The following is a 188,839-nucleotide window of genomic DNA, read 5'->3' on the forward strand; positions in this document are numbered from 1 at the left end:
AAAACGACCTTCTGACGCAGACTGGCCCAGCCACACCCATGGGCGACATGTTTCGCTGCTACTGGATACCGGCGCTGCTTGCGGAAGAACTGCCGGCCAATGATTGTCCGCCGGTTCGCATAAAACTGCTCAGCGAACGTTTGCTGGCGTTCCGGGATAGCGAAGGCCGCTATGGATTGATCGACGAGTTTTGTGCCCACCGGGGTGTTTCATTGTGGTTTGGCCGCAACGAGAAGGGCGGATTGCGCTGCCCCTATCACGGCTGGAAGTACGACCACACGGGTCAATGTATCGAGGTGCCGTCGGAACCCAAGGAAAGCGGCTTCTGCAACAAGATCAAGCTGAAGTCTTATCCACTCATCAAGATCGGCGATATTCTCTGGACCTATATGGGGCCAGCCGACAAAGAGCCGCCGCATCCGGAATGGGAATTTGCGCTTGTGCCGCCTGAGCAGACGTTCACATCGAAGCGCTGGCAGGAGTCGAACTGGTTGCAGGCCATGGAAGGCGGCATCGATTCGAGCCATGTTTCCTTCCTTCATAGCGGAAGTCTCAACAGCGACCCGCTGTTCAAGGGTGCCCGCGGCAACAAATACAATATGGCAGACTCCAAGCCATTTTTCGAAGTCACGGACAATGAAGGCGGACTATTCATCGGCGCCCGCAGGAATGCCGAGGAAGGCCACTATTACTGGCGTGTAACGCCGTGGGTCATGCCGTCGTTCACCATGGTGCCGCCGCGCGGCAACCATCCTGTCCATGGCCATTTCTGGATCCCGATCGACGACGAGAATTGCTGGGCGTGGAGCTTCGACTACCACCCAGTCCGGGCTCTGACGCCCGAAGAGCGCCAGGCAATGCTCGACGGCAAGGGCATTCATGTCACATACGTTCCTGGAACCTTCCGTCCCGCCGCCAACAAGGACAATGATTATCTCATGGATCGCGAGGCCCAGCGTCTTGGCGTAACCTATTCCGGCGTCGAAGGCATCGCCATGCAGGATGCCTCATTGCAGGAAAGCATGGGACCCATCGTCGACCGGACAAAGGAAAACCTGGTATCGACGGATAACGGGATCATCATGGCGCGTCACCGTTTGCTGAAGGCTGTCCGGGCATTCAAGGACAAAGGTATTACCCCTCCGGGTGTCGATCCTGCCCACCACCGCGTGCGGTCGGCGGCTGTCGTGTTGCCTGTCGATCAGTCTTACATCGATGCAGCCGCCGAAGCGTTGACAGTGATTGAGGGGAAAGCGCCGGCCTCTGTCTGAGCCACGGTGACGGTCCGTTCCAAAGGAGAACGATATGCAGCTTGGTCTCAGTGAAAGTGCGCGCGCTACCACGGCAGAGGAAGCCCGGTTCAGAATTGGTTACCCCAATTCCAGGCCGAGGAAGTCGCGCATCATTGCTCTCGATTCTGACAGCGTCGCGGCTCTGAAGTCGTTGGTGGATCAAGCTTCGGATGGTGCCCACTTTCTGCGATATATCGAACCAAAGGGCGCTACGAACTCGCTGAAAATGTTGTCGGTCGATGCAATACTCGAGGATATTGATGGAAAGCGGACCAATCTCGTCGACGAAATTGCCGACGCGGATGTTATCGTCATGGTCACATCCGCCGGAGCATCGGCTGAAGCCGCCGAGGTAATCGGCAACGCCTGTTTCGTGCGCAGCAAGATGACCACAGGTCTGGTCCTCAATTCGGCCAGCGTTCCTTCCGAACAGTTGAAGCGGACATTGACCACGATGCGTCCCTTCGCGGCAATGCTCGTTGTTTCGACGGGCGCTGAATATGTCAGCGAAATGCTGAGCGCGTTGCGAGTTTGAGATGCTGCTGCCAAGGGACGGAGATATTGGCACTAGCATGACCGGGGGTGGTGGGTTCCAAAGGAATTCTGGTCTCGGAATGGCTATCGAATGGGTGGTCTGGGAAATTGCGAGGGCTGTGTTATGAACGGCACTGTTGTCCACGCGATCAAACGGAATGCTGAACCCATGAACCCACCTTCCAAAGACACGTCCAGTTCAAAGAAAACGCCATCGTCCAAGCGCAATCGGCTGTCGTCCGTCACGACGGCAATACGGTTGCTGAAAGCCTTTTCAGAAGACGAGGTGGAGATCGGCGTCAGCGCATTGGCATTGAAGCTGAAGGTGGCAAAGAGCACCGTTCATCGCCTTGCCGTGACATTGGTTTCGGAAGGGCTGCTGGAGCAAAACCCGGAAACCGAGCGCTACAAACTCGGGGTCGGGTTATTCGGTCTTGGGACGCTTGTACGCCGGCGTATGAATGTTTCCAATGAAGCGCGCCCGTTTCTTTTCGACCTGCGCAAACACACCGGCGAAACCATCATCCTCGGCATCCCGACAGACATCGAAATCATGCATGTCTATGATCTGGAAAGCCCGCAGGCATTGTCGATAAAATCGGATCTCGGCGTCCGCCGCCCCGCACATTGCACGGCAGTCGGTCGCGCTATCTTTGCATTCGCCCCGGAAGAGACGATCGAACACGTTCTGGCAGGACCGCTCGCCCGCCGTACGCCGCGTACGCCGGTCGATCCCAAGCAGATACGGAAGATATTCGCCGAAGTCCGTGAGCGCGGTTATGCCATTGAAGACGAGGAAAGCGAACCGGGGATCCGGGTCATCGCTGCACCGGTCCGGGATTCAAATGGTGTGGTCGTCGCTGCTGTCGGGATTGGCGGACCCTTGCAGAGATTGTCGATCGAGGCGCTCGAAGGGTTTGCACCACCACTTTTGGAAACCGTTGCAGCGATATCGGCGCGTCTCGGATACTCCGCAAGGCATCGATAGGCAGAAATGGGAAGCCCACGCATGGCAGTCATCACGCTGAATGGAAGCGACCTCCGCTGGGAGTGCGACGAAGGCGACACGATCATGCGATCGGCACTACGGGCGGGACTGGGCTTTCCCTATGAGTGCAATGTCGGGTCATGCGGCAATTGCCGCTTCGATCTCGTTGAAGGTGAAATCGAAGAATTGCGTGCGGATCCGCCGGGCTTGAGTGAACGTGATCGTGCGCGCGGCCGCCGCTTGGGCTGCCAGGCCAGCCCCTTGTCCGATTGTGCCGTCAAGTTGCGGCTGATGCCGCAGTATGAGAGCCTGTTCAGGCCGCAACGCCAGGCTGCGACCTTGGTTGCAACGTCCGACATCACGCATGACATCCGGGAGTTTCGCTTCCGGTCAGAGGCAACGAGCCGGTTCCTTTCAGGTCAATATGCCTTGCTGCATCTGCCCGAGGTGCCAGGCGGTCGCGCCTATTCGATGGCGAATACCAGCAATGATGGCGGAGAATGGCACTTTCAGATACGCCGTGTGCCGGGCGGCGAGGCAACAGGATACTTGTTCTCGCAACTGCGCGTTGGGGATCGTATCGAGCTCGATGGCCCCTATGGCATGGCATATCTTCGCGAGAACTCGCCGAGGGATATCGTTTGTATTGCCGGCGGTTCGGGGCTTTCACCGATGGTGTCGATCACGCGCGCGGCGGCTGTTGCACCGAGCCTTGCCGGAAGACGCATAGACTTCGTCTTCGGCGGTCGCACGGCGCAGGATATTTGCGGCAAGGAAATGCTGCAAATGCTACCGGGATTTGGTACAAATATTCACTACCATCCGGTCGTTTCCGGCATGCCTGAAGCCGATGATGGCTGGGATGGTTACAGAGGCTATGTCCATGAAGTCGCTCATAGTCTTTTCGCCGCACGGCTTCCTTCGTGCGAGATCTATTTTGCAGGTCCCCCCGCAATGGGACAAGCAATACAGAAAATGCTGGTCGATCTTGGTGTCGACTCAACCCAAGTGCATTTTGACCAGTTCTATTGATCATTTGGCTGCAACCGACAGCCGCTGAAAGCCGCAATGAAACCTCGTCAGCTGATATACTTCATAAAGGTCGTTGACGTAGGCAACATTACGAAGGCGGCGGAACAGTTGAATCTGGCGCAGACCGCTCTCGGGATACAGATACGCAATCTCGAGGAATCGCTTCATGTTCAATTGCTCGACCGCCATTCGCGGGGTGTCAGCGCGACACCCGCGGGACTTTTGCTTTACGAACGCGCGCATGAAATTCTGCAGCGGATCGAGGACACGCGCCGCGACCTGATTTCACTGGCGGGCGAGCGTGCGCGCATCAGGCTTGGTGCTACGCCAAGCATCCTGAAGCTGATTGGAACCGAACTGGTGGTGGCCGCAAAACAGCAACTGCCCGGAATCGCGTTGCATGTGGTGGAGGAGTTGAGTTTTGTCCTGACCGACGCGCTGGAGCGCGGCGAACTCGACTACGTTCTCGCCTATGACATCGAGGAGAATCCCGGTCTCAGGCGTCTTGCCCTGATGAAGGAAGACTTGCTGCATATTGCGGTACCGGGAGGAGATCCCGCCGAGGGTGGAATATCGTTCAAGCAGGCGGTTGCAGGCGATCTGGCCCTTGTGTCCAGCCGGGATATTATCTGGCGCCGTATTCATAAGACGGCCTCCCGCTTGTCGCTGGATGTAAACGTGACCTATCAGGTCCAATCGATGGAAGCAATCAAGGCGCTGATCCTTCATGGTCTTGCAGAAAGCATCATGCCGTTCGGTATTGTGTCGGAAGAAATTCAATCGGGAGCATTGATTGCCCGGCGTATCGAACGGCCGTCGGTAAGGTTGACACTCTATCTGGCTCACGCGGCCCACAAGGGGTTGAGCGACGACACTGCATTCATCGCATTTGTTGATGGAATGATCGACAGGCTCGCCGCTACAATTGGGCCGTACGCGCACCCGATTGACCGCTCGCAACCGCCGCAAATAGAAGCAGACCATTGAAGGCGATCGCATAGGCAATCGCAGCCGTTCATCTGCTATGCAAAATCGATATACCAGCCTTGCCAAAGCGTTGTTTCCGGCGTCGTCCACCTGATTTATATTGCGGTGCACAATGCCAGGAAGGACGTGTCGTGACTATACTTACCGAAGACCGCAATGCTGGAACGAGTTGGTTCCGCACCGTTCTTTCAAGCATCGCCGAAATAGCGAATTGCCTCAGCGCCGCAAAAGAGTGTGCATTGGCCATTGAAAACAGGCGCACGCCGCCGGCCTTGGCACTGCGGACCTTGGGTATTGACCCGGCGTCGCTCAAGGATGTTTTCAAGCGTAGCTAGAAGCTGATTTAGTACCGGATTTTCGAGGCTTGACGGTCAAATCCCTTTACTCAGCCATTAAGTTTTTTTATTGTGGCTGAATGAAAAACGTCACCTTTCGAAAGCTCCAGTCGCTGCTGGCGATCGAGACTCATCGAAAGATTGTAGATGCGGCGAAGGCCCTGGGGCTGACTGCACCGGCTATCACACTACAACTGAAGCAGCTGGAAGAAGATGCGGGCGTGACGCTTTTCGAGCGCATGCCGCACGGCATGTTTCCGACGGAAGCCGGAAAGGTTTTTCTCGAAGCCGCGAGAGAGATCGATGAGCGTTTGCAGCGACTTGATGACGATATCAACGCCTTTCGCCGCGTGAAGCGCGGGCATATCACGGTTGGGGCTGTTTCCACGGTCAGGTATTTTGCGGCGCCATTGTTTGCGGCTTTCTCGAAAGAATATCCCGATGTACATCTTGAACTGATCATCGATCGCCGGGACGAGACGATTGCCCGGCTAAAGGATCGCGCCGTCGATATCGCTCTGCTGGGACGCCCGCCGCGGGATATTTCGGTTCGTGCCACCGTATTCGGCGAGCATTCCCTGGTCGTCGTCAGCGCGCCCGGTCACCCCTTGGCAGGCAGGCCGGATATCACCAAAGCAGAGATTGCCAATGAACATTTCCTGCACCGGGGCAAGGGTTCCGGCACCAGAACGTTTTTCGAGCGTTTCCTGAAGGATATCCCCGGCCGGCTTGATGGCCCGAGTACAGAGATGGAAACTGTCGAGGATATCAAGCAGGCCGTCATGGCCGATCTCGGCATTGCATTCCTGTCTATGCAGAGCGTTGCCGCCGAGGTCCAGGCGGGCCAGCTCGCCGTTCTCGATGTTGTGGGATTGCCGATTCGCCGCCAGTGGTTTGCCATCAGCCGCAGCGACCGCGCAGTCACGCCTGTCATGGCTGCGTTTCAGGCTTTCCTGGCCACGCGCGGTGAAACGTTCCTGCCGAGTTTCAGCGACCCGGCAAAGGTGCCCGCCTGAACGGCATCAATTTACTTGGGAATCGCCTGCAGAAAATCGAGCACCTTGGCATTGCAGTTTGCCGCACTCTGCTCAGGGACGGGCATATCCCAATAGTCTGATCCCGGGATGCATTCCTGCAGATACCGCGCAGCGGAAGTTGAATGCGACGCGTCGGCGCCGGGAATGATCAACGTCGGAATGTCGAGACACAGCAGGTCTTCAGGTTCGGCACCGGGGGACGTATCGCGATCGAGCAACGTTCGCACCATCCCGGCCACGATGGCCTTGTAGTGGTCGACGTTGAGCCGCGCATATTCGGCCGCAAAATCGGGAAAATTGCGGATGACCGATACCCAGGGACCGCCTCTCGGATCTGCACCAAAGGCCTTGTTGCTTTCCTTCGCCAGGCTGACGACAGCCGCAAGCCCGTTCTGGTTGACGAAAGCGAGGTGTTCGGCAAACCGCTGGTGGCCGGTCATGCGATATCTAGCCCCGCCAACCGGCCAGAACAGGATCATACTTAGCGTCTTTTCGGGGTAGGTCGCACCGAAGGCGGAAACTGCGCTGCAGCCCATGCACCCGCCCATCATATGGGCCTTGTCGATGCCGAGATGGTCGAGCAAGCCCTTGCCCTGTTCAACATAATGCGCCCAGGTAACCCGCTCGACGCGCCCGCCTGATTGGCCGGTTTCGCGCCTGTCGAAAACGATGCAGCTGTACTTCTTGGAAAGTTGGTCCAGAAATTTGATCTGCGCATAAATACCCTGGGTGGACCACTTCTCGATCGTCGCGTCGAAACCGCCCGGCGAATACATGAGCAAGGGCTCACCCGAGCCGACAACTTCATAGCGCGTCGATATTCCGTCGATCGTGGCCGTCGCCATTTTCAAACTCCTTCGCAACCGAGTCGCTTCAGGCTTTCGTCGACCCAAAGTTTGGGATCAAGCTTGCCCGCAAGCGTATTGGCAACCGTTTTTAGTTCCGCTTCGTGCTTGGCCTTGGCGAGCGGGTAGATTTCGCCCGTCAGTTCGTACGGAACACAGAGCAGTCCGTCATCATCGCCCATGATCAGATCGCCCGGATTGATGACCATGCCATCGAGCGAGATCGGCACGTTGATTTCGCCCGGACCGTCCTTGTAGGGACCGCGATGCGTGATGCCTGCTGCAAAAACCGGGAAGCTGTTGTTCTTGATCCAGCCATAGTCGCGAACGGCGCCATTTATCACAACGCCGGCAACGCCGATCTGTATGGCGTGCGAAAGCATCATCTCGCCGACAAGCGCATTTGACAACTCTCCACCGGCATCGACGACAATCACGTCGCCGGGCTTCGCCATCAACAGCGCCTTGTGAATCATCAGATTATCGCCGGGCCGGGTCTTTACCGTGAAAGCCGGTCCCGCCAAAGGCCCGCCTGCGTGCAACGGGCGGAGATTCGGTCCGCCCGCGGTCAGCCGCGACATGACATCGCTGACATTGGCCACCGGTAATTCGCGAAATTGCCTGACAGTCTGTTCGTCAACCCTGCGTGTTCGTTCGAGTATTCGGAATCCATGTGCCATGGCGGTGTTCCTTTCCAGATTCTTATGAGATATCGAGACTATTCCCAGGGTAGCAATGAGGCATGGATCACATCGGGCACGCCGTGTCCGCCGACGGACTGGATGGCAAGGGCCGCGTCCTTCAACCCGAAACGATGGGTCGTGATTTTTTCGAGATCGAAACGTTTGGAGGCGATCTGTTCGAGAGCAAGTTCACACGCCTGATAGCTGTGGCCTCGGGCACTCTTGAGCGTGATCGCCTTGACGGTCATCTTCTCGAGGGGGAAGTTCGGAAATTCCTTCATTTCGCCCTGAACGAGAATGGTGCCGGCTTTACGCACCAGAGCCTCCACGCCTAGCAGGATCGGAATCGTACCGGCACCCGCCGTACAATCGAGTGAGACATCAACACCTTTTCCGCCCGTAATCTCCATGATGCGGGCAAGCGGGTCTTCTTTGTGCACGTCAATGACGTAGTCGGCTCCAAGTGACTTTGCCACTTCGAGTCGCGCTGCGTCCTTGGTGGTTCCGGTGACGATGATGAGCGAAGCGCCCGCCTGCTTGCATATGACGGTCTGCGAAAGCCCTTGCTGACCAGGCCCCTGGATAAGTACCGTGGAATTATAGCCGACATTGGAATCGAAAAGCGACCACTCGACGCCGTTGGCCATGGGCGTTACCAGGCCTGCAAGTTCGGGTGTCACCCCGGCCGGAACGCGGTGCACCACGGCATTCCACGGCAGATAGACGTACTGCGCAAAGCCTCCCCAGAGGTGCGGAGCGCGTTCTGCACTGGTGTAGCCATAGCGGATCCCGTCCGGATTATTGCGCCAATCGGTATTTTCGCAATGCCGGTACTGACCCTGATGACACCATTTGCATTTGCCGCACATGACATAATGCTCGACGAACACCAGGTCGCCTTCCTTGAAGCCCTTGCGCCGGGTGAATTCACGGCCGGCCTTGGCGATATAGCCGATGTTTTCATGGCCCATTATGGTCGGGGCGTTTGAAGGCGGCGTTTTGAACAGCTTCACGTCGGTCCCGCAAATACCTGCCACTTCCATCTTCAGCAGCGCCGCGTCTTCAGGAATATCCGGCATCGGATATTCGCGAATCTCCATCTGGCTTGGCCCGGTGCGGACGGCCGCTAAGACTTGTTCTGTCATTTCAAACTCCCTGGAAGTTCTCGTCGCTGACTGGCGAACATGCAAGTTCTGTCAGCGCTGCGGTTCTGCGTTCAGTTTTGACAAATTCGCGTTTGTCATTCTATTTAGATGTCCGGTACCGGCAGCATTTGCGCCGGCCCTCAGGTTGAAACCATGCTCAAATCCGCTATTCCCGACCGCGAAAAACTTACCGCAATCAGGCGCGTAAAGACCTGGACGGCGGAACGTTTCAGTCTTTCGGACGACATGACGGTCTCGGTGATGGAGGTCGCTTGCGGGTTGCCCGGATGCCCGCCGCTCGAAACCATCGTGACATTCTGGACTACGAGCGATAGCCGGCACGCATTCAAGGTGTTCAAACCCATCCGCGAGGTTACGCCGGAAGACTTGCCGCCGTCGTGGATGAAGCAGGCCATCGTCTCGAATGACGATGACCTGTCCTGCTGCTGAGCGCGGTGGCCCCATCTTAGTTTACCGGCTTGGCGGGATACCCGCGTTTCGTCAGCTGCGCGTCAAGGCGCGGATAGACCCGCCGTGCATTGCCTTCAAAAATCTTGTAGCGGCTTAACTCGTCCAGTGTCGCAAGCTGGTCGATATAGCGCTTCGTGTCGTCATAGTAATGACCGGTTTCCGGATCGATGCCCTTAACCGCGCCCAGCATTTCCGAGGCGAATAATATGTTGTCGACCGGGATGACCTTGGCCATCAATTCGATCCCTGGATAGTGGTAGACACATGTGTCGAAGACGACATTCTTCAAAAGGTGGTCGGCCAGCAGCGGTTTCTTCATCTCCTGCGCAAGACCGCGATAACGGCCCCAATGGAAGGGTACTGCGCCGCCTCCATGGGGTATGACGAATTTCAGCGTCGGAAAGTCCTTGAAAAGATCGCCCTGTATGAGCTGCATGAAGGCTGTCGTATCGCCGTTGATGTAGTGCGCGCCCGTGTGATGGAAGTTTGGGTTACACGATGAAGTCACGTGGATCATCGCTGGCACGTCGAGTTCACACAGCTTTTCGTAAAGCGGATACCATTGAGGATCGGTCAGCGGCGGATCCGTCCAGTAGCCACCGGACGGGTCGGGATTAAGATTGATGCCGATGAATCCGAGCTCGTTAACGAGTCGCTCCAGCTCCGGAATGCAGTTCTTTGGGGGAGATCCGGGATGCTGCGGCAATTGACCGACGGCAGCAAAATTATCGGGGAGTAACTGGCAGATCCGGTGGATCAAGTCGTTGGAAAGCGTTGTCCACTGCATGCTGACAGCTTCGGTTCCCACATGGTGTGCCATGCCCGCGGCGCGCGGCGAAAAGATCGTCAGGTCGCTGCCGCGTTCCCGTTGCAGCTTGAGTTGCGGCTCGACGGACTGGCGTAGCATGTCATCGGTGATACCGAGATCCGTGCTCGTCGGGCGCCGCATCGGATCAGCGAGGCCGGCCAGCTGTTTGTCCCTGAACTGGTGCAGTGCCTGGGGTTCGGTGGTGTAGTGACCGTGAATGTCGATGATCATGAAAATTGCCCAAGAATGAAGTTGCGTTGGATTCAGATTTTCCAGAAGAGCTCATCGACGTCGTAGGGTCGTGAACTGAGCCTTTGGTCGAAGGCGTAGTCGAGCAGTGTCTGCATCGGCTTGCGCGTCGCTTCCAGTCCGTAGGGCAAAGCAGCAGTCCCCTTGGCACCGGATTTCTGCCGCGCCTCCTCAAAGAGCGCCATCAGTTCACCGCCAAGCCAGGGATGCTGTTCGAGAAGTTCCTTCCTGACAGAGACGATGTGGTTGACCGGGAAGATCCCCGTCTTCTCGGACCATTTCAGTGCTGCATCCTCTGCATTCCGTATGACAGGCCGCACATCGGCGGGATCGACATTGCGTTCACCCATGATTGCTGCAAGTTCGCCCGACAGCAGGAGTTCGCGCAGACCCTTGCCGCTGGTGTTGCGGACCGCATTTTCCGGATCCCTGTATTCGGCGACATGGGCATCCTCCATGGTTACCCATGTGATGCGATTGAAGTCCACGCCATATTCCGATTTGAGGATTCCGCGGATCCAGACACCCGTGGTCTGTGTATAGGCGCGCACGCCAACCTTCTTGTCCTGAAGTACGGCGGGATCGCCGAGGTCAGATCCTGCGGCACAAACCAGATTGTCATGGTGGAGGCGGCGCCAAAGCGGAATCGGAAGCGCTGTAATGGGTTTGCCCAGGTCGACGGCAACCAGATGCGTGGTCAGGGCCATTTCGCTCACGTCGAGATCCCCGCCGCGGACCATCGTCCGAAAAGCGTTCGGAAGCGGATCGAACTCCTCAAACTGCAGTTTGAGACGTGGCGATTTTACGCTGCCATCCTTGAGCGGCCGCACGTGATCGTGCTTGCCGAGGGCTATGCGTAATACCAGTGGTTCGACCATTTCTGCCTCCTCCCGCAGCTTCAAAAAAGATAGCATGTTCTTCTATAAGGAACTGCGTTCTATTTTACGCATAATACCGCGAATTGCACGCCGGTCAATTGCCGAGAAGGGCGTAACTAGATTTTGCCGGCGGCACTGAGGCAGAAATAGAGCGCTCCAACGGTGCCAAGCACCGGATAGGGACCAACTCTTGTCAGCGTGAGGAAGGCCGCCGCCGCCAGAGTTGTGGCGATTTCAAACAGGCTCAGCCCGGCCGACTGCGAAACCGCCAGCCCGCCTGCGACGATCAATCCAACTGCAATCGGTGTCAGCCCTCGTTCGACGGCGCGTCCCCAGGGGGAAAGGCGATGTTGCTGCCACCAGCTTCCAAAAATGCAGATCAATGCCGAGGACGGAATGAAGATCGCCAGCGTGGCGATGACTGCTCCCCAGAAACCGCTGATCCCCCAGCCGATCAACGCCACAATGAGCGTGCTCGGACCGGGCGAGGCGCGCGAGATGGCGTAGAGATCAGTGAACTGGCGACTTGTCAGAAGGTGCTGCACATCGACGGTCTGGTGCTGCAAGCTGGCAACGATCGTCTGGCCCCCGCCAAAGGAGACGAGGGAGAGCGGAACACACAAAAGGACGAGGCCGAGGAGCTTGTCGTCATCCATGCTTTTTGTCCCTGCTCAACAGGTAAGATATCAATACGCTGGGCGGAATGCTTGCGAAGACGACAGGAACGAGCGGCCAACGCAATACACCAACCATGATGAACACAGATAGTGCAATGAGAATGGGTAGCGTCTGCCCATGCAGGCGCCGCGCCGTCTTCATCCCCATCGTCAGCGTCGATGCGATGCCGACGCAGGCAAGTCCGCGCAGAACCGAATGCGTCTCGGGATAGGCACTCAATTGCCGGTAAACCGTGCTCAGCAGGATGATGACAGTGAATGCCGGTGCCACCATCGCGAATGTGGCGACGATGGCGCCTGGAAGGCCTCGCAACTTGAGGCCGATATAGACGGCGAGATTCACAGGGTTGGCGCCAGGCAATATCTGGGCGATGGTTTGGGTCTGCAGGAAATTCTCATCGGTCATCCAGCCGCGCCGTTCGACGATCTCCCGATACGTCCAGGCTGCCATTCCTCCGCCAAAGGACGAAGCACCGAGTTTGAGAAAGGACACGAGCAAGGATCCGAGCGATGCGTGCGGCTCCTCTGGCGGGTTGGATGCGTCAACGCGTTGTTCCAAGAAATCTTCTTCCCGCCGCAAGGCCAGCGGCAACACGGATTCATAAAAATCACATAAAAACTTTGCCTCTAATGCAGAGGAAGTCCACGCTATTTCGCCTTAACGGCAAACTAAGAAAAACTTAGTGCGTTGGGATTTCCCCTTATCTTCCGTGCGGCGGCGACAAACTCGTCAGCTAAGCCGCTGCGCCAGCCCACACAAAAACAACTGGACTGAGCGTAATATTTTGCTTTGGACAAAATGCATCGGATTGACCCTAATTGGAGAGCCGCTGCCGTTTTAGCCAGCGCAACAATTGTGCATGCGCCGTGCTCGTGGAGGAGCTTAGCAGCAATTGCATGACGGATCGCAATCCAGGTTGCCGTTCGTTGGATGGGAGGATTGATACTGTAATGATCGACACCATGTTTGCCGCGCTCTACGGCCTAGTGAGCTCGCCCCACATAATGGGTCTCATGCTGATAGCCGTCATTTTCGGATTGCTTGTCGGTGTCACGCCCGGTATCGGCGGGAAGCTTTCCATCGCGATGGCCATTCCATTCGTCTACGGCATGGACAAGGTTTCCGGAGCGGTGTTCCTGCTGACGATGCACGCCGTCAACGGCACCAGCGGCCAGATATCCAGCATCATGTTCGGCATACCCGGCGACGGTGACGACGCCGCGACGACTCTCGACGGATATCCGCTGGCCAAGCAGGGGCAGGCGGCGCGGGCACTCGGTGCCAGCATCACTGCATCCGGCGTCGGCGGCATCATCGGCGCGATCGTCTTCGCCATCATGATACCCATTCTCGAACCCGTCATCCTGATGTTCAGTCCGGCAGAGTTCTTCCTGATCGCGCTGCTTGGCATCAGCTTCATCGCGTTTCTTTCCAGCGGCAAGAAGATCGTCAAAGGTCTGATCGTCGGCTTTTACGGCTTGATGTTGTCTACGATTGGCATGGACCCGATCACGGGTACGCCGCGTTATGCCGGCGACATGCTGTTCCTGTGGGATGGTGTCAGTCTCGTCACCGCCGTACTCGCACTTTTTGCAGTGCCGGAGATGATTGCGCTCAGCACCAAGGGCGGAGCCATCTCGGCGGTGCCTATGGACAAGGGCTTCAACTATCAGCAATTGCTTTCGGGTGTCATGGAAGTGCCGCGCCATTGGTGGCTCGTCCTGCGGACTTCGGTGATCGGCGCTGTGATCGGCATGATACCGGGCCTTGGCGGTTCGACTGCTGCCTGGCTTTGCTATGGCCATGCGGTGCAAAGCTCGAAGACACCGGAGCGTTTCGGCAAAGGCGCTATCGAAGGTGTGATCGCGCCTGAGACCGCAAGTAACGGCAAGGAAGGCGGCTCGCTGCTGCCAACCCTCTTCTTCGGTATCCCCGGAAGTTCCGGAATGGCCGTGCTGCTTGGAGCGTTCCTCATTCTCGGCATTCAGCCGGGCGCGACGATGGTCACGCAACACCTCGACCTTGTCTGGACGTTGATATGGGCATTGGTCGTCGGCAATCTGATTGCGGTTGGCATCCTGCTCGTTGTTTGCCGCTGGGTCGCGGTGCTTACCTTCGTCAATGGCCGCTATCTGGTGCCGTTCATCCTGGTCTTCGTGTCGCTCGGCTGCTTCGTCAGCGATTATCAGTGGCAAAATCTCATCGTCCTCGTGCTGTTCAGCGCGATTGGTTACGGCTTCCTTCGGGCAGGGTGGCCACGCTCACCTTTCGTGATCGGTCTCGTTCTCGGAGGCAAAGCCGAAGCGTCACTCAATCAGGCGCTGCAGCTCTGGGGTTACAGCTTCTTCCTGCGTCCCATCTCGCTTGTCCTGATCGCCATGATCGTTGGACTGATGGTCTATGCGTTCTACCGCAATTTCAGGCCGCATCGTGCCAATTCGAGCGTTGGAGTGAACCTATGAAACAGCTCAGCTTCAGCACCTGGCTTACCTTCGTCATGCTCGCGATCTTCGGCACGATGGTGGCAATGGCCACTCAGTTCCCGCCGAACGCACGGTTCATGCCATTCGTAGTTGGCATACCGGGAATCGCGTTGTGCCTGCTGCAACTCGGCATGGATCTGTTACGCGCACCGGGCAACCAGCTGGCCGAAAGCTTCCAGTCGGCATCGAAGGCGGGCGTGCCGGCCAATCTTGTCCCCGAGGAAGAACCGGAATTCGGTCCGCACACGGTGTCGGGCGAACTGACGATGTGGGCCTACTTTATCGGTTTCATCGCGGCGGTTCTCGTCTTCGGCTTCTATATCAGCGTGCCGGTGATGTTGGTGTCGTTCCTCCGCCGGCAGGCGGAGGCGAGCTGGAAGTTCGCACTGTTCCTCGCGGTAGCGGCGACAGTGGTTCTCTATTCAATGTTCGGCGTGCTGCTACACGTGCAGCTGTTCCACGGCTTCCTGACGCCGATCGTTTTGCGAGCCTTGGGGTTCGAAGTGAGTTAACCGACTAATTATCTATCCAGAACAGCTAGCAGTCGCTGCCGCAACAAGGCAGTAAAAAGGGAGGGAATGGAATGATCAGACAATCAATTCGCACGGCAGCTTTTGGTGCCGCCATAGTCGCGGGGCTCGGGTCCGGGATAGCGCTGGCGGACGATGCTACCGACTTTTACAAGGGTAAAACCGTGACCTATATCGTCGCGACGGCCCCCGGCGGCGGTTACGATACGAACGGCCGTCTCATCACGCAGTTCATGCAGAAGCACTTGCCGGGATCAACGTTCGTCGTGCAGAACATGCCGGGAGCGGGCCACCTTATCGGCACGAACTATATCTATGCTTCCGACCCGGACGGCCTGACCTTCGGTACCTTCAACACCGGCCTTATCTACGGGCAGTTGACTGGCGACCCCGGCATCAAGTTCGATCTGACAAAAATGTCCTGGATCGGCAAGGTTTCCTCGGATCCGCGGGTCATCGTGGTTTCCAAGGACTCCGGTATCACGAGTTTCGATCAATTGAAAAACCTTAAGGAGCCGATCAAGTTTGCGGCGGCTGGTGTGGGCAGCGCATCGACGATCGAGACGACAATGCTGGTCAAGACGATCGGTCTGCCAATTCAGGTGATTACCGGCTACAACGGCAATGAAGATCAGCTGGCGATGCGCCGCGGTGAAGTGCAAGGCATTGTCGGCTCGCGCTCGACGTTCCAGCAATTTGTCGATGACGGGAACGGCAAGTTCATCGCGCAGATCGGTGGCTCTGAGACCGATGTTCCGCAGCTTGCCTCGATGGTTACGAACGAGGAAGGCAAGAAGGCTATTGAACTCGTAGCATCCCAGAGCAACATTTCGCGATTGACCGCCGGCCCTGCAGGCATTCCAGCCGATCGCCTGAAGGTGCTGCGTGATGCCTATGCCGCGGCAACGTCAGATCCCGAATTTATCGCCAAAGCCAAGACGCTCGGCCTACCGCTTGATCCGCTCATCGGCGATGCCGTGGGCGACTCCGTGAAAACGGCGATGGATCAGACACCGGAAATCGTGCAGTTCCTCAAGGACTCGCTGAAGCCGGAATAGCAGAACTTTCTGCCGACATGGGGCGACCGGACCACTCTGGTCGCCCTAAAATTTGATCAACGGGACAGGGATTGAAGATGGATAGCTCGGCGCCAACAGCATCAGTGACGCAGAATGACGGACTTGGGTGGCAATCCGATATTATCGCTGACCTGATCAAGCAATACGGGTTTCCCTTCATAACGCTCAATCCTGGCGCCAGTTATCGCGGGCTTCATGACTCGCTCGTCAACCACAATGGCGATGAGCCGCCAATGCTGCTCTGCCAGCACGAAAAGATCGCGGTGCAGATAGCGCATGGCTATGCCAAAGCATCCGGCCAGCCTTTGGCTGTCATAGTACACAATGTCGTTGGTCTCCTGCACGCCACCATGGGCATTTACTACGCTTATACGGATCGTGCCCCAGTCTTCGTTATCGGCGCCACCGGACCGATGGATGAGGGCAAGCGGCGGCCCCGGGTCGATTGGGCTCATACGGCGAACGTCCAGGGGACACAGATCCGTGACTATGTGAAATGGGATTATCAGCCGGGCGGCATGGGCGGTGTTGTGGACAGTTTTGCCCGCGCCTATTCGATCATGATGACCGAGCCGCAAGGCCCGATATATATGTGCTATGACGCCGCCTTGCAGGAGGGACCGCTTTCCGAGTCGATTGCGCTACCATCGCTGAAATCCACAAAAACACCGAGCCGGATCGCTCCCGATCCTGCCGCACTTGAAGAGGCTGCAGACCGCTTGATCGCAGCGGATTGGCCTGTGCTGGTGCCGCAATTCGTCGGTCGCGACAAGAACGGCTATTCGGACATGGTTGCCCTTGCGCAAACGCTAGGCGCCCCCGTCGCCGACACACAATGGCGGCTGAATTTTCCGACCGAGCATCCACTCGATATGCGGATGAACCGGGACGTATTCAAACAAGCCGACCTGATTACCCTGCTCGACTGCCGGGATTGGGAGCGGCCAACGCACGAAAACGATCGTATTAATCGTACGTTGAAGCCGCTTTTCCCCGAGCATTGCGAATGGCTGGATATCGGCTTTGCCGACATCGAGATTTCGAAATGGGCAACCGACTATCAGCGGTTTCCCGAATGTGCCCAGCGTATGCTCGCCGATACGGCGCTCGCCCTGCCTGCACTGACATCGATCATTGGCAAGCGTGCCAAGGATGATGCGAAACTTGCCCGGAAGATTACGGAACGCGGGCAGGCTGTTGCCGAAATGCATGACGCACAGCGTGCGAAATGGCGCGAACAGGCAAAGGTCGACTGGGATGCAAGCCCGATCACTTTGCCCCGGCTCGCCACCGAGGTGTGGGACAAGATCCAGCATGAGGATTGGGTTCTCACAACCAACGCATTCGAGGACTGGGCGTTGAAGCTCTGGGATTTCGACCGGCCCTACCGTTGGCCCGGCAAGGCGCTCGGAACAGGAACACAGATCGGCATGGCGACAGGCGTGGCGCTTGCGCATCGCGGCACCGGACGGCTCGTCGTCGATTGCCAGACCGATGGCGATCTATTGTTTGATGTCGGCGCTCTTTGGTTTGCGGCAAAACACAAAGTGCCGTTCCTTTGCGTCATGCACAATAACCGCGCCTATTACAACGATTGGGAGCACCAGATCACCGTGGCGCGCCAGCGCGGAACGCCCGTCGAACGCGCCTATATCGGCATGGACATCATGGATCCGGCCCCGGACTTTTCCACGATAGCCCGCGGATTTGGCTGGTACGCCGAAGGTCCGATCGAAGATGCCAAGGATATCGCCAGTGCGCTTGACAGGGCGATAGTGCAGGTCAAGAGCGGCGTTCCCGCGCTTATCGACATCATCACTCAACATGCCGGGTGAAGCGATGGAATATCGACTTATGTGGAGGCAGACATGAAGGTTGGAGTCGTGGGAGTTGGAGAGATGGGGCTGGCGATGGCCGGCCACATACTCGACCATGACATCGAAGTTGCTGTCTTCGACGTCAACCAGGAAAAGCTCGGAAAGGCTCGCGAGCGCGGCCTCGCAACGAAGCAAAGCCTCGCCCAACTGGCCGATGTGGCGGATGTGTTCATTCTTGTTGTGGCAACGGATCAACAGGTGGTCGACGTTTCGCAGGAGCTGGGCGAAAAAGCCGCCGACGGAGCTATCATCGTCGTTGCCGCCACCATAAGCCCCGAGACGATGCTCCAGCTCGGACCGCAGATAGAAGCCAGGGGCAAGCGGCTCGTTGACGCGCCTGTCGTCTACGGAGCTTCAGGCGCCCGCGAGGGTACCCTGCTTTCGCTGTGCGGTGGTTCTGAAGAAGATATCGAGCGCATCCGGCCAGTATTGATGAGCTACAGCCGCGACCTCATTCACGTTGGGCCACGCGGAGCCGGCCAGATTGCCAAATCCTGCAATAATCTTCTGCATTGGGTGCATTGTGTCGCCAACTTCGAGACGTTGCTGATCGCCAAGCGTTACGGGATCGATGCACAGCGAATGCGCGAAGTCCTCCTGCAATGCCCAGGAACCAACGGCACACTCAGCCGGTGGGACAGCACGCGCTTCACCTGGCAGGAAAAGGATATGGACGTGACGCTGGACCTTGCCCAGAAGGGCGGCCTGATGCTGCCGCTTTCCGGACAAGTCGATCAGATCATCAAGACGTTGCGCGCCGATGACGTCAAAGCTCTGCTGTATGGGCCGGAGGCAAGCTATCTCGGCAGGGTGGTTCGGCCGTTGTCCTCGTCTGAAGGCGGGGTTGGCTAACGAAAAGATGGTTTTTCCGAAATGGCGATACCCAGGGCCAGAAACGGATACTTCCCAATCAGGAATAGAAACGTAAATCGAGAGTGAGTTCTATGGCGACCAGTGCTGAAAAAGCGACGACCCTTGGCTCCGAACCCGTTGCGGTTCAGGATCCGAACAATTCGAAATTTCTCGTTGATCCTTACAAGGATTGGTCGACGGGTGAGGGAATCCCTATCCATTTTGATTTCGGCCATGATCTGCTCGAACTTGAGACAGGACCTTGGGATCGCTACGATGCACGCGGTTGTTTTGCGCACACTGTAGGTATGGGCGACTTCATGGCCAACCATGTCATCGAGGTTCTGCCCGGTCGCAAGACCAGTCCCGTCAAGCACCTCTATGAAGCATTCTTCTTCGTGCTTGCTGGATACGGTTCGACGACGGTCTGGCTGCCCAACGGCGAAGTCCGGACCTTCGAATGGGGACCAAAGGCGCTGTTTGCCATACCGCTGAACTGCACTTACCAGATACACAACGGATCGGGGCGCGAACCCGTACGGCTGTCCTGCACCAATGATGCTCCGCTGAGCATCAACCTTTATCACAATCTGGATTTCATCTTCAAAAACGACTTTGCCTTTCCCGAAAGAACCGGGCAATCGAAACACTTCGAAGGCGAGGGGGTGCTTTATTCCTACGGCACCGAGTCAGCCCGCAAGATCCAGAACGTCTGGGAAACCAACTTCGTCCACGACCTCACCAGCTTCAAGCTTTACGAGTTCGAAGGACGAGGCAAGGGATCGCTCAACGTCAACTTTGTGCTTGCCGATGGCACCATGCACGCGCACGTGTCGCAGATGCCCGTGGGCCGCTACAAGAAGGCGCACCGCCACGCGGCGGGTACGCATGTTCATGCGGTCGACGGCACGGGCTACTCGCTGCTCTGGTACGAGGGCGAGTCGGAGTTCAAGGAATTCCCGTGGAAGCACGGGTTCATGTATACGCCGCCGTTCTGGATGTATCATCAGCACTTCAACACGGGGCCTGAACCAGCGCGCTATGTCGCGTGCAGCTTGGGGAGCCGACGCTACCCCTTCATATCACTCCGGCGTAAAAGTGCGGAGGGCAAGGGCGCAACGTCTGTGAAGGACGGTGGCCGCCAGATCGAGTACGAGGATCAGGATCCGCGCGTACATCGCAAATTCCTGGAGGCGCTCAAGGAGACGGGCGTGCCTTCTGCCATGGGCGACACCTTCGACGAAGCCGCAGTATTGGCGCTGCCCAAGGAATCGCTGACAGGTGTCATCCAGACGCCCGTTCTGGCGGGACCGGCTATCTAGTTCTTCGTCGAGGAAGTCGCGCTGACCGGCGCGACTTCCATGGCAATTCGTATAGCAGGAGAAATGTGTGCACGATTTTGATCTGGACCATGAGCACGAGGATTTGTCGGAATCCGATCAGCTGGCGATTTCGCGGTCGATCTGGGAACAGGAAAACCTCGAGCTTCTCACTGTTGGTATCGATATCGGCAGCTCCACTTCGCACCTGCTGTTTGCCCGTATCGTTCTGCAGCGGGAGAAAGATGATCTGTCGAGCCGGTTTGTGGTTGTCGAACGCACTGTTCTGTGGCGCTCGCCCATTCTCCTCACGCCCTTCCTGCCGGACGGTACGATCGACGCCCATGAGCTTCGCCATTTCTTCCACCATTGCTATCACGATGCCGGCTACAAGCGGGCCGATGTCGATTCAGGCGCGGTCATTCTCACAGGCGAGGCCATAAAACGAACGAACGCCCGCGCGATCGACGAAATATTCGCGAATGAATCAGGCAAATTCGTTTGCGCAACCGCTGGCCACAAACTTGAATCCATCCTGGCTGCACACGGCTCCGGGGCGACAGCCCTTTCGAGAAAACGCGATGCTTGCGGGCTTCACGTTGATATCGGAGGCGGCACGACCAAACTTGCGCTTATCGACAAGGGGGAAATCCTCAGTGTTGCCGCTTTTGCGGTCGGCGGACGTTTGCTGGCGAGGGATCAGCATGGAAAATGGTCTCGCATCGACGAGTCGGCAAGGATCGTCGCGCAATCGCTCGGTATCGAAATTTCCGGTGACGAATTGCCCGACGAAGCGTCCCGCCAAGCCATCACAAAGCGGCTCGCTGCGCTCGCGGTCGATCAGATTTTGGGACGTCCGCTTGATGATCTCGGCGAGAAATTGCTGCTGACCGACGCCTTGGAGAGAGCTGTCGCGCCGACGTACATCACGTTCTCGGGCGGGGTTTCCGAATATATCTTTGGCTATGAAACCGAGGATCACGGAGACATCGCCCGAGCTCTGGCACAGGAGATCGTGGCGCAGCTAGGTCCGCGCATCGACGTACCGGTTATCGATGCAGGACAACGCATCAGGGCAACGGTCATTGGAGCATCGCAGTTTACCGTTCAGGTCAGCGGCAAGACGCTCTATATGAGCGGCATCAAGGCATTGCCTGCTCATAATATTCCCGTCGTTCACCTCGGGACCAGTTTGCCCGAAGTCATCGATGCCGATGAGATTGCACGGATTTTCAAGGCAAGTGCAGAACGTCAGGACCGGGATCTGTCACTACCGTTGGCTCTGGCATTCTCGTGGAGCGGATTGCCGGACTATCCGCGGCTTCTGGCAATGGCCACAGCCATCAAGTCGGTAGCGGCGCCGGCAGGACAGCGCCAGGAACTGCTGGTGCTGGTGATCGACGGCGATGTCGGGCAAACGATCGGCCGCATTCTCGAGAAAGAACTCGACCTTGGATCAAATCTGGTGTCCATCGACGGCGTGCAGCTCAAGGATCTGGATTTCGTTGATCTCGGCGAATTCATCGACCCGCCAGGTGTGATTCCGGTCGTCATCAAGTCGCTGCTCTTCTCATGACCTGCTGCGGTTGACAGGTAATGGCAAAAGCCCAGGAACCGAGCCAGTCTGCTGGTGCCGCCCGGTCAAGTTTCGATGGGCTGGACCTCAATGACATCGTTATATTCACACGTGTCGTCCAGTATGGCAGCTTTACCGAAGCGGCAAAGATCTTCACAAAGTCGCCGTCCTATATGAGCAAACATGTCACTCAGCTCGAAAACTCTCTGGCCCTGACATTGCTGCACCGCTCGACGCACAAGGTGTTTCTCACCGATGCCGGCAGTGTGCTGTTCGAACATTGCGTCCGGATACTCGCGGAACTCGATGCGGCCAAGGCGGATGCCAGCGGGCTCAGCAGTGAATTGATCGGAAATCTCAGGATACACACCACACCGGGGGTAGGGCAGGGGTTGGTCGTCCCGGCCATCATCGATTTCAATACGGAATACCCGGCCGTGAAAGTGGAACTTACCGTCAGCGTGAATTCGGTGAGCCTCATGGAGCGAGGGGTGGACGTCGTCGTCGGCAGTCGTCATTTTGAAGATGATGAGTCTTTTCACAGCGGCCTCTTCGAACGCAAACTCGGCCCGGCCCCCTATGCCATTTGTGCGGCGCCGGGTTATTTTGCTCGCCATGGAATGCCGAATCGCCCACACGACCTTCAAAACCACAATTGCCTTGTCCATATGACGCAGAAACGAGATCCCAAGATCTGGCAAATCAGATCCGATGGCGAGGATGTTGCCGTTCCCGTCGATGGAACGTTTCATTCCAACCTTGAGGGCGCGATATTGCTCTCAGCGGTTGAAGGGGCCGGCATCGTGCGCCTGCCGCTTTATAGCGTTGCTGCTGAAATCCAGACGGGGCAACTCGTTCCGATTTTTGACGGAGACGTCATTTCTGATCGTGTGATCAAGGCATTCTATCCGAAGAGCCGGTTCGTACCAAAGAAGGTGCGCGCATTTCTGGCCATCCTGGAAACCAGGTTGAAGACGCGTATGCAGGACTATGAGAAATCGAGCGTCGCGAGTTAGGCCTATATCAGGCGGGCAATTCCCCAGACTGTGATGCGTTTCACCCACAACTAAAGCGAGACTACTCAACGATGCCGTTCCATTTAGATCAAGCCACCATTACCGCTTATTTCGAAGTGATTATGATCAACGTGCTTCTGTCAGGAGACAATGTGATCGTCATCGCCATGGCGGCGGCAGGTCTCGCCAACGATCTGCGTGGCAAGGCCATTGCCGCTGGCATTGCGGCGGCTGCGGTCATCCGGATCGTTTTCGCGGTAACGGCGGTCAAGCTCCTTGCAATCACCGGCATCACGTTCGCCGGCGGCCTTTTGCTTCTGTGGATCTGCTGGACGATGTTGCAGGAGCTGCGCGCGTCCGGGGCGGACGATGAGGGTCACCTTGCAGCAACTGATGGCGGTGCGCTTGCCATCAAACCCAAGATGTTCCGCCAGGCCATCTTTCAGATCATTCTTGCCGATGTGTCCATGTCCCTCGACAATGTGCTGGCTGTCGCCGGGGCGGCCAAGGAAAATATGCACGCACTGATATTCGGGTTGATCCTGTCCGTTCTGCTGATGGGGCTGGCATCGTCGTTCGTTGCGAAGCTCCTCAACAGGTACAAGTGGATTGGCTGGATAGGCTTGGCGATCATCGTCTACGTCGCCCTCGACATGGTCTGGCAAGGTGGCAATGAGCTCGCGACACTCTACGGAATTCACATCGCCTGATCGAACCAATCGAAGCTTGCCAGCTAATTTCCATGGGGCAGATAGCTAAAATTTGTTCTTGTCACCGCTAGGTCTCGATGTGACGTTCCCGGCGGAGGACATGGAGGAGAGATTAATGAACAAGTTGCTCGCAGCACTCATCACCTGCGCTGGCATGGTGACTGCCCCTGTGGCGATGGCTGCGGATTTTCCGGCCAAGAACATCCAATTCGTCATACCCGTCAGCCCGGGCGGCGGCTTCGATACCTATGTGCGGGCGGTCGCACCAATCATTGAGCGTCACCTGCCGCAATCCGTCAATATCGTCCCGACAAACATTCCGGCCGCGGGCGGGGCGCGGGGCGCCGCGCAGGTCTATCGCGCAAAACCCGATGGCTACACGATCGGCATCTTCAACATACCGGGCATGCTGGTTCCACAGATCAGAGGCGACAGCGATCTCCAGTACGATCTGAAAAAGATGACTTGGCTCGGCAGTTTCGGACAGGATGGTTACGGCGTCGGCGTGCCTACAGCGTCGCCTTATAAAACGGTTGCGGATTTGAAGGCACTTGATCGTCCGGTCAAATTCACCGCGTCGGGACCCTCATCAACCGCCTATTCGGCGACGATGATCGCCACCGACATGCTTGGTATCAAGCGCGAAATCATCTCGGGCTACAAGGGCAGCAATGATTATGTGCTCGCGGTCATTCGCGGCGACGGAGACGCGGTGATCGGTCCTCTTCCGGTCATGGAGAAATTCGTCGAATCCGGAGAATTGCGGATCATCGGAACCTTCGAGGAAAAATCGTCTGTACCGGGCGCTCAAAACGCGGTCGAAATGGGCCAGCCCGATCTTTCCAAACTGTCGGTCGGGCGTCTTGTGGCCGGTCCTCCAGATCTTCCGCCAGAGGTGGCCAAGACCCTTTCCGAGAGTCTTATGGCGGCAATGCAGGACCCGGCTATGGCGACATGGTCGAAGGAGAGCGGCATTGCGGTCGAACCTGGCGATGCAGCATCCGCCAAGGGAATTCTCGAAGGCCAATTCAACTTCTACGAGCGCTACAGCAAGTATCTCGGCCCTGCAAACTAGGCTGTAATCTATTCGAGGAATATCCATGCTTGATGTCGCGCTAACCGCTGCTGGCAACGTATTTACATTACAGTCGCTGCTTTTCCTGACCATCGGAATGTTGATTGGGCTTGTCGTCGGTGTCGTTCCCGGTATGGGCGGCACCACTGCGCTTGCCGTATTCGGACCGATGACGGTCGGTCTTGATCCGTATTCAGCACTCTCGCTCGCCGGCGGGCTCATGGGCGCCGTATCCTTCGGTGGGTCGGTCACGTCGATCCTTATCAACCTGCCGGGTGGCGCTCCAAATGCAGCAACCTGTCTCGATGGCTATCCGCTCGCACAACAAGGCAAGGCAGGACTGGCGCTTGGTGCTTCCGCCAGCGCCTCGTCGGTGGGCGGGGTCATCGGCGTGTTCACGTTGTTGCTGGTTATTCCCATATCCAAGAAGATCGTGCTTGCCTTTGGTCCATCGGAATTCTTCCTGCTGGCAACCCTTGGCCTTGTGACGATCGCAGCCTGCGCACCAGGGCGCATGCTTCGCGCCATGATCGTCGGCGGCATCGGGCTGCTATTCGCGTTTATCGGCTTCGACAATGTCAATGGCGGGACGAGGTTCACATTTGGCATAGAGCATTTGTGGGAAGGCATCCCGCTCGCACCGGCGATGATCGGCCTGTTCGCTTTTCCGGAAATGATCGAGCTTTCTGCCAAGGGCGGCTCGATCGCCAAGGACAAGGGGCAGGTCGGCCTGACGGGAACACTCGATGGCGTCTGGGCTTCGTTCAAATATTGGAAGACCCTTCTGCGCGGTTCGCTGATCGGAACGCTGGTGGGGGCCATACCCGGCGTCGGCGGCACCGTTGCTGCGTTCCTCGCTTATTTCAGTACGGTTCAGGCATCCAAAAATCCGGAAAGCTTCGGCAAGGGCAACATCGAAGGCGTGATCGCACCGGAGGCCGCCAATAACGCCAAGGATGGCGGCAACCTCATCCCGACGCTCGCATTCGGCATTCCCGGTACAGCCGAAATGGCGGTGCTGCTCGGTGTTCTCGTGCTGCACGGGATGGAACCCGGACCAACGATGATCCTGCACCATGAGGCGGAGATCTACGGTCTTATTCTCACCCTTACGCTGTCGTCGATTCTCGCATCGGTGATCGGATTGATGATGGTCCGGCCTCTCGCGATGATTACGCGGCTCGATGCGCATATCCTGGTTCCGTCGGTCATTGCGATCTCGTTCGTCGGTGCCTACGCCAACAACTCGCTGCCCGGCGACATCGTGCTTGCCTTTGTCTTCGGCGTGATCGGTTATCTGCTGATCCGTTTCGATTATCCGCGGTTGCCGCTGGTCATCGCATTGGTGCTCGGCGAGCTTGCTGAACGCAGTTTCGCGCAGGCGATGATGATCTCGGGTGGTAGCTGGTCGATCTTCGTGACACGGCCGATTTCCGCGCTGCTGTTTGCCCTGATCGTCATGGCTTTGACCTATCCAATGATACGCACGCTCTTGCAGCGGCGCCATTCAGTCGAGGAAGTATCATGAGCGCTCCACGAAAGAGCTTTTCGGCGCTTGCCGAGAATTTTGGCCCGCCGCTGGTGTTTCTTGCGGTTACGCTGATATTCATTGTCGCGGCCTATGGCTATCCTCCGACTTCGCGTGAGGTCCCGCTTCTCATCGGTTATGTCCTGATCGTCTTGATTGCGCTGGATATACTTTCGCGGACCTCGACCTCGACCGGAGAATTGGTCCGGCGCTATCTCAACCCGGCAAGCGGGTTGCCGGGCGTTCCGAAGTCGGCAGGCGATGAAGGCGAAGAACATCCTTCAGGGCAAAAGGAACTATTGGCCGTCGGTTGGGTCGCCGCATTTACAGCCGCCGTCATGATAGTCGGCATTCTCCCTGCAGTGCCGGCCTATGTCGCATCCTACATGATCGTCGAGGGCCGCAAGAGCGTCAAGTTCAGTATCCTGATCGCAGCTTCGATCGCACTGTTTCTTTGGCTCAGCTTCGAGATGATCCTTTCCATCCCCCTCTACCGCGGCATGCTCTTCGAATGATGCGCATGAAATCTATGCTCAGGAGCTACAAATGACCATTAATCAGCCACCCCCGTCTGGAAGCGTTGAGCAGAAATTGCGCGAGGAGGTCGCCGCATGCACGCTTATCCTCAACAGTCTCGACATCCTAGGCTATAGTGGCCATGTCAGCGCCCGCATGCCGGATGGTAAGCATCTGTTGATCCAGTCGTTCGATCAAAGCCGTGCTTCGCTGCGGCCCGACGACCTATTGATCTGTGATCTCGATGGTGTCGTAGTGGCCGGTCCGGAAGGTATTCGCGCCCCGGCTGAAGTTTACCTCCACACTGAGATACTTCGCGCCCGGCCGGACGTTCAGGCCGTTGCGCATTTCCACGATGATCTCGCAACGATGTTCACGATTGTTAAGAACCGGCCGCTTTTGCCTGTCAAAAACCATGCAATCCGCTGGGCGAGCGGTGTTCCCGTTCACCCGGATCCAAGTCACGTGAGCGATGCCACTCTTGGCAGGGCGCTCGCGAAGACGCTGGGGCAAAAGCAGGCGCTGCAGATCAGGGCCCATGGTCAGGTGATTGTCGCCGAATCGGTCAAGCATCTCTTGATCGATTCGATCCACTTCGTTGAGAACGCCAAGGCATTGTACGACGCCCACATGCTGGGAGAGGTTGAGCCGCTTACGGCGGGCGAACTGGAAGACTTTGGACGTACGTTCAATCGCGACAGACATGTCCACAAGCTTTGGAAATATTACGCGGGAAGAGCGATCGATTCAGGTATTGTTCCCGCTGACTGGTCTTACGCAGCACCCTGATCGTAGTGATCAGTCCTAACTGACGATGTTGAAACCGTCAGCCGGCTGGTCGCCATCGACGGCTTCGCTGGTGACGCTCGAAACCGAAGCTGCTTGCGGTCCTTCTTTGAAGCGTTGCAGCATCGTGGATACAGCTTGTTCCGGCCCGGCGATGCGGGCGGTGACCGAGCCGTCACTGCCATTGCGCACCCAGCCGCTCAGGCCGAGCTTTTTTGCCTCCGACTGCGTCCAGTAGCGAAAACCTACGCCCTGCACCCTTCCGCGGATGTGAACCATCAATGCTTTGGGTTCGGTCGTCATCGCCGCCTCCATCAACTGCCCGCGCTATTGTCTTTAACGCATCATGGTCAGAGCGGTTGCAAAGAAGTCCTTGCCTCCAAAGTTTCCCGATTTGAGAGCCATGAGCATATCTCCCTGCGCACTCCCCACTGTGCGCAGGACTGGCACGCCCGGTGCAATTTCGGGCCCGATCAGGAATGCCGGAATGGCAAGCCGATCCACCACTGCGCCTGAGGTTTCGCCGCCTGCGACCACCAGACGCCGTACGCCCCTTGCCACGAGTTCGGCTGCGATAGTCGACGTTGCGGTCTCGATCGCATGGCCCGATGCCTCACGTCCGTATCGCGACTGGAGCCAGGAAACCCTTTCGGGTGACGCACTTGCCGCGATAGCGACGGGACCAGCTGAAATGCGCTCGCCAGCCCAGCTAAGAGCCGCGGCTATTTCGTCTGAACCTGCAATCAGCTTTTCGCTGTCGAGCTTCAGAACGGGCATGGACCGCTCGGCAACTTCCAGCTGCTCGAGCGTCGCCCGGGAGCAGCTGCCGGCAACAATGGCGGCCAGTCCACCGACGGGACGCATGGCACCATCTGTCGTTCCCGTCTGCAATGGCACCTGACCGGATTTTACAAGAGCGCGGGCAAGTCCAAGCCCCAGACCGGATGCTCCGGTTGAGATCCCCATTTCGACCGCGACATCACCGAGTGTTTCGAGATCGCGTTCAACGATTGCGTCGGCGATTGCTGTGGTGAAGCCCTGCATGCGTAAGCTGTCGAGACGCGCCTTCACAGCCGCCGGCCCGCCTGCGACCGTCGTCAGATCGACGAGGCCCACGGTCCCCTGCGACTGCCTTGCCATGACGCGTACCAGATTGGCATCGTGCATCGGATTGAGAGGATGGTCTTTCAGGGGGCTTTCGTTCAGCGGTTGTCCGTTAACGAAGAGATGGCCGAAATAGACCGTGCGCCCCGTCTCCGGAAAGGCCGACGTTACAAGAACTATGCCCTCTCCTGCAGTATCGCTAAGTGCTTCAGTGACCGGACCGATATTGCCGGCATCGGTGGAGTCGAATGTCGAGCAGATCTTGTAAAGGACGTGCTTTGCGCCTCTCCTTTGCAGCCATTGATAGGCCGCTGATGCAGATGACACGGCGTCCGCAGCGGCCACCGAGCGGATCTTCAGCGCGACCACGACTGCATCGACGTCGGGCAGGTCCAACGCGGCGGCCGGTATGCCCACGGTCTGGATCGTACGCAGGCCATTTTTCGTAAGCGTATTGGCGAGATCGGACGCCCCTGTGTAATCATCGGCTATTGATCCAAGCAAGATGGCCATCGTCTACCTCCGTCTAAAGGCTTCGAACCAGTTCAAGCCATCCAGGGTTTTGGCTCTCGGGATGTATTCGCACCCGATGAACCCGCTATAGCCAAGCCGGTCGATCTCACCGAACAGATAGGGATAGTTCAGCTCTTCACCATCTGGCTCGTGGCGCGAGGGGACGCTGGCAATCTGGATATGTCCGACGATCGGCATGAGGCGGCGCAAGGCCATGGTCACATCGCCGTGCATGATCTGACGATGATAGATATCGAACTGCAGTTTCAGGTTCGGCAGGCCGAGTTCTGTAATGAGCTCTTCGGCTGTGCTGAAATCATTGAGGTAATATCCTGGCATGTTTCGCCCGTTGATCGGCTCGAGCAACAGGTCGATGCCAGCTTCGGCAAACCGGCCGGCTGTGTAGGTGACCGAGCTCCGGTAACAGGATGCAGCCGTCTCGTCACGGGAATCCGCAATGCCGGCCATCAGGTGCAGCCGCTTTACGCCGGTCGCCGATGCGTATTCGAGCGCCCGTTTCACATCCGACTTCAAGGCATCGAACCGTCCGGGCAGCGCGGCTATCCCGCGCTCACCCGCGGCCCAGTCACCCGGAGGGAGGTTGAACAGTGCTTGCTGAAGATTGTTGCGGACGAGCCTCTCGGAGATCGCTTCTGGCGGAAACTCATAGGGAAAGAGATATTCGACTGCGGTAAAACCGGCATCGGCAGCAGCGGCGAAGCGATCGAGGAACGGCCACTCGTTAAACATCATCGACAGGTTGGCGGCAAATACCGGCATCAACGCTTTCCTTCTCAACCCTTGGGTTTCGCATCCGGCAGCCTTGCACCGGACAGGCTGGCATATATCCGTGCAAGAGACGCGTCATCATCGTGACCCATGCCGGCACCGGAGGCAGCCAGATACATCTGCAAAGCCGCAGCTACGAGCGGCACCGGATAACGCTCTGCCCGTGCCATATCCTGGACGATGCCAAGATCCTTGACGAAAATCTCGACCGTGCTGAGGGGTGTATAGTCTCCCGCCAGCACGTGCGGTACCCGGTTTTCGAACATCCAGGAGTTGCCGGCGGAAGCGGTAATTACCTCATATACCTTGTCGAGATCGAGCCCCTGTTTGGCAGCGAAGGTTATTGCCTCGCAGGCGGCGGCGATGTGGACGCCGGCTAGCAGCTGGTTGACCATCTTGAAGGCCGCACCGGCTCCGGCTGCATCGCCGAGTTCGTAGACCTTGCCTGCCATGGCATCAAGAGCCGTACGGGCAAGCTCGAAGGCCTGTCTGGAGCCTGACGCCATGATCGTCAGTTCGCCGCTCGCCGCCTTTGCCGCGCCTCCGGATATCGGGGCGTCCAGATAATGAAGGCCGAGAGCCTCGACTCGTTGCGCAAGATCCCGTGCGACAGCAGGATCCATCGTTGCGGACGAGATGAACACAGCGCCGGGTTTCATTGTAGCGGCGATGCCGTCTGGCCCGAACAGTATGGCCTCGGTTTGCGCACCGTTTACGACCACGGACACAACGATATCGGCACCTGTGGCGGCGCCGGCGGCTGTGGTCGCGCCACGCCCGCCATCCGCTATGAACCGATCGACGGCCGCGGGTGCAATGTCACAGCCGATCACGTGAATACCGGCACGGTGCATGGATTTGGCCATCCCCATCCCCATTGAACCAAGTCCGATTACCGCCGCCACAACGGCATTTTGGCGGACCGCATTGGGCTCTGACATAAACATATCCTCCGGTCTGGGGTTATCCGAGTGGCGCACCACGGGATCCAACGAACGCTCCTGAAGTGATAAACCACGGATGGCAGCGCTGCCAACCATAAAATGGTAGCGCTGCCAAAAAAACTTTACTAGGGAAGTAGTTGAGGCAAATGCTGTCTGTCGACCGCGCGTTGGAAAGAATAGAAGAGGGATGGGTACCTCCAGAAATCAGACGGCAGTAACGCTTGCGCAGGTCGCGGAGGCGGCCGGCGTTGGAGAAAGCACGGTTTCGCGCGTCTTAAGAAACCATGGCTCTTATTCCGGCAAGACAAGGGATCGTGTCATGACAGCCGTTGAGCGGCTCGGTTATGTGCCGAACCGCATCGCCGGTACGCTGGCCTCGACCGGGTCTCGCCTCGTCGCCTTTGTCATACCGTCACTGTCCAATATCGTTTTTGCCGATGTTTTGAGAGGCGCGGGCGCAACGCTTGAGGAACATCAATTTCAGGCGGTTTTTGCTGTCACTGATTATGATCCCGCAAGGGAGGAGGCGCTGGTTGCTTCTATGCTCGCCTGGCGGCCTGCGGCCGTGATGCTGGCAGGCTACGAACATACCGAGCGCACGTTCAAAATGCTGCGCGCCGCCAATTGCCGGGTGGTGGAAATGCTCGATGTGGATGGCACCGCGCTGGATCTTGCCGTTGGCTTCTCGAACCGCGCCGCCGGCCGTGCGAGCGCCGAGTTCCTGTTGAAGCGCGGTTATCGCCGGATAGGCTATGTCGGCCATGATCTCGACCGCGATACCCGTGCCGGCAAACGCTATTCGAGCTTCTGCGAGACATTGAGTGCGAATGGCGTGCCGCTTGCAGATCGGGAAATTTATCGGGAGGCTTCGTCAGTCGAAAGAGGGCGTTTGGGTCTCGATCTTCTGCTGGCCAGAACCCCTGACCTCGACGCCGTCTACTTTTCCAATGATGATATGGCGCTCGGTGGCTATTTCCACTGTTTGGCGCTAGGAATTGTGATCCCGTCCCAACTGGCGATTTTTGGCTATAATGGCCTTGATCTCGGCCAGGTTATGCCGCAAGCCCTGTCGACGATACGCACGCCGCGCGTCGCCACCGGGCAGTTGGCGGCAAAGCTCATCGCGGACAACGCACCATCACAGGTTATCGATCTCGGTTTTGAGTTGATCGAAGGTGCAACTGCCTGACACCGGAGGATTCGAATGTCTGATGCACGCCTGCGTGAGGAAATCTGCCGATACGGGCGTTCGCTGTTCGAGCGGGGGCTGACACCCGGTTCGTCGGGCAATATATCGTTGCGGCTTGATGATGGCGGCTGGCTGGTGACACCGACGAATGCCTCGCTCGGCTTTCTGGACCCGGCCCGGCTTTCTCGTCTCGATGCTGCAGGAGCCTTGGTTTCAGGCGATAAGCCGACCAAGGAAATTCCGCTGCACAGCGCCCTTTACGAGACTCGCGGAAGTGCGCGCGCGGTCGTCCATCTTCACTCGACGCACGCCGTTGCCCTGACAATGCTGCCGGAGATCGATCCACGCGCCGCACTGCCGCCAATGACACCCTATTATCTCATGCGCGCCGGCCAGACCGCCCTCGTGCCCTATTACCGGCCCGGCGATCCTGCAGTTGCCGACGCGATCCGTGGGCTTGCGGGCAAATTTTCCTCCGTGCTTCTGGCCAATCATGGCCCCGTTGTGGCTGGCGACAGTCTGGAAGCCGCCGTTTTTGCCACCGAAGAGCTGGAAGAGACAGCGAAGCTTTATCTCCTCCTGCGCAACCTCAATCCACGTTACCTCAGTCCTGCCCAGGTCGCCGATCTGGTCACGACTTTCGGCCTTGATCTCCCCGTTCATGACGAGCACGATCACAAGTGAGTGCGACATCCGGCTGGAACTTCGGGTAAGCCGCCGCGTTCCTGTCACGATCATCGTAGAAATTTGTGCAAGGGGCAGGCATGACGAAACACCAGGACAACTTGAAACAGGATAATCCTGTGCCAGTTGCGCACGGCGCCCCTTCATTGCCGTCGGTAACGGTCGACGGCTACAATTTGAAGCTGCGCGACAAGGACGGTTTCATTGGCGACAAGGCCAGTAAATCGGCATTCCAGCAGAAACTAGACGATTGGCGCAAACGTATCCGAAACGGCGGCGATGATCCGCTTGGGAATACGCCGACAAAGGATCTGTCGAAGAAGCAGATCGATGCGTTGGTGCAGGGTAAGGACAAGGAAGCGGCCGCCCTCATTCTCGGCGCTGTCGACGATTTCGCCGGTGAGCTCGCCCAGGTGCTTGCCCGTTTCCTCAAGGAAAAGAGCTGGAAGGGCACTGAACGCGTCGTCGTCGGCGGGGGCATGAGAGAAAGCGCTTTCGGGGAACTGGCCATTGCCCGGGCGATGGTGCTCTTGAAATCAGATGGCTTGAAAATCGAGCTTTTGCCGATCGCGCATCATCCGGATGAAGCCGGACTTATCGGTGCAGTACAACTCATGCCCGCCTGGATGCTTGAGGGTCACGATTCGCTGATCGCCGTTGACATCGGCGGCACTAACATTCGCGCTGGTGTTGTCGAAACACGCCGCAAGGACAAAGCCGATCTATCGAAAGCCAGAGTTTGGAAATCGGAACTTTGGCGCCACGCCGATGATGAGCCCAACCGCACCACAACCGTAGAGCACATCGTAAGCGTGCTGGAACGCCTCGTCGCCAAAGCGCAAAAGGCGGGTCTTATGCCGGCGCCGGTCATTGGAATTGCTTGTCCAGGTACGATCCTGCCGGACGGTTCCATCGCGAATGGCGGGCAAAATCTTCCCGGCGGGAATTGGGAGAGCAAGAATTTCAATCTTCCGGCGGCTCTCGTTGAAGCCATTCCGAAAATCGGCGACCATCCCACCTTTGTCATCATGCACAATGATGCGGTGGTGCAGGGGCTCTCACAGGTTCCGTTCATGCGAGACGTTGAGCGTTGGGGCGTCGTGACCATAGGCACAGGCCTCGGAAATGCCCGTTTTACCAACAAGGAGTGACCAGATGAGCACAGTGGGATGCGAATTGTGGAACAGCAAATCCGACCAGCACAATGCCTTCAAAATGTCCCAATGGCGCTGAACTGTGCGGGCTGTCTGCTACTGCGCCCTCACACATCCATTGACCTATACAGCTTGCTGAATTTGTCGGCTGAACGACCGATTGCGGTGCACCGGTCATACTAAAAAGGAGAAAATCATGAAAAAGACTCTTGCGATGGCACTTACGGCAGCGTCGCTGACTCTTGCCGGCACGATGGCTGCCAATGCGGCAGACACCATCCGGACCTATCAGGAACCGGATCTGCACAGTGGTGTGAAGATCGGGTACCTCGATTGCACTATTGGCGGCGGCATTGGTTATGTGCTTGGCTCGGCCAAGGAGATTGAGTGCGATTTCCGCTCGAGCCTCAGCGGCGAACGTTCGGACCACTACAGCGGCGCAATCAAGAAGCTCGGCGTTGACGTTGGCTTCACCACACGCAGCCGGCTTATCTGGGCCGTGTTCGCACCGACAGCCGGCTACCATCATGGCTCGCTCGGCGGCATCTATCGCGGCGCTACGGCGGAAGCGACAGTTGGCGCTGGTATCGGCACCAATGTGCTGTTTGGCGGCACGGCAGGCTCGATCCATCTTCAGGCCATCAGTGTGACGGGTCAGATCGGTCTTAATCTTGCTGCCACCGGCACGTCGATGACACTCGCCTCGGCGAACTGACGGCATTGTTTTTATAGCTCCCTTTCGCCCCGGCGGAAGGGAGCAAGTCTCTAGGCGCGCGGAACGCCGATAGGTGAAGGCGTCATGTTCACGATTTTGATAATCCGGGGGGATTCTGGTGAAAACAGTCGTCCAACTTTCGTTGCTGGCTGCCTGTTGCGCCTTGTTACCCGAAATTGCACATGCCGAGTGGCAAGCAGTCGAAAAAGTAGAGAGCTACGCGGTTTCAGGAAAATCCGGCGCTGAGCTTTACGCATCGATCGGGGAGAGGGGGCCAAGAGCCGGTGACAACGGGAGCGCCATCGCGCATACGAATTTCCGCCTGACATGGTCGAGGAAATACGAGAACCAGGGCAATGCCTGCACGCTCGTCTCCGCAAAGCCCAAACTTGTAATCACCTACACTATACCGAAGCCGGCGGGAAAGCTGCCGGACGCTGTCGCCAGCAACTGGGAGACCTTTATCGCCGGGATCCGCCGTCATGAAGCCGTGCACGGCGATATGATCCGCGACATGGTAAAATCAATCGAGACTGCAACGGTCGGCTTGTCCGTGCCCGATGATCCCAAATGTACCAAGATCAGAGCGGAGATGACGAAGCGCCTTTCCGAACTGTCTCAAACCCAGCGGCAGCGCAGCCGTGATTTTGATCGAACTGAACTCAGGGAAGGCGGAAATATCCACCAGCTCATCCTCGCATTGGTGAACGGGACGTAGACAGATGCTTGTGTACCGTCACGCGGCACCGGACGTGTATTTTTTGAAGGATGAAAGCTGATGAACCTGAAACTTCTGGCTCCGATCATTGCGACTGCATTCGTTTCTATCACAGCAGCAAGCTCTGTTGGCGCAGCGGAGAATCAACGGGATGACGTCGAAGTCTGGGTAAATGACGCCGTGCAGCCGGTCATGAGCCAGTACGCTATTCCAGGCATGGCTGTCGGGGTCGTTCTTGATGAGAAATCTTATATTTTCAACTATGGGAGAATGGCGAAGGAAGGCAGCAAGCCGATAACGGACAAAACGCTGTTCGAGGTCGGTTCAATCAGCAAGACGTTCACCGCCACGCTGGCTACCTACGCACAAGCCAACGGAGATCTCGCCTTGACCGAGCCGGCAGGCAAGTACGTTCCAGCCCTGCAAGGCAGCCCCTTTGGCGATGTGGAAATTCTGCATCTGGCGACGCACACGCCGGGAGGCTTTCCGCTGCAAGTACCGGACAACGTCACGAACGAACGGCGGATGCTGAAATATTTCAAGGAATGGCAGCCGGCTTACCTGCCCGGCACCCACCGGACCTATGCCAATCCCAGTATTGGCATGCTCGGCTACATAACGGCGCACAGCATGAAGGGGGATTTCCCTACACTGGTCGAACAGAAGCTGTTTCGACCGATGGGCATGGCCAACAGCTATATCAACGTCCCGAGCGACAGGATGGCGGACTATGCGCAAGGGTACACGAAAGCGGGCAAGCCCGTGCGCATGAGCAATGCAGTCCTGTCATCGGAGGCTTACGGTGTGCGAACGACGGCCGCTGATCTGGTTCAGTTCCTCAAGGCAAATATGAACCTCGTGTCTCTGGATGAGAAGCTGGCGCGCGCAGTAAGGGATACGCATGCCGGTTATTTCAGGGTCGGCGAGATGACCCAGGACCTCGTATGGGAACAATATAGCTATCCGGCCGCGCTTCCCGCATTGCTCGAAGGCAATTCCCAGAGAACGTCAAGGCCGGCGCTTCCCGTTGAGCGGATAAATCCTCCGATGTCACCGCGTCAGGACGTCCTCATCAACAAGACAGGATCGACGAACGGATTCGGCGCCTATGTCGCTTTCGTACCGGAGAAGCGGATGGGCCTCGTGATCCTGGCCAACAGGTTCTACCCCAACGAAGACCGGGTGAAGATCGTTCACCAGCTTTTCGCCCGCTTCGACAGTGACGGTGCGGGTCATGAGCCAGCTCCCGTCGAATAAGACGTCCTCTCTGCGCATCATTTTGGGGCGGCTAATGCGGTCCACAGCGGTGCAATCGAACCAAACAGCAACGCCCCAGGGCCGTTCCCGGAGGCGTTGTCCAGATGGGGAGGAAGCCGGTGTATCTAGTTTAGATGGTCCCACCGATAATACGGTTCGCCGAATAACTGACCATTCACCTTCTCGATTTTCCCCATCAATGGCCGATACTCTCCCATCGGGATCACACCATCCCTGTTGACGGCGATTGCGTCTTTACGGATCGAAGACAGTTCGGCCTTGAGACCATGGGCCTCGGCGGGTGTCATCAACCTTTGGCTGCGTTCTTGAGAAATCCGCGTGTCCGCATTGTTAACGTCGGTAAGAATGGAATTGAGCTGGCCACTTGGTATATACCGGGTAGGGCCGGGCGCCGCGAAGGCCATTGTAAGGGGAGCGGAGGTGAGAAGTGCGGCAAGAGCCGCTTTCAGAATAGTTGAGCGCATTTTGCGTCTCCGGTTTTCATGGAGCGACAGGTCGCTCCATCGTCAGCCGCCCGTCTCGATCCGTCGGGTCGCGATGTGATCATCGCCGGCGGTTCCCGGGTAGCTGGCCAAGGGTAGATCTTGCAGGGGCCGGAAAAAACTAGCCATAGGTATTGACGGAGGCAAACTTGAGTATGACAGCGTTGCATAGCCGATACTATCCGTCTTGGTAGAGTTGTATGCCTGCTGCATTTTCGGCATAGGAATGCTTTGATACATGCGAATCTCACCCTGCCGATTCTCACACAAGAAATCCCGAATCCGGGATGAAAATATCAACCCCAAGAGGAAATTTAGTTGCGCAAGGTTGATATTCTACTCCATCAGTGTGGCCTAATGTAGCATTGCACAATATTCGTGCATGCGCAAAAATAAGGCATGAATGCAGCCCTGTCGATCATGATTTTCGACGAGAACCGTATCCGCGCCGCTATTATCGAAGAGGGCTTGCGGGAGGCGGGGCATACGCACGTGGTGGTGCTGCACGATATTGTCGGACTGGCGCGGCAGATAGAAATTATCGGTCCGGATGTCATTGTTATCGATATCGAAACGCCCAACCGCGATATGCTTGAGCATTTGTTTCAGCTAACGCGCTCTGTACGCAAACCTATTGCGATGTTTGTGGATCGCTCGGATAGTTTATCTATTGAAGCGGCTGTTGAAGCTGGTGTTTCGGCCTATGTGGTCGATGGTTTGAGGAAAGAACGTGTGAAGCCCATCCTTGATATGGCCGTCAGCCGTTTCAAGGCGTTCAGCCGGTTGCAGCAGGAACTGGCCGACGCCAAGAGTGCCCTTGAGGAGCGCAAGATCATCGACCGGGCCAAAGGAATCCTGATGAAATCGCGCAAATTATCCGAAGATGAGGCCTATGCGCTTTTGCGTCAGACAGCCATGAACGAAAAGAAGAAACTTGCCGATATTGCCCAAAGCGTCGTCATGGCGGCGGCAATTCTGGGAAGTTAGGAAGAACTAGAATGAGTTTCATCCCGACCGGAATTGATCAGCACAAGAGCGGGCTAACAGCTCCTGCCACGATCCGCACGGAAAGTGCCAAGCTGGTTCGCGCCGGGTTCATCCCGCTCGTCGATGCCGCTGTTCTCATTGCCGCTTCGGAATTCGGATTTGCCGCTCGCGAAGGTATCCAGATAGATCTGGTCAAGGACGTTTCATGGGCCAATATCCGCGACCGGCTGGCGTTCCGCCAGTTCGACATCGCGCATATGCTAGCTCCGATGCCGGTCGCCGCGGCGCTAGGCCTCGGGTCCAATCCTTCTCCGGCAATTGCTCCTTTCATGCTCGGGCGTGGCGGTAACGCCATCACGCTTTCCGTAGAGCTCTATCGTCGTATGCAGGAAAAGGCAGGTCTTGCTGGACATGAAGATGCCCTGACCAATGCCAAAGCGCTCAAACTGGTAATCGAGGAAATGCGGGCAAAGGGCGAGGCTTTGCCGGTCTTGGGGATGACCTATCCCTTCTCCTCACATAATTATGAATTGCGCTATTGGCTGTCAGCTGGCGGTCTTCATCCGGAAGAGGATGTAAAACTGGTCGTGGTGCCACCACCGATGACATCCGACGCCCTATCCGCGGGAGCGATCGACGGGTTCTGCGTAGGGGCACCGTGGAATATGGTAGCTGTGTCGCGCGAAGTTGGGCGCATCGTTGCGGTCAAGGAAGATATCTGGCCTTCCAGTCCGGAAAAGGTCATCGGCGCCAGACCGGAATGGGCAGAGCAGAATCCCGAAACACTCTCACGGTTGATTGTGGCACTCGATCGCGCGGCAGCATGGTGCGATGTTTCGGACAACCGGCGTGAACTGGCGCAGATCTTGGCGGAACCCCGTTATCTCGACGTGCCATTCGACATTCTCCACCGGGTGCTCGTGGGACAATTCACTACTGATCCGAATGGGACCGAGCGGACTGTTCCAGAATATTTTACCTTCCATCGCCAGGGGGCAAATTTCCCGTGGATCAGTCAGGCCCAATGGATATTCAGCCAGATGGTGCGATGGGGGCAGGTCGCCTATTCGCTGGAAGCCCATCGGCAGGTTGCTTCAGCCTTCCGGCCGGATCTCTATCGCAACGCGCTTGGAAGCCGCGCCGATATCCCCGTGACGGATGTGCGCATAGAGGGAAACGCTGAGGATGACGTGTTCATCGATGGCGCCACGTTCGATCCAGAAGATATTCGTGGCTATGTTGCAAGTTTCCCAATTCGGAATACCGGCTCCGGAACCACGAACCAGAGTGACGTTTAGGACCGCACATGTTTTGTGCTGTGCACAATAAATTCGCACTCGACTGACGTTATCTGCACAAATCTGTTGCTTTGATTATTCGTAGGCCCCTCGCTTCTTGCAAGGCTAAACTAAAAAATATGTAATTTTTTCAGCTAGTTGCTGTTTTTATTAAGAGTTGGCACGCCGTTTGCATTGATAATTTTGTTCCGTCAATGACGACAGGAACCGCAGGCACCGGCATCGGGTGCTTTCAAAGACACAGACGTCGCTCGGCGAGTTCATTCTGCAGGTATGCCTGGAATGCACTCCATCCAGCGGCGTTTTTTTATGGCTCAACCGGCTGCAAAGGCCGACGCATTTCAGGGGAAATACTATGAAAGACATTCTGTCGACTGGCATGCATAGACGAAAGCTTCTGAAAGCGGGCGGAGCGCTGGCACTGTTTGCTGCCGCCAAATCTGCTTTTCCTGGTGGCGCTTTTGCGGCAGCTGCCGGTCCCGAGACCACAAAGGCAACGCTTGGCTTCATTGCGCTCACCGACTCCGCACCATTGATCGTCGCCAAGGAAAAAGGTCTGTTCGCAAAATATGGCATGCCGGATGTCGAGGTAGTCAAGCAGGCCTCCTGGGGCACAACACGCGACAATCTCGTATTGGGTTCGGCCGGTAACGGTATCGACGGCGCACATATCCTCACTCCGATGCCGTACCTTATCAGTACCGGCAAGGTGACCCAGAACAATCAGCCTCTACCGATGGTCATTCTCGCGCGGCTCAATCTCGACGCGCAGGGGATCTCCGTTGGTGCCGCCTATGCGGATATCAAAGTCGGCGCGGATTCTGGTTTGCTGAAAGAGGCTTTTGCCAAGAAGAAGGCAGAGGGCAGCCCAGCCAAGGCCGCAATGACATTCCCGGGCGGTACACATGATCTCTGGATTCGTTACTGGCTCGCAGCCGGTGGAATCGACCCCGACAAGGATGTCGAAACCATCGTGGTTCCGCCGCCGCAGATGGTTGCCAACATGAAAGTCGGCACGATGGACTGTTTCTGTGTGGGTGAGCCGTGGAATGCGCAGCTTGTCAACCAGGGCATCGGTTACACAGCAATCAACACGGCGGAAATCTGGGCCAAGCATCCGGAAAAATCTTTTGCCATGCGCGCCGATTGGGTCGAGAAAAATCCCATTGCGACCAAGGCACTGCTAATGGCCGTCCTCGAAGCCCAGCAATGGGCTGACGACATGGCGAACAAGGACGAACTGGCTGCAATCGTCGGCAAGCGTGCTTGGTTCAATGTACCCGCTACCGATATCGCCGGACGGTTGAAGGGCGATTATGACTATGGCTCCGGGCGTATCGAGCCGGCCAGTCCGCATTTGATGAAATTCTGGCGCGATCACGCATCTTATCCGTTTCAGAGCCATGAAAAATGGTTCCTGACCGAGAATATCCGATGGGGCAAATTTGCGCCGGATACGGACATCAACGCATTGGTTGGCAAGGTCAATCGGGAGGATCTCTGGCGCGAGGCGGCATCGGCCCTTGGCGTTGCCGCAACGGATGTCCCCGCTTCGACATCGCGAGGTGCCGAGACCTTTTTCGATGGCAAAGTCTTCGACCCGGACAACCCGCAGACCTATCTCGCCAGCCTCGACATCAAACGTTTTGCGTGAAGGAACCGGTATGATTGCCAGCCCCGTACGGATGAATCCACAAAAACAGCCACACACCCAAGCAAAGGTCGTGACTTTGAGCACTCCGAGATCATCTGTTGCTCGGCGGCCCTTCCCGCAGTGGCTCTCCGCCCTTGCAGGACATATACTGCCGCCGCTGGTAACGCTGGCGTTTCTGCTGGTTCTTTGGGAAGTCATTTGCTCCTCGCCAACGGCGAGTGTTCCCTCTCCGTCACGCGTTGTATCCGAAACCTGGGAATTGATTGTCCATCCATTCTATGTCGGACAAGGCGTCGACCAAGGTTTGTTCTGGCACATCCTCGCCAGTCTCAAGCGTGTAGCCCTCGGCTATTGCCTTGCAGCAATCGCAGGGATCGCTCTCGGTGCGCTGGTAGGTCAGAGCGACTGGGCGATGCGCGGTCTTGATCCGATCTTTCAGGTCTTGCGCACCGTTCCACCGCTGGCCTGGCTGCCGCTGTCATTGGCAGCTTTCAAGGACGGCAACCCCTCGGCAATCTTCGTGATCTTCATTACGGCCATCTGGCCGATCATCATCAATACGGCGGTTGGTATCCGCAATATTCCGCAGGATTACCGGAATGTTGCAAGGGTGCTGCGTCTCAATCAGTTCGAGTATTTCACCAAGATCATGATCCCGGCCGCCGCACCGTACATCTTCACGGGTTTGCGCATCGGCATCGGTCTGTCCTGGCTCGCCATTGTTGCTGCTGAAATGCTCATTGGTGGTGTCGGCATAGGCTTTTTCATCTGGGACGCATGGAACTCCTCGCGCATGAGCGACATCATTCTCGCGCTCATCTATGTCGGCATGGTTGGCTATCTCCTCGATCGTGCCATTGCGTCCATTGCCAAAGTCGTCACCCGCAACACGCTCAGCGCCTGAAGGAAATAATCATGTCAAAACCCTATCTCTCGCTCGAACAGATCGACATGGTGTTCAGTCGCGGTGGCGCGAGCACACAAGTTTTGAACCAGGTCTCCCTCGACGTCGACAAAGGTGAGTTCATATCGATTATCGGCCATTCCGGCTGCGGGAAATCGACGCTGCTCAACATTGTCGCCGGCCTGACAGAGGCAACGCGCGGCGTGGTGCTTCTTGAGGGCGTTGTCGTCGATGCACCGGGACCAGACCGGGCGGTGGTGTTTCAGAACCATTCTCTGCTTCCGTGGCTGACAGTTTATGAGAACGTCAAACTGGCCGTGGACAAGGTTTTCTCGGGCACGAAAAGCCGGGTCGAGCGGCATGAGTGGACCATGCGCAACCTCGAACTGGTTCAGATGGTTCATGCCAAGGACAAGCGCCCGTCGGAAGTATCGGGCGGCATGAAGCAGCGTGTCGGCATTGCTCGGGCATTGGCGATGGAGCCAAAAGTCCTGCTTCTCGACGAACCGTTTGGGGCTCTTGACGCACTGACGCGTGCACACCTCCAGGATCAGGTGATGCAGATTCATGCCGAACTTGCCAATACAGTACTGATGATCACTCACGACGTGGATGAAGCGGTGCTTCTTTCTGATCGCATTGTCATGATGACAAACGGACCATCGGCCAAGATCGGAGAAGTCCTGGACGTACCGCTTGTTCGTCCGCGCCGCCGCATCGAACTCGCGTCGGATGCTACCTATATTCGCTGCCGCTCGGCAGTGCTGAAGTTCCTCTACGAACGTCATCGGCTTGTGGAGGCTGCGTGAGATGGAAGCACCTGAGAAAATGCAGAAGCTGGTTATCATTGGCAACGGCATGGCACCGGGCCGCGCGCTGGAACATTTGTTCGAACTGGCGCCAGACGCTTATGACGTGACGATTTTCAATGCCGAACCGCGTGTCAATTATGATCGGATCATGTTGTCGCCGGTGCTTTCCGGCGAAAAGGAATTCGAGGAAATCATTATCCATGGCGATGGCTGGTACATCAAGCATGGGATCATGCTGTATAAGGGCCACAAGGTGGTCAATATCGACCGCGTTGCCAAAACGGTTACATCCGATGCGGGAACGACCGAACCCTACGACAAGCTTCTGATCGCCACCGGGTCTTTACCTTTTATCCTGCCGGTGCCTGGCAATAACCTTCCAGGTGTTTTGACCTATCGCGACCTCGATGACGTCAGGGCAATGCTGCTGGCGGCGCAATCGCGGGCAAAGGCCATTGTCATCGGCGGCGGATTGCTGGGTCTCGAAGCGGCAGCTGGTCTCAAATCCCGCGATATGGACGTGACCGTCCTGCACGTCATGCCGACATTGATGGAGCGGCAGCTCGATCCTGCAGCGGGCTATCTCCTCGAGAAGGCGGTTGAAGCACGCGGCATCAAGGTCCTCACCAAAGCCAGCACCAAGGAGATTATCGGGGAAAAGAAAGTCGAGGGTGTCCTGCTTGCCGACGGGACGGTGCTCCCCGCCGATCTTGTGGTGATGGCTGTGGGCATCCGGCCAAGTGGTTCGCTCGCCAAGGAGGCGGGGCTTGAATGCAATCGCGGCATTGTCACGGATGCCGGAATGCGTACATCCGATCCGGACATTTTTGCCATTGGCGAATGCGCGGAAGTCGGCGGCCAGTGCTACGGACTTGTCGCACCGCTCTACGAGATGGCGCGGGTGGTTGCGGCCCAGCTTGCAGGCAATAGCGAGGCAGCCTTTGTCCATAGCGAAACGCCGACCAAGCTGAAGGTCACCGGTATTAACTTGTTTTCGGTCGGCGATCTGGGAGAGGGGGACGACCGGCAGGAAATCGTGTTGCGCGATGCCTCTGCGGGCGTTTACAAGCGCCTCGTTCTCAAGGATGACCGCATCATCGGGACCGTTCTATATGGCGAAACCTCCGATGGTGCCTGGTTCCACGATCTCACCAAAAAGCGCACCGACATTTCGGAGATGCGCGAGACCCTGATTTTCGGCCAGTCCTATCAGGGAGGGTCCCCGCTGGACCCTATGGCGGCCGTTGCAGCCTTGCCAGATGATGCGGAAATCTGCGGTTGCAACGGCATTTGTAAGGGAAAGATCACCGGCGCCATTACGGGCAAAGGACTGACATCGCTTGACGATGTGCGTGCACATACCAAGGCTTCCGCCTCCTGCGGAAGCTGCACCGGACTTGTCGAGCAGCTTTTGTCGCTGACATTGGGAGATAGCTATAACCCTTCCGCAGTCACGCCCATGTGCAGCTGTACCGATCTCGGCCATGACGATGTGCGCCGCCTGATCAAGGCAAAGAGTCTGAAATCCATTCCTGCTGTGATGCAGGAGCTTGAGTGGAAGACCTCCTGCGGCTGCGCCAAATGCCGCCCGGCGTTGAACTATTATCTCGTCTCGGATTGGCCGGATGAATATGCCGACGATTACCAGTCACGTTTCATCAATGAGCGCGTCCACGCCAATATCCAGAAAGACGGGACCTATTCGGTCGTTCCGCGCATGTGGGGTGGCATGACCAGCTCGAAGGAACTGCGTGCCATCGCCGATGTCGTCGATAAGTTCGAGATACCGGCGGTGAAGGTCACCGGTGGTCAGCGCATCGACATGCTCGGCATCAAGAAAGAAGATTTGCCCGCTGTCTGGGCCGATCTTGGCAAGGCTGGCTTCGTCTCAGGCCAGGCCTATGCCAAGGGTCTGCGCACCGTGAAGACCTGCGTCGGGACGGACTGGTGCCGGTTCGGTACGCAGGATTCCACTGGACTGGGCATCCGCATCGAGAAGTTCATGTGGGGATCGTGGACGCCAGCCAAACTGAAAATGGCGGTATCCGGCTGCCCACGCAATTGCGCCGAGGCGACCTGCAAGGACATCGGAATTATCTGCGTCGATTCAGGCTTCGAGATTCATTTTGCCGGTGCAGCCGGGCTCGATATCAAAGGAACGGAAGTCCTTGGCCTGGTCCATACTGAGGATGAGGCGCTGGAGCACGTGGTGGCACTGGCTCAGATGTACCGCGAGCAGGGCCGGTATCTGGAGCGCATCTATAAATGGGCCAAGCGTGTCGGCCTCGATGAAATCCGCCGGCAGATCATGGGCGATGCGGATAAGCGCAAGGGGTATTTCGACCGCTTCGTCTTCAGCCAGAAATTTGCGCAGGTCGATCCCTGGTCCGAGCGAGTGTCCGGCGTGGACAAGCACGAGTTCCAGCCCATGGCGACCATAGCTTACCAGCAAGCAGCGGAGTGAGGGCATGAACGACTGGATTGAAATCGGTGCGCTCAACGATATTCCTCGGCGTGGCGCGCGCTGTGTGATGACACCGCAAGGCAAGATCGCCGTATTCCGCACGATGGAGGATCAGGTCTTCGCCATTGACGATCATTGTCCGCACAAAGGCGGGCCGTTGAGCCAAGGGATTGTCCATGGTGCTTCGGTGACTTGCCCGCTGCACAATTGGGTGATTTCGTTCGAAACCGGCAAGGCGCTTGGAGCCGATGAGGGCAGCGTCAAAACCATTGCGATAAAGCGCGATGGCGAGCGGATATTTGCCCTGCTTGAGCGCACTGCCGTGGCGGCGGAATAGAATGCTTGAATTCCCCACTACCGTTCGCACCACCTGCGCTTATTGCGGAGTGGGCTGCGGCGTTCTCGCCACAAGGGAGGAGAGCGGAGCGGTTCGCATCAAGGGTGATCCCCTGCACCCTGCCAATTTCGGGCGTCTTTGCTCGAAAGGCTCCGCTCTTGGCGAGACGCTCGATCTGGAGGGGCGGCTGCTCGAACCGCAGATAGGGGGCCAGCCCGCAAGCTGGGATACAGCGCTCGATCTCGTGGCAAGCCGCTTTACTGAAACCATAAGCGAACATGGCCCTGACAGCGTAGCCTTCTATGTCTCCGGCCAATTGCTGACCGAAGATTATTATGTCGCCAACAAGCTGATGAAGGGCTTTATCGGTTCGGCCAATATCGACACCAATTCGCGGCTGTGCATGTCGTCTTCGGTGGCGGGACACAGGCGCGCTTTCGGGTCGGATACGGTTCCCGGAACCTATGAGGATCTGGATCTCGCCGATCTCATCGTCCTGACGGGCTCCAATCTTGCCTGGTGCCATCCTGTGCTCTATCAGCGCATCGCCGCTGCAAAGGTCAGGCGTCCGGAGATGCGCGTCGTGCTTATCGATCCGCGCCGCACCGTGACCGCCGATATTGCCGACATGCATCTCAAAATAAAACCGGATGGCGATACGGCATTGTTCGTCGGTCTGCTCGGGTTTCTCGCAGCGCAGGGCGCGGTCGAGCGGCATTATGTCGAGCGATACACGTCGGGGTTCGAGGCGGCATTGGCTATCGCCAACAGTCACGATCTGCGCAGCATTGCCGCACGGACCGGGATCTCTCCCGAAGAACTTCGTGCGTTTTTTGAACTGTTCACGCGAACCGAGCGAAGCGTGACGGTTTACAGCCAGGGTGTGAACCAATCGGCCAGCGGCACCAACAAGGTCAATGCCATTATCAACTGCCATCTGGCAACGGGTCGCATCGGTCGTCCGGGTATGGGGCCGTTTTCGATCACCGGTCAGCCCAATGCCATGGGCGGCCGCGAGGTTGGCGGATTGGCGAACATGCTGGCGGGCCATATGCATCTGGAAAATGCCGGGCACCGCCAGCTCGTGCAGGCGTTCTGGGACGCTCCGACCATTGCGTCGAAGCCGGGACTGAAGGCTGTCGATCTTTTTGATGCGGCGCGGGCAGGGAAGATCAAGGCGCTATGGATCATGGCGACCAATCCGGTGGATTCTATGCCGGAGGCGGATCTTGTCATCGAAGCCTTGAAAACCTGTCCTTTCGTCGTTGTTTCCGACATCAATGCGATGACAGATACGACATGCTATGCCGATGTGCTTTTGCCGGCGGCCGGTTGGGGCGAGAAAGATGGCACCGTCACAAACTCCGAGCGGTGCATTAGCCGGCAGCGTGCGTTCCTGCCGCTGCCGGGCGAGGCGAAGCCGGACTGGTGGATTGTTACACAGGTGGCCCGGCGCATGGGATTTGCCCCTGGTTTTCCATATGAAAGCGCAGCGCAGATTTTTGCCGAACATGCGGCGCTTTCGGGCCACGGAAATCACGGCACACGCGACTTCGACATCAGCGCGCACTCCGCCATAGTAGACACGGACTACGATGCACTTTCGCCATTTCAATGGCCCCAGGGCAGGGATGAGCCCGCGACCGAAAAGCGCTTCTTCGGGCAAGGCGAGTTCTATACCGACGACCGCCGCGCCCGCTTCGTGGCGGTGCGACCGGCGAATGAGGAAGCAATCGATCCGCGCTTCGCCTTCACGCTGAATACCGGCCGTGTCCGCGATCATTGGCATACCATGACCCGCACAGGAAAAAGCGCGCGTCTTTCCGCCCACTTTGCCGAACCCTTTGCCGAGATCAATCCGCTCGATGCCGCAGAGCAGGGCATTGCCGACGCCAGTCTGGTCAAACTCGGTAACGATCATGGTAAGATCGTCGTCCGGGCATTGCTGACGGACCGGCAGGAGAGGGGCAATATCTTCGTGCCCATGCACTGGAACGGGCAATTTGCCGGCAATGCGCGGGTGGACAGGCTGGTTACCGCCAATGTCGATCCGGTTTCCGGGCAACCCGCTTTGAAGATGGCACGCGTCGCGGTCAAACCGTTCGCTGCCCGCTGGTATGGCTTTGCCGTATTGCATCATAAGCCTCTGCCCGATGCGGAATATTGGGCCTTGGCCAGGACGGACGGAGGCTACCGGCTCGAACTTGCCGGTCATAGCGTGCCTGGGGACTGGAGCGCCTTCGCGCGGAACCTATTTCAGGCAGAGAGGGATATCGAATTGCTTGCCTATCACGATGCACACCAGGATCAGCATCGTATCGCGGCATTCGATGATGAGAGGCTGCTCGGCGCACTTTACGTGGCGCGCGAACCGGTGACTGTTTCGCGCAGCTGGGCCAGCGAACAACTGACACGGCAATTCACAGATGCGCGACAACGCTTCCAGCTTCTGGCGGGGCGACCGGGCAAGGATGTGCCGGACAAGGGTGCAATTGTCTGCGCCTGTTTCTCGGTCGGCTGTAACGAGATTGCCTCTGCCGCCCATGAGGGTTGCACGACTGTGGAAGCAATCGGCGAACGCCTGAAGGCCGGAACCAATTGCGGCTCCTGCCGCGCCGAAATCCGCGGAGTTATCGACGCATGCAAAATCGTTGCGGCGGAATGACGTCTGCCAACGGGTGTCCTGGCTGTTCGCGGCAACACTCTGCCGTTATCCGCAAGCAAAGAAAGTCGAATAAGCTCCGTACACAGAAACTCCGGCGTATCGCATGTTGGGCCGAAGCATGTTCGTGTTGTGACCTGCGGAATTCCTCCATCCAGAAAAAAGAGCCTGTGCACTTCTATATCTAACACCGACGTTTTCCGTACACACTCCACTCAGTCCGGCTGCTTTTGCTTGGGCTGATCTCTGGCGGAAGCCATCATGGCCGATAGTTCCCCGGGCCGCTTGCTCCCGGCTATGTTGCCGTGCCAGGGCTTTCAGCGTGCCATTGGCGGCCAGCGGCGATAGGCCATGGCTCGTCCTGTAGGAATTGATAAGCGTTAGCGTCTGGGGGCCAAAATCGCCCGCCATTGCGATGGGCTGTGTCGTACCTGCACATCCAGAAACCAGAACCGCAACTGCCATCGTGTGTAAGATTTTCATTCTCGGATTTCCCCCTGTGTCGTTTACTACGGCTTGAGACACTGTTGCGGCAGGGCCGCAATCAAACTTGAACCCACCCTTTTACATGTGTCTGAGGCATAAGAATGGTTATGGAACTACGGTTCTCGCTAGAAGCATAGACCGGCAATCCCAGCGAGCTCCCGAAAGAAGACGGCATTTGAAGCCCTGTAGTCATCGATAAGATATCCAAGCATGGTTGATTGTCACACAAAAGGATGGATAGTCACCAGGATGGAGAGCCGAAAATGAAGCCCAACGATGACGACGAACACCTGATAGAAACGCTTTTCCGCAATGGCACGATTACCGTCGTGGGTGTGGTGCTTTCATTTTCCCTGGGCTTTCTTACGCAGTGGGCCAGCAATCCAATACCGTGGAGACTTACCGACCTGCCGACGCTGGTGGTCATAGCTATAGGTATCGTCTTTCAACTGCGTTCCCTCGCTTTACTTTTGCAAACGTCGTCACTGAAAAAAGTCGTCTACGACAAGGCAAGTCGGCTGTTTCTGAATGGCGTGATCATCACCGGGGCCGGCGTTTTTCTGGCGATCCTCATCGACACGTTCCGGTTGCTGATGGAGCGTTAACCGACACTTGCGATTGAGCGGTTCCGCCTCTTGATTTGCAACCAGCTGCCTGTTGTGTTGCCGGTCACTAAGGAGACCCTTCAATGCGATTAGAGACTGACTTTCCCGATCACCGCAACGGCCGATTTTCACGCGAACCTGTGCCATCCCATTGGCCCCGGAACGTAAGGCAACTATCGCTGAAAGGCAGTGCTTTGTTCGGCATCAATGAAGAGACCGGCAATCTCTATTGGGATGGCAAGTTGATCCAGACCTCCAATCGGCTCGGCAATTTTGAGCGGGGCCTCGGTATTGTCCTGACCACAGCGATTGTTGTGATGGCCATACTTGATGCTGCAGGGTTCTTTTTCGGCCATTAGTTGCCTTCGGACAAGGACGGGACCCCGTTTTCATTCTTTGTTTCGAATAGAACGGTCACTCTCGGTGTTATTGGCACACACCCCTCGTGAAGTGTTGTTAGCGGAGGATAGTATGGAAGGTTTTCAGGCCCCCGTCGCGCTACTGGCCAGGCTGTTTCTTGCTTATATCTTTGTCATGGAAGGCTGGGGCAAGATTGCCGACTATGCCGGTACTGCCGCGTATATGGAGACCAACGGTGTTTCAGCCAAGCTGTTGCCGCTCGTCATCCTAACCGAACTCGGTGGTGGGGTTCTCGTCGCTGCCGGTTTCATGACCCGCTATGCTGCTGTCGCGCTTGCCGGGTTCTGTCTGTTAACGGCTCTTTTGTTTCACACAGACTTTGGAAATCTCGAACAATTGATCAATTTTAACAAGAACATCGCCATTGCTGGCGGGTTTTTAGCTTTGTTGGCTTTTGGTCCGGGTGCGTGGTCAGTCGATGCATGGCGGAAACGAGGCTAACGCTCCCCGAAACTCGATGTTTTGAGAAATTCGGAAAGCCGTTCGCTCTTCGGCTTGTGAAACATTTCGCGCGGGTTCCCCTCTTCACCGATCCGCCCCTGGTTCATGAAGATGACGCGGTTGGAGACCTCGTAAGCAAACCGCATCTCGTGGGTGACGAGCAGCATGCTCATGCCGTCCTGAGCCAGCGACTTGATGACCTGCAAGACCTCGTTCACAAGCTCGGGATCGAGCGCTGATGTCACTTCGTCGAAGAGCATCAATCTGGGGTTCATGGCGATGGCACGCGCGATCGCCACGCGCTGCTGCTGGCCGCCAGAAAGCTGGCCGGGGAAATGATCTGCGCGGGCCAGGAGACCGACACGATCGAGCCATTTCTCGGCAATAGATCGTGCTTCGTCTTTGCTCAACTTCTTTACCTTCATCAGCCCGAGCATAACGTTGCGGGCAGCGCTCATATGCGGGAAAAGGTTGAATTGCTGAAAGGCCATACCGGTCAATGCCCGCTGGCGCGCGATCTCCTTTTCCTTCTTACGGCGGCGCTGTCCACCTAGCGTCTCATAGCCGATCTCCTCGCCGTCGATGCTGATTGTGCCGCCCTGGAATTCCTCCAGCATGTTGATACACCGCAGCATGGTCGTCTTGCCGGAGCCACTCGATCCGATGATGCTGATGACGTCGCCTTGCGCCATGGTGCAATCAACGCCTTTTAGTACTTCGACATCGCCGTAGCTTTTGTGCAGGTCGCGGATTTCCAGAAGATGGTTTGGCATCGTTATCGCCTCAGGACGGAATAGCGGTCTTGCGTTCGACATACCGGCCGAAACGCTCGATGGCATAATTGATGATGAAATAGAGAAAGCCGGCGAAGAAATAGAACTCGAGGCTGAGAAACGATCGCGAGATAATTTCTTGCGTACGCAGAAGCAACTCGGCAACGCCGATGATGGAGAGCAATGTCGATGCCTTGACCATTTCTGCGGCCGTATTCACCCAGGCAGGCAGAACCTGGCGCAGCGCTTGCGGCCCGAGCACATAGGCAAAGGTTTGCGGGAACGTCAGGCCGATCGCCTTGGCGGCTTCCGTCTGGCCCTTTGGGATGGCTTGCAGCGCTCCTCGGACTATCTCTCCGACATGGGAACTGCAGAACACAGCGAGAGCCAATACGCCGGCCTGAAACGGGCTGAGATCAAGGCCAATGGTACTGAGCACATAGTAACTTGCCAGCACGAGAACCAGAACCGGCGTACCGCGAATGAAATCCGTATAGCCGCGCACGATCCAGCGCAGCGGCCGAACGCCATAGGTCAGAGCAAGACCGACAAATATTCCAAGCAACGTGCCGAAGCAAATTGCCAACAGGGAAATCGAAATGGTGAAACCGAGACCCTTGAGGATCGGTATGCGGGCCAGCCAGAGAATATCGAGGAAATGAGCAATGTCCATCATCTCACCTCGGCACTGACAGGCGACGCTCGAGAGCACGCATCAACGCGGCGAGGATCGAACAGGTTATAACGTACAGGCAGCTGGCGACGATCCAGGTCTCAATGACACGGAAGGTCTCGACATTGATCTTGCGTGCCTCGAAAGTCAGCTCCGGAACGGCGATCGCCGCCGCGAGTGACGTATCCTTGAACAGCGAGATGATTGTACTGCTCAGCGACGGCAAGACATTGCGGAACATCAGCGGCGCGATGATCGAGGTCTGAATCTGGATTTCCGTAAGGCCGATGGCGAGCCCCGCTTCTCGCAGCCCAACAGGAATTGACAACAGACCTGCGCGGAAAACCTCTGCAAGATACGCGCCGGAATAAAGTGCGAGCGTGAAAACGAAACTCTCGATCTTGCCTAGCCGGAAGCCCAGCTGTGGCAGCGCGAAATAGGTGAAGAGAACAAGCACGAGGATCGGCGTGTTGCGGATGATCGTCACGTAAATTCCGGCTGGACGCCGCGCAAAGCCGTTCTTCGATATCAGACAGAATGCCGTGAACAGGCCAATCGCTGCACCAATCAGGATTGCACCAAAGGCCAGGGCGAGGCTGAGCGCCAGCCCTTCGAGCAGAAGATCGAAGCTTCGCCACACTGCAGCAAAATTCAGCGTATAACCCATGATGTTCCTGTTATCCGGAACGAGAAGGAAACGGCTCCGGAAATTTCCGAAGCCGCAGCGTGATCGCGTTACTTGTATTCGACCGGGAAGCCGATTTGCGGGGGCGTCAGATCCTTGCCGAACCAGGTTTTGAACGATTTCGCATAGAAGTCGAACTCAACACCGGTCATTGCTTCGTGTAGCGCAGTGTTGACGAAGTTCAGCCAATCCTGATCGCCACGCTTGACGCCGCAGGCATAGGTCTGCGGATTCCAGCCATAGCCGGCATCCTTGTAGCGGCCCTGGTTCTGGGTCATGTACCACGCAAGCGACGACTGATCTGTCGCCGCCGCGTCTGCCCGACCGGACTCAAGAGCCTGATAGATAAGGTCGACGGATTCGTATTGGTCGACCTTGGCTTCCGGCAGAGCTGCATGAACCATGCTTTCAGCATAGACATTCTGTAGAACGGAGATCGTGACCGCCGAGCCGGCAGCTTTCAGCGCGGCATAATCGGCATATTTGCTGTCGGCCTTGAGCATGAGACCAACACCTTCCCGGTAGTAAGGAATGGTGAAAGCGATCTGCTGTGCCCGTTCGCCTGTCACCGTCATGAACTGGCAGGTGATGTCGACTTTGTCCGTTGTGATATTCGGAATGCGCGCGTCGGAAGATTGATTGACGAATTCGATCTTCTCCGGGTCATTAAACAGAGCTTTGGCGATGATATGACCCATGTCGACGTCAAAACCCTGAAGCTTGTCGTCTACGCTCTTGAAATGCCATGGCGCATTGGTGCTGCCGGTGCCGAGGACCAGATGACCCCGGGCCAGAACCTCATCCAGTTTGCTTTTGGTTTCCTGTGCGAACGCCGTAAGTGAAGGCAGCATCGCGAATGCGGCTACAGCGGCCGCTACACGCAGTCGGTTGGTCATCTTCGTTCCCCTATTCGTCTAGCGAATGTTTTCATTATGATCCATTATTATGGAATATAGTACCTAATAATGGATCGCCAATAGAATGACAGCGGCTTCGACTTGTCAAGGGTCCTTGAACGATGATGAACTCGACTGTTTTATTTACATGCTGTGGGCGATAAAACAGAAAGCCCGCATCAGCGGCTGATGCGGGCTTTTGCAGAATGGCACTAAATCAGGCCGCTGCGGCGTTGACCCGGCTTTCAGCCATAGCTGTCAATGCCTTGTCCGTATTCATTTCTTCCTGGAGATTCTGCTGGAGCAGCGCCGCACAGTCGTTACGCCCGAGCTGTTTTGCCCAAGCGACAAGGGTACCATAGCGCGTGATCTCGTAATGTTCGACCGCCTGCCCGGCGGCGATGAGCGCAGCATCCAGAACCTGATCGTCATCGACCTCGCCCGAGACATCATCGGCTTCCTCGAGAATGCCATCGATCGCTGGGCAATTGACGCCAGCAATGTCTACTCCATGTAATTTGAACACTTGTTCCAGACGATCGATCTGCATCTCGGTCTCCTGAAGGTGTTTCTCGAAACCGTTCTTCAACTCCTGATCGGAAGCCTTGTCGATCATTTCGGGCAGAGCCTTCACGATCTGGTTTTCCGCATAGTAGATGTCACGCAGCGTATGGACGAAGAGATCGTCCATCGTCTTGATATCTTTGGAAAAAAATCCCATGTCGTCCTCCTGGTTGGCCACAGCTACCCCTTCGACAGCTTTGCAGCTTCCGCAAAAAGTAGCTCGCTCACTTGGTTTACAGGGAAGTAACGATGGGTCGGACGAATGGTTCCTTGCCCGATAAACTACAGTCGCACGGGCGGATCGAACCGGCCTTTGCCGGCAACTTCCACCAGATACGTCTTTCCCGCATCGGGATCGCTCTGGTGCATGGCGTCACTCATTTCGTGGTAAGCCGTTGTCACAATGAGGTTGGCACTGTCTTCACTGATAAATGCCGGGCAGGATGGCTGGCAGACCGGTATTTCGATCGAACGGAGCCGCTTTCCCGCCGGCGAAAAGACATTAATGCAGGAGCCTCCCCAGCAAGCATTCCACAAACTTCCTTCGGCATCGACCACGGACCCATCGACGCCGCCCTTCTCCTTATGCTGGTAGAACAACACGGGTTCACCGATAGGAAGGCCTGTCTTCGGATCGGTGTCGACGCGCCAAATGATGTTCTTGCCGGTGTCAGCAAAATAGGAAATACGGCCATCCGGCGAAAAACAGATCGAGTTGGGAATCGATATATCGCTGAATAATTTGCGCAATTTGCCTTGGCGATACCAATAGATCGAGCCGGCTCCCTTCTGTGTCTTTCCCATTGTGCTGACCCAAAACGCTCCAGCGGGATGAACGCGCGCGTCGTTGGACCGGGTGGCAGGATTGTCAGCCTCGATCGGCTGATGCATCGTTGTATGCCCGGTCTGTCGGTCGCGGATGAAGAGCCCGGTTTCGGTAGCAATCAGTTGCCGCTTCTCATCGATGACAGCAAGGGCGCTCGCCATTTGCCCAAGAGCATGAACTTTGGCCGTACCGCCAGCCAAAGGCTTCTCGAACAGACGGCCGGTGACAATATCGAACCACCACGCGGTCTTCGTCAGCGGATCATAGCCGGGCCCTTCGCCGAGCTGGACGGGCTCATCGTGGAACAGACTGATCTTCGGTTGCTGCACAATCACCACCCGGCAAAGAGGCGATCATAGGCCTCGACCGTCGCCTTCGCGCGTTCTCGGACGAACGACGAAGTGGCACCGACCTTGTAAAGGCTCGAGCCCAAACCAAACGTGCGAACACCGACCTTTTTATAGGCAGCAAACGTTGTCTCATCGACACCGCCGACGGCGCCGATCACCGTCCCCTTCGGCAAAATGGCGCTGATCGCCTTGATCCCGTCAGGTCCGAGTGCGCTCGCAGGGAAGAACTTGAGACCGGATGCGCCGGCCTTCAATGCAGCCAAAGCTTCAGTTGGCGTGAAGACGCCGGGCATCGTCACCATGCCCGCTTTGGCTGCAGCCGCCAGTACTTCGGCATCGACATTCGGACTGATCATCAGCCGCCCGCCAGCCGCATCGAGCCGCGCGATATCGGCAGGATCAAGCACGGTACCGGCTCCGATCAACACATGCGCGGGCATGTTTTTCGCAAGCAATTCAATGGATTGAAACGGCTCCGGTGAGTTCAGCGGTACTTCGATAACATCGATGCCGGCTTCGACCAGTTCCTCGCCAATGGCCAGAACCTCGTCCGGTTTGACGCCGCGCAGGATGGCGATGAGATCGCGCTTGAGCTTCGGCCACGGAGCGGAGACTTGAGACATAGAAACTATCCTTTGGCTGGCCAAATGCTGAAAGCGGCTACGAAAAGGCCTTTGCGCACGGCTTCGTCGGCGTCGACAAGGTCGAAATCGAGACCGGCGATATGAAGTGCCTTGCCGTAAAGGGCCGCCATCGCACCGGAAGCCACGAGTGTTACCCTGCTTTCAGATTTTGCTTTTGCGCCGGCAATTTCCGCGCCGATGAGCAGACCCGACAGACGCGATGCCGCGCCCTCCGGGGATAAATTATCGAGGAGCATGGCGGCGCGAATCCCGAAGAGTTCGCCAAGCATACGCTCCCCGGACAGCATGAGTTCGACGGCAGCCTTGAATTGTGGATGGTCCGGCGAAGCGTGTGTCGCGGCATCGCCAATGGAATGGCGCAAGATCGATTGCGAGGCGAGCAGCGCGTAAAGTTCGCCCGTAAGGTAGGTGGAAAAGCTCCTCGCCTTCCCCTCTTCCAATGCGACCCACTTGGAGTGCGTCCCCGGCATCGCAATGATTCCATTGGATAAATCACGATCGAGGATCGCGCCGAGCAGTTGCGTTTCCTCACCGCGCATGACATTCGGAGAACTCCCGGATTGCGACAGTCCGGGAATGATGCGCACATCGCGAGTGATGCCTTCGATCTTCACTGCACCGGAAAGGATGGCCTTAAGATCGGCCGGGACCGGGACGTAATTGGCTTCGACCCAACCCTGGCGCGATCCGGCCATTCCGCAGATGATAACCGGAAGATCGGCTGGCGCACCAAGCGCTGACAAATGGCCTTCCAGCGTCTCCGTAAAACCACGAGCACGGGATGTATCGAGGCCGTCGTCGGAGCGTTTCTCAGCTAGAACATGCCCGTTTCCGTCGACAAGCCAAAGGCGAAAACGGCTTGTTCCCCAATCGCTTAGCGCATAACAGGCCGCGTTGCTCACAGGTAACCGCCGTCGACAATCAACGTCTGGGCGCTGAGCATGCGGGCAGCGTCGGAGGCAAGGAAAAGGCACGGTCCAACCATGTCGCCAGGCAGGATTTCCTCGCGCAGAACCTGCTTGTTGAGATGGACCCGGAGGCCTTCCTCCGTGACCCAGTGAGAGCGCTGGCGATCAGTCATCACCCAGCCCGGTGCGATGGCATTGACGCGAATTTTTTCCGGTCCAAGCCGCCCCGCCAATCCCTTGGTAAGACCGATGATTCCGGCCTTTGCCGCCGTGTAGGCGGGCAGATTGCCCTGGTTGATCATGAAGGAGGTCGAGGTAAAATTGATGATCGAACCGCCACCCGATTGACGCATGCCGGGCACGACAGCCTGCGCCGCAAAAAACTGCGGACGCAGATTAATCGACTGGTTCTTGTCCCAATATTCGACGGTCACATCGTCGATATCGTGCCGGTCATCCCAAGCCGCGTTATTGACGAGAACTGTAATTGGTCCATTGTTATCAATGGCTTGCGCAATCGCGTTCCGCAGGGCTTCGATGTTGGAAAGGTCCGCTTTGAGGTAAAGGGGCCGGTTGCCGTACTGCTCGTCCAGGGAGTCTACGAGGGCCTGTGAGGCCGCCTCGGCGATGTCGATAAAGGCAACACGCGAACCTTGGGCGACAAAGCCTTCGGTGAGCGCGGCACCGATGCCCGACCCTCCCCCGGTAATGAGTACGGAACGATCTTTCAGATCCGGAAATATGGCAGAGGGCATCATAGCAGGAAACTCACACGGAAAGTTCCACTATTGGAACGGTATTGGCGGAGCAGGATTGTCATCTTGCAAGGGTGAAAGTCAAGGGAGTGAAAATGCCACCAGGCGCAACCAAATTTCCCGTATTGATTGAAAATTCTGCACCAGAATCGCACATTCTTGCACCAGTTTCGGGACTTCTTGTACAGGAATCGTCGAAGTTCGTGCGCAAAAATGTTTTGGTTTTCGCGCTCTATCCTAAAAATCAGTTTTTGACGGTATAATCCGCCGCTCTCGACTCCTCCAACACCAGTTCGGCATTGGGCATATCGTTGGAGAGGGCGCGCGCCTGAGCCGAGCCGACATTATGGCCGTGGGAGAGCCAGCGCTGCACCAGCCGGTTTTCGAGTTCGAGCCGGTCGACGTCGAGGAAGATCGTCACGTCGAAGAGTGGCGCCAGCCGATTCCATGGCGGCTGATCGAGCAACAGGTAGTTGCCTTCGACAAGAAGGATGCGCTGATCCGCCTTGACGATGCTGGCCCCTGCCCTCGCCAGATCGAGCTTGCGATCGAACAGCGGTATGACGACATCCTCGCGTGTCTCGCGCAGCCGCCGCAACAGCTCCTCGAAACCGGCAACGTCGAAGGTCGGCGGTGAGCCTTTGCGCTTGCGCAGGTCCAACGCGTCGAGAATGGCATTGTCGAGATGAAACCCGTCCATCGGCACGACAATCGCCGCGTCTGCTTCCTGCAGGTTGATGGCCGCACAAAGCGAGGCGGACGCGGTGGATTTGCCGGATCCGGGAGGACCGGCAATCGCCACGATCAAGCGAGGAGTACCTGCCGCCTTGGCAAGTATCTCCGGAACCAGATCTTCGAGGGTAGTCAGCATGGTTGTGTGCTCATTGGAAGGTATGCCGGTTATCTCTCCCCTTGTGGGAGAGAAAGTGATTTCAGCATCTTAGCGTAAGCTAAGTGCCAGAAATCACAAGAGAGGGGATTTCGTAAGGTACGTTCCAAAATCCCCCCTCTTGGGTTTTCCAAGGATTTAGCGAAGAGGCTAAATCCAGGAAAACCCATTCTCCCCCACAAGGGGGAGTAAGGTCAGGGCTCACGCCAGCCATTTGTCGTAGTCTGAAACCAGCAAATGCAGCGGTGCCTCATCCTCGTCGATAGAGGAAAAACGGCCGATCGGTTCGCGGAAGATATTGTCGGTGAGATCGTCATTGACGGTGGAGACTTCGCCGATAAGCACGTCGCCACCCTCGCCCCAGAATGCATGCCAGTTGCCCGGCAGAAGCGTGACGCTCTCGCCCGGCTGCAGCTTGAGCAGCCCACCCGCCTTCTGGCGCACGATGCGCCCGTCGGTGGCCACTTCCACGTCGGCCTTCTCATCGACGCTGCCGTCGGGATCGGAGTTGAAGAGTTCGAGCACAAGTGTGCCGCCGCCGCGGTTGATGATGTCTTCCGCCTTGACGATGTGGCGGTGCATCGGCGACAGCTGCTTCTCGCGGCTGATCATGATTTTTTCGGCGTAGAGCATGCCCCCGCCCTTTTTCAGGTCTTCCTGATTGCCATTGCGGGTGGTGAAGAGGAAGAGCCCAAGCTCATCAAATTTTCCCTGGCCGTAATCGGTGATATCCCAGCCAAGACGCGCCTGCAGGATGGCCTTCGAATCGGTCGCGGTACGGGTCTTCAGCTCTTCCGGCGACCAATAGGCGAAGGGCGGCATGACATAGCCGAACGAACGGATGAACTTGTCGCTTTCGCGGATGATCTCATTGACTTCAGAACGCTTCATTTCTCAAAAAAATCCTTTAACTGTAGTCGCTTGAGTGGCGCCGGACTATCTCTCCCACAAGGGAGAGATAACCAGCGCCATCGTTTCCATCCAAATTCGTCTCGTTCTAGCTGGGCGGCGGTGCCTTGGCGCCCGTCATGAAGGCGACGGCATCCGACATCGTATAATCCGTCGGGTTGATGACGGTAAGACGCTTGCCGAGACGATGGATGTGGATGCGGTCGGCCACTTCGAAAACGTGTGGCATATTGTGCGAGATGAGCACAATCGGCAATCCGCGTTTTTTGACGTCCTGGATGAGTTCGAGGACCCGGCGGGATTCCTTGACGCCGAGCGCCGCCGTCGGCTCGTCCATGATGACGACCTTGGAGCCGAAGGCGGCGGCGCGCGCCACTGCCACACCCTGCCGCTGACCGCCGGAGAGTGTCTCGACGGCCTGGCTGATGTTCTGGATGGTCATCAGGCCCAGCTCGGTAAGCTTGTCCCGCGCCTTCTTTTCCATCGCCTTGCGGTCGAGCATGCGGAACCAGCTGCCCATGACACCCGGCTTGCGGATTTCGCGGCCAAGAAACATGTTGTCGGCAATCGACAGTGCCGGCGAGAGTGCCAGGTTCTGATAGACGGTTTCGATCCCGGCATCGCGTGCTTCCATGGGCGAGCGAAAATGGATCGTCTTGCCTTCCAGCGTCATCTCGCCCTCATCCGGACGTACTGCGCCGGAAATCGCCTTGATCAGTGATGATTTTCCGGCGCCGTTATCGCCGATCACGGCCAGCACTTCGCCCGGGTAGAGGTCGAAATCCGCGTGATCGAGTGCTGTGACGCGGCCGTAGCGCTTGACCAGTCCGCGTGCTGTAAGAATGGGTTCTCTTGACATCAGCCTGCTACCTTTCTGATCCACTGGTCGATAGCCACAGCCAGGATAATCAATACACCGATGATGAGGTACGTCCATTGAACGTCGGTACCGTACATGCGCATCCCGAATGAGAAGACGCCGACGATCAACGCGCCGAAGAGCATGCCCATGATGGAGCCGCGGCCGCCGAAGAGCGACATGCCGCCGATCACCACAGCGGTGATGGATTCGATATTGGCGAACTGGCCGATCTGCGGGGAAACCGAGCCGTTGCGTCCGATCGAAACCCAGCCTGCCAGCGCACAGATGAGACCGGCGAGCACGTAGACAGCAATGAGCACGCGCTTGGTGCTGACGCCGGAGAGCTTTGCCGCCTCGGGATCATCGCCGATGGCATAGACATGGCGACCCCAGGCGGTGTGGTTGAGCACGTACCAGAGTACGGCAATCAGCAGGATCATGATGAAGACGCCATAGGTAAAGGTTGCGCCGCCTATGGGTACCTTCTCGCCAAAGAACTGCAGGAGCTTGGCGTTCGCCTCGATATCCTGGGCGCGGATCGTCTCGTTCGCTGAATAGATGTAGGTCGTGGCCAGGTAGATCTGCCAGGTACCGAGCGTGACGATGAAGGGTGGCAGCTTGAGGTAGGCGATGAGGACGCCATTGATGAAGCCGCACAGGGCACCCAGCGCGATCCCGCACAGGATGGCCAGCTCGACCGGCATGCCATAGCGGAAGGTGAACTGGCCCATGATGACCGACGTCAGCACCATGATGGCGCCGACTGAAAGGTCGATACCTGCGGTCAGCACAACGAGGGTTTGCGCAGCGCCGACAATGCCGACGATCGCCACCTGCTGCAGGATAAGCGACAGCGCAAAGGGGGTGAAAAAGCGCGAGCCGACAATGACCGCAAAGATCACCAGCGACAGCACCAGAACGATGAGGGGAACGGAAGCCGGGCTGGAATGAAGGAAATGCCGGATCCTTTCGAGAAGACTTTTCTCATGGGTGTCGAAGCTGGCAACAGCGGTTTCCCGTGCCACCGCGCTTTCGAATTCTTGAGGCGTTCGAGGCGTTTGCGGTGTGTCTGTCATAATGTGACCTCCTGTCAATATTCATAGCAGTCCGACAAGGACATTTATACGGTGGAGTTCTTATGCGCGAGGATGCCGACTATCTCCCCCCTCGCGGGAGAGAAAGCGATTTCAACATCTTGGCCTTGGCTAAGTGCCGGAAATCGCAAGCGAGGGGATAGTGCTGGTGTACTGCAAATTCCCTCGCCTGGATTTTCTTGGAATTTGGCAAAGAGGCTAAATTCAAGAAAATCCCTTCTCTCCCACAAGGGGAGAAACAAGGCGCTAAATCAGCCCCAGCACTTGCTGGTGCCAGTCTTGACGTCGATGGATTCGAGACCCTGAACAGGCTTGTCGGTGACAAGGGAAACGCCTGTGTCGAAGAAGTTCTTGCCTTCGGTCGGCTTCGGCTTTTCGCCGCTGTCGGCAAACTTCTTGATCGCTTCAATGCCGAGCGATGCCATCAGCAGCGGATACTGCTGCGATGTTGCGCCGATCACACCGGCCTCGACGTTCTTCACGCCTGGGCAGCCGCCATCGACGGAAACGATGAGGACGTCTTTTTCCTTGCCGAAGGCCTTCAGCGCTTCGTAGGCGCCGGCGGCTGCAGGCTCGTTGATCGTATGGACGACATTGATGCCCGGATCCTTCTGCAGAAGGTTTTCCATGGCCTTGCGGCCACCTTCCTCATTGCCGTTGGTCACGTCATGGCCGACGATGCGCGGATCTTTTTCATCACCGATCTTGTTGATATCGACGACATCGATGCCGAAGCCCTTCATGAAGCCCTGGTCACGCAGAACGTCGACGGTCGGCTGCGACGGGGTCAGGTCAAGAAAGGCGATCTTGGCGTCCTTGGCCTTGTCGCCGAGGGTTCCAGCAGCCCATTTGCCGATCAGCTCGCCGGCGAGGAGATTGTCTGTGGCGAAGGTGGCATCGGCTGCATCGGCCGGATCAAGCGGCGTATCGAGGGCGATGACGAGGAGGCCCGCATCGCGTGCCTGCTTGACCGAGGAAACGATACCGGCCGTATCGGATGCTGTGATCAGGATACCCTTGGCGCCATCGGCGATGCAGGTTTCGATGGCGGCTACCTGGCTTTCGCTGTCGCCGTCGATCTTGCCGGCATAGGTCTTCAGATCAACACCGAGTTCCTTCGACTTGGCGAGCGCGCCCTCTTTCATCTTGACGAAGAACGGGTTGGTATCGGTCTTGGTGATGAGGCATGCGCCCACACCGGCGGCTTGGGCCGGAGCGGCAAAGGCAGCAATGGCCACAGCGGCGGCGCTAAAGATTGTCGATTTCAGATAAATGCTTCTACGCATGTCACTTCCTCCCAAAAATCGCGCGGCAGCGCGACGGGCCGACACTAGTCGCGCCCTGTTCCTCGAAAACACTTCAGACAGTCCTCCGGCCAAGTGTTGACGCGTAGCAAATACCACTCATCGCGACGTGTCAACATTAATAAATCACTCTGATTTAATATTGACAGCATTGCCCAATATCTCCATTGTCCGCCATATTCATGGGAGGATCAGGTCCTTGAGTATTCGAGTATCGGAGCGTTCCGGCACGGGAGGATCCAGGCTGACGCTTCATCACGGTACCAATCAAAGCGGCATGCGCGATCACAATGAGCGTGTGGTGCTTTCGCTTCTGCGCCAGCATGGCAGCCTGGCAAAGACGGCTATCGCCCGGATGACCGGACTTTCGGCGCAGACGAGCTCGATCATCATGCGCATGCTTGAAGCCGACGAGCTCCTGTCGCGAGAGGAGCCCCTGCGCGGACGCATCGGCCAACCATTGATCCCGATGTCGCTCAACCCGGAAGGCGCATTTTTCTTCGGACTGAAGATCGGACGCCGCAGTGCCGACCTGGTGCTGATCGATTTTATCGGCCGCATTCGTTCCATGCTGCATATGCCTTACGATTATCCAACGCCGGAACCGATCTTCAGCTTCGCGGCCACGGGCATGACGCAGATGATGGAGGCGCTGACGCCAAAGCAGCGCGAACGGGTCGCGGGAATTGGCATCGCCGCGCCATTCGAACTGTGGAAATGGGCCGATACGGTGGGCGCACCGCAGGCGGTCATGGACGAATGGCGTGACTGCGATATTCGCGCAAAGGTTGCGGCGCTTTGTTCCTTCCCCGTTTATCTGCAGAACGACATGACCGCTGCCTGCGGGGCTGAACTTGTGTTCGGTCAGACCAAGGACATCAATGATTTCGTCTATTTCTACATCGGCTCCTTTATCGGTGGCGGCATCGTTATCAACGGCGGCCTTTATGCGGGCCGCAGTGGCAATGCCGGTGCGCTGGGCTCGATGCCGGTGCCGGGACCGGACGGTACTGCGCGGCAGCTGATCGACATCGCGTCGATCACTGCGCTGGAACGCGATGTTACCGAGCTTGGCCGGGATCCCTCGCCGCTCTGGGCTTCTCCTGAAGACTGGGGCGAGATGGGCGTAGAGCTTGACGCATGGATCGAGCGCGCCGGCAAAGCGATCGCGCAGGCGGTTATCGCGTCGTCCTCGGTGGTGGACTTCGAGGCGGCCATCATCGATGGCTGGATGCCGTCAAGCGTACGGGCGCGGATTGTCGACGCGGTGCGCAGACATGTTGAGACATTCGATCTGGAAGGCATTCAATTGCCGGCGATCTTCGAGGGAACGGTCGGCATTCACGCGAGAGCACTTGGCGCCGCCAGCCTGCCGCTGTCGGATCGGTATCTTCTGGGACAGAAGCTTTTCAGGAAGGGTAGTTAAGTGCTGATCGGCATTCCGCCCATGCTAGGCCCTGAGCTTCTGGCGACACTGCGGGCCATGGGTCACGGCGACGAGGTCGCGCTTGTCGACGGCAATTATCCGGCACTTGAGCATGCGCGGCGGCTGATCCGCGCCGATGGCCTGCCGCTGATCCCGTTGCTCGATGCCATATTGCAGGTGCTGCCGGTTGACGACTTCGTGCCGCAAGCGCTGTTTCGTGCCTCGGTGAAGGGCACTGCTCCGCTGGCCGATCCAGTCCACGATGAAATGGAAGCGGTGTGCGCCCGGCGTGTACCGGGCTTTGCGCTGGTTGCGCTCGATGGTGATACGTTTTATGCGCGTGTGAAAAACGCCCACACCATCATTGCGACGGGCGAGCCTCGGCTTTATGCCAATATCATCATCCGCAAGGGTGTCATTTATCCAGGAAAAGAGATTTAGACATGATTTTGTGTTGCGGAGAAGCGCTGATCGACATGCTGCAGCGGAAGAGCGATGCCGGAGAACCCGCCTTTGCACCCTATGTCGGCGGCGCCGTGTTCAATACGGCAATCGCGCTGGGGCGGCTTGGGGTGCCGACCGAATTCTTCTCGGGAATTTCCTCGGACTTCTTTGGCCAGATGCTGCTGGACAGCCTGACCGCCAATCATGTCGGTACACATTATGCGCATATCTCGCAGCAGCCCACCACGCTTGCCTTCGTGCGCCTGACCGATGGCCAGGCGAGCTATATGTTCTATGACGAGAACAGTGCGGGGCGCTCGCTCGCGATCGAACATCTGCCAGCGCTCGACGACAATGTGACTGCCCTGCAGTTCGGCGCAATCAGCCTGATCCCGGAGCCGAGCGGCTCGACCTATGAGGCGCTGATGGCGCGCGAGCATGAAAAGCGCGTGATCATTCTCGATCCGAACATTCGTCCGGGGTTCATTCCCGACAAGGAGAAGCACCTCGCCCGCATGCGCCGCATGATTGCCATGACCGACATCGTCAAGATTTCAGATGAAGACATGCGCTGGTTCGGCGAGAGCGGTACGATGGACGAGATTGCCCGGCGCTGGATCGTCCCGGCAGATCAGCAGGGACCGAAACTCATCCTCGTCACCCATGGGGCGGACGGCGTGACCGGCTATACCGCCGATCTCACGGTGCACGTCGCGGCGCAGCGCGTACCGGTCGTCGATACGGTTGGCGCCGGGGATACATTTACCGCGGGCGTTTTGACCTCGCTGCAAGAGGCCGGAGTGCTGGTGAAATCCGCCCTGACTACCCTGACCGAAGCCCAGATCCGCGATGCATTGACCTTGGGTGTCAAGGCGGCGGCAGTGACGGTTTCGCGCGCCGGTGCCAATCCACCATGGCGCAACGAGCTCGGATAGATCAGGCGATCTCTATGTCGGTGTAGGGAAAATCGTTGCCTTTGCACAATAGCCGCAGGTCATGCGCCTTGGCACAGGCATAGGCGAAGCAATCGCCCATGTTGAGAGCGGCCTTGTGCCGCCCGCGTCCAAAGGTGTTGAACGCCTGGACAGCATTCCCGCCGATCTCGGCGGTGATATCGAGGGTTTGAGCGTCGGTCTGATCGATGAAGATATCGATTGCTCGTTCAGCGACCTCGATCGTACAAGCCCTTTTGCGCGCAAGACCGGTTATGGATTCGTAAACGACCATGGGTGAGATATAGACAGACGAATCGTCCGCCAGGCGGGCAGCAAGCGAAACCGCGTCGTCTTCGCCATCGACGATGGCGATCAGGGCCGATGCATCAACAAAGATCATTCATTACCCGAAAGGTCGTCAAAGAAAGCCTTATCCGCTTCGAGGCCGGTCTTTGGGTACTTCCGATACTCTTCAAAAATCTTCGACAGCTTTTCTTGCAGCGGAGTTTCTTTCTTGGCACGATCATACTCGTGCACGACGGCTTCGCGGATGGCCTCCGTCAGGCTGGTATTCTTCAGTTTTGCCAAGCGCCTGACGGCTTCGTCCGTCGCCTTGTCTTTTATGGAAAACGCCATTCTATATCTCCGCGTCTATACGTATAGACGAAACTGTCTATAAAATGGGCGTTTCCCCTGTCAAATGCAAGACCCCATCACTCGAGATCGAATGCTGCCGCCAAAAGGGTTTTGGTGTAGGTGTGATGCGGCGTATCGAAGATATCCTCCGTTTCGCCTTCCTCGACGATCTTGCCGTTCTTCATCACGATCACATAATCCGACATCGCCTTGATCACAGCCAGATCGTGGCTGATGAAGATGTAGGAAAGGCCATGCTTCTCCTGCAGGTCGCGCAAGAGCTCGATCACCTGCCCTTGCACCGATCTGTCCAATGCTGAAGTTGGCTCGTCGAGAATGACCACCTTTGGCTTCAAAATCATGGCGCGGGCGATGGCGATGCGCTGGCGCTGGCCACCGGAAAACTCATGCGGATAGCGGTTGCGCGCTGCCGGATCGAGCCCGACCTCCTTCAGCGCCGCGATGGCGCGCTTGTCCCGCTCGGCTCGTGACAGTTGAGACTCGTGGATAAGCAGGCCTTCGGTGATGATCTCGCCGACAGTCTGTCGCGGCGACAAGGATCCATAGGGGTCCTGGAACACCAGTTGCAATTCCTTGCGCAGCGGCCGCATGGCCGAGCGGTCGAAATTCGAGATGTTCTTGTCGCCGAAATGATAGTGGCCGCTGCTCGGCAGAAGTCTGAGAAGTGCCCGCCCGAGTGTCGACTTTCCGGAACCGGATTCGCCGACGATGCCGATGGTCTGTCCGCGTTTCAGCCGGACTGTAACGCCATCGACGGCCCGGAAAAGCTTGGTCGCCCTGGTGAAGAACCCGCCTCCGATGGCGAAATCCACCGCCACATTGCGGCCCTCGAGGATGATCGGTGCGCTGTCCTCCGGCGGCTCTTTGGCACCGCTCGGCACGGCATCGATCAGCATCCTGGTATAGTCCTCCTTTGGATGCTCGAATATTTGCTCGATATCGCCGCGCTCCACGACTTCGCCGCGCCGCATGACGACGACGCGATCGGCGAAATGTTTCACAATGCCGAGGTCATGGGTGATGAGCACGATCGCCATGCCAAAACGCTTCTGCAGTTCGCGCAGCAGATCGAGGATCTGCGCCTGGATGGTCACATCGAGAGCCGTGGTGGGCTCATCGGCGATGAGGAGATCCGGCTCGTTGGCGAGCGCCATGGCGATCATGACGCGCTGGCGCTGGCCGCCGGACATTTCATGCGGATAGGAATTGATACGCCGCTCGGGATCGGGAATGCCGACAAGCTTGAGCAATTCAAGCACACGCACCTTCGCCTGTTTGAAGCTCACCCCCCTGTGATGGACGATGGGCTCGGCGATCTGCCGCCCGATCGTATAGAGCGGATCGAGCGAGGTCATCGGCTCCTGAAAGATCATCGTGATCTTGGCGCCGCGCACCTCATTGAGGCTCTTGAGCGGCAGACCGATCAGCTCCTGGCCGCGATATTTGGCCGAGCCGGTAACGCGGCCATTGTTGGCCAAGAGGCCCATGATACCCATCATGGTCTGGCTCTTGCCGGAACCGGATTCGCCCACAACAGCGAGCGTCTCACCCGGCTTTACATCGAGATCGATACCTTTGACGGCCTTGACGTCGCCGTCCGGCGTGGTGAAGTCGACCTTGAGGCCGCGCACGGACAATACATTGGCTTGCATATCCATCTCAGCGGTCCTTCGGGTCGAGTGCATCGCGCAAGCCGTCGCCGATGAAGTTCAGCGAGAACAGCGTGACGACGAAGAAGATGGCGGGGAAAATCAGATACCACGGCGAAGACTGCATCTTGTCGGCACCCGCCGAGATCAGCGCACCCCAACTGGTAAGCGGCTCCTGGACGCCGAGCCCGAGGAAGGAGAGGAAGCTTTCGAGCAGGATCACTTTCGGTACCACTACCGTGACGAAGATAACGACCGGTCCAATCGTATTCGGGATTATGTGGCGGCGGATGATCTGCCAGTCCGTCAAGCCGAGGGCCTGCGCCGCGCCGATAAATTCACGTCGCTTCAAGGCAAGTGTCTGGCCCCGGACGATGCGGGCCATGTCCAGCCATTCGACGGCGCCGATCACCAGAAAGATCAGGATGAAACTCCGGCCGAAAAACACCACCAGAACGACAACGAGGAAAACGAATGGCAGCGAATAGAGGATTTCTATGAGGCGCATCATAACGTTATCTACCCGGCCGCCCAGATAGCCGGATATGGCACCATAGATGACGCCAATGAACAGCGATACAAGACTGGCGAGACAGCCGATCGTTAGCGAGATTTGTCCACCGAGCATGACACGGGCCATCAGGTCACGGCCATTTTGATCGGTACCAAAAAGGAAATATTCGCGCTTGACGTCACCAGTCAGCTTAAGGGTCTTGCCGTCCTCTTCGGTGGCGGTGACCTGTGTATTGTCGAATTCGTTGGCGCGGTCGAAATAGCGCGTCGAGCGCGGATCGATGGCCTTGTCCGCGTGGATCGTCGCGGTAAACGTATTGCCGTCCACGGCAAACTCACGCAGCTCGACGCGGGCTCTATCCGCCACGCCCTTCATGACGTCGCCGAGAGTATCGGCCTTGGGCAAGGGTTCCAGGCTTGGCGGGACGTTGACGTAGGAAGGGAAAACCTCGTCATATTTATGACTGATGACGTAGGGTCCGAAGAACGAGAACAGGGTAATCAGCAACAGCACCACGCAGCCGGCCATCGCTGCATAATTGCGGCGGAAGCGGATAACCGCGAGCTGAAACAGACTTCGCCCTTTGGACTCTTCGGGCGGGATGATGGTGGTGGGGATACCGCTCAGATCAGTCATGGCGAACCCTCGGGTCAAGAAGGCCGTAGAGAATATCGACCAGAAGATTGAAGACGATGACGAAGATCGCGACGAGAACGACAGTTCCCATGACAAGCGTGTAATCGCGATTGATGGCGCCGAGGACGAAATATCGACCGACGCCGGGAATGGTGAAAATCGATTCAACGACGGCAGAACCCGTCAACAGCGCCGCTGCGCATGGGGCAAGATACGATACCACCGGAAGCAGCGCACCCCGCATGGCGTGGGTGATGACGACCACGCGTGGTGGTAGTCCATAGGCGCGTGCGGTGCGGATGTGATCCGTGTGCAGCCCCTCGATCATCGAGCCACGCGTCAGCCGTGCAAAGACGGCGAGCTGCGGCAGGGCCAGTGCAATCATCGGCAGGATGAGGAAGCGCCAGGAGCCGTCGCCCCAGCCGCCTGCGGGCAGCAGCGACAGCAGCACAGCGAAAACCAATGTCAGTACCGGACCGACAACGAAGTTCGGCACCGTAACGCCGACCGTTGCAATGGACATGATGAGGAAATCGAGAAAGCTGTTTTGCCGGAGGGCGGCAATCGTGCCGATAATCACGCCACCAAAAAGCGCCAGCAACAACGCATAGGAGCCGAGCGTGATCGAGTAGGGCAAACCCTTGCCGATCAGTTCAGCGATCGTGTTGTCCTTGTAGATGTAGCTTGGACCGAAATCGCCGGTGACCGCATTCTTCAGATATTGCAAATACTGGTTCCACAGCGGCTGATCGAGATGGTAGGCCTTCATCAGGTTTTCCATCGTCGCCGGCGGCAGCGGTCGTTCCAGATTGAAGGGTCCTCCTGGCGCAAAACGCATGAGGAAGAAGGATAGTGTGACGACAATGAACAGTGTCGGCACTGCACTCGCCAAACGGCGGAGGACAAAATGGAACATCGAGTTTAACTCTTCCTGTTGACGTGCCCGTCAGGCACGCTCACACGATAATCCCCAGAGAACTGCGTTCCGTTGCAAAGTTCAAGAACTTCCATTCGCCCGTCTCATCACGAGAGGCGGCGGGAGCAAATTCCTGATCTGATTTGTCTGGCGGAACGCGAAAACATGGGGCCTGAGCATGCGAAATGCGCAACCCGGATAATCCGGATTGCGCATATTCAGTCTTATTCCTTGATGCTCAGGTACTTGCTCAGATGTTCATTGTTGCCGTTGTCGCCCCAGCCCTGAACTTTGTCAGCAACGAGCCAGAAATTGGCGTCGTTGACCAGCGGAGCAATCGGCTGGTCGCGCATGATCAAAGCTTCAGCTTCATGCAGGATCTTCGAGCGGGCCGCCGGATCGCGTTCCTCATAAGACTTCTTCATCAGCGCATCGAATTCCGGATTTTCATAATGTCCGTAATTGAAGGTCTTGTTGCTACTGACGTTGAGGTTGAGGAAGTTTTCGGCATCGGCATAGTCGGCAGTCCAGCCGGCACGCGCGACATTGAATTTTCCACCTTCCTGCAGGTAGGCATAGTGGGCGCTGATATCGAGATTCATCAACGTTACATTGGCACCGAAAGTCTTCTTCCACATGTCGGCAACGGCGGTCGCTGCCTTCTGGTGGTTCGGATTGGTGTTATAGCGGATCTCGATATTCAAAGGCTTGCCGCCTTCGCCATATCCGGCTTCCTTCATCAGCTCCACGGCTTTGTCTTCACGATCAAGCTGGGACATGCTGGCAAAATCGGCCTTCGAGGGTTCGCCATAGTTTTCGAGACCCGGAGGAACGAGCGAATAAATCGGCATTTTCGAGTCGTTGAAAATATCATGCGAGAGGAAATCACGATCGACCGACATGGAAAGTGCCTGACGAACCCGCACATCGTTGAACGGCTCGGTGCGTGTGTCGAAGGGGTAGTAGTATGTGGCGAAGGCAGGCGTCACGTGAACCTGCTTTGCATTTGCCTTGCGTAAGCGATCGATCTGATCGGTGGAGAAGTTATAGACGAGATCGAGTTCGCCGGCTTCATAGCGGCGGACGGCGGCGGCCTGATCTTCCTGCGGATAGAAGATGACCTTGTCGAGCTTGACGTTGGCGGCATCCCAGTAGTTTTCGTTCTTGACCACGGTCAGGTGATCGTTCGGCACATGTTCGGTGAGCTTGAATGCACCATTGCCGACAAGCTTGCCTGGCTTGACGAAGTCAGCGCCGTTCTTTTCGAAGCTTGCCTTGTTGATCGGGAGCGCTGTCTGGTGCGACAGGAGTTCGATGAAGAAGGGGGTCGGGCGCTCCAGGGTGATTTCGAGCGTCTTGTCGTTGATTGCCTTCATGCCAAGCTGATCGACGGGAACGGTCCCCTTGTTGATCGGTTCGGCATTTTTGATGGGATAGAGAATGTTCGCATAGCCAGCTGCGGTCTTCGGATCTTCGACGCGACGCATCGAGAAGATGAAGTCTTCGGCAACCACTGGCGATCCATCGGACCATTTGGCATTGTCGCGGATCTTGAACGTGTAGACCGTGCCATCATCCGAAACGGTCCAGCTCTCGGCCGCGCCCGGCACTATCTTGCCGTTCGCATCATAGACGGTCAGGCCCTCATAAAGGTCCTTGACGATGAAAGCTTCGATATCGATGGAAGTCTGCGACTGGTCGAGGGTCTGCGGCTCGCCGCTATTGCCACGATGGAGCACCATTTCGGCCAAGGCGGGGCTTGCGCCCAGCATCAGCGATCCGAGCAGCAATGCCGCACGGAGATTCAGTTTCATTAAGGTCATTTTTCTGTTCCTTCCCCTCTAAGAGAATTGCGAAGGCATGAACAAAGGCCAAAAAATGGCCAAACGCAAGCAGGGGCTAATGCTTTCGTAGTAATATTTTTTCAAGGAGGGGGTTACGGGAACGTCAACGAATTGTTGCACCATATGGACCAAGGCGCCTTTTTCCGGCGTTTTTCGAGGAAATGCGGCATAGCGTGGTGTGGACGGCAAATTCTCCGGATTATGTGGAAAACCGGGCTACCGGGTCTTTTCGAACGCCGCCAGGGCCTGCTTTCGGGCGCGCTGATGGTCGACAATGGGCTCTGGATAGGTTTTGCCGAGGTCGACCTTTGCCTTTTTAAGGGTGTCTTCGGGCGCAGTCCAAGGCTGGTGAAGGTACTTGTCCGGCAGTGCGGCGAGCTCCGGCACGAATTCGCGCACGTAGTCGCCCTTCGGGTCGAATTTTTCGCCCTGCACAACAGGATTGAAAATGCGGAAATAAGGTGCCGCGTCCGCGCCGGAACCAGCTACCCATTGCCAGCCCGCAGCGTTGTTCGCCGCGTCCGCATCGACGAGCGTATCCCAAAACCACCCTTCCCCGCTCCGCCAATCGATGAGCAGATGCTTGATCAGGAACGAGGCAACGATCATGCGCACGCGGTTATGCATCCAGCCGGTCTGCCACAGCTGCCGCATGCCGGCGTCGACAATCGGATAACCGGTCATGCCGCGTTTCCAGTCACTGAGATGGTCCGGCCTGTTTTCCCAGGGAAAAGCATCAAAAGCGGTGTTATAGTTTTCCGAGCCCAGTTTCGGTTTGTTACACAGGAGATGATAAGAAAACTCGCGCCAGCCAATTTCCTGACGGAACTTCTCGGCACCCGCGCGCGCTCCATCGTGCATCGGGATTTTCGTCGCATGCCAGATCTGGAACGGCGTAATTTCACCATGGGCAAGGTGCGGCGACAAGCGTGACGTCGCTTCTATATCCGGCCTGTCGCGATCCTCAGGATAGTCCCCGATCTTGTCATCGAGGAAAGTGTGAAGCCGATCGAGGGCGCCGTGCTCGCCAGGGGTCCAAACCTCGGCAAATCCCTTGCTCCAGTCCGGGTGCTTTGGCAGCAGGACCCAATCGTCCAGCTTGTCGGAAGGCGGCCCGTAGGGCCAACGCTTCAGCGCGCGCGGCGGCGGCAACGGGTCTCGCGGATCGGGCATGGAATTCAGCGCGCGCCAGAAGGGGGTGTAGACACGATACGGCCCGTCGGATTTTGTCTTGAATGCAAACGGTTCGTGCAGGATGTGGCCCTCGAAGCTCTTGGTTGCGATGGCTTGGTGTGAGAGTTGCGCCTGCAGCGCCTCATCAATTTTGGCGCCGGGCGGGTCGTAGCGGCGGTTCCATACAACCATATCCGCGCCCGTCTCCTTGATCAGCGTGCCGATGACCTCCTCGGTCCGGCCGCGTTTGAGCACGAGCGGAGCACCGAGCGCCTGCAGTGAAAAGTCCAGCGCGGTCAGCGAATGGTGCAGCCACCAGCGGCGGGCACCGCCGTTGGGACGGCTGTCGCCGCTAACCCTCTCGTCAAGCAAAAACACCGGAATGACCGGTTTTCCGCTCTGGGACGCAGCAGAAAGCGCACGATTGTCACCGAGCCGCATATCGTGACGGAACAGGACAATGACGGGCTTCTCGACGTCGGAACCGCTCATCTGACAGCTGCATACCCCTGCAGAATGACCATCACACCTCAACCCTTATCGCGTTCTCGGCATGTTGACCATCGGCAACGCGCGGGCACGGCGACATGTTCCACATGCGGATTTCAACCCATGGTTTCAGAATCACGCAGGAGGGCTTCAAGCGTTTCTAGCCGGTCGGCTTCGATGGGCGGCTTGTCCCAACGCAGACGCGAAATGCGTGGGAACCGCATCGCAACCCCGGATTTGTGGCGCTTTGAGCGATTGAGGCCTTCGAATGCCACCTCAAGTACAAGGCCATGTTCGGGTTCGGCCCGCACCGAGCGCACGGGGCCGAAACGCTCGGTGGTGTTGTTGCGCACGAAGGCGTCGAGCTGTTTCAGCTCTTCATCGGTAAATCCGAAATAGGCCTTGCCGACCGGCACCAGATGCGGCTCGCTTTCCGGTCCTGTCCAGACGGCAAAGGTATAATCCGAATAATAGCTCGAACGCTTGCCATGGCCGCGCTGCGCATAAACCAGCACGGCATCGATGATGAATGGATCGCGCTTCCATTTGAACCACGGCCCTTTTGGCCGGCCCGGCACATAGGCCGACGAGCGCTGCTTCAGCATGAGCCCTTCGATGATCGGATGCGGTGGTTCCTTGCGCAGTTCGATGAGGTCGTCGAAGCTCTCGAAAGGAACCAGTGGTGAAAGATCGAAGCGCGTTGGTTCCAGGTGTTTGACGAAGGCTTCGAGGCGGGTGCGCCGTTCCGCAAATGGAAATGCGCGGATGTCCTCCTTGCCGTCAAAAAGCAGATCGTAGAGCCGGACAAAGGCTGGATGGCTTTCAAGCTGCTTGGCCGAGACGATCTTGCGGTTAAGACGCTGCTGGAGGTCGCCGAAAGCGCCGATCTCGATAGCGGTATCGACGCTGCGCGCGACGAGCAATTCACCGTCGAGCGTGCCTTCGAAACTCATGAAATCGGCAATGTCGGGAAAGGCATGGGAGATGTCGTCGCCGGTGCGCGAATAGATACGCCGCGCTCCGCCTTCCGCCGTCAACTGCACGCGAATGCCGTCCCACTTCCATTCGGCGACGTAATCATCCGCATTGATTCTGGCATAGTCCGGCTCTTCGAGGGGCGTCGACAGCATGACCGGGCGGAACGGCGCAGCGGCAAGGCTTTCCGGCTTATCGGCAGTCTTCTCCAGCCAGGCGAACAGCGGTTGGTAGGGCGGCTTCAGCCCATGCCACAGTTCTTCGATCTCCGTGACATCGACTTCGCCGAATTGCGCCAGCGCCTGCTTGGCAAGCCTAGCCGAAACCCCGATGCGCATGCCGCCGGTGACAAGCTTCAGCAGCGCATAGCGGGCGGAGGCGTCGAGCTGATCCAGCCATTTCTCGACAAGCCTTAACGCGTCGCTGCGCGAGGCATGTTCCAGAGAAGTGACGACATCGCCGAGCGTCGGCACGGCATTGGCGCGGACGGGTTCGTCCGTTGACCAGACCAGCGAAATGGTTTCGGCGAGATCGCCGACGTAGTCATAGGAATAGGCAAAAAGCTGCTCGTCCATGCGCTCGGCAATCAAGGTGCGGATCATCGCAGGCTTGACATTGGCGATGTTGAGATCGCCGGTGATGGCGGCAAGCGCGAGGCCACGATCCGGATCAGGCGTATCGCGGAAATAGTCGACAAGCAGCGTCAGCTTGCCGTTGCGCGCGGGGGTGAGGACCAGCCGATCAAGGAGTTGGGCGAATTCCTCCATTCAATCGCCCTCGTCTTCGTAGCCAACGAGGTGCAAGGGCCGCGCGGCGAAATCGTTCAGCTCGCACCAGCGCACCAACGCTTCCTCGCGTCCGTGGGTGACCCAGACCTCGCGCGGTCCAAGCTCGGTGATCGTGCCGGTCAGCTCGTCCCAGTCGCAATGGTCGGAAAGAATGATCGGCAGTTCGACACCGCCCTGGCGCGCCCGCTGGCGAATTCGCATCCAGCCCGAGGCAAAGCACGAGACCGGATCGGGAAAACGCCGCGCCCAGCGATCGAGAAAGGCCGAGGGCGGCCCGATGACAATGGCGCCGGCGAAATCCTGCACGCTGCCCTTCTCGGTGGTCGCCGGTGCCAAAGGTCCAAGATCGATGCCCTGCGACTGGTAGTAGTCGCAGAGCTTCTCAAGGGCACCATGGATATAGATCGTTCGGTCATAACCTGCATCGCGCAGCATGCGGATGACCCGCTGCGCCTTGCCAAGCGCATAGGCGCCGACGAGATGGGAGCGCTCTGGGAACTGCTCGACGGATTTGAGCAGCTTGGAGATTTCGTCGCGGCTGTCGGGATGGCGGAAGACCGGCAGTGCGAAGGTCGCCTCTGTGATGAAGACATCGCAGGCGACGGGCTCGAAACCGAGGCAGGTCGGATCGGCACGGCGCTTGTAATCGCCGGAGGCGACGATGCGCATGCCATCTTTTTCGACGGCGATCTGCGCCGAACCGAGCACATGGCCGGCCGGGTGAAAACTCACGCTGACACCATTGACCTCGATGGATTTGCCAAGTTCTGCAGCCTGTGTTTCGCCGGCGAAATTTGCGCCGTAGCGCAAGCCCATGATGTCGAGCGTCTGCTGCGTTGCCATCACCTTGTGGTGGCCTGAGCGGGCGTGATCGGAATGGCCATGGGTGATCAATGCCCGCTCGACGGGACGAACCGGATCGATATGGAAATCACCGGCCGGGGAATAGAGGCCGGCAGGCGTCGAACACAGCAGAGCTTCGGGGCGTTTCAGCAAGACATTCCTCGGTTTTAACACCTAACGAACATAGGCCGCATTTGGCTCCGTGCAATCCTGACAAACAATGTCTTGGCGCTTTGAGGCCGCACAACTACATTCGCTCCAGTGAGCACCAGCAAATCACCCCTGGCCGATGTCGGCACCCCTCTTCTGCCACCGTCCTTCTTGAACTGGTTTCAGTCGAAGGGCTGGTCACCGCGCGCCCATCAACTTGCCTTGGTGCAGGAATCACAAGATGGGAATTCGACGCTCCTGATTGCACCGACAGGCGCGGGCAAGACGCTGGCCGGATTTCTGCCGGCGCTGGTCGACCTGGCGCAGCGCGGCAAGAGCAATGCGTCGAGCCGCGGCATCCATACGCTGTATATCTCGCCGCTGAAGGCGCTTGCTGTCGATATCCATCGCAACCTGGAAAAACCCATCTCGGAGATGGGCCTCGATATCTCGCTCGAGACGCGCACCGGCGATACGCCGGCCCACAAACGGCAGCGGCAGAAACTGGCGCCGCCGGACATATTGCTGACGACGCCCGAGCAGCTGGCACTTCTGATCGCGGCCAAGGATGCCGGGCGCTTCTTCGAGGATCTGCGCTATGTGATCTTCGATGAGTTGCATTCCCTCGTTACGTCCAAACGGGGCCACCTCTTGTCGCTCGGGCTGGCGCGGCTGCGGCGCTTGCAACCCGGCGTGCAAACGATAGGACTTTCCGCCACGGTCGCCGACCCGGATGGGTTGCGGCGCTGGCTTCTGCCGCAAACTGGCGGTGCACCAATGGCCAGTCTTGTCACCGTGGAGGGCGGCGCAAGACCGCACATCACCATTCTCGAATCGGACGATCATGTGCCATGGGCCGGGCATTCGGCGGTGTATGCGCTGCCGGGCATCTACGATGCGATCAAGCGGCATGGCACGACGCTGATCTTCGTCAACACCCGCAGCCAGGCAGAGCGTTTGTTCCATGATCTGTGGATGGCGAACGACGACAATATGCCGATTGCGCTGCATCACGGCTCGCTCGATGTTGGCAAGCGGCGCAAGGTGGAGCAGGCCATGGCAGCCAATGCCTTGCGGGCGGTGGTCGCGACATCGACGCTCGATCTCGGCATCGACTGGGGCGATGTCGATCTCGTCATTCATGTCGGGGCACCCAAGGGCGCAAGCCGCCTCGCGCAGCGCATCGGCCGTTCGAACCATCGCATGGACGAACCCTCGCGCGCGATCCTCGTTCCGGCCAATCGCTTCGAGGTGATGGAATGTCAGGCGGCGCTGGACGCCAATTATATCGGTGCGCAGGATACCCCACCGCTGGGTGACGGTTCGCTCGATGTACTGGCGCAGCACGTGCTCGGCATGGCCTGCGCCGAGCCGTTCCGGGCAGACGATCTCTACGCTGAAGTCACCACCGCCCTGCCCTACGCGGCGCTGCCTCGTGAAACCTTCGATCGCATCGTCGATTTCGTCGCGACTGGCGGGTATGCGCTGAAAAGCTATGAACGCTTCGCCAAGATCAAGCAGACCGCGGATGGCACGTGGCGTGTGACCCACCCGCGCTTTGCCCAGCAGTACAGGTTGAATGTCGGCACCATTATCGAGGCGCCAAGCCTCAACGTCCGGCTCACCCGCCAGCGGGGGAAAGGCGCAAACGTGAGAGGCGGACCAGTGCTCGGCAAGGTGGAGGAGCATTTTATCGAAGCACTGAGCCCGGGTGAGACATTCTTCTTTTCCGGACGCGTACTACGTTTCGAAGGCATTCGCGAGAATGAATGCATCGTCACCAATGCGGAAGGGTTCGATGCCAAAATACCATCCTATGCCGGCGGCAAGTTTCCTCTGACCACTTATCTCGCCGATCAGGTTCGCGGTATACTAGCAGACCCCAAACGCTGGGGCGCCCTGCCAGATCAGGTCAGCGACTGGCTGCGCATCCAGAAGGAAAAATCCGTGTTGCCCCAGCCGGGCAGTCTGCTTGTCGAAACCTTCCCGCGTGGCGAGCGGTCTTACATGGTGATATATCCGTTCGAGGGTAGGCTGGCACATCAGACGCTCGGCATGCTGCTCACCCGCCGGCTGGAACGCGCCAAGGCGCGGCCGCTCGGCTTTATCGCCACCGACTATGCGGTTTCGATCTGGGGTCTGCGCGACATGGGGCGGATGTTCAAAAATGGCGAACTGCCGCTATCGGAGCTCTTCGACGAGGACATGCTGGGGGACGATCTCGAAGCATGGCTGTCGGAGAGTTTCATGCTGAAGCGCACTTTTCGCAATTGCGCGCTTATCTCCGGCTTGGTTGAAAAACGTCATCCCGGACAGGAAAAATCCGGACGACAGGTGACCGTTTCCACCGACCTGATCTACGACGTGCTGCGTGAGCACGAGCCCGATCACATCCTGATCCAGGCGACGCGCGCCGATGCCGCAACAGGTCTTCTCGACATTCGGCGTCTGAGCGATATGCTAAGCCGAATCAAGGGTCATATCGTTCACAAGAACCTCGACCAGATCTCGCCTTTTGCCGTTCCCGTGATGATGGAGATAGGCAAGGAACGTGTCCCGGGTGAAGCGCATGAGACGCTTCTGGAAGAGATCGCCGACGAACTGACCCGGGAAATGATGGATCATAAATGACGCCGGTGTTTCAGACGATCAAGACAGCCTTGCATGGCGCAGCCGAAGTGACCCTTGCCGGGCACAGCGGTGTTTGCGATCCGTCGGGTGCTCTTTATCTCGAAAGTGACCGCATCCTCATTGTCTCCGACCTGCATTTCGAGAAGGGCTCGTCATTTGCCCGTCGCGGCATGATGCTGCCTCCATACGACACGGCAACAACGCTTGCCGCGCTTGCGAAGATCATCGCGCGCTACAACCCAACCTGCGTGATAAGCCTCGGCGACAGTTTTCACGATGGTCAAGCGGCAGCGCGTCTGCCCGCACTCTACGCGGCGGAACTTGCGGCGCTGATGGCAGGGCGCGAATGGATATGGATTACCGGCAATCATGATCCGGACCATCCGGCGGACTTGCCGGGCGAGACATTCACAGAGCTGGCCCTGGGTAATTTGGTCTTCCGTCACGAGCCGTCGAAAACCCCTTGCTCGGGTGAGATCGCAGGGCATTTGCACCCGGCCGCCAAGGTGGTTCGGCGCGGGCAAGCGGTGCAGCGACGCTGCTTCGTCAGCGACCGCTCGCGCATGATCATGCCGGCTTTCGGCGCTTATACCGGCGGGTTGAACATTCTCGGCCGTGCCTTTCATGGATTGTTCGACGCGCAAACAATTACCGCCTATATGCTCGGCCATGCCCGGGTCTATCCCATGGTGAGGAAGGCGCTGTATCTCTAACGCTTCCTTGCATTTTGTAAGGAAATTCCTTACATGCATTTCCATTAGGAGATGTGTCCATGATTACCAGCAAAATGACGAGCAAGGCGCAGACGACGATACCGCAAGCGGTACGCATGGCACTCAATCTGAGGCCCGGTGACGAAATCGCCTACCAGATCGAGGATGGCCGCGTCATTCTCATGCGCACAGAAACGGGTGCGCATGGCGATGACCCGTTTGCAACATTCTCGGAATGGGACAGCGAAGCGGACAAAAAAGCCTATGCCAACCTTTGAGGCTGGCGACGTTGTACGTGTTCCGTTTCCATACACGGATCGAAACACCCGCCAGCACCGGCCGGCCTTGGTTATTTCCGATGGCGGAATTGGCGACCATCATGAACTTCTCTGGGTTTTGATGATCACAAGCGCAGAAAACAGGCCTTGGGTGGGTGATGTTCCAATTCCGCGCCATCAGGATGCGGGGTTGCCCGCACCTTCGGTCGTTCGACCGGCCAAGGTCGCAACGATTGAAATTTCACATGCCGACAAACTTGGTAGTGTGACGCAAGCTACCCTGCAACAAGTCATGCGGGGCGTTAAAGCGATCCTGAAAGCATAGGTGCCTCAAATCGGCAAACGGCCATCCTCCTTCAGCGTATCGAGTACAATGGCGGTTTTGACATGCTGGACCGATTCATGCGGCAGCAGGACCTCATTGACGAATGTCGAAAGTCCGCGCAGGTCGGGTGTCACCACTTTGATGAAATAATCCATCTCGCCAGTCAGAGCATGGGCTTCCATGACCTGAGGCAGTTTCGAGATGAGTTCTGAAAAGCGTTGCGCGTTGTCCCGGTTGTGCGTCGCCAGTGTTACAGAGATGATGTTGACGATACCGAGGCCAAGCTTTTCCCGGTCGATCTCCGCCCGGTAGCCGCGAATATATCCTTCTTCTTCCAACCGCGATCGCCGGCGCGAACATTGCGATGGCGAGAGGTTGATGCGCTCGGACAGCTCATTGTTCGTCAGCCGCCCATCTTCCTGCAGGCAGATGAGAATTTTGCGGTCAGATGGATCAAGTTGCTGCATATATGCATACTCTACTATATTTTTGCACGAAACATGCGAAATATACGCTTATGGAGCGTGGAAATGCAAGCACATTGCAGGCGGTTTGAGCGATAATGGCGACTGCCGCATGGAGGATAATATGGGCCCGTTTCCGCACGACGCACCGAAAGCCACGATCAGCAAGGATAACCCCGCTGGAACAGACGGTTTCGAATTTGTTGAATTCTCTCATCCTGAGCCGGAGCAGCTGGAAGAGCTGTTTGCGCGCATGGGTTATATACCGGTGGCCCGGCACAAGACCAAGAAAATCACGGTCTGGCGCCAGGGCGACATCAATTACATTTTCAATGCCGAGCCGGGTTCGCATGCGACGAAGTTCGTCGACAAGCATGGCCCGTGCGCCCCTTCCATGGCCTGGCGGGTAGTCGATGCCGAGCACGCCTACAACCATGCGGTTGCCAAGGGCGCGACACCCTATCAGGGCGACGACAAGACACTCGATGTTCCGGCGATCGTCGGTATCGGCGGATCGATGCTGTATTTCATCGAAACCTACGGCGACAAGGGCTCGGTCTACGATGCGGAGTTCGAATGGCTTGGCGAGCGTGACCCGAAGCCGGAAGGTGTCGGTTTCTATTATCTCGATCACCTCACCCATAATGTCTATCGCGGCAATATGGACAAATGGTGGGCGTTCTATCGCGAACTCTTCGGCTTCAAACAGATCCATTTCTTTGACATTGCCGGAAAATTTACCGGTCTGGTTTCGCGCGCGATCACCTCGCCTTGCGGCAAGATCCGCATCCCGCTGAATGAATCGACCGACGACAAAAGTCAGATCGAGGAATATTTGCGCAAGTATAAGGGCGAAGGCATCCAGCACATCGCCGTCGGGACGGAGGCGATCTTTGACGCGACCGACAAACTCGCCGATAACGGGCTGAAGTTCATGCCCGGACCGCCAGAGACCTATTATGAGAAATCGCATGACCGCGTAAACGGCCATGATGAGCCGATCGAGCGGATGAAGAAGCACGGCATTCTCATCGACGGAGAAGGCGTTGTCGATGGCGGTATGACGAAGATCTTGCTGCAGATTTTCTCAAAGGCGGTAATCGGACCGATTTTCTTCGAGTTCATCCAGCGCAAGGGGGACGAAGGCTTTGGCGAAGGCAATTTCCGCGCTTTGTTCGAGTCGATCGAGGAGGATCAGATTCGCCGTGGCGTGATAAAAATCGCAGCAGCGGAGTAGGTCGTCGATATTCACGCCATGGCGACAGACCCAGTTCAACAGTTGCATTGCGCTCGATTATGACCTAAATTATGGTCATAAGGAGTTTTGCTGTGAACATCTCTATCGCTGAAGCCAAAGCGAAATTTTCGGAACTGATTACCCGCGCGCAGTCGGGCGAGGAGATCGTGCTCACACGACATGGCAAAGCTGTTGCCACGATTTCCCCCTTGTCTGATCCGCATAAAAAGCCTCGTAGTTTGATAGGCGCGATGAAGGGGCAAATAGAAATATCCGATGATTTCGATAAACTTGGTCCCGAGTGGGACGAGTATGTGAAGTGAGCCGTCCGCTCTATCTTATCGATACGCACGTATTGCTGTGGGCCGTCAGTGATGATCCCAGACTTTCCATACGGCAGAGGGAAATACTGCATCAAGGTGAAGACCTCATTGTGAGCGCTGTGTCTATATGGGAGATCGCCATCAAGCGAGCGTTGGGTAAGCTTTTCCTGAACGGCGATATCGTCGATGCTGTGAAATCGCGTAATATTCCATTTCTCGCGGTCAATGAAGACCATGCCGCGCGCACGGAGCATCTCGGCGATCACCATCGGGATCCATTCGACCGGCTCCTTATTGCTCAGGCGCAGGTGGAAAATCTCACCATCCTGACATCAGATGAGATATTCCGTCGCTATGATGTCATGGTGGCCTGAGCCCCGCGTCCAACAGCCATTGAAAGGCTCTACGTCTCCCGCTTCACCTTGTCCGGATGGGCCGCTGCGAAGGCGTCGATAGCCCTGCACCGTTTGACGATTGCGCTGATACGTTTGAAGCCGCTCGTTTTAACACCCCACCGCTTGGCATTGTAAACTTGAGGAACGAGACAGAAATCTGCCATGCCGGGCGCGTTGCCGTGACAGAATTTTCCCGTATCCGGATGGTTTAGCATCGCCTCGAATGCGAAAAGGCCCTCGGCAATGAATTTGCGCATCCAGGCGATGCGGACCTTGTCGCCACCTTCAGTCAAAAACAAGATGTGGGCCATCACACCCATGTTGCAAACCGGATGTGTGTCCATGGCTATGGCATATGAAAGTGCCCTCACCCGCTGCCGTCCTGCCGGTTCCTGCGGCAGGAAGCCTGCGTCCAGATAGATCTCATCGAGATATTCGATGATCGCCAATGACTGGGTCATCATCCGCCCGTCCATGGCGAGCGTTGGAACGAGACCTTGCGGGTTGCGGCTGAGATTGTCGGCACCCTTGTGTTCGTCCTTGAGGAGATTGACCGGCACAGTTTCATATTCGAGACGAAGACGATTGAGCGCTATACGCACACGATAACTGGCCGACGAGCGCCAGTAGTCGTAAAGGACGATGCCGTTCATGCTTCACGTCCGTAATTGATTACTTGCTGCTCGATGGCGCCGAAGATCGAATGACCATAGGGGTCCTTCATCTCGATCCGAACAAGATCACCGAAACGCAGGAACGGGGTCTGCGGAGCGCCTTCCCGGATGGTCTCGATCATGCGGATTTCTGCTATGCAGGAATAGCCTGCCCCGTCCTCTTCGACGGGCCGGCCCGGTCCGCCGTCGAGCTTGTTGGAGACAGTGCCGGAGCCGACGATTGTGCCCGCACCAAGCGGCCGCGTCCTGGCGGCATGGGCGATCAGCGTGGGGAAATCGAAGGTCATGTCGATACCGGCATTGGCGCGGCCGAATGGCCTGCCGTTGAGGTCGACACGCAATGGCAGGTGCACCTTGTTGCCGTCCCATGCATCGCCCAGTTCATCGGGCGTCACGGCAACGGGTGAAAACGCCGATGATGGTTTGGACTGGAAAAAGCCAAAACCCTTCGAGAGTTCCGCCGGGATGAGCCCGCGCAGGCTGACATCATTGACCAGCATGACAAGACGGATCGCATCACGTGCCTCGTCGACACTCGCACCCATTGGCACGTCATCGACAACAACGGCGACCTCCCCTTCCATGTCGATGCCATAAGCTTCGTCTGCCATGCGGATCGGTTCGCGGGGCCCGAGGAAACTGTCGGAACCGCCCTGGTAGATCAGCGGATCTGTCCAGAAGCTCTCCGGCATCTCGGCGCCGCGCGCCTTGCGCACCAGTTCGACGTGATTGAGATAGGCCGAACCATCCGCCCACTGATAGGCGCGTGGCAATGGCGCCATTGCCTCATGTTCGTGGAAGCGTCCGGACGGGACCGCGCCAAGCTCAAGACTTTTGCCAAGCGCTTCCAGATGCGGTGCTATACGCGCCCAATCGTCGAGCGCCGACTGCAGGGTTGGCGCCAAGAACGAGGCATCGGTAAAGCGGGTCAGGTCCTTGGAGACAAGAACGAACTTGCCGTCGCGGGTACCATTGTCCAGGGAGGCGAGCTTCATTTGGTAATGTTCTCCTCTGGCCAGTCGCCCTCGGGCGTTCCGTCGAACCGCTTCTTCAGATCTTTCCAGCAATCCGCGTAATTGTCCTGCAGCGATTCGAGTTCTGCGGCAAAGCGGGTCAGATGTTGCGGGAAACGTGTCTCAAACATGAACGCCAGAGTGTTCTCAAGGCGTTGCGGCTTGAGCTCCACCGTCGAAGCCTTGTTGAAACCCATCGCGTCGGGGCCATGTGCCAGCATCATATTGTGCAGGCTCATGCCGCCCGGCACGAACCCCTCCTCCTTGGCGTCGTACTGACCATATACCAGACCCATGAATTCCGACATGATATTGCGATGGTACCAGGGCGGGCGGAAACTGTGTTCTGCCACCAGCCAACGCGGCGGGAAAATTACGAAATCGACATTGGCCGTACCCTCTTCGCCGGAGGGTGCGGTGAGTACAGTGAAGATCGACGGGTCCGGATGATCGAACAGAATGGCGCCGACAGGTGAAAACGTGCGCAAATCATATTTGTACGGTGCATAATTGCCGTGCCATGCAACGACATCGAGCGGCGAATGGTCCAGCATGGTTTCATAGAACTTGCCGCACCATTTCACATGCAGCCGGCACGGCGTTTCCTTCTCCTCGAAGGCTGCAACAGGCGTCTTGAAATCGCGCGGATTGGCCAGGCAATTGGCGCCGATCGGGCCGCGATCCGGCAAGGCGAATTTCGCGCCGTAATTCTCGCAGATATAACCTCGCGCCTCGCCATCAAGGGCCGCAACCTTGAACATCATGCCGCGCGGGATGACGCAGATCTCCGAAGGTTCGATCTCGATAATGCCCATTTCGGTAAAGATACGGAGCCTTCCTTTTTCCGGCACCAGAAGCATTTCGCCATCGGCATCGAAGAAATAGTCGTCTTCCATGTCGCGGTTGAATGCATAGACATGCGCTGCCATCCCAGCCTGGCCATGGACATCGCCGGCCGTGGTTATGGTGCGGATGCCATCGATGAAACTCGTTGGCTGCCGCGGCATCGGCGTCGGATTCCAGCGCAACTGGCCAATTGGCAATTCATGATCATCGAGGTTGGGCGCGGTCTTCCAATGTTCGCGCTTCGATGATGTGAACCGGCCGCTGTGCTTGACCGAAGGCCTGATACGATAGAGCCAGGAACGTTCGTTGATGCCGCGCGGTGCGGTGAAGGGCGAGCCCGACAGTTGTTCGGCATAGAGCCCATAGGTGCAACGCTGGGGCGAGTTTTGCCCCTGCGGAAGAGCGCCAGGCAGAGACTCTGTTTCGAAATCATTACCGAAGCCAGGCATGTAATGAAGGGTCATGATCGTACCTCCCGATATTAGTTGCAAGTGTGACGATCTATTTTGTAACTATCAACTGCAAAGGGAGATTTCGCTGCAATGGATAGTGAGACGACGGAAACATTGCCGCTGGTCCTGGAGGACTTCATCCCCTACCGGCTGAACAAGGCGGCGGAGACCGTCAGCCAGCGCTTCGCCAGCATCTATCGTGATCGATACGGGTTGACGCGGCCCGAATGGCGCACGCTGGCGACGCTTGGCCAATTCGGTATTTTGACGGCCACTGCAATCGGCGCGCATTCGTCCATGCACAAGACGAAGGTCTCAAGGGCGGTGTTCACGCTGGAAAAGCGCCGGTGGCTAAGTCGCAAGCGTGATGACATGGACCGACGCATCGAGAATCTGGAACTCACGCCCGCAGGGCGCAAGGCCTATAATGAGCTTGCCAAGGTCGCGCATGCCTTCGAGGCGGAACTTCTGTCAAACCTCGGCTCAAAAGGCGAGAAGGAGCTCAAGGCCGGACTGGCTGCGTTGGAAGCCTATTTTGGATAGAGATATCCTTGATATTGTCTCAGGAACACTCCATATTGATGCGTGATGTTTGATGCGCGATGTTTGGAGATTGAAATGCGAACGACTTTAGCTATTGATGACGACGTGCTTGCGGCAGCCAAAGGCTTGGCCGAACATCAAAACAAGACAATCGGCGAGGTCATATCAATGCTTGCCCGGAAATCTCTACAGACGCCAGTTGCCAGCATAAGTGAGCGCAACGGCGTACCACTGCTTACTGTAAAGGATGGCACTCCGGTCACTATGGAATTCGTCAATCAGTTGCGCGATGAACTGCCCTGATGGCATTTTTGCTCGACGTCAATGTCCTGATCGCATTATTTGATCCAGTACATATTCATCACGTTTCCGCCCACAACTGGTTCGCAGAGATTGGTCAGTCCGCTTGGGCCACCTGCCCCCTTACGGAGAATGGCGTCATTCGCATTATCGGAGACCCGCGCTACCGGAATTCCCCCGGTTCTCCAGCCGCGATTGCGTCGTCGTTGGCAATTTTTACGTCCAGGCCCGGCCATGAGTTCTGGGCGGACAGTATCAGCCTTATGAGGTCAAAACTGATCGACCCGTCGAGGCTGCTAATTTCGAGTCAGATTACAGACACCTACCTTCTTGCACTTGCGAGATCCAATGAAGGCCAGTTGGCAACTTTTGACCGGCGCCTGGTGACTGACGCTGTGCCCGGTGGAAAAGATAACCTTCACCTGATCGAATTGTGACTCTGCACACTAACTCTTCAATCTATACCCCGTCGTGAAGATCCAGCGCAGGATCAGAATGCATGCGATGAGGAACAGCGCCGTCATGGCGAGGCTGGTGCCGATGTGCACGTCTGACAGGCCGAAGAAGCTCCAGCGGAAACCGCTGATCAGGTACACGACCGGGTTGAACAGCGTCACTTTTTGCCAGAAGGGCGGCAGCATTTCGATGGAATAGAAACTTCCCCCGAGGAAGGTCAGCGGTGTGATGATCATCAACGGGACGAGCTGCAGCTTTTCGAAGCCGTCGGCCCAGATGCCGATGATGAAGCCGAACATGCTGAATGTAACTGCAGTCAGCACCAGGAAGAGCAGCATGACGAAGGGATGCTCAATCCGCAGCGGAACGAACAAGGCAGCCGTGGCCAGAATGATGACGCCAAGAATGATGGATTTGGTCGCTGCGGCCCCGACATAGGCGACGACGATCTCCAGATAGGACACGGGTGCCGACAAAAGCTCGTAGATCGTGCCAACGAACTTCGGAAAATAAATGCCGAAGGAAGCGTTCGAGATGCTCTGCGTCAACAGCGAAAGCATGATCAGGCCCGGCACGATGAACGCGCCATAGCTGACCCCGCTGATTTCAGGAATGCGTCCGCCGATGGCCGAGCCGAAGACGACGAAATAGAGGCTCGTGGAAACGACCGGCGAAATGACGCTCTGCATGATCGTGCGCCATGTGCGGTGCATCTCGAACAGGTAGATCGCCTTGATGGCATAGAGGTTCATTTGCGTTCCCTCACGAGATTCACGAAGATTTCTTCCAACGAACTTTCTCGCGTCTGGATATCCTTGAAACGGACACCAGCCTTGTCGAGGTCTTTCAGCAAGGCTGTAATCCCGGTGCGTTCTTTCTGCGTGTCATAGTGGTAGATGAGCTCGCAGCCGTCGGACGAAAGCTCAAGCTCATATTGGGCTAACGCCTCCGGTACCTCGTCACGTTTTTCCTGTAGAAACAGCCGCAATTGCTTCCTGCCGAGCGAGCGCATCAGTTCAGCCTTCTCCTCGACCAGAATGATTTCGCCGTGGCTGATGACGCCGATGCGATCGGCCATCTGCTGGGCTTCCTCGATATAATGCGTGGTCAGGATGATGGTGACGCCGGATTCGCGCAGTGCCCGCACGACATTCCACATGTCGCGCCGGAGCTCGACATCGACGCCGGCCGTAGGCTCATCGAGAAACAGGATCTCCGGTTCGTGCGACAGAGCTTTTGCGATCATGACCCGGCGCTTCATGCCGCCGGAAAGTGTCATGAGCTTCGAATCCTTTTTGTCCCACAACGAGAGTTCTTTCAGGATCTTTTCGATATGCGCCGGCTTGGCTGGCTTGCCGAAGAGACCGCGACTGAAACTGACCGTATTCCAGACCGTCTCGAAGGCGTCGGTCGTCAGTTCCTGTGGCACGAGGCCGATCTTGCTGCGGGCGGCGCGATATTCCTTGATGATATCGTGGCCGTCGGCGAGGATTGTTCCCGACGTCGGATTGACGATGCCGCAAATTGTCGAGATCAACGTGGTCTTGCCGGCGCCGTTTGGACCGAGCAGCGCGAAGATCTCGCCATGGCGAATGTCGAGATTGATATTCTTCAGCGCTTCGAAACCGGTTGAATAGGTTTTGTAAAGGCTGGAGACAGAGATAGCTGAGGACATGAATTTACCTGGAAAGGAATTTCGGTCTGGACGTATCTGGCGAAACAATCTTGAAGCGCGGGCGCGCCGTTGAGAATGGTGTTCCTTATATGGGGTTAGATATCGTTTTTCAAACCGGCATTCCTGACAATGACGTCAGCAGCGTTGATAAAAGGGAACTAGCCAAAGAAAAACCCGGCAGCGAGACCGGGCTTTCGTAGTTCAGGCCGTTGCTGGCTCGCCTCGGACTTCCCGCATACTCGGCAGGAAGATCGTCAGCAATCCAAGGAATGGCAGGTAGGAACAGATCATATAGACATAATCGATGCCCTTGGCGTCCGCGACGAAGCCGAGCACCGCCGCGGCAATGCCGGCCATTCCGAAGGCAAAGCCAAAGAAGATGCCGGCGATCATGCCGACCCGGCCGGGTACCAGCTCCTGGGCAAAAACCACAATCGCGGGAAAGGCGGACGAGAGGATGAAGCCGATGAAAACCGTGAGCACACCCGTCCAGAGCAGATTGGCGTAGGGCATCATCAACGTGAATGGCAGGACGCCAAGAATAGAGAACCAGATGACGGCCTTGGTGCCGATCTTGTCGCCGATGGGGCCGCCAAGAATAGTCCCGACAGCAGCAGCACCGAGGAACAGGAACAGCATCATCTGCGATTGCTGCACCGAAATGCCGAATTTGTGGATGACGTAGAACGTGTAATAGCTGGAGATACTGGCAAGGTAGATGTTCTTGGTGAAGACCAGCAGCGTCAGGATCAGCAACGATGTAATGACCTTTTTGCGTGGCAGCTTCAGAACACGGCTGGCGGCCGGCTTGTTGGCGTTGGCGAGGCGATAGCGCTGGTACCAGTTGCCGACCTGATAAAGGATGATCATGCCGATCAGAGCGGCAGCGGAGAACCAGGCAATGCTTTGCTGGCCGCGCGGCAGAACGATGAAGGCCGCAAGCAAAGGCCCGAGCGCCGTGCCGAAATTGCCGCCGACCTGAAAGAACGACTGTGCCAGACCGTGGCGCCCGCCCGAGGCGAGACGGGCCACACGCGAGGATTCCGGGTGGAAGATCGACGAACCGATGCCGATGAAAGCAGCGCCGGCGAGCAACATGACATAATGCGTGGCGATGGAAAGCAAGCCGAGCCCGACCAGCGAAAAAGCCATGCCGACAGGCAGCGAATAGGGCATCGGTCGCTTGTCGGTATAGGTGCCGACGATCGGCTGCAGCAGCGAGGCAGTGACCTGGAATGTCAGCGTCAGAAAACCGATCTGCTTGAAGTTGAGGCCATAATTCTGTTTGAGCATCGGATAGATAGCTGCAAGCAGCGATTGCATCATGTCATTGAGAAAATGGCAGAAGCTGACGGCGAAAATGATGGCGAAGACAGTTGTTTCAGCGGAAGACCGCTGAGCAGGCAAGGCAGTATCGGTCATGGTGTGCGTCCATCGAAGAAAGAGGGCGCACCGCCCAAGCGGTCACCCTTCCTGCGCAACTGATATACCTGTTGCGCGCATCCTGCTTTCGTGGTTTGGTCCAGTTCTTTCGAGTGTGGGCCAAAACAATGCGCTATCAGACATTTGCTGCCCGGAACGCTGCCGGTCTGCGGCTTGAGGAGCTGCACAAGGTGCGGCTGGACTGGCTTGAGCAAGCCGAGGGCGACGTTTTTGCGTTGGCGACGGTTTATCCGTCGGGATTTCATATTCCCGACCATCATCACAGCCAATCGCAACTCCTGCATGCCATCAGCGGCGTTGCCATGGTGACGACCAAGTTTGGCCGCTGGATGGTGCCGCCACATCATGCATTGTGGCTGCCGGCAGGAACGGAGCATGCGGTGGACATGCTCGGCGATGTCTCGATGCATTCAATCTACGTGCGACCGGACGCCGTGGCGGGGTTGAAACGGCATTTGCACGTGGTTGGGCTGACGCCCTTGATGGACAACCTGATCCGTGAGGCAGTGGCGGCACCTGCCGACGTGCACGCCGATCCACGGACAACATTTGTCATGGGTTTGCTGCTGCATGAAATCCCCAACCTGCCGGAACGGCCACTCGGCCTGCCATTCCCGGAAGACCGGCGGCTGGCGGCACTGTGCCGCGGGTTCCTCGAAGACCCCTCGCCCCACACAAATATCGATAATTGGGCGGATCGGCTCGGAATGAGCCGGCGTACTTTCACGCGGACATTTCGGCGCGAAACCGGCCTCAGCCTCTCAACATGGCGCCAGCAGGCTTGTCTTTTGTCAGCGCTGCCCCGCCTGACAAAGGGTGAGCCAGTGACCAGCGTTGCACTCGACCTTGGCTATAACAGCGTGCCGGCGTTCACCACCATGTTCAAGCGCATGCTCGGCGCCCCGCCCCGGCATTACCTTCATTCGGCGGCCTGAACCCTTGGTGCAGGTACGTAGTTGAGGATCGGCCCGAGCCAGCGCTCGACCTGTTCGATCGGCATTTGCTTGCGTTCCGAATAATCTTCCACCTGATCGCGCTCGACTTTGGCGACGCCGAAATAATAGCTTTCCGGATGGGCGATGTAGATGCCCGAAACAGATGAGCCCGGCCACATGGCAAAGCTCTCGGTCAGGCGAACGTTGATCCTGGCTTCTGCGTCAAGAATGCGGAATAGCGTCTCTTTCTCGGTGTGGTCGGGCTGCGCAGGATAACCTGGCGCAGGGCGGATACCGCGATAAGGTTCACCGATGAGTTCCTCCGGCGCAAGATCTTCGCCGGGTGCATAACCCCAGAATTCCTTGCGCACGCGCTCATGCATCAATTCGGCAAAGGCTTCGGCAAAACGGTCCGCCAGTGCCTTGACGAGGATGGAGGAATAATCGTCGTTGGCACGTTCGAAGCGCTCGGCGATGGCGATTTCCTCGATACCAGCGGTGACAACGAAAGCGCCCATATAATCCTGAACGCCGCTGTCGATAGGCGCTACGAAATCGCCGAGTGCCACGTTCGGCCTCCCATCGCGTTTCGACAGTTGCTGGCGCAGGGTGTAGAAGGTCGCGAGCTCTTCCTTCCGCTCCTCATCGGCGAAGACGCGAATGTCGTCGCCCGTCGCTCCTGCTGGCCACAGGCCGATGACAGCTTTTGGATTGAACCACTTCTCCGCGATGATCTTCTTCAGCATCGCCTGGGCATCATCGAACAATTGCCGGGCAGCTTCGCCCTGCTTCTCGTCTTCGAGAATGGCAGGATAGCGGCCTTTCAGCTCCCAAGTCTGGAAGAATGGCGTCCAGTCGATATAGCGGGCGATCTCCGCGAGATCATAGTTCTCGAAGACGCGCGTCCCGATGAAACTCGGCTTGGTGGGTTCATACGAGGTCCAGTCGACCTTGTGCGCATTCGCACGGGCCCTGGCCAGTGGCAGGCGCTGCTTGTCGGCCTCGTTGCGCGCATGCGCATCCGCGACCTTGATATATTCGGCCTCGATCGCTTCGACGTAACCCGGCTTGGTTTCCTTCGACAGAAGATTGGACACAACACCCACCGCGCGGCTCGCATCGGTGACATAGATCGTCTGTCCCTTATTGTAGCGCGGGTTGATCTTGACAGCCGTATGCACACGGCTGGTCGTTGCACCGCCGATCAGCAGCGGAATGTCGAAACCCTCGCGCTCCATCTCCGAGGCCACATGGACCATCTCGTCGAGGGACGGCGTGATCAGGCCGGAGAGGCCGATAATATCGACATTCTGTTCGCGAGCCGTCTGCAGGATCTTGGTTGCAGGCACCATGACGCCGAGATCGATGATCTCGTAATTGTTGCAGGCCAGGACCACACCGACGATGTTCTTGCCGATATCGTGGACGTCACCCTTGACGGTTGCCATCAATACCTTGCCGGCGCTCTCACGCTCCCCTGTGCCGCCATTGGCAAGCTTTTCCGCCTCCATGTAGGGCAATAGCAGCGCCACGGCCTGTTTCATGACGCGCGCAGATTTCACCACCTGTGGCAGGAACATCTTGCCCGCGCCGAACAGATCGCCGACGACATTCATGCCGGCCATCAACGGCCCTTCGATCACGTGCAGCGGGCGCTCAGCCTCCTTGCGCGCCTCTTCGGTATCGACATCGATGAATTCGGTAATGCCGTTGACCAATGCATGCTCCATGCGTTTTGCGACGCTCCATTCGCGCCAGGCGAGATCGCGTTCGCGCGCTTCCTTGCCGGCAGAACCCTTGTAGCGCTCGGCGAGATCAAGCAGCCGCTCGGTAGCGTCATCGCGGCGATTGAGCACCACGTCTTCGCAGGCTTCACGCAGTTCCGGATCGATCGACTCATAGACCGCGAGCTGGCCCGCATTGACGATGCCCATGTCCATGCCGACCTGGATGGCATGGTAGAGAAACACCGCATGCATCGCCTCACGCACCGGTTCATTGCCGCGGAACGAGAAGGAGAGATTTGAAATGCCGCCGGAAATATGCACGTGCGGCAGGGTGTCGACGATCTGCTTCGTCGCTTCGATGAAGGCGACGCCATAGCCATTGTGCTCTTCGATACCGGTGGCAACAGCAAAGACATTCGGATCGAAGATGATGTCTTCCGGCGGGAAGCCTGCGTCCTTGGTCAGGAGTTCATAGGCGCGTGTACAGATCGCAACTTTCCGCTCCAGCGTATCGGCCTGTCCGTCCGTGTCGAAGGCCATGACGACGACGGCGGCACCATAGGCGCGCACTTTTTTGGCATGATCGAGGAAGGCCTGTTCACCTTCCTTCATCGAGATCGAGTTGACCAGCGGCTTGCCTTGCACGCACTTCAGGCCTGCTTCGATGACGTCCCACTTCGAACTGTCGATCATCACCGGAACGCGGGCGATATCGGGTTCTGCCGCGATGAGGTTCAAGAATTCGACCATGGCCTTTTCACTGTCGATCAGGCCTTCGTCCATGTTGATGTCGATGATCTGTGCGCCGTTCGCCACCTGATCGCGCGCGACATCCAACGCCGTGGCAAAATCGCCGGCAGTGATGAGCTTGCGGAACTTCGCCGAGCCGGTGATGTTGGTGCGCTCGCCAACATTGACGAAGGGAATATCCTTGGTCAGCGTGAAGGGTTCGAGGCCCGACAGGCGCATATGGGTTTCCGTCTCGGGGATCTCGCGTGGCTTGTATTTGCTGACTGCTTCGGCGATTGCCTTGATATGCTCCGGGGTCGAACCGCAGCAGCCGCCCACGATATTGAGGAGGCCTTCGCTGGCGAAACCCTCGAGCTGCGCTGCCATCGCTTCCGGGCTCTCGTCGTACTGGCCGAATTCGTTGGGCAGGCCCGCATTGGGATAGGCGCAGACGAACGTATCCGCGACGCTGGAAATCTCGGCGAGATGCGCGCGCATGGCATTGGCGCCGAGGGCACAATTCAAGCCGATGGTGAAGGGCTTGGCGTGACGGACCGAATGCCAGAAAGCGGTCGGCGTCTGGCCGGAAAGCGTGCGGCCGGAAAGGTCGGTAATGGTGCCGGAGATCATCACCGGAAGGGTGATCCCCTTTTCTTCAAACACTTCGTTCGTGGCGAAGATTGCTGCCTTGGCGTTGAGCGTATCGAAGATGGTCTCGATGAGGATAATGTCCGCGCCGCCATCGATGAGGCCGCGCACCTGGGTCCCATAGGCGGTGCGCAGGTCGTCGAATGTGACAGCGCGATAGCCGGGGTTGTTGACGTCAGGCGAAATCGATGCCGTACGGTTTGTCGGGCCGAGCGCTCCGGCGACAAACCTGCGGCGGCCATCCGTTTGCTCGGCTTTCAGGGCGGCACGGCGGGCAAGCCGCGCACCATCGCGGTTAAGTTCATACACGACCTCTTCCATGCTGTAGTCAGCCTGGGCGATCGTGGTGGAGGAAAATGTGTTCGTCTCAAGGATATCGGCGCCCGCCATGGCATAGGCGTAGTGAATATCTTCGATAGCTTGTGGCTGCGTCAGGATCAGCAGGTCGTTGTTGCCCTGCAGGTGGCAGGAACAATCCGCAAAGCGATCGCCACGAAAGTCATCTTCGTTGAGGCTAAGGCCTTGGATCTGCGTGCCCATGGCGCCGTCAAGAATCAGTATCCGTTCTTTCGCCGCCTTGGTCAAAGCTGCAAAAACTTCGGAGCCGTCCCGAGGAGAACCCATGGGACCGAATAGATTATCAACCGCAATATTCATAACTCGGTACGCCTCATGATCCATGATCCGGATGAGGGCTAAGGTCACATAAAGATATCTTTATGTCAACAAGTCAATTCTGTTGGCGGCATGATATGTCGCAGTTGTGGTGGCCGCGCGGACTTGCAAAACGGCAATATGCCGTCTACATTGAAGCAAGTTGCCGCAAGGAGCACGTAGATGTCAAAAGTCATTGTCGAGGAAGTTGCCCGAAAGCTCGGTGGGACGCTGGTGCTCGGGTCTGAAGTTCGTTCGCAGGCGGATCTCGCCATGGCTGTTCGCAATCGCCTGCCTTTGAGTGCTCTCAAAGGCTTGACCCTTGCTGGACTGACCAATCAGGAAATCGAACAATTCGTTATTCCTCAGCGAACGAGGCGGCACCGCGCCGACAAGAAGCAGCCGCTGACTGTTGACGAGTCCGACAGGACAGTCCGTTTGATGCGTATCCAGACACTGGCTGAAGAAACGTTTGGCGACAAGGAAAAGGCCAACCGCTGGTTGCGTCGAACGCTGGCTGAACTCGGCGGCGAAACGCCGCTTGTGATTGCGCAGACCGAAGCTGGCGCCCGCGTCATCGAAACCATTCTTGGCAAGATCGCCTGGGGTGCAGCCGCCTAGAGGTTCTAATGCGGCTTTGGCGATTATCCGGCAAACAGCATGCGGAGACTTTCGACGGCGGCTATGGACTGTTGTTCGATGGCCGCTGGAACAGCGTTGGCCATGCGGTGACCTATTGTGCGACGTCGCCCGCCCTTTGCGTCCTTGAAAAGCTGGTGCATGTCGAAGATCCGACACTTTTGCCGGAGCTCGCTATGGTGACCTATGAGGTGCCGGACAATATTCCTGTCGAGAACATCGCAGTCCAATCTTTGCCATCAGACTGGCGACGGCAGGAGGGCCTGACCCAAGGTATGGGCGATGATTGGCACAAGGCCAAGACATCACCGCTGCTGATGGTGCCGTCAGCGATTGTTCCTATCGCCGGTTCGCCCGATATCAACGTGCTGATCAATCATTCGCATCGATTGGCGGCGGAGATCAAAGTGCTCACATTGGAGCCGTTCACGTTCGACCCGCGACTTTTATAGACGGGCAGCTGGAGTTCACATCACTGCCGACTGCGGCAAGACAAAAGGCACATGTTTGTCGGGCAAGGCGCCAACTTTCAACGCACACTCATAGACACGCAGGATACGGTCGTCCGTAAGGACCTCCGCGGGCGTACCCACGCTATCGATACGGCCCCCGTGCATGACCACGACGCGGTCCGCATACATAGAGGTCAGGTTGAGATCGTGCAGGATCGCGATCACGCCACCGCCACGCGTGGCAAAGGCGTGGGCGATCTGCATGATGATGAGCTGATGCTTGATATCGAGACTGGAGACGGGCTCGTCAAGAAACAGAAAGCGCGGCTGCCCATCCAGAACCGGCTGCCAGACCTGGCACAGAACGCGTGCGAGTTGTACGCGCTGCTGTTCGCCGCCGGAAAGCTCCTGGTAGAAACGACCGCCAAAGCCAGCAAGATCGACGAGTGCCAGCGCTTCATCGGGGAGGTTTTCGGCAACATCATGCGTCGCACCGGAGCGGCCGCTGGTAAGACCGAGCCTGACGATTTCGCGTACGGTGAATGGAAAGGACAGCGAGGTCGATTGCGGCAGGATTGCCCGCATCGCGGCCATCTGCCACGGTTTCAGATGGCCGAGCGAGTGTCCGTTGATCGTTATGCGTCCGGTGAAAGGCAGATCGCCGGAAAGCGCTCGCATCAGCGTCGTCTTGCCTGAACCGTTCGGGCCGACGATGACAGTCAACGCCCCTGCCTGAGCATTGAAACTCGCCTCTTTGATAATGGCCTTGCGTCCAAGCACGACGCTGACGTCGGAAAGGCTGATCATGGTCAAAGATCCACAATGCCGCGGCGACGCAGCAGTATCCATAGGAAGAAAGGCGCACCGACGGCTGCCGTAACGATGCCAATAGGCAGTTCCGAAGGGGCGACGATGGTGCGGCTGACTGCGTCCGCCAGCAGCAACAGGCTCGCGCCCAGGAGTGCCGACGCCGGAAGCAGATAGCGATGGTCCGGTCCTATGACCAGACGGAGCAAATGTGGCACGACAACGCCGACGAAGCCGATGCCACCGCTGACGGCAACCGATGCGCCGGTTGCAGCAGCGACCACAATGATGGCCACGCGCTTGAAACGCTGGACCGGAATGCCAAGGTGGCTTGCGGAGGCTTCACCAAGTGCGAGGGCATTGAGGCCGCGCCCAAGAAAGGGAGAAACCAGCAGCGCCAACACGATGAAGGGACCAGCCGTAGCCATCTTGGCCCAATTGGAACCAGCGAGTGATCCCAGCGTCCAGAATGTCAGATCGCGGAGCTGCCTGTCATCGGCAAGAAATGTCAGGAGGCCTATATACGCCATGGCCATGGCGCCAAGTGCAATACCGGCCAGAAGCATTGTGGCGATGGAGGTTTGTCCGCGCCGCGTGGCAACGGCATAGAGAATGAGCGTGAAAACAAGCGCGCCGATAAAGGCAGCAACCGGCAGGGCGAATAAACTGAAGGTCGCAATGAAGGGTGCCAGCACCGTTCCACCAAGGACAATGACGCTGACGGCTCCCAGTCCCGCACCCGCAGACACGCCGACAATACCGGGATCCGCGAGCGGATTGCGAAACAAGCCCTGCATCACCGCACCGGAGACAGCAAGCGACGCTCCGATCATCGCGCCGAGGATAATGCGCGGCAACCTTATATCCCAGATAATGATGCTGTCGCGCAGGGAGAGGACATTATTGTCACTGCTTGCGCCTCGCACCAAAGCGCTGATAACCGAGATGACCGATGCGTCGGAAGCGCCGGCCGTAAGGCTGAACAGCATCGTGGCCAGCAGAGCCAAACCCAGCAAGACGATGACGCCCCTGGCCAGGAATGAACGGTCGCCTTCCGGACGGGTTTTGCCTTGCCCAGACCGAAGAACGGCAGGTCGCATCAAGACAGACTCGCTCATTGGCTTGCTTCAGATCCGTAGAATGCCTTGGCCAGATCGTGCACCGCTTCCGCCGTTCGCGGCCCGAAGCCGAGCAGATACTGCCCGCCCATGCGCACGATGTTCTTTGATTGGCCGGCAGGCGTCGCTGCAATTGCCTTGTTGGCCAGAAGGTCGGCATCAGCTATAGCGCGCGGACCGTGGACATCCATCACGAGAATCACATCCGGCTGTGCCGTGAGGATCGCTTCCTCTGTCATTGTTTTGTAGCCGGAATATCCAGTGACGACGTTGTCGCCGCCTGCAAGTTCGATAATGCCGTCAGCCGCCGTCTTGGTGCCTGCTGCCATGATCTTGCCGCCTGTGGCACTAAGGACGAAGAGCACACGTTTGCGGGTCTTGATATTTTTGGTTTCGGCTTCTGCTGCCGCCAATTCCTTCTCGACTTTGGCAGATAGCTTCTCGGCCTTGTCTTCAACGCCAAGTGCCTTGCCGACAATCCGGATTTTTTCCGACACACTTTCGGCGGTGTAGTTTTCGGGAACGAACACGAAAGGTACGCTGGCTTTTTTCAATACGTCGATAGCTTCACGCGGGCCCGAACCTTCGACGGCAATGATCGCAGTCGGGTTAATCGACAAAACGCCTTCCGGCGACAACGCACGCATGTATCCGACGTCAGGTATCTTGTGCACAGCTTCGGGGAAAACGCTGGTCGTATCGCGACCGACCAACCGTCCCTCTTCACCCAGATCATAGATGATCTCGGTGATCGACCCGCCGATGGAGACTACACGACTTGCATCGGGAATGGGGCCGGAGATTTCTTCGGCAACTGCATTCGCCGGCAGCGCCAGAATGCCGAGCGCTGCTACCATGAGGGGAAATCTGTTCATTGTCATTTCCTATGCCGCGGTGCGCATGAGGCGTGGCAGAGCTTCGACAAGCTGACGCCAATCGCCACGTTCGCCGGAGCCCTCATGGCGCTTGCCGAAGAACTGGACGATCATGTCGCCCTCGACGCCATAGGCTTCGAGCGAGGTAACATGCCCGTCCTTGGTAGGCTTGCGCACTGCCCAAAGCTCGGCAATGTGATCGGTACGCAGATGCATATGAAAGGTTTCGTCGAGGATGTTGATCCACGGACCCATCGGCTTCACGTTGTGAATTGGTCCCGAATGAATCTGGATGCAGCCGCGATTACCGACAAAGCACATGATCGGCAGTTGCTCCTGCGCTGCATCGTGCATCATTGCGGTCAATGCGGCCGTATCGAGTTGCCACGCGTAGTCTTGTCCGATCACCTGTACCGCCTGATGACGGGTCATATTCAGCGAACGCAGGATGCCGAAAAATTCGTGTACATCCTTCATCTGGGTCCAGCGGTCGCGCAAGCCGGTCGCGTCCAACTCTTCAAGCTCTGCGGTTTTTTCCTCCGGCTTCGGCAGGGCTGTCAGTTGCACGGACTGTGACTGATCATCGAGACGAAGTTTGGCTACGAGAGTTTGGTAGGCTTCGAGATTGGAGGCCGGCCGAAGGTGGATCTTGTGGATCGCCTCGCCGGCTGCGTCAAAGAATTGCAGGCTACGCCGAATGTCGTCGCCATCCTGCTTTTCGACGGCAAAACCGTGTGCCCAGGCATTGGGAAAAAGTCGCATGTCGATCTGCTCGCCGAGCAGCATCGAGGCGTGCTTGCCGACGATGGGCTTGTCATAGACGCCGATCTTCTCATGCACCGCACTCTCGTTGCGGGTGAGCGCCATCACTTCGCCAAGCGATTCGATTTCAGTCAGAAATGTTTCGATGTGCGGGTTGATGCGAACGACATTGATCCCGCAATAGGCAGCCACCAGATCGGCTTCCGAGATCTGCAGCTGCTGCGCAAGATCGCGCTCGCGCATTTTCGGGTTGTCCGTCCGCGCCTGCCGAATTGCCTCGGGTGTTGGTTTTACTGCGTCAGTCATGTTTCAAGCCTGTTGATGGGAATTATTTATTCAGGATCAATTTGCCCTGCCGGGTGATTTTGAGTCGGTAGAGAGAGCCAGCGTGTTCAATGCCAACTTCGTTGGTACCGTCGAAAAGGATGTCGCTACCGTAGACGCGGATGTCCTTTTGTATCGGCTCGGAAAAATTGGCGCGAACCGGCGCAGTGTTGGGGAGACGCACCTGCATATCGATGATTTGACGTGGGGACATGGCAGTGAGCCTTTTCTGTTCCTTTTTGTCCGGGACAACGCTGCCCGCATCATCCCGCTTATTTAAACTTGACTATGTTATTCATCTTTATGACTCAACCTAAACGAGAGTCAATAACTCAAGTTAAAAAGACCTGCCAATTTGCAGCAAGCATTGGCCATAGCATGACCGCTGTTACAGCCATATTCCTGCTTGCCGCAACAGGGTGGCGTCGGGGTTAGAGTCCCCCCGGCGCCAACCCTGACCAAACAAAAAGGGCCCTTGCGGGCCCTTTCTTTTTCAATGGGATATGCGTCTCAGATCAGAAGGGCGAATCCGGGAAGTAGAACTCCTTGGCGTTATCCTTGGTGACCAGTGTGGCATCGAGGATGTATTTGCCGCGCACGGGAACTTGATCGTAGAAGTTTGCGACCGTGAGTTCCATTGCCGTCGCAATCATTGAAGGCGGATAGAGCACGTTGATCGGTGTCATTGCATCGCCATCGGCAACGCGCTTGATCATGTCCTTCATGCCGGCACCGCCGATGACCATCTTGATGTCAGTGCGCTTTGCCTGGCTGATGGCCTCGAGTACGCCGACAGCCATATCGTCATCCTGGCACCACACGGCGTCGATCTTCGGAAACTTGGTCAGGTAGTCCTGCATGATCTTGAAGGCATCATCGCGTGACCAGTTACCGAATTGCTTGTCGAGAACCTTGATACCGCTGCCAGCGATCGCATCGTCAAAGCCCTTCTGGCGCTCTTCGTCGATGACGATCGGCAGACCGCGGATAACAGCGACATCGCCGGTCTTCAGCGTGTCCTTGAGGTACTCGCCAGCGACGCGGCCGAGCTCCGGGTTGTTACCGGCAACGTAGAGATCCTGAATCGTCGGATCGGACAGAGCGCGGTCAACCACGGTGACGAACACGCCCTTTTCCTTGACCTGACGCAGCGGATCGGTCAGCTCGTCGGAATTGTGCGGCAGGGTAACAAGTGCGTCGATGCCCTGCGTCGTCAGATCTTCGAGTGCATTCGCCTGCGATGCACCATCCGGTGAAGTCTTGATGGTGATCTTGAGGCCCGGATGAGCAGCTTCAAGCAGCTTGGCAGCCCGTTCGGCGTGGTAGACAACGCCGCCTGTCCAGCCATGATCTGCCGCCGGAATGGAGACGGCGATGTTGACCTCTTTTTTGTCCTGAGCGTAGGCGAAGGTCATGGTCGAAGCGAGTGCCGCCCCGGCAAGACCGATCAAAAGTTTACGCATTTGGTTTCTCCCAATTTAGCTCGGGCCTTGATTGCGGCTCGGTGGGTGGCCCTTTTCCCCCCGTTCCCTTAGAAGGAGCAGCCTCCCGCCCCCTTATGCGTATAGTCTGCCGACTATTTTTTCTTTTGCAGCGTTCGTTGAACCAGCATGGCGATAATGATGATCGTGCCTTGTACCGCGCCGATCAGATATTCACTGACGATGTTCGAAAGCACCATGATGTTGCCGACGATCTCCAGCATGAAGGCACCGCAGATCGTACCCCAAATACGGCCGACACCCCCACGCAGTGCAGTGCCGCCGATGACCACTGCGGTGATCGCCTGGAGTTCCCATAGCATGCCTGTTGTCGTGGTCGCGGCGCCTAGCCGCGGAACGTAAACGACGACGGCGATGGCGACGCAGATGCCTTGAATGATATAGGTCATGGCGCGGACGCGATTGACGTGGATCCCAGAATATTTAGCCACATCCTCGTTCGAACCGACGGCGATCACGTGCCGTCCGAACGATGTCTTGTAGAGTATGAACGCGCCGAGCAGGCCGGCTGCAATGATGACCCAGACCGGTATCGGCAGGCCGAGAAACACGCCGGTATAGACCGGGCGGAACATATTGCGCATCGCAATGGATTTCATTGCGATCGAGCCGCCATCCGCCAGCCAGACCGTGACCGACCGGAAGATTGCCATGGTGCCGAGCGTGACGATGAAAGGTTCGATCTTGCCGATGGTAATGACCGCGCCGTTGAGCAGTCCTGCAAGAGCGCCGACACCGATCGCAACGACGATGCCCGTGGCCAGCATGGCCATGTCGCCATCGATTGCTCCCGAATTCAGGAACAGGATCATGATGCCGGCGACAAGCGCCGCCATGGAACCAACCGACAGGTCGAGACCGCCGGCAGAGATGACGAATGTCGCCCCAATCGCAATGATGGCAATGAAGGATGACCGGGTCAGAACGTTGAGCAGGTTGTCGATCGACAGGAAATTTGGATTGACCAAAGCGCCGAGAACGAACAACGCGGCAAGCGCCAGGAATGGCGCAACGGCCGTCTTGTCGAGATCCGCCAGCTTGCGGCCAAAACCGCGTGTGTCGGTGATTGTTTTCGTGTCGGTCATGCGTTCCCCGCCGAGTAAAGCTCTGCTTCGTTGATTTTGACGCCCGTGGCGTAGACGACGATTTCGTCTTCGGTCATTGCCTCGCCCGTAACCTCGCCGACAATGCGTGACGAACGCATGACGAGTATGCGGTGACATATGCCGATGAGTTCCTGCATTTCCGAGGAAATCACGATGACCGATTTGCCCGCCTTGGCGAGATCGGCAATGAATTTATAGATCTGTTCCTTGGTGCCGATGTCGATGCCGCGCGTCGGCTCGTCTATGATGACGATGCTGGGTTCAAGCAGCATCATCTTGGCAAGCAGCAGCTTTTGCTGGTTGCCGCCGGAGAGCTGTCCGGCGAGAAGGTCGCGGCGGCGTGCACGTATATCGAAATCGGTAATCGCCTTGTCGAGGCTGTTATCTTCACGCTTGCGCTCGATAAGCGGGCCCCTGGTGAACTTCTCCAGCGTTGCCAGCGTGAGGTTCGTACGCAGATCCTGCGCAAGGAGCAGCCCTTTGCCCTTGCGATCTTCGCTCAGGTACACGATGCCCGCAGCCATACTGTCGCGCACCGTTTTGAACTTGACCGGATTGCCGTTGAGCTTGACTTCGCCATGGCCGGTGCGCAACCCGACGATGCCTTCGAGAAGCTCGGTCCGGCCAGCGCCGATCAGCCCGGCAAAGCCCAAAATCTCGCCTTTGCGCAACGTGAACGACGCATCGCGTGCATATCCAGGAACATCGAAGTTCTGGACCTCGAGCACGTTCTGATGGCTCGCCGTATCTTCGCGCTCCGGATAGAGCTTCGACATATCACGCCCGACCATCAGCCGCGCCATATCCACCGGCTGCAATTCCGAGGCTTCGCGTGTGGCGATAAGCTTGCCGTCGCGCAGCACCGTGATGCGGTCGGCGATGGCGCCTACCTCCGGCAGGCGATGCGAGATGTAAAGGATGGCCACGCCCCTGTCCCGAAGATCGCGGATGACCTTCAGCAGCGCTTCCGTTTCGAACGGTGTCAGCGACGCGGTAGGCTCATCGAAGATCACGACGCGATGCGGCACCTGAAGTGCGCGAGCGATCTGGACCAGTTGGCGCCGGGCGATGGAAAGCCGCGAAATCTGCGTCGTCGGATCGATATCAGCTCCAAGACTTTGCACAGCCTCGGCTGACTGACGGTTCATCTCGCGGTCATTGACCATGAGCCCGCGTTTCAACTCGCGTCCCATGAAGATGTTTTGCGCTACGGTCAGGTCGGGCGCCAGCAATATCTCCTGGTGCACCAGGACCAGACCACGATGTTCCGCGTCGACGGGTCCGGCGAAACTTACCGGTTCCCCGTCCATCGCGACGGTACCCCGCGTCGGCTGGAGGTGTCCGCTCAGGAGTTTCATCAGCGTCGACTTGCCGGCACCGTTTTCGCCGATGATGGCATGCACCTCGCCGGGCATGACGCGCAGGCTGATGTCCGTCAATACCTCGACCGGACCGAACGCCTTGGCTATACCGCGTGCTTCAAGCACTGGCACTGCCGCAGCCTTGGTTGGGTTGTCGCTCATCACACCTTCGTCCAAACGCCGCCCGCCTTGGACGACTTCACTGCAGCCTCGATGAATTCCATCCCCGCAAGCCCATCGTCCACAGTCGGAAAAATCACATCCTTAGGCTGCTTTTTTCCACTTCGTGCAGCGATGATCGCCTGCGCGGCCTCTGAATAGATATTCGCGAAGCCTTCGAGATAACCTTCCGGATGGCCGGACGGCACGCGGGTCAAACGCGCTGCCTCCGGCGATGCGCCAGCACCTCCGCGCGTGAGCAATTGCTTCGGCTTGCCGAAAGGCGTGTACCAGAGATAGTTCGGGTCGGCCTGCGTCCATTCCAGCCCGCCCTTGGTGCCGTAGATGCGCAGCTTGAGGCCATTCTCATTGCCTGGCGCCACCTGGCTCGCCCAGATCATGCCCTTGGCACCGCCGTCGAAGCGCATGAGGATCTGCACATCGTCATCGAGCACCCTACCCTCGCCAAAACTGGTGAGCTCAGCGCAGAGCTGCTTGAGCTTGAGGCCTGAAACGAAGCAGGCAAGATTGTAGGCGTGCGTGCCGATATCACCGATGGCACCGCCTGCACCCGAGCGCTTCGGATCGATGCGCCATTCGGCCTGCTTGTTGCCTGTGGCTTCGGTTTTCTCCGTCATCCAGTCCTGCGGATATTCCGCCTGCACAACCCGGATATCGCCGAGCATTCCCTTTGCCACCATGGCGCGCGCCTGCCGCATCATTGGATAGCCGGTGTAATTATGCGTGACGATGAAAAGCTTGCCGGTCTTGTTGACCAGCGACACGAGTTCCTTTGCCTCCTTGACCGTGGTGGTCAGCGGCTTGTCGCAGATGACGTGGATACCCGCTTTCAGGAATGCCTTTGCCGCCGGGGCGTGCATGTGGTTCGGCGTGACGATGGAAACCGCTTCGATGCCGTCAGGACGCTTGGCCTCGGCCTTGGCCATCTCCTCGAACGAAGTGTAGGCGCGGTCTTCGGCGATCCCGATTTCCTTCGCGGAAGCTTTGGCGCGCGCCGGATCGGATGAGAGCGCGCCTGCAACGAGCTCATACTGATCGTCCATGCGCAGCGCAATACGGTGGACTGCGCCGATAAACGCGCCCTGCCCGCCACCAACCATACCGATACGGATGCGGCGGCTTGCGGATTTCTCCCTGGATGCTCCAATAGCCATTATTCGATCCTCTATTTCAGGCCAAGAATACGGCGATTGGCCGCGTCATCGGTACCAGAACCGGCAAAATCATCGAAAGCGCGCTCGGTGACGCGGATCAGGTGCGCGTCGATGAACTGCGCACCTTCGCGCGCGCCGTCCTCCGGGTGCTTCAAGGCGCATTCCCATTCAAGCACTGCCCAGCCATCGAAATCATAGGCGGTCAGCTTGGAGAAGACCGCACCGAAATCAACCTGCCCGTCGCCGAGCGAGCGGAAACGGCCTGCACGATCGACCCACGACTGGTAGCCGCCATAAACGCCCTGGCGTCCAGTCGGATTGAACTCGGCATCCTTGACGTGGAAGGCTTTGATCTTCTCGTGGTAGATGTCGATATAGTCGAGGTAATCGAGCTGCTGCAGGACAAAGTGGGACGGATCATAGAGGAGATTGGCGCGGGAATGGTTTTTCACCCGCTCGAGGAACATCTCGTAGGTGATGCCGTCGTGCAGGTCTTCACCGGGATGGATCTCATAGGCTGCGTCGACACCCTGCTCGTCGAAATAATTCAGGATCGGTGTCCAGCGTTTCGCCAGCTCATCGAATGCCGCTTCAACAAGACCCGCTGGGCGCTGCGGAAACGGATAAAGGAATGGCCAAGCGAGTGCGCCGGAAAACGTCGGTATGGCCTTGAGACCGAGGTGTTTTGAAGCGCGCGCGGCACGCTTGAGCTGATCCACTGCCCACTCCTGCCGCGCCTTCGGATTGCCATGCACTTCCGGGGCGGCAAAGCCGTCCATCAACTCGTCATAGACCGGATGAACCGCAACGAGCTGGCCCTGAAGGTGGGTCGCGAGTTCGGTGATGGTCAGGCCATGCGAAGCGGCGACACCGGCGATCTCGTCGCAGTAGTCCTTCGAATCCGAAGCCTTCTTCAGATCGATAAGGCGCCCATCCCACGCCGGTATCTGGATCCCCTTGTAGCCCAGCCCTGCTGCCCACCCGCACATGGCATCAAGCGAATTGAACGGCGCTGCATCGCCCGCGAACTGCGCGAGGAAAATGGCCGGTCCCTTGATCGTCTTCATGTCAATCCTCCAATTCCAGATTTTGCCGTCAAGGCATGTTGTCCCTGAGAAATATGTCGATTCGAATATGTTCCTGACCCGGCACGATCGGACGTCCCTCGCGCAAGGCAGTCAGGATGCGGGCAGCGCTGCGCGCCATATGACCCGTATCCTGATTGATGAGCGCGTCGACTGTGCCGCGTACAAGATGGCGGCGCGTCGAGGGCGTCAGTTCGTGCGCGACGAAGATCACGTCGGAAACGTGGTTTGTCGCTTCGAGCGCAGCGATGACGCCTGCTTGCCCGCCGCCAGCATTGTAGATGGCGACAAGGTCCGGATGGTCCCGCAGCAACGATCGGGCAACGGCCTCAACGCGTGCGTTCTCGTCGCGCGCCTCGCGGACCGGGAGCACTTCGAGGTTTGGATATTCTCGGGAGAGGATCTGTTCGAAACCGAATTGGCGCTCGACGTGATCGCGCAATGCCAGCGACCCGGCGATCATGCCGACCTTGCCCTTGCGCGGCCCGACGAAGCGGCCGATCAGCGAGGCGGCTGTCCGTCCGGCGGCAAAGTTGTCGATGCCGACATAATGCGCCCGCCGTGAATTCGGTACGTCGGACACGAGGGTAAGCACGACCACACCGGCGTCTGCCAGCGCGTTGATCGCCTCGGTGACAGCGGGATGATCGAGCGCAACGACAGCCACGCCATCGATCCCGGACGGGAGCCTTTCAAGGGCTGCCGCGAGTGCCTCGCCGTCGAACGTATCGACGTGCTGGATCGACAGGCGGACACGCTCTTGCAATTGCCGCTCGCGCGTGGCGCGGAACTCGGCGCCAAGGGCCATCATGAATTCATTTTCGCCGGTGGGCAGGATGATGCGGAAATCATAGTCGCGTCCGCGAGCGAGCCGGGACGCATGTGGATCGGGTAGAAAGCCCAGCTGTTTGATTGCCGCATTGACGCGTTCGATGGTGCGCGCGTGCACACCGATCCTTCCGTTTACGACACGATCGACCGTTGCTAAACTGACACCGGCTTCTCGGGCGACGTCTTCGAGCGTCATCTTCCCCACGAGAATTCTCCTCCGCCTAAAGTCTTAGATCAGCGAAATGAGGTGTGCAACTCTTTTTGAGTGGTTTTGATGGGAAAAATTGGCGGTCCGACTAAAAGCCAAGAAACGCCGCTGTATCGGGATCGAGCGGTATGCCGTCTCGCAGGCGCTGCTCTTCCACGGCCCATTCGCGATCGCCCGGCGCCATGACCTTCCCGCCATCAACGGCGGGAACTGCCCGAAGCTGATCGAGATAGGCACGTATGCCTGCGGCGAAGATGTTCGCCCCTGCGAAGCGTGCAGGATCGATAGCCAGAACGAAATGTCCCATATTGCGCGGCGTCGAGATGTCGTCGCTGTCGACCATCGGGATAAAATCAGGGTCGAGTGTCGTACCTGTCAGTACGGCGGAAAGTAGTGTCGCGACACCGGCAAGTCCGGCACCCTTGAAACCGAAATCCGCGCCGCCAAGTGGCAATAACATCTGCGCGACATTCGGATCGCGGGTCGGGGCGCCGGCCGCGTCCGCTGCAACGCCCTCAGGCAACTCCTTATCCAAGGAACGGTAAAGCAGGACGCGGTTGAGCGGGATGGACGAAGTTGCCATGTCGAGCAGCCATGGTTTTTCGCCCTTAACCGGCGCGGCAAAGGCAAGCGGGTTGGTTCCGTGAAATGGCTCGGCACCATCGAAAAGTCCCACGATCGAGTCGGTATTGGTGGTGGCAAAGCCGACCATGCCCGCTTCCGCAATGGCGAGCGCATAAGCGCCTGCAGCCCCGAGATGTGAGGAACGGGTCGCGCCAACGGCACCTATGCCGCTTTCCCGGGCGAGCTCGATGGCGACAGCCACAGCGCGATATGCGGTTAGGTGGCCAAGCCCATTGTCGCCGTCGACCATGGCCGTGGCAGGACCCGTGCGGTGGCAGGAAACAGCAGCTCGCGGATTGACGCGCCCACCGCGCAGGACCTTGCAATAATGGGTGATCAATCGGGCGCCATGACTGTCCACGCCGAGGAGAGATGCGTGCATCAGGGCTTTTGTCGTAGCGGCTGCTCCCTCATCAGGGACGCCTTCGGCCACAAGCGCGGCCAGCAGGCGTTTCGCAAGCTCATCAGCCTTAACGAGAATTTCCGCCATCTGCTCACCATCCCTACAAGTATCTAGGTGTCTATACGGCTAATATATGATATCTCAGATATAAGTACGACAGGAGATGTCTTTGTGACCCTGACGCTTGCAAGAGGTCCTTCACTGACGGAACAGGCGGCCGCGCATATTCGCAGCCGCATTGTACACGGAACGCTGCAGTGTGGCGAACCCTTGTCGGAACTCGCGCTGGCTCAGGAACTGGGCGTCAGCAAGACTCCGGTACGCGAGGCGCTTCTGGAACTGAAGCGTCAGGGCCTTGTCGAGATCCACCCCCAGCGTGGTACCTTCGTCTTCGAAATGAGTTCGGTCCAGGTTGTGCAACTTGCCGAGATGCGTTCCATACTCGAACTCGCCGCCCTTCGTTTGGTCATGGACCGCAATCGGGATGCCCTGCGCCGCCGTTGGGCGGAGCTTGTCGCCGACATGGACGTGGCGATGGCAAATGGAAACACGCAGGATTACCGCGTTCTTGACGGGATGTTCCATCAAGCAATGTTCGATCTCTCAGAAAATCAGTTTCTGTCCGAGACGTTCACCGTTATCGCGTTCCGCATCCAGGCATTGCGCAACCGGCTGTCACTCAATCCTGCACTCAATGAAAAGTCGCATGGAGAGCACAAGCGCCTGCTTGAGCTGGTTACGAGGGGCGACAATGAGAAGGTTGTGGAATTGCTGGCCTGGCATATGGAATGGACACGTTCTTCTTACATTGAATTGCTGGAGATGCCTGCAGCCGATAACAGACCAACACGTGAGCGGCGGCTGAAGACCGGGAAACGATAGCAGCCGTATAGGCTGCGTGAAAGCATGACAAATCGGCATGGGAGAGCCAAATCATGGGAACGGGAGAGGACTTTCTTTCATCGGACGATGAACAGTTCGCGTCTTTTTTTCCGGATGGCGCCAGGCTGGAGCAGATCGCGACCGGCTTCATCTGGGCCGAAGGGCCGGTCTGGATCAACGAAACGCAAGAACTGCGCTTTTCTGACATTCCCAATAACCGGATGATGTCCTGGTCACAGGATAAAGGCTTGCAGGTGTTCCGGCAGCCGTCACAACGAACCAATGGCAGTACGCTGGACCGGACCGGTGCTATGATTTCCTGCGAACATGGCGGACGCTGTGTCAGCCGCACCGGCAAGGATGGCAGCTACGAGGTTCTCGCCACGCACTGGAAGGGCAAACGCCTGAATTCTCCCAATGATGTGGTGGTCAAATCCGATGGTTCCATCTGGTTTACCGATCCGCCCTACGGCATCATTTCCGATCATGAAGGCATTCGTGCGCCAAGTGAGATCGGCAGCAATCAGGTTTACCGGCTCGATCCCGACACACATCTTGTAGAAGTCGTTGCAGATGATTTCGACAGGCCGAACGGTCTCGCCTTCTCCCCCAACGAAACTGTGCTCTACATCGCCGATTCCGGCCGTGCACGCGGTCACGGCTTCGGTTTCGACAATTCGCGTCCGCATAACGTGCGCGCTCTCGAGGTGATCGACGGAAGAAAACTTGGGAACAGCCGCGTGGTTGCGGAGATCGACATGGTGCCGGACGGACTGCGCGTCGACACCGAGGGGCTATTGTGGATATCCGCCGAGGACGGCGTTCACTGTTACACGCCTGATGGAAAAAGGCTTGGCCGGATTCTCGTGCCCGAGGTCGTCGCCAATCTCACCTTTGGCGGCCCGGAAAAGTCGCGGCTGTTCATTGCGGCTACGAGTTCGATCTATGCACTGGAGACGACACGGCGGGGTGTGCAAACCCCGTAATTGGCAAGCAAGACGATAATTAACAAGGAGGAGGAACCGAAATGAAAACGACACTTAAATATCTGTTGGCCGCTACAGCTGCCACTCTAGTGATGACGGTATCTGCCAATGCGGCGGGGCCCGAAATCGTCAAAGGTCCGAGCAAGGATGCGGAATGCTTCAAGCCGCTGACGGCGGAAACGAAGTTTTTCCAATGGCCCAAGAAGGCAGGCCCGTATCGCATAGCGCTTGCGAACGGTTTCATCGGCAACACCTGGCGTATCCAGATGATTCAGACCGCCAAGGCCTATGCTGCCTTGCCGGAGGTGAAGGCCAAGCTCAAGGAATTCAAGGTGGTCTCGACTGGCGACGATGTTGCTGCGCAGATCGCGGCAGTCGATAATTTCATCAATTCCGGCTATGACGCCATCGTCGTCAACGCGCAGAACCCGACGGCATTCAAGCCCGTCATCAAGCGTGCCAATGCCGCCGGCGTTATCCTCGTTGCTTTCGACAACACACTCGATACCGATGAGGCCGTCAATGTGAATGTCGATCAGAAGGGCCTTGGCGAATTGTGGGGCAACTGGCTTGTCAAGAATGTGCCTGGCAACAAAGGCAAGCTGCTTGAAGTTCGCGGCGTTACCGGCACGTCCGTAGATCGTGATCGTCACGAAGGCATTCAGGAAGTCCTGAAAAAATCTGGCGGAAAGTGGGAATCCGTAGAAGTTGTCGGCCGCTGGGATGACGGCACTGCGCAGAAGGTCGTGGCTGACGCCATTGCCGTGCACAAGCATTTCGATGGGGTTTCCGTTCAGGGGGGCTCGACCGGAACGGTGCGTGCCATGATCGACGCGAAACATCCTTTCGTTCCGGTGGGCGGTGAAACGGAGAATGGTTTCCGCAAGCTCTGCGCCGAATACTCCAAGGATGGATTGAAATGCACCTCCGCAGGTACTGGCCCTGCACAGGTTGCCGTTGCCATCAAGACTGCGATTGCGGCACTTGAAGGAGAGGTCGTCCCGCAATCGATTTCGCTGCCGCTGTCCATCGTTGAAGATCCGAATTTCAAGGACGGCGACAGTTTCTATTCTAAAGAAACGGACAACTTCTTCGTTGGCAATTCCTTCCCGACCTGCGGCATCAATTTCAGTGCACAGGAAATCATGGGTCAGACCAAAGCCGATCAGTAAATCTGCAATACCGGGGCGCAGAATGTGCGCCCCGGTTCTCTTTCTGAGGAGGTTTCGTGTCGGACGCTGCACCAATTCTGGAAATGAAACATGTCTCGAAGCGCTATGGCGGTATCGCTGCGCTGAACGAGGTGGATTTCGTCGCCTACCCAGGCGAGATTCACGCGGTTCTTGGCGAGAACGGCGCCGGCAAATCAACGCTGATCAAGATTGCCGCCGGTGTGACCGATCCGAGCGACGGCGAGGTCTTCGTCGACGGCCGGCGCGTCAATTTTCGCAATCCAACGGAGGCGATGGCCGCAGGCGTGGTCTGCGTGTTCCAAGAGCTCTCGTTACTGCCTGACCTGACGGTTGCGGATAATCTCTCGATCGTCTCCCCTCCCCTTCGCGGAGGATTGATCGATAGTGCTGGACAGCGTCAACGTGCGCGGGAACTCCTTGCGTCGATCGGCTGTGAGGATGTGCATCCGCTCGAACTCGTGCGCGACCTGCCGCTGTCACGGCGTCAGATGGTGGAAATCGCCAAGGCGCTCGGCAAAAAGCCGAAGCTGCTCATTTTGGACGAGGCGACGTCAGCGTTGACGGCCGCTGATGTCGAACGTGTCTACGCGATCATTCGCAAGCTTCGATCTGAAGGCGTGGGTATTCTCTACGTTTCGCACCGGATGCATGAGATCGAGGCTCTTGCCGATGTTGCAACCGTTTTCCGCAATGGAAGGAGGATCGAAACGTTCCGGAAGGGTGAGCGCTCGGTCAGCGCTATCGTCCAGATGATGATTGGGCGCGAACTGACACATCACTATCCTGACAAGCCAGCGCCGAAGCCGGCAGAACCGGTAGCATTGTCGGCCAAAAACCTTTCATGGGGTGCCCAGTTGCGCGACATCTCACTTGATATTCGCAAGGGCGAAATCGTCGGACTGGGAGGATTGGACGGTCAGGGACAGCGTTCCCTGCTGTTGGCGCTTTTCGGTGTGCTCAAGGGTGTTTCCGGCACGGTCGAAATAGTGGGCAAACCGCACCGTCTCTCGGGGCCGCGTTCGGCAATGCGGGCTTCCCTGCCATTGGCGCTTATTCCTGAAGACCGCAAGACCGAAGGTTTGATGCTGCCGATGAATATTCGCGACAATATCAGTCTGGCTTCGTTGTCCCGGTTCCAGAAGGGATTGAGACTGGATGGCGGTAAAGAACATTCCGCTGTCGAAAGAATAATCGACAGCCTGAAGATCAAGATTTCCGATCTTGCCGCCGCAGTCTCCACTCTGTCGGGTGGCAACCAGCAAAAGGTCGTGCTGGCGAAATGGTTGATGACCGATCCCGGCATCATCCTTCTCAACGACCCAACGCGCGGTATCGATGTAGGCACCAAACAGGAAGTGTATCAGCTGCTTCGGGACCTTGCGGACAAAGGAGTGGCGGTACTCTTCTATTCCACAGACTATGCAGAGCTGATCGGCTGCTGTGACCGCGTTCTTGTCATGTATAACGGCAGCATCGCGCGGGAACTGGAAGGCCAGCACCTTAACGAGCGCACGATCATCGAGACGGCACTCAATGTCGACGACAAGGAACAGGCGGCATGAACGATCTTCGCCATCGCATCCATCACAATGGCGGATTGCTCGCAGCTATCGGTCTCTTCATCGTGATGTTCATTATCTATGTCAGCAATCATCCGGTCGGGCTGACGGCGGCGGTGGCGACCACGGCCTCCAACAAGGCGGTTCTGCTCGCGCTGGTCGCTATGGCGCAGACCTTGCCGGTGTTGACACGCGGTCTCGATCTTTCGGTGGGAATGGTCTTCATCCTCGCCAATTGTCTGGCGTCGGTCCTTGTGGTCGGCACGATCGGCGAAGGTTTTCTCGGCATCGCCATTGTGCTTGGCGCGGGTGCGCTGGCCGGATTCATCAACGGGGCCATCATTGTCTGGGGCCGGCTGCAGCCGATCATCACGACACTTGCGACTGGTGCCGTATATTACGGCATCGCGCTCTATGTGCGTCCGGGACCGGGAGGTGACGTGCAGTCGGATATCGCCGACTTTGCGACCGGCCAGCTCTTCGGCGTCATACCGACAGCGCTCGTTGTACTCCTCGCGATCGTGCTGATCGTCTGGCTACCCTACCGGAACTCGGTGCTTGGCCGTGCCGCCTATGCCGTGGGCTCGAACGAGCAGGCCGCCTATATGTCCGGCGTTCCGGTGCAGCGGGCGAAGCTATTGGCCTATACGCTTGCAGGTTTCCTTGCCGCCATCGGTGGACTGATGCTCACCTTCAACACCTATTCTGGCGAGGCCTCGGCTCCGATCGCCGGAACCTATACGCTGAATTCCATCGCGGCGGTGGTGATCGGTGGAACGTCGCTGTTCGGGGGTTGGGGCTCGGCGATCGGATCCATCTTCGGTGCGTTCGTGCTTCGCACCATCGAGGATCTGCTTTTCGTGTTTGATCTCGATCCGTTGTGGCAGCCGCTGTTTCAAGGGGTCGTCCTGCTTGCGGCGGTAAGTCTCGGCGCATTGCGCGTCCTGCGTATCCGCAACCGCCTGGAGCTTTTCGCATGAGCGAGTCGAAACTTCCGGTCGCCACCATTCCTGCCCTGCGGTTTGCGTTCGACCGTTCGCTTGTCATCGCGTTCTCCTGCATCATCCTCATGCTGCTTGGCGGAGCACTCTATTCCCGCGAATTCCTCTCACCTGAATATCTGCTGCAGCAACTGCAAATCAGCGCCTTTCTCGGTATCATCGCCTCGGGCGCAATGATGGTCATTCTGATCGGTCACATCGACCTTTCGATCCCGTGGACGGTGACGCTCGGCGCGATGATGGCGACGGCTGTTGCTGGCTGGTTCGGCGAGACCGGCAATCTTCTCGCCATCCCGGTCGGGGTGTTTTGCGGTGCAATGGTTGGATTGCTGAATGGCCTCGGGGTGGCCTATTTGCGGCTGCCATCGATGATTTTTACACTTGGCATGAACGCTGTGGTGCAAGGGCTGATGGTGTTGCATACGGGCGGTTTTGCGCCGCAGGACCATGCCACCGATGCGATGCATTTCCTGGCAGTCGGCCGGCCGGTCTTCGGTATCCCCAATGCCCTGCTGATATGGGTCGTCGTTGGCGCGCTCACCATCTTCCTTTTGACCCGCACGGCATTCGGCCGCCGCGTCTATGCGGTGGGCAATCGCGAGGCCGCAGCTTACCTCTCCGGTGTCAACACCAATGCGGTGATCATCTGGTGTTTTGTTCTGTCGGGAGCGGCTGCGGCGTTCGCCGGCGTGCTGCTTGCGGGTTATTCAACCAAGGCGTATCAGGCCATGGGTGATCCGTATTTATTGCCGGCCATTGCGGCCGTCGTCCTTGGCGGGACCAATATTCTCGGCGGCCGCGGCAATTACCTCGGTACGATTGCTGGCGTTATCCTGATCACCCTGCTGCAATCGATCCTCGCGGTTATGCAGATGCCGGAAGCCGGCCGGCAGATCATCTATGGCGTGGTTATTCTTGCTATGCTGCTCGCCTATGGGCGCGGCGACATCGATCGAAAATAGCGGCAGGCGCTGGACAAGTATTCCCTGAAAGCCGATGCTAAGGGGTGAATCGGAAAGGCCATGCGCAAAGCAGACGTCTCAACAGCACCCGTCGTAGTCTATCGGAACTATACGCTGGCCGAGTTGCGGGCCGATGGCGCTGTGCATGTCATCGGCGTTATTCTGGCGCTGGGAGGATCGGTCGCGCTGCTGTTGTTCATGTTTGATCGGACGGCGCTAGGTCCTTATGTGGCAACGACCGTCTACCTTGTTACTCTGGTTTTGTCGATGTCGCTGTCGGCCGCGTACAATATCTGGCCGACCTCGCCGATTAAGCGGTTTCTGCGGCGTTTCGACCATTCTGCGATCTATCTCCTGATTGCCGGAACCTATACGCCCTTCATGGCCAAGAGTGGAACGTGGTGGCTGCTGGCAGGCGTATGGGCCATTACGATTGTTGGCGTACTTTTAAAATTCCTCAAGCCAGACCGCTTCGACAGGCTGTCGATCGCACTGTATCTTGGACTTGGCTGGAGCGGCGCCGCGGCCTATCAGGAATTTTCCGGCGCGCTCTCCGCCACGATCGTTTGGCTCATTCTCGCCGGTGGCGTGGTTTATTCGCTCGGCGTTATTTTCCATATTTTGGAGAGGTTGCCCTTTCACAACGCGATATGGCACGGATTTGTACTGGTCGCTGCCAGTATTCACTTTGCAGCGGTGTGTTCGGCCGTCGCCTGATTATTCAGCCGGCGCCGGCGCGTGCGTGCCGCGCAGACGACGTCCGATCCTGCTCAAGGAGCGGGACAAATCCTCCATGTAGAGGAAAATAACCGGTGTGATGAATAGCGTCAGGATCTGGGAAACCACGAGACCACCGACGACCGCCACACCAAGCGGCTGACGAAGCTCCGAGCTTGCTCCTGCTCCAATGGCGATGGGGATCGTACCCATGAGGGCAGCGAGGGTCGTCATCATGATAGGCCGGAAACGCACGAGACAGGCTTCGCGAATGGCATCGAACGATGTTTCACCCGCTCGCTGTCGAACAAGCGCAAAGTCGACCATCATGATTGCGTTCTTCTTGACGATGCCGATCAGCATCAGGATGCCGATAATCGCAATGACGCTGAGATCGTAACCGAACAACTCCAGCGTCGCGAGTGCGCCTGCCGCGGCCGCCGGCAGTCCGGTCAGGATGGTAAGCGGATGGACAAAGCTTTCGTAGAGGATGCCGAGCACGATATAGATCGTCAGGATCGCCGCGCCGACCAGCAAACCCTGATTGGCAAGGGATTGCTGGAACACCTGAGCGGTACCGGTAAAGCTTGATGTGATTGTCTCAGGAACACCCATCTGCGTTTTAAGGGCATCGAGTTCCTGTACCGCCTGACCGAGTGAGACACCCTGTGGCAGATTGAAGGAGATCGTGACCGCAGGCAACTGTCCGAGCTGGCTGACTGCCAGTAGCCCGGTCTTGCGCTCAACATGGGCGAAGGCTGAAAGCGGTATCAGCTTGCCGGTCGTTGGAGAGCGGATCTGCATCTGGTCAAGCTTGTCGGTTGTCCAGGGAATGTCCGGATCGAGCTCAAGAATGACTTCATAGCTGTCGGCGGTCGAGAATATGGTCGACGCCTGATTGGTACCGAAGGCGTAATAGAACGTGTTGCGGAGCTGATCGGCATTGATGCCGAGCATTTGCGCCTTGTCCTGATCAATCACCAAATTCGCCTGAAGCGCATTGTTCTGCAGATTGCTCGATACATCGACAAAGGTCTGGCGTTCCTGCTGCATGGCCAGCAGGATTTTCTGCGACCATGGATAAAGGTCCGTCGAAGTGACACTTTGAAGGTTGTATTGGTACTGCGCATTGGAGGAGACGCCGCCGATGCGCAGATTCTGCACGGCGACAGGGTAGCTGGTAATCCCGGGAATCTTAGACAAGGTTTGGCGCAGGTCACGCAGAAGTGGTTCAAGCGCCAGTCGTTCCGATTTTGGTTTCAGCTCAACGAACATTCGCCCTTGATTGAGACTTGCGGAGTTGAAGCCACCACCAACGGTGGATACGACATGCGCAACATATGGCTTGCTCGAAATCGCATCCGCCACCTTTTTCTGCAGCACCACCATGGCATCGAACGAGATGTCCTGCCGGGCCTCGGTTGAGATCGACAATTGCCCGATATCCTCGGTCGGCAGGAAGCCCTTGTTAATCGTCGTGAAGAGATAGCCGGTCGCGACGACAGTCAACAGGAACACGCCGAGGATGACGGGGCGTGCGCGCAGGCAAAGATCAAGGACACGGCCGTAACCCGACTGCACCGCGTCGAAAATACGCTCGGTGAGCGGCTTCTTCTTTTCGCCATCGGTATGTTTTTCGGGTGGCAAATGGCTGCAGAGCATCGGCGTCAGCGTGAGAGATATCAGCGCCGAGGCAACGATAGCCACTGTCACAACGACGGCGAATTCGTTGAAGATACGCCCGACGACGCCGCCCATCAGCAGGATCGGGATGAACACCGCAACAAGCGACGTGGTAATCGAGATGATGGTAAAGCCGATCTCCTCGCTACCTTTGAGTGCCGCCTCGAGCGGAGCCATGCCATCTTCTATATGACGCGCTATGTTTTCCAGCATGACGATTGCATCATCGACGACCAGTCCGACAGACAAGGTCAAGCCGAGCAGAGAGATGTTGTCGATCGAAAACCCGAGCACATACATCGCGCCAAGTGTGGCGATCAACGAAAGCGGGACAGCCACGATCGGGATCATCGTTGCGCTCACACGGCGCAGGAAGATGAAGATCACCAGGATGACCAGTCCGATCGTCAAGAGCAGTGTAAATTGCACGTCTGATACCGCTTGCCGGATGGAGGCCGAGCGGTCATTCAAGATGTGGATGGTCGCCGAAGGCCCAAGATCCTGCTGGAACTGCGGGAGGATCGCCTTGACGCGATCCACGACGTCGACGGTGTTGGCGCCCGGTTGGCGAAAAACGCCCAGAACCAGGGACGGCTTACCGTCATACCTGCTTTCGGTCTGCGTCGTTGCCACGGAATCGATAACACGAGCCACGTCGCCCAGGCGAACCAGCTTGCCGTTTGCTGATTTGACGATGATCTGGCGGAACGTATCCGCATTTTGCGCCTGCGTATCGGCTTCAATCGCCATCTGCTGCGTGGGACTGGAGATCGTTCCAACGGGGGCGATCGAATTCTTGCTGGCGACAGCAGATGTCAGTTCATCAAGGCCTATACCGCGTGCGGTCACCGCCTCCGGATCGACCTCGACGCGCACCGCATATTGTTTGGTGCCGAAGACCTGGACTTCTCCAACACCATTGATCGTCGAAAATGCGGGAGACATCACGTTTTCGGCGTAGTCGTCGAGCTTCGACAATTGCATCGTGTCGCTTTGCAGAGCCACGAGAACGACCGGTGCATCGGCAGGATTGCTTTTCCTGTAACTGGGCGGGTCGGTCATATTGGCCGGCAGACGGCGCAGCGTGCTGGCGATTGCGGCCTGAACGTCGGCGGCGGCCTGATCGATATCACGGTTCAAATCGAATTCGAGCGTAATATGCGTTGCACCCTCGGTACTCGTCGAACTGATCGTCGAGATGGCCTGAATTGTTGAGAACTGTTTGATCAACGGTGTCGCAACGGCACTCGCCATCGTATCCGGAGCTGCGCCGGGAAGCTGGGCGGAAACCGTTATGATCGGAAAATCGACTTCGGGCAGCGCGGCGACTGGAATGAATCTGTAGGCGAAGAGGCCAGATGCGGCGAGCGCAATGGAAAGCAGAATGGTTGCAATTGGCCGGCGGATGAAGACCGATGAAATGTTCATTTAACGGCCTCTAAGGCTCCGGCATCCGGACTGTCAATCGACGATGCTATATCCGCCGCCTGCGTGCTTGTCTGGACAGGTGACCCGTCCTGCAAGTGAAGCTGGCCATCGACCACCACCTGATCACCAGGCGCTACGCCGGAAGCGACAACCGCCGTGTCACCCACCGTGTCGGTGAGGGTGATGTTCTGCTTTGCAACGGTTTTGTTGGAATGGACAAGGAAGACGAATGAACCGTCGTTTCCTTGCTGGATGGCAACGAGCGGTACGGTCGTGGCATTCTTGTGAACGGTGAGTTCCACTACAGCCGTAACATATTGTCCGGGCCAAAGCGCACCGTCCGTATTGGCGATATCTGCTTTCAGAACCACCGTGCCGGAAGACGTATCGACACTCGAATCGATGAAGTTCAAAGTGCCTGTCGCGACCGTAACGTTACTATTTGGAAGTTTGACCTGGACGGGCGTCGGATGATCGGCCACCGCTGCTCTCAGGGCAGGCAGATCACGTTCGGAAATGATGAAGGCAACGCGCAGCGGCGCCATTTTGGTGATAGTGAGAAGGGCGTTCGTATCGTTGTTGCGCACAAAGTTGCCGACGGATGTGTTGACGACGCCCACGCGCCCGTCCATAGGCGCCGTGATCGTCATATAAGACAGTTGCACCTGATCAGCAGCAATCTGTGCCTTGTCCATATTGATCGTTGCTTCCAGCACCTTAACGGCGGCTTCGAACTGATAGACCTGCTGATTCGTATCAACGTTGCGTTTTTGCAAATCTTGAGCACTCGATAGATCAAGGTTTGCAGCAACCAGACTGGCCTGATCCTTGGCAAGCAATGCCTGATCCTTGTCGATCATGGCGCGGATTGCACGATCATCAAGCTGGAAAAGCACGTCTCCAGTCTTGACCATTTGACCGTCGGTGACTTCGGTTGCGACGACAACGCCGTTGATCTGTGGCTTGACGGCGACCGTATCGATCGGCTCCATTGTTGCAACGACTGTTTTTGTGACGGGCACATCTTCCGATTTGGCAGATGCAACCACGACAGAGGCCGTTCCTCCCCCTTTACGAGTCTTGCCGCCGCTAGACGATGTATCGACTGATGATGTGCTCTGTGCTGGTGCAGATGCGCGCGGGTATAATTCGGGATAGACGACAAAATAGCCAATACCGGCAATGAGTGCTGTGGCGATCAGAAGGCCGATTCGCTTCATGACAAATTATCTCTTTCGTGGCGGTACGCCGTGGGAGCCCGCCTTCCCCTAATGCGCAAGCACTAACGACTCCGAAGGCCATTTCAAATTATAGTTTCGTAATGATTTGAACCTTCGTGGCAGTGCTTCCGGCGCTAATCACAGGCGCTATCTGGGTTTTTTGTAAGGCGCACGTCCGACATCAACTGCTCGTCACACAAATGTTACGCAAACGCAGCATAGCCGGTGTCAAATTGGAGAAAGAATTGTAAAACCTGCGCATGACCGAAATCCGCATCCAGAACCTGACAAAACGCTTTGGCGACGTCACCGCGCTCAACGATATCTCGATCGATTTTCCAGCCGGGTCGTTCACCTCATTGCTTGGCCCATCCGGTTGCGGCAAGACCACCTTGCTGCGCCAGATCGCCGGATTCGAAGCACCGGATGGCGGGCAGCTGTCGTTTGGTGACGAGTTGATCGCCGATGCGAAGAGCCAGAAGAAGCCGGAAGAACGCGGTGTCGGTGTTGTCTTCCAGTCCTATGCTCTTTGGCCGCACATGGATGTGGCTGCAAATGTCGCCTATCCCTTAAAGACGCGAAAGGTGGGCAAGGGCGAGATTGCGAGCCGCGTCGCTGCCGTCCTCGATAGTGTGGGCCTCGATGGTTACGCCAAGCGTGGGATCGAGGAACTTTCCGGTGGTCAGCGGCAGCGGGTTGCTCTCGCCCGCTGCCTTGTCGCCGATGCGAAGATTATTCTCTTCGATGAGCCGCTCGCCAATCTCGACATGCATTTGCGGGCTTCGATGGTCGAAGCATTTCGCGATATACACCGGCGCACGCGCGCAACGATTGTCTACGTGACGCATGATCAATCGGAAGCACTCGCGCTATCCGACCGTGTCGCGGTCATGAGTTCGGGAAATATTTTGCAGGTCGCCTCCCCTTCGCAAGTCTATCATTCGCCATCTGACCGCAAGGTGGCAGGGTTTATCGGTCGCGGGACGGTTGTCTCCGGCACGGTCGTGCGCAGGAACGGCCAATCAACCATCGTCGATATCGGCGGCACACAGGTCACTGCGCGTGGGCAGGCCAACGGTACGGATAGTGTGCAGGTCCTGCTTCGTCCTGAGGCCGTCACCCTTTCCGATCGAGGTCTCGCGGCAGTCGTTCAGCAAAGCACCTATCGTGGACCGGTGCACGAAACGTGGCTTGAACTTGCCAATGGTGAGTGGCTAACACTCGATAGCCCACATCCCCTCGCCCTTGAAAGCAAGGTGCATCTCGGCATTAGCGACGCCTGGATCATTCCCTAGAGCAACTCCGTTTTTCTTTGAATCACGGAGTTGCTCTAACTCTTTTTTACGCAATTCCGGACGGAAAACCGGTTCCCACTTTTCCTGGGATTGCTCTGGTCAACGCCAAGGCAGGACACCCGCCGGCAGCCTCCTGCCGAGCCGGTCCAGGACAAGAAGCAATACCACGACGACGACAATGGTCGTGACTGCGATTGCCGCAGCTTGCGTGCCGAGCCCCGCTTCCTCCAGGCTGAACAACACGACGCCCAGGGTTTCGTTACCGCTTGACCACAACAATGCGGAGACAGTCAGCTCGTTGAAAGCGCTCATGAAAACCAGGAGTGCGCCAGCGACGGCGGCTGGCGCGGCCAGCGGCGCGATAATCGTCATCATCCGGCGCAAGGGGTAAGCACCAGAAACCGCCGCGGCCTCGTCCAGATCTCGCGACATCTGGCCAACGGCCGCGGTGACCGGCTTCATCGCGAGTGCGAAGAAGCGCATGAGATAAGCGGCGAGGATGATCCATGGCGTTGCATAGAGGCTACCGATGAATGGCAGCGGTCGTAGAAATAGAAGAATGCAGGCAATGGCGAGGACGATGCCCGGTAGCGCATAGGGCAGTTCGATCATCCCGTGCAGTATTCGTTGCGACAGGCGCGAAAAGCGTTCAAGACCGATCGCCAACGGAACGGCGCCGAAGGCGAGGAGCAATGCCGTGCCGCCAGCCAGCATTGTGGAATTGCGGAAGGCACGATTGGTCGAAGCCTGACGAAACAACACTTCCTCAAAGTTGGAGAAGGTCAAAGTAGCCCAGTTGAGCGGAACACCGAATGACGGAATAAGTGCAGTCGTTACCAAGGCGAGAACAGGAAGGATGAGCATGAATAATATGGCGACCCAGCCCAGCAGCGCGAGCGGCAACCGCCAACCTCCCAGGGTGAAACGCGCAGGTGTCCCAACTGTGAAACGATGACCAGCGCGGCGCATGGCCAGCGCTTGCAACGTGACGCCGAGAAGCGCCAGGATGGCAATCAGCACGGAGAGCGCCGCAACTTGCGGCAATACACTTGGGCCGAAGCTGGAAATTCGCTGATAGATCAGCGTTGTCAGCGTCAGATAGTTGACCGGCATGCCGAGCAGCGCAGGAATGCCGAAATTGCCGACGCCAGAGACGAAGGCAAGCGCCGTTGCGGCGACGATATAGGGCCGGACCATCGGCAGGATAATGGTGAGAAGGACACGGAGCGGTGAAGACCCCGATGAGCGCGCCGCTTCAACCAGATCCCGCGGAACACGCATAAGCCCTGCTCGCAACGTGATAAAGATGATCGGTGCGTGTTGAATGGCATAAAGCAGGATAATGCCATTGCGGCCGAGCAGAGGATTCGCTGTGCCCGGGAGAGGCGAGAGATTGAAGGCTCCAAGCAAGGTGCTCGATGGACCGAACAAGTGCAGCCAGGACAGCGCCATGACCTGCGGCGCGATCATCAACGGCAGCAGCAGGAGGAAACCCAGCGTCCGGCGCCCTGGCAAGTCGGTCATGGATAGGGCAACGGCAAAGGGCGCACCGATCACAAGGGCCAGCAACGCGCCGAAGAAGGACGTGTCAAGGGTATTGAACGTTGCACGGATGACCGCCGGGCTCGCAAGGCGGCTTGCGAAAGCGGTCAGATCAACTTCGCCGCCGGGAGCAATGGCCGTCGACATGAGGCGCAGCACGGGGACCAGGCTCAGCAGAAAAATGACTACCAGAACGGCCAGTTTCGAAAGCCGGGTATCGTAGCGAAGCTTTCGCCACAGGATTGGGAGAAAACCCGCGTCGCGCGACGCGGGTTGTTCGCCCGGGCGGATAGATTGGGAAACAGCCAAAGAGCTTTACTGCCCCATAACGTCGCTGAATTTTTCCTTGTTCGCTGTGTCGTTTGTCAACGCGCCGGCTGCGTCGAACGCCAGGACCTTGATGGTGGAACGATCCGGATAACCTGCCGGAAGACCGGCATCGGGACGCGCAGGGATATAGCCCATGCCGACCGCAAGCTTCTGGCCTTCTTCAGACAAAAGGAAATTGACAAAGGCCTTTGCGGCCTCAGGGTTCTTCGCCGTGGAGAGAATGGCGACCGGTTCGGTTACGGCCGAGACGCCTTCCTTCGGGAACACGAATTCAACTGGCGCGCCCTTGGCCTTTTCGCGAATGGGCATGTAGTCGACGATCATGCCGAAAAGCTTGTCGCCGCCGCTCACAGCTTTGAGGACATCGCCATTGCCGCCTGCGGCCTGTGCACCATTCTTGGCGAGCTCGGCATAGAAGTCCCAGCCCTGCGGCAGGTTTTCCGTCAACGTCACCGTATGGATCATTGCGGCACCCGATGTCAGCGGGCTCGGCATGCTGACCAGATTCTTGGCCTCAGGCTTGGTGAGGTCGCTCCAGCTCGCGGGAACGAAAGGTGCCTTGGTGTTGTAGACGATGCCTGTAGTGATAAGTTTGGTGGAGAAATACGTTCCGTCCTTGTCCATCAGCGCCGGGTCGATGCCATTGGTATCGGCATCCTTGAACGTGAGAAGGCGACCCTCTTTCTTCAGCCCTTCCATTGTCACAACATCGGAAAGCAAAAGAACATCGGGTTGAGGATTGCCCGCTTCGATTTCGGCGCGCAGCTTGGCCATGATCTTCGGCGTCCCGTCACGAACCCATTCGACCTTGATGCCGGGGTTCTTTGCCATAAACGCGTCTGTCGTTTGTTGTGCGTCGGTGTTGGGCTGACTTGTATAGAGAACGAGTTTACCATCAACGGCGAAGGCTGGATGCAGCCCGGCGGCCAATAAAATTGCAGCGGCGAGAAGTTGACGCACGATGATTCCCTTTTATCAAACGAGACAAGCCCGCTTCTCTTTTATGCGGGCACAAACGGATTGGCCACCCTTATACAAGCCGGATAACGGTTCTATGACATATATACGAAAGTCGCACTTTCCCTGTCGGGTGTCATCAGGCCGGCGCAATTGTGCATTTGCAGCTTCAATATTTTTCGCTTGTCACGTGGCTGTTATGAACAGACAGTACAAGGAAAAATTGCACAGCTGCGCAATAGGGTGGAACTGAAGTATGCGGCCATTTCTCTCGGTCGAGAAGATGAGTGTTGGCTATGGCACAACGACCATTCTCGATAAGCTTGACCTCGGTATCCGCAAGGGCGAATTCGTTGCTCTGCTGGGCTCGTCCGGCTGTGGCAAGACAACGCTATTGCGCACGATCGCAGGATTTACCAAGCCATTTTTCGGTTCCATCCGGGTGGCGGATCGCGACGTTACGCAAATGCCGCCGGACAAACGCGGCATGGCGCTTGTTTTCCAGTCCTATGCGCTGTGGCCGCACATGACTGTTGCCCAGAACATCGGCTACGGGTTGAAGTTGCAAAGGCAGTCGCGAGAAAACATCGACGCGCGGGTCAACGAGATGCAGAATCTGCTCGGCCTTGCGGGTCTTGGCGATCGGAAGCCTGGACAGCTTTCGGGCGGACAGCGGCAGCGCGTTGCGCTCGGTCGGGCCTTGGCAATCGATCCGGAAATCCTGCTCCTGGATGAGCCACTTTCCAATCTCGATGCGCGCATTCGCCTGACGGTGCGCCACGAAATTCGTTCTCTGCAGAAGCGGCTCGGCATAACGGCTATCCATGTCACCCATGATCGCGAGGAAGCGATGGTGATGGCAGACCGCATCATCATCATGAATACGGGTCGTATTGAACAGGAGGGGTCGCCGGAAGACGTTTATAACAAACCCGCCTCCCCTTTCGTGGCAGCATTCATGGGGGCTGAGAATCTTCTGTCGATGCAGGCGCGTGTCCAAGGCGAGCAGGTCGAACTCATGGAAGGTTCGTTCAACCCTTCGATCGTCACAGCACTTGCCGGACGGACATTGGCAACCGGCCCGATTGAACTGCGTTTCCGTGCCGAGGCGGCACGTCTTGCCCGTTCTGAGGATAAGACGGTTCTGCAACCTGGCACGCTGGAGTTACGTGGCCAGGTTACAAGCGTCAGCTATCCGGGTGGCCATTGGCGTCACGCAATCAGGCTGGGTGAGAACGAGATCCTTGTCGATGCTGATACGCCCTTCAATCAGGGCGAGGCAGTACGGGTATGCATTCCGGCCAAGTCGCTTTTTATCTTCAACGTTGTCGAAGGCCTGGCTGAGGCACGCGCGCTTTAAACAAATTGGATGCCGGAAACCTGGCCGCCAAAACAACACTGCACCGTTCACTTTTCTCAAGGGAGATAACAAATGAAGACACTTCTGCAGGCCTCTCTCATCCTCGGACTGGCGGCTACCCCCGCTGCGGCTGGCGATCTTACGGTTTTGACAGCTGGCGACCAAAACATGGTCGACTACATCAACGACTATCTCGGCCCTCTGTTCGAGAAGGAAAATCCGGGGACGACGGTTCGCGTCGTTGGCACAGGCCCAGGGGACGCCGGATCGCAGAAGATCGTCGAGCGGTTCGATGCACAGGCAAAGGCCAATGTCGACAAATGGGACGCTGACGTCGCCGTTGTGCATGAGAAATTCGCCGGGCCGTTGGTTAAGGACGGTTATCTCGAATCGTATCGCTCGAAGATACCTTCCGGCGAGATGGTCACCAGCGAAAAGGCAAAGATGGCGCTAGGCGCAAATGTCGATGGTTATGTCATGCCGATGTTTTCAAGCCAGACGGCGATCGCCTACAACCCGGCGCTCATACCCAACCCGCCAAAGAGCTACGAGGAGCTTGTTGCCTGGGCCAAGCAGAATCCGAAGCAGTTCGGCTATAACGGTATCAAAGGCGGCGCTTCCGGTGTGAGCTTCGTCATGGGCTGGATCTATGCGTTTGGCGACGGCGACGCCAACAAGCTGATGAATGGTCCGTTCGAGGAAGCCGAGACCAAAAAGTGGGACAAGGCCTTCGCCAGTCTGAAGGACTTCACGACGAACGCCACCCTTACCCCGGGCAATGCTGGCACATTGGATATGCTCAGCCGCGGCGAAATCGCCATGGGGCCGGTCTGGGTCGACATGTTCTATTCGTGGCAGGCAGATGGCAAATTGCCACCGGAGATGAAGTTGTTCCTGCCTGCGCCGGGTATGCCCGGCCAACCGATGCACTATGTGATTCCGTCCAAGAGCCCGAACACCGAACTGGCAGAGAAGTTCGTTGCGCTCGCCACGAGCCCGAAAGTTCAGGCCGATGGTATCGTCAAGCGATTCAACTGGTACCCCGGTATTGATGCGAAGTTCGTGCAGCCCGAACTGGACAAGGCCAGCTGGGACAAGCTCTTCGTTGATATTTCCCCTGCTGATCTCGCAACCAAAGCCAAGCCTTTTCCGATCGCCCCTTACAACTCGGCGATCCTCGAGGCTTATGAAAAAAATGTAGCCAACTAATATGTTCTGTTTCATGGGCCATTGACATTTGTCGGTGGCCCCTCCCCTCCCCCGGAACATTTTGATGCAGACGCGCTTCCTCGCCCTTCTCCTTGTTCTTCCGGCACTGATCATGATCGTGCTGTTTTTCATCGTGCCGCTGTTTGCGTCTATCCTCGGAGCATTTGAGGTCGGCGACAGTTTCGGCCTTGGCAATTTCAGCAAATCGTTCGACCTCTATTCCAAGGACATGATATTCACAGTCGTCATCGTCTCCATTTCGACCGTGCTCATCGGACTTTTGTCTATCGCGATTGGCGGATATCTTACCCTCGGTGAAAATCCGCGTTCCGTGGCTATCCTGCGCTGGCTTTATCGCTGGCCCATGTTCATTCCCTTTATTGTCGTCGGCCAGGTCTTGCGCACCTTTCTTGCCAAGAACGGGCTGATGAACAATATCCTTGTGAGTCTCGGAATATTGACGCCGTTGCAGACGACCGGATTTCTCGACTGGCGCGGTATTGTGATTGCTTTTGTCTGGAAACAGACGCCGTTCGTAACGCTGCTTGTTGCCGGGGCCATGGCATCCCTCGATCGCAGCACCATTGAAGCCGCACGCAATCTTGGCGCTTCGCGCCTGCGTATTCTCATTGAGATTGTCGTGCCGCAGATCTCCGGCACGTTGCTCGTGGGTCTGATTCTTTCCTTCGTCACCATGATGTCTGTGCTGTCCGTCCCGCTGATGATCAATGCTCAGTCGCCAACAATGCTGACCGCCGATATCGCTTTTCGGATCAATGCCCATGGTGACTATGGCGTCGCCAATGCGCTCGGCGTGATTTCTTTGCTTTTGACAGCTGGTGTGGCACTGATATATCTGCGTCAGACAATGAAGGACCGCTTATGACGGCTCATATCGATCTCTGGTGGCTGCCGCGAGCCTTCATTCTTGGGCTCCTCGCATTCATTATTTTTGGGCCACTGACCAATCTGCTTTTGTGGACGGTGGCGGAAAAATGGTATTTCCCGCATATGCTGCCGTTGGAATACGGGTTCACTTTCTGGCAGAGGGTATTCTCGCCGCGCGGTAATGCGATGGCATCGTTGATGACCAGTATCGTCGTCGCGACGCTCACCGTCATCGCGTCGCTGGTTTTGGCCATTCCTGCAGGCTACGCTCTATCGCGGCTCAAACTGCCGTTTCGCGGTTTGATCCTTCTCGCATTTCTTATCCCTCAGGCTTTCCCTAACCTTCCGGTCTACGTAAACATTGCCCGGTTTTTTTACGAGATTGGCCTTAACGGAACCATTGCCGGCGTCGTCATGGTGCACGTTACGCATGGCCTGGTGTATGCGGTATGGATTGCTACGGCGGCATTTTCGGCAGTGGATATCGATCTCGAAGAAGCGGCGCGTTCAATTGGTGCCGGGCCGCTTCGCGCGTTTCGCGATGTCACGCTTCCTCTTGCCGCTCCCGGTCTCATGGCCAGCGCCATCTTCGTTTTTCTCGAATCGCTCGACGAATTTACCGGCAGCTATTTCGTCGGCGCGCCCGTCGTGAATACCCTGCCGCTATTGCTATACACTGCGGGTTCAGGTGGAAATTATCAGATTGCGTCGATCACCGCTCTGCTGTTACTCGTACCCTCGATTGGCTTCATGCTGGTGGTGGAGCGATTCTTGCGGGCAGATGTGCTTTCCAAGGTCGGACATTGAAAATATGAAATCTAAAAACAAGCGCGCTTCCAATGACGACAAGCAGTACGTCAGTGCGCTGCAGGTTGCGAAACACGCGGGTGTATCCCGCTCTGCGGTGTCGAGAGCTTTTACACCAGGTGCAAGTGTATCGGCCAAAAAGCGCGAGAAGATCATGGAGGCCGCGGAAGCGCTTGGCTATCAGGTCAACGATCTAGCGCGTGGTCTTCTGGCTCGAAAGAGCCGGCTCGTGGGGTTGGTCGTTACGAATCCCGAACTCGGCTATCGCTCACATCTTGTTGCGGCGCTGACCAAGGCGCTCATTCACCGGGGCAGTGTTCCCATAGTGATCAATACTGGCCGCACCGAAGAAGAACTGGTTGCGGCACAAAAGATGCTTTTTGGTTATCGCGCGGAAGCGACGATTATCCTCTCTGGTTCGCCGCCCTCGTCGTTCGTCGATCTTGCCCGCCGCAATGGCCAGCCATTGATCGTTCTCGGACGCTCGGAAACAGGAGCAGATGACGTTAATATCGACAATGAAGGCGCCGGCCGTGAGGCTGCGCGTTTTTTCCTCGCCGATGGTATAACGAAGTTGGGCTTTGCCGGGGCTTTGCCAGCCACTCCCACGACGATCGAACGGGAATACGGTTTCCGGCGGGAAGCCGAACTGCATGATGCCACTGTTCTGACCGGAAACGGCAAGAATTCGGATTATGCGGGTGGACAGGAAGCCGCTCAGCAGCTCTTCGCCGTTGAGAGCGACCGCCCGGATGCCGTGTTCTGTGTGAATGATTTAATGGCATTCGGCTTGATTGATTATGTGCGGAAACACACGACACTTTCGATTCCAGAAGATCTGTCCATTGTAGGATTCGACGATATTCCGGAAGCGTCATGGGATGCCTACAATCTTACGACGTTTCGGCAGGATGCGAACACTATGGCTGCGCATGCGGTGGCACTTCTCGATCGCCGCGAGGCTGAACCTGACCGCCCGCCCGCTCATGAACGTTTGAATACACGTCTTATCCTGCGCGGTAGTGCGCGTATTCCTGGGTCGTATAGATCCTAGAGAACCCTTGGAACTTCTTGCATGAAAATCATCCAAGTGACTGATCTGCATCTGGTGAAGCCGGGTGCAACCCTATGTGGTCTTGACCCCTTGGCGCGCCTGGAGGCTTGCATCACCGACATCAACCAGAATCACGGCGATGCCGAATTAGTGATCTTTACCGGCGATCTGAGTGACACAGGGGAAGAGATTACATATCGGGTTCTGGCGGAGGAACTCACAAAACTGCTCCCACCCTTCCGTCTGATGCTCGGCAACCATGACGAGCGCAATGCTTTTCTGAACGTGTTTGATACTGTCCGTGCGGAGGACGGCTTTGTCCAGAGTGTGGAAGACACTCGCGAAGGCAGGCTGATCATGCTCGATACGCTGGTTCCCGGCCGCCCCGAGGGTCGTTTGGATGGGGTGCGGTTGCGCTGGCTGCAAAAGCGCCTGCTGGAGGCCAGGGACCAACCGGTATTTCTGTTCTCACATCACCCGCCTTTTCCTATTCACATGCCGCTTCTGGACCGGATGGGCATCATCGAAGCGGATACGCTCTACGCGCTGCTGAAGGAACATGGCAATGTCCGCCATATTTTTGCCGGCCATGCACACCGGCCGATCGCCGGGAGTTGGCGGGGTATTCCTGTCAGCGTCCTGCGCGGCACCAACCATCAGTCGGCACTGGATTTTTCATCGGAGAGAATTGCGGTTACGCACGAGCCGCCCGCCTACGCTGTGATCTTCATCGATCGGGACAGCGTCATTGCGCACTTCCATGACTTTCTGGATCGAACGGCAGCTTATCGCTGATACGCTCGACCTACGCTGGTCAATCGCGCGGATTCGCCCTGCCTTGCTGGGCGCGGATTTGTTCAGATGGAACGACCGAATACGTTTTGCGATAAAGCTTGGAAAACCTGCCCGGATTTGAGAAGTGTAGCTTGGCCGCGAGCTCCCTCACGGATGTTGCTTTCCCGCTGCAAATGATTTCATGGGCTGCAGCAATGCGGCCATTCAGCAAAACCTGGATTGGCGTGGCTCCGCGGTATTTGCGAAACAGGCGCTGCAGGGCGCGGATGTTGATGCCGGCGGCGTTGGCGATGTCTGAAATGCTGACAGGATTGCAAATATTATTTTGGATAAACTCTTCCGCCAGAACCAACTGCCGCTGGGTGTAGCGTGAAGAGCCTGTCCTATTCTTGAGCGTATGTTGCACAGGATTTGTGGGCGCGCTCGATTCTTCGATGCTGAGAACTCTCTGCCTGAAACTGTAAGCCGTATCATCTGCCATTGTGAAATACCTGATCGAGCGTGAAGGAGATCCAAACCGGGGTAGGGTACAATCTGGCGTAGAAGAATTGTAGACGTAAAACGCAGGATTGCATCACTAAATACTTCTGAGTCGGGGATTTGAAAATTCGACAAGCTGCGTTGACAGCTGTCAACTAAGCGGGTGGGCTTGCTGCGAGGGACGCCCTGCTAAAGAGAGTTGTCAGCTGTCAACTCCATCTTTGAGGATGGTTAAGACGCTCTTCTTCGATTCATCGTTTGTAAACCACATTTCCATACAGTTTAAACGATTGCCAATATTTGTAAGCGAGTGCGAAATTGTCCCAGCGTAAACAGGCATCCACGACCACACAGCCGATCCCCGCTATTTCCCGCCGTCATCTTTTGGCGGGTGCAGGGTCTATGGCCGTGCTTGGAATGACCGGCTGCACACAAACGACCCTCGAACTGCCGTCCATGGATATAGACGCGATGCCGACCAGTGGCATACGGCCACAAATCAGCATTGATAAATCGGTAACTGTTCCGGAGGTTATGTACGCCGCTGTGCAGGAGGGTCCGTACTCGCTCCCAGCGGTTCCGTATCAAAAAGTTCCAGTCCAGTTCCGGCGGCAGATAGTTGTCGATCCCACAGGCGAGCAGCCGGGTACGATTGTCGTCCGCCTGCAGGAACGCTTTCTCTATCTGGTCCAACCCGGCGGCGATGCCATTCGCTACGGCGTCGGTATCGGCAAAGACGGCTTTCTTTGGAGTGGGCGCGCCAATATCCAGTACAAGAAGGAATGGCCCCGTTGGACACCGCCACGCGAAATGATTCAGCGCAAGCCGGAATTGGCCAAATACCAGAATGGCATGGAACCTGGACCGCAAAATCCGCTGGGAGCCAGGGCTCTCTACATTTTCAAGGACGGCGTCGATACCGGCTATCGGATTCACGGATCGCCAGAATGGTGGTCGATCGGGCAGTCGATGTCATCTGGCTGCGTGCGTCTGATTAATCAGGACATCATCGATCTTTACAGTCGCGTCTCTGGAAAAGCGACGGTCGTGGTTGGCTAGAGGCGCCAAACACGCTAATAATGCGAATCAGCCCTCCCACACGATTCATCCTGTTTATCCGGCGGTACCTGCACTTCGCCCAACGGAAGCGAAATTCATTATAGCATCCGTTTAAGCAATTGTTTACCATAGTTTCAATGGTTTATGATTCTGGTGAGTTACCTCTCAAAGATCTGCTTCAACCCGTCATTGCTGCTGAAGACGCGTTGGCGCGGCTTGACGACAGGGTCGGTCGCAAGAATGATCTCGGCGACACGAACGGACGCCGGACGCGCGACGGACTTTTGCGCGAAAATGAGGGCTGGATAGAACGCTCGCATTTCATGGAGGCGTGTAATGCTCTCTGGCTGGCGGGGGAGCTTGTTCATGTCGAAGATTTGGTTCTCCATGATGCACGCATGGACATCCGCACTCCGACGCATGAGCTGACAAGGGCTCATGCCATTTTGCGTACGCGACGCCAGATCGCTGCTAGCCCGCCGGCTTGGTCGTTCAGTTCGAAAGGTCTCGCTAATCTGCGCGGGCGGGCAACCAGCGAGTTTGCCGTGCCATCTGCTGAAACCATGCCAGCGGTTGAACCCGTTACGGACGATGAGACCGAGGTCAAATCTGATGCCGAAAACGCCTTCGAAGACGAATTGGCGAAATTGGATGCGTTGCTGGACCGTTCGTCGCGGCTGCTTGCGCAACCAGCGGAGGTTGGCGGGGGGAGGGGAGGGAGCAGGCCTCCACCGGCCGAGGTCACACTGGATGGTGACCCGCTGGTATACGACCCGGATTGGGATGAGGATGCGCGGATCGAGCGATGGCTGGCGGTTCATGACCGGAGCCGTGATTTGCCACCACTACTTGCGGCTGCAGTAGTCTGGGACGCATGGGAGGATATCGAACCATTGCAACACCAGCACTGGCTAGGTCCAATGCTCGTGTCCGCCATGCTCAGAGAACGGGGCAAGACCAGATCGCATCTCACAGCCTTCAACGCGGGATTGCGTTCCATTCCGCGCGAGCGCCGCCGTGCCCGCGATCATACGACACGGCTCATTGCTTTTCTGGAAGCGGTTCAGATATCGAGCTTGTCAAATCTGAAGGAAGTCGAGCGGCTGAGTCTTGCTCGGATGCAAATGGAGCGAAAATTGAAGGATCGACGCTCCACATCAAGCCTTCCCGGCATGATCGATCTCATTTTGTCACGACCCATGGTATCAACAGCTCTGATTGCCAAGGAATTGAAGGTTTCCCAACGCGGGGCGCTAAATCTCATCGGTGAACTTGGCGTGCGTGAAATGACGGGCAGGGGACGTTACCGCGCTTGGGGTGTCGTCTGAAACACCCGGATAGCCGATGAGAAGTGGGATCGGGTTTTGTTTCCGGAACTCTAGGCAGAAAAGCTCGCTAGTACACTACCGAAAGTTACCAGAAAACGGTCGTTTGAAAATGCCGATAATGGGTGAAACGGCTGCTCTGTAGTCGATGAAATTGCCTGAAATACAAGGAAAACGGGCGTTTGGACCACCAGAGATGCGTACGACAGGTTGATTGCTGTTCGGACGGCAATACTTTACGCGCGCGCGCCGGACTTCTTGATTTCATAGTCCGATAAGCAGAAGCTAACTCGTGGATAACTGCTGTGTGATGAAAATGATTAACGTAAACAGGGCGTTAAGGTTATCAAAGTTCGCGTCGGCGTAATGTCAAATCGGGTACGTGGGGCAAATTTGGGGGCGATGGCGTTAAAGCGGCGTTGGTGCGCGGATATGAATTCGAACGCATTTCGATCTTTGATGTAGTCGGTTATGCCTGCCTGACTTGACGCCGGACAGACTCCGGGCGTCCACACGCCAGCATGCGGTTGAGAACGATGCAGCTAATGGCAACCTCGGTCTGCTGAGCCGGAAAAAAGCGTGCTCGCAGTCGCCTTCCGATCAGCCCCTTGTATCGTCCGATGGCTGTTTCGATCAGGGCCCGCTTGCCATAGCCAGCAACAGCCTGCCATCTCAGCCGACCGTCGCGTGCTATTGCTGCAATGTGCTTGTTCCTTTGATCAGGCGGTCCGGTATCACCGCTTTCCACCGCCGTGACACGCGGTGGAATGACGATCTTCGCGGTGCTGCTATGCTGCAGAATCGTCTGATAGGTTGGCTGGCCGTCATAGGCCCTGTCGGCTGTGAACTGGTCGATCTCGCCGTCGATCTGATCGAGCAACGGCGACACCTGGGAAGGATCATCCGTGTTCTGGTCTGTCAGCCTATGGGCGATGATTTCGCCACTGTCGGCATCCACTGCCAGATGGAGCTTGCGCCAGTTGCGACGGGATCTGCCGCTATGCTTCTCCTCCAGCCATTGCCCAGCGCCGTAGACTTTCAATCCGGTGCTATCGACAAGCACATGCAGCGGGCCGTCCGGCAGCGGCCGGTTTCGTCGGGCTGATGGCTCCCAGTTCTGCGCCCGACGGCTCAGCGTCGTATGATCCGGAACAGGGACTGCCAGCCCCATGAGATCCAGCAGCGAGTGTAGCAATCCCTCGGTCTGGCGCAGCCGCATCCCGAAAACGCAACCCAGCGTCAGGGCCGTTTCGATGGCGAGATCGGAATACCGGGCTTGGCCGCCTCGGGTCTTGCGTCTGGGAGCGCGCCACCCGACCAGTGCCTCCGGCGTTACCCATAATGTCAGGCTACCACGTCGGCGCAGACCTGCCTCATAATCCGCCCAGTTCGTCACCTTGAACTTCATCTTCTCAATGTGATGACGCTGGGCAGCATTGTATTTGTAGGGCATGGCACGGATCAAGCTGATTGCGATCCCGGCTGCCTAGCGCCAAACCGTTGACAAAGTATCCACGCACCAACGCTCACCCGCACGCCAATTATGACCGCCTATCGGCAGCAGGCGCTTGCCTGTGCGGCAACGCTGACGGCAGGACCGCTGCGCGTGCGTGATGTTAGAACCAACGTACCGGACGCGGGCAAGATATTGCTTTCGAATGTTTATGGCTGGTTTGAGCGCCTCGATAGGGGCGTCTATGCGTTGACAGAAGCTGGCTGCATCGCGCTGCAGCGATGGCCGCAGCCGGATGATGTGCAGGGAGCCAGTAGCCACGGCACTTGAGTGTTGGTTATTCATTCCGAATGTGCGTTGGAGAAGATCGCGCCGCGCCCTATGCATCGTCTGTGGCGGGTCTGCCGCCGTTCCGTGCTTCGAAAATCGCATAACGTCTCAAGTGGAACCGCGCCCCTATCAGGTATTCTACGGTTCGTTTCCTTTCAAGGCGGTCAAGTTTCGGCATGGCAGCGTCCCCGGCTATGTCTTCGCGAGCAACAGCGCTGCTTGCACGCCCCCTTCCAAAATTTGCGCTGCCACAATCTCGTCAGAAACCGCTCGTGCAATTTGCAGGGTACCTACCATCAGACCGAAAATTGCCATGGCGCGTTCACGCGATAACGATGATGACGAAGGTGGAAGATAAGAAGCGAGTGTCTCGACGTAATTGCTCAGTCCAACCTCATATGCGTTACGGGTCGAATCCGGTTGCCGTCCGATTTCAGGTAAAAGGGCCGCTGAAGGACACCCATCCTCGGTTCCATGCAAGTGAGCGACGTTCAGGTAATCGCGAACAACGTCTTCAATCCCCAACTCCGCCGCACCGGCTCGCTCCAGACTTGCACGCTGATCCGTCAGTGCACTTACAATCGCCTCCCTTACGAGCGCTTCCTTCGATTCAAAGTGAGGATAGAAGGCCCCGTTTGTTAACCCGGCCTCGGACATGATCCCCGCCAGGCCCGAGGCTGCCGCACCCTCTTTCCGAAAGCGCTTGGAAGCGACGTCGATTATTCGACGCCGCGTGTTCTCCTTGTGACCCTTTTCAAAACGCATCTATGTCTTCCGTAAGTGTTCAGCTTCTGCATCAGATCGTTGCTGCGATTAGCATATGGGCTCGCGACAGCCTACGCGGCTGCCGATTCAAGCACGGCTTGCAGATCGTTATCAAGCTTTCGCGCAACTTCGTTGACTTCCTGGTCAGCGAACTGGCCAAAGGTCGAGATCGGACGATCGTACTCGAATGCGACGCCGTCATTGTCCTCGCGTAGCAGCACCCGAACTGGTGCGTAAAGGCCGGCAGACATGCGATGTCGGGTCATCTTGGATGCCGTCAGCGGATTGCCGATGTCGTACTGTATCGACTGACGCTGAAGTCCGGCCACCTGAAGAAGCGCGCCGTGATCTCTCGATCCGAAAATTGAAAGCGCCGGTAAAGCCTCCAATTCGCGAAGCGCGCGGGTCGTTTCCCGATAACGGAGGAGCGTGAAGATGCCGTCATCAATACGTGGGACTAGGCTTTCCAGCATTGACTTGACGACGCCAAAGTCCTTGCCGGAGTGGATCGTAACATGTTCAACGTCAATTTTTTGGATGTTGATCGTATTTGCCATTTTAGAGGCCCTTTTTAATTTGAGTTGGATAAGACGAGCGGTCTTGTCCTGTTTGTTTTTCAAAGAGACGAGATACCCAGCGCTTCCACCCGACGGGCGATTTCCAACAGCCTGCGATCACCACCGAAGGGAGCATCGATCTCAAGGCCGATGGGAAGATGGTTGCTCGCGTTGCCCATGGGGAGGCTGATCCCTGGAAGGCCCGCACCACTTGCTGGAACAGTGTTCTTCGCCAAAGCAGCGTAGGTAACTTCCTGCCCTGCGATTGAAAACCGGTTCTCTTTGCCGATCTCCGGTGCCGTGCAGGGGGTCGTCGGGAAAAGAAGCGCCTCAGCCCCACTTGTCGCGAAGGCGTCTTTGAATCGCCGCTGGATTTCGGGCCGATCATTTGCCAATGCCGCGTTGTAGCCATCCTGAGAAAGCCATTTGGATCCACTCGGCAGCACATGATGCTGCCACGCCTCTTTCAGACCCGGCTTAAGGTCTCGGTAAATCTCCTCGAATGACGTGGGAATATCATTATCTTCAAGGAAATCGGTAATCGCATTCATCGTATCATGGAAGAAGATGTTCCATGTTGTTGTGTCGGCAAGCGCTGAAAAGCCATCTCCCAAGTCGACCTCGACGATTTCGGCTCCGGCGTCGCGCAGCCTGCGTATAATATCTCTGAAACGCCCTTCAACTTCGGCGTCGACCAGATCCAGATATTGCTTCGGTGCGTATGCGAACCTGACACCCTTGAGGTCACCTGGTTTGGATGTCATCGATGCAGCAGGAGCCTTAGTGACAACTTGATCGATGAGGTCGCAGTCTTCGACGGTGCGGGCGAAGACGCCTGTCGTGTCGAGAACGTGGGAGATCGGCGCGACACCGTTGCGCGGCCAGCGCCCCGTCGTTGGCTTGAAACCAACCACTCCACACAACGATGCTGGTACTCGGATCGACCCGACGGTGTCTCCTCCGAATGCTGCCGGCACGATCCCGGCAGCGACGGCCGCGGCAGACCCACTTGACGATCCGCCACTGACCCGATCATGAGCGCGAGGGTTTTTCACCTGGCCATACGGATTGTTGTCGCCAGTCAACCCGTAGGACATCTCAACGAGGTTGTTCTTTCCCAATACAATTGCCCCAGCTTCCTTGATTGCACTGACGACCTCGGCGTCTTGCGCGGGTACAAAATCTTTCAGATTGCTGACGCCGAGAGTCGTACGCAGGCCGCTTGTCAAATAGCTATCCTTGACCCCCAGAGGAACGCCAAGCAAGGGACCGGACGCGCCAACGGATCGGGCTTTGTCGACCTTGCGCGCCGCGGCAATAACAGCCTCTTCGTCAATCGTGATGAAAGCCTTGATATCCGACTGTTCCCGGGCACGCTGTAGAAGTGCTTCAGCGTATGACTCTGCTGAGAAATCTCCGCTGTTAATGGCGCGAGCAGCTTGTGCAACACCAATCGCCTCGAAACCAGCGGCATTGCCGGTCTGATCTGACTGTACTTCCTTTTGCATCGGAATCCTCACTTTCATTTGCGTGTTGATGGAGCGCCGCGTGGAACACCGGCTATGGAGTTCGACTATTGGCTTACGGACATAATATGAAATTATGACCATAATGCAATAGGTTTTTCAGAAATATGTTTCGGTGGCGTTTCACTACGGTAGAGGACGCGAGAGAACCGCGATGAAGTCGCCTGTGGATGGATGGACCCAGCGGTGGCAGAGGGCGACGAGACAATCCGCAGCCAGCCTGGCCGCATAGGCGTAGAGTACAACTCGCGAGATGGCGCCAGCTTAGAGGTGTCCTTGGAATTTGCGAAAAGTTCGCCCACGACCCGAGGACAGACTCATTCCGCCGACGAGCCGGAACTTGGCATCTCGCGTGGTATAAGCTGCGGAACGAGGCATAAAATGCGCAGTGGTGATCTCCTCAACGATAATATGTCTTGGAGGTAAGAGTGGCTACGGCCGTCAAAGAGAGCAGGGCAACTGCGCATTGCTTGCTCACTGCTTTTGATTCACTTTCGGCTGGTCGAGCCCTCGACGTATTTTCGCTTTGTTCTCGAATCTCGAAGCAAATGTCTCGTGCCAACTGGGCGACTGCCATTGAGCAACGTGGCTCGTCAGCATTGCTACGTAAGCAGGACACTGAAAACTATCGACTTGAATTCGAGTAGAGGTTCATCGCTCCTATCGGCCCGCATGCGCAACAATGCACCCTCCCAGCTGTTCAGTACGAAGCGAGCTAGCAATCCTGCCGGCATACGACTACTGATCGCGCCGTCGTCCTGCGCTTGGGCGATACAGTTTGCGAAGTATCCGCTCCACGCTGCGAAATGTTTCACGAGACGCTCACGCATGAGGGCGCTGTGATCAGCGACCTCCGCACTGATGTTTCCGAGCAGGCAACCTCTCACAAAGCCGGCCGCCCTGAACGCTTCGATCCGCTCATCAAAATAAGCTTCCAGGCGGGCAAGCGGTGCAATTTCGGCATCGCAAAGCATGCTGCGAAGCTTGTCCTCATTTCGGTTGAAGTAAGCATCAAGGACGCTAGCACCGAAAACTTCCTTGCTTGCAAAATGATTATAGAAGGACCCCTTGGGAACTCCGACCCTCTCAGCGATGCCCTGAACGCCCGTCGCGGCATATCCCTCGGCATGAAACATCTGCAACCCCGCCTTGACGAGATTGTCGCGAGTGCCGGGTTTTGGTTTCGGGCCCCGTCGGGCAGCAGGAGAAGATTTCACGTAATGCGTCCTTGACCAATTAATTCCGACCGGTCACTTTATAATTATCGCTTCTGCACGAGCGGTGTCGACAACGGTATCTGCGGCAGGGAAAAAAGCTGTGGTTTCAAGGCTAAACATAGAAATTCTCGCCGATGGCGGAGTTGAGGTGGCTGCTTGGTTGTATCTGACCGAGGTGTCGGACCCGCGTCCTGTGGCGCATGGGCTGTGCCGGACCGGAGAAAACGGCCTCGAGCGTCTTTCCAAAGCATTCGCAGCCTATCCCGCTGGACCATTGGCATAATGAGGTACGCTTCGCTCGACAGCAGCCGCCCGGATGTACCAGCCCTGCAACCGGATTTTGCGCGTCTCGGCGACACTGCTTCTTGTGGTAACGCGCGAAGACAAGATTACCGCACCGACGTTGCACTTGCAGCTTACGAAAGCGCGCTTGAAGCCAGGCGGCATGCTTTGATCCCGGGCGGCCATTTGCCCCTATCTCGATTAATTTCCAATGGCGGAGGCTGTCGCCACGACAGGTCCGCCTGAATCTCGCAGCGCCTGATGCTTAACTGTTCCACCACGCTCCTCTCTGCCCGAACCGACAATCCACCTTTTCCCAAGTCACAGAGACAATCATGAGCGCAAACACAGCCTTAAATAGCGGACTTGGCTGGAGCACACTCAATATCAAGCGTCCGGGGCTCAGTCGCGATGTACCACCCGGCCACGAGGAGCTGATGTGGGTGGCGAATTCGTCAACGCTGATCTACGGCGAGCGCGACGCGGTCCTGGTCGACACCTTCCTCACCATCGAACAAACACAGGTTTTGTCGGACTGGGTTGCCGCCAGCCGCAGATGAACTCGGGAAAGATGAAGCAGCGGCTCGCAATCGAATTCTTGATGGCGAAAAACTACAATCGATTTGGCCCGCATGATATTCTTGGCGCAGGTAAAAGGGTACGCCGCGGGCGTGCCCTCCTATTTAGAGCTGTAACGAATTGGTCGGCTAAAGCGTCTGTCATATTACACCGCATAAACCGCTCGGTAAAAGCATTGGGCCACCCGATAGTTTCCACCGGGGGTCTGAATGCGATACCTCCCCAAATACGCGAGTCAGAAAACGCAATCATTCCCAGCGACTTACCAAGAGGCTAGAACTTTTGAGCAATATTGGGTTGACCCCCAGACCAACCCATGCTGCATTGCAACATTATTTCACTCAACTGAAATGCTGGTGAATCAGTGCGGCCTCTGCCCCCCAACGATAATCATCTTCCTTATCTGGACGCAGTCCGCGGACTAGCAGCATTTTGGGTTCTTGTCTCTCATGCGGCAATTTTGAATGCGGTCTATTGGCCAATAGTGTCTGAGGGTGGTCTTGCAGTTGACCTTTTTATGATGATGTCGGGTTTCCTGATGACCCACCACTATATTCAAAGATCCAGTGCCGAGCCTTGGGATAAATCCAGCACGTGGCAGTCCTTCTGGCTCAGGCGCTTTTTCAGAATCGCTCCTTTGTTCTATGTACTCCTGATCATTTCGTTCCTTGCAGGCAATGAAATCGGTGCCTGGCGCGAGCAGATCGCCGCAGTCTGGCCGTCGACTGAAACGACTATGCTGAGGTACACCGATCAGTCGCCGTTGAATGCCATCATTCACGGCACTTTCTTGTTCGGCCTCTTGCCGGACTACAGTTTTCGCACGCCTTTGCCCGACTGGAGCATAGGGCTGGAGATGCAGTTCTATGCTGTCTTTCCGATCGTCATGCTGCTGTCGCTAAGGTTAGGCGTATCTGCCGCAGCATTTTTGATGCTGGCGACAGCTTTCATTCTCCAGGCGGTGGCACCCGCTTACTTCCATGATTATCCAATGCCGGCAAACCTCGCCTTGAAGATAGATGTCTTCCTCACCGGCATGCTCTTTGCGGTAGCGGCGCACCGTGCTGATGGTCGGTCGGCTTTCTTTGGTCTGCTTGCTTTGCTCGTTCTCGTACCGGGCGTGGTATTTGGAACAAAATCCGTGTCGTATGTTGTTACACAGGGGGTGATTGCGCTGGGATTTGGCGCATTGGTGCTTCATAAAATTATGGCGGCCTATGTCGGTCAACGATGGATCGAAAACATTGTCTCTATGCTCGACAGGCGATCATTCCGTTTCCTTGGCGATACATCCTATGGCGTCTATCTGGTGCATCTCCTTTTGATGATCCCGATCATCGGAGTTTTGTCTTTGTACCCGGCCTATGTAGCGATGGGGGAAGAGTATCGCGTTCTGATAGCCGTCATCGTGACCGCACCACCTGTATATCTCATCAGCTGGGGGCTTCACCGCACGATTGAGAAATATGGTATCAGGCTGGGAAAAAACGTCCTTAAACTGCTCAGGCCATCGCTGAAGTCCAGTCATCGCACTGCCTAGCACGATCAGAACCGCCGGCGTAAGGACAGCAGAATCCCGCAGAGGAAATATAAGCGAGTCCTCCAGCATGCGATTAAACAGTTCGAACATCGTCACGATATTACCGATGTTCCGGTGTGCGTATTGTTACTTGCAGCCCTTGCGATTGCTCGCTCGCAGATTCATTGGCATCAGTCACGGCAATGGGACAAATACAACATCAAGCCTATTCGCAAGCTACGGCGGCTAAAGACAGTTTTCGAGCCAGGTCATCATGCGGCTGTCTGAAGCTCAACGTTTCCCATACCTGACTTCGCCGCTCATTCGCTTAGCATACGAGTATTGACGGGCTTCCGAAGCGTCCCGACTTGCATTCCTTTGCGTGCGAGAGGAGATTGCGACTAGCGTTTAGATTTCAGCTGGTAGCTTTATATCCTTTTAAGAGCCGGGCCCCGAAGCCCTGTTGGAGACCTTGTGGGAGGGCAACCCCATAAGATGGCTGACATCAGGAAAATGTCCGATGAGATGACGCCACAAAATAAATAGTTGGAGGGGACGTATACAGATAGGGGATGGCTCTAAACACAATTGCGTATTGCGAAGTGTAAGCATATTTGGGATCGTTAGTGACAATAGAGGGGGAGTATAAGAAGAAGAAGACGGCGGGAGGAGAAAAAAGGAAGGAAACATAGTTCAAGGATCTCTTTAACGGAGTGAAAAACTATGGTTTCACGGCCCAACAACCCCGCAAACGGAAGACCAGCTTCTGTAAAAATAGCTTCTTATGGCGTTCTCGGTGTACTCGCTACAGTATTCACGTCATCGGTCTTGCCGCCCGTATTCACTTCCACGTCTGTAAGAGCAGTCGTTAATGCTCCGGTGTCGTCTTTGACCTCCCCGATCAACGGGACGGTGACGAATATCACTGGCAAGAAAGACGATGCCTACGAAGGGCCCATCGCGACGGTCCAGAACGAACGTGTGGACCGATCCACTTTGATCGGGCTTCAGGTAGAGTCGAGTTCGCTTCAGAATGAACTTATGCTCAAACAATCGAACCTGGACGTTCATCTTAGCAGGATAAAAGACCTGGAAGCTGAACTGGCCGTACAGCAGCAGGCGTTAATAGACCGCTCCGACAATGTGCTACGCGATGCTCAGGTTCGCTTGAATCTTGCCACCATTTCCGCAGAAAATGCCAAGGCATCTGCTGCTCGTAAATTGGGCTTGGTTTCCAAAGGATTTTCACCCGGTACAAAGGATGAGCTTCTGAACAGAAACAGGCTGGAAGATGCCAAGGTCGAAGCGGCGAGACTTAAGGTTGATATGTCAAACGACGATTTGGGGTTTGCCCGGCGCGGTATCTTTGTGGGCGACAACAATCAATATTTGCAGAATTTACAGAATGAAATCCGCGCGCGCCGAGCGGATGTCTCGCAGATCAGTATGCAAAATGCGTCTATAAAGATGCGCCTAGAGGAGTTGCAAAGCCTCACGCAAGCCGAGAACCACCGCATCGAATTGATGGCGAAAGCGGATGTTTCGGTCATGAAATCCGAAAAGATATATAAAACAGTAGCGCAAGTTGGGAAACAGGTGAATGCGGGTGATACTCTCGCTCAAGCTGTTGATTGCAGGGAAGCGTTTGTCGTTGCGATCTTCTCCGAGCGTCAGGCGCAGGCGTTGGGAGTCGGGGCAAAAGTCGTGGTCGAATCGGACGCATGGTCTTCGCCGGTCTCGGGTCTGGTAAGCCGGCTCCTTCCTCGCACCACGGATCGTGTTGATCTCGACTTTGCGGTTCCGTTTCCGCCAACGGAACGCCGTGAGCTCTATGCCTTCATAACTCCGGAGAAATCGACACAGGAAGGGGCTGCCGATTTGTGCTCGGTCGGGACATGGGTCACAGTAACGCGGCAAAGCGATTGGGCCGGAAAAACAAGCGCCTACGTCAATGGAGCGACTGCAGCGCTTGCGAACCAGGTAGAAAAGCTGGAATTGGCCTTCCTGCGGGAGGGATCAAAGCTCGTTGATGTCAGCATGTATATCTCGGGCAAGGCAAATGCCGCGGAGCCACGCCTTCATACAGAAACTGTTTTGATAGCGGACGAAAAACATGATTCCGTTCAAGTACTGAAGAAAACGGCATGCCTGTTAAGCAAATGCCAAGCCACGGATTATCTGTTCGACCATGGGGTAGGGCTGGATCCGACACCATTCCTTCACGAGCGAATTATTGCCGATAGCGGAACGCAAGCCGTCTTTGATACGAGATGGAACTAGCCGGTGTTAGACATATGCCGCTCGGCTTTCTGCGTTGCGACGGTCTGTGTGTTAGCCGTTACGGCCAGTCATGCCGCCGATCGTGCCGCCGGATCGACTTTGTGTACGGCTTTAGCTCGTTTGCAAACAGAAGGAGCGGGTGGCACCGTGCTGACGATGTTTCTGCCGAGCTACCTGTCTTCGATTGGAGGTCCGCCCTTGCCAGAAGCCCTCCAAAACACAGCGTTTGTCTATGACAATTCGCTGGCGGCAATGGCTTTCCTAGCGTGTGGGGAGATTGAACGCGCCAGATCAATCGGCGATGCGTTGATTGTTGCCGGTGGGAAAGACCGATTCTACACGGATGGGCGACTTCGCAACGCGTATCGAGCCGGGCCAATAACGGAGACTCCCGTGCTGCCGGGCTGGTGGGATGATCGCTCCAAAGTTTGGGCTGAAGACGAGTATCAGGTCAGCACTGCCTCCGGTAACGTCGCGTGGGCTGCATTGGCGCTTCTTCAGCTTCACGAAAAGACTAGGGAAGCGAAATATCTCGAGGCAGCGGAACGCCTAGCCATTTGGCTCGATCAGTTGCGGGGCGACGACCTTAGCCCCGGAGTGGCGGGGGGATATTACGGTTTCGAGCCCAAGGCCGTCCGTATTGCGTGGAAATCCACCGAGCACAACATTGACATCCTGGCCGTAGCCCGATGGCTCAGCATGATCAGCGAAAATCCCCGGTGGGAAAGGCTGGCCGAAAATACGCTGCAGTTCGTGACTAGCATGCGGGACGACAAGAGCGGCTTTCTCATCGGTACAGATTTGACCGGAAATGCAGTCCACAGCACCGACTTGTGGCTGGATGTGCAGATATGGCCCTTTTTGGTCGTCCCCAAATCGCGGCGACCCGCTAAATGGGCCGATACTATTGGCCTGATGGACGCAAAGTTGGCTGTGCCAGGCGGTTATGATTTCAACGGGGATCGGGATGGACTGTGGATCGAGGGAACGGCGCAGGCAGCGTTGCTCTTCCAACAGGAAGGTGAACAAAAGCGCGCATCGGAGTTGATCGCCAGCATCCTTGAAAACGTCGATCCGCAATCCGGGTTGCTGTACGCGACCTCCGGCCCGCCGCTTTCAACTGGGTTGACAGTCGGAGCGATGGGGCAGGGCGGTGCGTTCATGTATCAGCACTGGCCGCATCTGGGTGCGACCGCATGGGCCGTGATGGCAGCAATGGATTTTAACCCCTTCCGGCCCAACTGAGGTATGCATGTTTTTCAACGTCAACGACGATGTTTCGAGTGTGCTGCTTTTCGATCTGGGGATTGGACTCCTGTTCATCGTGTTCTCCAGGTTGGCGCATCGGGACAGGTTGATTGACAGAGTGCTGTTCGGAAGCGCTACCATCCTGTCGCTCGTGCTTTACATTTCCTGGCGATGGCTCGACACATTGCCTGACCTTGAGGTGACCGGGGCCAGCATCTGGGCCTACTTCTACTTTACGTTTGAAGCTATTTCAGTTGTCTATGCGCTTGGTTCAGTTCTTATCCTGTTCAGATCGACTGACTGGTCGCTCGAGGCTGACGACGCTCAGAAACAACTCGCAGCTACGGAACAGTATCCTTCCGTCGACGTATTTATCTGCACTTATAATGAGCCGATCAATATCTTGGAGAAGTCCGTCATCAGTGCCGGATCGATGAATTATCCCGGCTTCAAAGTGTATGTCTGCGACGATACCCGCCGTCCTGAAATCAAAGATTATTGCGATCAAATTGGTGTGGGCTATATCACGCGTCCCGACAACCGCCACGCCAAGGCGGGCAACCTCAATAACGCTCTAACGCTTACGAATGCCACCAGGCATCCGTGCGATTTGATCATGGTGCTTGATGCGGATTTTGCCCCGCAAGAAAATTTCCTGCTACGCACAGTTGGGCTGTTCAGGAACGAAGAGGTAGGTGTTGTCCAGACACCGCAGTTCTATTTCAACTCTGATCCGATACAACATAATCTTGGCATAAGGTCATCGTTTGTCGATGATCAGCGCGTCTTCTTCGACACTTTTCAGCCAGCGAAGGACGCGGTGGGATGTGCTTTCTGCGTCGGCACCAGTTTTGTCGTGAGGCGCTCAGCTTTGAACGAAATGGGCGGATTCCCGCATGAAGCCCTGTCCGAAGACATGTTGCTGACCTATCGCCTGATGGAACGGGGTTATGTAACGCGTTGGCTGAACGAGAAGCTCAGTGTCGGTCTGTCGGCTGAAGGAATTCCGGAATATATAACGCAGCGCACGCGCTGGTGTCTTGGAACAATCCAGATCGGACTTCTAAAAGACGGCCCATTGTGGCGCGGCCGTTTTACCCTGACCCAGCGTCTCCACTACATCCATGGCCTTCTCAGCTGGCTGTCGAAACCGTTTATCCTTTGCATGCTGTTTGCACCATCGATTTATTGGCTGTTCGACATCTCGGCTATTCAGGCAGATGAGCTGGTATTCATGAAATACGGGATATCCGCCCTCCTTGTATTCTGGAGTTATTCATCTTGGATTTCGGACCGGCGGACTTTACCGTTTTTCACTGAAGTGACGCACGCCATTACCGCTCTTCCAATCACGGTCGCGCTTTTGCAGGCCATTCGCAAACCATTCGGGCGGCCGTTTAAGGTTACGGAAAAGGGTGGCGACAGATCCAAAATCCGCATTCACGCGCCAACGGCAGCGTTCTTCGGAGTTGTCACTCTACTTTCTGCGTTCTCGATCGTTTCGACGGTGTTTGTGTGGAGTTCACCCATCGAGTTCTCCGAACGCGATTGCCTGAACCTTGTGTGGTCGGCATTCGCCATGCTGATCGGATTTGTCAGTCTTCTTGTCTGCATCGAACTTCCGAGATTTGGACAGGAGGAGCTCATCAAGATCCAGATGCAGTCATCGTTGCGTGCTGGAGGCATTGTACGTGACATCCAGATCGAAGCACTGTCAACGCAGAATGTCTTGATCACGGACTTGGAATTGTCTGGCGCAGAAGACGAGGCAGTGTTCATCCACGGGATCGGATGGGTACAAGTCGAGTTTGACTTATCGTTGCCCCCGAACTGTTTCAGGATACTTCCAAGTTTCCAACAGAAGACCGATATACTTCGGGCGCTGTTCCGCAAAGCACCAGACAATGTGGCGAGCGTGGGAAGGTTAGGAAAATCAATGATCAGGTTGTGCAAGCGAGCGCTATCCTGACCACGCTGATTATCCCGGGCGGCGTGGTGTCAAGCTCATCAATCGGCGCGCTCGAGCTTGGGGATGGTCAGCAATCGGCGCAGCAACCGAGCCCACGCGAGGAGGCCTATGCGGAAAATTCGACAACCGGAAAAATTCGTTTGGAGCGTGATAGTACTCATCCGATGTGGCTTCTGACTAAACATTTCAATTTGAAGCGGTATCTTTGGCAGCAATTGTCGTCTTTCAGGCATCAATGAAAATCGGGCAAAAGACTGACATTATCGGCATTTTCAAAGGAACATTTATTCATAACATTTCGACATTGTACGGATAGAATATTCCAAGAGAAAGAACAACGCTTTCTGGTCCGATGCTGCAACGTGATTTGACACCTCACGATGAGGCGACCATGCTTATATTATCCGTGTGCGTGCGTGTTCAGCTCAATCGGTATACTCATACAGAAAGCTCAATATGACTGAACCTGAGCAGCATTCTTCATCACCAAGTCTTCCGCCTCACGTTCAACTTATTCAGATGGGTACTGCCTACTGGGCATCCAGAGTTGTCTACGCTGCGGCCAAATTGGGTCTCGCAGATCAGCTTAAGTCAGGAACTAAGAGTGCAGACGAGCTGGCGGGCGCTATCGGCGCGCATGCCCCTACTCTGCACAGGTTGATGCGCACGCTCGCAAGTTTGGGCATCCTCACCGAGCGGACCGAGCGACGGTTCGCGCTGACTGACTTGGGTCAGGCGCTGACGACCGGCGCTCCCGGCTCGGCGAGGGCAACCCTGCTTACCGTTGGGAGCTATTGGTTTGACGGCTCCTTCGATCACATTGTCCATTCCGTTCAGACGGGTGAAACCGGCTTTGAAAAAGTTCAGGGGATGCCGGTCTTCGAGTACCTCGCGCAGCATCCTGATGACGCCTCCCTGTTCAGCGAGACGATGGTCGGCATTCATGGCGAAGAGCCTCCGGCAGTTGCGGCGGCCTACGATTTTTCCACGTTCGAGACCGTTGTCGATGTCGGCGGCGCGACTGGGAACATGCTGGCAGCCATCCTCACCCGCCATGCCGGGCCACGCGGGATCCTGTTCGACAGGTCGCACGTGGTGGGGGACGCGCCCGCGTTGCTCCAATCAAAAGGCGTGATCGACCGTGTAACGATAGAAGCCGGTGATTTCTTCGACACCGTGCCTGCCGGGGGCAATGCCTATCTTCTGTCGCACATCCTCCATGACTGGGGTGAAGATCAGTGCCTCAAGATCCTGGGCCACGTCCGCAAAGCCATGAAGCCGGGCGGCCATCTGCTTATTGTGGAGATGGTGTTGCCGGCCGGCGACGCGCCGCATCCAGGTAAGATGCTTGATATGGTGATGCTCGTACTCCCTGGAGGCCAGGAGCGGACTGAGGCCGAATACCGCTCCCTTCTTAGTAAGGCTGACTTCCGTCTCACGCGTGTCGTGCCGACGGATTCCGCGGTTAGCGTGATAGAAGGGGTTCAGATTTAGAAGGATCTATCGCAAACTGCCTTTAGATTTTGTGCCCAATCAAAAACCACTCTAATCGGCCTATCCAAACGCGTATGCCCCATTGGTCTCGCCAATTGAGGCTAGATGGCCCGTATGTGCTCCTAAAGTTGCATAATGTCTCATGGGGAACCGCGCTTCAGAAAACTGCGTTGAGTGGGGCTGCGGTTCGATTCCGCTCAAGGCGAGCATTTCCTATGGGCCATAGATATGCATCATCTACCCCAGCTTAGAGGTCAGAAAGAACGGAACGGGCAGTCCCTATGATGCCCAGGCGGAGGACACGCGGTGGGAGGCGTTTGGAAATTCTGTTGCCCTCGCGGGTCTGCGTGAGCAGGGCAGACTTCGTCCACACGGTCATTCGCCCGTTTAATGCATGCATCTCGGATCGGCTTGTTCCCACCATCCGCAATATTTACGCTGATAGTGACACGGTCATCATATTCTTCGACATCGAGGGCAGGGCCCGCGATGGCAAGCGCTAAGGCAACACTTCTACGTGGTATCTGCAATTGCAGGAGAACAGATCGTGAAGCCTCTGCCTTCTTCGACAGCCTCGCCTTCTATGACCTCCTTGGTGCATCTCTCACTTGCCTAAACCGGGGTAGTCTAGGGAGCCACAACCGAGGCGGGTCCCACATTTCGCACCAAAAAAGAATGGATCTGCGCGATGACCGCCGCGCCCTCACCGACGGCGGCCGCGACTCGCTTAGTGGAGCCGGCGCGTGCGTCTCCAATGGCAAAGATCCCAGGACAACTCGTTTCGAGCGGCAGTCGCTCGCCTTGGCCGTTACCGTCTCCCGTGAGAACGAAGCCCTTCCCGTCGATCGCCACACAGCCGTCAAGCCAGCTGGTATTAGGATCGGCGCCAATGAACAGGAAGAGATGGCGCGAGGCACACTCCTCGGTCTCGCCGGTTCGGACGTCACGGAAGGTAGCGCCGGTCAAACCTGTCTCTCGGTCGCCATGCAAGCCCACAATCTCGCTGCCCACATGGAGTTCGACATTGGCCAATACCGCGAGCCGGTCGATCAGATACTGGGACATAGTCTGCTCGAGTGGTCGCCGGACCACGAGATGCAGGTGCCTGACCTGTGGTGCGAGGTAGGCAACGGCCTGGCCGGCTGAGTTTCCGCCGCCGACGAGAGTGACTTCCTCTCCGGCGCAGAGGCGGGCCTCGATCGGCGATGCCCAGTAGGAAACGCCAGCCCCCTCCAGCTCTTCGATATTGGTGATATCAGGCCGTCGGTAGCGCGCTCCTGACGCGATCACGATGGAACGCGCCCGTGTGGTACACCCATTGCTGAGCTCCAGAGAGAAAGGAGCTTCCGACTCATGTCCATGACAGCACAGCTTTCCGACGGTCAGTGGGATCGCAAGCTCGGCACCGAACTTCGTCGCCTGATTGAAGGCACGCCCTGCAAGAGCCTGTCCTGAGATACCAGTTGGGAAACCGAGATAATTTTCGATCCGGGCGGATGCGCCTGCCTGGCCCCCGAAAGCCCGCGAATCGAGAACCAAAACAGACAGTCCCTCAGATGCCCCATAGACAGCGGTGGCCAGCCCAGCCGGTCCCGCTCCGACGACTGCCACGTCATAGACATTCTTCGGATCGAGATCCGGCACGACGCCCAGACAGGACGCCGCATCCGTGTCGCTCGGATTTCTGAGCAATGTGCCGTTTGGGCAGATCATCAATGGCAGATCTTCAGGTGCGATGCCGAGCCGTTCGACCAGCTCGCGCCCCTCGGCCTCGCATGCAGCGACGAGGGAGTGGGGATAGCCGTTGCGGGTGAGAAATCCAGACAACCTCACGATGTCGGGAGCATCCCGGCGTCCAACCAGAATCGACCCTGCACCGCCGACCCGCCCTTCTTCGATCAGCGAGACGCGACGGAGGATATAGGCGCGCATGATCGCTTCACCAACATCCGCCGACCCGATGACAAGCGCGCGAAGATGTGGGGCATCAAAGGGTATTGCAGTTACGCCCTTCTCGCCCGCGACCACCGATGCCAGGGTTGCATGACCAGACAACTGATTGGTCTCGCCGGTGAACTGGCCGGCACCGTAGGTGGCGATCACGGACGACCTGCCTGCCCCACCGCGCTGAATTGCATCGGCGGAGCCCTCTAGAATAAGCCAGGCAGGCACGTTGCGGGTTCCGATCTCATAGAGGATGTCGCCTGGGCCGAAGCGCCTCGACTCGCCGCTCGCGAAGCGTCGAGCCATCCCGATTTGGAAAGTCGAAAGTGTTGGATATGCTTGCTCCCGCCGAGCATCGGTGATCGCCATTGTGTGAACTCCATATCGACATATCGGCCTATGCTCGTGCCCGTGAGCGACGGTATCCCGATCAGTTTGTCAGTCTATCCTGCGCATCACCAAAACCTAAGGCTTGCCGCTTTCTGCCGCGGACATTTCCATGCAACCCATGGCGGGTCAAGCAGGCGCCGGCTGAGGTGCCTTCGGCAAGGTGAGCGCAAAGACGAGAAGACCCAGAAGGGTCAGTCCAAAGCCCGCCCATACGGCGGAGAGTAGGCCATATCCGGCTGCGATGGTCAGGCTGCCTGCCCAGGCGCCGATCGCGTTGGCGATATTGAGCGCTGCAAGGTTCAGGGCGCCCATCAACGTAGGGGCCTCCGGAGCAACGCGCGTCAGGCGCACCTGGATCGTGGGGATGGCGACCATCATGGTGACGCCGACGCCGAACAGCGCTGGCATCAGTATCCACACGTTTCTGCCACCGGCCGCCAGCACCGAAAGCACGATCAGGGCGCTGCCATAGCCCACAACCAATCCTCGCGCGGGATATGAATCCGCCAGCCGTCCGCCTATCAAATTACCCACGGTCATGCCGAGGCCGAATAGTGCCAGCGCTACCGGAATCCACGTTTGATCGAGCGTTGCAAGATCGGTAACGAAGGGACCGATAAAGGTATAGACAGCGAAGATGCTGGCCACGCCGAGTGCCGCGACAAGCATCATGGCCCAGACTGCCGGCCGACGCAGAGAGGCCAGTTCCTGCGTCACGGGTCCGCCCTGAAGCGCTTGGGTTCGAGGCACCCAGGTCCACAATGCAATGAAGGCCAGACCGGCTACCGCGGCGACGCTGAAATAGGTGTTTCGCCAGCCAAGACTCTGGCCTAGGAAGGTCGCCAGCGGCGAGCCAATGATCGTCGCGATGGTCAGACCGGACATGACCAGTGCAAAGGCCTTGCCGGCGTGACCGGGGCCAACGATGTACGACGCAACCACGGCGCCGGCACCGAAATAGGCTGCTTGCGGCATGCCGCTGATGAAGCGGGCGAAGGCGAACGTGCGGAGATCGGTGGCGACCGCCGACAGGACGTTGCCCAGGATGAACAGGCCCATTAGGCAAAGGAGAAGGGTTCTCCGGTTAAGCCGAGCCGCCGCCAGTGTCACGAGAGGAGCTCCGATCACCACACCGAAGGCGTAGGCAGCGATCGCATTCGTTGCCGTGGGGATGTCGATTCCAAGGCTGGCGGAGAACAGCTGGAGAATCCCCATGCTCGCAAACTCAGACGTCCCGATGCAGAAGCTTCCGAGTGCCAGGGCGAACAACGTGAGGCCCCGCTTTCGCCGCTCCGCCTCGTTCGTGCAATGCACCTTCACGGCAGCGCATTGACCACGATAGGCTTTTTCCAGCATCCCTGCCTCCTTTCATGACGGACCGGGAGGATCGTGCCGACCGGCACGAAGTGACCCGCCCAAATGTCCAGTTGTCCGCCAAGGGCGCTATTTTATCCGGGCGGAAAGTTAAGTCCGCGACAAGTCCACGAAGTCCAGGCGTGGGCCAACCACGAGCGTTCATCCAGGCTTGTCTCTAATTGCGGCACATCGAGCGGAATGGCCCAGGCGAGCAGTGCTTGGGGAACATCTCCAGCAAAGTGCCTTACGCCATCATTATTATCCAGGCTGCCGATCGAGACGACGACCATGTCCAAATAGCTTTCCGCGTTGCTGGTGAACAATCGTGTGCCGCAAGCGGGACAGAAATTCCGGTCCAGCCCCTTTCCTGACGAAGCAGTGTAGTGGAAAGCCTTGGGTTGCCCGCTTAGGGGCGCGAACTCATCTTCAGATACGCCGAGAAGTGTCATCGCCTCGCCGCCCGATGCCCTCTTGCAGTCGCGGCAATGACAGACTGCGACAAAGTCAGGATCGATGTCGAACCCGAATCTCACCGCGCCGCATGCGCATCGGCCAGTATGTTTCTTGATCATAGCTGCGTACTTCGATGGTGAGATGACGACCGCAATGGGGTTGCGAGGAGGCGGCGCGCCATCGCAAAACGACCCGTGTACGGTCTGCTCGTCGGACACCCCGGGAAACATCGCAGCTTCGACGAGGCGTCCGACAAACCTAGCATCAGTATATCACCCGCTGAATGACCAACCCACACCACAGTCTGCCTCCTTAGTCCGGACAGGGCTGCCCGGCGGCTCCCCAAAGAGCCATGTCTTTGACGTGATCCTCGAAGGTTCCCGGCGGGGTCGTGCGGCCAGTGCCAGGCGCCCACGCTCTCGGAATAAATCCGCTAAGCGATGCGTCGTGCCTCAAATGCTCAATGAGACCGGCAGCGTCGCGGCCGCCATTGCGTTTGGGATCCTTCAGTTGGGCACAGATCTCGGCCCCGCTCTTGCCAAACCAGATGAATTCCACCGGCGCAAGCTGCCAGTCGATACCAGCATGCAAGGGCGCCGGTGCCGGATCGTTCGGTGTGGTGGAAGTGATGTGACACGTCGAACATGGGATTGTCTCTGCCCCGATGCGGCTTTCTCCGCCATGTATATTCATGCCGTGCACTCGGGGCTTGCTTTCGCCAGCCGGTGTCCAGATCGGAATAGCCATCTTATCGACGTGACAATTGGCACAACGTGGGTGCGTCACCACCGCTTCAATTCTCTTCCAGGCCTGCAGTCCCTCGGCGCTGCTGACGCTCCCAGACGGCAGCGCATCGTTCGCCCCGTCCTTAGCCAAAACCATTCCTATCAGAGCGAAGATTGAGGAACTGGCAAAAGTGAGCGCGATCAAAGTAATTCTCATGGCTCGCCCTCACACGAAATCGATGAACTTGTTGAACGGCATCTCGCGGATACGCCTGCCGGTCGCAGCAAATATGGCGTTAGCGAGTGCTGGAGCAGCGGGCGGTACAGGCGGCTCACCAATACCCCTAACCGTATAATCGTTTTCCAGCCCGCGCACCTCGATTACCGGACATTGGTACATCCGCATAGCCTCATGGTGGTTGTAGTTGGTCTGTTGGACCGCTCCCTTGGCATAGGTGAGTTCGCAGTTCATGGCATGGCCAAGGCCCCAGATGACACCGCCCTGGACGAGATTCTCGAAGTTGACAGGATCAATAACCTTGCCGACGTCAGCGGCCACCCAGACCTTGTCGATTTTGATGCCGGCGTCGATCATCGTCACTTCGACGATTTCAGCCACCGCCGTGCCAAACGACTCGACAAACGCCACACCGCGGCCTTTTCCGCTTCCGAGGGGACCCTTCCAGTCCGCCATCTCACCAACGGTTTCCAAAAGCTTCCGGTAGATCGGAACCTTGCACATCTCGATGCGCGCCATGAGCGGATCGAGCCCCGCGGCGTGGATCAACTCGTCGATGAAACTTTCGGTGAAGAATCCGTTAGCGGAGGCCCCAACGGAGCGCCAAGTCGTGGACGGTGACAGTCCTTGTACTTCGAAGCTTGTCGCCCGGTAATTGGGAATGTTGTAGTACACGTTCCAGATGCCAACCGCCAGTTGGCCATCGGGGTCCTTCGTGGGCGCGCCCATCCTCGCCAGGAGCTCTTTGAATGGCGCTGTTGCGGCCACCTGCAAATCGGCCGCGACTATCTTTCCATCCTTGACACTTCCCCTACACCTGCCCATTGCAATCTGCCGGGGAATGTCCTGCAGGAAGTCCTCCTTCCGCGAGAAGATGAGCTTCACTGGTATCCCGCGCATCTGGTTCGCGATCTCGGCAAGTACTCTGATATTCTCGAATTCGAGGCGATGCCCGAAGCTCCCACCCATCCACTCGTTATGAAAGGTCACTTGTTCTGGCTTCATGCCGATCGCTGTGGCAGCAATGTGCTGCACGGATTGTGGCGTTTGATGGCCGACCCAGATTTCCATTCCCTTGTCGGTAACGATGCCTATGCCGTTGAGCGGCTCTAATGGTTGATGCCCCACATAGGGTGCGCGATATTCCGCCTCGACCAGCGTCCCTTCTTTCAATCCAGCGTCGATCTTGCCGTCGTTGCGCCACTCCTTACCGAGGAATTGTGGAGCAAAGGAAGAGGCCACGATGTTCCAGTGGTCAGCCTGCTCGGCCGGATATTTGCTTGGCTCCCATACACAGTCGACCACCTCGGCCGCTTGCATCGCGTACCAGCTGTTCGTTGCAATCACGGCGATACCATTCGATATTTTGAGGATGGTCTGGACGCCCGGCATCGACTGAGCTTTGCTGGCGTCGTAGGACTTGATGGGCTGCCCTTTGTTGGGGTTCAGCTTGACGGCGGCGTAAACCATGCCGTCCATCGTCCTGTCGATACCGAACTTCATTTCGCCGGTGACTTTTGATCGGATATCGAGTCGCTCCATCGGCTTGCCGATAAATCGCCATTGTGATGGTTCGCGGAGCTTGGCGACCGCAACCGGCGTAATCTTCGCTGCTTCGGCCGAAAGCGCGACATACGGAATTTTCGTCCCGTCGGGCAGGATCACGCTTCCGGCCTCTGTACGTAAGTCGGCGGCCGCGACTCCGCTGCGCTTGGCTGCAGCCGCCTTGAGCGTTTCCCGCGCGATCGCACCGGCCATGCGCAGCTTTTCGAAGGTATCGGGAATGGCACTGGAGCCTCCGGTCATCTGTAGGCCGGCCTTCCTGAGCCATTCCAGCGCTGCCGCGCGAGCCTTTTCGGCTTCGGGGCTTTGGTCTGCCGCCATGAATGGCGCAAGTTCGTGGGCAAAGCCGGTATTGAAATAGACGGGACTGGGTCCGGCGAAGCGAATTTCAAATTGGCCCGGCTCGAGGTCCAACTCCTCGGCGATCATGAGAGTCTGGATAGAACCGACGCCCTGGCCCTTGTCGGCATGCTGGGCAATCAGGGTGATTTTTTCCGGACTGATTTCGACCCAAGGATTGAATGTAACCGAATTCGGACCGAGGTCCGCCGTCAACGGATTCGTCGCGACAGCGGAAGAAAGTGCCGGTTGCGCCTGACCATACTGCCCGAACGCCATACCTCCGGCGATCGCGACGGAGCCGAAAACGAAGGTACGACGCGAGAGACCCGGTATCTCGCTCATCTCAATTCCCTCCAATCTTCTTAGCGGCTGTGTGGATCGCGACACGAATACGTTCATACGTTCCACATCGGCAGAGATTTCCCGACATGACCTCGTTGATGTCCTCATCAGTAGGTTTGGGATTCGATTTCAGCAGCGAGATCGCCTGCATAATTTGGCCGGTCTGACAGTAGCCGCACTGCGGTACCTGATGTTCGATCCAGGCCTCCTGCACGGGGTGCAGCTTGCCATTGCCCACGGCTTCAATTGTGGTTATCGCCTTGCCCGCAATATCAGCCATACGTGCCTGACAAGAGCGCACGGCTGCTCCATCGACTTGCACCGTGCAAGCGCCGCATTGTGCTATTCCGCAACCATACTTAGGACTTGTTATGCCGAGCTCATCGCGCAAAACCCAGAGCAAAGGCATCTCGGGAACCACGTCTACTCGATGCCTAACGCCATTTACAGTAATATCAAACATCGCAAGCCTTCCCCAATTCACCAGGACTTAGCTGTTGCGCGTAACCGTACTCGAGGCTTCCGAAGCTGCAAGGACAATTGGCCAGAATTTACCTCTTTTAACCGGTGGTTGGACATCGACAACGGCCAACGTGGGGCCCGATTCTTCGTTTAGATCTTGGCCGGCGAGGTGTTCTGCGAACGCCATGATGAGCAGGAAAGGCTGCGCTTGGTAAAATTTCCAGTACGGGTTTATGACCTTCAAGGCTGCTGTTCGTAACGAACGCTGTTGCAGTCGAGGCAATGACGGGCGATAGAGTCGGGCTTGGTGTTGCGCTAGAAACCTAAACGCACGGCATGAGCAGTGTGCCGAACGCCTCTTGACGATGGCTATCTAACGCGACAGCGATGCGCGCCGCTTTCGTCCCCGACGTCTCGTTCAGGCGCTGCCTGAATTGAGGGCCGCGATTGCCGCCTCAGCGACCGAAATATCTTGTTCGACCGTTCCGGCGCTCGCGCCCACCGCACCAATGATTTCACCGTCGATGCTTACTGGGACTCCGCCGCCGAAGACGATGACCCGCCCGCCATTGCTTTGAGCGATGCCAACGAGCGGCGCACCGGGCTGCGCCAGTTCGCTGAGATACGCGGTGGTCTTATCGAATAAACGGGCCGTCACTGCCTTGCCGATGGCAAGATCGATGCTTCCGATGAGGGCACCGTCCTGACGCGCAAACGCCACGAGCGCTCCACCGTCATCGACGACGGCAATGTTGTACGCAACGCCGAAGCTTGCTGCTCTGGCTTCACCCGCCTCCAGCATCCGCTTCGCATCAGAGAGGGTGAGGGTGGTGCGAGAACAAGGCATCGTTTTTCCTCAGCTTAGGCTACCGTTTCGGCGACTCAATCGGGTTCTTGCGGCTTGCTCATTGCAAGCCTCTCAAGTTATTATCGTCCAGGCAACCACGGTTCGAGTAGCCGCCGAGCTGCCATCGCTTGGTCATCGCGATTGTCTCGTATGCAAAGCAGCGGTGCGCGCGAAGCACATTACAACCGAACGAGCCAAATTGGGGGTAAAAAAAGGTAATTCTGGTAGGGCAGGTTTGCAAACTGGGCTTTCTCTGGGTAGTCGTAACAGCAGGGAGAACCAGCGCTCCGGTCGCGGCGAATAAAACCAGATGGGTACGCGAGATGAAAAGCCAAGTTGCTGCTTCACTACGACGGCTTCGATTTGGTATCAGCTCCCGCGCGGGGCCCCTCCTGCATGCCTCTGCTTCAGAGGCCGTGGGCATCTCGTTCAGCAAAAACGAACTCATCCGCGTCGCCCGGCCGAATACATTCGTCCGCGACACCAATCCCAAGGCCAATATCACCGCGTCCGAACGGTCCTATACGCGAGCGGATAAAGAGGTTAAATTGGCGGGCACGCTAAAGCTCACAAAGCTGAACCTGGGATACAGACGCAGGAAGCGCAACTCGGGAACGGCGCGTTCATCACGGAGTCATTCGGGGGTGCATGGAACGATCCGGCAAACTAGACGGTAAGACATATTGTTTCGGTGACTATCGGTTCATTCCAAACCGGCAACTGTTGATGCTTGGCGACAACCCGCTGCGGGTGGGAGCCCGTGCTCTCGATCTGCTCCACCTGCTCCTCATCCACGCGGGGGAAGTCGTCGGCAAGGATCAGCTGATGAGCTTCGTCTGGCCGGACACCTTCGTGCATGAAAGCAATCTGAAGGTCAACATCGCCGCCTTGCGCCGTGCTCTTCGGCTACGGTCCTCAGGACTATCGTGCATCGCCACTGTAAGCGGCCGCGGCTATCGCTTTGTCGCGCCGCTGCGTGTCTATGGAGGAGATCACTCGCCGTCTGCTTTCGATTCTGGCAAGGCGGTAGCGAGAGAACTGCCGAACATCGCGCCGATCATTGGTCGCGATCAAGTAATCGCCGCGCTCGAAGCCAAGCTTGCGACGGAAAAATTAGTGACTGTTGTCGGCCCGGCCGGAGTCGGCAAAACGACCGTCGCATTGGCCACAGCGAGCCACCTTCTGAAACGCTATGACGATGGTGTTTGCTTCGTAGATCTCGCCACCATCGGTGACCCACAGCTTGTAGCCGCGACGATTGCGGCTTCGCTGGGCGTTAGCGGCAAATGGACCAATGTGCTTGCCGGCATCGTCGAAACATTGCGGGATTGCGAAATGCTGCTTGTGCTCGACAATTGCGAGCATGTTCTGAGCACGACCTCCGCCATCGCGGAGCATCTGAGGCTGGCGATTCCCAGCATCCACATCATTGCGACGAGCCGGGAACCGCTCCGCTCGCGGTCCGAGAATGTCTATCGTTTGTCTCCGCTCCCATATCCAGACGAGAACGGTGGCACCAACCGAAAGGATGCCCTGGCTTTTGCTGCCGTCGAGCTCTTTGTCAGGACGGCACATGAGGCGTGTGGCTACGTGTTAGATGACATGGATGCCCCTAAGGTGGCGACCATTTGCCGACGTCTCGACGGCATCGCGCTTGCGATCGAACTCGCCGCGTCGAGGCTGGCGACTATGGATCTGGCAACCTTGCTCGGTCTTCTCGAACGCAGCTTTGAGCCGCTCAACGCGGTATCTCGCGAAACTCTACCGCGCCACCAGACCCTTCTTGCGACCATGGATTGGAGCTACCAACTCCTGTCCCGGGATGAGGCTCGGCTCCTGCGGTTGCTTTCGGTTTTTTCGGCAAGCTTCTTTCTATCCGATGTGATCGGCGTCGCCGGCCGCATGGGCGGAAGCATCGAGGAGATAGCAGCGTGTACTGAAAGCCTCGCCGCGAAATCGCTCCTGTCGGTCGCGTACGATGCCGGCGCGCCACGCTATCGCCTGCTCGACAGTACTCGCAGCTTTGCGGCCGAGCGGCTAAACAGGAGTGGAGAAGCCGTCGACGCTCAATCCAATCTTGCGCGCCATCTTCTACGACTGTTCGAGCAAGCCGAGATGGAGTGGCAATGGCAGCCGAGGAACCAATGGACCGCCACTTACGAACCGCGAGTTAACGACTTGCTCAACGCGATCGATTGGACTTTGGGCGATGGCGCCGATCCCGAGGTCGGCGTGCGTCTTACCAGCGCTGCCATTCCGCTTTGGGACGAGTTGTCGACCGTCGCTGAAAGTCGCCGGCGCGTAGAACGGGCACTGCAATCAGTCGAAGCCCTGTCGCGATGCGAACCCGCTGTCAAAATGAAACTGATTGCGTCCTACGCCTCGGGCCTAAATTTCTCCGACCATTTCGGTCCCGAAGCCGACGCGGCGTGGATAGAGGCCAACCAATTGGCGCGCGAGATCCGCAACGTCGATTACCAGCTACGTACCTTGTGGGGACTTGGCATACTGCAAAGCTTCACCGGACGGCACAGGCAGGCAATTACGACGCTCAGGCAGTTCGCTCAGCTCGCCGATCAGGAAAATGAACGGGCGGTCATAGCGGAGGGAGAGCGGGTGAGGCTGATGGCCGCCTTTTACTGCGGCGATGTCCGGTTTGCCTACGCTGACCTCAAGAGGCTCGTGCGCGAGCATGCGATCACCGCGAAGCAATCGGGCGTCGCCCGATTCCAGATGGACCGGTTCGTGTCGATCCGGGTGGCTTTGGCGGTGGCGGCCTGGGTGTCCGGCGATCGAAGCGAGGCGACGACGGCGCTCCAGGATGCGCTCGACCACAGCCTTGCGCTCGATCACTTGGTTTCGCATTCCAACGCCCTTGCACAGGCGGCCCTGCCTATAGCAGTGTGGTCCGGAGGGACCGAAACTGCGCGCCGATATGTTGCGATGCTATCGCGTAATCTTACCTTGCGCGATATCGCCATCTGGCGACCCGTCTGTCATTTCTACGAGGGCGCCGTGAGGAGCATGGACGGCGAAGGCGAGGGTGTTGACACGATGCAACTGGCGATCGGGCAACTCGTTGCCAACAATTTCCTCGTTCGAGTGCCTGCCTACCTCGCCATGCTCGCAGAAGCCGCATTGCGTCATAAACGTATCGCACTCGCGCGTGACAGCCTGAGCGCTGCCTTCGACCGTGCCCAACGCCAAGGCGAATACTGGTCCCAGCCGGAACTGCATCGAGTGCACGGACTGCTGCAGTGGCGGGATGGCGACTTGTCGGGCGCGTCGGAAACGCTGCTGATGGCCGCGGAGACTGCAAGAGAAAGCGGAGCGCTTTTCTTCCGGCTGCGGGCCTCGACGGCTCTGGCGGAACTGTGGGCGAAAACCGACCGGCGGGTGGCAGCAGCCGATCTGCTGTCGCCCATCTGCGCCGAATTCGATAACGTACCGCCCTGTGCGAACGTAGCGAAGGCGCGTCACCTGCTCGAGACCCTCAGGCGATAGTACACAGCCCGGACCAATGGTGCTTCTTACACCACTTCATCCATTCTTGTTCGCGACCAACGCGGGCTCGAGGACAAAGGCGTTGCGGTCGGCCAGATCGTGGATTTTCGACAGATACTCCTTGAAATGCGGCGTCTCGCGGTGGACCGCCACCGCTGCATTGTCGACATAGAGCTCGTCCAGCGCATAACGGTCGGCTTTCGTCTGGTCCCGCCAGATGTCCCATCGCAGATTTCCCGGCTCGGCCCGACAGTGGGGCGCCATGCTGAAGAGCAATGCCTCAAGCTCTTCCGCCTTGCCCGGCTTTGCCAACAAAGTCGCCATAATTTTGATGTGAGCCATGATCCGGATCTCTCGGTCTGCTATTTCGCGCTGCCCGCAGTTTCTATGAAGGCTGCGACCTCCTGCGGATGGGAGAGCATCACGGCATGGCTGCTGTTGATCTCCACGGTTGTGGCGCTGGCCCGCTTCGCGAACGCCCGCTGGAAGGTCGGCGGGATCATCAGGTCTTTGGTGGTAACCATGAAATGCGATGGCTTGGCCTTCCACGCGACCTTGGTGATTTTTGTCTCCACCGCTTCCAGCCCCCACGGTACCTGGGCGAAGGCCATGAAACGTGTAATCGAAGTATCGACATCAGCGGCGAAAGCACCCGGGAATTTTGAAGGATCCACGAGCAGGTAGCCCCCGTGGGGCGGCAGCAGCGGCGCGCCCGACTCTCCCGGCGGTACCGGCTCTTCGGCAAGCGACGCTACAGACTCTCCGGCGTCGGGCGCAAAAGCTGCGATATAGACCAGACTTTGTACTTTCGGATTGTCACCCGCTTCCGTGATGACCATTCCGCCATAGGAGTGGCCGACCAGGATCACCGGGTGTCTTGCCGCGGCAATTACCTGCTGCGTGGCGGCCACGTCGCCATTGAGGCTGATTGTCGGGTTCTGGACGACGAGCACCTCGTATCCTTCATCAGTGAGTATGTCGAACACCGCCTTCCAGCCGGAGCCGTCGACGAAGGCGCCATGCACAAGAACAATCGACACAGGCTTTTCGTTCGATTGAGCCAGCGCGGCTGCAGGAGCGATCAAAGACAAGAGGAGGGCCAAAGCAATGCGCATCTTAAAATTAGCTCCATTTGATTGAAGGTGTACACGGCGAGGCATTACGCCTCGTATGCTTCACAGCGCTGGACTGACGCGATCGAGTGCTTCGATGAGCTTTGCCGCTATCGGATGGTCAGAGCGAGGATTTTGGCCTGTGATGAGTTCCCGATCGACAACCACATGGGGCTCGAAGTCTGGACCAACTGTCGTCTTCGCGCCAGCCAAGTCCAAGGTTTCGGGCATATTGAAATAAAGCTTGCCGTGCAGGATGTTCTCCTCGATGGGTTTTTCCTCGCTTGCCGAATAGACCGTCATCCTGTAGCCGGCATATTGCCACCCCTTTGCAAGTTCTGCCGCCTTGACCCGGTCACTTAAAATCAGCGCCGCGCGAAATTCGCTCGCCCGAGGCATTGCGGAAATCGAGACGATCGGGCCGTGGCAGAGCAGGGCGGTGGGCTTTCCCGCCGCGTGGAAATGGCGAAGGATCTCTCCCGCGTCGGGATCCTGCATCAGATCGACGACGGGCCCTTGACCTCCTGGCGCGAATACGCCGGCATATTTATCCAGCCCCTCCTCGATCACAGATCGCAAGGTGCGGCCCGTGTTCGTGGAGGGATCGTTGGCGAAGAAATCTTTGCCGCGCTGATACGCCGCCTCATCGCCGCCGAAATGCTGGACTGCGTCCGATGCCGGGTCAATGTAAGGCTTGGCGCCCGAAGGAGTGGCAAGCAGTACTTCATAGCCTGCCCCGACAAGCGCCAGCATAGGCACCACTGTTTCATTAAGATACTGTCCCGTCGGCCCGGTGCCGCCTCCCTGAATTTCGATACGTGTGGCGTTCGAGCCCATGACCAGCACTTTTCCCTTGCTCATAAAGCCGCCTCCTGATGTTTCACGGCGGATGGCGGACCGAAGCCGGCCATCCGGAACCGCGGACATGATATCGCGGCGCCTCCCTGATGGCTGGTTAAAAGAGGTTAAAACCCGCATAGGTCCTGACGGCCAGGATCAGTCCGGCGACGTTAGGCGAATGCCTGGGTCTTTCGGGTCGGATAAGGCCCCAGGAGAAGAATCGTTGCCGCGCCAGCCGCGAGCAGCAGCGCACAGGCTTCGAGTATTCCCGAATAGCTGCCTGTGGTGTCGAACGCGTAACCGAACAGGCTGGGTCCCACGAAAGCACCGACTACGAAGATGCCGTATAGCGTGGCGTAGGTCGTGGCATAGCTGCGCATCCCGAGATAGCGGGCGACCAGATAGGCCATCAGGTCGAATTCCACTCCAGAAGTGAGGCCAAGCAACAAGATAGCAATGCAGGCCATGGGAAAGCTCACATGGCCCAGCGAAAGGATGAGGCAGGAGACCGCGCCCAACGTCAATATGACCGTACCGACTGCAGGCGCCCAGAAGCGATCGACCAGAATGCCGCCAAGCAGTCGGCCGGCCACGGCCGCTATTCCAACGAGCGAGGCGAGTTGAACGACTTCGCTGGGGGACAGGCTCAGCGAGCGAAGTATGTTCTCGATGTTGGGCAGTGGCGCGGCGATGGCGAGCGACATCGGCACGAAGACGATGGCCAAGAGCCAAAAATAGCGGGAGTGGAAAGCCTCACGAGCAGTCATGCCATCCGACGCCTTGCTCATCGCCGGTTCCGTGGTAGCGTTCCTGATTGGCAACCTGGCAAAGCCCCAGAGAACCATGGGGCACGCGATCAATATGGGCATTGCCCCAACCACCAAGATCGCGACACGCCATCCACCGGTTTCGATCAACAGTTGAGCCAGCGGTTTCACCACGAAGGCGAACAGTCCCGCGCCAGATAGCACGATGCCAAGGGCAAGACCTCGACGTTCTTCGAACGCATTGTTGATCACCCGCGTGAAGACGACGGGGGTCGCTCCCAACCCGAAGATCGCGATAGCCAGCCACGACAGATAGTATTGTTCGACAGAGCCGTTCGATGCCGCGAGCGTCATGTAGCTCAGTCCCAGGCACGGCAACGAGATCGACGCCACCAGGCGCGCACCAAACCTGTCGATCAACGTCGCGAAAAATGGACCGACGATCAGAATTGCACCGGCCAACAGCGACAGACCGCCAAAAATGATCGCGAAGGACCAGCCGAATTCTTCCACGAAGATCGGCGCAAAGACGCCGATCGTGTAGAACGGAATGGCGGGCATGCCCAAAGCCGTTCCGAGCAAGCCGGCCAACACAAGCCGCCATCCGTTCCTGAACTCGTTGAAGTCTACACCTTTCAACGGCCACTTCCTGTTTTTCGAAAGTTCGGCAATCGCATCGTTGGGCAAGACATTATGCGCAATGTATCCCTGTCTGCAACCCATGCGAGGTTTGCGAAAATCACGGAAACGGCGAATATTGTCGGATGAACGCGGTCAACCGTGAATGTGCTGTCTTTTGCATGTCCGCTTTCAGGATGCGGCCGCTACCGGGTTAAACGACCTGAAGGCGGGCGCAAAGCAGCCATCGCATCAGCACGCGTGCTTAGATTCTTGAACCTTCAATATGCTTGGGCAGTTTGTACAAAAATGCTGAGATACCGCGCGAGTTGCGTCAGAGGGGATAATCATTTCAATACAAAGGTTTAGTGGAGATTGTAGATATTCGCGCTACAATCGAAATCGATGAAAATTGTCCTATTATCGGCATTTTCAAACGAACGGTTTTCTCGACCGATTAAGTTTGTACAGGATGTCAGAAACTCGTCTTGCTCTGCATGGCAGGGCCGAACGTGCAGTAGCCGTACGTCGTGCGAAATGCGCGATGGTCCACTTGATGCCCCGTACTTTCCCCGTATAGATACTCCGGGGAATTTGCTTGCGGGGATAACATGGGAACGGTGAAAATAGCTTTGGGCGTGAGTTACAGGCCGGTGAGACACATGTCCTTCAGATACATATTACTTCTGATTGCGTCAGCCATTTCATTATTACTCGCATCGGGTCGCTCCGGCGAAGCTCAGCAACAGGGAGCGAGTGATTCTGCTGGCAATGCACCGTGCCAAATATCGTGTATCTGGGCTTCAGGTGTGGGTGCCGTCGAAGACTGTATTCCCTGCTCCACGGCCGGTTTTGGACTGCCAAGCGCGCAGGAAATACAGACCGATCCATCCTATGAGGAACCGTTGGACCAGCCCATGCAATTTGCGACCGTACGCAATGTTGCGTCGGCTTGTGAACCGATATGCGCCGAGTGGATATCTGCTTCAGGGCGCATCACCTCAGACACGCCTGAGCAACTGCGCAAGATCCTCAAACGCCTGGAAAAGCGGCGTTTGCCGATCGTTATTCAGTCAATTGGCGGTAATCTTGATGCCGCCCTTTCAATGGGGAAGACAATTCGGGCCAATAAACTTGATGTCATTGTGGGTGCAACGATTTATGAGGGATGCAATCCTGATCAAAAGGGCTGCAAACCGAGCTTCGCCGATGGTTCTTATGCGGGGGCATCAGATTTCCGCGGTGTCCAATGTTTTTCCGCATGCACATACGTCCTCGCAGCTGGAAAGAACCGCGTCGCAAACATTTTGTCCTGGATCGGTGTTCATCAGATAACGACTACTACTACTGTCGACACCGTCGTCTATGAAACGCAATATCGAACCGTGAATGGCAAGAAGAAAGCGGTTGGCCGGCGAGTCGTGAGCAGGACGCCAAACGGGACCGTTGTCACAACCAAAATAAGCAAAACCCTAAGGAAAGAGCTGGTCGCATATTTCAACGACATGGGGGTTGATCCCGCAATTTTGGACAAAATGCTCGCTGTTCCCGCGAAGGACATGGCAGTTCTGACCAATAAGGAACTGGTTCAGTTTAAGCTCATCACTGATATGGCTGATAAGGGCACTCTTACGGACGGTGACGTTTGTAATCGCGATCCGAGACCCGATAACTGCCTGGAGTTAAGAACGAATGCGAAGATTTGAATAGGAGCTGTCGCTTTGCCCTTAAAGGCGAATGAGCAACTCAACAAAATCAATGGCGATGCTTTGCCATTAAACATGCAGGCGGCAGGACCATTAGCCGAGGTCGATCGTTATATCGGTTATTGGAAACCTTACGCAACGAGCCACGAGGAACTCGACCGCGATAGCCAGGCGCGAGATCGACGACTGGTACCCCGCCAGACGTGGTAGCCCACCCGATTAGCGACAGAAATCTGCCCGCGCCGTGGGACAGCGAGGTCTTGCGGGCATATTATCAGCCCAAGATTATCCTAGACCGCGCGGCGACTGCCACCTGTCGGTAACACGGCAAACGAATACGAGACCGTCGACTATGACGCGTTGTGAAAGCTCTCTTAGGCGGAGTATTGGCCGTTATCGTTGGCAACCCGCAACTGCCCACATGCCATTACACCTCTACAGGCTTCGGCAGCGGCCGTTGCGTGGTCTTACCTTCTCAACGATTTCTGTTTCCGCTGCCTGACCGCAAGTCTGATCAATTCAAGGCACGTTATTGCTTCACAGCTTGCGATTGTTGTGGCAGGAACCAAAATGTGCTGCGATCTATTGTCAGCGCATTTGTTGTGATAGTCACCAGCCGATCACGAGATTATATCTTCAAGGCTTGGAAAAGAGCTTCTACCATCTGATGAGAGTCCCTTCAAATCCTCTTGTGTTGATCGGGCCCACCATCCTTCTAATCTTTGCTTTGTCATTTCTGCTAGCTTGGTGGAGAGAGCGAAAGCAACGATATCCGCTGTTTTTTGCAGTCTCTTGTTTATTGTTCTGTTTGGGAACGTCATCCCAGCTTTTTGCGGTTCCGCCGGGCTATGGCCCCAACGCCGTTGTATCAGCTTTTCTTTATACATTGAGTGTATTAGTGCTCAGTGATGGTCTGCTCAGGCGCTCGGGAAAGCAGCTTCCTTTACTCGGGTATCTTGCCGGACTTGTGTGCGTCGTTGTCAGCATCGCCTACTTTTATTACATCGACCGCCAGCTTTTGGTACGCATTTACATTCTGAATTTTGGACTGGGTCTGGTCCTCACAGGTATCGCATGGAAGTTGCGTCACCTTCGGTTAGGAAGAGCGTCGGAACGTTTTCTCTTCTGGATACTGCTGGCGTTTGCAGTCCATTTCTTCCCCCGAACGATCCTCACCGTTGGTTCGAACGCCCCCGCCGCTCAAGGTTTCGGTTTCAGCCCCTTCTGGTTGACCCTGCAATTCTCTTTGGCAATATTGGGAGTTGCACTGGCGTTGGCCCTGCTTGCCGTGACTATTGGTGACACCATTGAGGTTCTACGCTGGGAAAGGGCAACGGATCCTCTTACTGGTTTGTTGAATCGTCGCGGCTTTGACGAGCGCGTCATTTCGCATCTTCAAACGCCCGATATGGGGCCGGTCAGCCTAGTCGTTGCCGACATCGATCACTTCAAGAACATTAATGATGCCTTCGGTCATCAGGTAGGTGACAACGTGCTGTCAGGGTTCGGCCGCCTGCTCCTTGAGACGCTCGGCCAAGCTGGAGTTTGTGGTCGTCTGGGCGGTGAGGAATTTGTCGTTTTGATGCCCAATTGCGGTGGTTCGGTAGCCTACGCTTTTGCTGAGCGGCTCCGGCACGAAATGCGTGACAATTCGTTCGATGGGCTACCTGCGGCACAGAGGGTAACGGTAAGCCTCGGCGTGGCCGAGGCTCGCTCGCGCGAAAGCGTCGCTGAGTTGATCGCACGAGCAGATGCAGCCCTCTATGCTGCTAAACGTGCGGGGAGGGACTGCGTTAAGTATAGTAATTGAGCAATGGTCCTGCGCATGGCGTGAAGAGGTCGCTTCAGTCTCCGATGACTTTTCGGTCGCGCCGGTCGAGAAGCAACAATTTGCATAAAATTCTCAGGATAGTTCGACCGGAAGCTTAAATCCTGTTCGCTAAAACGCTCTCCAGAACAACAGTATTGGAGGCTACTACATGACGTTTTCTATCGCGTATAGGACCAGTCTAAAATGGATGGCGGCAGCGGCAATCGGACTGGCGGTTGCCACGGTTCTTGGCGCAAGCGCTCAAGCTGCAGAAAGCCGCAAGCCAAAACAAGAGATGCGATCCGTCTACCTCGTCAAATATCGGATCAATAACGAAGTTCGTTATGGCAAATCTGCCGGCAAGATCGTCAAGGTGTCCGCCTCGCAATATATGAACAGCAATCCTTATGTCTGCACGCCAAGCGGCTTTGGGCAAAAAGCGCGTTGCTATACACCAGGCATCTTCAAACGGCCCAACGTTTAAAGAGAGATTCGTAATAAAGGAGCTGTCGCGCCTGGTCCGCCCGGCAGCTCCTCACCAAATTATCGACGAACGTCCTTGAGACGAGACACTTCCTTGCTCACCCGATCGCCTTTGACCAGCTTGAGCGCTTCATCATCCTTCTGGGCGGGATTATGCCGGAACACGTACCAGCTGCCGCCCAAGCTAGGCTTTTGATAAATGACGCCGTCCTTTTCGCGATGCAGGAAACAAGTGACCGCACCGCTTCCTCCCATCCTGTTGGACCACAGTGCCTGCAGGCAGAGCTTCCCGCCATTGGTCGCATACCAGCGCCCCTCGCCGTAGGACCAAGCCGCCCCTTCGCGCGACACCGCGGCAAACTGGTTCCGGTCAGCCGAAAAAAATCCGCCACCGGTTTTCCATTTCCATGTACGGCCGGCATAGAGCTTTTCCAGTGCCATGGCCGTCATCGGCGACGCGGCGGCGGCAAGCTTTGCCGTTCCGTCGTCCGTTTGTGGCCTGGATGCGGCGCTGGCATGGCCTGCCAGCAAGAGTACGGAGAGCGTCGTACTCACGATAGTTGAACGGATCGAATACATTTTTTACTTCCTGACTAACAAAGCAGTTCCAGCGAGAATGGTAAGCTCCTAGGTTTGGAATTGCATGGAAACACGGGATGGAGCGGTTCGGCAACAACGTGATGAACAGTCGAACCGCCCGGTGAAAAGCCGAAGATCAGTCCAGCGGATGGTTGGCAACGCGCCAATCAGGCCTGCCGACATTCCTCGGCCACTCATAGACTTCACGATCATTGAAGTAGACAACCGCAGTCATGGCAGGGAACTCGGTATGTGGCTTGTTTGCTTCTGCAGCCCAGCCGCGCACATAATCGTCGTCGCCTTCATAGCCAAGCTCCGCAATAGCGATTGGTTTGCCAAAGCGTGCCACACGATCGTATCCGGGTTTCGTCCGCTCAACAAACGTCGTGTCGTGACCGACCTCCAATTTGTCATAGGGTTGATAGCCAAAGACGGACAGACCGATGATGTCGACATATTCATCCCCCGGATAGTAGGCTTCCAGGCCTTCTTCTCCTTTCGGCGACCACATATATTTGGCCGTGGGAAATTGCTTGCGGCATACATCGTTGACATGTCGATAGGCCTTCACATAGCCCTCTGGCTTCCAGAAAGCCCAGGTGAATTGCCCGTCATTATCTTCCATTTCCTGCGCCCAACGGATGGTGACAGGGCTTTTCAGCTGTGCCGCCGCAGAGCAGACCGCCGACATGTTGGAATCGTACCGTCCTGCCAGAATCCCGCTGAGCAGATCATCGGGGCTGACACGCCAGTCACGCGCCCATGACCACGGTTCGATGGTGATCAAGAGGGACCGCCCGCGCGCCTGCGCATATGCATCCGCGGCACCGAGGGTTGTCAGATCTACGTCCTCCCAAGGCAAAAACAGGTGTTCGATCTTGGAATTGGAATCGTTGGTAAAGTCCCCGTGCGGATCGTAGGCACCGGGCGTTATTGATTCAGCCGTGATGATGGGCCGTTTGTCGTGAAACGGGTTGCGGCTGTCAACGCTCGCTCCTGACACACCGCTGGCAGCATATACACCACCGGAAACGAATGCGCCGCAAAGCAAAGCTGCGGTTAGTCTAAAGAGACGTTTCATCGCCCCCTCCTTTTCTTATTGTTGAGGCAACTGGGCCGCGCCAAGCGCGGTTTTGATGCTGTCGCGTTGTTGGGAAACCAGATCGGTGGAAACCAGTTTGCGGGCTTCGTCGCTGTCGCGGGCTTCAGCGTGGCGGAACACATACCACTTACCATCGGGCTCACGCCTTTGATAAATCGTTCCGTTGCCGACACGATGCGAGAAACAGGTCTTGGCCGGAAATGCACCCTGTTGCGAATGCCATGTCGCATTGAGACACAACAGACCTTTTTCGGCGATGACCCAGCGCCCTTCCGCCCAGGATTTGCCCTTCTCGCCATCGACCCAGGCACTGAATTGCCGTCCTGCATCTACATCTGTCATCTGCCCGGCTCCGTTGTCCCACTGCCAGCTCTTGTTATTATAGAGTCTGTAGACTTCGAAGGCCGTCATGGGGCGAGTTCCCGCCGGCTGTTCAGGAGCTTGCGACGACGCCGCAATCGCCGGTGCGGCAATGCAGGCTACAGCCCAGGCGACGGTCGTCATCATCCGCAAGCCCGGCAGGAAACGAACCTTTTCCGATTTAGAGATTGCCATTGGAACCTCCCGCCATCTCGAAATGAGCGTCCTGCGGCTTTCGTCCTTGATGGACTTGTTCGGCCGTATGAGGCAACGCGGCGAAGGTACTCGTATCATATCGAGCCGTCGTTGATCGGCCGATAGCCGATACACGAAACCCGATTTCTTCCGCAACACCCTGTTCAAAGGCATTTCTCAGATCGATCAATATCGCCTGGCGCATAGTCTTTTTCAGGCGCGCAAGGTCGAGTTTGCGAATGCTGTCCCATTCCGTGATGACGACAACGGCATCGGCGTTGCGCGCGCATTCATAGGCATCGTCAAAAAACTCGACATCCGAGAGGATGCGGCTGGCATTGTCCATACCCACGGGGTCATGGGCGCGGATAGTGGCGCCGAAACGCTGCAGGGTTTCGATGAGGGGAACGGAGGGCGCGTCACGCATGTCGTCCGTATCGGGTTTGAAAGTGAGACCCAGAACGGCGATCGTCCGGCCTTCCACATCACCGTCCAGAGCGTCCACGACTTTCAAAGCCATGCGGCGCTTGCGCGCTTCATTGGCAGTCACGGTTTCTTCGACAATGCGCACCGCCACACCGTAGTCCTGAGCTGTGCGCAAAAGCGCCATCGTGTCTTTCGGGAAGCACGAGCCGCCGTAACCGGGACCGGCATTGAGGAAACTTGTTCCGATACGTTTGTCGAGACCCATTCCCAGTGCCAGTTCACTGACATTGCTGCCAACCTGCTCGCAAAGATCAGCCAGTTCATTGATGAAGGTGATCTTTGTCGCCAGAAACGCGTTGGCGGCATATTTGATCAATTCCGAGGTCCGGCGCTGGGTGACCACGATGGGTGTCATGCGCGCTTCGAGAGGCGCACCATAGAGTTCCATGAGAACCTTGCGCCCGCGCTCATCCTCGACACCGATCACGACGCGATCGGGTTCCAGAAAATCGCTGATAGCGACGCCCTCTCGCAAGAATTCAGGGTTGGACGCAACCGAGAAAGTTCCGGTTTGGCGTACCGATCCAATGATCTTCTGCACGACATCGCCTGTGCCCACCGGAACGGTGGATTTCACGACCACAACGGCACCGTCGTCGATCAGCGGCGCCAGTTCCCGCGCGGCCATATAGACGAACGACAGATCAGCATCCCCGTGACCGGCGCGCGGCGGGGTGCCGACCGCGATGAACACGACTGATGCTCCCGCCAGCGCTTCGGCCAAATTGCACGTAAAGCTTAGACGGCCTGCCGCAGAATTGCGCTCCACCAATTCATCCAGACCAGGCTCGTAAATCGGCACGATGCCGCGTTCGAGGCCGTCAATTTTCTGGGCGTTCTTGTCGACGCATACAACCTCATGGCCCCAGGCGGCGAAACAAGTCCCACTGACCAACCCAACGTAGCCGGTTCCTATGACTGCGATCTTCATTTTTTTGATTGCCTTTTATTGCTGGTTTGAATGGTTGGGAACGTTGGTGCGCCAACGCGGATTGAAGATGGTTTTGTGGACATCGCGGCCGCCGACGCCTGCGCCGGCAACTGCAAAGCGGTCATCGAACAGGGAAAAACTCTGAGTTCCCCATGCAAGCGCCTCGATACCGTCGCGTCCCCTTTCGGCGGTTGCAAAGCTCGGCAGAGCCACCAGAGCAAGCAGGCTGGCGGCAAGCGCCGGGCGATAAAACCACGCGCGGTAGCGAACCGTATTCTCGCGTGCATGTTGCAGAACGATAACGAACAGGAGCAGCGCATAGATCACGGCGTTGACGATGGCGAAGACATAAAAGCCACGGCTGTTTTCACTGGCGTCCGGGATAAGTAGCACCGGCAGGATCGAGAGAACCGCCAGGAAACCGTAGGGTGCGAGTACGCGGAACGGCAGAGGATCCACTTCGGACGCCCCCTTCGGTGTGACGCGGAAATCAACGAATGAACCCGTTGACCAATCGCGCAACGCAGCCAGCGTTCCAGCCAGCGCCCAAGGCCAGCGCGCGAACAAAAACAGGGTCATTTCGACACTGAGTATCTTCGCATCATGCGAGCGGAATGTGCCGGAAGCGCGCCAGCGATAGGCCAGCACGATCAACATGATCGCCTGGGGCAGAAAATGGTTCAGGAAAGCGGGATAGGTAACGGCAACGAAGCTATCCCCGATCACCAGCGCAATGATCGGCAAGACGAACATCAGCGCCATGAAAAGAGAAAACAGGGGATACCAGAATTGTGAGAACAGAAACTGGAATTTCAGTCGCGGCGGCAAATTACCAACAAGCCTTGGCGAATACTGCAGCAGGATCATCATCAGACTGCGCGACCATTGAAACTCCTGCGTGATGAGATCGGCAAAGGTGCGGGGTCCGTCGCCATGGGCGATGGCGTCGAGTGCATGCACGCCGCGCCAGCCATGGGCATTCATCATCAAAGTGGTGGAATGATCTTCCGCCAATTCCGGTCCAAGACCGCCAATTTCCTTCAATGCTGTCGTGCGAACCGCATAGTGCGACCCGATACAAAGGGGAGCCAGACCGTTGTTGTAACCGGCCTGCAGCGATCCATGCATACTGGCTTCTGCATAAAGCCGTCCGCGCGCGGACCAGCTTTCATGGGCATTGCGATCGCAGATGCTGGGCGCGGAGACATAACCGACAGCAGGATCGGCGAAGGGACGCAGCATCTGAAACAGATAGTCCGAATCCGGCACATGATCGGCATCGAGCTGCACCACAAAATCATAAACGCCATAACCGTAATGGTCGTAGAAGAAGGCAAGATTGCCTTCCTTGCAGCGCGTGCGGCGCGGCCACGTCTTGCGGTGATAGTCCGCGCGTCCCTTGCGCGTGGAGACGAAGACACCATGCTTCTCACACCAGGCGAGAGTTGCCGGAGAAGGGTCTTCATCGGCAAGCCATGTGTGATGCGGTATATCCTGGGACAGCATGGCGCGCAACGTCTCGGCCACCACCTCGAAAGGTTCCGAGGGCGCCTTTGTTACCACCATGGCGATGCGGCTTCCTGCCGGAAGTTTCAACGGGCCACTCGGACGGCGCGCGCGGAAAAACAGGACGATGAAATATGCTGGCAGCAAAGTCACCCAGGCCAGGATGGCCGTTACCAGAATGGAGCCCGCAAGGTTCACATGGTTGGCAGGTTCAAGCCACCAGCGCCAAAAGTAGACAAGCGCCGCGGCCCACAACGCTGCACCGAGCAGATATTCTGCGCGCCGCCAGCCGGTAAAAACCGCAACCATCAAAGGTTCGCCTAGCGCCGCTTCCCTTATTGCCCGGGGTGTCGTCATGTCCGCACCTCCAGCCCAAAGAAGGGAGCAGCCGTGCGAATGATGGTATCGAGATCGGAATAAAGCGCCTGAAAGCCAAGTTTTTCTGCTGCAAGCGCCGGATCGGCATAAAGTACCGGGGGATCGCCGGCACGGCGAGCGCGCATTTCGACTGGCACGTTACGGCCTGTCAGGCGCCTGATCGCATCGAGAATCTCCTTGATAGACGTGCCGTGTCCCGGGCCCAGATTGACGGCCAGATCGTTGCCGCCATTGACGAGATGTTCGACTGCCAGCACATGCGCGCGTGCCAGATCAGCGACATGGATGTAATCACGGATGCAGGTGCCGTCCGGCGTGTTATAATCGTTGCCAAAGATTTCCAGAAAGTCGATGGTGCCTGCGGCAGCCATCATAGCCCGCGGAATGAGATGCGTTTCGGGATCGTGGGCTTCGCCGATTTCTCCGTCGATATCCGCTCCGGATGCATTGAAATAACGCAGCGCTACATAGCGCAGATCATAAGCAGCCGCGTAATCGGCAAGCATCTGCTCCGCGATCAGCTTGGTGCGACCGTATGGGTTTATGGGGCGCTGCGTCTCGCCTTCGCGGATCGGCAGGTGATCCGGAACGCCATAGGTTGCGCAGCTTGATGAAAAGATGACATTGCGCGCGCCGGCGAGACGGCAAGCTTCGAGCAGCGACTGCGTCCCGCTAACATTGTTGCGGTAATACTTCGCCGGGTGCTCGACTGATTCACCGACATAGGCCGAGGCGGCGAAATGGATCACCGCGATCGGATTATGATCCTGGATGACCTCAATGAGCCGCTGCGTGTCGAGAATGTCGCCTTCGACGAAAGTTCCCCAACGCACGGATGCGAGATGCCCGGTCGACAGATTGTCATAGACGACAGGCTTGTAACCCTGCCTGGACAGGAGCTTGGCGGTATGACTCCCAATAAAGCCTGCGCCGCCAACAACGAGTACGTTCTGCCCACTCATCATGCCACCTCTGCGAGTTCCCCATTGGGCCTCACCAGCTGGCGTTCGAAATAGGCTATCGTCGACTTCAGGCCATCCGTCAGCGCAATGCTTGGCGCCCAACCGAGCTCCCGTTCTGCGAGTGTAATATCGGGCCGGCGTTGGCGCGGATCGTCTGTCGGCAGAGGGTGATAGACGATTTTGGAGGACGAACCCGTCAAGGCGACAATTTGCTCGGCCAGTTCACGCACGGTGAATTCACCGGGATTGCCGATGTTGACCGGCGTGTGAATGGCCCGAGGGCTGTACATGAGCCGGTGAAAGCCTTCGATCAGGTCATCCACATAGCAAAAGGAGCGGGTCTGCGATCCGTCGCCATAAACGGTGATATCTTCGCCCTTGAGCGCCTGCACGATGAAGTTGGATACCACCCGGCCGTCGTCTGGACGCATGCGCGGTCCATACGTATTGAAAATGCGCACGATACGAATGTCGACGCCATGCTGCTTATGGAAGTCATAGAAAAGCGTCTCGGCGGAACGCTTGCCTTCGTCATAGCAGGAGCGCGGACCGAAAGAATTGACGTTGCCCCAATAGTTCTCGGGCTGAGGATGAACGTGGGGATCGCCGTAGACCTCCGATGTGGAAGCCTGGAAAATGCGCGCCTGATAATGCGCGGCCAGCTCGAGAAGATTGAGTGAACCGATCACGTTGGTTTTCATCGTATGGATCGGGTCGGCCTGATAGTGCGGCGGCGACGCCGGGCAGGCGAGATTATAGATCTCGTCTACCGGCAGATCGATCGGATCAACGATGTCGTGTCGTACATAGCTGAACGTGTCAAAGCGCAAGAGATGGCGCAAATTTTCCATTCGTCCCGTGGAAAAATTGTCCACACAGACGACGGTCCGACCTTCACGCAAAAGAAGTTCACAAAGATGAGATCCCAGAAACCCCGCGCCGCCTGCAACAAGAACCCGCCGCTTGGAGGCGTGATCAGAGCGAAAGTTTGACGAATTGAAGACAATGCCCACAGAACTCTCCCAACAACAGGAATAATAGTTGCGCCAATGCTTCATGAGAAAGAAGAAATGTAAAATCTACTGAAACTGACAGCGCTTTACCGGTTTTCTTACTGAAGCGAATTTGATGGCTTTTGATATCGTTCGGGTTGCAGCATTGCGATATCGAGGAATCCGAAAACTATTCAATACGTTCATTTTTGCAGGTATCGACAGGCGCTCGTCGTGGATCGGGTGGCTATAGTTTGCGTACCGACGCGTTGGAAAAGAAGTTTGCTTCCACTTGAATTACTAGACCATGTTCAGATTCACTGAACGGCACTTGTCGTCCGCATCATCACCGTCCCGATGAACAGACGGTCGCAGGCCTGCGGGCGGAGATCGAGATTGCGGTTCGCCGTCAAATTAAACCGTTCACACACCGATGGCCTTGTAAAAAGCAGTCAGATGCCCAAGCCAAGAACCAATGCAACCACAGTCATTGGCGTATGGCTGAATGGTAATTGAACTGGCATGTCCGTTCATGGTGGTTCAGGATCGAGGGGGAACGGCAGAGCACGGAGTTGATTCGGGGTGACACAATGCACCGTTCTACTCTGGCGAAAACCTTCGGTGCCAGCCTTCGACTCGGCGCCTTAAAATAAAGAGCAATGCAAAAGTAAAGAGCGGTTGAACATGCTACAACTGGATTTCCTGACTCTGTGCATCGTAATTTTTTTGAATTTGTTGACCGTGAGCGTGGTGCGCGCGGTGGGGTTGTTCTGTCGGAGTTCCATTCCTCGCAGATTTGGTGGAGGGCTTTGGGATGCTGACATCCTGGCCATAGCGCGCAAGGTTTCGGCATTTCACGTCTTGGCTGGGGGCAATGATGTCCGATAATGATGATGACTTCCATTCACAGCCCGTTTCCCAAGAACGTCGTCGCTGGCCACGCGTGTCGCAAGATCCCCTTGGTGAGGAAGAGGCCAAGAAGACAGCCTTGATTCCGTTGCTTTTTGAGACGAAGTCCCTTGCGCCTTGCAAGCAGTTTCGCGCCTGGCACGAGCACATGGCGGTGTTGTCGGATACGCGCCTGCCGGACAATGTTGATCCCGAGGATGGATTTGTCGCCCGGCAAGCTGTGTGGGATTTGGGCGGTATGCTGTTCCTGCAACAAACCGTTCCGGCTTTCAGTTTTGAACGCTCGCCAAACATGGTGCGGTTCAGTCCGATTGACCATTGGCAGATTACTTTTCTCCGTGCCGGGCGTACCTGGACCGGCATGAATGGACGCGTTGCGCAAAATGAGCCAGGCATGATTGAAATTCGCTCGCTCGGTCATCCGTTTAGCGGGCGAGCGTTAGCAACCGATTCCGTCAGTTTGATCGTTCCGCTCGACGTGTTTACTGATCGAGGTGGTTTGACGACGGCAAGCAACAACGTCGTTTTGGGTGGACACAGAGCGAATTTGCTGATCGATCATCTGTCGAGCGTTGAAGCCAATCTCGATCGCTTCACGCATGACGATCTTCTGGGTGTCAAGGACCGCTTGCGGGAGATGGTTTTCGACACGATCACACCTTTGGTGGACCGTGGTGGCGGCAACGATCAGATTTCGCAGATAGGATTGATGGCGCGGGCGCGACGGTTCATCCTGGCCAATCTTGCCTCGCCCAACCTGACACCCGATGCTCTCGGCCGGGAACTGGCAATCTCGAGGACACGGCTCTATGAACTTTTCGAAATGTCGGGTGGTGTTGCGAACTATATTCGCCGCCGGCGCCTGTCCGCAGCTCATGCAATGTTGGCGGATCCTTCAGACACCCGAAAGATCGCCGAAGTTGGTATAGCAATCGGGTTCGATTCAGCAGCAAACTTTAGTCGCGCTTTCACACAGCAGTTCGGCTATAGCCCGAGCAACATACATAAGCGAGCATCCGCAGATCATTCGCGCCACGATTATCAAACGGAGAAGAAGCAAATGATCACATTCGACAGCCTGCTGCGAACGCTTGGGCTCTCTTGAGCTGCGTTGGAAAGCCGAACGCCCTAATCGCCGCACCGCTTATTCATGCAGATGATTTCGTATCGGAGCCGGTCAGTTTCTTCGCTTGAGCGTCAGCCCTGAGCTATTCCCTCGATACAATTTTGTGAACATACCGCGCTCGATGGCCGGAGACATAACTGCACCCGTTCCGCCAAGCTCAAACATTGCTCAAATCATCTTGCCAAATGGGCGTCATCCAGACATGACAGGCCTCAGGCTCGTTCCGATCTGGTCTGCCGCAACCGTCAGCGCTTTGATCTGCCAACGGCTTTACGGCACCGGTCTTCGACAAAACCATCGTTCGCCATACTGGGCAATATCTTGGTGCTCGAATAAACTTCCGGCGGTACAAGTAGATGGGCTCACCAGTTGGCAATGAGAGCGCAGTTAAGAATTGCTCGCAGAACACCATAAAAAAGAGAATGTTCGGTATTAAAATGCTAAAGAACGCATGTATCTTTGGTGTATCGATTGCTGTTGCGTCTGGTTGCACGGCGGTTTCTTACAAAACAGTCACGACGGCATCGTTTTCGACCCAGTATCCCAATGTGGCTCACGGCCAAAGGAACACGCTGGGGATTAAGAAAACCGAGAAGTTCTCGACAACCAGATTGCAAGTAGTGGTTACCGTGGCGCGGCGGGTTACATCCGTAGTCCGAGCGGTGTCGGAAGGACTTGGGGCTGCTTTCTCAAGTGGGGGCATTCTCAAATCAGGGCCAGATATGTTCGATGATGCGCACGAGCGTTGTTGTTTTATTGCTCGCGTGTTGGCTGGGGCCGCCGGCAGAGTTCGCAATGGGATATGAATCTCATATTCGCGCGACGGGAAAACCGTCGATCGCACCGAAACTTCCTTTCGTCAAGGCGTCGGCGGGTTACAAGCCTCTGGAGTTCGGAGTCTATGACCCGCACGACCGGTATCAGCATTCCAAGGGCCCTCGTATCGAGCACGTATTCGTCTATTGGCAGGCCATCGACAGGCTGATGCTTGCAGCAAAGATGCGACTTGCGGTGAGGCGGAAACGAACGTTGATGGTTACGGTTGAGCCGTATACGAAGGCGGCGAATTGGCTGGATGGTGGCGATCGCTTGTTTGCCGACATAACCCGTGGGAAATTCGATGGTGAGATAGCGGCAGTATGTTGTGCGATATCCAGTTTCCCAGGAAATTATTGGATCCGCTGGGGTCACGAAATGGAAGAGCCGACGGGACGCTACCCGTGGGCCCGCCGTGATGCATCGGGCTATATCAAAGCCTATCGGTACTTCATCGATGCGTGCAGAAAAATTGCCCCTCGGGCTCACTTTGTGTGGTCTCCGAAGGGAGAAGCGGCGCTCCACGACTATTATCCGGGAAATGCCTATGTCGACATGGTCGGCGTGGCGGTCTGGGGACTTGAGAAATGGGACCGCGATCGGTATGCAACGACACGCGACTTCGCCGAGACTTTCATGGAAAAATACCGTCGAATCGAGCGGTTCGGGAAACCGGTCATTGTCGCCGAACTGGGGGTTGCCGGTCATGCCAACTACCGGCAGCAATGGATGTCTCAGATCTCCGAGTTCTCTACTGGTAGAAATCCATTCCCGCTTCTTACCGGCATCATCTATTTCAACGACAAAGAGCCGCATCACTGGCCGGACGGCTACGGATCACCGGACTGGAGCCGGACGATCCTGGAATTCGGAAGAAAAGAGGACGTGGAATAGATAACCTCACAATAGATCAGTCCCGGCTGAACTTTCTTGCACAATTCTACGATACCCTATTGCGCAGTTGACGTGCTCGCCGCGCACCCGCGCATCGATCCGTCGCGCATCGCCGTTTGGCTGCTCCTGCGGAGGGACTACAGCATGATGGCGATTTTGTGCGCTCGGTGATCGAAGTTGAAGCGGCGGCCAAGCTTGTACCCTATGATGCCTTCGCCGGCGCTGACTTGGCCTACTATTTGGTCAACGCCGGAAACGTCGACAGCGCAATTGAATGGCTGGAAGAATCGATCCGGCGCGATCCCACCCCCATGGATTGGTATTTTGGATATTTAGCCATGGTCTATTATTTCGCTGTCCGGCCAGCGGAGTCCGTGGTCATGATGCAGAAGATTAAAGAACCGTGGGAAGTCAATCTTGCAGCAGCCTACGCGCGATTGGGAAAAATGGACGAGGCACATGCCAGCGTTGCCCGCTTGCTCGGCGGGTTTTTCTCGCTTCCTCGGTGCAGCACAGGGGGGAAAAGGTGCTGATGGACAAGCTCGAAAGGTGTAGGCCCCGCCACGAGGGCACGCATTAAGAAGCTCTTGGCGACGGCTTTGTCATAGCAGTTGCCAACGTCGGCTCACCATAGCCTCCTGTCCTCAAAATTGGTTCGAAGGCGTCCAGACCTCTAGGGGCCGCCAGCTTCACAACAGACGACGAAGCGGCTATGATTTCAGTATATCGGATCGTCAAAGAGACAAGCTAAGGTCATTCCTGCCTTAGCATTGCACCCGAGCTAGAAAGGCGAACTGTTATGGACTTCATCTCCCTCCTCATTTTCGCTGGCGCGCTTCTGGTCGCGGCTGGGTCGCCGGGCCCCTCGATCGCCGCACTTGTCGCGCGCGTGATCACGAAGGGGTTCCGCGACGTGTTTCCGTTCCTGCTCGCCATGTGGATCGGCGAAGGCGTTTGGCTGTCGCTTGCCGTGTTCGGTCTAGCGATGGTCGGGCAGACCTTTCACCTCGCTTTCGTCGTCGTGAAGTGGCTAGGCGTTGCCTATCTGCTCTTCCTTGCCTGGAAGATGTGGTTCGCGCCGGTAAAGCTGCGCGACGGCGGGCTGCCGCGTGAGGATTCGCCGATAAGGCTTTTCATGGCCGGCATGGCCGTCACGCTCGGCAATCCGAAGATCGTGATGTTCTACATGGCGCTGTTACCGACGATCGTTGACCTCGCTGCGGTAACTGTTGCTGGCTGGCTGAAACTGACGCTCACAATGGCGCTAGTGCTCATCGCGATCGATCTCGCTTGGGTGTTTGCCGCCGCGCAGGCACGCAGATTCCTGAAGAGCGAACGGGCGATACGTGCCGCAAACCGCGTCAGCGCCGGCATGATGGGCGGCGCAGCGGGCGCGATCGCCGCGCGGAGTTGAGCTGGTTCAGGTTCCCGGCGCCAATATGCTTTATTCGACCTCCGGCCGCATATGCGAGAACCGTGCCAGCTTACGCAGCTTGGCACGCCGGTCACGCGCCATGTCGTTGGCCGTCACACAATAATAGCCATTGAGTTCCGGCATTTGCGAATCTGTGAAAGCATTGCGTCGCAGCTCGCGGAAAATCGTCGAGCGATGACGACCGAGCTTCTCGGCAATGACATCAACACTGATACCAGCCGTTCGCCACCGCGCGATCTTGCGGCATTCATCCATATCAATCTGGGAGTAGGTGCGTTCCATGGGCAAGTCCTTGCATGTGATAAGCCATTGTTATCTATTGCAAGTCGCACTTCATCCTTGAACCCACCATTTCAACTTTGCGAATCGCATAATGTCTCGTTGGGAACCGCGCTTCAGAAAACTGCATTGAGTGGTCTGCGGTTCGGTTCCTCTCAAGGCGAGGGTAGTCAGCTTTCTCATGAGCCGCCATCCATTGATCCGAGCTTGATCTCTGGCACTGTTAGTTAAGTCAGGTTCGCATTATGCACCTCCCAGTATTGCGGCCCAGGGCAATCACCGAGCTAGTGCCCTTGTATGACTGAGATGGGGCCGACTTCAGACCGTCTGGTTCTGGATAGCGACGCAGGGAAAGCGGACATGCTTAACGCGTCTCGACCTATCACGTGCGGTTCGAATCTGGTCCGGTGCGCCAATCTCCACTAGTCCAGAACAAGACTGGGAACCGGGGCACTGCGATGGACATCTCCGGATGGTCCCAATAATATATGTGCGAGTGAATTTTCTGAGGCACCTACCTCAATGGTCGAAGAACGCGTCCAGCGCCGTCTTGCCGCCATTCTGGCCGCGGACGTGGTCGGCTACAGCCGTCTCATGGAAGCGGACGAGCAAGGAACCCTGAAGGTCCTGAAGGCCCGACGGCGCGATATTCTGGCTCCACTGATCACGCGATATCGAGGTCGCTTGGTCAAGGTCATGGGTGACGGCGTTTTAGTCGAGTTCGCCAGTGCGGTCGATGCCGTCCAGTGCGCAGTCGATCTCCAGTATGGCACGGCCGAGGCCAACGATAGCTTGCCGGACTCGCGGCGGGTAATCCTGCGCATCGGCATCAATCTCGGTGATATCATCGTAGATGGTAGCGATCTCTATGGCGACGGCGTCAACGTTGCCGCTCGGCTGGAGGCATTGGGCGAACCTGGAGACATCTGCATATCGGGCAGCGTTTACGATCAGGTCAAGCGGAAGGTGGAGACCGATTTTGACGATCTAGGCCAGAAGTCGTTGAAGAACATAGCTGAGCCAGTGCGCGTCTACCGGGTGCGGCATTCGGCAATTGGAGACCGGAAAGGCGAACCCGAGCCGCTGGCTCTGCCGTCAGAACCATCGATCGCCGTACTGCCTTTCACCAACATGGGCGGCGATGCCGAACAGGATGTGTTCACAGACGGGTTGACTGAAGATCTCATCACCGATCTTTCGCGGAACGCCAGCCTGTTCGTGATCGCCCGCCATTCGACCTTCGCCTACAAGGGAAAGTCGATCGATATCCGGCTGATCGCCCGTGATCTCGGCGTCCGCTATTTGCTGGAAGGCAGCGCCCGCCGCGCTGCCGGTCGTGTGCGCATCAACGTTCAGTTGATCGATGCCATCAGCGGAAATCATCTTTGGGCGGACCGCTTTGACCGCGATCTTGAAGATATTTTCGCTGTGCAGGACGAGGTGACGGCCAGAATCGTCGAGGCTCTGATCGGCCGCCTGGCGACACAGCCGCCCCGTAGCCGGCCAAACAGCATGGAAGCCTATGATCTTTGCGTGCGCGGACGTGGGCTGATCGGGATTTCGCCGGCGGCGGCGCGCGAATCGCGTGTTCTGCTGCAGCGGGCGATCACTCTCGACCCGGATTATGCGGAGGCGCATCGGCTCCTGGCATTTCATCTCTGGCAGGCTTGGGCGCAGTGGGGCGAGCCAGAATTACCCAGCCGGCTTGTGGCCGTTGCCATGGCTGAAAAGGCCGTGAAGCTCGACCCCAACGATGCCGGCTGCCGCTTCGTCCTTGGCCACTTGCTGGCATATGAACGGCGCTGGCCCGAGTCGGATGCCGAGTTCGCGACCGCGCTCGAGATTGACCCGAATTACGCCGACGCCTGGGCAGACATGTCGGACTTTTCGGTGTTGAGCGGTAAGCCGGCCACTGCGGTTGAACAGGTCCAAAAGGCGCTCCGCCTGAACCCACATCCCCCCAAATGGTACTATTGGGATCTGGGGTTCGCGCAGTACGCCGCTTGCCAGTATAAGGCGGCAGTCGTCACGCTACGCAATGAGGCTACCTACCAAACAATTTCGCGGCGCGTGCTTGCAGCGAGCCTTGCACAACTGGGACGAACGGACGAGGCCCATCAGGAAGGCGAGCTGTTCATGGCGAGCAATCCACATTTCACAATCAGCCATTGGGTCGCTTCGCAGCCTTTTCGAGATCAGGCCACGTGTGACCATTTCGTCGACGGATATCGCAAAGCAGGCCTGCCAGATTGAACGAGAGGTGAGCTCACTGCTTCGCCCCCCAAAACGGCCACTTCTCCAGGCAAAGCCCTTTGTTCCGCTTTTGGGCGCAGTGGTGCCACGTGGCCCAGTTGTAAGGTGTCCGTTTTCGGGCGGCCGCCATGATTAGTTCAACGGCTGAAATGCGGGCGCAAAGTGGTCAGTCGCGCCACGATCGCCAAACCGCAGCTTCGGGCCACTTGCGGACATTCTAGTCGAAGTGATTGGCCGGATTGTTGGCTTTGATTGAGCTGTTCGGGCGTATGAAGGTTCGCGGAAGTTTCCTCGAACCGGGTGAAAAACTCGCGCAAGTCCAAAAAGTAGGGAAATAATCCAGCAGAAAAGAAAATAGTCCTTTGTGCAGTGTTGCATATCAGTATATACGCGCAACAGGTGATTTGCGGCTGACTGGCGGACCTTTGAACAGGGAATACTCGCCGAGCGCATAGGAAGAGCTTCACGGCTTCCCGCGAGCGGGTATGCGTTGGACCAAAGGCGAGCCTGAAACGGCAATTACCGAAGCCATCAGTGCTGATCCGCAATCTGTTCACGTGCCAAATGCCAAGGGCGCGGCAGATACTTCGAAGCTGGTTTGCGAAGAGCCAGCACACCTGCGCGGCGATTGAGATTGATCCTCAGGTTTTATCTCTGTTAGCCCGCTCGAAGCCTTCGTTCCATTGTTTCCAGTGACGTGACTTTTCGCGGTACGGATTGTCCAGCTTGACGCCAGTTTCTCTTGAGCGGCGAGCGTCTCTCAGCCCATTGTTGTAAGGGACACCCTGCCTCCGGTCGATTTCGGTTTTTCGTTCGATCGCTCCGAGTTTGAACGAAGCTTTGACTACCGCCATGAATGCGTCGAAGTGCTGTTTGAGGTCCATCTTTTCAGAGTACTTATCTTTAACAATTGAACAATAGGTAGCTTGATATCAAACAATCCAAAACTAACGCCTCGGGAGATCGCAAACCTGTTGGAAATTTCTCCATTTCACCCACCAGAAGGCCTGCGCTGGTCGGCAAGTGCGGTAACGAGATTATTGACCGATACGGGAATGCGCTAGATCCGCTCAAACCCAATACCATTCTCAGACTAAAAGCAGGCGGCTCGTTTCTAGGCATCGAGGCGACCAGCGCCAGGACGAGAATTGGGAGTGTGACCCAAAGAAGATCGTAAGCCGCGACTGTCACAGGGACTTTCCCTTCATCAATGACGATAGGGAACCCTTCGGCGCAGGAGATGTTCCTTGGTCAAAGGAGATCACCATGACTGAACGTAAAAAGTCACCGGAAAGCGATGCCAAAGGCCAATTTGCAAAGACGCAGCATGGGGGCGACAATGATGGGGTTTCCAGCGCAAATCCGCGTGTCCTATCTGGCAAGAAGGACGGCGATGCAACATTCAAGTCGGATGCGAAAGAGAATGAAAAGGACCGCCGAGCTCCTGGCAAGTCCAAGCGTTAGGGACAAACTGGCTGCCTGACCGTTGGGGTATTTAATTCAGGCAGCGGTGCAGTTTCACCCGCGTGCCGCGAGGGGTCAATCACACTTCCCCTAGCACCCAGCTATAGAATTTGCTCGTCGTCGGAAACAGGTCTTTCGGCAACCGTTATCCACCAGTAGTGATACTCATTCTGTGTCTTGTCGTTCCAGGCGCACCACCGGTCGCTTTCCAGTTCCTGTTCGTGATGATCGAAATCTGCAATGAAACGATCAATAGCCGCTATGCATTCTTCGCGGGTTTCGTAGATCGGTTGAAGCGGTTCATCCCACAGGATGTCGCCGAACGTTGTCTGAACTCCGTGCTTGATCCTTAGCATCGTTGCATTTCCGGTTAACCGATATCTTGGAAGTTCCCGACCTGCCGAATACACAATACTAAAAGCAGGTCGAGTTGCTGATGGAAATGGGGACCATCAGCTGCTTCAGCCTGCGCCTGTATGATTAACAAAAAGTGAGGCCCGATATCGTGGTAACCGTCCGACACCGAGCCTCTTGCTGAAGAGTGCCAAGCCCCCTCAACTTAGCTAACAACACCACGACGAGCGGGAATGTTCCTCAGAAAATAAAAGCGTCAATTCCCAGCCTTCAATTCCTCTAGGTCGAAAACCTCAGCACGCGCTCTATGGCGAGATGTCAGCCTAGCAACTTGCTTCAAGGTGAAGTTCTGAGGCCGCCAGAGCGCATTTTCTCAGTCGGCGTTCCAGTACAGCCCGCTATGTTTCCAGACATGTTTCATTTTCAACATTATCTGTTCCGAGCTTCGATGTGGGAATTCTCGGGCGAGCGCAGGAACGAGCTTTAACACGTCGGTCCTTTTCGGCAGCGCATCGCTCGCAAATTTGGCCTGCGCATTGATTTCCAGATTCAGCCTGTCGTCATCGGTCATGGATGGGTTTGAGGCTTTACACCAAGAGGCGCAATCGCCCGGTCTAGTCCTAAACTTGCCGGCGCTTCCGGTCTCTCGGACTCGATCAATGCCACCCGCAACTGTTCTTGGCCACCGCTCGCCAACTCATGAGCGTGAACTGCATCTTGGTCGATCCGGACAAACTGGCCCTTGTCGAGCCGGAACGCGCCATTCATTCCGCCTTGCTTGAAGAAGTCGGCTTCCAACTCTCCCCAATATCCAAGGTACTCGCCGCAGCTAGTACAGTTAATGGGTGTGTGGCCCGATACATCCTTGGGAATTCTAAGGTAGATGGTCTTGCAGTTCGGGCAGTCCAGCTTGTGGTCCAGTTCCTGAGACATCTTCGTGATCCCATGAAAGAGGCACTGACCTGCATACGAATATTATAAAAATTACAGTTTGCAAGTATGTGTCTGCCAGCAGACGAAACCCAACCTCAGGTCACTCGGAAGTCAGGCACGCTGTCTTGGCTTGGTCTTATGCCACCGCAAGGATTTGCCCGAGGGAGGTCCGCGTACCGGCTCATCCACATAGTTGCCAGCTTCTTTGGCAGCCTGGATAAAAGCGACTCTTGCAGATCCCGGCGAAAGATTTCCTTCAAGGCAGGATAGCAGAGCGTATTTCGCAGCAGACAGGACTTCGCCGTCATCAATCGGCCAATCCGCCAAGATTTGTTCTGCGGCCTGAAGAGCCGACGTGATGACGCGCATCCTGCCGGGGTGGCTGGTCATAACGCGGACTTCCTTGAAGTGCCTTTCGTCCATCAGCGCCAAATGTGTCCTTGGGGATTCAGTTCCTCGTGGAGAGTTAGCCAATTCTTATTACGCCTTGCGGAGTATCTGACCATCCTTCAATTCGAAGACACCGTCCTGGCCGCCCTGTCCGTCGAAATCGCGATTGAGCTCGCCCCAATAACCAATGAACTGACCGCATGAACTGCAATGGATCGGCGTCACATTGCGCACGTCGTCGGGAATATCCAGATAGCTAGTCCCACAGGCTTTGCAGTCCAGCTTGTGATCCAGGCGCTCCATGTGACGCCCCCGTCAGAACCCACCGTAGTCTAATTATGCATGCATTATTGCGCTGTCCAGAGGGGTACGATGGAACGTTCTTCACACCCTAGTGTTGCTGCCGAGCAGTCGCAGGCCCGCAGCCCTTCACAACCGGGTTAGAATGCTCGCTATGATCAGCGCGATGGCCACACACCGATGAAGATGCAGACCTTAAACCACCATGGTGTTTTGTATTTGCGCCGTTCGAGTTTGTCATTCATCGCGAGCGGCCTCCGATTGGCTACACAGTCTCATACATCTCTGATAAATGGTAGGCCGTTACCGCCCTGGGCGGCGCCAAGTCATCACTATGCACTGCGTGTTTTTTTAATGGTCGTAAGAAAGTAACCCTCTTAGCCTCCATACATTGTTGATTTTCTGATGAATTTCCTCAATTTTTCGATGAGGAAAATCCGTACCGAGTGCTTTGGCAAGCGCCATAGCATTCGTTCTCTTCGGACGGGACTGATAAGCGATATCGGCCTGTGCGGAAATCTCCGTCATGAGCCGTCTGTCATCTTCAGTCATTGGCACGCTCCAGATTTCCTCATGGTGGCACGCGGCGTCATCGCATCCGGTGTCGCGCTATAAAAAATAGCCAAATCGCTACGATGACGGCGATTATCCCCAAAGCGTACAAGTTCCAATTGATGGAAAGCATATCGGCTGAAATAGTCGTCATAACATTTGCAATCTAATAGAGTGTAATTATTAGGAGAAACTGTTTAGACCATAGCAGCTAAAAGTATTCCATAAAACTTTAATGGTCTGGTAAAAGCCTTTTTGTTTGTTTTATTTTCGAGGGATACTCCCACCCGTCGTGCGTCTACGGGCGGACAAAGTTGGAACGATCCCTTCGCCGATGTGTTTGTGGGATAAGAGCCACGTTTCAGGCGGGTTGGGATGACCAAAAAGGGACAGATCCGAGCACCCGCCGAGGTGTTCAAGCGTGGTAGCCGCCGCAAGGACTTTGCGGAGCATATGCAAACCGGCCATAGTGTGCCCGAGAATGACGATAGATTTCACGAGCTTTTAGACCGGCTTGATGAAGCCGAGAAAGAGCAAAAGACATAGTTTTACTACCTATCACAGTCCGGCCCTGCTGATCCCGGCGGGGGTGGGACCAAGCCGCGAGTCAGTGGAAGTACTTGGGACGGCTTGCTACTATCATGGACATGTCGCGGACGTTGCTTCCCATAGTCTCTGTCTCGAACTCAAACAAATTGATCTCCCGTTTTGCGGTCATACTAGCCAGTCTCCCGTAGTCTCTTTCGCCTCGCGCAAAAAACATGATCACCGTACGTGCCACCTGTTCTGCGAGAGGATGGTATTTCGGATCACGGCCAAGAATCAGGCAGGCTCGTTGATGGGCCTTTTCCAGGATGTGCCAGTCATTTTCCGAGGAAATATGATCGATGCTTGAATACAGCATGGAAGCCCCTCCATACGTTTAGGCGGGAGCTCGTTCCATCTCTCAAACGCCAGTGGCCGTTACATGCCTGGCGACTTTGATAATGTCCGCCAGAAGACGGAGCAAGTCAATGCAACGCGATTTCATGAACCCGATGGTTGCAGTTTCGGCACTGGAACCAACGCGCCACACAACGGTTGAGAGATCAAGGGACAATGAATTTGAGTGACGAAGAAAAGCCCAAAGGTGCGCGAATTATTGACTGGCAACTAAAGCGGCCGGAGTACGGTGAAGCATTGCGGTCGTATCACAAGCCTTTAGCCGAAGATGAGAGATTCAGAGAATTTCTGCGACGCCTTGAAGAGGCTGAGCGCGATCAAACAAAATGACATCACCGCAAAGCCCAACCCTCCGGAAAGCCTTTTACGAAAAGAAGTGTTCTTAAGGCCAAAACCGATGTGGGGGCTACCGGCGGCCCCAAAATGCTCCCGATTTGGCCAGTTCCGTATGGACCAAAGACCTATCCGTCTCCTGGTGAACAATACCGAAGCTCGAAAGCACGGACCAATGCGTTTTCCGTTCATTCCCCGTTAAGACGTAAAGGCGCACCTGTCGCATCTAGTTTAACAGGAGATACTATGAAAAATATTGTTTCGCTATTAACTGCAGGATTTTTGGCCATCTTCATGGGCCTAACATCACTTGCTACAGCCTCGGCAGCTCCGGTCGCAGTGCAGGTCGTTCCTGCCGCCTCCAATATCGTGCGGGTGCAGTACAAAGACTATCGTCGATATGAACAGCAGAATGATAGAAAGAAGCGCTGGGAGCGCCATGATCGCCGCAATGATCGCTTCGAGAACCGTCGTGATCGTCGCGGCTACTGGAATGGCCACCGTGGCTATCGCGAACAACGCCGCGGATATCGTCGTCAAAATGACGGATACTGGTATCCACTGGCGATATTCCGTCTCTAAACTCAACTTTTTCGTTAGGACATTTGAAGGCGGCGCTTGCGTGTCGCCTTTACATGCTCTGGTTGCGGATCAAAGCGGCTCGGGCTCAGCGCGGCACTCTATTGAGACGCCCATGCCAGGCGTGGAACGATTTCCGCTTCAATATTGTTAGCGGTGTAGTTTGCAAATGGAGGTAAACGCAAATGGTCGACAACAAACAGAAAATGGACAATCGCGACCGGTCGAAAGTCTCGGCAAGCGAGGATTATGAAGTCCAATATCTGATGACGAAGTTTGATCTTAGCAAAAATCGCGCTCTTGAACTGATTGCAAAGCACGGCGGTAGCCGGAAAAAGATCGAGTCTGAACTCACGGGTTCTGTGTGACAAATGGCCATACCGTCACCGGTACTACCCTCCGTCGACCCTAATCGCTGGCTTGAGTGCGAGCGGGCCTTGCAAGAGCGCTTCACAATGATTGTCGAAGGTGATGAACGATCGAGCGCCGCGCTTAAAGGGTTAATCGTAGAGGCTATCAAAGCCGGTTGGACCGAGGGGGAGGTAAGGCGTGCTCTTTCCGACATGATACGAGCAAATGGGATTACTGGTGAAGAGGGCGACCCATGGCTGCACGTATAGCGGGGCCAAAACTACGGTCTGGAGATCCCAATCGATGGGACGAATGTGAAAAGGCCATCGAGCCGCGGTTCAACATGATCAATTGGGTGGATATGCGAGACGATAAAACTATTCAATTGCTGAACGACGCCATGGCGGCCGGCTGGACCGAGAGAGAGGTGATACGTGCAATTTGGGCTCTAAGAATGTTAAGGGATACGGCATCTGTGACCAGAAACTAGCCCGATCCGTCAGCGCTTAAATTGCAAACTTAACCGATTGTCTGGGGGAAATTCATTGCTCGAAACGTTTCACTACCTCAATT

General features: G+C 56.9%; 186 protein-coding genes and 4 pseudogenes (1 of these 190 only partly in view). 97 read left to right on the plus strand and 93 right to left on the minus strand.

Going from position 1 to position 188,839, the window contains the following annotated elements; translation table 11 throughout:
- The 7 genes from LB462_RS06410 to LB462_RS06440 form a co-directional block, all read left to right on the plus strand.
- On the plus strand, positions 1 to 1,271 hold the 3' portion of the coding sequence (locus tag LB462_RS06410; RefSeq protein ID WP_112531446.1) for an aromatic ring-hydroxylating dioxygenase subunit alpha. The gene continues 16 nt to the left of window position 1, outside the view; only the last 1,271 of its 1,287 coding nucleotides appear in the window; its start codon lies off the left edge, out of view; it ends in the stop codon at positions 1,269 to 1,271.
- Positions 1,272 to 1,305: 34 nt separating this feature from the next.
- Complete coding sequence (locus tag LB462_RS06415; RefSeq protein ID WP_183663074.1) at positions 1,306 to 1,827, plus strand: 3-methyl-2-oxobutanoate hydroxymethyltransferase; 522 nt, start codon at positions 1,306 to 1,308, stop codon at positions 1,825 to 1,827.
- A 168-nt stretch (positions 1,828 to 1,995) separates the two neighbouring features.
- Positions 1,996 to 2,814, plus strand: a complete 819-nt coding sequence (locus LB462_RS06420) for an IclR family transcriptional regulator (protein ID WP_224506490.1) — start codon at positions 1,996 to 1,998, stop codon at positions 2,812 to 2,814.
- 21 nt (positions 2,815 to 2,835) lie between these two features.
- Positions 2,836 to 3,846 (plus strand): 2Fe-2S iron-sulfur cluster-binding protein, encoded by a 1,011-nt coding sequence (locus LB462_RS06425; RefSeq protein WP_224506491.1) that lies wholly within the window; start codon positions 2,836 to 2,838, stop codon positions 3,844 to 3,846.
- Positions 3,847 to 3,882: 36 nt separating this feature from the next.
- Complete coding sequence (locus tag LB462_RS06430) at positions 3,883 to 4,833, plus strand: LysR family transcriptional regulator (RefSeq protein WP_183663068.1); 951 nt, start codon at positions 3,883 to 3,885, stop codon at positions 4,831 to 4,833.
- 131 nt (positions 4,834 to 4,964) lie between these two features.
- Positions 4,965 to 5,168 (plus strand): hypothetical protein, encoded by a 204-nt coding sequence (locus LB462_RS06435; RefSeq protein WP_224506492.1) that lies wholly within the window; start codon positions 4,965 to 4,967, stop codon positions 5,166 to 5,168.
- A gap of 80 nt (positions 5,169 to 5,248) precedes the next feature.
- Positions 5,249 to 6,184, plus strand: a complete 936-nt coding sequence (locus LB462_RS06440) for a LysR family transcriptional regulator (protein ID WP_224506493.1) — start codon at positions 5,249 to 5,251, stop codon at positions 6,182 to 6,184.
- A gap of 11 nt (positions 6,185 to 6,195) precedes the next feature.
- Here the strand turns inward: LB462_RS06440 and LB462_RS06445 are convergent, their stop codons facing one another.
- Genes LB462_RS06445 through LB462_RS06455 form a run of 3 tightly spaced genes read right to left on the minus strand, consistent with a single transcriptional unit; the run spans position 6,196 to position 8,878 of the window.
- Positions 6,196 to 7,050, minus strand: a complete 855-nt coding sequence (locus tag LB462_RS06445) for an alpha/beta fold hydrolase (protein WP_224506494.1) — start codon at positions 7,048 to 7,050, stop codon at positions 6,196 to 6,198.
- A 2-nt stretch (positions 7,051 to 7,052) separates the two neighbouring features.
- A complete protein-coding gene (locus tag LB462_RS06450; RefSeq protein ID WP_224506495.1) occupies positions 7,053 to 7,730 on the minus strand; it encodes an RraA family protein in 678 nt (225 codons plus the stop codon).
- A gap of 38 nt (positions 7,731 to 7,768) precedes the next feature.
- Entirely contained in the window at positions 7,769 to 8,878 is a 1,110-nt protein-coding gene (locus tag LB462_RS06455) for a zinc-dependent alcohol dehydrogenase (protein WP_224506496.1), read from the minus strand.
- 153 nt (positions 8,879 to 9,031) lie between these two features.
- On the opposite strand from LB462_RS06455, the gene LB462_RS06460 reads away from it, so the two are divergent.
- Complete coding sequence (locus tag LB462_RS06460; protein WP_224506497.1) at positions 9,032 to 9,328, plus strand: hypothetical protein; 297 nt, start codon at positions 9,032 to 9,034, stop codon at positions 9,326 to 9,328.
- A 16-nt stretch (positions 9,329 to 9,344) separates the two neighbouring features.
- Here the strand turns inward: LB462_RS06460 and LB462_RS06465 are convergent, their stop codons facing one another.
- From LB462_RS06465 to LB462_RS06480, 4 genes are all read right to left on the minus strand, one after another.
- The gene (locus LB462_RS06465; RefSeq protein WP_224506498.1) at positions 9,345 to 10,388 is read right to left on the minus strand and encodes an amidohydrolase family protein; all 1,044 of its coding nucleotides are present in this window, start codon (positions 10,386 to 10,388) and stop codon (positions 9,345 to 9,347) included.
- A gap of 32 nt (positions 10,389 to 10,420) precedes the next feature.
- On the minus strand, positions 10,421 to 11,284 hold the full coding sequence (locus LB462_RS06470; RefSeq protein ID WP_224506499.1) for a substrate-binding domain-containing protein: 864 nt from the start codon (positions 11,282 to 11,284) through the stop codon (positions 10,421 to 10,423).
- A gap of 116 nt (positions 11,285 to 11,400) precedes the next feature.
- Positions 11,401 to 11,940 (minus strand): chromate transporter, encoded by a 540-nt coding sequence (locus tag LB462_RS06475; RefSeq protein WP_183663047.1) that lies wholly within the window; start codon positions 11,938 to 11,940, stop codon positions 11,401 to 11,403.
- Complete coding sequence (locus tag LB462_RS06480) at positions 11,933 to 12,520, minus strand: chromate transporter (protein WP_224506500.1); 588 nt, start codon at positions 12,518 to 12,520, stop codon at positions 11,933 to 11,935. The genes LB462_RS06475 and LB462_RS06480 overlap by 8 nt, the downstream gene beginning before the upstream one ends.
- Positions 12,521 to 12,912: 392 nt before the next feature.
- Between LB462_RS06480 and LB462_RS06485 the strand changes: the two genes are divergently transcribed.
- The 13 genes from LB462_RS06485 to LB462_RS06545 all read left to right on the plus strand — a co-directional run bounded on the left by LB462_RS06485 (position 12,913) and on the right by LB462_RS06545 (position 27,312).
- A complete protein-coding gene (locus tag LB462_RS06485; protein ID WP_224506501.1) occupies positions 12,913 to 14,424 on the plus strand; it encodes a tripartite tricarboxylate transporter permease in 1,512 nt (503 codons plus the stop codon).
- Positions 14,421 to 14,957: a tripartite tricarboxylate transporter TctB family protein gene (locus LB462_RS06490; protein ID WP_224506502.1), complete on the plus strand. Its 537-nt coding sequence runs from the start codon at positions 14,421 to 14,423 to the stop codon at positions 14,955 to 14,957. The genes LB462_RS06485 and LB462_RS06490 overlap by 4 nt, the downstream gene beginning before the upstream one ends.
- A 71-nt stretch (positions 14,958 to 15,028) precedes the next feature.
- The gene (locus tag LB462_RS06495; RefSeq protein WP_224506503.1) at positions 15,029 to 16,033 is read left to right on the plus strand and encodes a Bug family tripartite tricarboxylate transporter substrate binding protein; all 1,005 of its coding nucleotides are present in this window, start codon (positions 15,029 to 15,031) and stop codon (positions 16,031 to 16,033) included.
- 77 nt (positions 16,034 to 16,110) lie between these two features.
- Entirely contained in the window at positions 16,111 to 17,889 is a 1,779-nt protein-coding gene (locus LB462_RS06500; RefSeq protein ID WP_224506504.1) for a thiamine pyrophosphate-binding protein, read from the plus strand.
- Between the two features lie 33 nt (positions 17,890 to 17,922).
- Positions 17,923 to 18,783 (plus strand): NAD(P)-dependent oxidoreductase, encoded by an 861-nt coding sequence (locus LB462_RS06505; RefSeq protein ID WP_224506505.1) that lies wholly within the window; start codon positions 17,923 to 17,925, stop codon positions 18,781 to 18,783.
- Positions 18,784 to 18,875: 92 nt separating this feature from the next.
- Positions 18,876 to 20,105, plus strand: a complete 1,230-nt coding sequence (locus tag LB462_RS06510) for a cupin domain-containing protein (RefSeq protein ID WP_224506506.1) — start codon at positions 18,876 to 18,878, stop codon at positions 20,103 to 20,105.
- A 67-nt stretch (positions 20,106 to 20,172) separates the two neighbouring features.
- Positions 20,173 to 21,678, plus strand: a complete 1,506-nt coding sequence (locus tag LB462_RS06515) for an ethanolamine ammonia-lyase reactivating factor EutA (protein WP_224506507.1) — start codon at positions 20,173 to 20,175, stop codon at positions 21,676 to 21,678.
- 20 nt (positions 21,679 to 21,698) lie between these two features.
- The gene (locus tag LB462_RS06520) at positions 21,699 to 22,694 is read left to right on the plus strand and encodes a LysR family transcriptional regulator (protein WP_224506508.1); all 996 of its coding nucleotides are present in this window, start codon (positions 21,699 to 21,701) and stop codon (positions 22,692 to 22,694) included.
- Between the two features lie 71 nt (positions 22,695 to 22,765).
- The gene (locus LB462_RS06525) at positions 22,766 to 23,404 is read left to right on the plus strand and encodes a YjbE family putative metal transport protein (RefSeq protein WP_224506509.1); all 639 of its coding nucleotides are present in this window, start codon (positions 22,766 to 22,768) and stop codon (positions 23,402 to 23,404) included.
- 115 nt (positions 23,405 to 23,519) lie between these two features.
- On the plus strand, positions 23,520 to 24,479 hold the full coding sequence (locus LB462_RS06530) for a Bug family tripartite tricarboxylate transporter substrate binding protein (protein WP_224506510.1): 960 nt from the start codon (positions 23,520 to 23,522) through the stop codon (positions 24,477 to 24,479).
- Between the two features lie 25 nt (positions 24,480 to 24,504).
- Positions 24,505 to 26,007, plus strand: coding sequence for a tripartite tricarboxylate transporter permease (locus tag LB462_RS06535; RefSeq protein WP_224506511.1), 1,503 nt, complete (start codon positions 24,505 to 24,507; stop codon positions 26,005 to 26,007).
- On the plus strand, positions 26,004 to 26,522 hold the full coding sequence (locus LB462_RS06540; protein WP_224506512.1) for a tripartite tricarboxylate transporter TctB family protein: 519 nt from the start codon (positions 26,004 to 26,006) through the stop codon (positions 26,520 to 26,522). Before LB462_RS06535 ends, LB462_RS06540 begins: the two co-directional genes overlap by 4 nt.
- Positions 26,523 to 26,553: 31 nt before the next feature.
- On the plus strand, positions 26,554 to 27,312 hold the full coding sequence (locus LB462_RS06545) for a class II aldolase/adducin family protein (protein ID WP_224506513.1): 759 nt from the start codon (positions 26,554 to 26,556) through the stop codon (positions 27,310 to 27,312).
- A 15-nt stretch (positions 27,313 to 27,327) separates the two neighbouring features.
- On the opposite strand, the gene LB462_RS06550 is transcribed toward LB462_RS06545, so the two are convergent.
- Genes LB462_RS06550 through ltnD form a run of 4 tightly spaced genes read right to left on the minus strand, consistent with a single transcriptional unit; the run spans position 27,328 to position 30,656 of the window.
- Positions 27,328 to 27,612, minus strand: a complete 285-nt coding sequence (locus LB462_RS06550) for an acylphosphatase (protein ID WP_112531470.1) — start codon at positions 27,610 to 27,612, stop codon at positions 27,328 to 27,330.
- 33 nt (positions 27,613 to 27,645) lie between these two features.
- Complete coding sequence (otnK, locus tag LB462_RS06555) at positions 27,646 to 28,926, minus strand: 3-oxo-tetronate kinase (protein WP_224506514.1); 1,281 nt, start codon at positions 28,924 to 28,926, stop codon at positions 27,646 to 27,648.
- A gap of 3 nt (positions 28,927 to 28,929) precedes the next feature.
- Positions 28,930 to 29,706, minus strand: a complete 777-nt coding sequence (gene otnI, locus LB462_RS06560) for a 2-oxo-tetronate isomerase (RefSeq protein ID WP_224506515.1) — start codon at positions 29,704 to 29,706, stop codon at positions 28,930 to 28,932.
- Between the two features lie 14 nt (positions 29,707 to 29,720).
- Positions 29,721 to 30,656, minus strand: a complete 936-nt coding sequence (gene ltnD, locus LB462_RS06565) for an L-threonate dehydrogenase (protein WP_224506516.1) — start codon at positions 30,654 to 30,656, stop codon at positions 29,721 to 29,723.
- A gap of 190 nt (positions 30,657 to 30,846) precedes the next feature.
- Between ltnD and LB462_RS06570 the strand changes: the two genes are divergently transcribed.
- The 6 genes from LB462_RS06570 (at position 30,847) to ampC (ending at position 36,376) form a co-directional block, all read left to right on the plus strand.
- Positions 30,847 to 31,848, plus strand: coding sequence for a LacI family DNA-binding transcriptional regulator (locus LB462_RS06570; protein ID WP_224506517.1), 1,002 nt, complete (start codon positions 30,847 to 30,849; stop codon positions 31,846 to 31,848).
- A 15-nt stretch (positions 31,849 to 31,863) separates the two neighbouring features.
- Entirely contained in the window at positions 31,864 to 32,532 is a 669-nt protein-coding gene (gene otnC, locus LB462_RS06575; RefSeq protein WP_224506518.1) for a 3-oxo-tetronate 4-phosphate decarboxylase, read from the plus strand.
- Positions 32,533 to 32,612: 80 nt separating this feature from the next.
- Entirely contained in the window at positions 32,613 to 33,683 is a 1,071-nt protein-coding gene (locus tag LB462_RS06580) for an ROK family protein (RefSeq protein WP_224506519.1), read from the plus strand.
- Between the two features lie 199 nt (positions 33,684 to 33,882).
- On the plus strand, positions 33,883 to 34,401 hold the full coding sequence (locus LB462_RS06585; protein WP_224506520.1) for a DUF992 domain-containing protein: 519 nt from the start codon (positions 33,883 to 33,885) through the stop codon (positions 34,399 to 34,401).
- A gap of 118 nt (positions 34,402 to 34,519) precedes the next feature.
- A complete protein-coding gene (locus LB462_RS06590) occupies positions 34,520 to 35,119 on the plus strand; it encodes a DUF922 domain-containing Zn-dependent protease (RefSeq protein ID WP_183663001.1) in 600 nt (199 codons plus the stop codon).
- A gap of 60 nt (positions 35,120 to 35,179) precedes the next feature.
- Positions 35,180 to 36,376, plus strand: a complete 1,197-nt coding sequence (ampC, locus tag LB462_RS06595) for a class C beta-lactamase (protein ID WP_224506521.1) — start codon at positions 35,180 to 35,182, stop codon at positions 36,374 to 36,376.
- Positions 36,377 to 36,501: 125 nt separating this feature from the next.
- Here ampC and LB462_RS06600 read toward each other — a convergent pair whose 3' ends face one another.
- Positions 36,502 to 36,861 (minus strand): hypothetical protein, encoded by a 360-nt coding sequence (locus LB462_RS06600; protein WP_224506522.1) that lies wholly within the window; start codon positions 36,859 to 36,861, stop codon positions 36,502 to 36,504.
- A gap of 417 nt (positions 36,862 to 37,278) precedes the next feature.
- Between LB462_RS06600 and LB462_RS06605 the strand changes: the two genes are divergently transcribed.
- The 8 genes from LB462_RS06605 to LB462_RS06640 all read left to right on the plus strand — a co-directional run bounded on the left by LB462_RS06605 (position 37,279) and on the right by LB462_RS06640 (position 48,000).
- Positions 37,279 to 37,866 carry an ANTAR domain-containing response regulator gene (locus tag LB462_RS06605; protein ID WP_112531481.1) on the plus strand — a complete coding sequence of 196 codons (588 nt, stop codon included), beginning with the start codon at positions 37,279 to 37,281 and terminating at the stop codon, positions 37,864 to 37,866.
- Positions 37,867 to 37,877: 11 nt separating this feature from the next.
- Positions 37,878 to 39,164, plus strand: a complete 1,287-nt coding sequence (locus LB462_RS06610; protein ID WP_224506523.1) for a CmpA/NrtA family ABC transporter substrate-binding protein — start codon at positions 37,878 to 37,880, stop codon at positions 39,162 to 39,164.
- A gap of 355 nt (positions 39,165 to 39,519) precedes the next feature.
- Positions 39,520 to 40,818, plus strand: coding sequence for a CmpA/NrtA family ABC transporter substrate-binding protein (locus LB462_RS06615; RefSeq protein ID WP_224506524.1), 1,299 nt, complete (start codon positions 39,520 to 39,522; stop codon positions 40,816 to 40,818).
- Between the two features lie 10 nt (positions 40,819 to 40,828).
- Positions 40,829 to 41,722: a nitrate ABC transporter permease gene (ntrB, locus tag LB462_RS06620; RefSeq protein WP_224506525.1), complete on the plus strand. Its 894-nt coding sequence runs from the start codon at positions 40,829 to 40,831 to the stop codon at positions 41,720 to 41,722.
- A gap of 11 nt (positions 41,723 to 41,733) precedes the next feature.
- The gene (locus LB462_RS06625) at positions 41,734 to 42,531 is read left to right on the plus strand and encodes an ABC transporter ATP-binding protein (RefSeq protein ID WP_112531485.1); all 798 of its coding nucleotides are present in this window, start codon (positions 41,734 to 41,736) and stop codon (positions 42,529 to 42,531) included.
- A 19-nt stretch (positions 42,532 to 42,550) separates the two neighbouring features.
- Positions 42,551 to 44,998, plus strand: a complete 2,448-nt coding sequence (nirB, locus tag LB462_RS06630) for a nitrite reductase large subunit NirB (RefSeq protein WP_224506650.1) — start codon at positions 42,551 to 42,553, stop codon at positions 44,996 to 44,998.
- Positions 44,999 to 45,002: 4 nt separating this feature from the next.
- Positions 45,003 to 45,335 carry a nitrite reductase small subunit NirD gene (nirD, locus tag LB462_RS06635; RefSeq protein ID WP_183662987.1) on the plus strand — a complete coding sequence of 111 codons (333 nt, stop codon included), beginning with the start codon at positions 45,003 to 45,005 and terminating at the stop codon, positions 45,333 to 45,335.
- A 1-nt stretch (position 45,336) separates the two neighbouring features.
- Positions 45,337 to 48,000 (plus strand): nitrate reductase, encoded by a 2,664-nt coding sequence (locus LB462_RS06640; RefSeq protein ID WP_224506526.1) that lies wholly within the window; start codon positions 45,337 to 45,339, stop codon positions 47,998 to 48,000.
- A gap of 45 nt (positions 48,001 to 48,045) precedes the next feature.
- Here LB462_RS06640 and LB462_RS06645 read toward each other — a convergent pair whose 3' ends face one another.
- Positions 48,046 to 48,480 carry a CAP domain-containing protein gene (locus tag LB462_RS06645; protein ID WP_370637076.1) on the minus strand — a complete coding sequence of 145 codons (435 nt, stop codon included), beginning with the start codon at positions 48,478 to 48,480 and terminating at the stop codon, positions 48,046 to 48,048.
- 266 nt (positions 48,481 to 48,746) lie between these two features.
- Here LB462_RS06645 and LB462_RS06650 point away from each other — a divergent pair, with 266 nt between their 5' ends.
- From LB462_RS06650 to LB462_RS06660, 3 genes are all read left to right on the plus strand, one after another.
- A complete protein-coding gene (locus LB462_RS06650; RefSeq protein ID WP_183662979.1) occupies positions 48,747 to 49,088 on the plus strand; it encodes a hypothetical protein in 342 nt (113 codons plus the stop codon).
- An 83-nt stretch (positions 49,089 to 49,171) separates the two neighbouring features.
- Positions 49,172 to 49,447: a hypothetical protein gene (locus tag LB462_RS06655; protein ID WP_158482250.1), complete on the plus strand. Its 276-nt coding sequence runs from the start codon at positions 49,172 to 49,174 to the stop codon at positions 49,445 to 49,447.
- Between the two features lie 112 nt (positions 49,448 to 49,559).
- On the plus strand, positions 49,560 to 49,949 hold the full coding sequence (locus tag LB462_RS06660) for a DoxX family protein (protein WP_224506527.1): 390 nt from the start codon (positions 49,560 to 49,562) through the stop codon (positions 49,947 to 49,949).
- On the opposite strand, the gene LB462_RS06665 is transcribed toward LB462_RS06660, so the two are convergent.
- From LB462_RS06665 to LB462_RS06730, 14 genes are all read right to left on the minus strand, one after another.
- Positions 49,946 to 50,722 carry an amino acid ABC transporter ATP-binding protein gene (locus LB462_RS06665; protein ID WP_224506528.1) on the minus strand — a complete coding sequence of 259 codons (777 nt, stop codon included), beginning with the start codon at positions 50,720 to 50,722 and terminating at the stop codon, positions 49,946 to 49,948. The two genes, LB462_RS06660 and LB462_RS06665, sit on opposite strands and share 4 nt — an antisense overlap.
- A gap of 10 nt (positions 50,723 to 50,732) precedes the next feature.
- Positions 50,733 to 51,398, minus strand: coding sequence for an amino acid ABC transporter permease (locus tag LB462_RS06670; protein ID WP_370637077.1), 666 nt, complete (start codon positions 51,396 to 51,398; stop codon positions 50,733 to 50,735).
- Position 51,399: 1 nt separating this feature from the next.
- A complete protein-coding gene (locus LB462_RS06675; RefSeq protein WP_224506529.1) occupies positions 51,400 to 52,062 on the minus strand; it encodes an amino acid ABC transporter permease in 663 nt (220 codons plus the stop codon).
- 68 nt (positions 52,063 to 52,130) lie between these two features.
- A complete protein-coding gene (locus LB462_RS06680) occupies positions 52,131 to 52,976 on the minus strand; it encodes a transporter substrate-binding protein (protein ID WP_114431052.1) in 846 nt (281 codons plus the stop codon).
- 217 nt (positions 52,977 to 53,193) lie between these two features.
- A complete protein-coding gene (locus LB462_RS06685; RefSeq protein WP_224506530.1) occupies positions 53,194 to 53,697 on the minus strand; it encodes a YciE/YciF ferroxidase family protein in 504 nt (167 codons plus the stop codon).
- 125 nt (positions 53,698 to 53,822) lie between these two features.
- A complete protein-coding gene (locus tag LB462_RS06690; RefSeq protein WP_224506531.1) occupies positions 53,823 to 54,695 on the minus strand; it encodes an SMP-30/gluconolactonase/LRE family protein in 873 nt (290 codons plus the stop codon).
- A 2-nt stretch (positions 54,696 to 54,697) separates the two neighbouring features.
- Positions 54,698 to 55,339, minus strand: a complete 642-nt coding sequence (locus tag LB462_RS06695; protein WP_224506532.1) for a 2-dehydro-3-deoxy-6-phosphogalactonate aldolase — start codon at positions 55,337 to 55,339, stop codon at positions 54,698 to 54,700.
- Between the two features lie 5 nt (positions 55,340 to 55,344).
- The gene (locus tag LB462_RS06700) at positions 55,345 to 56,262 is read right to left on the minus strand and encodes a 2-dehydro-3-deoxygalactonokinase (RefSeq protein WP_224506533.1); all 918 of its coding nucleotides are present in this window, start codon (positions 56,260 to 56,262) and stop codon (positions 55,345 to 55,347) included.
- Complete coding sequence (locus LB462_RS06705; RefSeq protein WP_224506534.1) at positions 56,259 to 57,026, minus strand: SDR family NAD(P)-dependent oxidoreductase; 768 nt, start codon at positions 57,024 to 57,026, stop codon at positions 56,259 to 56,261. The genes LB462_RS06700 and LB462_RS06705 overlap by 4 nt, the downstream gene beginning before the upstream one ends.
- A gap of 241 nt (positions 57,027 to 57,267) precedes the next feature.
- Complete coding sequence (locus LB462_RS06710) at positions 57,268 to 57,894, minus strand: nucleoside triphosphate hydrolase (protein ID WP_224506535.1); 627 nt, start codon at positions 57,892 to 57,894, stop codon at positions 57,268 to 57,270.
- Between the two features lie 219 nt (positions 57,895 to 58,113).
- Positions 58,114 to 58,803 carry a D-lyxose/D-mannose family sugar isomerase gene (locus LB462_RS06715; RefSeq protein WP_224506536.1) on the minus strand — a complete coding sequence of 230 codons (690 nt, stop codon included), beginning with the start codon at positions 58,801 to 58,803 and terminating at the stop codon, positions 58,114 to 58,116.
- 106 nt (positions 58,804 to 58,909) lie between these two features.
- Positions 58,910 to 59,680, minus strand: coding sequence for an ATP-binding cassette domain-containing protein (locus tag LB462_RS06720; protein WP_224506537.1), 771 nt, complete (start codon positions 59,678 to 59,680; stop codon positions 58,910 to 58,912).
- Complete coding sequence (locus tag LB462_RS06725; protein ID WP_224506538.1) at positions 59,680 to 60,759, minus strand: ABC transporter permease; 1,080 nt, start codon at positions 60,757 to 60,759, stop codon at positions 59,680 to 59,682. The genes LB462_RS06720 and LB462_RS06725 overlap by 1 nt, the downstream gene beginning before the upstream one ends.
- A 269-nt stretch (positions 60,760 to 61,028) precedes the next feature.
- A complete protein-coding gene (locus LB462_RS06730) occupies positions 61,029 to 62,045 on the minus strand; it encodes a sugar ABC transporter substrate-binding protein (protein ID WP_183663250.1) in 1,017 nt (338 codons plus the stop codon).
- Positions 62,046 to 62,280: 235 nt separating this feature from the next.
- Between LB462_RS06730 and LB462_RS06735 the strand changes: the two genes are divergently transcribed.
- Genes LB462_RS06735 through LB462_RS06745 form a run of 3 tightly spaced genes read left to right on the plus strand, consistent with a single transcriptional unit; the run spans position 62,281 to position 64,886 of the window.
- Positions 62,281 to 63,507: an ROK family transcriptional regulator gene (locus LB462_RS06735; protein WP_370637078.1), complete on the plus strand. Its 1,227-nt coding sequence runs from the start codon at positions 62,281 to 62,283 to the stop codon at positions 63,505 to 63,507.
- On the plus strand, positions 63,508 to 63,948 hold the full coding sequence (locus LB462_RS06740; protein WP_224506539.1) for an RbsD/FucU family protein: 441 nt from the start codon (positions 63,508 to 63,510) through the stop codon (positions 63,946 to 63,948).
- 2 nt (positions 63,949 to 63,950) lie between these two features.
- Entirely contained in the window at positions 63,951 to 64,886 is a 936-nt protein-coding gene (locus tag LB462_RS06745) for a carbohydrate kinase family protein (protein WP_224506540.1), read from the plus strand.
- Between the two features lies 1 nt (position 64,887).
- Here LB462_RS06745 and LB462_RS06750 read toward each other — a convergent pair whose 3' ends face one another.
- From LB462_RS06750 to LB462_RS06790, 9 genes are all read right to left on the minus strand, one after another.
- A complete protein-coding gene (locus LB462_RS06750; RefSeq protein ID WP_224506541.1) occupies positions 64,888 to 65,286 on the minus strand; it encodes a type II toxin-antitoxin system VapC family toxin in 399 nt (132 codons plus the stop codon).
- On the minus strand, positions 65,283 to 65,522 hold the full coding sequence (locus tag LB462_RS06755) for a type II toxin-antitoxin system VapB family antitoxin (protein WP_224506542.1): 240 nt from the start codon (positions 65,520 to 65,522) through the stop codon (positions 65,283 to 65,285). The genes LB462_RS06750 and LB462_RS06755 overlap by 4 nt, the downstream gene beginning before the upstream one ends.
- Positions 65,523 to 65,599: 77 nt before the next feature.
- On the minus strand, positions 65,600 to 67,228 hold the full coding sequence (locus LB462_RS06760; protein WP_224506543.1) for an ABC transporter ATP-binding protein: 1,629 nt from the start codon (positions 67,226 to 67,228) through the stop codon (positions 65,600 to 65,602).
- Complete coding sequence (locus tag LB462_RS06765) at positions 67,203 to 68,342, minus strand: ABC transporter permease subunit (RefSeq protein WP_224506544.1); 1,140 nt, start codon at positions 68,340 to 68,342, stop codon at positions 67,203 to 67,205. Before LB462_RS06765 ends, LB462_RS06760 begins: the two co-directional genes overlap by 26 nt.
- Positions 68,335 to 69,258: an oligopeptide ABC transporter permease OppB gene (gene oppB, locus LB462_RS06770; protein WP_112531512.1), complete on the minus strand. Its 924-nt coding sequence runs from the start codon at positions 69,256 to 69,258 to the stop codon at positions 68,335 to 68,337. Before oppB ends, LB462_RS06765 begins: the two co-directional genes overlap by 8 nt.
- Positions 69,259 to 69,482: 224 nt before the next feature.
- The gene (locus LB462_RS06775; RefSeq protein ID WP_224506545.1) at positions 69,483 to 71,081 is read right to left on the minus strand and encodes a peptide ABC transporter substrate-binding protein; all 1,599 of its coding nucleotides are present in this window, start codon (positions 71,079 to 71,081) and stop codon (positions 69,483 to 69,485) included.
- Between the two features lie 237 nt (positions 71,082 to 71,318).
- Positions 71,319 to 72,767, minus strand: a complete 1,449-nt coding sequence (locus tag LB462_RS06780) for a cryptochrome/photolyase family protein (protein ID WP_224506546.1) — start codon at positions 72,765 to 72,767, stop codon at positions 71,319 to 71,321.
- 113 nt (positions 72,768 to 72,880) lie between these two features.
- On the minus strand, positions 72,881 to 74,506 hold the full coding sequence (locus tag LB462_RS06785) for a cisplatin damage response ATP-dependent DNA ligase (RefSeq protein WP_224506547.1): 1,626 nt from the start codon (positions 74,504 to 74,506) through the stop codon (positions 72,881 to 72,883).
- Positions 74,507 to 75,523 (minus strand): ligase-associated DNA damage response exonuclease, encoded by a 1,017-nt coding sequence (locus tag LB462_RS06790; RefSeq protein WP_224506548.1) that lies wholly within the window; start codon positions 75,521 to 75,523, stop codon positions 74,507 to 74,509.
- A 108-nt stretch (positions 75,524 to 75,631) separates the two neighbouring features.
- Between LB462_RS06790 and LB462_RS06795 the strand changes: the two genes are divergently transcribed.
- Genes LB462_RS06795 through LB462_RS06810 form a run of 4 tightly spaced genes read left to right on the plus strand, consistent with a single transcriptional unit; the run spans position 75,632 to position 79,467 of the window.
- Positions 75,632 to 78,151: a ligase-associated DNA damage response DEXH box helicase gene (locus LB462_RS06795; RefSeq protein WP_224506549.1), complete on the plus strand. Its 2,520-nt coding sequence runs from the start codon at positions 75,632 to 75,634 to the stop codon at positions 78,149 to 78,151.
- A gap of 17 nt (positions 78,152 to 78,168) precedes the next feature.
- Positions 78,169 to 78,864 (plus strand): ligase-associated DNA damage response endonuclease PdeM, encoded by a 696-nt coding sequence (pdeM, locus tag LB462_RS06800; RefSeq protein ID WP_370637086.1) that lies wholly within the window; start codon positions 78,169 to 78,171, stop codon positions 78,862 to 78,864.
- A gap of 59 nt (positions 78,865 to 78,923) precedes the next feature.
- Entirely contained in the window at positions 78,924 to 79,142 is a 219-nt protein-coding gene (locus LB462_RS06805) for an AbrB/MazE/SpoVT family DNA-binding domain-containing protein (RefSeq protein WP_112531518.1), read from the plus strand.
- Positions 79,129 to 79,467, plus strand: coding sequence for a type II toxin-antitoxin system PemK/MazF family toxin (locus tag LB462_RS06810; protein ID WP_224506551.1), 339 nt, complete (start codon positions 79,129 to 79,131; stop codon positions 79,465 to 79,467). Before LB462_RS06805 ends, LB462_RS06810 begins: the two co-directional genes overlap by 14 nt.
- A gap of 5 nt (positions 79,468 to 79,472) precedes the next feature.
- On the opposite strand, the gene LB462_RS06815 is transcribed toward LB462_RS06810, so the two are convergent.
- Positions 79,473 to 79,934, minus strand: coding sequence for an Lrp/AsnC family transcriptional regulator (locus tag LB462_RS06815; RefSeq protein ID WP_210003558.1), 462 nt, complete (start codon positions 79,932 to 79,934; stop codon positions 79,473 to 79,475).
- 121 nt (positions 79,935 to 80,055) lie between these two features.
- Between LB462_RS06815 and hppD the strand changes: the two genes are divergently transcribed.
- From hppD to LB462_RS06830, 3 genes are all read left to right on the plus strand, one after another.
- Positions 80,056 to 81,168, plus strand: coding sequence for a 4-hydroxyphenylpyruvate dioxygenase (hppD, locus tag LB462_RS06820; RefSeq protein ID WP_224506552.1), 1,113 nt, complete (start codon positions 80,056 to 80,058; stop codon positions 81,166 to 81,168).
- Between the two features lie 92 nt (positions 81,169 to 81,260).
- Positions 81,261 to 81,491, plus strand: coding sequence for a type II toxin-antitoxin system Phd/YefM family antitoxin (locus LB462_RS06825; RefSeq protein ID WP_224506553.1), 231 nt, complete (start codon positions 81,261 to 81,263; stop codon positions 81,489 to 81,491).
- Positions 81,488 to 81,865: a type II toxin-antitoxin system VapC family toxin gene (locus LB462_RS06830; protein ID WP_112531521.1), complete on the plus strand. Its 378-nt coding sequence runs from the start codon at positions 81,488 to 81,490 to the stop codon at positions 81,863 to 81,865. Before LB462_RS06825 ends, LB462_RS06830 begins: the two co-directional genes overlap by 4 nt.
- 29 nt (positions 81,866 to 81,894) lie before the next feature.
- On the opposite strand, the gene maiA is transcribed toward LB462_RS06830, so the two are convergent.
- Genes maiA through hmgA form a run of 3 tightly spaced genes read right to left on the minus strand, consistent with a single transcriptional unit; the run spans position 81,895 to position 84,883 of the window.
- Positions 81,895 to 82,539: a maleylacetoacetate isomerase gene (gene maiA / locus LB462_RS06835; RefSeq protein WP_224506554.1), complete on the minus strand. Its 645-nt coding sequence runs from the start codon at positions 82,537 to 82,539 to the stop codon at positions 81,895 to 81,897.
- Positions 82,536 to 83,555 (minus strand): fumarylacetoacetate hydrolase family protein, encoded by a 1,020-nt coding sequence (locus tag LB462_RS06840; protein WP_224506555.1) that lies wholly within the window; start codon positions 83,553 to 83,555, stop codon positions 82,536 to 82,538. Before LB462_RS06840 ends, maiA begins: the two co-directional genes overlap by 4 nt.
- Complete coding sequence (gene hmgA, locus LB462_RS06845) at positions 83,552 to 84,883, minus strand: homogentisate 1,2-dioxygenase (RefSeq protein WP_224506556.1); 1,332 nt, start codon at positions 84,881 to 84,883, stop codon at positions 83,552 to 83,554. Before hmgA ends, LB462_RS06840 begins: the two co-directional genes overlap by 4 nt.
- A 78-nt stretch (positions 84,884 to 84,961) precedes the next feature.
- Here hmgA and LB462_RS06850 point away from each other — a divergent pair, with 78 nt between their 5' ends.
- The 3 genes from LB462_RS06850 (at position 84,962) to LB462_RS06860 (ending at position 86,151) form a co-directional block, all read left to right on the plus strand.
- On the plus strand, positions 84,962 to 85,414 hold the full coding sequence (locus tag LB462_RS06850) for a MarR family winged helix-turn-helix transcriptional regulator (protein WP_224506557.1): 453 nt from the start codon (positions 84,962 to 84,964) through the stop codon (positions 85,412 to 85,414).
- Between the two features lie 75 nt (positions 85,415 to 85,489).
- Entirely contained in the window at positions 85,490 to 85,717 is a 228-nt protein-coding gene (locus LB462_RS06855; RefSeq protein ID WP_224506558.1) for a CopG family transcriptional regulator, read from the plus strand.
- The gene (locus LB462_RS06860; RefSeq protein ID WP_224506559.1) at positions 85,717 to 86,151 is read left to right on the plus strand and encodes a TA system VapC family ribonuclease toxin; all 435 of its coding nucleotides are present in this window, start codon (positions 85,717 to 85,719) and stop codon (positions 86,149 to 86,151) included. The genes LB462_RS06855 and LB462_RS06860 overlap by 1 nt, the downstream gene beginning before the upstream one ends.
- Positions 86,152 to 86,160: 9 nt before the next feature.
- On the opposite strand, the gene LB462_RS06865 is transcribed toward LB462_RS06860, so the two are convergent.
- On the minus strand, positions 86,161 to 86,922 hold the full coding sequence (locus LB462_RS06865) for an ABC transporter permease (protein ID WP_224506560.1): 762 nt from the start codon (positions 86,920 to 86,922) through the stop codon (positions 86,161 to 86,163).
- Entirely contained in the window at positions 86,919 to 87,845 is a 927-nt protein-coding gene (locus LB462_RS06870) for an ABC transporter ATP-binding protein (RefSeq protein ID WP_224506561.1), read from the minus strand. Before LB462_RS06870 ends, LB462_RS06865 begins: the two co-directional genes overlap by 4 nt.
- Positions 87,846 to 87,895: 50 nt before the next feature.
- Between LB462_RS06870 and LB462_RS06875 the strand changes: the two genes are divergently transcribed.
- The gene (locus LB462_RS06875; protein WP_224506562.1) at positions 87,896 to 88,045 is read left to right on the plus strand and encodes a hypothetical protein; all 150 of its coding nucleotides are present in this window, start codon (positions 87,896 to 87,898) and stop codon (positions 88,043 to 88,045) included.
- Between the two features lies 1 nt (position 88,046).
- On the opposite strand, the gene LB462_RS06880 is transcribed toward LB462_RS06875, so the two are convergent.
- Positions 88,047 to 89,267, minus strand: a complete 1,221-nt coding sequence (locus LB462_RS06880; RefSeq protein WP_224506563.1) for an MFS transporter — start codon at positions 89,265 to 89,267, stop codon at positions 88,047 to 88,049.
- A gap of 128 nt (positions 89,268 to 89,395) precedes the next feature.
- Between LB462_RS06880 and LB462_RS06885 the strand changes: the two genes are divergently transcribed.
- Entirely contained in the window at positions 89,396 to 90,223 is an 828-nt protein-coding gene (locus LB462_RS06885; RefSeq protein WP_224506564.1) for an AraC family transcriptional regulator, read from the plus strand.
- On the opposite strand, the gene metH is transcribed toward LB462_RS06885, so the two are convergent.
- On the minus strand, positions 90,208 to 93,984 hold the full coding sequence (metH, locus tag LB462_RS06890) for a methionine synthase (RefSeq protein ID WP_224506565.1): 3,777 nt from the start codon (positions 93,982 to 93,984) through the stop codon (positions 90,208 to 90,210). The two genes, LB462_RS06885 and metH, sit on opposite strands and share 16 nt — an antisense overlap.
- Positions 93,985 to 94,164: 180 nt before the next feature.
- Between metH and LB462_RS06895 the strand changes: the two genes are divergently transcribed.
- On the plus strand, positions 94,165 to 94,602 hold the full coding sequence (locus LB462_RS06895) for an Xre family toxin-antitoxin system antitoxin (RefSeq protein ID WP_224506566.1): 438 nt from the start codon (positions 94,165 to 94,167) through the stop codon (positions 94,600 to 94,602).
- Between the two features lie 8 nt (positions 94,603 to 94,610).
- Positions 94,611 to 95,072, plus strand: coding sequence for an RES family NAD+ phosphorylase (locus LB462_RS06900; RefSeq protein ID WP_224506567.1), 462 nt, complete (start codon positions 94,611 to 94,613; stop codon positions 95,070 to 95,072).
- A gap of 15 nt (positions 95,073 to 95,087) precedes the next feature.
- On the opposite strand, the gene LB462_RS06905 is transcribed toward LB462_RS06900, so the two are convergent.
- The 12 genes from LB462_RS06905 to LB462_RS06960 all read right to left on the minus strand — a co-directional run bounded on the left by LB462_RS06905 (position 95,088) and on the right by LB462_RS06960 (position 107,499).
- Complete coding sequence (locus LB462_RS06905; RefSeq protein WP_224506568.1) at positions 95,088 to 95,879, minus strand: heme ABC transporter ATP-binding protein; 792 nt, start codon at positions 95,877 to 95,879, stop codon at positions 95,088 to 95,090.
- Between the two features lie 2 nt (positions 95,880 to 95,881).
- Positions 95,882 to 96,979 carry a FecCD family ABC transporter permease gene (locus tag LB462_RS06910; protein ID WP_224506653.1) on the minus strand — a complete coding sequence of 366 codons (1,098 nt, stop codon included), beginning with the start codon at positions 96,977 to 96,979 and terminating at the stop codon, positions 95,882 to 95,884.
- A 14-nt stretch (positions 96,980 to 96,993) separates the two neighbouring features.
- Positions 96,994 to 97,872: a heme/hemin ABC transporter substrate-binding protein gene (locus tag LB462_RS06915; protein ID WP_224506569.1), complete on the minus strand. Its 879-nt coding sequence runs from the start codon at positions 97,870 to 97,872 to the stop codon at positions 96,994 to 96,996.
- 9 nt (positions 97,873 to 97,881) lie between these two features.
- Positions 97,882 to 98,940 (minus strand): hemin-degrading factor, encoded by a 1,059-nt coding sequence (locus LB462_RS06920; RefSeq protein ID WP_224506570.1) that lies wholly within the window; start codon positions 98,938 to 98,940, stop codon positions 97,882 to 97,884.
- Between the two features lie 22 nt (positions 98,941 to 98,962).
- Positions 98,963 to 99,148: a hemin uptake protein HemP gene (gene hemP, locus LB462_RS06925; protein WP_370637087.1), complete on the minus strand. Its 186-nt coding sequence runs from the start codon at positions 99,146 to 99,148 to the stop codon at positions 98,963 to 98,965.
- Positions 99,149 to 99,473: 325 nt separating this feature from the next.
- Positions 99,474 to 100,421 carry a substrate-binding domain-containing protein gene (locus tag LB462_RS06930; protein WP_112531534.1) on the minus strand — a complete coding sequence of 316 codons (948 nt, stop codon included), beginning with the start codon at positions 100,419 to 100,421 and terminating at the stop codon, positions 99,474 to 99,476.
- Between the two features lie 113 nt (positions 100,422 to 100,534).
- Positions 100,535 to 101,545 (minus strand): ABC transporter permease, encoded by a 1,011-nt coding sequence (locus tag LB462_RS06935; protein ID WP_112531535.1) that lies wholly within the window; start codon positions 101,543 to 101,545, stop codon positions 100,535 to 100,537.
- Positions 101,542 to 103,089: a sugar ABC transporter ATP-binding protein gene (locus tag LB462_RS06940; protein WP_224506572.1), complete on the minus strand. Its 1,548-nt coding sequence runs from the start codon at positions 103,087 to 103,089 to the stop codon at positions 101,542 to 101,544. The genes LB462_RS06935 and LB462_RS06940 overlap by 4 nt, the downstream gene beginning before the upstream one ends.
- A complete protein-coding gene (locus LB462_RS06945) occupies positions 103,089 to 104,261 on the minus strand; it encodes a Gfo/Idh/MocA family protein (RefSeq protein ID WP_224506573.1) in 1,173 nt (390 codons plus the stop codon). Before LB462_RS06945 ends, LB462_RS06940 begins: the two co-directional genes overlap by 1 nt.
- A gap of 11 nt (positions 104,262 to 104,272) precedes the next feature.
- A complete protein-coding gene (locus tag LB462_RS06950; protein ID WP_224506574.1) occupies positions 104,273 to 105,328 on the minus strand; it encodes a sugar phosphate isomerase/epimerase family protein in 1,056 nt (351 codons plus the stop codon).
- A gap of 28 nt (positions 105,329 to 105,356) precedes the next feature.
- Complete coding sequence (locus tag LB462_RS06955) at positions 105,357 to 106,373, minus strand: LacI family DNA-binding transcriptional regulator (protein WP_224506654.1); 1,017 nt, start codon at positions 106,371 to 106,373, stop codon at positions 105,357 to 105,359.
- Positions 106,374 to 106,473: 100 nt separating this feature from the next.
- The gene (locus tag LB462_RS06960; protein WP_224506575.1) at positions 106,474 to 107,499 is read right to left on the minus strand and encodes an Ldh family oxidoreductase; all 1,026 of its coding nucleotides are present in this window, start codon (positions 107,497 to 107,499) and stop codon (positions 106,474 to 106,476) included.
- An 84-nt stretch (positions 107,500 to 107,583) separates the two neighbouring features.
- On the opposite strand from LB462_RS06960, the gene LB462_RS06965 reads away from it, so the two are divergent.
- Genes LB462_RS06965 through trhA form a run of 7 tightly spaced genes read left to right on the plus strand, consistent with a single transcriptional unit; the run spans position 107,584 to position 114,712 of the window.
- On the plus strand, positions 107,584 to 108,294 hold the full coding sequence (locus tag LB462_RS06965) for a GntR family transcriptional regulator (protein ID WP_224506576.1): 711 nt from the start codon (positions 107,584 to 107,586) through the stop codon (positions 108,292 to 108,294).
- 53 nt (positions 108,295 to 108,347) lie between these two features.
- Positions 108,348 to 109,280 carry an SMP-30/gluconolactonase/LRE family protein gene (locus LB462_RS06970; protein ID WP_224506577.1) on the plus strand — a complete coding sequence of 311 codons (933 nt, stop codon included), beginning with the start codon at positions 108,348 to 108,350 and terminating at the stop codon, positions 109,278 to 109,280.
- Between the two features lie 41 nt (positions 109,281 to 109,321).
- Positions 109,322 to 110,452: a sugar ABC transporter substrate-binding protein gene (locus LB462_RS06975; RefSeq protein WP_224506578.1), complete on the plus strand. Its 1,131-nt coding sequence runs from the start codon at positions 109,322 to 109,324 to the stop codon at positions 110,450 to 110,452.
- A 56-nt stretch (positions 110,453 to 110,508) separates the two neighbouring features.
- Positions 110,509 to 112,035: a sugar ABC transporter ATP-binding protein gene (locus LB462_RS06980; RefSeq protein ID WP_370637079.1), complete on the plus strand. Its 1,527-nt coding sequence runs from the start codon at positions 110,509 to 110,511 to the stop codon at positions 112,033 to 112,035.
- Entirely contained in the window at positions 112,032 to 113,012 is a 981-nt protein-coding gene (locus LB462_RS06985) for an ABC transporter permease (RefSeq protein ID WP_224506579.1), read from the plus strand. The genes LB462_RS06980 and LB462_RS06985 overlap by 4 nt, the downstream gene beginning before the upstream one ends.
- Positions 113,009 to 113,995: an ABC transporter permease gene (locus LB462_RS06990; protein ID WP_224506580.1), complete on the plus strand. Its 987-nt coding sequence runs from the start codon at positions 113,009 to 113,011 to the stop codon at positions 113,993 to 113,995. The genes LB462_RS06985 and LB462_RS06990 overlap by 4 nt, the downstream gene beginning before the upstream one ends.
- A 60-nt stretch (positions 113,996 to 114,055) precedes the next feature.
- Positions 114,056 to 114,712, plus strand: a complete 657-nt coding sequence (trhA, locus tag LB462_RS06995; protein ID WP_224506581.1) for a PAQR family membrane homeostasis protein TrhA — start codon at positions 114,056 to 114,058, stop codon at positions 114,710 to 114,712.
- Here trhA and LB462_RS07000 read toward each other — a convergent pair whose 3' ends face one another.
- Complete coding sequence (locus LB462_RS07000; RefSeq protein WP_224506582.1) at positions 114,713 to 117,823, minus strand: efflux RND transporter permease subunit; 3,111 nt, start codon at positions 117,821 to 117,823, stop codon at positions 114,713 to 114,715.
- Positions 117,820 to 119,043: an efflux RND transporter periplasmic adaptor subunit gene (locus LB462_RS07005; RefSeq protein ID WP_224506583.1), complete on the minus strand. Its 1,224-nt coding sequence runs from the start codon at positions 119,041 to 119,043 to the stop codon at positions 117,820 to 117,822. Before LB462_RS07005 ends, LB462_RS07000 begins: the two co-directional genes overlap by 4 nt.
- A gap of 260 nt (positions 119,044 to 119,303) precedes the next feature.
- Here LB462_RS07005 and LB462_RS07010 point away from each other — a divergent pair, with 260 nt between their 5' ends.
- Entirely contained in the window at positions 119,304 to 120,338 is a 1,035-nt protein-coding gene (locus tag LB462_RS07010) for an ABC transporter ATP-binding protein (RefSeq protein WP_224506584.1), read from the plus strand.
- Positions 120,339 to 120,437: 99 nt separating this feature from the next.
- Here LB462_RS07010 and LB462_RS07015 read toward each other — a convergent pair whose 3' ends face one another.
- Positions 120,438 to 122,189: an ABC transporter permease gene (locus LB462_RS07015; protein WP_370637080.1), complete on the minus strand. Its 1,752-nt coding sequence runs from the start codon at positions 122,187 to 122,189 to the stop codon at positions 120,438 to 120,440.
- A 6-nt stretch (positions 122,190 to 122,195) separates the two neighbouring features.
- On the minus strand, positions 122,196 to 123,170 hold the full coding sequence (locus LB462_RS07020; protein ID WP_224506585.1) for an ABC transporter substrate-binding protein: 975 nt from the start codon (positions 123,168 to 123,170) through the stop codon (positions 122,196 to 122,198).
- Positions 123,171 to 123,423: 253 nt separating this feature from the next.
- On the opposite strand from LB462_RS07020, the gene LB462_RS07025 reads away from it, so the two are divergent.
- From LB462_RS07025 to LB462_RS07050, 6 genes are all read left to right on the plus strand, one after another.
- Entirely contained in the window at positions 123,424 to 124,527 is a 1,104-nt protein-coding gene (locus LB462_RS07025) for an ABC transporter ATP-binding protein (RefSeq protein WP_224506586.1), read from the plus strand.
- Between the two features lie 72 nt (positions 124,528 to 124,599).
- Positions 124,600 to 125,736, plus strand: coding sequence for an ABC transporter substrate-binding protein (locus LB462_RS07030; protein WP_224506587.1), 1,137 nt, complete (start codon positions 124,600 to 124,602; stop codon positions 125,734 to 125,736).
- Positions 125,737 to 125,800: 64 nt separating this feature from the next.
- Entirely contained in the window at positions 125,801 to 126,622 is an 822-nt protein-coding gene (locus LB462_RS07035; protein ID WP_224506588.1) for an ABC transporter permease, read from the plus strand.
- The gene (locus LB462_RS07040; RefSeq protein WP_183664900.1) at positions 126,619 to 127,431 is read left to right on the plus strand and encodes an ABC transporter permease; all 813 of its coding nucleotides are present in this window, start codon (positions 126,619 to 126,621) and stop codon (positions 127,429 to 127,431) included. Before LB462_RS07035 ends, LB462_RS07040 begins: the two co-directional genes overlap by 4 nt.
- A 4-nt stretch (positions 127,432 to 127,435) precedes the next feature.
- Positions 127,436 to 128,485: a LacI family DNA-binding transcriptional regulator gene (locus LB462_RS07045; RefSeq protein ID WP_224506589.1), complete on the plus strand. Its 1,050-nt coding sequence runs from the start codon at positions 127,436 to 127,438 to the stop codon at positions 128,483 to 128,485.
- A gap of 21 nt (positions 128,486 to 128,506) precedes the next feature.
- Positions 128,507 to 129,280 (plus strand): phosphodiesterase, encoded by a 774-nt coding sequence (locus tag LB462_RS07050; RefSeq protein ID WP_224506590.1) that lies wholly within the window; start codon positions 128,507 to 128,509, stop codon positions 129,278 to 129,280.
- A gap of 19 nt (positions 129,281 to 129,299) precedes the next feature.
- On the opposite strand, the gene LB462_RS07055 is transcribed toward LB462_RS07050, so the two are convergent.
- Positions 129,300 to 129,761, minus strand: coding sequence for a helix-turn-helix transcriptional regulator (locus tag LB462_RS07055; RefSeq protein ID WP_224506591.1), 462 nt, complete (start codon positions 129,759 to 129,761; stop codon positions 129,300 to 129,302).
- A 401-nt stretch (positions 129,762 to 130,162) separates the two neighbouring features.
- On the opposite strand from LB462_RS07055, the gene LB462_RS07060 reads away from it, so the two are divergent.
- Together LB462_RS07060 and LB462_RS07065 are read left to right on the plus strand one after the other, a co-directional pair.
- Positions 130,163 to 130,819 (plus strand): L,D-transpeptidase, encoded by a 657-nt coding sequence (locus LB462_RS07060; RefSeq protein WP_224506657.1) that lies wholly within the window; start codon positions 130,163 to 130,165, stop codon positions 130,817 to 130,819.
- A gap of 137 nt (positions 130,820 to 130,956) precedes the next feature.
- The gene (locus tag LB462_RS07065) at positions 130,957 to 132,147 is read left to right on the plus strand and encodes an RHE_PE00001 family protein (protein WP_224506592.1); all 1,191 of its coding nucleotides are present in this window, start codon (positions 130,957 to 130,959) and stop codon (positions 132,145 to 132,147) included.
- Positions 132,148 to 132,613: 466 nt separating this feature from the next.
- On the opposite strand, the gene LB462_RS07070 is transcribed toward LB462_RS07065, so the two are convergent.
- Positions 132,614 to 133,597 (minus strand): IS5 family transposase, encoded by a 984-nt coding sequence (locus LB462_RS07070; RefSeq protein WP_224506593.1) that lies wholly within the window; start codon positions 133,595 to 133,597, stop codon positions 132,614 to 132,616.
- Between the two features lie 75 nt (positions 133,598 to 133,672).
- Here LB462_RS07070 and LB462_RS07075 point away from each other — a divergent pair.
- Positions 133,673 to 133,927, plus strand: a pseudogene (locus LB462_RS07075) (DUF2161 family putative PD-(D/E)XK-type phosphodiesterase); the annotation flags it as partial.
- Positions 133,928 to 134,119: 192 nt separating this feature from the next.
- Here LB462_RS07075 and LB462_RS07080 read toward each other — a convergent pair.
- The 4 genes from LB462_RS07080 to LB462_RS31395 all read right to left on the minus strand — a co-directional run bounded on the left by LB462_RS07080 (position 134,120) and on the right by LB462_RS31395 (position 137,992).
- Positions 134,120 to 134,692, minus strand: coding sequence for a TetR/AcrR family transcriptional regulator (locus tag LB462_RS07080; protein WP_224506594.1), 573 nt, complete (start codon positions 134,690 to 134,692; stop codon positions 134,120 to 134,122).
- Positions 134,693 to 134,763: 71 nt separating this feature from the next.
- Positions 134,764 to 135,249, minus strand: a complete 486-nt coding sequence (locus LB462_RS07085) for a DUF302 domain-containing protein (protein ID WP_224506595.1) — start codon at positions 135,247 to 135,249, stop codon at positions 134,764 to 134,766.
- 59 nt (positions 135,250 to 135,308) lie between these two features.
- A complete protein-coding gene (locus LB462_RS07090; RefSeq protein ID WP_224506596.1) occupies positions 135,309 to 136,757 on the minus strand; it encodes an amidase family protein in 1,449 nt (482 codons plus the stop codon).
- Positions 136,758 to 137,377: 620 nt separating this feature from the next.
- The gene (locus tag LB462_RS31395; RefSeq protein WP_224506597.1) at positions 137,378 to 137,992 is read right to left on the minus strand and encodes a TetR/AcrR family transcriptional regulator; all 615 of its coding nucleotides are present in this window, start codon (positions 137,990 to 137,992) and stop codon (positions 137,378 to 137,380) included.
- 100 nt (positions 137,993 to 138,092) lie between these two features.
- Between LB462_RS31395 and LB462_RS07100 the strand changes: the two genes are divergently transcribed.
- The 9 genes from LB462_RS07100 (at position 138,093) to LB462_RS07140 (ending at position 147,866) form a co-directional block, all read left to right on the plus strand.
- A complete protein-coding gene (locus LB462_RS07100; protein WP_224506598.1) occupies positions 138,093 to 138,275 on the plus strand; it encodes a hypothetical protein in 183 nt (60 codons plus the stop codon).
- Positions 138,276 to 138,308: 33 nt separating this feature from the next.
- A complete protein-coding gene (locus LB462_RS07105) occupies positions 138,309 to 138,446 on the plus strand; it encodes a hypothetical protein (protein ID WP_224506599.1) in 138 nt (45 codons plus the stop codon).
- Positions 138,447 to 138,609: 163 nt separating this feature from the next.
- Complete coding sequence (locus LB462_RS07110; RefSeq protein WP_224506600.1) at positions 138,610 to 138,834, plus strand: MBL fold metallo-hydrolase; 225 nt, start codon at positions 138,610 to 138,612, stop codon at positions 138,832 to 138,834.
- Between the two features lie 383 nt (positions 138,835 to 139,217).
- Positions 139,218 to 140,393: an acyltransferase family protein gene (locus LB462_RS07115; RefSeq protein WP_224506601.1), complete on the plus strand. Its 1,176-nt coding sequence runs from the start codon at positions 139,218 to 139,220 to the stop codon at positions 140,391 to 140,393.
- Between the two features lie 867 nt (positions 140,394 to 141,260).
- Positions 141,261 to 142,652 carry an HlyD family secretion protein gene (locus LB462_RS07120; RefSeq protein ID WP_224506602.1) on the plus strand — a complete coding sequence of 464 codons (1,392 nt, stop codon included), beginning with the start codon at positions 141,261 to 141,263 and terminating at the stop codon, positions 142,650 to 142,652.
- 198 nt (positions 142,653 to 142,850) lie between these two features.
- Entirely contained in the window at positions 142,851 to 143,897 is a 1,047-nt protein-coding gene (locus tag LB462_RS07125) for a hypothetical protein (protein ID WP_224506603.1), read from the plus strand.
- Between the two features lie 7 nt (positions 143,898 to 143,904).
- The gene (locus tag LB462_RS07130) at positions 143,905 to 145,869 is read left to right on the plus strand and encodes a glycosyltransferase family 2 protein (RefSeq protein WP_224506604.1); all 1,965 of its coding nucleotides are present in this window, start codon (positions 143,905 to 143,907) and stop codon (positions 145,867 to 145,869) included.
- A 456-nt stretch (positions 145,870 to 146,325) separates the two neighbouring features.
- Positions 146,326 to 147,363, plus strand: coding sequence for a methyltransferase (locus LB462_RS07135; RefSeq protein WP_224506605.1), 1,038 nt, complete (start codon positions 146,326 to 146,328; stop codon positions 147,361 to 147,363).
- Positions 147,364 to 147,710: 347 nt separating this feature from the next.
- Complete coding sequence (locus LB462_RS07140; RefSeq protein WP_224506606.1) at positions 147,711 to 147,866, plus strand: hypothetical protein; 156 nt, start codon at positions 147,711 to 147,713, stop codon at positions 147,864 to 147,866.
- 124 nt (positions 147,867 to 147,990) lie between these two features.
- Here LB462_RS07140 and LB462_RS07145 read toward each other — a convergent pair whose 3' ends face one another.
- The 7 genes and pseudogenes from LB462_RS07145 to LB462_RS07175 all read right to left on the minus strand — a co-directional run bounded on the left by LB462_RS07145 (position 147,991) and on the right by LB462_RS07175 (position 156,025).
- On the minus strand, positions 147,991 to 149,676 hold the full coding sequence (locus LB462_RS07145) for an FAD-dependent oxidoreductase (RefSeq protein WP_224506607.1): 1,686 nt from the start codon (positions 149,674 to 149,676) through the stop codon (positions 147,991 to 147,993).
- 147 nt (positions 149,677 to 149,823) lie between these two features.
- Positions 149,824 to 151,053 (minus strand): MFS transporter, encoded by a 1,230-nt coding sequence (locus LB462_RS07150; RefSeq protein WP_224506608.1) that lies wholly within the window; start codon positions 151,051 to 151,053, stop codon positions 149,824 to 149,826.
- A 173-nt stretch (positions 151,054 to 151,226) separates the two neighbouring features.
- A pseudogene (locus LB462_RS07155) lies at positions 151,227 to 151,625 on the minus strand (GFA family protein); the annotation flags it as partial.
- Between the two features lie 193 nt (positions 151,626 to 151,818).
- A complete protein-coding gene (locus LB462_RS07160; RefSeq protein WP_224506609.1) occupies positions 151,819 to 152,448 on the minus strand; it encodes a hypothetical protein in 630 nt (209 codons plus the stop codon).
- Positions 152,449 to 152,457: 9 nt separating this feature from the next.
- A complete protein-coding gene (locus LB462_RS07165) occupies positions 152,458 to 154,716 on the minus strand; it encodes a xanthine dehydrogenase family protein molybdopterin-binding subunit (RefSeq protein WP_224506610.1) in 2,259 nt (752 codons plus the stop codon).
- Between the two features lies 1 nt (position 154,717).
- Positions 154,718 to 155,179: a (2Fe-2S)-binding protein gene (locus tag LB462_RS07170; protein WP_224506611.1), complete on the minus strand. Its 462-nt coding sequence runs from the start codon at positions 155,177 to 155,179 to the stop codon at positions 154,718 to 154,720.
- A gap of 417 nt (positions 155,180 to 155,596) precedes the next feature.
- On the minus strand, positions 155,597 to 156,025 hold the full coding sequence (locus tag LB462_RS07175) for a GlcG/HbpS family heme-binding protein (RefSeq protein ID WP_224506612.1): 429 nt from the start codon (positions 156,023 to 156,025) through the stop codon (positions 155,597 to 155,599).
- 648 nt (positions 156,026 to 156,673) lie between these two features.
- Here LB462_RS07175 and LB462_RS07180 point away from each other — a divergent pair.
- The gene (locus tag LB462_RS07180; RefSeq protein WP_224506613.1) at positions 156,674 to 159,529 is read left to right on the plus strand and encodes an ATP-binding protein; all 2,856 of its coding nucleotides are present in this window, start codon (positions 156,674 to 156,676) and stop codon (positions 159,527 to 159,529) included.
- A gap of 36 nt (positions 159,530 to 159,565) precedes the next feature.
- Here LB462_RS07180 and LB462_RS07185 read toward each other — a convergent pair whose 3' ends face one another.
- From LB462_RS07185 to LB462_RS07200, 4 genes are all read right to left on the minus strand, one after another.
- Complete coding sequence (locus LB462_RS07185) at positions 159,566 to 159,871, minus strand: putative quinol monooxygenase (RefSeq protein ID WP_224506614.1); 306 nt, start codon at positions 159,869 to 159,871, stop codon at positions 159,566 to 159,568.
- 20 nt (positions 159,872 to 159,891) lie between these two features.
- The gene (locus LB462_RS07190) at positions 159,892 to 160,644 is read right to left on the minus strand and encodes an alpha/beta fold hydrolase (RefSeq protein ID WP_224506615.1); all 753 of its coding nucleotides are present in this window, start codon (positions 160,642 to 160,644) and stop codon (positions 159,892 to 159,894) included.
- A gap of 60 nt (positions 160,645 to 160,704) precedes the next feature.
- Complete coding sequence (locus tag LB462_RS07195) at positions 160,705 to 161,502, minus strand: DJ-1/PfpI family protein (protein ID WP_224506616.1); 798 nt, start codon at positions 161,500 to 161,502, stop codon at positions 160,705 to 160,707.
- Positions 161,503 to 161,651: 149 nt separating this feature from the next.
- Positions 161,652 to 162,887 (minus strand): MFS transporter, encoded by a 1,236-nt coding sequence (locus tag LB462_RS07200; RefSeq protein WP_224506617.1) that lies wholly within the window; start codon positions 162,885 to 162,887, stop codon positions 161,652 to 161,654.
- A gap of 590 nt (positions 162,888 to 163,477) precedes the next feature.
- Between LB462_RS07200 and LB462_RS07205 the strand changes: the two genes are divergently transcribed.
- From LB462_RS07205 to LB462_RS07215, 4 genes and pseudogenes are all read left to right on the plus strand, one after another.
- Positions 163,478 to 164,572 carry a COG3904 family protein gene (locus tag LB462_RS07205; protein WP_224506618.1) on the plus strand — a complete coding sequence of 365 codons (1,095 nt, stop codon included), beginning with the start codon at positions 163,478 to 163,480 and terminating at the stop codon, positions 164,570 to 164,572.
- A 69-nt stretch (positions 164,573 to 164,641) separates the two neighbouring features.
- Positions 164,642 to 164,752 (plus strand): annotated as a pseudogene (locus LB462_RS31400) (NADPH-dependent FMN reductase); the annotation flags it as partial.
- A 463-nt stretch (positions 164,753 to 165,215) separates the two neighbouring features.
- Positions 165,216 to 166,382 (plus strand): GGDEF domain-containing protein, encoded by a 1,167-nt coding sequence (locus LB462_RS07210; RefSeq protein WP_224506619.1) that lies wholly within the window; start codon positions 165,216 to 165,218, stop codon positions 166,380 to 166,382.
- Between the two features lie 169 nt (positions 166,383 to 166,551).
- Positions 166,552 to 166,866 carry a hypothetical protein gene (locus tag LB462_RS07215; protein ID WP_224506620.1) on the plus strand — a complete coding sequence of 105 codons (315 nt, stop codon included), beginning with the start codon at positions 166,552 to 166,554 and terminating at the stop codon, positions 166,864 to 166,866.
- A 59-nt stretch (positions 166,867 to 166,925) separates the two neighbouring features.
- On the opposite strand, the gene LB462_RS07220 is transcribed toward LB462_RS07215, so the two are convergent.
- The 7 genes from LB462_RS07220 to LB462_RS07250 form a co-directional block, all read right to left on the minus strand.
- Positions 166,926 to 167,444 (minus strand): DUF995 domain-containing protein, encoded by a 519-nt coding sequence (locus LB462_RS07220; protein ID WP_224506621.1) that lies wholly within the window; start codon positions 167,442 to 167,444, stop codon positions 166,926 to 166,928.
- 136 nt (positions 167,445 to 167,580) lie between these two features.
- Positions 167,581 to 168,525: a glycoside hydrolase family 26 protein gene (locus tag LB462_RS07225; RefSeq protein WP_224506622.1), complete on the minus strand. Its 945-nt coding sequence runs from the start codon at positions 168,523 to 168,525 to the stop codon at positions 167,581 to 167,583.
- A gap of 15 nt (positions 168,526 to 168,540) precedes the next feature.
- Complete coding sequence (locus LB462_RS07230) at positions 168,541 to 169,101, minus strand: DUF995 domain-containing protein (protein ID WP_370637082.1); 561 nt, start codon at positions 169,099 to 169,101, stop codon at positions 168,541 to 168,543.
- A complete protein-coding gene (locus LB462_RS07235; protein WP_224506623.1) occupies positions 169,088 to 170,518 on the minus strand; it encodes a UDP-glucose dehydrogenase family protein in 1,431 nt (476 codons plus the stop codon). The genes LB462_RS07230 and LB462_RS07235 overlap by 14 nt, the downstream gene beginning before the upstream one ends.
- A 15-nt stretch (positions 170,519 to 170,533) precedes the next feature.
- On the minus strand, positions 170,534 to 172,381 hold the full coding sequence (locus LB462_RS07240; RefSeq protein WP_224506624.1) for a glycosyltransferase family 2 protein: 1,848 nt from the start codon (positions 172,379 to 172,381) through the stop codon (positions 170,534 to 170,536).
- Positions 172,378 to 173,364 (minus strand): UDP-glucose 4-epimerase GalE, encoded by a 987-nt coding sequence (gene galE, locus LB462_RS07245; RefSeq protein ID WP_224506658.1) that lies wholly within the window; start codon positions 173,362 to 173,364, stop codon positions 172,378 to 172,380. The genes LB462_RS07240 and galE overlap by 4 nt, the downstream gene beginning before the upstream one ends.
- The gene (locus LB462_RS07250; protein ID WP_370637083.1) at positions 173,364 to 174,377 is read right to left on the minus strand and encodes a UDP-glucuronic acid decarboxylase family protein; all 1,014 of its coding nucleotides are present in this window, start codon (positions 174,375 to 174,377) and stop codon (positions 173,364 to 173,366) included. The genes galE and LB462_RS07250 overlap by 1 nt, the downstream gene beginning before the upstream one ends.
- A gap of 853 nt (positions 174,378 to 175,230) precedes the next feature.
- Here LB462_RS07250 and LB462_RS07255 point away from each other — a divergent pair.
- The 4 genes from LB462_RS07255 (at position 175,231) to LB462_RS07270 (ending at position 179,515) form a co-directional block, all read left to right on the plus strand.
- Positions 175,231 to 176,370 (plus strand): helix-turn-helix domain-containing protein, encoded by a 1,140-nt coding sequence (locus LB462_RS07255; protein WP_224506626.1) that lies wholly within the window; start codon positions 175,231 to 175,233, stop codon positions 176,368 to 176,370.
- An 816-nt stretch (positions 176,371 to 177,186) separates the two neighbouring features.
- Positions 177,187 to 178,101 (plus strand): glycoside hydrolase family 26 protein, encoded by a 915-nt coding sequence (locus LB462_RS07260; RefSeq protein ID WP_224506627.1) that lies wholly within the window; start codon positions 177,187 to 177,189, stop codon positions 178,099 to 178,101.
- 116 nt (positions 178,102 to 178,217) lie between these two features.
- Positions 178,218 to 178,634, plus strand: coding sequence for a tetratricopeptide repeat protein (locus LB462_RS07265; protein ID WP_224506628.1), 417 nt, complete (start codon positions 178,218 to 178,220; stop codon positions 178,632 to 178,634).
- 266 nt (positions 178,635 to 178,900) lie between these two features.
- A complete protein-coding gene (locus tag LB462_RS07270) occupies positions 178,901 to 179,515 on the plus strand; it encodes a LysE family translocator (RefSeq protein ID WP_224506629.1) in 615 nt (204 codons plus the stop codon).
- Between the two features lie 36 nt (positions 179,516 to 179,551).
- Here LB462_RS07270 and LB462_RS07275 read toward each other — a convergent pair.
- Positions 179,552 to 179,818: pseudogene (locus LB462_RS07275) on the minus strand (helix-turn-helix domain-containing protein); the annotation flags it as partial.
- 519 nt (positions 179,819 to 180,337) lie between these two features.
- Here LB462_RS07275 and LB462_RS07280 point away from each other — a divergent pair.
- Both LB462_RS07280 and LB462_RS07285 read left to right on the plus strand, forming a co-directional pair.
- A complete protein-coding gene (locus LB462_RS07280) occupies positions 180,338 to 182,068 on the plus strand; it encodes an adenylate/guanylate cyclase domain-containing protein (protein ID WP_224506630.1) in 1,731 nt (576 codons plus the stop codon).
- Between the two features lie 485 nt (positions 182,069 to 182,553).
- On the plus strand, positions 182,554 to 182,700 hold the full coding sequence (locus LB462_RS07285) for a hypothetical protein (protein ID WP_224506631.1): 147 nt from the start codon (positions 182,554 to 182,556) through the stop codon (positions 182,698 to 182,700).
- A 9-nt stretch (positions 182,701 to 182,709) separates the two neighbouring features.
- Here the strand turns inward: LB462_RS07285 and LB462_RS07290 are convergent, their stop codons facing one another.
- Positions 182,710 to 182,922, minus strand: a complete 213-nt coding sequence (locus tag LB462_RS07290) for a hypothetical protein (protein WP_224506632.1) — start codon at positions 182,920 to 182,922, stop codon at positions 182,710 to 182,712.
- A 412-nt stretch (positions 182,923 to 183,334) separates the two neighbouring features.
- Between LB462_RS07290 and LB462_RS07295 the strand changes: the two genes are divergently transcribed.
- Positions 183,335 to 183,532 (plus strand): hypothetical protein, encoded by a 198-nt coding sequence (locus tag LB462_RS07295; RefSeq protein WP_112527976.1) that lies wholly within the window; start codon positions 183,335 to 183,337, stop codon positions 183,530 to 183,532.
- Positions 183,533 to 183,633: 101 nt separating this feature from the next.
- Here the strand turns inward: LB462_RS07295 and LB462_RS07300 are convergent, their stop codons facing one another.
- From LB462_RS07300 to LB462_RS07325, 6 genes are all read right to left on the minus strand, one after another.
- Positions 183,634 to 183,888 (minus strand): hypothetical protein, encoded by a 255-nt coding sequence (locus tag LB462_RS07300; protein WP_224506633.1) that lies wholly within the window; start codon positions 183,886 to 183,888, stop codon positions 183,634 to 183,636.
- Positions 183,889 to 184,259: 371 nt separating this feature from the next.
- Positions 184,260 to 184,457 carry a hypothetical protein gene (locus LB462_RS07305; RefSeq protein WP_224506634.1) on the minus strand — a complete coding sequence of 66 codons (198 nt, stop codon included), beginning with the start codon at positions 184,455 to 184,457 and terminating at the stop codon, positions 184,260 to 184,262.
- Complete coding sequence (locus LB462_RS07310; RefSeq protein ID WP_224506635.1) at positions 184,454 to 184,819, minus strand: hypothetical protein; 366 nt, start codon at positions 184,817 to 184,819, stop codon at positions 184,454 to 184,456. Before LB462_RS07310 ends, LB462_RS07305 begins: the two co-directional genes overlap by 4 nt.
- Positions 184,820 to 184,930: 111 nt before the next feature.
- Entirely contained in the window at positions 184,931 to 185,209 is a 279-nt protein-coding gene (locus LB462_RS07315; RefSeq protein WP_255626506.1) for a DUF982 domain-containing protein, read from the minus strand.
- A gap of 90 nt (positions 185,210 to 185,299) precedes the next feature.
- Complete coding sequence (locus LB462_RS07320) at positions 185,300 to 185,512, minus strand: hypothetical protein (RefSeq protein WP_224506637.1); 213 nt, start codon at positions 185,510 to 185,512, stop codon at positions 185,300 to 185,302.
- 348 nt (positions 185,513 to 185,860) lie between these two features.
- Complete coding sequence (locus LB462_RS07325) at positions 185,861 to 186,061, minus strand: hypothetical protein (RefSeq protein ID WP_224506638.1); 201 nt, start codon at positions 186,059 to 186,061, stop codon at positions 185,861 to 185,863.
- 375 nt (positions 186,062 to 186,436) lie between these two features.
- On the opposite strand from LB462_RS07325, the gene LB462_RS07330 reads away from it, so the two are divergent.
- Positions 186,437 to 186,607, plus strand: coding sequence for a hypothetical protein (locus tag LB462_RS07330; protein WP_224506639.1), 171 nt, complete (start codon positions 186,437 to 186,439; stop codon positions 186,605 to 186,607).
- A gap of 61 nt (positions 186,608 to 186,668) precedes the next feature.
- Here LB462_RS07330 and LB462_RS07335 read toward each other — a convergent pair whose 3' ends face one another.
- Complete coding sequence (locus LB462_RS07335; RefSeq protein WP_224506640.1) at positions 186,669 to 186,965, minus strand: hypothetical protein; 297 nt, start codon at positions 186,963 to 186,965, stop codon at positions 186,669 to 186,671.
- A gap of 200 nt (positions 186,966 to 187,165) precedes the next feature.
- On the opposite strand from LB462_RS07335, the gene LB462_RS07340 reads away from it, so the two are divergent.
- The 3 genes from LB462_RS07340 to LB462_RS07350 all read left to right on the plus strand — a co-directional run bounded on the left by LB462_RS07340 (position 187,166) and on the right by LB462_RS07350 (position 188,283).
- Positions 187,166 to 187,333, plus strand: coding sequence for a hypothetical protein (locus LB462_RS07340; protein WP_181872499.1), 168 nt, complete (start codon positions 187,166 to 187,168; stop codon positions 187,331 to 187,333).
- A 249-nt stretch (positions 187,334 to 187,582) separates the two neighbouring features.
- Positions 187,583 to 187,918, plus strand: a complete 336-nt coding sequence (locus LB462_RS07345) for a hypothetical protein (protein WP_224506641.1) — start codon at positions 187,583 to 187,585, stop codon at positions 187,916 to 187,918.
- A 182-nt stretch (positions 187,919 to 188,100) separates the two neighbouring features.
- Positions 188,101 to 188,283: a DUF3606 domain-containing protein gene (locus LB462_RS07350; RefSeq protein WP_224506642.1), complete on the plus strand. Its 183-nt coding sequence runs from the start codon at positions 188,101 to 188,103 to the stop codon at positions 188,281 to 188,283.
- The last annotated feature ends 556 nt before the right edge of the window (positions 188,284 to 188,839 follow it).

The sequence above is a fragment of the Phyllobacterium chamaecytisi genome, assembly GCF_020164455.1.
Lineage (GTDB): Bacteria > Pseudomonadota > Alphaproteobacteria > Rhizobiales > Rhizobiaceae > Phyllobacterium > Phyllobacterium chamaecytisi.

Coding starts and splice junctions, on each gene's coding strand:
- LB462_RS06415 (WP_183663074.1), top strand. CDS start 1,306: ATGCAGCTTGGTCTCAGTGAAAGTGCGCGCGCTACCACGGCAGAGGAA.
- LB462_RS06420 (WP_224506490.1), top strand. CDS start 1,996: ATGAACCCACCTTCCAAAGACACGTCCAGTTCAAAGAAAACGCCATCG.
- LB462_RS06425 (WP_224506491.1), top strand. CDS start 2,836: ATGGCAGTCATCACGCTGAATGGAAGCGACCTCCGCTGGGAGTGCGAC.
- LB462_RS06430 (WP_183663068.1), top strand. CDS start 3,883: ATGAAACCTCGTCAGCTGATATACTTCATAAAGGTCGTTGACGTAGGC.
- LB462_RS06440 (WP_224506493.1), top strand. CDS start 5,249: ATGAAAAACGTCACCTTTCGAAAGCTCCAGTCGCTGCTGGCGATCGAG.
- LB462_RS06445 (WP_224506494.1), bottom strand. CDS start 7,050: ATGGCGACGGCCACGATCGACGGAATATCGACGCGCTATGAAGTTGTC.
- LB462_RS06450 (WP_224506495.1), bottom strand. CDS start 7,730: ATGGCACATGGATTCCGAATACTCGAACGAACACGCAGGGTTGACGAA.
- LB462_RS06455 (WP_224506496.1), bottom strand. CDS start 8,878: ATGACAGAACAAGTCTTAGCGGCCGTCCGCACCGGGCCAAGCCAGATG.
- LB462_RS06460 (WP_224506497.1), top strand. CDS start 9,032: ATGCTCAAATCCGCTATTCCCGACCGCGAAAAACTTACCGCAATCAGG.
- LB462_RS06465 (WP_224506498.1), bottom strand. CDS start 10,388: ATGATCATCGACATTCACGGTCACTACACCACCGAACCCCAGGCACTG.
- LB462_RS06470 (WP_224506499.1), bottom strand. CDS start 11,284: ATGGTCGAACCACTGGTATTACGCATAGCCCTCGGCAAGCACGATCAC.
- LB462_RS06475 (WP_183663047.1), bottom strand. CDS start 11,940: ATGGATGACGACAAGCTCCTCGGCCTCGTCCTTTTGTGTGTTCCGCTC.
- LB462_RS06485 (WP_224506501.1), top strand. CDS start 12,913: ATGATCGACACCATGTTTGCCGCGCTCTACGGCCTAGTGAGCTCGCCC.
- LB462_RS06490 (WP_224506502.1), top strand. CDS start 14,421: ATGAAACAGCTCAGCTTCAGCACCTGGCTTACCTTCGTCATGCTCGCG.
- LB462_RS06495 (WP_224506503.1), top strand. CDS start 15,029: ATGATCAGACAATCAATTCGCACGGCAGCTTTTGGTGCCGCCATAGTC.
- LB462_RS06500 (WP_224506504.1), top strand. CDS start 16,111: ATGGATAGCTCGGCGCCAACAGCATCAGTGACGCAGAATGACGGACTT.
- LB462_RS06505 (WP_224506505.1), top strand. CDS start 17,923: ATGAAGGTTGGAGTCGTGGGAGTTGGAGAGATGGGGCTGGCGATGGCC.
- LB462_RS06510 (WP_224506506.1), top strand. CDS start 18,876: ATGGCGACCAGTGCTGAAAAAGCGACGACCCTTGGCTCCGAACCCGTT.
- LB462_RS06520 (WP_224506508.1), top strand. CDS start 21,699: ATGGCAAAAGCCCAGGAACCGAGCCAGTCTGCTGGTGCCGCCCGGTCA.
- LB462_RS06525 (WP_224506509.1), top strand. CDS start 22,766: ATGCCGTTCCATTTAGATCAAGCCACCATTACCGCTTATTTCGAAGTG.
- LB462_RS06530 (WP_224506510.1), top strand. CDS start 23,520: ATGAACAAGTTGCTCGCAGCACTCATCACCTGCGCTGGCATGGTGACT.
- LB462_RS06535 (WP_224506511.1), top strand. CDS start 24,505: ATGCTTGATGTCGCGCTAACCGCTGCTGGCAACGTATTTACATTACAG.
- LB462_RS06540 (WP_224506512.1), top strand. CDS start 26,004: ATGAGCGCTCCACGAAAGAGCTTTTCGGCGCTTGCCGAGAATTTTGGC.
- LB462_RS06545 (WP_224506513.1), top strand. CDS start 26,554: ATGACCATTAATCAGCCACCCCCGTCTGGAAGCGTTGAGCAGAAATTG.
- LB462_RS06550 (WP_112531470.1), bottom strand. CDS start 27,612: ATGACGACCGAACCCAAAGCATTGATGGTTCACATCCGCGGAAGGGTG.
- otnK (WP_224506514.1), bottom strand. CDS start 28,926: ATGGCCATCTTGCTTGGATCAATAGCCGATGATTACACAGGGGCGTCC.
- otnI (WP_224506515.1), bottom strand. CDS start 29,706: ATGCCGGTATTTGCCGCCAACCTGTCGATGATGTTTAACGAGTGGCCG.
- ltnD (WP_224506516.1), bottom strand. CDS start 30,656: ATGTCAGAGCCCAATGCGGTCCGCCAAAATGCCGTTGTGGCGGCGGTA.
- LB462_RS06570 (WP_224506517.1), top strand. CDS start 30,847: ATGGGTACCTCCAGAAATCAGACGGCAGTAACGCTTGCGCAGGTCGCG.
- otnC (WP_224506518.1), top strand. CDS start 31,864: ATGTCTGATGCACGCCTGCGTGAGGAAATCTGCCGATACGGGCGTTCG.
- LB462_RS06580 (WP_224506519.1), top strand. CDS start 32,613: ATGACGAAACACCAGGACAACTTGAAACAGGATAATCCTGTGCCAGTT.
- LB462_RS06585 (WP_224506520.1), top strand. CDS start 33,883: ATGAAAAAGACTCTTGCGATGGCACTTACGGCAGCGTCGCTGACTCTT.
- ampC (WP_224506521.1), top strand. CDS start 35,180: ATGAACCTGAAACTTCTGGCTCCGATCATTGCGACTGCATTCGTTTCT.
- LB462_RS06600 (WP_224506522.1), bottom strand. CDS start 36,861: ATGCGCTCAACTATTCTGAAAGCGGCTCTTGCCGCACTTCTCACCTCC.
- LB462_RS06605 (WP_112531481.1), top strand. CDS start 37,279: ATGAATGCAGCCCTGTCGATCATGATTTTCGACGAGAACCGTATCCGC.
- LB462_RS06610 (WP_224506523.1), top strand. CDS start 37,878: ATGAGTTTCATCCCGACCGGAATTGATCAGCACAAGAGCGGGCTAACA.
- LB462_RS06615 (WP_224506524.1), top strand. CDS start 39,520: ATGAAAGACATTCTGTCGACTGGCATGCATAGACGAAAGCTTCTGAAA.
- ntrB (WP_224506525.1), top strand. CDS start 40,829: ATGATTGCCAGCCCCGTACGGATGAATCCACAAAAACAGCCACACACC.
- LB462_RS06625 (WP_112531485.1), top strand. CDS start 41,734: ATGTCAAAACCCTATCTCTCGCTCGAACAGATCGACATGGTGTTCAGT.
- nirB (WP_224506650.1), top strand. CDS start 42,551: ATGCAGAAGCTGGTTATCATTGGCAACGGCATGGCACCGGGCCGCGCG.
- nirD (WP_183662987.1), top strand. CDS start 45,003: ATGAACGACTGGATTGAAATCGGTGCGCTCAACGATATTCCTCGGCGT.
- LB462_RS06640 (WP_224506526.1), top strand. CDS start 45,337: ATGCTTGAATTCCCCACTACCGTTCGCACCACCTGCGCTTATTGCGGA.
- LB462_RS06645 (WP_370637076.1), bottom strand. CDS start 48,480: ATGAAAATCTTACACACGATGGCAGTTGCGGTTCTGGTTTCTGGATGT.
- LB462_RS06650 (WP_183662979.1), top strand. CDS start 48,747: ATGAAGCCCAACGATGACGACGAACACCTGATAGAAACGCTTTTCCGC.
- LB462_RS06655 (WP_158482250.1), top strand. CDS start 49,172: ATGCGATTAGAGACTGACTTTCCCGATCACCGCAACGGCCGATTTTCA.
- LB462_RS06660 (WP_224506527.1), top strand. CDS start 49,560: ATGGAAGGTTTTCAGGCCCCCGTCGCGCTACTGGCCAGGCTGTTTCTT.
- LB462_RS06665 (WP_224506528.1), bottom strand. CDS start 50,722: ATGCCAAACCATCTTCTGGAAATCCGCGACCTGCACAAAAGCTACGGC.
- LB462_RS06670 (WP_370637077.1), bottom strand. CDS start 51,398: ATGATGGACATTGCTCATTTCCTCGATATTCTCTGGCTGGCCCGCATA.
- LB462_RS06675 (WP_224506529.1), bottom strand. CDS start 52,062: ATGGGTTATACGCTGAATTTTGCTGCAGTGTGGCGAAGCTTCGATCTT.
- LB462_RS06680 (WP_114431052.1), bottom strand. CDS start 52,976: ATGACCAACCGACTGCGTGTAGCGGCCGCTGTAGCCGCATTCGCGATG.
- LB462_RS06685 (WP_224506530.1), bottom strand. CDS start 53,697: ATGGGATTTTTTTCCAAAGATATCAAGACGATGGACGATCTCTTCGTC.
- LB462_RS06695 (WP_224506532.1), bottom strand. CDS start 55,339: ATGTCTCAAGTCTCCGCTCCGTGGCCGAAGCTCAAGCGCGATCTCATC.
- LB462_RS06705 (WP_224506534.1), bottom strand. CDS start 57,026: ATGATGCCCTCTGCCATATTTCCGGATCTGAAAGATCGTTCCGTACTC.
- LB462_RS06710 (WP_224506535.1), bottom strand. CDS start 57,894: ATGCTGACTACCCTCGAAGATCTGGTTCCGGAGATACTTGCCAAGGCG.
- LB462_RS06715 (WP_224506536.1), bottom strand. CDS start 58,803: ATGAAGCGTTCTGAAGTCAATGAGATCATCCGCGAAAGCGACAAGTTC.
- LB462_RS06720 (WP_224506537.1), bottom strand. CDS start 59,680: ATGTCAAGAGAACCCATTCTTACAGCACGCGGACTGGTCAAGCGCTAC.
- LB462_RS06725 (WP_224506538.1), bottom strand. CDS start 60,759: ATGACAGACACACCGCAAACGCCTCGAACGCCTCAAGAATTCGAAAGC.
- LB462_RS06745 (WP_224506540.1), top strand. CDS start 63,951: ATGATTTTGTGTTGCGGAGAAGCGCTGATCGACATGCTGCAGCGGAAG.
- LB462_RS06750 (WP_224506541.1), bottom strand. CDS start 65,286: ATGATCTTTGTTGATGCATCGGCCCTGATCGCCATCGTCGATGGCGAA.
- LB462_RS06755 (WP_224506542.1), bottom strand. CDS start 65,522: ATGGCGTTTTCCATAAAAGACAAGGCGACGGACGAAGCCGTCAGGCGC.
- LB462_RS06760 (WP_224506543.1), bottom strand. CDS start 67,228: ATGCACTCGACCCGAAGGACCGCTGAGATGGATATGCAAGCCAATGTA.
- LB462_RS06765 (WP_224506544.1), bottom strand. CDS start 68,342: ATGACTGATCTGAGCGGTATCCCCACCACCATCATCCCGCCCGAAGAG.
- oppB (WP_112531512.1), bottom strand. CDS start 69,258: ATGTTCCATTTTGTCCTCCGCCGTTTGGCGAGTGCAGTGCCGACACTG.
- LB462_RS06775 (WP_224506545.1), bottom strand. CDS start 71,081: ATGACCTTAATGAAACTGAATCTCCGTGCGGCATTGCTGCTCGGATCG.
- LB462_RS06780 (WP_224506546.1), bottom strand. CDS start 72,767: ATGAGCGGTTCCGACGTCGAGAAGCCCGTCATTGTCCTGTTCCGTCAC.
- LB462_RS06785 (WP_224506547.1), bottom strand. CDS start 74,506: ATGGAGGAATTCGCCCAACTCCTTGATCGGCTGGTCCTCACCCCCGCG.
- LB462_RS06805 (WP_112531518.1), top strand. CDS start 78,924: ATGATTACCAGCAAAATGACGAGCAAGGCGCAGACGACGATACCGCAA.
- LB462_RS06810 (WP_224506551.1), top strand. CDS start 79,129: ATGCCAACCTTTGAGGCTGGCGACGTTGTACGTGTTCCGTTTCCATAC.
- LB462_RS06815 (WP_210003558.1), bottom strand. CDS start 79,934: ATGCAGCAACTTGATCCATCTGACCGCAAAATTCTCATCTGCCTGCAG.
- hppD (WP_224506552.1), top strand. CDS start 80,056: ATGGGCCCGTTTCCGCACGACGCACCGAAAGCCACGATCAGCAAGGAT.
- maiA (WP_224506554.1), bottom strand. CDS start 82,539: ATGAACGGCATCGTCCTTTACGACTACTGGCGCTCGTCGGCCAGTTAT.
- LB462_RS06840 (WP_224506555.1), bottom strand. CDS start 83,555: ATGAAGCTCGCCTCCCTGGACAATGGTACCCGCGACGGCAAGTTCGTT.
- hmgA (WP_224506556.1), bottom strand. CDS start 84,883: ATGACCCTTCATTACATGCCTGGCTTCGGTAATGATTTCGAAACAGAG.
- LB462_RS06850 (WP_224506557.1), top strand. CDS start 84,962: ATGGATAGTGAGACGACGGAAACATTGCCGCTGGTCCTGGAGGACTTC.
- LB462_RS06855 (WP_224506558.1), top strand. CDS start 85,490: ATGCGAACGACTTTAGCTATTGATGACGACGTGCTTGCGGCAGCCAAA.
- LB462_RS06860 (WP_224506559.1), top strand. CDS start 85,717: ATGGCATTTTTGCTCGACGTCAATGTCCTGATCGCATTATTTGATCCA.
- LB462_RS06865 (WP_224506560.1), bottom strand. CDS start 86,922: ATGAACCTCTATGCCATCAAGGCGATCTACCTGTTCGAGATGCACCGC.
- LB462_RS06870 (WP_224506561.1), bottom strand. CDS start 87,845: ATGTCCTCAGCTATCTCTGTCTCCAGCCTTTACAAAACCTATTCAACC.
- LB462_RS06880 (WP_224506563.1), bottom strand. CDS start 89,267: ATGACCGATACTGCCTTGCCTGCTCAGCGGTCTTCCGCTGAAACAACT.
- LB462_RS06885 (WP_224506564.1), top strand. CDS start 89,396: ATGCGCTATCAGACATTTGCTGCCCGGAACGCTGCCGGTCTGCGGCTT.
- metH (WP_224506565.1), bottom strand. CDS start 93,984: ATGAATATTGCGGTTGATAATCTATTCGGTCCCATGGGTTCTCCTCGG.
- LB462_RS06895 (WP_224506566.1), top strand. CDS start 94,165: ATGTCAAAAGTCATTGTCGAGGAAGTTGCCCGAAAGCTCGGTGGGACG.
- LB462_RS06900 (WP_224506567.1), top strand. CDS start 94,611: ATGCGGCTTTGGCGATTATCCGGCAAACAGCATGCGGAGACTTTCGAC.
- LB462_RS06905 (WP_224506568.1), bottom strand. CDS start 95,879: ATGATCAGCCTTTCCGACGTCAGCGTCGTGCTTGGACGCAAGGCCATT.
- LB462_RS06910 (WP_224506653.1), bottom strand. CDS start 96,979: ATGCGACCTGCCGTTCTTCGGTCTGGGCAAGGCAAAACCCGTCCGGAA.
- LB462_RS06915 (WP_224506569.1), bottom strand. CDS start 97,872: ATGAACAGATTTCCCCTCATGGTAGCAGCGCTCGGCATTCTGGCGCTG.
- LB462_RS06920 (WP_224506570.1), bottom strand. CDS start 98,940: ATGACTGACGCAGTAAAACCAACACCCGAGGCAATTCGGCAGGCGCGG.
- hemP (WP_370637087.1), bottom strand. CDS start 99,148: ATGCAGGTGCGTCTCCCCAACACTGCGCCGGTTCGCGCCAATTTTTCC.
- LB462_RS06930 (WP_112531534.1), bottom strand. CDS start 100,421: ATGCGTAAACTTTTGATCGGTCTTGCCGGGGCGGCACTCGCTTCGACC.
- LB462_RS06935 (WP_112531535.1), bottom strand. CDS start 101,545: ATGACCGACACGAAAACAATCACCGACACACGCGGTTTTGGCCGCAAG.
- LB462_RS06940 (WP_224506572.1), bottom strand. CDS start 103,089: ATGAGCGACAACCCAACCAAGGCTGCGGCAGTGCCAGTGCTTGAAGCA.
- LB462_RS06945 (WP_224506573.1), bottom strand. CDS start 104,261: ATGGCTATTGGAGCATCCAGGGAGAAATCCGCAAGCCGCCGCATCCGT.
- LB462_RS06950 (WP_224506574.1), bottom strand. CDS start 105,328: ATGAAGACGATCAAGGGACCGGCCATTTTCCTCGCGCAGTTCGCGGGC.
- LB462_RS06955 (WP_224506654.1), bottom strand. CDS start 106,373: ATGACGCTCGAAGACGTCGCCCGAGAAGCCGGTGTCAGTTTAGCAACG.
- LB462_RS06960 (WP_224506575.1), bottom strand. CDS start 107,499: ATGGCGGAAATTCTCGTTAAGGCTGATGAGCTTGCGAAACGCCTGCTG.
- LB462_RS06970 (WP_224506577.1), top strand. CDS start 108,348: ATGGGAACGGGAGAGGACTTTCTTTCATCGGACGATGAACAGTTCGCG.
- LB462_RS06975 (WP_224506578.1), top strand. CDS start 109,322: ATGAAAACGACACTTAAATATCTGTTGGCCGCTACAGCTGCCACTCTA.
- LB462_RS06985 (WP_224506579.1), top strand. CDS start 112,032: ATGAACGATCTTCGCCATCGCATCCATCACAATGGCGGATTGCTCGCA.
- LB462_RS06990 (WP_224506580.1), top strand. CDS start 113,009: ATGAGCGAGTCGAAACTTCCGGTCGCCACCATTCCTGCCCTGCGGTTT.
- trhA (WP_224506581.1), top strand. CDS start 114,056: ATGCGCAAAGCAGACGTCTCAACAGCACCCGTCGTAGTCTATCGGAAC.
- LB462_RS07000 (WP_224506582.1), bottom strand. CDS start 117,823: ATGAACATTTCATCGGTCTTCATCCGCCGGCCAATTGCAACCATTCTG.
- LB462_RS07005 (WP_224506583.1), bottom strand. CDS start 119,043: ATGAAGCGAATCGGCCTTCTGATCGCCACAGCACTCATTGCCGGTATT.
- LB462_RS07010 (WP_224506584.1), top strand. CDS start 119,304: ATGACCGAAATCCGCATCCAGAACCTGACAAAACGCTTTGGCGACGTC.
- LB462_RS07025 (WP_224506586.1), top strand. CDS start 123,424: ATGCGGCCATTTCTCTCGGTCGAGAAGATGAGTGTTGGCTATGGCACA.
- LB462_RS07030 (WP_224506587.1), top strand. CDS start 124,600: ATGAAGACACTTCTGCAGGCCTCTCTCATCCTCGGACTGGCGGCTACC.
- LB462_RS07035 (WP_224506588.1), top strand. CDS start 125,801: ATGCAGACGCGCTTCCTCGCCCTTCTCCTTGTTCTTCCGGCACTGATC.
- LB462_RS07040 (WP_183664900.1), top strand. CDS start 126,619: ATGACGGCTCATATCGATCTCTGGTGGCTGCCGCGAGCCTTCATTCTT.
- LB462_RS07045 (WP_224506589.1), top strand. CDS start 127,436: ATGAAATCTAAAAACAAGCGCGCTTCCAATGACGACAAGCAGTACGTC.
- LB462_RS07050 (WP_224506590.1), top strand. CDS start 128,507: ATGAAAATCATCCAAGTGACTGATCTGCATCTGGTGAAGCCGGGTGCA.
- LB462_RS07055 (WP_224506591.1), bottom strand. CDS start 129,761: ATGGCAGATGATACGGCTTACAGTTTCAGGCAGAGAGTTCTCAGCATC.
- LB462_RS07060 (WP_224506657.1), top strand. CDS start 130,163: ATGGCCGTGCTTGGAATGACCGGCTGCACACAAACGACCCTCGAACTG.
- LB462_RS07065 (WP_224506592.1), top strand. CDS start 130,957: ATGGTTTATGATTCTGGTGAGTTACCTCTCAAAGATCTGCTTCAACCC.
- LB462_RS07070 (WP_224506593.1), bottom strand. CDS start 133,597: ATGCCCTACAAATACAATGCTGCCCAGCGTCATCACATTGAGAAGATG.
- LB462_RS07080 (WP_224506594.1), bottom strand. CDS start 134,692: ATGCGTTTTGAAAAGGGTCACAAGGAGAACACGCGGCGTCGAATAATC.
- LB462_RS07085 (WP_224506595.1), bottom strand. CDS start 135,249: ATGGCAAATACGATCAACATCCAAAAAATTGACGTTGAACATGTTACG.
- LB462_RS07090 (WP_224506596.1), bottom strand. CDS start 136,757: ATGCAAAAGGAAGTACAGTCAGATCAGACCGGCAATGCCGCTGGTTTC.
- LB462_RS07105 (WP_224506599.1), top strand. CDS start 138,309: ATGTACCAGCCCTGCAACCGGATTTTGCGCGTCTCGGCGACACTGCTT.
- LB462_RS07110 (WP_224506600.1), top strand. CDS start 138,610: ATGAGCGCAAACACAGCCTTAAATAGCGGACTTGGCTGGAGCACACTC.
- LB462_RS07130 (WP_224506604.1), top strand. CDS start 143,905: ATGTTTTTCAACGTCAACGACGATGTTTCGAGTGTGCTGCTTTTCGAT.
- LB462_RS07135 (WP_224506605.1), top strand. CDS start 146,326: ATGACTGAACCTGAGCAGCATTCTTCATCACCAAGTCTTCCGCCTCAC.
- LB462_RS07145 (WP_224506607.1), bottom strand. CDS start 149,676: ATGGCGATCACCGATGCTCGGCGGGAGCAAGCATATCCAACACTTTCG.
- LB462_RS07150 (WP_224506608.1), bottom strand. CDS start 151,053: ATGCTGGAAAAAGCCTATCGTGGTCAATGCGCTGCCGTGAAGGTGCAT.
- LB462_RS07160 (WP_224506609.1), bottom strand. CDS start 152,448: ATGAGAATTACTTTGATCGCGCTCACTTTTGCCAGTTCCTCAATCTTC.
- LB462_RS07165 (WP_224506610.1), bottom strand. CDS start 154,716: ATGAGCGAGATACCGGGTCTCTCGCGTCGTACCTTCGTTTTCGGCTCC.
- LB462_RS07170 (WP_224506611.1), bottom strand. CDS start 155,179: ATGTTTGATATTACTGTAAATGGCGTTAGGCATCGAGTAGACGTGGTT.
- LB462_RS07175 (WP_224506612.1), bottom strand. CDS start 156,025: ATGCCTTGTTCTCGCACCACCCTCACCCTCTCTGATGCGAAGCGGATG.
- LB462_RS07180 (WP_224506613.1), top strand. CDS start 156,674: ATGGAACGATCCGGCAAACTAGACGGTAAGACATATTGTTTCGGTGAC.
- LB462_RS07185 (WP_224506614.1), bottom strand. CDS start 159,871: ATGGCTCACATCAAAATTATGGCGACTTTGTTGGCAAAGCCGGGCAAG.
- LB462_RS07190 (WP_224506615.1), bottom strand. CDS start 160,644: ATGCGCATTGCTTTGGCCCTCCTCTTGTCTTTGATCGCTCCTGCAGCC.
- LB462_RS07195 (WP_224506616.1), bottom strand. CDS start 161,502: ATGAGCAAGGGAAAAGTGCTGGTCATGGGCTCGAACGCCACACGTATC.
- LB462_RS07205 (WP_224506618.1), top strand. CDS start 163,478: ATGGGAACGGTGAAAATAGCTTTGGGCGTGAGTTACAGGCCGGTGAGA.
- LB462_RS07215 (WP_224506620.1), top strand. CDS start 166,552: ATGACGTTTTCTATCGCGTATAGGACCAGTCTAAAATGGATGGCGGCA.
- LB462_RS07220 (WP_224506621.1), bottom strand. CDS start 167,444: ATGTATTCGATCCGTTCAACTATCGTGAGTACGACGCTCTCCGTACTC.
- LB462_RS07225 (WP_224506622.1), bottom strand. CDS start 168,525: ATGAAACGTCTCTTTAGACTAACCGCAGCTTTGCTTTGCGGCGCATTC.
- LB462_RS07230 (WP_370637082.1), bottom strand. CDS start 169,101: ATGGCAATCTCTAAATCGGAAAAGGTTCGTTTCCTGCCGGGCTTGCGG.
- LB462_RS07235 (WP_224506623.1), bottom strand. CDS start 170,518: ATGAAGATCGCAGTCATAGGAACCGGCTACGTTGGGTTGGTCAGTGGG.
- LB462_RS07240 (WP_224506624.1), bottom strand. CDS start 172,381: ATGACGACACCCCGGGCAATAAGGGAAGCGGCGCTAGGCGAACCTTTG.
- galE (WP_224506658.1), bottom strand. CDS start 173,364: ATGAGTGGGCAGAACGTACTCGTTGTTGGCGGCGCAGGCTTTATTGGG.
- LB462_RS07255 (WP_224506626.1), top strand. CDS start 175,231: ATGATGTCCGATAATGATGATGACTTCCATTCACAGCCCGTTTCCCAA.
- LB462_RS07260 (WP_224506627.1), top strand. CDS start 177,187: ATGGGATATGAATCTCATATTCGCGCGACGGGAAAACCGTCGATCGCA.
- LB462_RS07270 (WP_224506629.1), top strand. CDS start 178,901: ATGGACTTCATCTCCCTCCTCATTTTCGCTGGCGCGCTTCTGGTCGCG.
- LB462_RS07280 (WP_224506630.1), top strand. CDS start 180,338: ATGGTCGAAGAACGCGTCCAGCGCCGTCTTGCCGCCATTCTGGCCGCG.
- LB462_RS07285 (WP_224506631.1), top strand. CDS start 182,554: ATGCGTTGGACCAAAGGCGAGCCTGAAACGGCAATTACCGAAGCCATC.
- LB462_RS07290 (WP_224506632.1), bottom strand. CDS start 182,922: ATGGCGGTAGTCAAAGCTTCGTTCAAACTCGGAGCGATCGAACGAAAA.
- LB462_RS07295 (WP_112527976.1), top strand. CDS start 183,335: ATGACTGAACGTAAAAAGTCACCGGAAAGCGATGCCAAAGGCCAATTT.
- LB462_RS07300 (WP_224506633.1), bottom strand. CDS start 183,888: ATGCTAAGGATCAAGCACGGAGTTCAGACAACGTTCGGCGACATCCTG.
- LB462_RS07305 (WP_224506634.1), bottom strand. CDS start 184,457: ATGACCGATGACGACAGGCTGAATCTGGAAATCAATGCGCAGGCCAAA.
- LB462_RS07310 (WP_224506635.1), bottom strand. CDS start 184,819: ATGTCTCAGGAACTGGACCACAAGCTGGACTGCCCGAACTGCAAGACC.
- LB462_RS07315 (WP_255626506.1), bottom strand. CDS start 185,209: ATGACCAGCCACCCCGGCAGGATGCGCGTCATCACGTCGGCTCTTCAG.
- LB462_RS07320 (WP_224506637.1), bottom strand. CDS start 185,512: ATGGAGCGCCTGGATCACAAGCTGGACTGCAAAGCCTGTGGGACTAGC.
- LB462_RS07325 (WP_224506638.1), bottom strand. CDS start 186,061: ATGACTGAAGATGACAGACGGCTCATGACGGAGATTTCCGCACAGGCC.
- LB462_RS07330 (WP_224506639.1), top strand. CDS start 186,437: ATGACCAAAAAGGGACAGATCCGAGCACCCGCCGAGGTGTTCAAGCGT.
- LB462_RS07335 (WP_224506640.1), bottom strand. CDS start 186,965: ATGCTGTATTCAAGCATCGATCATATTTCCTCGGAAAATGACTGGCAC.
- LB462_RS07345 (WP_224506641.1), top strand. CDS start 187,583: ATGAAAAATATTGTTTCGCTATTAACTGCAGGATTTTTGGCCATCTTC.
- LB462_RS07350 (WP_224506642.1), top strand. CDS start 188,101: ATGGTCGACAACAAACAGAAAATGGACAATCGCGACCGGTCGAAAGTC.